We start from the raw sequence: 230686 nt of genomic DNA, 5'->3' as shown, positions 1-230686 counted from the left end.
GCTCGGCGTGACGCCGCCAGGCGCCTCGTCCGTAGAACTGGCCCTGCTCAATCAGACCCCGCTCGACTACAGCCTCACCGTGCAACTCGATGGCTGGGTCACCCAGATTGAAGAGATGCTTCGGCGCGCCCCGGACGACACCGAGCGTCAAGCCAGGGAACTGGAACCCCTGCGCGTGCAAGCGATCGAGGAACTCGGCGTACCGACCCACGCCGTGCGCGAACTGGCCTACGCGCAGCTTCTGGAGCAGAACCAGAGCGGCGCACTGGCCGCGCAACTGCCGGTCTGGCTCGGCCAGGTTTCGCCAGCCGACAGGGCCGAACTCAAGACCCTGCTGGAGCGCTACATCCAGGCGTTCCAGCGCGCCGACGAGGCCTTGAACCTGAAGCTGCCGCTGATCAGCAGCTTTTGCAAAAAACGCCTGCACGCACGACTGTCCCGGGACTTCTCGCTCAAACACCCGTTCAGCGTTCAGCTCGACGTGCCCGAATCCGTCACCCGCCAACAGCATTTCGTCGCAGCCGCCGGCGCACCGGGCACTCCGACCAAGACCGTGCTGGTCCCCAGCGCCACTCGGGTCAAAATGGCCCTGGAAGAGCTGGCGCTGAGCAACATCGATACACCGATCTCCGAGCGGTTGTCGTTCATGAAGGTCGAGGTCAACACCGAGGACGCCACGGAAGGCCAGGCACTCACGGCCGGGCTTAGCGTCAACTACCTGCGCACGCTGGTGCCGGAGCTGGACCTGGCCCAAGCGTATGAAAACCTGATCGTCGAGACCTACCAAGGTTCGGATCGCGAAGCGTACTTCAGCCGTGATCATCGCCTCGAATGCCTGCTCGAACCTCATCGCCAGATGCTCACGCTCCAGGGGCGCCTGGCGTTCCTGCAAAAGCACATCAATGCCAGCGAACTGAATACCTTCAACATCGCCATAAATGCCACCACCGCCCAGGCCTGGCGGGCCGATGGCAACGATATCGAGTTACTCCCCGCCTACCTCAGTGTCGGCGGGCCAGATACCCAGGACGGCTCAAGCACCTTGTCCGGCATCACCTTCATCCGTCAGAAAAACTCCGGGTTCACCCTGCTCTATCTGCCTGAAATCCCCGACGGTCACTCCCTACGCAGCTACACCCATCTTGAAGCCGCCCGACTGGCACTGTTCCACCTATGCCTGAACAGCTCGATGGTCAATTACCTGGCCGGCCGCGCCTTGCTGGGCAACGTGGCCAACCACGTCAGCCGGATCAATCAAGCGGTGCTCCGGCATTTCGACGCACTGATCGGCGTCGGCAGCCCCTGGCCCGTCACCACGTCGCTGGCCGGCCATTTGCTCAACGCCCACATGGGCCGCGTCAAGGAAGCCCACCGCGCCAGTTCGCGCTCCAACAGCGACCTGTACCTGGAACGCTACGCCATGAAGGGCGTGCAGGCCTTCAGCTATATCAAGATGGCGCTCGGCGTGGTCCCCGTGGTGGGTACGGTGATCGGCCTTTACGATGGCTGGGTCAGCGCCAATGACGCGGTGGATGCGTTCAGACGCGGTGATCATGTCCAGGGCCTGCACGACATCACCCAAGTCCTGCAATCATTGATCGACGCCGGCGTGGATGTGGCCGGCGGGGTGCTGATCACGCCCAATGCGGCACGCGTGCGGACCCGGGGGCGCCAGTTGCGCAACGCCTTCAAGGGCGGCCGCTACCTGCAACCGCCCATGAGCCGCAAGGCGCGCCGCATCGCCGAGCGTTTCAGCGGGTATGAGTACGACAAGGAGATCGCCCTGGGCCACCTGTCCCCCGCGATCCACGGCGTGTATCGCAACGTCTATCGGCATGCAGACGGCCATTTTATTGTGCGTCAGGACAACGTTTACCAGGTCGAACTGCAGAACGGGCATTGGCGCTTAGCCGGCAACTCGCTGAAAAAATACAAACAGCCGATTGCCCTGGATGAAGCAGGCGAGTGGGACACCCACTTCGGGGTCTACGGCACCGCGCAACCAAGTGGTTTGGCCGGCGGCGGCGGCGCGCTCGGGCACCTGGCAGACACCCTCGACCCGCTCTGGCCGATGGCAATTCGACAACGGTTGCCGATCTGGTGGACCGATCATGTCGTGCGCCGCCAACTGGCGCTCGACGATGCGATCAATACGCTGAGCAACGGGCTCGACGCTCAACTGGCCGCGACCAACAACCTGCAACACCTGTCCAACCAAAGCGATTTCGCCACCCGCAAGACATTGCAACCGACCCTCGATCAGGCCTACACCAAGGACATCGAGCTGGCGATTCAGCAGGCCAACGCGATCCAGGACGTGATCGCCTTTACCCCCAGCAGAGAGCATCTGGTCCTCAAAGGCATGCAAAGCCGCGCCGCCTTGATCGTCACCAGCAGAACCGTGGAACGCTTGAAAGTCGCTGCGGCTGCTCTGCAGGCGTTGACCGAGCAATTCGCTGGCATCCAGGTGCCGCCGGCACGACCCGCCGCCATTCTGCAGTTTCTGCAAACCCGCAAAGGTCTCAGCCAGAAAATCGTGCAGGCACTCGACCGGATCGACCGCATCTTCCGGGTCATGAACGAATGGAGCAGCCAGATCAACCTTGTAGCGCTGGAGGCCGATTTGCGCCTCCAGGGCAGAAGCACACGCAGGACCGCGCAACAGATCGACGCGGACCTGCACAACACGCGCACGATGGTGGGCGAGGCTCGCGATGACACGGCGCGCTGGAACGAGCTCTACGATGAAGGGTTTCGCACGCACCTGCGCACCGTCCACAGCATCGATACGTTCAACCGCTACGATCACGTCACCGATCCTTCCTGGCTGTACTTGCAAAGTGAGGTCAATCGCGTCTATCTCGACGCCCACCTGGCCCTGAACACGCATTTCGCACTGACCAAAACCCCCACCACCGTCAGCCAGCGCACGCGAATCCTCAACGAATGTATCGATGCCTATACGCGCTTCAGCCTCAGCGCTAAAACCTTGAGCGCAGGCTACCCGCAACATTTTGACCTGGAAAACCTGGACGCGTTGCTGAACAACCTCGAACGCATGATTCAACTGGCCCGCAACCGTATCGGCACAACACCTCGCCTGCGGCGCCCGCGGCCCGACGAACCACAAGGAACAGTGTTTGAAAGCGACGACAACCGGCTGCTGATCGGCATAAAAAGCACCGACCCACGCACCAACACAACGCGCTATACCATCGACAACCTCAGCGGCCACACCGAGACCTGGGAGCAACGGCCAAACGGTCGGGCCCAGCGCCAACCGGCCCCGCCCGCGGAGTTCCCACCTGAGGCAAACGTGAAGTCGGTGATGGTGAGCGAAGCCCAGAACCGCCTGCGTGCCGTGCCGGCGTACCAGGCCAAAGTTGAAGCCTATGCCCGGCAGGGCATGTTGCCGGTGGACCTTGAACACATGCTGGTCAGCGAAGCCGCCGAACTCACCCTGCGCTCAAACCGCATCGCGCGCCTTGACCCCGAAGAACCGAGCCTCTCGCAATTGCGCAAGACCTCTACCGAACTGACCGCCGCCGGCCGCGCCCTGCGCACCCGACAATCATTGGCCAGCCGCAAACCCACCGACGGCATGCTCGATGACCTGGTCAGGCATCACGTGGTCGAGGTGCGTCGAACCGCGTCGATGACCGAACTGGCGAGGCGTGCGAACGGGCATCGCGACTTCATGCAGGAATATGAAGTCTGGGACCTGACTGCCACCCCAGCGCGCGCCCTGTGGTATGCGCACTTTCATTACAACCGCCGCACGGCAACCTTCGACGAGTTCGAAAAGGCCCATCTGAAACTGCCGGAGCACCGCTATTTGACCCATGCCGACGACCCGTCGCTGCCGTTTTCCGACATTGGCAGGCAGTCTGCCGCGTTGCCGCATATCCGGTCGCTAGGGGTTGCCCAATAACCACAAAACGTGAGCTGCGGCTGTTCATCAGAGCGGTTCAGTCACAGTTTCAAAAACAGTTTTTCATCCAGCGGCGAGCCTATCCGTGCCCTGACGATCTGTTCCACAACGCGGTTGTTTCCCGCCTCGGCCACCAGGTCTTTCTGGGTCTTGGTGCGCTGCGACGGGATCTTCAGATGCGCCGCCGTGTAGAGGTTGCGCGGCGAACCTTTGGCCGGGTAGTGGAAATGGGCATACCACAAGACGTCGACTTTGCCTTTTTCACGCACGGCATATTCGGTGAAGACATCGCCGCTTTTGGTCGCGGTGTCTCGCTGAACCAGGTTGATATCGACGAACCCGTGCTTCCACAGGTAATCGATATTTTCCGGCTTGGGGGGCAGGCGTTTGTAGCCATCGGCGCAATGTTGCCGAGCCTTGTTGAGCAGTTCGTCCGCCGCTGTGCGCCACTGGTTGACCAACTGTGCGGTTTCAGGCCTGCCACTCTGGCTGGTTTCGGCTTGCAGGGCGGTCGCTTGAAGCCGCTCGGCCTGGGCTTGCAACATGTCGTTCCAGTCCAGCGGGTTGACGCCCTCGCGGCGTTGCGGGTCGTTGAGTTTGCGCTTCTGGAACTCGATCGTTCGTTCAATGCCGGCGCTTTCTTCGAGCAGTTTTCTGGCGTCGGATTTAAGCGTTGAAAGCGACTTGGGCGACTGCGCGGGCCGTGCAGGTTGCGCGGGAACGATCTTGACCCACTCGCCGTCGCTGGGGTGTTCGCTGTAACTGGCGACCGGCTGGCCGGATTGCGGGTCCAGTACATCAATGATGGCGCTGGCGCCTGCTGCGTGAGGACGCGCGGTGCCGATCAAGGTTTCCTTGTCGCGGGTTTTGAACGTTCGCTGGCCCGCCGGCTTTTGTTGCTGATCGATACGCGCGACGGCGACCGGCACCAGCGCTTGTTCCTCGCGAATCACTTCAGCCAGGTCGGTTTGGGCATCGTTGATAACATCGCGCAGGCGTTCGGCAAACAGCTGCTGATACTCGGCGCGCTGAAGGCTGGGATTCGCGTCCTGTATCGCCAGGCTGTCGCTGAGCTCTCGCTGGTACGTGCCGATGATGGTTTCCAGCGTCGCTTTGCGTTCGCTCAAGCTGTAACCGCTGTACTGCCGCAGGTCCAGGTGAGCCCTGTAGACGGGAATCAGGTTGGTTGAGCTCAATCGCTGCAGGTAAAACGACTCCACCGGGTCAGTCGTTCGGGCATAGCGATCGAGGCTCAGCTCTTTGAGGTTGGACAGGGTGGTCAGCTTCATGCGCAGGGCAATAATCGCAGGCGGCTGTGTGTCTTGCAGCTTGAGGAAGTGCGCGGCCTTGGTTTTGCCGAACGACGAATCGTTCGTCCATTTTTCCAGCACGGCGGCAGAGGCCAAGGCGGCTTCCCGCACGTTTTCCAAGTCATGGTAGACCCTGCCGAAGTTGTCCATCAGCTCGATATAGGCGCTTTTGGAGCCTGTCCTCGCCTCGCTCACCACCTCCGCCATCGACCGTCCGCTGGGCACGTGTTGATTGCTGTCTTCGGCCAGCGCTCTATAGAACTGTTCGATTTGACGGTAGTTGTCGAGTACTGCGCCGTAGAGATTGGAGCGCGCCTGTTTTTCTTCGGAGAGATCGTCCACTGCGCCCAGTTTTTTCGGCGCCAGACTGTCAATGGCTGTCTGAACCGCCGCACTGTGCGCCTGAGTGCTTTGCTTGAGTTGCACGAACTGCTGGTCGATTGTCTGCCTGAGGTTTTTCGTGAGTTCCAACTGCGTCAAATAGGGCGTGAGGAAGCGCTGTTGATGCTCGCCGGTGGTGGACAGCCCCCACAGCGTGCGCAGTTTCTTGCGGGCATTGTGGTAATCGGTGATGGTCACGACAAGCTGGTTATGCGCATCGACCCTTGGCCCATCGAGCACCAACGCAGCCTCGACGGCCTGACTGAACTGCTCCCCTCGCGCCTGTTTCGCCTGCGTATTTTGTTTAACCCGCTCGGCGACGCCACTTTTGCGCGGCATGCCACCGCGCAACCTTGGGCTGCTGTCGAAACTCCAGCGCCCCTGTGCGTCACGCCTGATCGGCGGGCCGGTACGCGCCCGATTGTGCTCGTCGATGATGAACACCCCGTCCAAGTCGTTGGCCACCCGGAACCACTGATTGTCGATGTTGGCGTACAGTCGGCCCTGGCTCAGGTACAACCCCCTTTTTTGCCCCTCGGCAATCGCGGCACCGACATCGGCCGGCGCGGGCACCCGGAATGACCCGATCTGTGCGAGCTGCCCGGGGGTCAACCGGCGTGGGCTGGAGAACGCAAAATCGAGCACGCTCGCATTATCGCCGACGACACCGGCAGTTGGCTCCACGCTGCTTTGGCGGAGGGTCGCGCGATGAGCGCTCGGTGTCTGACCCGGCACGCGACGCGTCGGCCCATTGTTTTGCGGGATGGCTTTGAGCGCGTCGAGCGTCACCGGCGGCTGCGCGACGTCTGCGGGCGCAGAATGGGTCAACACCATGCCCATATTGAGCAGCAGGTCCACCACGGTAGCCGTGCTGTCGTCCTGAGCGGTGGGGTTGGACAGTTTGCGGATGTCGTCCTCGCTGCCGGCCAACTGCAACAACCACCCCGCCATCGCCCCAGGCCCGCGCAATACGGGTAACAGCGTGTTGAACAGCAACCCGCCCAGTTCCTTGAAAGAGGCCCAGCGGCTTTGCGCGTCCGATACCGATTGCCCCTCGGCCAGGCTCACCAGGCTGTGGGTATTGCTCTGGTACACGTGCTGCATCAGGCGCCCTTGCGCCAGGGCCTGGCGTAATGCGCGCGCGGCGTCATAGCCGTCCACGGCCAGCGCCGTCGGTGCCGGTTGGGCGGGCGGATCGAACGCGTTAAAGACGCTGTAGCGGGCAATATTCGGTGTCTTGAACCCGCCATTGCCGTACACCGCGCGCGTCCTGTCGTCGGGCAACCAGGCCAGCACGCTTTGCTGCAAAGGGCCGGGCTGTTGCACCGCCTCCAGCAGCGCTTGGCGGGTCGTAAACGCCTGCAACGCCGGGGACAACATCGGACGGTAGAGAATGTGCGGGCCGACAACCGAATCGGCCGGCTCGATGACAAACATGTTCTGGACGACATCGGGTGTCGCGCCGGGCTTGCGTAAAAACGCCAGGGGGCGAATGACGATGTCTTGCCCGTCGACCTGTTTTGCCCCGGCGCCAGGGCTCAGCACCGCCGCCACATACTGATAGCCTCGCGCGGTGATGCCCGATTCGCCCTTGAGCTTGAGTTCCAGCGCTTGCATGGTGAGCTGGAGCGGGACTTGTTGGGCAAACAAGGCGCTGCGTCGACGTGCTTCATCACTGTCGCCAAGCAGGTGGGAGTGCAGCAACGCGGGGTAGTTTTTGCCGATGTCCACCCGCGTGACGATGTCTTTCAAGCGCTGGGGCATTGCGGGGTCGGTGATCAGTTGACCGAAGTGACGCACTTCCATTTCGCCCTTGGGCAACCCGGCCAGATTGCGCAAGGCCATGTCGGTCAGGCTCATCGTGACGCGTTCGATATAGCCGCCGCCCAGCGTGCCGACCGGCACCTTGAAGGTGACTTCCAGGTGGTCCGCGAGAAACCCGGTGTTCTCCAACTGTGCTTGAAGCTGTTGCTGGGTATAGGTGCGAATATCGGGGATGTCCGAAAAAAAGTTTCGGCCCTGATTGCGTTGTACATCGCTGGCCAGTTCCAGGGCGTGTCGGTGATAGGCAAAGCGATCGGCCGGGTCGGCATTGCGCATCCACTGCGGCAGTTTTTTCTGCAGCCGCGCCAGTTCCTCGGAATCCGGGGCATAGGCGCCGACAAACCACGGGCTCGGATCGCTGACCAGGGAAAAGCGCTGCTCCAGAGCGTTGAGGCCGCCGGCTTCAGGCAGCACGATGGCGTCTATCGCCTGCAACTGGTTATTTAGAATGATGCCCGCTTGCGTATCGAAGATATTCGCGTCCGGCTCCTGACGCTTCCAGGTCAAATTGTCGAAGACGAAGTCGTTCTCCAGCGTCTCGCCCCATGCCTTGCCGAAGGCTTCCACCGAGTCGTAAGGGGTAATCAGGCCGTTGGCAGCGGCATGCAGGACCTGGGTGCTGCCGCCGATCTGGCGGGTGATCAGCAGATCGGGACTGAGCTGCGTGGACGAACCGCCACTGTAACGGACGGTGGCGTCGAGCACGAAAACCCGGGCCGCGTCGTCGCCTTTGGCACTCACACGTTGCGCACGCTCGGGCCAGGCAACCACCTGATCAAGCGTAGCGCGTTGCGCATCCGTGAGGCCGGGCTGTTTCAGCGACGCACTGCGCAGGCTGTCGCTGAGCATGCCGCTGAGCCACAACCAGCGATTGCCTGCGACAGGGCCGGTGGCGCCGGCGGCACTTTGTCCCCAATAGCGCGTCAAGGCCCGTGCAAAACCGTCTCTGAGGCTGGGCCGAAGGCTGCGAATCACCAGTTCGATGGCCGACATGTCGATATCGTCGCGCCGGTCGCCTGATGGGTGCGGAACCCTGAGGGTGGTGCCTGTGCCTTGTTTGACGAGTTTCTGCGGCCACGAATACTTGTCGGTGAAATCGATTTCGGCCCCGGCGGCCAGGTGGTTGAGGGCGACATCCAGCAGCGGGGTCAATCGGTATTGAACCGGGTTTTGCGCGATGGGCTCTGCCACCGAGGTCTGAGCTACGTCGAGTTCCAGCGTGGGATACAGGCTTTTGATCGCCTCGCCGAGCATTTCCCTGACGACCGAGCGCACGCCGGGCCGTGTCGCGAACTGGCTGCTGACGGCGTGGGCGGCGAGGTGGGTGGCGGTGGGAAGGGGTTGCACATCGGCAATGGCCCTGGGCTCGACGCCGGCACTGCCCCGCGAGGTTGTCGCAACTGCGTTTGGCGCAGGAGCCGGATTGGCCGGCGGTGCCGCAGGGTACAGATGAGGGATGAAGGGACTTGCAGCGTTGCTAGCGGTCATGGGGCACATCCTTGGCGTGGAAATACGGTGTCATCCCAACGACGTATGAAGTGCCCTTCGGGACGAGTCTCGCGCCAAAATACCCACTCCCCCCTACGGTGAAATAAGAAATGCGTAATTGACTATGTCCACCCACGCGTCATCCGCCAGGGCTCCGGGTCAGCGCCTTTTCGTAATGTATGGCTGGATATGAACGTCGTGCCCTTGGCCTGTCTGTCGACAGTCCGAGCAACATGAGACAAACTCACCCCATTCCAATTGTTCATCAATATTGCTCATGGAGGCCACGGTGCTGGAAATCCGCCACCTGAAAACCCTGCACGCCTTGCGCGAAGCCGACAGCCTGGTCGAAGCCGCCGAACGCCTGCACTTGACCCAGTCCGCCCTGTCCCACCAGTTCAAAGAGCTGGAGGAGCGATTGGGCATGCAGTTGTTCGTGCGCAAGACCAAACCCGTGCGTTTCACCAGCGCCGGCTTACGCCTGTTGCAACTGGCGGACGCCACCCTGCCCCTGCTGCGCGGCGCCGAGCGTGACATCGCGCGCCTGGCCGGCGGCACCGCCGGACGCCTGCACATGGCCATCGAATGCCACAGTTGCTTCCAATGGCTGATGCCGACCATCGACCAGTTCCGCGACGCCTGGCCCGAAGTCGAGCTGGACCTGGCGTCCGGTTTCGCCTTCGCCCCGCTGCCGGCCCTGGCCCGTGGCGACCTGGACCTGGTGGTCACCTCCGACCCGCTGGAGCTGCCGGGCATCACGTATGTGCCGCTGTTCACCTACGAAGCCATGCTGGCCGTGGCCAACCAGCACCCGCTGGCGAACAAGTCGTACATCGTGCCGCAAGACCTGCTCAGCGAAACCCTGATCACCTACCCGGTGGAACGCGACCGCCTGGACATTTTCACGCGGTTCCTCGAACCCGCCGATGTGGAACCGGCCCAGGTGCGCACCTCGGAGCTGACAGTGATGATGATGCAACTGGTCGCCAGCGGTCGTGGCGTGTGCGGCATGCCACATTGGGCCCTGCATGAATACAGCTCGCGCGGTTACGTCAAGGCCAAGCGCCTGGGTGAAAAAGGCCTGTTTGCGACGCTGTATGCGGGGATTCGTGCAGACATGCTGGACGCGCCCTACATGCGCGACTTTCTGCTCACGGCCAAGGACACGTCGTTTTCCACATTGGATGGGGTCAGCGCCGTGCGTTGAGGGGCGCACGGCTCAGTCCTTTGAGCGCGCCAATCAGGCGGTGGTGGTCAGCGATTGGCGATAAAACGGCAGGATCAGCTCACGCGTCAAGGGCGCCAAGTGCAGGCCGCCGTCACCGGCCGGGTCGATCCAGCGCACTTCTTCGATCTCGGCCGCCGGCGTCACCGGCACATCGATCTGCACCTGGAACAGTTCAGCTTGCACCGTGAAGCCCGGTTCGTTGGCGGCCGGGGCCGAGAAGCGGCCGAGGTAGACCGCCTGGCTCGGCTCAATACGCACGTTCAGTTCTTCGTGCAGCTCACGGGCCAGCGCCTCGACCGGTTGTTCACCGGCATCGATCTTGCCGCCCGGTTGCATGAACGCCTGGGTGCCGCGCTTGCGCACCAGCAAAGTCTGGCCGTCGCCGCCGATCAGGAGCGCGGCGGCGATGCGGATAGTGGTTGGCATGGACAAAATCACCTTGAATGCAAAGGCACAATAATCCCATGAAGCGCCTCAGCCTAAAAGCTGCGGCTCTTCCGGCTCCTTGATAAACACGCTGTACTTGGCGCCCTCCATCGCTTCAAACGCGATCAGCTTGTCCACCAGCGGCAGGTTGAGCACCTTGCCGGCATTGAGCAGCAACATGCCGTTATCGGCGTTGAGGTTGCGCGCCAGGACCATGCCTTCGGCCAGTTCACGGGTGCTTAGCACTTTGACGTTGGGGTCGCCCAGGGTCACGTCGCTGAGGAACGTGGCGCAGGCCAGGACGAAGTTTTCGACCATATCCGGATCATAGAGCCGCCCCGCGTACTTGCGGATGTACAGCAGTGCTTCACCGCTGTTCATCTGCCGCTCCAGGATCAGGCCTTTCTGCAGTTCGATGAAGTCCACCGCCAGTTTGAGCAACCGCGCGCCTTCGGGAATCGCATCGCCCTTGAGGTGATCGGGAAACCCGGTGCCGTCCCAGCGTTCCTGGTGATGGCGGATCAGCCGGGCGGCGTCCTTCATCGGTTCCAGGGTCATCAATAACGATTCGCTTTGCGTCGGGTAGACCCGATAGCGTTCGCGGTCGTTGCTGTGCAGCAGGTCCGACGGCGCGGCCATCATGCCGTCGCTCCAGCTCAACTTGCCAATGTTGTAGAGCGCCGCCGCCATGGCCAGGTCACGGGCGCTGGCTTCGTCCACCGCCTGGGCTTTGCAGTACACGCGGATCAGCTCGATCAACTGGCGGTTGGTCTGCTTATGCTTGGGCAGGCGCAGGTTGGCCAGCAGCGAAAACACTTCGGTGCCGGTCACATAGCTGCGCTTTAGCTCATCGTAGGCCAGGTCGAGCATGTCGGCGGTTTGCTGCAACTCACTGGTGCGGGCTGCGACGCGTTTTTCCAGGGTGGCGTTGAGGGCCTTCAACTGCTCGTTCTGATCGCGGGTCAACCGCTCAAGGCGCACGCGCTCGCGTTCGGAATGCTGGTGTTCCAGGGACTGGCGCAAGGTCAGGAGCATTTCCTCGTCGTTCCAGGGCTTGCTGATATAGCGGTGGATCTGACCTTCGTTGATCGCCTTGATCATCATGGTCATGTCGGCATAGCCGGTCAGCAGGATGCGCGTGGTGGCCGGGTACAGGCGGTGGGTCTCGGCCAGCAGCATCGCCCCGTCCATCGAAGGCATGCGCGCGTCGGTCATAAGCAGGTCGACGGGCTGGGCAGCCATGATTTCCAGAGCCTGGGCACCGCTGCCGGCCAGCAATACATCATAAGGCTGGCCCCGCAGCAGGCGGCGCAGGCTGTTGAGGATCGACTCTTCATCGTCGACCAGCAAAACAGTTGGCCTGTAAGGGGACGTCGTAGCAGTTTGTTCATCCATGGCGACACCTCCTGACAATGGCACACAGTTGCTTCATCGCGCCCCGGCGTAATCCATCGCTGTACTTGCACAAGCGATGAGCGCTAGATGCACGCTGGGGTAATTGGGGTTGATTTGACGCCAACTGGCGTACTTATTCAAGGGACCCGACTATGCTAGTAGCATGAAGCCATGACTCGTCCCGGTTTACCGAAGCATTCAAGGTAAGGAAGCCCGATGCGTAAGAATTTCCAGTTGCCCGCGCCCCGGTGTCAGTCATGAACCCGTGCTCGGGACGGGCCAACCGACGAATCCTGATCGTCGATGACACGGCCTCCATCCACGAGGATTTCCGCAAGATCCTGTGCGCCGATGCCAATGGCGGCCAGTCCCTGGACAGCATCGAAGAAACCCTGTTCGGCACCGCCCCCACCGTGCGCCAGACCTTTGAACTGGACTCCGCCTACCAGGGCCAGGAAGCGCTGGCCCTGGTCAACCAGGCCGTGGCTGACAAGGCGCCCTACGCCTTGGTGTTCATCGATATGCGCATGCCGCCGGGCTGGGACGGCCTGGAGACCATCGAACAGCTGTGGAACGTCGACCCAAACCTGCAGATCGCCCTGTGCACGGCCTACTCGGACTATTCCTTCGAAGCCATCGAAGCGCGCATCCAATACAGCGACCAGTTGCTGATCCTGAAAAAGCCGTTCGACAACCTGGAAATCCGCCAAATGGCCAGTGCGCTGACCTGGAAATGGCAGTTGGCCCAGGACGCGGCGCTCAAACTGATGGGGTTGGAGCGCACAATTGAAGAACGCGTGCAGGAACTGCTCAAGGTCTCGCACCTGCTGCAATACGACGCCCTGACCGAACTGCCCAACAGCGCCCTGCTGGGCGACCGGCTGACGCAGGCGATCGCCGTCTGCAGGCGCCATGACACTCAGTTGGCCGTGATATTTATCGGACTGGACCGCTTCAAGCGCATCAACAATGCCCTGGGCTACCCGGTCGGCGATGACATGCTCAAGCAGGTCAGCCAAAGCCTGGTGGCCACGGTGCGCGAGTCCGATTCGGTGTTTCGCTATGGCGCCGACCAGTTTGTGCTGATCCTCAACGACATCAAGCACCCTCAGCAAACCCAGTACATTGCCGAAAAACTGCTCGGTGCCATCAGCGCGACACGCTATGTGGCCGGGCATGACTTGAGCGTCACCGCGAGCCTGGGCATCAGTATTTACCCCAACGACAGTTTCAACGCGGTGGAGTTGATCAAGAACGCCGAAACCGCCATGCACACCATCAAAGCCCGTGGCCCCAACGACTTCAGTTTCTTCATCAACGAGATGAACCTGCGCGCCCAGGCCCAGCAGAGTCTGGAAACCGCGATCCGGCTGGGCTTGCAGCGCGATGAGTTTATTTTGCACTACCAACCGAAACTGGATTTGAACAGCGGCCAGATCGTCGGCGCCGAAGCGCTGATTCGCTGGCACCAGCCCGACCACGGCTGGATCTACCCGTCAGCCTTCATTCCCGTGGCCGAAGACAGCGGCCTGATCGTCCCCTTGAGCCAATGGGTGTTGCGCCAAGCCTGCGAGCAAGCGCAGGCCTGGAGCGCCGCCGGCCTGCCTGCGCTGTGTATCTCGGTGAATATTTCGGCGATTGATTTTCGCCAGCGCAATTTTGTCGCGAACCTGGCGGCTATTCTGGAGCGCACGGGCCTGGCGCCCGGTTTGCTTGAACTGGAAATCACCGAGAGCGTGCTGATGCAGAACGTCGAGGACACGCTCGTCACCCTGCGAGGCATCAAGGCCCTGGGCGTGCGGCTGTCGATCGACGATTTCGGCACCGGCTATTCCAGCCTCAGTTACTTGCGACGGTTTCCCATCGATGTGCTGAAGATCGATCAATCCTTCGTGCGCGGTTTGAGCGAAAACAGCCAGGACGCACAACTGATCAGTGCCATCATCAGCCTGGGCAAGAGTCTGGACTTGAACATCGTTGCCGAAGGCGTCGAGACGCTGGAGCAGTTGGCATTTCTCAAAGCCCACCGCTGTGAGGAGGGTCAGGGTTTCCTGTTCAGCAAAGCCGTGGCTGCCGATGACTTCGCTCAATTGATGCAGGCCGGGCACCCCAGCCTGATGCCTGACCAATAACTGTCTATCAAGGAACGAACGCTTGAGCCGTCTCCCCTCTCGCTCTCCTCGCCTGTCCCCTCGGGCACTCGGCTTTGCCGTCGTCCTGGGGTATGGCGGCGCCCTGCCCGTGTTGGCCGCGCCGCTGGATGAACCGCTCAAACCGCTGCCGCCGGTGCCGCTGCTGGATGCGGCAACGGTTGAGCTGGGGCGCCAGTTATTCAACGAGAAACGCCTGTCGGTCAATGGCAGCCTGTCCTGTGCCAGTTGCCATCGACTGGAGACGGGCGGGGCCGACGACAAGCCGTTTTCCCTGGGCGTTGATGGCCAACCGGCCAAGATCAACACGCCCACGGTGTTCAACGCCAGCCTGAACTTCAAGCAGTTCTGGGATGGCCGGGTCGACACCCTCGAGGCTCAGGTCGAACAGGTGGTCATCAGCCCGCGGGAAATGGGCAGCGACTGGAAGACCGTGGTCGACAACCTCGCGGCCATGCCGCATTACAAGGCCCAGTTCACCCAGGTGTACCCCGACGGCGTAACGGCGGCCAATGTGCAAAATGCCCTGGCGACTTATGAGCGCACATTGCTCACGCCCAACTCACGCTTCGACCAATACCTGCAAGGCAATACCGAGATCCTCACCCGCGAAGAAAAATACGGCTACCAACGTTTCAAGGAATATGGCTGCATCGCCTGCCATCAAGGCATGAATATCGGCGGCAACATGTTCCAGAAATTCGGCGTCATGGGGGATTATTTCAAGGACCGCCCTCCCGCCGAGACCGACCTGGGCCGCTACCTCGTTACCCACGACGACGAAGATCGTAACGTGTTCAAGGTGCCCAGCTTGCGTAACGTCGCCGTCACCGCGCCGTATTTTCACAATGCCTCAGCAAAAACCCTGGAAGAAGCCGTGGACGTGATGTTCACCTTCCAGTTGGGGCGCATTCCCTCAGCAGAAGACAAGGACCAGATCATCAAATTTCTCAAGACCCTGACCGGCCAATGGGCGGGCAAACCTCTATGAGCAGACGGTCATGAGACTCTCCCGCCACAACGTCGTCCAATTGCTGCTGGCCACCGCGACCGTGCTGCTGGCATCGGTACTGGTGTTCCTGTACATCAAGTCAACCTCCGACCAGACCAGCCGCTATACCGAGTCCCGTGACCTGATCCGCCAGATGCAGCAGCTCAATGCGCAGTGGGACAGTGAAGTGCTCAAGGCCAGAATCGCCCTGACCCACAACTACGATCCCCTGGTGACGCCACTGACGCAGATCACCCGACTCTGGGAGGAACTGCGCCACCACGAGTCATACCACGCGCCTAAAGACCTGCCCGGCTGGCAAGCCAGCCTGGACGCCGGCGAGGCGGCGATCCAGGACAAAGCGCGGCGGATCGACCAATTCAAATCCCATAACGCGGTGCTGCGCAACTCCCTGGCGTTCCTGCCGACCGCCGAAGACGATATCCAGGCTGCGTTCTCCCGGCTCGACGACGAGGGCCGGCTGCCCCTGCAAAACGTGGCCACCGACACCTATGACCTGTTGCTCAGCAGCATGGAATTCGCCCAGGTCGCCAGTGACGACCGCGCGGCCGAGATCCTGCTGGGCCTGAACCTGCTGGCCGTGAACAAAGAACGCTTGCCGGCTGACTTCCATCTGCCGGTGGACATTCTCAGCAACCACATTGCGCTGATCCTGCGCGAACAGCCGCTGGTCAACACCCTGCTGGAACAGATCGCCGCAGTTCCGGTGGCCGAGCGCCTGGACGAGCTGACCACCCACCTCAATCAGGATCAGCAGGCCTCCGACCTGATCGAGCAGAAGTATCACAACTACTTACTGGTGTTCTCCACCCTGCTGGTGGCGTTGCTGCTGTACCTGGCCATTCGGCTGCTGCGCAGTTTCGCCGAGATCAACCGGGTCAATCGCGCCCTGCACACCGCCAACGCGAGCCTGGAACAGCGCGTGGAAAAACGCACCCGCCAGCTCAAGGATGCGCAAAGCGAACTGCTCGACAGCGCACGCCAGGCCGGCATGGCGGAGATCGCGACCAACGTGTTGCACAACGTGGGCAACGTGCTCAACAGCGTGAACATCTCCGCCGAACTGGTCGCGCGCAAGCTGCGCACCAGCAAAGCATCGGGGCTGGGCAAGGCCATGCAGTTGATCAACGAACACCCTGATGACCTGGGCACTTACCTGCGCGAAGACGAAAAAGGCAAACTGCTGCCCGGCTACCTCAACCAATTGGTGGAAGCCATCGCCGTCGAGCAACAGGGCATGAGCGATGAGTTGGCGCAATTGAGCAAAAGCGTCGACCACATCAAGGACATCGTCTCCACCCAGCAATCCTACGCCGGGGTTTCCAGCGTGCTGGAGCCCTTGCAGGTCAGTGCCCTGATGGACGACGCGCTGCGCATGAATTCCGGCGCACTGAATCGCCATCATGTGACGGTGGTCAAGGAATATGCCCAGGTGCCTGAGATCATGGCCGACAAACACCGGCTGCTGCTGATCATGGTAAACCTGATCAGCAACGCCAAGTACGCCATGTCCAACCTGAGCGACAGGCCTCGGCAGATTACGTTGTCGATCACGACCGTGGAGGACAGCATCCTGCAAATCAGCGTCAAAGACGAAGGTGAAGGCATCCCCGCCGAAAACATGACGCGGATCTTCACCCACGGCTTCACCACGCGCAAGGAAGGCCATGGCTTCGGCCTGCACAGCTGTGCCCTGGCAGCCATTGAAATGAATGGAAGGCTGACCGCCCATAGCGACGGCCCGGGCAAGGGTGCGCTGTTCACTTTGCAAATCCCCCTCAACGATGCAGCAGGCCCCGCATGAACCAACCACCGAACCGGCGGATTCTGCTGATCGATGACACGCCCTCGATTCACGAAGATTTCCGCAAGATCCTCAAGCCGCCCCTGGAACAGAACCAGGCCCTGGACGCTATGGAAGCCACGCTGTTCGGCGCCAGCGACAAACCGCAAGGCCCGCTGTTCGAGCTGGACTCTGCCTACGGTGGCCAGGAAGGTTTACAACTGCTCGAGGCCGCCATGGCCGCGCAACGGCCCTACGCCCTGGCCTTTGTCGACATGCGCATGCCCCAGGGTTGGGACGGCGCGCAAACCATCGAAGAACTGTGGAAGGTCGACCCGAACCTGCAGGTGGTGGTGTGTACCGCGTACTCGGATTATTCCTGGGAAGAGCTGCTGTTTCGCCTGCACGCCCATGACCGGCTGCTGATCCTGAAAAAGCCGTTTGACAACATCGAAGTCCAGCAAATGGCCAACACCCTGACTGCCAAATGGGACATGGCCCGGCGCGCGTCCTTGCAAACCAGCCAGCTGGAACTGTTGGTGGAACAACGTACCCAAGCGCTGACCCACGCCAGCCAGGCCCTGCAACTGGAGATCGACGAGCGCAAGCAGTTGGAAAGCCAACTGGTGCAATCGGAAAAACTGGCGTCCCTGGGGCAACTGGCTGCGGGCGTGGCGCACGAGATCAACAACCCGGTGGGGTTCATTTCCTCCAACCTCGGCACCCTCGAGGGCTATTTCACGCAGTTGCAGCAGATGCTCGATGCCTACCGCCAGGCTGAAACCGCGATCGGCGATGATCAGTTCCAAGCCCTGCGCCATCGCCTGGACCTGGACTTTCTCAGGGAAGATATTCCGACGCTGATTCGCGAATCCAAGGAAGGCATCGGCCGTGTGGCGCAAATCGTCAAGGACTTGAAAGACTTTTCGCGGGTGGACACCGACCAGACCTGGCAGTGGGCCAACCTGCAACAAGGCATCGATTCGACCCTGAACATCGTCGCCAGCGAGCTCAAGTACAAAGCCGACGTGATCAAGCACTATGCGCCCTTGCCGGAAATCGAATGCCTGGCCTCGCAGCTCAACCAGGTGGTGATGAATTTGGTGATCAACGCAGCGCAAGCCATCGGGCCGGAGCGCGGCACCATTACCATCAGCAACGGCGTGGAAGGCGAGAGCATCTGGCTGGAAGTCGCGGACAACGGCTGCGGAATTGCCCCGGACGCCCTGCAGAATATCTTCGACCCGTTCTTCACCACCAAGCCAGTGGGCGAAGGCACGGGGTTGGGGCTGTCACTCTCCTACGGCATCGTCAAGAAACACCATGGTGAAATCTCCGTCAGCAGCGAGTTGGGCAAAGGCACCACGTTTCGGGTGGTGCTGCCCATTCGCCAAACAGCGGTGTAGGCCCGTTCGAAAAAGCATCACGCAACGGTCGGATCAACTCCCGAACTTTCCATCGAGTTCGAATAGGACCCGATACGACCTCATGCGCAATGCGCAACTCTCTCGACTTCTTTGTAAATCTGGGCGCCTTTGGCAATTTCCGCAGTGCGCAGATCATAGGCGGTCTGCAGGTTCAGCCAGAACTGTGCAGATGTTTCCAACGCGACTGCCAGGCGTAATGCAACGTCCGCACTGATGCTCCGACGCATCAACACAATGTCATTCACCGTAGGGGCGCAAGCGAGAGCGGCTGCGGTCAGGCCCAGCGGTTCCAGGTACTCTTCCTTGAGTATTTCCCCAGGGTGTACAGGCCGCATACCATTCTTAAACATGATTCACCTCAGTGGTAATCCACAATTTCAACATTTTCAGGGCCGTGAGGCCCCCAAATGAAACAGACCCGGAATTGACCATTGATTCGGATACTGTGTTGTCCCTCCCTGTCACCGTATAACGGTTCCAGCCGATTCCCGGGCGGTGAACGCAAGTCAGCGAGGTCAACCGCTGCATCCAGCATGCTCAGCTTTCGTTCCACCACGGAAACGACAGCGGACCAGCGTCGGATTCGACCGGTTTCAAACAGGTTTTGGGTTTCGGCGCATTTAAAGCTTCTTATCCTCGCTTAATGCTTAACGTTATTCATTAAGGACCAGCTCTACATGGGCTGTCGATGTATTCAACCGACAGTTGAATAGGCCCTGAGGGATGGCGACGAGCGGTCAGTGCCGCAGTCAAAAAAGCCGCTCCAGACACTGGAACGGCCTTAGAGGTAAGGCCTGAACGCCTCACGCCAACTGTCTATATCGGGCCAGTCCGCCGTGTCTATGCGACCCAAGCGAATGCACCTACAGGTTGTTCAGGGTTTCCTTACTGGCGCAGAATGCCGCACCGACCAGAAGAGTCCGACCCCAAGGTAACCGTATGAGCCTGTCCTTGCTAAGCCGTTACGCGGTGTTTGCCGTGTGCGTCATTTTCACCCTCGCCAGCCTGCCTTTCATCGAACATGAATGGTTATGGCCCATTACCCTGGTCACCGGCCTCCTCAGCCTGCTCGGCCTCTTCGACCTGCTGCAAAGCCCTCACGCGATACGTCGCAACTATCCGATCCTGGGCAATATCCGTTACCTGGTCGAAGGCATTCGCCCGGAAATCCGCCAGTACCTGCTCGAGTCCGACAGCGACGCCCTGCCCTTCTCCCGTGCACAACGCTCATTGGTCTACTCGCGCGCCAAGAACGAAACCGCCGACAAACCCTTCGGCACCTTGATCGACGTGTACCAGTCGGGCTTCGAATTCATCAGCCACTCCATGCGCCCCGCTCCGTTGACTGACCCGAACTCGTTTCGCGTGATGGTCGGCGGCCCGCAATGCAAGCGGCCGTACTCGGCCTCGGTCTTCAATATCTCGGCCATGAGCTTCGGCTCTCTGAGCGCCAATGCGATCCGCGCGCTCAACCAGGGCGCCAAGCTGGGCAACTTCGCCCATGACACCGGCGAAGGCAGCATCAGCCCCTATCACCGCGAAAACGGTGGCGACCTGACCTGGGAGCTGGGCAGCGGCTACTTCGGCTGCCGCACCCGCGATGGCCGTTTCGACCCGGAGCGCTTCGCCGAGCAGGCGCAGAACCCGCAAGTGCGCATGATCGAAATCAAAATGAGCCAGGGCGCCAAGCCTGGCCATGGCGGCATCCTGCCCAAGCACAAGGTCACCCAGGAAATCGCCGATACACGCGGCATTCTGATGGGCGAAGACTGCGTCTCGCCATCGCGCCACAGTGCGTTTTCCACCCCGATCGAGCTGATGCACTTCATCGCCCAATTGCGCGAGCTGTCCGGCGGCAAACCGGTTGGCTTCAAGTTCTGCCTGGGCCATCCGTGGGAATTCATGGGCATCGCCAAGGCCATGCTCGAAACCGGCATCCTCCCCGACTTTATCGTGGTCGACGGCAAGGAAGGCGGCACCGGCGCCGCGCCCGTGGAGTTCACCGACCACATCGGCGTGCCGCTGCGCGACGGCCTGCTGTTCGTCCACAACACCCTGGTGGGCTTGAACCTGCGTGACAAGATCAAACTCGGCGCCAGCGGCAAGATCGTCAGCGCCTTCGACATCGCCAGCGTCCTGGCCATCGGCGCCGACTGGGCCAACTCGGCGCGCGGCTTCATGTTCGCCATCGGCTGCATCCAGTCGCAAAGCTGCCACACCAACAAATGCCCGACCGGCGTCGCCACCCAGGACCCCCTGCGCCAACGCGCCCTGGTCGTGCCCGACAAGGCCCAGCGCGTGTTCAACTTCCACCGCAACACCCTCAAGGCCCTGGCCGAAATGCTCGCGGCAGCGGGCCTGGAGCACCCGTCGCAACTGTCGGCCAAGCATTTGGTGCGACGTATGTCAGCCACCGAAATCAAGCTGTTCTCGCAGCTGCATGTGTTCCTCAAGCCCGGGGAGTTGCTAACCGGGGAAGTGAACGGCGAGTTTTATTCGCGCATGTGGCAGATGGCGCGGGCGGATAGTTTTGAGCCGCATGAGGTGGTGGCTGCGTAGTCCAAACGGCGCCTGGAGCTCAGGCGCCCCTTAACGAACCCTCCCGTCGGCAGATATATCTTTCATCACGACAACTGCAGTCTTGTCCTGAAGATACACACTGTAAAAGCGGTTCTCGATCAGACGTTCTCCCTGCTGCTGTCGGCCCCACCAATCAAAGCTCTGAGTAGGTGGGAACGGTACTATTACTCCCGAACGGCTCAGTAACTCTGGCTGGAGCAGGACATGAACGTTAAGCACATACCTCAAAGCAGGCATTATCTTCATTGCGCCCTCAGCGCCACCATACCAATCGTTGCTGAAGTTATTGACCATCTGAACGTGCTCGATACCCGATAGTCGCTCGTTGGTTATCAACTCATAAGACAGGTAGTGAACGACACTGTTTTCCAGTTCCTTCTGTAACGTTAATACACGCCCATAGGCATAAGAAAAAGCCAGCATTGCCAGTAACGGCAGCAGCAATAGCAGTCCCCATTTCTCCCCGCCCAGCACCAGCACGTTTCGGGACAAATAAAACACCAGTACCAGAAATGTCGACATCCCCATCATCAACCTGGCATTGCTGTCAAAAAACCTGAAAACCAGTGCCAAGCCCGGAATCGCAAGAAAGGCCACTGCAAGGGCAATAAGGCAGATCAGGCTCAACATAAGCCTTTGGAAAAACGTGTTATCGCTTTTGAAAATGCGATAAAGGCTCAAGCAAAAGCCGCACGCCGCGAGCGCGAGCACCAGAGCTATTAACCAACGGTTTCCGTCGTGAACCAACAATGCAATGTGCTGCACGCACGTCAGCAGGTCATTGCTCAAAAGCCGTAACCAGTCGCCGTCAAGGACGCGCAAAGCCTTTCGTTCCGCAACCGTGAACTGATAGGCCGTCAGCACATAAATCAGAACCCCCAAGGTCAACTTCAAACATTGATCGAGCAATAACAGCAAACTGCGACGTAACGATAGGTTCCTGTCCACTTCCCGAATCAATTCAACACAACACAATCCGATGTATACGTTGATGACCATTTGATAAAAACCCAACCCCAACGCCATTAACAGCCCCGCCACGGCCTGTCGCAAAATCATTGAGCGATGACGAAACGTAATTGCATAAATAGCAGCCGCCACCCCAAAAGCCGTTGTCGGGCCATCATAGTGATAGGAAAGGTTTTGCAGGAAAAAAGGGCTGTACCACAGTGGTAATACCACCAGGCAAGTTGCGGCTGTAGATCGTTGGAATAAGTGCATAACCAACGTGTCAAGCGCACAAACAAACAACACCATCGCCAACACTAACGGCAATGGAAAAACATCCGGCATGCCGCTGCTAAAAGAAAGCCCTTGATAGAAAAGCTCGACCCACAGCCGACCACTCTCTTGCCAGGTCATACCACTCTCTTGCCAGGTTACACCACTCTCTTGCCAGGTCATCCCGCCAGATAGTGCTCGCAAGTTGTCATCAAGGTAGAGGTGGTCAGCGAGGATCAGTGGCCAGGCGAACAAAAAGACAGCTACGCCAAACAATATCAACCGGTGGCATCTTGAGAGCGGCCTCAGCCAGAAATCAGTCATCGTTTACCTCACTGCGTTCATTCAAACCCCACGCATGCCTGTCTTTTTTAGAACGATGTCCCGGATAACGTACCTCGGCCGATGCTTGGCCTCCATATAAATCCGCCCCACATACTCGCCCAATATCCCGATCCCGATCAGCTGCACCCCACCCAAAAACAAGATCGCCGTCATCAACGACGGATACCCCGGCACCGCATTACCAAACAGCACCTTGTCCACCACCAGATACCCGGCGTACACCAGCGCCAGCAGGGAAATACCGCCGCCGATATAGCTCCACAACCGCAGCGGCAAGGTGCTGAACGAGGTGATGCCATCCAGTGCCAGGTTCCACAGTTTCCAGGCATTGAACTTGCTCTGGCCGACAGCACGGGGGGCGCGGTCGTACTCGACGATGGCTACGTTAAAACCGGCCCAGGACAGCACGCCTTTCATGAACAATTGCTGCTCGGGCAAGGCCTTGATCACGTCCACCACCTTGCGGTCCATCAGCCGGAAGTCGCCGACGTTTTCTTCGATGTGGGTGTAGGAAATTCGATTGAGCAGGTGATAGAAAAGCGATGCACTGTGGCGTTTGAAGTAGCCGTCACTGGTGCGATCCCGGCGTTTGGCCAGCACCACGTCGGCGCCTTTTTGCCATTCGGCCAGCAGTTGCGCGATGACCTCGACCGGGTCTTGCAGGTCGACATCCATCGGGATTACCGCATCTCCCGTGGCATATTCAAGCCCGGCGAACAGCGCCGCTTCTTTACCAAAGTTACGCGAGAAGTTGATCAGCACCACGCGGCTATCGGTCAAGGCGAGCGCCTGGGCATACTCGGCGGTGCAGTCGGAACTACCGTCGTTGATAAACACAATCTCGACCGTATGCTCGTGCAACGAGGCCTCTTGCCGCACGCTGCGGTAAAACACGCCGACCGCCTGCTCCTCGTTATACACCGGCACCACCAGCGAGACCCTCATTGCCCACGCTCGCGAAACACCACGCACCGGGACAGCAAAAACCCGCACACCAGGCTGATCAGCGAAAACACCATCACGGTGATGATCCCCGGCGCCTGCCGACGGTCCGCCAGCCACCCCACGCCCAGGCTCACACTGCCCATGCACGCCATGAACAGCGTGTAACGCGGCAGCGAGGGGGGCGTGGAAAAGGTGTAGATCGCATTGACATAAAACGAAAAGGACGCCGCCACGCAAAACGCGAGGACATTACTCACGGCCTGGCTGAGGTCCAGCGCGGCCCGGAACACAAAAAACAGCTGCCAATGGATCACCGTATTAGCGATGCCAATCACCGTGTAACTGGAGAACCCCTTCCACAGTCTGGTCATAGCGTTGTCCCGTTGCGACTGGCTCCAGCAAGCCACGGCGCCCGAACGCCGTCTACTGTCAGAATTAACAGGTAGCGCCGCTGCGCCATTGAGACATTCAGTAATACCCAGCCTTTGCAATTGCTTATAAATACCGCCAACCTGCGCCCGCCCGACGTGCGGCGTAAGACAACCGCCGCGCTCGTCTGTCATTACTAAACCCTTCGTACAAGAGCCCGCTGCCATGCTGAACGGACGCGACCCACGCATCGATTTTTTTCGGGGCCTGGCGTTGATCTTCATTTTCTGGGATCACGTCCCCCACAATCCCCTCGGCCAGATCACCCTGCGCAACTTAGGTTTCAGCGATGCGGCGGAGGTGTTTGTGTTCCTCGCCGGTTACGCCGCCGTGCTGGCCTACGGCAAGATCCTGCAACGCGACGGCTACTGGGTTGCCGCGCTGAAAATCCTGCGGCGCGCCTGGGTGCTGTACGTGGTGCATATCTTTTTGCTGGCGATGCTGATGGGCATCGTGTTCTTCGCCAACAGCCATGTGGAAACCCGCGATCTGGTCGAAGAGATGGGCCTGACGCATTTCGTCACCCAGCCGCAGCAGGCGCTCACCGATGAATTGCTGCTGCGTTTCAAGCCCAACCTGATGGACCCGCTGCCGCTGTACATCGTGTTGCTCTGCGGTTTGCCGCTGGTGTTGCCGTTGCTGCTGCGCCAGACCTGGGCGGTGGTGGGCGTGTCGCTGGGTGTGTACCTGCTGGCGCCGTGGATGGGCTGGAACCTGCGGGCAATCGCCGATGGCGTGTGGTACTTCAACCCCGTCACCTGGCAGTTGCTGTTTGTGCTCGGCGGCGCGGCGGCGCTTCATTCCCGCCGGCCACGCCCGACGCAAACCCGTGGGCTGCTGCGCCAGCCGCTGTTTATCGCGGCGGCGGCCTACTCGCTGCTGGCGGCGATCATCACACTCTCCTGGCGCTGGCCCGAGGTGCATGACGCACTGATGCCCGCGTGGCTCAGCGACCTGCTGTACCCCATCAGCAAAACCGACCTGTCGCCGGTGCGCCTGGTGCACTTCCTCGCGTTGGCCTATGTCACCGCCAAGCTCTTGCCCCACGCCGGCTGGACCCGCCATTGGCTGGCGCAACAAAGTTGCCGCATGGGCCGCTATTCCCTGGAGGTGTTCTGCCTCGGCGTACTGCTGGCGCCGCTGGCGGACATGCTCAATGCCCTGGCCGGCGATGCGTTGGCCATGCAGTTGTTCAGCGCGTTGGCAGGCGTGGCGTTGATGGGCTTTCTGGCGACCTGGCTGGAATTCAACAAGCGCCTGGACAGTTCCTTGCAAGGACGTCGCTCAGTGCCCACGTCGTCATTAAATAGTTAGCCCCGGCAGTTTTCGCGTCGATGCTTCCATGCCCTTCCACTTATCGTGAAAGGTCATGGCACATGTCCACTTATCAACTGCTCAACGGTTTATCAGGGAACCTGCAGTCCCGCAGTTCCTGGTCACGCCAACAAGCCCTTGAGCAGATCCAGCACAACGTCATTCAAGCCATGAGCAGCTTGAACCCAGCGCAAACCGCCCGCTATGTCAGCTTGCAACGCGAGGCACTGAAAGCCCTGGCGGCTCTGGAAGCCGCCCAGCAAGCGCTGACCCGCGACTTCAAGACCCAAGGCCTTGCGCAACTGCGGGAAAAAATCGGCGGGCGCGATCCCGAGCAGTACACCCTTTTCACCCGGTTCAAGGAAAAACGCGAGCGGGGCTTTCCCTGGGACCCACCGGACCCGCTTGCCCCGATCGGCTACATGCCTATTCCCAAGGGCGCCAATCGTGCGCGACGAGCCGAGTACGACTTTCACTCCATTCACCACCTCAAGCACATGTCGCTGTGGGAGGCGGCGTGCCTCAACTACGGCTTCACCCACGCCATCCCCGGCGACTCGGGTTTCAGCCTGGTGGAAGCCAGCTATATCGTGGGGCCGGACAACGACCGCAGCCTGAGCGCAGTCACCTTCATCGAAGCCGCCCGCGCATTGGACCTGGGCGCACAGTTGCGCAACAAAGCCCGCACCGCGATGGCGCCGGGCGGACCGTTGCGCCCGTTATTCGACGCGGCGGCCAAGGCCAGCCTGAGCTTCGACGCGATCGAAGCCTACCGCAACCGCGCCACCACCGGCGTCACCCTGGACCTCTACACACGGCTGAACGCCGCCATCGACGGCACTGGCCCGCAGTTGCCGTTCGACACCCTGAACCTGAGCTCCGGCATCACCCCCCTGATCTCGGTGCCCTTCGTTGCCTGGGATACCGGCATCCCGGTGCCCTTGCTGCTGATCCGCGTGGCCAGCCTTGGCGTGTTGTCCTACTTCCCCTTTCGTCCCGGCGGGGCGTTGCAATACCACGACGATGCCCAGGCCGCGCAACGCACGTTTCGCACACAACTGCTGGACAGCCACGCCAAGAACGACTTGGGCTGGTTCTCCCGGCAATTGCCCTTGATCGGGCTGTCGCTGTTCAAATCACTCATCAACAAAGAGCACCCGCCCCAAGGCGCCAGTTGGCTGGGCAGGCAGGTGTACGAAGGTTTTCATCTGGCCTTTCCGCCAACAACCCTGAACAACATCCGCTTTCGCACCGACATCAAATCCGCTCGCGAAACCACCCTGGTGCAGGCCTGTGCCTATCGGCAGATCCAACGTTTCCAGGCAGACCTGGACACCCTGGCGCAAACCCGTTCGGAAAAAGACTGGCAAGCCCTCAAGGACGCGGCGGCGGCGATTGCCGGCGAGGTACTGCAACTGCTGCTCACCCCGCTGCCCGGCGGCGTCACCGGCATGAACCGGGTCATGCAACTGACGGTCATGGGCAGCCTGACCTACAGCGCCGCCCAGGGCGTGAATGAGCTGGTCAAGGGCGAGGCCAGCGGGTTTGCCTCGGCCCTGGCCGACGTCACAGACCTGGCGGTCAGCGGCAAATTGATCTCAACCGCCGGAAGAGCCCATCGCCAGCGCATGCACGCGTACCTGGAAAAACTCGGCAACCCGCACAGGATCACGCGCGCCGATGGCAGCCATGGGCTCTGGAAAGCCGACGCCCAACCCTATGCCCACGCCAACCAACGCCTGGTCAACGGCGTCACGCCCAACGCCGTGGGCATTTACACCGACCAGGAGCAGCTCTACGCCAAACTGCGCCAGGGCGAGAAGGACGTGCTGGTCGAAGTCAAATTCGACGACGTGAACAAACGCTACGTACTCACGCACGGCAAGGACGGCTACACCCCGGCGATTACCTTCGACCCGGCGCTCCAGGCCTGGACCTTCGATTTGCACAACGCCCATCTCCTGTCCAACCACGCGCTGCTGCAACGCATGCTGCCCAGCGGTGCCTCGACGATCGCGCCGGCCGCCCTAGAACACATGCTGCTCAGCACTGCCACCACGCGTGACACGCTGAACCGCGTGTGGCGCGCCCAGCCTGCACCGTTGAACCTGATCGAAGGGACCAGACGCCTGCAGGTCGACCAAGTCATCCAGCAAATCATCGAGCGGTTCCCCCAGCCTGGCCAACTGCCGGCGCATACCGACAGCACGGTCTTCTGCCTGCTGACCCAACTGAGCGGCTGGCCGACCGACACCCTGCTGCATATCCACAATCCAGACGGCACGCGGATCGAGACCTACGGTAAAACCGAGCAACCCCCACCGCGGCCCCATGCCATCAACCTCAAGCGCCGCGAGGACGGCAGCTACCTAAACCTCAACGACCCAGGCAGCGGCCCCGAAGGTGACGAGCACCTGCTTGAACTGATCATTCGCCAACAACCGCGCGACTCGACCTTGGGTAAAGAGCACCAGCCCAACGCCTCCGAGGACGCGCGCATCAGCAGCGTGCGCCAACAGGTGAGCGCATTGGCAAGCATCGAGCGACACGCGCTGTTTTCAGCCTTGTTCGATTACTGGGGCTATGAAAAAGGCGAACTCGCCGCCGCACCGGCGGCCCGGCGGTTTCTGCCGGTCAAGGTGTCACCCGCGTTGATCAGCGTCACGCCTTTGCTGAAAAAACTGCGCGACCTGAACCCGCCCCTGACCGCCGCCAACCTGGAACGGTTGCTTGCCGAACACCCGCTGACGCAGCGTCAGCAAGAAGCGTTCCTGACAGGAGGCACGCTGCCGGTGGCGTTTGTTGAAATGCTCGATCACCACCGCACCGCGCTGCGCATCGACGCGGTGATCGACAGCCTGTACAACCCCCGCGACTTCAACGCCGACACCGATCTCTGGGCCAGGGAGTTTGCCGGCGCGCTGATACGCGACACCCTTAAGCGGCCCTTCGTGGTCACGGATGTCGCCCGCGGCGAAACCTTCGTGCCCAGTGGTCCGGACGACCTCACCGTGAACCTGCGTTTGCACCCCGGTGGCCGCTACCAGGCCTACGACATCCGCAACGACGGCGAAATCCCCGTGTCGCCGGCTCATGACAGCTTCTATCTGGCCATCGCCTCGGTGCTCCACCCCCACGAACATCAACAGTTGGGCATGCGCAGCGCGACCGACGCCAAGGGCCTGCGCAAAACCCTGGGCGATAACATGAGCGCCCGGCGCAGCCCCGAAGGTTTCGTCAGCCTGGTCAATGGCTCGCTGTCGCCCTACGAACACAACCTGATGCTGTCACCTCACCTCACCCCCAGGGCCGACGGTATCTACACGATTGAGGGCAACGAGTACCTGCCACTGTCCGGCAGCCTGTACCGGGTCGCCTACGATAAAAAGATGTTCAAGTGGCGGCTCAAACACCCGAAAAAGATCGGCGTCGACACCCCGCTCCTGGAACACAACGGCCAGGGTGCCTGGCGACTGGCCAGCGAGGACCCGATGACCTGGGACACACACCAACTGTTCCACCGCCTGGGCCATAAGGACTACGCATTTACCCGCGAACAGGCCCAGCAAATCCTCGCCCTGACCGATACCCCCGACCACGTGCTGCGCCAGGTACACCGCGCCGGCCATCCGGCACCGCCGTTGCTGGCCGACACCTGCAAACGCTTCAAGATCGAACAACAGATCCGACGCTTCATCGAAGCGCTGCGGGTAGACCCCAATACCCAGAATGCCGATCCAGACCTGCAATTGCTGGTGATCTCCGGGTTGCCGGAGTGGCCGAACAGCCACAGGCTGCAAATCATCGGCCCGCACAATGAAGTGCGCTATCAACACCCCGCCACCGAGGGACCGAATGTTGAAACGATCCGCGTGAGCGAACTGCACTACAAGGAGGCCCGGCTGCTGAACGAACTCACACGCAACGACGCACTGATCAGCGCCTTGCTGGGAGAGTTGCCCACCTCCACTGAAGAACGCTTGTTCAAACTGGTGAAAAAAGTCATCGAGTTTGCCGAGCACGAAACCGACAAACTGTTCGATTCACAGTACAAAAGGAGCGAACGCAGAAGCCCCAACGCCGTGCACGAACGCTTCAAAGCCAAACACGCCGACTTACCCAACAGCACGGTCGAAGGCATCCTGAGCCATGCAACACCCCGCGAACTCAAGCAACTGCACGAACACGGCCAAGTCAGTCTGCGCCTCACCGAAAAAGCCCGCTTCACCGCCAATGAAGTCCGCCTCAATCGTGCTTTCGAAGGTTTGTATCTGGACAGCATGATCAACCCGGACAGTGACAAGATCATCCTGCACCTGCTCGACGCCGTGCCCGGCTGGCCCACTGACATTCGGGTTGAGATACGCGACAGTCACTTCAACGGCCCCCACATCGAAGCCGCCGGCAACCAGGCCGGAACGCGCCGAAACGTGCTGGTCAAGCAACACCGCATCTACCACGCCTACACCCCTCAGGGGACGGCACTCGCCGCACCCGTCGGCGCTGGCAGCCGATTGCTGGCGGCCATCGTCCAGACCTTGAGCCCTACCGAACGCACCTCGCTGGGGATCACCGATGAGTTCGACCTCTCACCCCTGCAAGAGCAGATCGCCAACCTGGCGCTGTCCCGCCGGGTCGAAATCAAAAGCCTGCTTGACCTGCCTCACTTGCAACCCTGGCTACAACCCGCCATGGGGCTGGATCGCTCGTTCCTGGTGTATCCCGTTTGGAGCTGGCTGTGGCCGTTCGGGGGGAACCGCACGCCCGACCTGATGAACAGGGTCCAGACGCTCTATCCAAGGTTTGACAATGACAACGCCCGCGCCTTCATCCAACAGCTCAACCTGGACGCGCCCGCCGCGCTGCTCGAGCTTGACCGGCGCCAGGCCGAATTCCGCTTCATGGACATTGAACTGACCCGCTGGAGCGACACCCCACGCCCCATCGACGCCCCCCAGACCGACCCGCTAGGCATGCATCTGGGGCAACGCCGCCACATCGCTAACCAACTGCGCAGGGCGTGGCGACGGGATGAGTCGACGTTGCATTATGTGGCGGGCTTGTTTGACGTCCACTCACTGACGTTGCGACTGGACGACAACGACCTGCCCACAGACGCCTTTGGTACGGGGTTCACCGGGTTCGAGCACATCGAGCACTTGAGCATCGCCGGGAACACCTTCCCCGCCGCAGGCCACGCGTTCCTCGCCCTCTTCCCCAACGTGCGCGCCTTGCACATCGACTGCGAGCTGACCGAACTGCCCGCCGCCATCACCGACATGACGCAACTGACCGACCTGAACCTGCAATTCAACAGGCTTCGCTTAACCGAAGCGTCGGCCGGGCGACTCGCCAACATGGTCAATCTGCGCAGTCTTAATCTGAATGGCAACCCCCTGGGCATCACCCCGGACCTTACCCGGATGGTCCAACTCACAAGCGTGAGGCTAAGGGGCACCGATCTCCATGAATGGCCGATAGGCGCCGCAGAGCACGGCAATCTGAACACGCTGTATTTGCAAGAAAACCAGATCAGCAGCATTCCCGAACAAGTCTTTACTCACATCAGGGCGCGCCTGCGCAACCGCCGTATCTATCTGCATGACAACCCGCTGTCCGCGCAAGCCCTGGAGCGCCTGGAGCAATACCGCACCGAAAGCGGCATTGTCATGGCCCGAGCCGTGCCAGGCATCACTCACGCGCCCGCGACAGAACGTCACGTCACGCCCTGGCTGCGCGCCCTCGACAGCGCTCAACACGCGCCGGCGAAACAACTGTGGGACGCGCTATCAAGCCAGGAAGGCGCCCGCCCGGATGACGCCTTCAGAGTATTGGCAGACCTGACCAAATCGTTGGATTACCGGCAGGGCGGTGCAACACGTACAACACTGACGCGTCGGGTCTGGCGGTTGCTCAACGGCCTGGGTGACTCCACCGAGCTGCGCGAAAAAGTCTTCCTCAACACCAGTGCTGCCGGCACCTGCGGCGACGGGGCCATGCTGCTGTTCAGCAACATGGAGCTCCTGCACCGGGTGCATCAGACCCTCGCTCGGTACAACAAGCAGCGGATCGACCGCGAACTGCTCGGCCTGGCCAAACAGGTGTATTACCTGGAGCAGCTCGATCAGTTCGCCGACGATCACACCCGCCGCTTGACCGCACAAGGGCGTTCGCCGGCCCCCGCCGAAATCACGCTGTTCTATCGCGTGACGTTACGCGAGGAATTCAACCTGCCGGTCCAGGCGGACCAAATGTTGTATTCAGTGGAGGGGTACGGCGTGGTCGACAATGATGTCCAACAGGCTCGTCAAATGCTGCGTGGGCTGAAGGATTCCCCTGGGCTGGCGAACGCGTACCGAACCCGCGACTTCTGGCTCGACTACCTGGAACGACGCTTTCCCGCGCCCTTCTTAACGATCAAGGAAGTGACCCGCAACAAGGTCGGGCGCTTGCAAAAGGAGCTGCCGGACAAACACTCCGATGAACACCTCGACCGGCTGCAAGCACTGATCGACACGCAGACCGCCGAGCGCAACCGCCTCATCGGCCAGTTGACGGACGCGGCCCTGCACGCGTTGCACCACGATTGAGGGCATCAAGGCGGCCTGTGCGCGACAGGCCGCCTTGAACAAGCGTTACGCCGAGCGCGCGACGCCTTGGGCAACCTGGGTCGGTTGCAATTTGAACACGTAGAACAGCACGGTCAGCAGCACCAGAAACACCGGGCCTACATACAGCGCGATGCGGGTGTCCGGGAAGTACGCCATCAAGCCCACCACCAGCACCAGGAAGGCCAAGGCCAGGTAGGAACTGACTGGGTACAGCCACATGCGGTACTTGAGGCCCGCCTGTTCCGCCGGGCTCAGGCTCTTACGGAACTTGAGCTGCGCCAGCAGGATCATCACCCAGGTCCAGATCGCGCCGAAGGTGGCAATCGAGGTGACCCACACGAAGACTTTCTCCGGCACCAGGTAGTTGAGCAGCACGCCCAGCAGCAACGCCGCGATCGACAGCAGCAGCGCATTGCGCGGCACACCGTTGCGCGAGGTGGAGCCGAAGGTCGCCGGGGCCTGGCCGTTCTGCGCGAGGCTGTAGAGCATGCGCCCGGTGCTGAAGATGCCGCCGTTGCAGGAAGACAATGCGGCGGTAATCACCACGAAGTTGATGATACCGGCGGCGGTCTTGATGCCCAGGCGCTCGAAGGTCATCACGAACGGGCTGCCCTGGGTGCCGATTTCATTCCATGGGTAGATCGACAGAATCACGAACAAGGCGCCGACGTAGAACAGCAGGATGCGCCAGAACACCGAGCCGATGGCATTCGGGATGGTCTTCTGCGGGTTCTTCGCTTCACCGGCGGTAAGGCCGATCATTTCCACACCCAGGTAGGCGAACATCACCATTTGCAGGGACATCAACACGCCCTGCACACCATTGGGCATGAAGCCGCCGTGGGCCCACAGGTTGGAAATCCCCAGCGCTACGCCGTCATTGCCGAAGCCGAACGCGATGACGCCGACGCCGCCGATCACCATCGCGATGATGGTGACGATCTTGATCAGGGCGAACCAGAACTCGAACTCACCGAACGCCTTGACCGCGATCAGGTTGATCGTGCCCATGCTGAGCAAGGCCGCCAGGGCCCAGATCCAGCGCGGCACATCGGGGAACCAGACGCCCATGTACACGGCCACGGCGGTGATCTCCGCCACACAGGTCACCAGCCACAGGAACCAATAGTTCCAGCCGGTCAGGAAGCCCGCCAACGGGCCGAGGTAATCCTGGGCATAGCGGCTGAACGAGCCGGCGACGGGGTTGTGGACCGCCATTTCGCCCAGCGCGCGCATGATCACCAGGATCGCCAGGCCGCCGATGATGTAAGAGAGCATGATCGCCGGGCCGGCCATTTCAATGGCCTTGGCCGAGCCAAGGAACAGGCCGACACCGATACAGGCGCCGAGGGCCATCAGGCGAATATGCCGTTCGCCCAGTTCACGTTTCAGCGGGCCGCCCTGAGCGGTCTCGCCATGAGGCAGGTGGTTGCCAACTGGCATAGGGGTACAACCTCGTCTTGTTATTGGATTAATCCACCGAGTACTCGACGTCACGGCAGGTCCGCCACGACGCCTCTCACCGAGCTCGCCTCATGGGCCAACCCGTCTGGCCGGGGCCAGTTCAGCGGGGGTGCAGTATAAAAAGCTCAACCCAGGGTTTTTCACTCAATAAACAGCAAGATTCAGCGAGAAGTCGCGGTAAAAGCGCCTTTTGTGGAGAGGCATTACCTGGATAGCGTAGGGATTTTCTCGTTTTGACGCGCGCCGAGTATTGCACAGCTTTGGTGCAGCGTCATGCCCCTACCTAGGCCGCATATACCCACCCGAAGGCTCTGTCTCAACACTTTCAGCCCATCAGGCAGACAACGCGGAAGCCGGCCACGGTCGAACGGGAAGCATCGCCATACCAGCGCCCGGGAGGCCCCGTCACCATGGGCCGCTTCGATTGCCAGCACGGCAATCCCAGCGAAAGGATCTCCCCATGCCGACCACCCTCGATGTCCTGAAACACGGCCGGGCGCACCTGCATCCGTCGTTCGGACGCCTGGGCAACATCCGGCAACGTGGCGCGGGTCAAAAGCACCGGCATCGGCCAGGCCAACGACCGCAATTGGCTGGCGCTGCTGCGCAGCGGAGTGAAACGCCCACAGCCGTGAGCTGACACATTTCGTCACCAACGACTACGCTTCAACCAAGTCCGATCAATCTACGTCAATGGATCAATCGACTATGGGCGCTTTATGGCAAACCGATTCGAAGCAGGCTGCGCTGCCAACCGACAGCCCGGATCAACCGCCATTGCCACACCGCGCCCGCACGCGAACAGCGTGGTGGCGCCTGGTGTGGCTGGTGCTGTTGCTCGCGCTACTAGCCCTGGGCTGGGCCGCCAGCGTGGAAATGCGCACCTCGCGCCTGCAAGCACGCTACCTAAGCCCGTTGGCCGCATCGCTCAGTTATCGCCTGGAACCCGGCGCCAGCGATGCCATCGTGTATCCCGGCGACGGCCCGTTCGACCGGCGCCTGGGCTACAGCGCCCTCGGTGAATTCCTACCGCGCCTGCTCAAGCGCAATTACCTGATCCAGGCCCAGACGCGCTTCTCCCCGGCCTTGCTGGGCTATGCCGAGCACGGGCTGTTCGTGCCCTACGCGGAAAAAGTCCAGGCCGGCCTGAGCATCACCGATTGCCGCGCCGCGCCGCTGTACACCTTCACCTACCCGCAACAGCTCTATACGAGCTTTGCCGCGATCCCGCCGCTGGTGGTGCAGAGCCTGCTGTTCATTGAAGACCGCGACCTGCTCGACCCCAAGCAACCGCTGGCCAACCCGGCGGTCGACTGGCCGCGCTTTGCCAAGGCGGCCTGGTCGCAAGTGGCCAAACTCCTGCATCTACCAGGGCAGACCGCCGGCGGCAGCACCCTGGCCACGCAGCTCGAAAAATATCGCCATTCGCCCGACGGCTTGACCGTGTCCGGCGGCGAAAAAATTCGCCAGATGCTCTCCGCCAGCGTCCGGGCCTACCAGGCCGGGCCCGACACCCTGGGCAGTCGGCAGAATATCGTGCGCGATTATCTCAACAGCGTGCCGCTGTCTGCGGTGCCTGGCCACGGCGAAGTGCATGGCCTGGCCGAGGGGCTGCGGGTGTGGTACGGCGCCGACTTCAATCAGGTCAACCAGGCCTTGAGCGACAGCGCGCAAGACCCGCCTAGCCTGGCCAGACGCGGCCTGGCCCTGCGCCAGGTGTTGTCGCTGATGATTGCCCAGCGCCGCCCCTCGCACTACCTGACCAAAGGCCGCGAAGAGCTGGCGCAATTGACCGACAGCCATATCCGCCTGCTCGCGCAGAACCAGGTGATCCCCGCCACCTTGTCCGCCGCCGCCCTCGCCAGCCCTGTGACCTACCGCGACTGGCAGCAGCAACCGACCCTGCAGCCGGTGGAAACCAACAAGGCCATCAACGTTGCGCGCAGCCGTCTCGCCAACCTGCTCAACCGCTCGCTGTATGACCTCGACCGCCTCGATCTGTCGGCCACCAGCACCTTGCACTACGCGCTGCAAACCCAGGCCACCGACTACCTCAAGCACTTGGCCGACCCGACGTTCGCCGCGCAAATGGGCCTGCTCGGCCCGCGCCTGCTAACCCCGCAAAGCACGCCGCAGGTGCGCTACAGCTTCACCCTCTACGAACTGACACCCGACGGCGCACGCGTGCGGGTGCAGACCGACAACACCGACCAGCCGTTCGACATCAACGAAGGCAGCAAGCTGGAACTGGGCTCCACCGCCAAGCTGCGGGTGCTGACCACCTACCTGCAAATCATCACCGAGCTGCATGAGCGCTACCAGGCGCGCACGCCCGCCGAGCTGAAAAACGTCGAACTGCCCGAACAGGACGTGCTCTCGCGTTGGGCGCTGAATTACCTGACCCAGCACAGCGACCGCGACCTGTCGAAGATGCTCGACGCCGCCCTCGACCGCACCTATTCGGCCAACCCCGGCGAGGCGTTTTTCACCGGTGGCGGCCTGCACCGTTTCCATAACTTTCGCAACGAAGACAACGGCCGCGACCCGACCTTGCGCGATGCCCTGCGCGAGTCGATCAACCTGCCGTTCATTCGCTTGATGCGTGATCTGGTGCGCTACACCACCTATTCGGGCGAAGACAACAGCGCACGGCTGCTCAAGGACGACAACGACCCGCGCCGCCAGGAATACCTGGCCAAATTCGCCGACCACGAAGGCACCGCATTCCTGCTCAAGTTCTGGAAAAAATACCGCCACAAAGACACCCAGGCCCGGCTCGACACCTTCATGGACAGCCTGCACCCCACCGCGATCCGCCTGGCCGCCGTCCACCGCTACCTGCTGCCCCAGGCCAGCCAGGAGAGTTTCAACGGCTTCGTGCGCTCGCACCTGAAGCACCTCAAAACCACCGATAAGCTCACCGACGAGCGCCTCGAACGGCTCTACCAGAGCTACGGCCCCGGCGCTTACAACCTGCCGGACCAGGGCTATATCGCCAAGGTGCATCCGCTGGACCTGTGGTTACTGGGCTACCTGCTCAACCACCCCGAAGCGACCTTCGACGAGATCGTCAAAGCCAGTGAGTTCGAGCGCCAGGAGGTCTATAGCTGGTTGTTCAAGAGCCGCCACCAGAGTGCGCGTGACAGCCGGATTCGCACCATGCTGGAGATCGAAGCGTTCCTCGATATCCACCAGCGCTGGCAGGCCGTGGGCTATCCGTTCGACCACCTGGTGCCGTCGCTGGCCACCGCCATCGGCAGCTCCGGCGACCGCCCCGCCGCCCTCGCGGAACTGATGGGGATCATCCTCAACGACGGCGTGCGCCTGCCCGTGCTGCGTATCGACAGCCTGCAATTCGCCAGCGGCACGCCCTACGAAACCCACGTCGCCAACGACCCGAATCGCGGCAAACGCGTGCTGCCCAGCGAAGTCGCCACGGCGTTGCGCGGCGCGCTGTCGCAAGTGGTCGACGCCGGCACCGCCAAGCGCGTGGCCGGCAGCTTCAAACTGGCCGACGGCACACCGCTGGCGATGGGCGGCAAAACCGGCACCGGCGATAACCGCATCGAAGCCATGGGGGCCGGCGGGCGCATGCTCAGTTCGAAATCGATCAACCGCACGGCGACCTTCGTGTTCTACATCGGCGCGCATCACTTCGGCACCCTCACCGCGTTTGTGCCGGGGGCGTCGGCGCAGCACTTCACCTTCACGTCAGCCTTGCCGGTGCAGGTGCTCAAGGGCATGGCGCCGATGCTCAACCCACTCCTGCAACCGGGCGACCCGGCGCTGTGCCTGGCGGGCAAACACTGACGCGCGGCTGCACTACCTATCTGCCACCACCGCGCAACAGCGCTGAACACACTGATGGATCACCCTTTTATCAGGACCTGATCCATGCCCGCTCTACCGCCACTCGACAGCGCCTTCAACGGCGCCCACTACGCGCACATCCGCGACGCCCTACCGCGCTGGCTCACCCAGGCCACGCCTGAACGCCTCGGCGCATTGACAGCCACCCGCCTCAACGTCGTGAGCACGCCAGCCCCGCTCAAGGCCGCGATTGCCGAGCACTGGCACCGGCAAAACCTGCTGGACGAACGGCTCGCCGGCTTGAACGATGTGTACGCCTTCGCCGAACCCTTGCTGAAAAACGCCCTGCGCGACTACGGCGCCGTGGAGGTACGCAACACTTACCTGCGCCTCTACGTCGACGCCAGCCAGGCCTGGTGGACGCTCAACGTGACCGGCGCCCAGACCAGCAAGACCGTCTCGTTGCTCGACGCGGCGCTGGGCAACTTCGCCGCCGACGACCGCTTTCTCGATTTCGCCTTCCTCGGGCCGAGCGACGTGCGAGGCCAGCGCGATGTCGTGTCGATCAGCCACCGCACCAGCGGCGCCCGGCTCACGGCGCAGCGCTTCAAAGCCATTTGCCGCCAGCTCGACATCGGCGCGCAGTATCAACTCAGGCTCAGCCAGGCGCTTGGCTTCAACCACCCGCCGCTGGCCCGCACGGTTCACGACGAAGTGGTCGCACGCCACAAGGCCGCGCTGAAAAGCGCCGCGCACCTGGCCCTGCTCCAGGGTGACCTCAAGCCCGACGCCCACGGCATGCTGCTTGAGCGGGTGAACGAGCAGCCGACGGCGCTCCAGGCCTATACCCTCAGCGTGATGAATGTCGCCCTGGTGGGCATCGCGCTGTTTATCGCCGCGCCAAGCCCCCGAGTGATCGCTTACGTCGCCGAAGACCCCGAGCACCCGCTCAAGGAGTACCCGTCGCCGCAGGCGTTCATGGCCGAACTGACCCGTCAGTTGCGCGACCGGGCGCGCTATCAGGTGTTCTTCAGCCAGTTCGTGCCCCATGCCGAGCGCGGCGCTTTTTTTGCCGGGCTCAATGCGCGCCTCAGCCACATCCAGTGGCATCAGAAGGCCCGCACCGACAGCGGGCCGAGCTGGAAAGACACGCCGATCAGCGATCCCAACCTGCACTTCAGCGTGCAACGCTGGCAGGACGACTATCGCCAGCGCCCGCCGACACCTCACGCGGACACCCTGTGGAGTTACCTGTTTCGCGTGCAACTGAACAAAATCGTCAACGATGCGCGAACCCTCGCCGTGTCCACCGCCGACGTCGAGCGCCACGCCCGCTGGGCCTGGTGGGACAACCTGGAGCAGATGCTCGGCGACATCCTCAATGCCGCGTTGCTGGTGCTGACCCCGTTCGTGCCGGTGCTCGGCGAACTGATGCTGGTCTACAGCGCGTACCAGATCATGGACGAGGTGTTCGAAGGCCTCGTCGATTGGACCGAGGGCCGGCGCACCGAAGCCTGGGAACACGTGACGGGGGTGGCCGACAGCGTGATGCAGTTTGCCCTGTTTGCGGCGGGCGGCAGTCTTGGTCAATTGGCGCGGCTCAAACGCTCGCCCTTTATCGAAGGCCTGGTCCCGGTAGAGCGGGCCGACGGCACACGGCGGTTGTGGAACCCGGACATCCGCGCGTTCGCCCAGAAAAACCCGATCCCCGACGGCTCGGTGCCCTCGCCCTCGGGCCTGCATCAGCATGCTGGCAAAACCCTGCTGGCCCTCGGCGGCCAGCACCTGGAGGTGCAATACGACCCGCTCAGCGAAGCGCACCGCGTGGTCCACCCCGAACGCCCGGACGCCTACCGGCCACGCCTGCAATTGAACGGCGACGGCGCCGTGACCCATGAGGGCGAACGCCCGCGCACGTGGGAGCGCGCGCAATTGCTGCGCCGTCTTGGGCATCGGGTGCAACCGTTCAGCGACACGCAACTGGAGCAGCTAAGGGTTGCCAGCGCCACCGAAGACGGCGCGTTACGCCGCATGTACGAGCACAACGAACCCCTGCCGCCGCTGCTCGATGCCAGCCTCAAACGGCTCGAAGCGGACGAGTCCATCAGGGTCGCCAGTGAAAAAATCCGCGCAGGGCAAGCCTTGAGCGCCGACCCGAGCTCGGACTGGTTCGAGCAAATGGTCACCGAACTCGACGGCTGGCCCCAGGACAAAGCCCTGCAGGTGTTCCTCAAGCCCGACCTGAGCGGCACGTCGCACCGCTATGGCGCCGCGCACGCCAGCCCAGCCGACACCTTGCACATCAGCCTCGGCGAGGTGCTGTCCGGTCATTTGCCGGAACGGGTGCTGGGGTTTCTGGATGAAGCGGCGATCACCGCCCTGCTGGGCGTCGAGGTGCCCGAATCGCAGCGCGTACAAGCGTTGCGCGAGCAACTGGCCCGCTACGTACTGAGCCAGAGCCGCGATACCGCGCCGGCGGTCTACCGCGCCCGTGAAGCGAGCGACGACCCCGGCATCATCGGCCTGCGCCAGGACCACCCCGACCTCGACCTGAGCCTGGCCCGCCGCCTGCTGGAGACCGCCCGCCCGAGCGAACGCCAGGCCTTGGCCGACCAGCATCGCTGGCCGCTGCGCCTGCGCAACCTGGCCCATGAGCTGCACGTGGCCGCCGATTCGGTGCGCGCCTACGAAGGCTTCTATCCACCGGCGTCGCCCAGCCCGGCGACGGAAAGCCTGGTGCTCAAGACCCTGCTGTTTCATACCGATGCGCTCACCGATCTGCACATTCAAATCCGCCAAACCTCCATCACCGGCACCCTACGCAGCCAGGCCGGGCCGGACACCGCCAGCACGCGTCGAGTACTGGTGCGCAACAGCCTGGGTTACGCGGTCTACGACGCTGCAGGCCGGCAGTTGCACAGCCCGAGCAGTCTGTACGAGGCTGTGTTGCGGGTGCTGCCCGACGCGTCACGTAGCACGCTAGGTTACAACCCCGGCGACGGCGACGGCTTCCAAAACTGGTTGATGACCACCCTGGAACCCTTGGCCGAGCGCCGCAAGCTGCTGGCAGCGCCGGCAACCCACCGCGTCATGGAGCGACACACCCAGCAATTGCTCGGCGGCCCGCTGCTCAGTCGCTGCCGCGCAGCCCCAGCCGATACCCACGCGACGTTTGCGCGCGAGGTGCTGCAGCGCTTGTTTCCGAGCCTGAGCGAGCAACGCTTGAACCGTTTTATCGACGAAATCCCCCCCGACCAACTGAGCACCACCCTGAACGAGCTGACCCTGCAAAAACACACCCTGCGCACCCAATTGCAGGCCTGGAAACAATCGCCCACCCATCACCCCAAAGGCAGCGCGCAGGAACGCCAACAACTGGCCGCCCGCCGACGCCTGGCCCACCTGCTTGAACAGTGCTGGGGCGAGCGCTACGCCGAATACACCGACGATTGGGGCAGAACTCAGCCCGGCGCGCGGATCGATCTGGACGGCATGCCGTTACCCGAGTCGCTGCCTGCGCTGACCGTCAACTTTGAGCACGTGACGTTCCTGAACCTGAGCCAGAGCAGCGTCGGGCAAACCCATTGCGGCTTGCTCAAACACTTCCCGGCGCTGCGCTCCCTGGACCTGAGCCACAACAACCTGACGAGCTTGCCGGTCGAACTGGCGGCGATGCGGGTTCTGCGCAACCTGAACCTGTCGAACAACCGCATGGTGCTGTTCCCTGAAGACGTGACGCGCCTGCGCAATCTACGGCGCCTGCAAACCGTGATTCTGGACCACAACCCCCTCGCGGCCCCGCCGGACATCACGCGCATGCCCAACCTGCGCCGCCTCGACCTGAACCATACGCAAATCAGCCAATGGCCCCGCGGCCTGTTTGCCCACCCCAGGAACGACATGTTCGACCTCGACCTGAGCGGCAACCCGATCACCGCCCTGCCCGCGCTCACGCCGCAGCCCACCGCCGCACGCACCGTGGCGCGTACCCGCCTGGACCGCAACGCGCTGGACGACGATCAGCGCACCCTGTACGAGCGCTACCGCAGCGAGGCCGGGCTGGACCCGTATCGCACCTACGAACCCCAAGGCAGCAGCGACCCCTGGCTGGCTGGCGTCGACGCCAACACCCGGCGTATCCGCGAGCAATTGTGGGACGCGGTCGAAGACGAACACGGCTCCCAGGGCTTTTTCGAAGTGATCAAACTGCTTGAGCCTCCCGAGTTTTTTGAGAACCCCCAGGACCAGCAGCGCTATGCCCTCAACCAAGCGCAGCTGACGCAACGGGTGTGGCGCTTGATCAACGCCACCCACGCCGACAGCGCACTGCGCGAGCGGTTGTTCAAGCTGTCGAGCTTCCCCGGTTTGTGTGGCGATGGCGGCGCGCAGATTTTCAATGAGATGGGCATTGAGGTGATGGCCAGCGAAGCACGGCGCTTTTCGGTGACACTGCCTGAACTCGAAGGCCGACTGGTGACCCTGGCCAAAGGCGCGGCGCGCCTCAAACACCTGAACCAGGTGGCCCAGGCAGAAGTCGCCCGCCGCCTGCGGCCCAAAGCGGCCGGTGGCGAAGGCCTGCACCTGCGCTCAGAACGGGTGGATGGCGAAGCGGGCGAGGTGGACGAAGTGGATATCCACCTGGCCTACCAGACCGCGCTGGCCAACCTGCTGGACTTGCCCTGGCTGTCGGACCACATGCTGTACCGCGACACCGCCAATGTCAGCCCGCCCCAGATCCAACAGGCTTACACCACCGTTCAGGCACTGGGCCAGGGCGACGGCCTGGTCAACCAGATCTTACTGGAGCCGTACTGGGAGACCTTCCTGCAGCAAACCTACGACACCCTCTCTCAACAGAATGCCAGCGCGTACACCGAGAAGTTCTACCGCCTGGACGACCTGCAAACCCTGCAGGCGCAATGGCGCGAGGAACAGGAACCGCAGCAGAAAGACCGGCTCAAAAACAAGCTCAAGGCACTCGCGGACGAACTGGAAACCACCGAAAGCGTCGTACTGACCGACACACCGATCAGTGAAGCGCTGAACAACCGCCTGCTCAACGACCTGGGGTACAAGGAGAAGGAATGGATGCGCGGCCTGACCCGCGAGGCCCTGAAAAAGGCCCGCCAACGCCATAACCGCGAGCCCTTGCCCGAACAATGAGGCAATGGCCGGCGCGAGGGTGCTCGCGCCGGCCGCCGTTACACCTCCGAATCCCAGATCACCGTGACGCTCCCTTCATAGGCGGCGGCCTCACCGGGCTGCAACATCGTCGCGACGTCATCACGCGCCACTTCGAAATGCAGGGTGCCAGGTTTGCGGTTCACGAACATGGTCGAGAGCAGCAACTGCGTGCCCGTGCCATCCAGCCGCAGCGGGCGACGCTGGATCGGCTGGCCCTCGGGGTCGACGATGCCGTAGGGCATGGTCACGCCGACCTGCAACGGCACCGAGCGCCCCGAGGCGGCCTCACGTATCCGGCAGGTGTTGTCCCCCGCCTCGACGTACTGGCACTGCAGGCCCATCTTGAAGCGCGAGGTGGAATAGAAGTTGAAGGTCTGATCCCTGAACAGCCGCGTCGGTTTACGCCCCTGGCTCACCCAGCCCTGCCAGCCACCCTGGGGCAGCAGCTCGACACGATCACCGCCGGGTGGGATCTCGACCTTGAGGACGTGGTCGACCGAGAGAATGAAATTCAGGGTGATCTGGTCATCGTCGGGCAACAGCACGTCGCCCATGTCGAAGTCTTTGTAAGGCCCCACGCTGAACGTGATCTGCCCGCGATACGTACCGGCCCTCATGCCCAATGGGTTGGGCGTGATCAACTCGTAGGTGAACCCCAAACCCTCCATCCAAAACGTCCCCATAGGCACGGCAGTGGCCGCTCTTTGCGCACATCCCCTGCTGCCTTCCGGCAACCCCCAGGTAAATGCATAGAACGAGGGGCTGCCGACCCCAGTACCGATGTATTGGCACGGTGCCGGGGGGTAAACCCATGATGATTCCCAACCCACGCCGGGACCGGGGTTCGGCTCGATCCACTTAAGCATCATGCCGATGCCACTGATACGGAATTGAAGGGTTTCCGCCTCTCCGGTGCTTTCGTGCAAGACCGTTATATTGCGGCGCTCGGTCGGCGCATGAAACAGGATATGGTTGCGGTCGTCCCCGCCCGGCGTAATCGCCGAGTTCATCCGAAAATCAATCGGAAAGCCGATGCTGTAGCGCGTCTCGTTGCAATACTGCGGCGCCCAGGTGCAATAGCTGTTACCCGGTGGCGTGTGGTTTTTGAACACGTTACGCGAAGGCTGGCTGGGGTCCGGCCGGAACGAGGCCAGGATATCCACGGTGGCCGCCGTTGCGTCAGCGGGCAGCCCCAGGAGCAGGCCGACCAGCCAAAGCCCCAACAGCGTGTGTTTGATTTGCATGGGTTCACTCGTCCTCGAACGATTCAAATACGCTGCGCCGCTCATGGGCGCAACGCATCAAAGATGATCTGCACATTGCCGAAGTACTGGCCGGGGAGGTAACCGTCGTCAGGCTTCTGCGCGGCGATTTCCAGCAGCACGCGTTTGCCGACGCGGGCCTCGTCTTCCGGCACCACGCGCACGGCGGCAAGCCCCAGCACCTGCTGGTTGAAGGTGACTTTCAAGGCAATGTTGTCGCTGCCGTTGAACAACACCGGCTCATAGGCGAGGTAGGCATCCACCGCGCCCAGCACGTTTTTCACGTCGAAATACTCACGCAGCGCGGTCAGGGTTTCAGTCACCGGGTTCCAGTTCAGGGTTTGCTCGCGCTCCAAAAAACCGGGGTTGAGCGGCAACACATAAAAGTCACTGGTGGGCACCTTGACCGACACCTGGAACACCGCCTCTTCGCGGGCCGCCAGGGCGCTGAAGCTGAGCAGGCTCAATAGGCCCAGCACCGTCAGTACCCTGCACGCTGGCCAACGGCTCATCCTTTCACCTCTAGATTCTTCTGGTTGTCGCCTTCCTGCAGCTTGAAGGTGTATTGGCGCCCGGCCTCCTTAGTGAAGGTAAAGGCGCGCCCCGGCAGCACGTGGTTTTTGGTGGTCGGCTGGCAGTCGGTCGGCTTACCGGCCACGCAGTTCTTGAACTCGTCGACCACGATCACGCTGTTGCCGTTGTTGCGCAGCGCATAGTGGCCGGCACCGTCGTCGATGCGCGTGTCGTAGCGGGTGTCCTTGGGCCGCACGAAAAACACCGTGCCGTAGCCGGCCAATACGCTGACGCCGGCCTGCAAGGTTTTTTGATATTCCTCACGCTCCTCGTCGGACACGGCGAAGGCGTCCTCTTTTTCCGGCACCACCGGGATGTAGCGCACCCGGAAGTAACGCTCGCTGGCCCGCTCGCCCATGTACAACAAGCGCGTGCCCTGCATGCCATTGGCCGGCACGATCAGCCGTGCGGGGCTGGCCATCAGGCCATCCCGTGCGGTGGCGTCAGCCTGGGTGTGCAGCGGCACTTCCTGGGGCACGCCGCTGGCGTCGTAGACGATTTCGAGGATCTCGACCTTGACGAAGGCGGTACTGGTGCCGCCGTTGAAGATGCGTTTCAGGTAACTGCTTTTGCTGCCGTCCAGGTAGTCGTAGACCACGCCGACGTTAATATTCGGGCCCGCCTGGACCCCAAAGGACACCATCCACACGCCCAGGATTGCGGCTAATACTTTCATTGTTTTACACCCTCATTAACGATTGGCCCGACGCCAACGCACTAGACTTGCGAATCCCAAATAGCCGTGACCGCGCCCGCGCAGGTGCCCCTGCCCTATACGTCGTGATGTGCATGACGTCAGTCCTGTAAGAATCAGCCCGACTTCTGCTGGGTGAGTGCGGCATCCGCCAAGGTGTCCGGCGTGCAGCGCAGGTCACCGATCATCAGCACATCGTTTTCAGTGCGGGCCTGGCTCGGGTCGAGGCGGAACTGGCAGAGCAACTGGTTGCCCTGGCGCACTTGCAGGGTCGGAGAGCCGGCGTTCATTTCCATCGAGAAGAACCCGTCCACCTCGCTGACCCCACGACTGGCGTGGTTGATCACGTGATGGCCCTTGAGCGGCCGGCCTTGTGGGTCGACCAGGCGACCGAGCACGGTGACGGTTTTCATCACGCTGATCTTGCGGTAGTCCACCCCGCCCTTGTTGATGTGGTAGGCGCTGCGCGGCGGCTGGATGTTCGCCGACGGCGGGTGGTTGCCTTCGAAGTCGAACGCCACCGAGCCGGTTCTGTACGCGGTGAGCGGTACAAAGTTGCGCCCCGGCCGCAGCGCGGTGCTGCCACCGCTGAGGTCGTCGGCGCGCAAGGTGATGTCGTCCAGGTCGGTTTCCACATCGACGATCATGCCGGCGCCGTTGCCGTGGTACTGGCTGGTCAGCGCCATCTTCTGGCCGCCGACGGCGAAGGTGCTGTGCAGGTTCAGGCCACCGGTGAGGTTGCCGTTGTAGGAGGAACGCTGGGCGAAAACATCGCCGCCGACGGTGTCACCGTGGAAGCTAGTCATGCCGGACAGGCCGACGCCGTAGGTGTCGGTCAGCACGGTGGCCGAGACGTTCTGTAAGACGTGATCGGGCATGCTTTTGCGGTACGTCAACGAGCCATTGTTGTCGCGCTTGCCGTCGCGGGAAGTGCGCGAGCCGATGCTGCCCGACCACTGTTCGCCCGGCCCGCCGAGGGCCAGGTTGAGGGTCAGGTCGACGCCACGGTTGCGCTGGTCGCCGGTGCTGCGGCTGGCGGGGCGGTCAAACAGCGACAGGCGCCAGTTGGCATCGCTGCCAAACAACACATCGTGTTTGCTCCAGCCCAGGTCCAGGCCAACCCCCTCGACATTGCCTTGGCTGTGGGACAGGCGGGCATTGAGCGAATGTTGGTTGAGCAGACGATGATTGATCGACAGCGACGAGGTGCTGGTCTGGCCGACAAAGGTTTGTCGGGAGCGCAGCCGTGTACCGTCGGGCAGGGTGTCGTAGGTGTTGCGCGTGTCCAGCCAACTGCGGTTGTGGCTGGCAATCACGCTGCCGGCGCCATAACTGTAGAGGCCTTGCACGTCCATGCCGGTGCCGTGGTCCTGGGTCTGGTAGACGTTGGCGTAGACGCTCGCCTGGGTCGCCAGCGTCCAGTCGATGGAGCTGCCGTATTGCATGCGGTCCTGCACCTGGCGAGCGGACAGGCCGAGGATCACGCGCGGGTGCAGCAGGTAATTGACCGAGGCGCCGGCGGTCATGTCGCCTTTGTCGCGCTGATCCCAGTTGTTGAGCAGGGTGCTTTCGCGGCCGGCGAACAGGTTGTAGCGCCAGCGCTCGTCGTGGTTGCGCCAGTTATTGGGCTTGTACACCAGCTCCTGGGTGGTGGCCGTGACCTGGCCGTCTTCGACCAGGCGCACTTCCACTTCATAAATGCCACCGGGCAGCGCGCGCGTGTCGATGCTTTGCAAACCGGCCGCCACTGGCTGGGTGTTGATCAGCAGGCCGTTGCGATAAATCTCTACCGAGCCTTGGCGGTTGGAGGTGACGTAGATCGGGTACACGCTGGGCTTGGGGTTGCTGATCGCGAGGCTGTCGGAACTGCCGAGCATCACACCCACGGCCACATCCGGCGCCGCCCCAAAGGAGCGCGGCTGGCGATTAAGCCCTTCGGAAGTGGGCGTGAAATAGCCCAGGCGCAGGAACTGGCCTTCGAATTCGCGCTGGGCATACAGCGAATACAACGCGTGATACAGCTGCGTGTCCGGCCCGCCGAGGCGTGCCAGTTGCAGGTTGAGCGCGTGGCTCCAGTTCCCCAGGCTGCTGCTGGCTTCAACCCCGAAACGTCCGCCGAGTGCCTGGTCTTGCCCGCCGTTGAGGTTCAACTGGTTGCTGACAATCAAGCCCGTGCTGCCGTCTTTGGGTTGGTGGTAATAACGCTGATGATCGGTGTCGTGCTCGGCGTTCTGCGTGAGGATCGAGACCAGCGAGTTTTCCAGGTTGTAATGCACCGCCAACATCTTCTCCGGGCAGTGTTGCGTGCAACTGCCTAGCGCGACGCCTTGTTGCAAGTAACTGCTCCAGGTATCGCGCTCAGCGGGTTTGATCGGGCTGTCGCTGGTATCGGTAAAGTCCAGCAGCGTGAGGCGATCATCGCGCGAAAGCACCACCATTGCCTCGCCCATGAACACTTCGTCGCGTTCTATGCGCACGGCCAGCGGCACATCAAAAAAATGCTCTTCGAATTCGCTCGGCAAACCTTTCGCCTGAGCCAGCAAACTGCGCGGCGTGTAACTGTTGTCAGCCGCGGCCAAGGCAGCCGAACAGGCAAGCAGGGCCAGCGCCGCCGCGATGGGTTTCATCGGGAACATGAACTTAATACTCTAGGGCGAACAGCAAACCATCGGAGCACCGACCCCAGGCGAACACCGCCTGCGGTCGGTGGGTGTGATCAATAAGGCAAACCCTTATCGATTGCCGGGCGCTTAAAACGTGGTGCGCGGCACGTTGTCGAAGATCACGGTGGCCGTGGTGGTGTATTGACCGTTCTGAGTGTCCGCTGGCTTGGCGGCCTTGATGGTCATCAGCTTTTGCAGACCCGGGTTGGACTCTGCGTCGGCAGCCACTTCCAAAGGGGCGCCGGTCAGGACGACGTCGCCCAGGCTGATGGTCAGCGCGATAGCGTCTGTACCGTTGGTGAGCGATGCCGGGCCGTCCTGCAGGTAAGCGTCGATCGAGCCACCGGTGTTTTTCAGGGTGAACATGGAAGACAGCGTGCTCAACTCACCGGTCACGGTGTTGTAGGACATGATTTCGTCACGACCGAAGTTGGGGTCCAGGGGTTGAGCGTGGAACTGCTTGGTAGGGATATCGGCCTTGATGTTGATCGTGGTGCTTGCATCGTTGGCGGCCATCGCAACCGAAGAGCCCAGTACGGCAACAGCCAGAGGGAGCAGAACAGTAAACTTCTTGATCATGCTTGAATACCTGTAGTCATTTAAAGGAAGGCGGTTAACTCAAAAGCAAGCCAGGACTCACTTCCAACTAACACACTGGCATTGAGGTTCAGTGTTTTGGTGAACGTTCAACGCCAGGGCATATTCGATCAAATCAACTTTAAGATATGCAGGCACGCTCCGAGAAACATGCAAGCCACTAGGCCATTACGCAGGAGGAAGAAATACAATAAATACGACTTTTAAAAAAATGACTGTAAGAATTGAATGACGCACAGATATATCGACAAAAGCAGTATAGATATAAAAACCAACTTAGCCGATAAGACCGCGACTGTAGTATTGAAACTACGTGCGAGCATTATTCTATACGTTCAACCTGTGCGGCACGGGTTGACCACGGTGAATGAGCTCAAACGCCTCCCCCCTTCAGCCAACCCGCTCAAACCGCCGCCGCTTCAGGAACAACCCCACCCCCAGCGCAACGGCAAAGATCGACAGCAACCCCAGATCAAACCCCAACAAGCGGATTTGGCTTGCAGCAACGCAGCCGACCGCGCCACCCACCACTAGTAGCACCCCTAGCCACTTGCGAAGTAGATACGCCTTGAGAAACCGGTCGAGCAGAAAGAACAGCACCAGGACAACGACCAGTTGGATAATTTCAGACATGTGCGTCTCCAGTCAGGTCTTGATGATCAGTGTCGAGCTGGAGCGTTGCGGGCCGATGCCGCCGCTGACCTGCGCCTCGATGCTGACCAGTACGTCGCCGGCATGATAGGTGGGCAAGATTTCATTGGCGTACATGCGCACACCGGCGCCTACAGGAACACCGACATATGGGGAGGCCACTGCAGAGGTGGCACCAGCGAAGGCACTGGCGGCAAGGTTAGCGATCTTGGTGCGTTGGGCATTGAGGACATCGCCCTGCTGCCGGGTCAGCGGCTTGGAGATGCCGATCATCATCACGCACGGCAGGCTCTTGGCCAACATCTTGTCGTACACCTCGACGACCTTGTTGTTGACGTCATAGTGGGCGCGTCCTGCCTCGCCAAAATGCAGCTCGCGCAGGCGCCCGCGTTCGCTGTCGGTGAGGGTGATCTGCGATACGTTGAAAACGATCCCGTGATTGCCCATGTATTGAAAAGTCCCTTCGAACTTCATTGCACGCATCCTTTCGAGCCAAAGGCGGGGATTCTCCAGAAGGAATGCATCGAACTCAAATCATTTCGCCCTTGCCGGCAACGTGTGTTGCCTGGACGCTTACGCTTTCTTGCCAAAGCAGCAAAACAGGTGTCAGACCACAGTCACAATACTGTTGGTCTGCGCCCTATTTTCGCTCGCTCTCACGTCTGCTTCGGCAACGTCCAATTCGGCCATACAAAGTCACACGTATACCCATCAGGCACATGCTCCAAATAATCCGGATGCTCCGGCTTACTGAACACGCTTAAGCTTGATCACCTGTTCAAGCGCCGAGAGCAGTCGTTCGAACGCGCTAAACCGCTCGTCCTTCAGTTCGGCCCAGCGCTCGATGAAGAAGCGGCCTTGATCGTCAATCTGCACCGGTGTGGTGAGAATCTCGCCAGTGCGCGAGTGATGCACCAGGTTCACTTCGTGGGGTGAACGCTGCTCGACCATGAACTGCCCGGGGTGTGTCAGCCGTGAACGATCGACCGGAACATAGGCGCGAAGGGGTCGTGCGCCTGGGGCGACGACACTCAAGGTGAAGTCGCTGCGGATCGCCGTGAGCCGGTTGGGGTACAAAGACGATCCATAGGCAACGGTCCATTGCAGTCCTGAACGCAACTCGGTGGCTGTACCCACTGGGACATCGAAGGTCCGCAGGCTGATGGCTCCTTGAGTTTGAGCGACGCCCGCAATGCCCTCGACAGGGTGCACATGAGCACTCCCCATATGCGCCACCCACTTATGCGCGCCTTGGGCCGCCTGGTCCTTACGGATGACCTCGCTGGCAAAAAAATTGAACATCGAAAGGCGCGACGTATTGGCGGCGGCCATGCCCTTGGTGTGGTAGCTGGATACGCAATCCAATGCGCGTATGCGCATCCCGTGTTTGCCCGCCACGTCCACCACGCTGGTGTAAGTGTGCGGCCCGCGGTACTCGGGCATGTGCCCACGGTCCAGGGTCCACAGGCGGTCTTTGAGCGATGTGGACACTACCCCCGTGCGATGGAATGTATCCAGGTCTGCCTGGTGCAGGTCGGTGAACAGGTGCTCCATGTAGAGGGTTTTGACCCCGTGTGCCTTGAGCGTGCTCATCTGATCGATCAGCAACGCCTTGCTCGATTGCTCGGCGTGGCTCTCACAGATAATCAGCCCTGGGGCGTGTTTGTAGCTTTGCTGGATAAAGTCAGCTTGGGTCGTGTGCGCCGGCAAGTCCGGCAAGGTCGGCCGGGCGGGGAGTTCAGCGGTTTTGAAAAACTCATCGGCGCGCTTATCCAGGCGTTCGCGGGTTTTCCTGAAGGCGCTTTCGGCGGCGGCTATTTTGTGGTCGAGCGATCCGTAACGGGTGTCGAACGGGTGGGCGCCTTTGCCCATTTCATGCAGCTCGTGGGTGAACCGCGCGTCTATGTCGAAGTCGCTGTAGGCGCTTGCGTCGCGGGTTGCGGTGATGAACGCCGGGGGCGCGGTGTACGGGGTTTGCAGGGTCAGCTTGAAATCGGCTTTGGCCAGCGGGTCGTCGGCGATCGCGCCGGCGGTGTCGTTCCAGACACCCACCGGCTGGCCGGCGGCGACGTCTTCGACCCGCACACTCAGGGTCTTTTGCAGGTCGGCCAGGCCCGGGGTTTGTGTGTGGGTGTTGGTGCGGCGGCTGTCAGCCAGGGCGACCCAGCCGTCTGTGGGGTTTTCGGCGATGTCGGCGTCGATGAGTTTATGGGAGTAGAAGTTTCGCTGGGCATTGGGCCGGGGACTGACCAGCGCGCCGTTTCTCAGGTAGAAGGCTCTGTCCAACTCGTAGCCGGTAGACGCATCCAGCGCACAGACGGCGATTTTTTCGCGACGCGCCGCAAGCATCAAGGCGCGATAGGCGTGCGGCGAGTCTTTGGCGATCCCCAGGGCTTTCTCGACTTTTTTCAGATAGGCGCTGATGTGCCTGTAGCTGCCCCCGGCGTTGAACTTGTTGAGTTTGACTCTGAACAGGTCCGCCGGCAGGTATTCGATGTACAGGCGCCGCACGCCAAGCGCGTAGAGGGCGTGCATGTTGTCGATCAGCAACTGTTTGCCAGCGAGCGAGCTCGGCACGGCGCCCACGACCAGGCCTTGGTTTTCCTTGAAGGCGCTTTCAAGGATGTGCCGATGGGTCGCGTTTGTTTCAAAGGCCAGTACATCGGCCCTGGGGACGATGGGTTGCAGCTGTGTGAAGAACGTGTCGGCATCGCTGCGCAACTGCCGGTATGCCTTCAAGTACGGGGCTTCTAGCGGGCCCATTTCATAGATCAGCAGGGCATTGCGGGTTCCATCACCGAAAAACTCATCCACGCTGGAGAGGGTTCCAAACTCCAGTGTCAGCACGGTTTCATAGTCCTTGATCCGCTCCGTCGGCACTTCATAGCGCTGCAACGCGTGGGGTGTCGGCGCGGGTGGTGTCGGCGCCCCGCCGGTGAGGCCCGAGCGCACCCAGTGCCCCTCGGCATTCTGGTTGACCAGGCGTGCGGTGGAGAGCAGTTTTCCGTTCACTGGGTCCTGGTGAAACAGCAGATAGCGGCCTAGCGCATCGGGGGTTTTCGCAGCCCACAACGACCGACCTTCGAACATCACCGCCTGCATGCCGGCGGGTGCGGGGCTCGGTGGCTCCAGTTGTTTGATCAGCGCCATGGACTGGTGCTGCACCGCCGGGCGCATGAGGTGGCGCATGGGCCGCGCCAACGGGCCGATGGACTTCAGTGCCGGGCGCAGATCGCTGAACACGGCGCCGAGGCTGTTGCTCAGGTAGCCGATAAAGTGTTGCAGCGCGGCATGCGTGTCGCCCTGGTTATAGGCGTGCAGGGCAAGCATGCCGTCCTTGAGCGCCAGCAACAGGCCCAGGCTCAGGCTCAACACCGGAAACGGCGCGGTCGCAATCGCGATCAGCGGTTCGAGGCAACTCCAGATCAGGCCCATGATCATGTCGCTGCGATTGACCGTGGTGGCAGCCACGTCGTCGATCTTGCGTTGCAGCTTCATGTCGTGCAGCAGGTGGCGCAGGTCGAGCACGGGCGCAACGCGTTCGGTCGAGTCGTAGCGCGCCGGGCTCAGGTCGGTGCTGTTGAGGTCTGCGGGCAGGCCAGCCTTGGCGGTTTGCAGAAAACCTCGCACCCGAACCTGGGACTGCACACCGACGCGCGCGCTGAAGTAATCGAGCATGCCGTCGACTTTTTTCAGCAGGTAGTTGAACACCCGGGCTTCACGGAAGAAAACACCATCCGGCGCCTGCGGCGTGTAGAGCAGCACCGGGTTCACGCTGTGGCTGAACAGCAGGGTGTCGATCACCCAGTCGCCGTCGATCATCAGGCGATGCACGCAGTAGGTGTTGCGCGTTTCGGCCGACGTGTCATCCAGGCTGTGGATGGCGCGCTCAAGCCAATCAAGATCGGCCTGGGCGATATGGCCTTTGAGCCGCGACTCCAGCGCAGCGCTGTGCAGTTGTAGCTGGCTGATGGTCAGCGTTGCATCGCGGCGCAGCGGGTAGCCTTGGCTGCCGGGGTTTTGCAGCTTGGCTTTGACTTCATCGGCGTAGCGCTGGCCGATCCACACGCCGCGTACCGAGAGCGCGACGTTGCTCGGCGTGAGCTTGCTCAGATTGACCCCGGCCGGGCCCATGAAGGTGGCGACGGTTTCGAACTTGGCGTCGAGGAAGCCCACGGCGCCTTCAAAACCCTCGCGATACAGCCGGGTATAGGTGACGGACGCGGGGCGCGTTAAGGCGGGGAAGTCTTTGGGGTAATGCACCCACACGGTATCGGGGTCGACGTCGTTTTGCCGCTGGCGGCCGAGCAGAGCGTTGAGCTGTGTTTTGGCCTGGGCATGCACGAAGCGTTCGAAGGTGACAAAGCGCGCGTCGGATAACGGGTGCTGCGCATAGGTGTGCGCGGCGCCTTCGGCATTTTCCGCCAGTTGGGTCAGTTGGCGACGTTGCGCCTCGGTGGCCGCGCGGTACCAGGTCGGGGTGCCCCAGTGGTAATCGTCGGTCTGAATATCCAGCAAGCGGGCACGCAAGGCTTTGAGGCAATCGGCGTGGCTGCTCGCCTCGCTGAAGGTGACGTGGCGATATTCCTGTTGCGCCGGGATGAAGCCCAGGCTGGCCATGAAAGTTTGCAGGCCCGCACGGGATGTGAGGGCGACTTGCTCCAGCAGATAAGCGCGCATGGCGGCGTCTGCGCACCAGGCGAGGATATGCGCCTGGCAGAGGATTTCCGTGTCGAACCCATGAAACTGCTGGGCCTGGGGCGCTTCGGGGGTACACAGCAGCAAGCGTTGGAGGCGACCCTGTGCGTCGGTCTCGCGCAGCAGCCAGAGGTCCTTGAGCACGCAGCCATTGAGCGCAACGGTGCTCGCGCCGAGTGGCGCACTGGCGCCCTGACGCAGACGGGTAAACCGTTGATAGTCTGCCTCGGTGATGTGGTTTTGCAGCTTGGCCGTGTAGGCCAGGGCATGGATGCGGCGGTCGAGCATCTGTTCGAGGGCGGCGTGGATCTCGGATTTGGCGTAGTACTCGCGCCGCACGGTCTCAAACTCCACGCGTGGTTTGAGGGTGTTGAGCAGGCCGACCAGGTAGACGGGGGTCAGCTCCTGATAGTCCTCGGCCAGCGGCGCGTCGGCATAGGTGAAGGTGGTATTGAGCAAAAACGCCGACCCCGCCAGTTCGTCACCGCTGTGCAGGCCCCGTAGCGCCAGCTCGGTCAGGCTGTGTGTTTGCTCGTAGGTCCCGACCCTGGCCACACTGCGGCGCGTGCGCACTTGCAAGCGGTCGGGGTCCAAGTCGGTGATTTCCAGGTCGCTGGCCAGTTGTTCGAGCACCTGGTAACGCGCCAGGGTCGGCGGCGAGGCGGCATGGCCGAACAGGTTCAGCAGGGTTTGCCGAGCCTCGTCGTACTCGCTGAGGTGGCGTGCCAGGGCTTCGCGTTGGGGGCTGGGCGCGTTGCGATACCAGGCCGGGGCGCTGTATTCAAGGCAGCGGTCCAGCAGGCGTTGGGCGCGCAATTCCAGGCGCAGGCCGAGATCGGGCAAGGCCGCGCGGATGGCGTCGTCCAGGTCCGTGAGCAATTGTTGGGCGCTGTGGCCGGGGTTGTTTTCCAGGCTCAAGGCCCAGTCGATATCCCGCGCGCGCTTGGCCAGCCTGGCGTCGTAGGTGTGTTCGCAAAGCGGTTCGCCATCGATGGGCGCCAGCGCCAGGGGCCAGATGCCCATGGCTGAAAGTGCCTGGTATTGCCGCGGCAGCAGGCTCATGAACTCCTTGCGCCAAGTGCCGACCGCCATCGCGTCGCGCAGCCGGGTGTTCATAGCGGCCAGCGAGCTGAACGACTCAAAGCCACGGGCCGGGGTAAACAACACGACGTAGCCGACAGCGTCAGCCGGGGTCAGTTGGGTGACCACGGGCGTGTTCTTTTCGGTCAGCACAAAGGCCCCGGCGAATTCGATCGTCTGCGCTTGATAGCTGAAGGTCAACGCATAGATACCCGGTCGAAAGGTCGGCCCCAAACCCAGGTTCTGCACCAGTCGCGCCTCCTCACGCTGCAGCAGATAGCCCTGAACGTTGAGCTTGGCTTCCAGTTCCAACGCGGCCAGGCCAGCGTCATTGGCCATGAAGGTGCGCAGGCTTTTGCTGCCCAGCACACTGACTTCATCGAGTTTCTGCAGCTGCGGCGTGAGGTCGCGTTGGAGCGTCGCCAGCAGTTGTTTGCCCTCTTCACTCTGCAGGTCGGCCTGTGCCACACCGGCATACAGCGCACGACTGCTATCGAAATGAGCGTGCGTGTGCGCCTTGAGCGTCTGGTTGAGTTTTTCAAGCTGCTGCAACTCGACGGGGAGCGGCCGTTTGGACAGTAACGGTGTATCGGCTTCAAGTAACTGGTGACCGATCTGATGCAGATAGCCCCGTATTTCCAGAGATGTCGGCGAATACGGGGAAGAAATCAATGTGCTCATCGCACTGGCTCCATGCGCATGGGAAGAGCCATCAGCATGGTGGGCGCCTGACGCAGGCCGGTGGTAGTTAAGTAGGCCCGGGCTGCGACCGTTGGTCGACTGATCTTGAACAGCCTTAAGATATATCTTAAGTTATATCTTAACCAAAACGGAGAGACCCAAAATGAGCGAGCATCATCCCCACGGCGAGGGCCGCGACGGCTTCGAAAAACGCCCCGGCCGCGAACGCGGCGGTCGCGGCCCACGTGTATTTGCCCCCGGCGACCTGAAGTTGCTGTTGCTGGCGCTGATCGCCGAACAGCCGTGCCACGGCTACGACCTGATCCGCCAGATCGAAGGCCTGTTCGACGGTGCCTACAGCCCCAGCCCCGGCGTGATCTACCCCACCCTGACCTTTCTTGAAGAAAGCGAATTGATCAGCGGCGACGCCGAAGGTGGAAAAAAGCGCTACACCGTCACCGACGCCGGTCGTCTTTCTTTAGGTGAGCAGGCGATTGCACTGGAAGGCGTGCGCACGCGCATCGACGTCAGCAAACGCTCGCTGCGCGGCCATGATCGCCCGCCGGAAATCCACGAGGGGGTGCATAACCTGCGCCATGCCCTGCAACTGCACCACGGGCGCTGGAGCGCCGAAGAAATCGCGCGCGTCGCCGCGTTGCTCAACAGCACCGCCCACGCCATCGTCGACGGCCCGGCCGTTCAACCTATCCAGGGGAAAACCCAATGAATACGCCCGTCATCCATCGCGTCACCCACGAGATCAAACGCCGTCGCCTCGACGTGCTGCGGGTGGTCGATCTCACCCCGCGCATGCGCCGCATCACCCTCGGCGGGCCTGAGCTGGCGGGGTTTGTCAGCCTGGGCAGTGACGATCACATCAAGCTGATGTTCGCGCAGAACGCCGCCGAGCAGGCCGCCCTGCAAAGCCCGACGTTCAACATCAAGGGCGATGGCCCGCAGCCGGCGATGCGCGACTACACGCCACGGCGTTTCGACCTGAGCCTTGGCGAGTTGGATATCGACTTCGTGCTGCACGGCGATGGCCCCGCCTCCACCTGGGCCGAGCAGGCTCAAGTCGGCCAGCACCTGTACATCGGCGGCCCACGGGGCTCGATGATCGTGCCGGATATCTTCGACAGTTACCTGCTGATCGGCGACGAAACCGCCCTGCCCGCCATCGCCCGCCGCCTCGAAGAACTGCCGGCCGGGCGCAGGGTGCTGGCGGTGATTGAAATCGCCGATGCCGCCGAGCAACAGGCGCTGCAAAGCGCGGCCGAGGTTGACGTGATCTGGGTGCTACGCGGCCAGGCTGACCTGCTCGACACCGTGCGCACACTGACGTTGCCGAGCGGTGCGCTGTACACCTTCGTGGCGATGGAAACCAAGCTGTCGCGCCAAGTGCGCCGAGTGCTGCTGGACACGCACAAGGTCGATGAAGCGTTCCTCAAGGCCGTCGGTTACTGGCGCGCCGAGGGCAGTGAGGAAGCGTGAGCCTGGCGCGAGTGTCACGGCACCCCCATCACGAGTACCCCGCTGCCGCTGGTGGCGCCAGCAGCAGGTAGCGACCCCGCTCGCCGAACGAGAGAAAACGTCACATCGTCGCCCCCCACGCTGTTGGTAATGCGGGTCAGGAATGAACCGTTGACCGGAACCGCAGCCCCGGCACGGATGAGGGCCGTGCCTACGTCCGGGTTGGTCATCGTGAGCAGGCGTGTATCAAACGACGACGGATTGCCTTTGTAAGAGATCGTGATCGGTGTGGTAATCCCGCCGTCCGGACAGGAGTAGGTGAGCCGGCGGTCGCTGCGGATGGACGTTGTCAGCGGATCGGCGCCGATTGCACGTTGGTGGACGTTGCCGAAGTTGATCTCGATCGGGTTGTTATTGTTGATCGTGCAGGTTGACGGGGTGATGGTGAAGTTGTTGGCGGCGGTGTAGGTAACTGAGATCCGCGCCGTACTTGCGTTGTAGTTGTTCGTGGCGGCGAGACGCAGGATCCCGAGCGTATCGCCTATTCGAATATCGATCGGATTAGACGGGTTGTTGCGCACCAGAATATAGGGCGTGACATCGATCGGGTAACCTCTCTCGTCGTCAGGCAGCGTGGCGACCCGTATTCCATTCGGGATAGGAATATTTCGGTACGCTCCATTCATTCGTAAACCAGCGCCTTCTTGGCTGAATTTGATACCCGGCACCCAGGGGGTCCCCGCCGCGCTACCCGTTGACCAGTAGTCCTGCCGGGAAGACGGGCTCTGCGCCCCTCTGGAAAACCCACATTCAAGCCGCGCGCCTTCCAACATGATCCGTGTACGATCTGCGGCCAAGGTAACGGTAACGGGAACCTGTAGGGGTAGGTCCCCGAATATCGGTTCCCACGGTCCGCCATTCACACGGCATGTCGCTGCGCTCACGGTCGTACTGAAACCAATCAGGACGAACAGCGCCATCGCACCATATAGTTGTTTCATGTTGATCTCTCTTGCTGCTCTACCCAAGCATTGCCCAGCGAACATTCAGCCCGCGCTTTAAAGCAGCCCTAGGGAGCGTTGAGGTTTGTCTGAGGCGGTTACGGATAGTCCAGCGTGAACGTCGAGGTCACCGTGAACAGACCGTGCCCGATGGTTTGATCCCTGATCGCATCCGGCTCACCCTGCACATAGGCCTTGAGTTCAATGACATTGCTGCCGTTACTCAACACCTGTTCATCGCTGACGGTATTCAGCGGCAATGGCTTATTGCTCGGCGTCTCCAAGCCGACCGCGATACCTGAGGCACCGCTTCCACCATCGAGCGCGAGCAATCCGGGGAGTGCCATGTTTTCCCTACCGCCGAACGTGACGGTGACCGTGTTGCCAATCGTGGTGTCGCAGTCCTCCAGGTGCAGTTTGAAACCCTTCCCCTGTGAGCGCGTGTTGATGTAGAGGTGCTTGCTGGTAACGTCCCAGAGTTCCAGCGTGATTGCCTCGTCGCCAGGGCGGATCGTGCAGGCCTCTTCAACCAGGTTGCCCTTGAAACTCAGGTTGTCCGCCGCATGCCCCTCAGGCATCAGGCCGAAGATGAACAGCACTGCCAGCCCGGCACATGGCCAACCTTTATGAAGCATTTCATGTTGCATGGGCTCAACTCCTACTCGTATTCGGCCAATAGCGTGGCCACCGCCGTAAACCTTGCCGGGGTCAGCACTGCACCCAGCGGTTTGACCGGAACCACTTCCAATGTCGGCGGTGACGACAGGCTTATGTCCAGTGGCGTATTGAGTGGAAACGGCACGTTATTCTGAAAAATCCGAATGCCCAGGTCAGGCACATTGGTCTGCACCGCTGAGCCATCAAAAGTCGTGGGGGTGCCGTTGACGCTCAGTTTCAGTTCCCATGGGAGCGTGGCGGGGCTACAGCTGATGGTGTAACCGAGCCCCTTGCGGTATTTCACACCGTCGACGCGCTTTACGCCGACATCCCCAAAATCGACTTCAATCGTGTTGCCGCCATCAATCGTGCAAGGGGGAGGCTCATTCAGTGTTCCGCTAAAGGTCACGTTGGCCGAAGCACCACTGCAAAGGCCGATGGACCAGCAGACGAGCAACGCTCGCGGCTGCCAAAATGTCATTGATCGTTCCTCTTCATTGGTAATCGACCACAAGGGTGGCGGTCGCATCAAATGCGCCTCCCGTCAGCTTGCTACCTGCCCGTTTGACCGGCACCGCCTGCACCACCGGAAAGTTCGGATAAGTAAAATTCACTGCCGTATTCAGCGGCCAATCAGCCCCATTCACGAACAGCTTTACCCCAAGATCCGGTTTGCGGGTCACGAGTACGCCATTATCAAACGCAGCCCCCGAGCCCTTGAGTTCCAGGGTCAACGCGTTGCTGAACGGGGAATCACACGTGACGGTGTAAGGCACGTCTCGACGATAATTGACCCCGTCAACCCGTGACGTCAGCAGGTCATTGCCAAAAGGCACATCGAGCGTGCTGCCGCTGTTAATCACACACGGCGGCGGCGCAATGATGACTGCGCGAATGGTCAGGCTGGTTTCAGCGTGCACGCCTTGGCCGACAGCCCACAGCAGGCCGCCACCGATAAGAATGGCCCGCAGACCGGTTGAGGTTGCCATCGTTCTGCCCCTACTCATAATTGAGCCTGAAATCCACCACGGCCCGAAATGCGCCACTGGTCAACGCCGCAGAGGTGCGTGTGGGTTGAACATTCCAGGTCTGGATATTGCCGCCCAGGGGCAAAAACAAAGGTTCGCCCCTTGAACCCAACTGCACATCCCGCCCCAGTGCATCGGTCAAATGCAGGCCCATCCCGGTGACGCCTTGCACTTTGACCAGCCGCGGATCATCGGCATCGGCAGGCGCGGAAAACGCTACCGACAGTACGGGTTGAAAGGCACTCCATGTCAGGTTCCCGGTACGTTCACTGCGGATGCTGCCTGCCGTGCGGTGGCAATCGGTAAACCGCAGCTGAAATGCCACGGGTTTTGCCTGATCGCCGGGACGTTGCAACTGGCTGGTCGACACGGCGCCCAGCTCAATCGTTTGATGGAGTGATGCCATCTCCAGGCTGCAGGGGGTTTCATGCATGGTTCCGGAAATGTTCAGCAGCCCATTCATGCCCTCGACATCCTCGGCATGCGCGCCCCCCGCAAAGGCCAGTAACAGGCCGCCCAAGACCTTCACATGGTGCGACTTCATGATGTTCTCCAGCAGCAGGCGCTACTCATTAGCCGTTGATACTTGCAAGTTGACGTTGCAAGTGTTGCCACCGCAGGTGAAGGCCAGTAGCGGACGTCCGCCGTAATCATTCACGTAGGCCAAATACGGCGTGGTGCCGAGTGCCGTGGCCGTTGGCCCCAAGGTCAGCGTACCTTTGGGCGGGACCATCAGGGGTTCGAAACCGGGCACGGTTTTACCGTCCTTGGTGCTGCGCGCATCCACCAGGGTCACGTAGTAAGGCGTAGGGTTATTCACCCGATACCGCTCGCCTTCGCGAGTCAGGGTTAGCTTTTCCTGCCAAGGGTTGGATAGATCCTGCTGGCTTGGCGCAATGGCTTGCGGTCGGTAGAACAATTTAATCCGGGTCTGCAGCGCAATTTGCAGGGTGTTGGCCTTATCGCTGCGCGGCGGAATTTCCCTCAAGTTGAAGTAGTAGACCGTCTCTCGATCCTGCGGTAACGATTTGGCCGCCGGCAACGCCTGGACTTTCACCTGGCTTTGCTTCCCTGGCTCCAAGCGTTGAACCGGCGGTAGCACGATCAAGGGCGAGGTGATTTTTTTGCCCTCTTCATCCTCGATCCAGCCCTGGGCCAAATACGGTAACTGGGTATTGTTATTGGTGATGTTCACGCTGGTGGCATCTTTGCCGCCATCAAAAATCACTCGGGTACGATCCAGGCCAACCGCCGCGTTGGCACTCTGACTCAAGCCCAGGGCCAGCAGCGTGAAGGCCTGGAGTGTGAGGCGTGTATTGAGCATCATGAGGATGTGTTCTCCGTATCGATAGGCTTGCCGGTCAGCGTCGCTGGCTCGGACAAGGATTGATCAGTGGCTACCCTCCGGCAGCCCAGTTGCAGGGCATCGGTCAAGCCATTCGCGGGCAAAACGCCTGGGAGCGTGAGGATGCATCGCTCGGCCCCTCCCCAACTGACGATCATCTCTTCGCCGGCCTGAATACCACTCAGGTAGACATTGCCGCCGTCATTCACAATCCCGGTGTCCTGCTGTTTGACGTTCTTCACCGTCGCGCCGAAGGGCGGCGAACTGCCATCCGGCAGGCGAAGAACCGCCATGGCTTTTTCGCCGGAAATCACGTCCAGGAACCGATAACCGATCGCCCCCTCGGTGAGCGTCAGTTGCGTGACGGATTGAGTGGCTTCGACATTGCTCGGCAAACTCTCCAGATCGACACTGGCCGCCGTGCGCTGATAGCTGCCGATATCGGAAATGACCGCTTTGCCGAAGGCGTTGCTGCGGGTCGGTGCGCCATAACCCCGCACAGGCACATCGGGGACACCGGCGGTATCGACCATCAGGCGGGTTCCGCCCGTACTGTTGGTACGATGGAGTGCTGCACCGTAAGGCGTGAGCGTGCCGCCGCCGCGAGCGGACACACTGAGGCTGGTGTAGCTGCCTTCGCGTTTACTGGCGGCGAGATCAATGTCTACCTGGTCACCCACATGACTCAGATAACCACTGGCAGCGTTATCGCTGGCACTGAGCTGGTAGCTATTACGCTCATCGAGGCGATCACTGTAGCGCGTCGAAAGACTGTTATTGCCTGCCGCTCGATTGGCGTCCAGCGACAATGTACCGCTGCGCCCCAACGGCAGGCTGACCGTCAGCGCCATGCCGTTATCCTTATAGTTATATTCCTGAGTGCGGTACATATTCAGCGATAAGCTCATGTTCTTGACGCTTCCAACATTAAAGTAGCGTGACACCGACACATTCCAACGCTGAGTGGCCGAGCGTTCCCAATAAGTCTGCTTGTTGTAACTTAGGTAAACGGTCGCACCCAGATCCCGAAATTGCTTATTCACCGTGGCCGTATAAAGTGCCTTGCTGCCACCAATGGGCCTCCAACTTGTGTGGAACTCACTGTCCTTGTCGAGCCCGGCGAGTTCGCCGTTCCTTCCGTAATGTCGAGCATCGAGGTATTCACTCATGCTCAAATAGTTCTTCTCGGAAAAGCGATAACCGGCAAAGGTGACTTGGCTGTCGTACTGTTCAAACTTCTTGGAATATTGAAGACGGTATGATTTCCCCGAGAGCGTCTCATTCCACACACTGGCGCGCGACTGAGTAGCATCCAGCGACACGGCGCCGAACGCCAACAGGTCACGACCTGCCCCAACAGACATCGCTCGGTAGTTGTTATCCGTTATACCGCCGCCATACAGCGACCAGCCGTTACTGATGCCCCACGAGAACTCGCCACTACCAAAAAAGTTGCCATCACCGCCGTACTGAAGATTGGACGGTCGCCCAGTCGCCAGTTTGTAACGAACTTGTCCCGGCCGCGTCAGGTAGGGAACGCCTGCCGTATCGATCTGAAACGTGTGGACCGAACCATCCTGCTCTTCCACCCGCACATCGAGCCTGCCGCTCACGGCGTCATGAAGGTCCTGAATACGAAAAGGCCCTGCCGCGACCAGCGTTTCATACAGCACACGCCCCTGCTGGCTGATGATGACCCTTGCATTGGTTTTGGCGACCCCGACAATTTCAGGTGCGTAACCACGCAAGTTGGGTGGCAGTTGGCTTTCATCCGAATTGAGTGCGGCGCCGGTAAAGCGGAAGCTGTCAAACAGGTCCGAATACAGGTAGTCCTCACCCAGTACCAGGCGCGCTTTCAGCGCAGGAATTGCGCGATAGGCATAGTAGCGACTCCATTCCAGCTTCGGATGCCTGGACGCCTCTTCACGATCTCTGTCGACACGCCCCTGCCAGTCTGCCCGCAAGCGCCACGCCCCGGCATTGGCCCCGACGGTTCCGTTACCACTGAAGTTATTGCGGACACTGTCATTCTTTTGGTGGCTGGAGAGCGCCGTCACGTTGTAGTCAATCAGCAACCCCGACACGCCCTCGTCCCAGCGGGAGGGCGGGTCCCAGTTGATGGCACTGTATTCAAGATAGGCTTGGGGGAGGTTGATATTCAGCGTGGAGGTGGCCAAATCTCCACTGACTTCCATACCCGGTAAACCTTGTATATCCAGGCACTCCCCGCCTTTCCACCAGGTGAGCTTGGCAGCGCCGGACGCCTTCAGGCCCAACTGTTCCACAAGACCGTGCGATATACAGGCCTGACTACCTTTGGGATCATTATCCGGGGGATAGAACGCCACCGATTGCTCAGAAATGGGCTGGCTATTTATCTGTACAACCATCGAGTAGGTGCCCGGCAGAATAAACCCGCTGCGTGCAAACTGAGACAAGTCAATATTGGTGCGGTCAACGAGATCAAGAACATCCGTATTAAACTCGATATCCCCTGCACTCAATGCAGTTCCCACCACTGCCATCAACCCGCCAAACAGGCTTGGGCGGAGCGTATTTTTGATCTTCGACGCATTCAACATGAAAGCAACCCATCACTGTTCAAAAGTATTCCAACTTGAACCGCACTGCGGCAAGGTGAGCGCCAGGTACCAGCGGCAGTCCGTTGCCAACCAGGCGAAGCGTGTAGTGAAGTGTCATGTCACCTTCAGCCAACGGAAGCAGCGCCATCGGCTCACCCGGAACACTCTCTTGACCGGCCGCATCCCAAATATGAAGAGCGACCCCCTCTGAATTGCCGAAGGCAGCAAAGGAGCGACCTTCTCTATCGCGAGGACCGTCAAACGTCACTTGCAGATGCTGCCAATCAGGCAGACTTACGCCTGGGCGCAACGGGTCAGGGCGACTCAATGAGCAATTGACCAGACGCAACTGGAAGGGGTGTGGTTCTCCCCTCGTATTGCGCAAGAGTCGACCTATTGGTTCGGGAGCCATCTCGATGGATTGATCGGCACTGGCCAATTCCAGCCCGCAAGCGGAGTCAATGACCTCTCCTCCCAACGTGACGACCCCATCGCCTTGCGCCGGCGTTTGCGCGAAAACGCAAGGGTTGATGAACATCGCCAATGACGAGGTGATAGCAACGCGTATGAATGTTTTCACCGATTTCTCCCACCAGCGTCCCCGCCACCCTAAGTGGCGGGGGAAGAACTTACTGATAAGCCAAGGTGAAATTGGTTACCGCGCTGAAACTACCCGGGACGATCGGGTCCGTAGCGGCGCCTTGTACATAGGCACCGAACTCCAGGGTGTTATCACCGACGACAATGGCCTGCGGGGTCGTAGGGACACCCAACTCAACGAGTTTGCTGCCATGCGTCATCATGATGCCGACGCCACCCGCGCCGCCGACAGTGCCGATCGCGCCAGGCACAGCGCTTGAGGGCGCCGCGGTGAAGGTGGTCGTCACGGTTTTATCTGTGAGGCCCGTCAAATCGCAGCCTTCAAGTTCGATAAGTACACGCCGGGCTTCAGACTTGCCTCCGCTTTGCAACTGATGCTTTGCAATCGCCCCCAAGTTAACGGTCTGATCGACGGAGTCAGGCTTAATAGAGCAAGCACCCGAGTGGACCGACCCGATAAACGTAACCGTTCCATCCGCCGCATTTACAACGGACGCCGAACCCATCAACAGCCCGACAGCCAACAGTGCAGTTTTCATTTTGCTTTTCATTTGCCAATACTCACACATTAATAAACCTCATTAAGAAAGCCTGCCGCAGCAGTGCAGCAGGACTTATTAAGCAAGCAACGAACAGGGTGTAGTTCCTGATTCCATCTCGGCAAAAGTTTGGATCACGCGGTTGCGCGCAAAACGGCTTTTCCAACTATTTGTATTGCAAATCAGGATCACGTTCGAAGCCGGGCAAGTTTCCCCTGCCGCCATGAAGAAGTAAGCCGTCCGCTTCGCAAATTTGCGTAGCTTTGTTACACCCAGACACATAGGAAAATTATGGCAATTTGCCAAAACTTTAAAAACAGCCGTAAGAAACAGACTACATGCAAGTTAATGAGAATCTATTAACTACGAACGGGTATGTAAGAACTGGATTACAGACACAAAAAAATAACAGCATCTACTGGGTCAGACCCACTAACTAATTAAGTAATGAGCGCGGAGAGGAAGCCGTCTGTCCCTCGGCGAGTTAGATATCGATTTCGTGCTTACTTTTGCGCTTTTCAAAAGTGAGCCGCCGTAAGGGCGGAACCCATAGCGGCCGTTACCTGAATAATGGATATGTACTCATTCCAACCCGAGCAAAGGGTCGGCTCACAGGCCGCCACGGGAGCAAGCTCCCTCGCCACAGGTCCGTCGAACGACCAATAAAATTGTGTAGATACGCATGGTCATCGCGGGCAAGCCCGCGCTTTTTTACGGTGCCCGCTTGAGCAATTTGTCCAAACCCACAACCGCCAGCGCAATCAGCACAAACCCGGTCAAAATCCCCCCGGCATTCATAAACACCTGTGGATAACCGAGGGTGCCGACGTCGATGAACGGGTACTGGTACTGCCCGAGCATATCCCCGCGCAGCAGCACATAGGCGAAGTACACCAGCGGGTACAGCACCCACAGGCCAATATGTTTGAACCGCAAGGCGCCCTTGGGCACGCAGCGCCACCAGTAGACGACAAACAGCAGCGGCATCACGTCGTGCAGCAATTCGTCGGCGATGAACTGGAACCCCTCGGGCTGCCACAAATGCCGCAGCAACAGGTTATAGGCCAGGCTCACCAGCACAATGCTGACGGCAATCGCGCTGCTGACCCTGGGCGCCAGGAAAAACCGCTTCGCCGCTGAATCACGATGAACCACGGCGTAGCTCAGCACCACCACCACCAGGGTGTTGGTCAGCACCGTGAAGAAGCTGAAGAAGTTGATCAGCCCGCCCAACAGACTGGCGCCCGTCGACCAGCGCGAATAGAAAATCAGGTATTGCTGAACCGCCAACCCCACCCAACCGGCCAGGGCGGCCGCCGCTACACAGCGCTTCATGGGTTCAGTCCAGCGGGCGTTTGGTGCGCATCAGTTTCACGTACAGCCCTTCGACTTTCTCCCGCGCCCACGGGGTTTTGCGCAGGAACGTCAGGCTCGACTTGATGCTCGGGTCGCTCTTGAAGCAGCGAACATCGATGCGCTCGGCCAGACCGCTCCATTCGTAGTGTTCCACCAGGGTAGTGAGGACGTGTTGCAGAGTCACGCCGTGAAGCGGGTCGTTGCTTGTCGCGGTCATGCCAGGCCTATCGCAAAAAGAGGAAATACAGCCGCGCACCTTAGCCGACGGGGCGAACAGGTGGAAGCACCGCATTGAATATAGCCCCTGGGGAAAAGTTGCTCTTTTCAGGGCAAAAAGAGATGTTATATTATAACGACAACAAGCAAAAACAACCCGTTCGATCACGTCTGCCGCCTTCTCTTTTTTGTCGTTTTGCCAAGGAATGTCCGATGTCCCTCTCCTCTGCCTGGCGCTTGTCCCCCCTCGCCGCCGCCCTGCTGATCTGCTCCGAAGCCCACGCGCTGGAACTGCCACCCCAAGTCATCACCGCCAACCCGTTGGGCAGCGAGCAACTGGCTTCACCGACCACCGTGCTGGAAGGCGACGACCTGACCCTGCAACAAAAAGGCAGCCTCGGCGAAACCCTGAACAAGCAGCCGGGCGTGTCGTCGTCCTACTTCGGCCCGGGCGCCAGCCGACCGATCATTCGCGGCCAGGATGGCGACCGCATTCGCGTCCTGCGCAACGGCGTGGGCGCGCTGGATGCCTCGTCGCTGTCCTACGACCACGCCGTGCCGCTGGACCCGGTCAACGTCGACCGCATCGAAATCGTGCGTGGCCCGGCAGCCCTGTTGTACGGCGGCAGCGCCATCGGCGGCGTGGTCAACACCTTCGACAACCGCATCCCCACTGAAGCCATCGAAGGCATCCACGGCGCTGCTGAATTACGCTACGGCGGCGCCGACACCACGCGCAGCAGCGCCGGCAAGCTCGAAGCCGGCAACGGCACCTTCGCCCTGCACCTGGACGCCAATGCGCGGCAATTCAATGACCTGAAAATCCCGGGCCAGGCCCGCAGCCGCCACGCCCCGGAGGCCGAAGACGGCCCCGGCAAAAACGGCCGCCTGGGCAACAGCGACGGGCGCCAGGACGGCGGAGCGCTGGGCGGTTCCTACACCTGGGACGACGGTTATGCCGGGCTGTCCTACAGCACCTACGACAGCAACTACGGCTCACCCGCCGAGCAGGCGGTGCGCATCCGCATGAAGCAGGACCACTACGCGTTTGCCTCCGAGATCCGCAACCTGCAAGGCCCGTTCACCTCGGTGAAACTCGACGCTGGCTACACCGACTACGAACACCGCGAAATCGAAGGCGGCGAAACCGGCACGATCTTCAAAAACAAGGGCTACGAAGCACGGGTTGAAGCGCGCCACCAGCCGCTCGGCCCGTTCGACGGCGTGATCGGCGCACAAGTGACCCGCAACGAGTTCTCGGCCCTCGGCGCAGAAGCCTTCGTGCCCCAGACCGACACCAACGCCGGCGCGCTGTTTATCCTCGAAGAAATGCAGGCCACCGAGCGCCTGAAACTCAGCCTCGGCGGGCGCCTGGAGCACACCAGCGTCGACCCGGACGGCAAAGGCAACGCACGTTTCGCCAATGCCAACAAAACCAACGACTTCACCGCCGGCAGCCTATCGTCCGGCGCGGTCTACACCCTCACGCCAATCTGGTCCCTGGCCGCAACCCTGGGCTACACCGAACGCGCGCCGACCTTCTACGAGCTGTACGCCAACGGCGCCCACGTCGCCACCGGCACCTACGAATTGGGCGACGCCAACCTGAAAAAAGAAAAAGCCGTGTCCAGCGACCTGGCCCTGCGCTTTGACAACGGCACGCACAAAGGCAGCTTCGGCGTGTTCTACAGCCGCTTCTCCAACTACATCGGCCTACTGGGCACAGGTCGCACATTGAACGACGAAGGTGAAGAAGACGCAGCCGGCATCCCTGAATACAAATACTCGGGAGTACGCGCCCGTTTCGCCGGCTTTGAAGCCCAGGATCACTGGAAACTCGGCGAAAGCGCCTACGGCAAATTCGCGCTGGAACTGTCGGGCGACTACACCCGCGCCACCAACCTCGACACCGGCGAAGCCCTGCCACGCATTGCGCCCCTGCGCCTGAACAGCGGCTTGCTGTGGGAACTGGACCGCTGGCAAGCACGCATCGACATCGAACACGCCGCTGGACAAGGCCGCGTGCCGACCAACGAAAGCGGCACCGACGGCTACACCACGTTAGGCGCCAGCGCCGGCTATCGCTTCAACGTCGGCGGCAGCCAGTGGCTGGCCTTCGTCAACGGCGAAAACCTGACCAACCAGACCGTGCGTTACGCCAGCTCGATCCTGCGCGACATCGCCCCGGCAGAAGGCAGAAGCGTGCAATTTGGCCTACGCACCACCTTCTAACCACCCAAAAAAACGCCGCTATGGAGATCCAAATGTGGGAGGGGGCTTGCCCCCGATAGCAGTGTGTCAGCCAATACATGCATGACTGATCCACCGCTATCGGGGGCAAGTCGAATCGTCGCACCGCCCCTCCCACATTTTTGACCGGATTCGGCTTCCAGGATCAGGTCGGCTATAAGGCCGCCTCGCTTTGCCTTTGGCTTTGGCTTTTGATCTTAGGCGCCCCGTTAAACCACGCTGGCCGAACGCAGGCTTGAATCCGTGGGTAACCCGGCAGGACGCCGGGTTAGCCGTCCTGGGCCAAGGATGGCCCATGACGGCGGCCCACGGATTCAAGCCTGCGTTCGGCCACACCGAGCCTAAGCGAGGTGCCGAGTGGTGGGGCAAGAGCGTTTGGGTTACTTTTGCGCTTTTCAAAAGTGACCCGCCGTAAGGGCGGAACCATAAGCCGCCGTTACCAAAGAAACGGATATACACCCCACTCCCCGGGCTGACTACAAGGCCGCCACACCAGCAAACTCCCCCCGTTTAACAGCGACAATCCGTCACTGTTACCAAATCCGAAATAATGCATCTTACGATTTTCGCTTTCTCTCAACGCCCCAGCGCATTATCCTTGGCGGCAATAACCTGAAACGATTCACCCTCGGTCGACCCCATCTTGCAGATTAACCCTCGCCATAAAGACAGCGCTGTCTCACACCCTTGCGCGCCTGGGGATAAATCGCCCGCCTGTGGATAACCCCCGCTATCCCCAGAAAAACCAATTAACGCTGAACCAAGCCCGTGCCAAATCGTCATCTACAGTGAAGCAACACGGGGATACATAATTCCAACGTCACGGAGAAACACACTATGAGCACTGATGGTGCCTCAAGCCCAAGCCGCCTGCTGCCCAGGCTGCTAGGCGTCTTGCTGCTGATCATGGGCCTCGCCCTGCTGGCCGGTGGTATCAAACTGAGCCTACTCGGCGGGTCGCTGTACTACCTGCTAGCCGGTATCGGCATCACCCTGACCGGCCTTCTGCTGCTGGCCACCCGCCGCGCCGCGCTGGGCCTGTACGCACTGGTGCTGTTCGCCAGCACCGTGTGGGCACTGTGGGAAGTCGGCCTGGACTGGTGGCAGTTGGTGCCGCGCCTGGCGCTGCTGTTCGCCCTGGGCATCATCATGCTGCTCCCATGGTTTCGCCGCCCGTTGCTGCGTGGCCAACCAGCACCGCTGGGCACCGGCGCGCTAAGCGTGGCCGTGGTCCTGGCCGGCGCTGCTGCCGTGGCCAGCCAATTCACCCACCCTGGTGAAATCAAAGGCCAACTGGACCGCGACGCGGTGCCAGGCATGGCCAGCGCTGCGCCAACCCAAGCCGATGGCGACTGGAACGCCTACGGCCGTTCGGCCTACGGCGATCGCTACTCGCCCCTGGCACAGATCACCCCGGAAAACGCCCACAAGCTGGTGCCAGCCTGGACCTTCCGTACCGGCGACATTCCTGGCGCAGGCGACCCCGGTGAAACCACCGCGGAAAACACCCCGCTGAAAGTCAACGGCATGCTCTACGTGTGTACGCCGCACAGCCAGGTGATTGCCCTCGACCCGGATACCGGCAAGGAAATCTGGCGTTTCGATCCGAAGATCACCACCCAAGGCGCCGAGAGCTTCAAAGGTTGGGCGCACATGACCTGCCGTGGCGTGTCGTATCACGATGACGCCGTCTATGCCTCCGAGCAGAGCCCAACCGGCAGCGCCAGCCCGGCTGCCGCACCGAACGCCTGCCCGAAACGCATCTTCGTACCGACCGCCGACACCCGTCTGATCGCCCTGAACGCCGACACCGGCAAGATGTGTGAAGACTTCGGCGACAAAGGCCAGGTCGACCTGCGTGCCAATATCGGCAGCTTCGCCCCAGGCGGTTACTACTCCACCTCGCCACCGGCCGTGACCAAAAACCTGGTAGTGATCGGCGGTCACGTCACCGATAACGTCTCCACCGACGAGCCCAGCGGCGTGATCCGTGCGTTCGACGTACACACCGGCAAGCTGGTGTGGAACTGGGACAGCGGCAACCCGGACGACACCACCCCGTTGGCCGAGGGCAAGATCTACACCCGCAACTCGCCGAACATGTGGTCCATGTTCGCCGTGGATGAAAAACTCGGCATGCTTTACCTGCCGATGGGCAACCAGATGCCCGACCAATACGGCGGCGACCGTACCGAAGACTCGGAAAAATACAGCGCCGGCCTGACCGCCCTGGACATCGACAGCGGCCACGTGAAGTGGACCTTCCAGTTCACCCACCATGACCTGTGGGACATGGACGTGGGCGGCCAGCCGTCGCTGATCGACATCAAGACCGACGCCGGCGTGAAGCAAGCGGTGATGGCGTCGACCAAACAAGGCAGCATCTACGTGCTGGACCGCGCCACGGGCCAGCCAGTGGTGCCGATCCACGAAGTGGCCGTACCGCAAGGCGCCGTCGCGGGCGATCACACCTCGCCGACGCAACCGAAGTCTGACCTGAACTTCATGCCACCGCCGCTCAAAGAGCGTGACATGTGGGGCGTGACCCCGTTCGACCAGATGCTGTGCCGCATCGATTTCAAATCCATGCGCTACGACGGTGCTTTCACTCCACCATCGCTGCAAGGTTCGATCGTCTACCCGGGTAACTTCGGCGTGTTCGACTGGGGCGGCATTTCCGTCGACCCCGTGCGCCAGATCGCCTTCGTGAACCCGAGCTACATGGCGTTCAAATCGAAACTGATCCCGGCCGCCGACATCGCCAAGCAGGGCCCACGCGTCAGCGAAACCGAAGGCGTGCAGCCAAACAAAGGCGCGCCCTACGGCGTGATCCTCGAAGCGATGCTGTCGCCGATGGGCCTGCCGTGCCAGGCGCCAGCGTGGGGTTATGTGGCGGCGGTCGACCTGACCACCCACAAAACCATCTGGATGCACAAGAACGGCACCGTGCGCGACAGCTCGCCGGTTCCGGTCCCGCTGACCATGGGCGTGCCTAGCCTGGGCGGCACCTTCACCACCGCCGGTGGCGTGTCCTTCCTGAGCGGCACCCTCGACCAGTACCTGCGTGCCTATGACGTGAAAAACGGCAAGCAACTGTGGGAAGGTCGCCTGCCAGCCGGTGCGCAAACCACACCGATGACCTACACCGGCAAGGACGGCAAGCAGTACGTGCTGGTCATGGCCGGCGGTCACGGTTCCCTGGGCACCAAGCAGGGTGACTATGTGATGGCGTTCAAACTGCCGGATTAAGCGTTACCGGCAGCACAACAAAGGCGGCTTCCCTCGCGGGTAGCCGCCTTTTTTACTGCGTTTTTTTCACAGCAGAACGTGTTCTGCGCCGCATCCACCGCTCGAACGCCATCGCGGTCAACGGCCGGCTGATCAAGTAACCCTGGGCGGTGTCGCAATTCCACTGTTTGAGCAGCGCCAGGCTGGGCTCGAACTCAACCCCCTCGGCCACCACCTTGAGCCCCAGGTTGTGGCTCATTTCGATGGTGGAGCGCACGATCACGCCGTCGCCGCTGGTGCTGTCGAGGTTGCGCACAAAGGACTGGTCGATCTTCAGTTCCTGCACCGGCAGGCGCTGCAATTGCGCCAGCGACGAATAGCCGGTGCCGAAGTCATCCACCGACAGGCTGATGCCGCAGCCGCGCAGTTGTTCCAGCACGCGGAGCGCCTGTTGCGGGTTGTGCATGATCGCGCTTTCGGTGATCTCAAAAATCAATTGCTGGGCCAGTACGCCGTATTGCAGCAGCAAGGCAGTGACGCGAATCGCCAGGTCGTCATCGGCCAAGTCGTCCACCGAAATATTCACCGACAGTTGGATATGCAGACCACTGCGCGCCCACTCGGCGATCTGGCGGATGGCTTCTTCGATCACCCACAACGTCAGGCTCCCTATGCTGCCGGTGCGTTCGGCCAGGGGGATGAATTCGACGGGCGACACCAGCCCCAGGCTCGGGTGCTGCCAGCGCAGCAAGGCTTCGGCCTGGCACACATGGCCGTGCTTGAGGTCGAGCTTGGGCTGATAGCACAGGAACAACTCACCTTCGAGGGCGGCGCGGCGCAGGTCGCGGATCAGGGTGATCTGGCGCTGGTGCGCCAGGTCCCGGTCCTGGCGGTAGATCTGCAGATAGCCAGGCAAGGCCGCCGCATCATGGCGGGCAACGGCAGCGCGGCTGATCAGCTCCTCGACCTGCTGGCCGTCGGTGGGGTACGCGGCGATGCCGATGCTCACTTCATGGCGCAGTTCGTCGTTGCCGATGCGCTGGGGTTCGGTGATCAGCGCATAGAGACGGTCGGCACGGGCCACGGCGCGGTCGATCTGGGTGTTTTCCAGCAGCACCAGAAACTCGCTGCCGGTGATGCGCGCCGCCGTGTCGCTGGCCAGCAGGCTCATGGACAAACAGCGGCTGGCTTCGCGGAGCATTTGCTCGACGCCTTGCGGGCCGAAGCCTTCATTGATCAACCGGTAGTTTTCAATCCCCAGGTACAGCAACACCACCGGGCGCTGCGCACTGATCGCACTGCCCAGGCGCTCCATGGCCAGGGCCCGATTGGGCAGACCGGTGAGCGGGTCATGCAGGGCGTTATGGGCCAGTTGCCGTTCGCGCACGGCAATCCCGCTTTGCATGGCGTTGAAGGCGCGGGCCAGCAGGCCGAATTCATCGTTGCCGCGCACCCGCACCGGCGTGCGGTAGTCACCGGCGCCGATGCGTTCGGCGGCCTCCACCAACGCATTGAGCGGGCGCGACACCCGCCGCGCCAGAAACAACGCGCCGGCCAGCGACATCAGCAGCACCGCCAAGGCAATCCCGAGAAATTGCCGGCCCAGCGGCGCAAAGGCTTCCAGGGCATGGTCCAGCGGGCTTTGCAGCAGCACCCGCACTTCATCGCCATCGCCGGTGTTGGCCAGTGACAGCACATGGCTGAGCACGCGTTCGCCGTAGAACAGATCGATCTGCGCCTCGGGGTTGGGGTGTGGGTCGCGCAGCAGGCTGAGCAGGGTGGCCTGGTAGCCATCGGGCTGAGTGCTGAGCAGTGCGCCGGGGCGTGTGCCTTGCACACTGAGGAACGACACGTCGAGGTTGCTCATGGAGCGCAGTTCATTGGCGAACAGCGTGTCCATGGGAAAGCCCATGACGACGCGGGCGACGGGCAGCGGGTCGAGCACTTCGTCTTGCACCAGCAAATAGGGGCGCCCGTCCATCGCCACGATCAGCATTTGCAGGCCACTGCGGCGTGCCTGGCGCAGTGCTGCGTCGTAAGGAAACGGTTGACCGCTGGAGAGCATAGGCAAGGTACTGACCATCACCTTGCCATCGAGCCCAAGAACAAACACTTCGCTGGCACGAATGCCGGTCCCGTGTTGCCGCAGAGCGGCCAGGATCGGCGCGGCCTTGCCTGCGAGCACAGCGTGTTTGAACGGGCCGTCAGCGGTGAGCCAGTCGAGCCCGTATTGCAAGCGGCGCCCGCGCAAGTCCAGCAGGCGCTCGAACACTTGGGTGCCGGTTTTCAACTGGACCCGCGCCTGGTTCTCCACGGCGCGGCTGGTGGTAGCCTTGACCGCGAAGTAGGTGCCGGCAACCACCAGCAACAACAACAGGGCCAGCACCCCGGCAATACGGGTCTGAAACGTGTGACGCCACGGCATGGCCGCGCCCCGCGCAAGCGTGCGCCTCTCGATGCCATTGCGTCCCTTTGTCATGTGCCTTCCTTGCGACGACCGGCTCTGCGTCAAAAAAACATCTATTTTTAGAAGATGTTGGGTTTGAGCAGATTAGCTGGGAGTTCAGGCAAGCGCACACAATAAAACCGGGATATTTCGCGTCATATTATTGGCGACAGGCGGTTGGCCGGCATCACCCTCGCGCGCGCATGAAATCCCCCCAGCGCCGCACCAGGTAGTTGTGTTCATCCATCACCGAATTCCACACCGCGATATGCCCCATGCGCTGTTCATAGGACCCGCCGTCGCGCACTTCGCCGATATCGATCAGCGGCAGGCCATCGCTGCCCGGTAATTCTTCCCGCGCGGGTTTACCGGCGTACCAGTAGTCCCATTCGGCGCTGGTCAAGTGATCGCGGCTGCGTGCCGGGTTGCCGATGTAGTAACCCTGGCGGGCCATCACTGCCCCCGGCCAGCCGGACAGCCACCAATTGAGGTACGCATAGGCCGCGTCGAGCACCGGGCCCTGGGCATGGCGCGACAATGACAGGCCACCGAACCAGGCGCGATAACCTTCGCGCGGCACTGCCAGGCGGTACTTCCCCCCCGCACGGTGCAGGCGCATCAGGGTCGGCGACCACAGGCTCTGGATATCGATGCTCGGGCTGAGCATCAATTGCGCGGCTTCTTCATCGTCGGACCAGAAGGCCGCGAAGTGCCCTTCTTTCTGCTTGCGCACCAGGATATCGGCGAGCACATCGATCTCTTCGATGCTCATATTGCCGATGTCCTTGAACGTCGCCAGCCCAGCGCCCTGCACCGCCAGCGCGGCATCCAGGGCGCCGATGGCGGCGTCACTTTGCAGGGCGGTGCGCGCACGCAACTGCGGGTCGAGCAACCAGCCCCAGCTTTCATTGCTGCGGCTGAAGGCCTCGGGCAAGCGCTCGGGGCGGTAGGCGAAGCTGTCGGCGTTGTGGGTCAGCGGCAACATGCTGATGCGTTCGGTGACGGTGCTGCCGAGGCTGCCATCGTGCTGCACAAACAGCCGTTCACTGGGCACGCTGCCACTGCCCAGGCAGTCGCTGGGCGACAGGCGACCACGTTTGGGCAGGTCGTTGATCTCGTGCCACAAGGCGATGCGCCGCGTGTCGATGGGCTGGATCGCGCGGGCGGGCCACACGAAGTCGACGTTGTGGAACCACTGGTCGTACAGGTCGTAGCTGTCGGGCTGCATCACCGCGATGCGCTGGGCCTGTTCGACGTCATGCACCTGGTACACCAGGCGAATGCCCAGTTCCTGCTCGGCCCGCACGCGCAAGCATTCGAGCAAGGTCACCGAAGTGCCAAGGACTCTTAAGGTGATCATGCCGCGAACCGCCGTGAAAACGCTTCAAACGAGCGGCGCAACTGCGTGGGATCGAGGCCGCGCAGGATAAACACCAGGCGCGATTGCCGGTCGGTGCCCGGCCACGCCGGCAGGTGGACTGGCGCATGCAGGCAGTGCTGCACGCCATGAATGACGATGGGGGCCGAGCTTGCGTTCACGTTGAGCAGTCCTTTGACGCGAAGGATTCGTTCGCCATGGCATCTTAACAGCATCGATAACCACACTCCGAAACCGACCCAATCGAGCGGCTGGTCGAAGGTCAGGCAGCAGACTTGCGCGGCGCCATGGCTGGCCGTGGTGGTCCGGTGCAGTTGCCAGCGGCTGACTTCGACCGCCGGTTCGGCGCTGCGCAAGCCTTCGCCAAGCAACAGTTGATCGCCGCTGTGGATGTCGTGGGTATCCAGGATCGGCGTGCCCGGGTTCAGCGCCTGTAGGTGCAAACGCAGCGGCTCGCAGCCGTCCACCCGGTCGGTCTTGCTCAGCAGCAAGCGATCCGCCGCCGCCACCTGGGCCAGCCATTCCGGGTGCAGGCGTTCCTGCAGGGCGGCGTGGCTGGCGTCGACCAGGGTGATGACCAGGCCGATATGAAAACGCCCGCGCAGTTGCACGTCGTTGTTGAGGGTCGCAAGGATCGGCGCCGGGTCGGCCAGGCCGGTGGTTTCCAGGATCACCCGCTTGAAGGCCGGGATTTCACCGCGCTCGCGGCGTTGCAAGAGGCCGAGCAGTGCGTCTTTGAGTTCACCGCGAATCGAGCAGCAGACGCAGCCGCTGGGCAGCAGCACGGTGTCCGGCGCCACTTCTTCCACCAGCAGATGGTCGATGCCGATGTCGCCGAATTCATTGATCAGCAGCGCCGTATCGCCAAGGCTTTCGCCTTGCAGCAGGCGCGTGAGCAAGCTGGTTTTGCCAGCGCCGAGAAAGCCGGTGATCACATTCAGAGCGATGCTCATCGTTCCACCTCATACCCACCGCCGTCGGCCGGAACGCGTTGACTGTGGCGAGAGCGCTTGCTCTCGCTGGGCTGCGAAGCGGGCCCAAAACCAAGCGACCGAGGTGTGCCAGATCCTCTTCGGACACCGCGCTGGGAGCGCTTTGCACTCCAGCGGGAGCAAGCTCCCTCGCCACAATGGGGCGTGCCTACGGAAAGCATGGTGTGTTTTCCAAGTGGTTCAGCAGTTGCGGATCAAGCGGGTCCAGTGGCCGCCCGAGCAGGGTTTCGGCCGCTTGCCAGAGTTGATCCAGGCCGCTGGCCAACGCCTGTTTGCCGGTGGCGCCCAGCAGCAGGTACGAGGCGCCCTGGAAGTCTTCGACCTTGAGCCGGAACACCGCCAACACCTGGTTGATCGCGGCGATCCGGCGCAGGCGTTCGCGGCGCCTGGGCAACTCATCGCCCAGCGGGTCGCTCCAGTGCAGGTCTTCGCCGAGCAGCCCGCAGAGTCCGCACATCGCTACACCCCGCTCATGGCATGACATCGCCGGAGTTCGGGCCCAGGGTCTGGCCGACGAACAGGTTACCGCCCGGCTCGCTGGCCAGCAGCACGGCGGTGGGCGCCACTTCGTCGGCCAGGCCGAAGCGCCCCAGGGGCAGCTCGGCGGCCTTGGCACGCTTCCAGCTGTCGCTGATGCCGCCCACCAGCGGCGTCTCGATGGGACCCGGCGCGATGGCGTTGACCAGCACGTTGTCCTTGGCGACTTCCAGCGCCAGGGATTTGGTGAAGCCGATCACACCGGCCTTGGCCGCTGCGTAATGGGTCAGCTCGGCGCCGCCCTTGATCCCCAGTTGCGAGGCGACGTTGATGATCCGCCCCCAGCCCTGCGCCAGCATGTGCGGCAAGGCACGCTGGCTGGCGACGAAGACGCTGGTGAGGTCGACGCGCAGCATGTCGTTCCACATTTCGATGGAGAGGTCGACGCAGCGCGCCTGGGTGAGCATGCCGGCGTTGTTGACCAGAATATCGATGCCGCCGAAATGCTCGACGCAACGATCGACACTGGCCCGGGCGCCTTCAACGGTGCCGACATCGGCCAGGCACTCGAACACTTGCGCGCCAAGGTTGCGGCAGGTGATGGCGGTTTCGGCGAGGCTAACGGCATTACGGTCGGCCAGCAGCAGGCGTGCGCCTTCAGCCGCGTAGGCACGGGCGATGGCGGCACCGATGCCGCTGCCGGCGCCGGTAATGACGGCGCGGCGATGGGTCAGTTGGGTCATACAAAAACTCCTGAAAAAACACAGTGCCAATGTGGGAGGGGGCTTGCCCCCGATAGCGGTGGTTCAGATAAAACAATGGTGGCTGACACACCGCTATCGGGGGCAAGCCCCCTCCCACACTTTTTCGACCGCGTGGGTCAGTCGGGCCAGCGCACGGTCAGGCCACCGTCGATGACGATGCTTTGGCCCGTGAGGTAGCTCGATGCATCACTGGTCAAAAACTGCACCAGCGACGCCACTTCATCCGCCCTCCCCACCCGGCCCAACGGAATCGCCCGTGCGGCCTTGGCCAAACCTTCCGGCCCGAGGGAGTTCTGCGCGTCCAGCGATTGCGGCGTCTCGATCAACCCCGGGATCACCGCATTGCAGCGAATCCCCAACGGCGCCAATTCCACCGCCAGTGAGCGGCACAATCCCGGCACACCGGCCTTGGCCGCCGCGTAATGGCTGTGCTCCTGCCAGCCATATACGCCGCCGGCAATCGACGAAATCGCCACCAGCGCGCCGCCCGCGGGCATATGCCGAGTCGCCGCGCGGAAGGTGCGCATTACCCCCGTCAGGTCGACGTTGAGCATTTCGTCCCACCGTTGATCGGTCATTTCCAGCAGCGGCGCACGGCGCAGCAGACCGGCGTTGGCCACCGCATAATCGAGGCGGCCAAAATGCTGCACGGCCTGGGCAGCCAAGGCGTCCACCGAGGCGGTATCGCCCACGTCCAGCGGCAGCATCAGGCATTCGCCAGCCGCCTGTTCCACCAGGGACACGGTGGTGCGCGGGTCATGAGGATCGGCCGGGTAATACCCGCCCACCACCGCCACGCCGTGGCGCGCATAGGCCACCGCGAGGGCTTGGCCGATGCCGCTGGCGGCACCGGTAATCAAGGCAACTTTACGCTTCATCAAACCCTCCTTACTGCACGGTTTCCGGACGCACATGGCGTGCGGCAAACATCAGCACACCGGACAAAAAGCACGGCAAGGCGCCGAACCACAGCGCGGCGGTCTGCCAGTCGCTGCCGGCGGACAACACTTGCGTCGCGCCGAAACCTGCGACCACCGCGCCAATCGGGCCCATGGCATGAATGATCGCGCCGCCGGTGGCACGGATGCTGGTGGGGAAACTTTCGCTGATAAAGAACAACGCCGCCGAGTACGGCCCGATCAGGAAGAACAGACCCAGGCTGTACAACCCGACCACCATCGCCATGTTGCTCGGGCCGAACAGCATCCCGGCGAACGACAGCCCGCCGAGCATCCAGCCCAGGCCGATGACGTTGCGGCGGCCGATCTTGTCGCCCATCCAGCCGTGACTGAGGTAGCCGCAGTAACCCACCAGGTTCGACAGCACGAGGATGATCAGCGAGTTCTCGAACGAGATGTGGTGAACGCTGACGATCACCGACGTGCCGAGCACGCTGAACACCTGGATCGCTGCCCAGTTGAGCAACAGCGCGGCGCCGATCACCAGGGTGGCGCGGCGGGCCGGGCCACGGAAGGCGGCTTTGAGGCCGGCTTTGCTGTGCTCGTCGTAGTCCACGCCGTAGGTCGCGGCGACGTTTTGCGCTTCGCTCACCGCGCCGCTTTTACGCAGCGCGCTGATGCGCTGATGGATCTGGAACTGCGGGCTCTCCTTGAGCTTGCGCGCCATAATCGCGATGACCACGGCCGGGATCGCGGCAAAAATGAAGCAGCCCTGCCAGCCGATGATCGGCAGCAACAGCGCGGTCAATCCCGCCGCGATCAGCGCACCGACCGGCCAGCCGCCCTGCACCAGGCTGTAGATAAACCCCCGGCGCTTGGTCAGTCGGGGATCTTGCGAGGCGCCATACAGCTCGCTCAAATACGTGGCGTTGACGGTTTCCTCGGCATAACCCAGGCCGCCCAACGAACGGATCAGGATCAGCGGCGACTTGCCCCACGCACCACCGATCGCGGTCAGCGCCGAGCACACCGCGGAACCGGCCACGGTGAAGATAATGCCTTTGCGCCGCCCCAACTTATCGACGACGGGGCCAATGGCAAATGCCACCACCGCCGTACCCACCGCCACCCAGGTCGCGATTTCAGCTTGTTCCACCTCGCCCCAGCCGAAGTGCCGGCCGATCTCCGGCAGCAACGTGCCGAACAGGATGAAGTCGTACACCGCAAACACCCAGGCGAAAAACGCGATCCAGGTGGCGAAGCGCACTTCCTGGGACGTCAGTTGCCGGGGTTTCCAGCCAGTCAGGTCAAGCTTGTTGTAGATGGACATGGATCGCGCCTCGAGGGTGGGATGGGGTCAGGTACGCGGTTGGCGGCGGATAAAGTCATCGGCGATTTCGTCGAAGGTGACGAAGCGCACGCCGGCATGGCTCTGGATGTGTTCGATCAAGCGTTCGAGCATCAGCAGCACTTGCGGGCGGCCGGATACGTCGGGGTGGATGGTCATGGTGAACACCGCGTGTTCGTGTTCGCGGTAGACCCAGTCGAACTGATCGCGCCACATTTCTTCGAGGTGACGCGGGTTGACGAAGCCGTGGCTGTTGGGGGCTTTCTTGATGAACATCATCGGCGGCAGGTCGTCGAGGTACCAGTTGGCCGGTATCTCCACCAGGTCGGTTTCTTCGCCGCGCACCAGCGGTTTCATCCAGGTGTCGGGGTGCTGGCTGTAGTCGATTTTGGTCCAGCTGTCGCCCTTGCGCACGTAGTAGGGGTGGAAGTCGTTGTGCATCAGGCTGTGGTCGTACTTGATGCCTTTTTTCAACAGCAGTTCGTTGGTGACCTTGCTGAATTCCCACCACGGTGCGACGTAGCCGGTCGGACGTTTACCGGTCACGTGGGTGATCAGTTCGATGGACTTGTCGAGCACGATTTCTTCCTGCTCGGCGGTCATCGCAATCGGGTTTTCGTGGCTGTAGCCGTGTACGCCGATTTCGTGACCGGCGTCGGCCACCGCCTTCATCTGCGCGGGAAAGGTTTCCATCGAGTGGCCGGGGATAAACCAAGTGGTGCGCAGGCCGTAGCGCTCGAACAGTTTGAGCAGGCGCGGCGCGCCGATTTCACCGGCGAACAGGCCGCGGGAGATATCGTCTGGCGAGTCTTCGCCGCCGTAGGAACCGAGCCAGCCGGCGACGGCGTCAACGTCGACGCCGAATGCACAGAGGATGTCTTTAGCCATGGGGTGTCTCCTTAGAGAGTCAGTTGGGATTCGACGGACAGCGCAGCCCGCAACAGGCGTGCGTCTTCCCCCGTTGGGGCGATGTGGATGACGGCCGGGGGTGCCGACCGACTCGCGTGGTCGAGGGCGTGCACCGGGTCGCTGCGACCGCTGGCGAAAGCCTCGGCCATTGAAGTGGCGTCTGACATCAGGCTGATCCTCACAAAACGTACATATTAATAAAATGTACATTTTATAAAGGCAGCTTTCGTGCCAGTCTGTGTCGACGGCTTTTTCTGTGATTGCGCTTTATCGACCAGAGCGGCGGGATAGATGCTTTTGTAGGAAGCAAAAAAACCTGGCGCGGACCCTGCAGCGGGCCTTCAAGCTAATAATGTATCTTTTATTAATAAGTACATTTTGGTGCAGAAAAGTAACAGCCCTACCTTCAAGGCCCCAAAAAAGTGCCGCCGACGTGGCGCGGAGTGACAGGTACATCTATGAGAGAATCCCTGGCTGCGTCCTACATACACCCGACCTCTTTACCCCAGAGAACACGATGAAAGCAGTGTCCGCCTCGGCCTCTCGTTACGCGATGATTCACCAGCTTTTGCGTGACGCGATCGTCAACGGCACCGCCCGCCACGGGCTGGTCCTGCTCGAAGCGCCGCTGGCCGAATTGTTTGGCACCAGCCGCGTGCCGGTACGCAAGGCGCTGGACCTGCTGCATGCCGAAGGGTTGATCTGCCGTTTCAACGGGCGGGGTTACCTGATCAACCCCGAGGGCGTGGCCATGGAACCGCTGCGCCTGCCCCTGAGCCCGGCGCACCTGGGCCTGAACGACGAGGACGAACTGGTGGATACACGGCCGTTGGGCGAGCGGATCGTCGAGGAGATCGGCGCGGCGCTGTCCACCTGCATCGCTTTCGGCCATTACCGCCTGGATGAGCAAGCCGCCGCCGACCACTACGGCGTCAGCCGCGCGGTGGTGCGTGAAGCACTGATGCGCCTGCGCGACCGTGGCCTGGTCGAAAAAGAGCCCTACTCCCAATGGCTGGCAGGGCCGCTGACGGCGCGGGAAGTCACCGAAGACTACGAACTGCGCGCCTGCCTGGAGCCCGAAGCGCTGCGCCAGAGCGCGCCGAACCTTGACCGCGCGCTGCTCGAAGCCATGTTGCAACGCGTGCTCGACGCCCAGGACAGCCCACAGTGCAGTCTGGAAGCCATCGAGCAGATCGAAGAGGATTTGCACCAACGCTGCCTGGCCGGCCTGCAAAACCGCAAGATCGCCGCGCTGATCCGCCAGGGCCAGAGCCCGATGATCATCAGCCGGATTTTCTATCGCTTGCTGGGGATCGGTGCCGACCCGGCGATGCTCGCCGAACACCGCTTGATCCTGGAGTTGTTGCTGCACGGCGCGTTCGATGCGGCGGCGTTGAACCTGCGCGAGCACCTGCAACGGGCGCGGCAGCGGATGTTGCAGCGCTTGAAGGTGTTGTCGGTACTGCCGGAACAACCCCTGCCCGCCTACCTCCACAAAATCAGCTGACTGCATGCGGCTAACCCTGTGGGAGGGGGCTTGCTCCCGATAACCGTGTATCAGTCAACGTATGGGGTGACTGTCACGCCGCAATCGGGAGCAAGCCCCCTCCCACCTTGACCGGGGCTCTGCAGTAATTTCATGCAATATGTTGCTATCTAGCCCCCGCCATTGAAACCACCGCTGGCCCGCCCCATCTAACTTGCATACTTCCCTATGCAGGTGCCCCATGAGCGACCAGCAAGATATCCCTGATTTCGACGCCAACGAATACGCCGACCCTGAAAACGCCGAGGGTCACTCGTCCAATACCGGCCTGGCCCTGCCTGGGCAAAACCTGCCGGACAAGGTCTACATCATCCCGATTCACAATCGCCCGTTCTTCCCGGCGCAAGTGTTGCCGGTGATCGTCAATGAAGAACCGTGGGCCGAAACCCTGGAGCTGGTGAGCAAATCCGACCATCACTCCCTGGCCCTGTTCTTCATGGACACGCCGCCAGATGATCCACGGCATTTCGACACCTCCGCGCTGCCGCTGTACGGCACCCTGGTGAAGGTCCACCACGCCAGCCGCGAAAACGGCAAACTGCAATTCGTCGCCCAGGGCCTGACCCGCGTGCGGATTCGCACCTGGCTCAAGCACCACCGCCCACCGTACCTGGTGGAAGTCGAATACCCGCACCAGCCGACCGAGCCGACCGACGAGGTCAAGGCCTACGGCATGGCGCTGATCAATGCGATCAAGGAACTGCTGCCGCTCAACCCGCTGTACAGCGAAGAGCTGAAGAACTACCTCAACCGCTTCAGCCCTAACGACCCGTCGCCGCTGACCGACTTCGCCGCCGCCCTCACGTCGGCGACCGGTACGGAGCTGCAGGAAGTGCTGGACTGCGTGCCCATGCTCAAGCGCATGGAAAAAGTGCTGCCGATGCTACGCAAGGAAGTCGAAGTCGCGCGTTTGCAAAAAGAACTCTCCGCCGAGGTGAACCGCAAGATCGGCGAGCACCAGCGCGAATTCTTCCTCAAGGAACAGCTCAAGGTCATCCAGCAGGAACTGGGCTTGACCAAGGACGACCGCAGCGCCGACGTCGAGCAGTTCGAACAGCGCCTGGAAGGCAAAGTGCTGCCGGCGCAGGCGCAGAAACGCATCGATGAAGAACTGAACAAACTGTCGATCCTCGAAACCGGCTCGCCGGAATACGCAGTGACGCGCAACTACCTGGACTGGGCGACTTCAGTGCCGTGGGGCGTGTACGGCAAGGACAAGCTCGACCTGAAACATGCGCGCAAGGTCCTGGACAAACACCACGCCGGCCTGGACGACATCAAGAGTCGCATCCTCGAATTCCTCGCGGTGGGCGCTTATAAAGGCGAAGTCGCCGGCTCCATCGTGCTGCTGGTCGGGCCGCCGGGTGTGGGCAAGACCAGCGTGGGTAAATCGATTGCCGAATCCCTCGGGCGGCCGTTCTATCGCTTCAGCGTCGGCGGCATGCGCGACGAGGCCGAGATCAAGGGCCATCGCCGCACCTACATCGGCGCCATGCCCGGCAAGCTGGTGCAGGCGCTCAAAGATGTGGAAGTGATGAACCCGGTGATCATGCTCGACGAGATCGACAAGATGGGTCAGAGCTTCCAGGGCGACCCGGCTTCGGCGCTGCTGGAAACCCTCGACCCGGAACAGAACGTCGAATTCCTCGACCACTACCTGGACCTGCGCCTGGACCTGTCGAAAGTGCTGTTCGTGTGCACCGCCAACACCCTGGACTCGATCCCCGGCCCCTTGCTGGACCGCATGGAAGTGATTCGCCTGTCGGGCTATATCACCGAAGAAAAAGTCGCCATCGCCAAACGCCACCTGTGGCCAAAGCAGTTGGAAAAAGCCGGCGTGTCGAAAAACAGCCTGACCATCAGCGACGGCGCCCTGCGCGCCTTGATCGACGGCTATGCCCGCGAAGCCGGGGTGCGCCAGTTGGAGAAACAACTGGGCAAGCTGGTGCGCAAGGCGGTGGTCAAGCTGCTGGATGAGCCGGACGCGGTGATCAAGATCGGCACCAAGGACCTGGAAAGCTCCCTCGGTATACCGGTGTTCCGCAACGAACAAGTGCTGTCCGGCACCGGCGTTATCACCGGGTTGGCCTGGACCAGCATGGGCGGCGCGACCTTGCCGATCGAGGCGACCCGCATCCACACGCTCAACCGCGGCTTCAAGCTCACCGGGCAACTGGGTGATGTGATGAAAGAATCCGCTGAAATCGCCTACAGCTACGTCAGCGCCAATCTGAAGTCGTTTGGCGGTGATCCGAAGTTCTTCGATGAAGCCTTCGTCCACCTGCACGTACCCGAAGGCGCCACGCCGAAAGACGGCCCGAGCGCTGGCGTGACCATGGCCAGTGCGCTGTTGTCGCTGGCGCGCAACCAGCCACCGAAGAAAGGCGTGGCCATGACCGGCGAGCTGACGCTGACCGGGCATGTACTGCCAATTGGCGGGGTGCGTGAGAAGGTGATCGCGGCGCGGCGCCAGAAGATTCACGAGCTGATCTTGCCCGAGCCCAATCGCGGCAGTTTTGAAGAGCTGCCGGAGTATCTGAAGGAAGGGATGACCGTGCACTTCGCCAAGCGTTTTGCGGATGTGGCGAAGGTGCTCTTCTGATTTTACCTCTCCCCTGTGGCGAGGGAGCTTGCTCCCGCTGGGCTGCGCAGCGGCCCTGAAAGCCAGTCACCGAGTTTTGCCTGAATAAACTCGGTGACCTCCTTGGGGCTGCTTCGCAGCCCAGCGGGAGCAAGCTCCCTCGCCACAGAAGCAGTCCGCCACCGCCCGCTTGCCACACCCTGCCTCATCTTCGGTTATGCTCGCCCTTCGTCGCACATCAACGGAGCCCCCATGACCGCTGCCCGCCTGCTTCTCCCCTTGAGCCTTGCCCTGCTGGCCGCGTGCGCCAGTGCCCCACAGCAAAACGTCAGCGTGGAAAAACAGAGCACCTGCCCGCTCCAACTCAAAACCGGACAAAACCTGATCCTGACCCTGCCAAGCAACCCCACCACTGGCTACCGCTGGGCCATCCAGGATTCCGCCGGCGGCGTGCTGCGCGCACTGAGCCCCGAGGTCTACAGCAGCACAGAATCCGGCGTGATCGGCGGCGGTGGCCAATCCACCTGGCGCTTCCAGGCCTTCGCGTCCGGCCAGGGCCGTTTGCGCCTGACCTCCCAGCAGCCCTGGGAACCGGAAGCCGAACCGACCGAGACGTTCGACTGCGCCATCACGGTGAACTGATATGCCATGGCTGATTCTTGCGTTGATGGGCGCCGGCACCTTTATCTACGGCCTGACCGTCCATGCGGCGTTACTGTGCCTGCTGGTCAAACCGTTGCCGGTCCTGGCGCTGCTGGGCTGGCTGCATGATGCGCCGCCGAGCGACTATCGACGCTGGATCAGCCTGGGGCTGATTTTTTCCCTGGTCGGCGATGTGCTGCTGGCATGGCCGGGCGACTTGTTTATCTTTGGCCTGGGCGCGTTTCTGTGCGCGCACCTGGCGTACCTCAAAGCCTATTTCAGCGACTGCCGACGCTTGGCGTGGCTGCCGTTGGTGCTGGCGCTGGGCGTCGGGGCGATGCTGCTGAGCATCCTGATTTCCCATGGGCTGGGCGAGTTGCTGATTCCAGTGGTGGTTTACGCGCTGGTGATCAGCGCGATGCTCTGGCGGGCGCTGGCGCGACTGGGCAGCGCGGTGCCCAAGCGCTCGGCGTTACTGGCAGCGGCGGGTGCCATATCGTTTGTGGTTTCCGACACGCTGATCGGCATCAACCGGTTTGTGCTGAGCTTCGATGCCGCGCCGTACCTGCTGATCAGCACTTACTGGCTCGGCCAGTGGGGTATCACCGCCTCGGCGTTCCATCAGACAACCCGCGCATCTGCGGAGCAACTTGGCTAAAATGCCGGCCTTTCCCCCTCGTCGCTGGAACAACCGTGAGCAAAGAACCCGATCGCCTATTCGCCCAGCCCCTGCCCCAGGTGCCGGACTTCGCCTTTAACGAGGACGTGGTGCGGGTGTTCCCGGACATGATCAAGCGCTCAGTGCCCGGTTACCCGACCATCGTCGAAAACCTCGGCGTGCTCGCCGCGCAGTTTGCCCAGCCCAACAGTGCACTGTACGACCTGGGTTCGTCCCTCGGCGCGGTTACCCAGGCGTTGCGCCGCCACGTGCGCACCGACGGGTGCCACGTCATCGCGGTGGATAACTCGGCGGCGATGGTCGAGCGCTGCCGCGAGTACCTCAATGGCCAGGACTCGATGTTCCAGGAGTTGCTGCCGGTTCAGGTGATCGAGGGCGATATCCTCGCGCTGCAGTTCCAGCCGGCCTCGGTGGTGGCGCTGAACTTCACCCTGCAATTCATCGCTCCCGATCAGCGCCTGGCGTTGCTCGGGCGCATCCGCCAAGCGCTGTTGCCGGGCGGTGCGTTGATCCTCTCGGAGAAGCTGCGTTTCAATGATGCGCAAGAACACGCGCTGCTCACCGATCTGCATGTCGCGTTCAAACGCGCCAACGGCTACAGCGAGCTGGAAATCGCCCAGAAGCGCAGCGCCATCGAAAACGTCATGAAGCCCGACAGCCTCGAAGAACACCGCGAACGCCTGCTGGCGGCCGGGTTCTCGACCGTCGTGCCGTGGTTCCAGTGTCTTAACTTTGCCTCGTTGATTGCCTTGCCATGATTGATCTGTCCCCCCTCGCCCGCCACTTGGTCGGCACTCCCCTGGCCGTATGGGCCCAGGGCCTGCAAGCGCAACTCGATAGCAAGATGGAAAAGGGGCATGGCGACCTGGAGCGCTGGCAGAGTGCGCTGGATGCACTGCCGAAAATCCAGCCCAGCGAAGTCGATTTGCTCAATGGCCTGACCCTCGACACCGTTTGCGACGACGCCACCCGCGCGCAAATGCATACCGCGCTGATGGGCCTGAGCCCGTGGCGCAAAGGCCCGTTCCACCTGTTCGGCGTGCATGTGGATACCGAATGGCGTTCGGACTGGAAGTGGTCGCGGGTCGCGCCGCACCTGGACCTGAACGGTAAACGCATTCTCGATGTCGGCTGCGGCAACGGCTATTACATGTGGCGCATGCTCGGCGCCGGTGCCGACAGCGTGATCGGCGTGGACCCGAACTGGTTGTTCTTCTGCCAGTTCCAGGCGGTACAGCGCTACCTGTCGGCACCGAACGCCTGGCACCTGCCGTTTCCGTTCGAGGACTTGCCGGCGAACCTGGAAGGCTTCGACACTGTGTTTTCCATGGGCGTGTTCTACCACCGTCGCTCACCGATCGAGCATTTGCTGGCGCTGAAAGACTGCCTGGTCAAAGGCGGTGAACTGGTGCTGGAAACGCTGGTGGTCGAAGGCGATCAGCAACAGGTGCTGGTACCGGAAGACCGTTACGCGCAGATGCGCAACGTGTGGTTCCTGCCGTCGGTGCCGGCATTGATGCTCTGGCTGCGCCGGGCCGGCTTCAGCGACGTGAGGTGCGTGGATGTGAGTGTGACCACGGTGGAGGAACAGCGGGGGACGGAGTGGATGAAGTTTCAGTCCCTCAGCGACTTCCTCGATCCAGAGGATCACAGCAAGACGATTGAAGGGCTGCCGGCGCCGATGCGGGCGGTGATCATCGCCAAAAAGTAACCCCCAATCTCCCTGAAAAAATGAAACTCAATGTGGGAGGGGGCTTGCTCCCGATGGCGGTGGGTCAGCAATAGATAAGCTGACTGACACACTGCTATCGGGGGCAAGTCGAATCGTCGCACCGCCCCTCCCACATTTGTCCTCAGTGTTCTTTAGAGTGGGGGCTTGGTTCTACGAGCCTTGAAGAACTCACTCAACACCGTCCCGCATTCCTCGGCCAGCACCCCGCCTTCATACAACACCCGATGGTTGAGAAACCCCTGGGTAAAAAACTGCCCCTGGCTTTGCACAATCCCCGCCTTCGGCTCCAGCGCGCCGTACACCACCCGCGCGATGCGCGAATGCACGATCAGGCCCGCGCACATGCTGCACGGTTCCAGCGTCACATACAGCGTGCTGCCGGGCAGGCGATAGTTGCTCAGCGCCTGGGCGGCGGCGCGGATGGCGACCATTTCGGCATGGGCGCTGGGGTCGTTGCCGCTGATCGGGCAATTGAAGCCACGGCCGATGATGACACCGTCCTGCACCAGCACCGCGCCCACCGGCACTTCGCCCAACGCCGCGCCCTGTGCCGCCAGTGTCAGGGCTTCGCGCATGAAGTCCTGGTCGCGGCTGCGGTCGATAATCGCCGTGGGGCGAAACTGGCGCATCACGCCACCTCGATAGCGGCCATCAGGCCGGTTTCCATGTGGTCGATCACGTGGCAGTGGAACATCCACACCCCCGGGTTATCCGCCACCAGCGCCACGCGGGCGCGTTCGTTCTTGCCCAGCAGGTAGGTGTCGGTGAAGTACGGAATCACCGCGTGGCGGTTCGAGGCGATCACTTTGAAGCTCATGCCGTGCAGGTGGATCGGGTGTTGGTACTGGGTCATGTTTTTCAGTTCAAAAATGTAGCTTTTGCCCTTCTCCAGCTTGGCAATCGGGCGGTCGGCGCAGGTCTTGTCGGTGATGTCCCAGGCCTGGCCGTTGATCTGCCACAGGCTGGGCGGCTTGCCGTTGTCGACGTTGACCGACACCGAGCCGACCCATTCGAAATTGAAGTTGAGTTTCTCGGCGTTGGCCAGGTCCGGCTCGCTGATCGGGTTGGCGGGCAGCGCAGGCGGCCATTCAGTCGGCGCGTCGGCGTTGGCCACCGACCGGAACGTGCCCAGGCGCACCGGGCCGTTGCGGATCGACAGTTCTTCGCCCGCCGGCGGCGCCTTGATCGCCAGGCAGATACGCATGCCCGGGCCGAGCCAGTATTCCTTGCCGAGGGGGCGCGGCTCGATGGGGTTGCCGTCCAGCGCATAGATCTGCGCGTCGACGTCGGGAATATTGAGGCGATAGGTCAGCGTGTTGTCGAGGTTGAGCAAGCGCACGCGGGTGATCTGCCCAGCGGGTAAATCGATCACCGCCTGGGACACGCCATTGATCGTCGACAAGCGCCCGGCTGTGCCGCCACGCGCCGCTTCACGGGGCACGCTGAACGCGACAAAGGCGCCCTCTTCGTCGACGTGCCAGCTTTTCAGGCTGAGGGTGCGTTCGTGCTTGAAACCGGTGGGCTCGCGCTCTTCGACGATCAGCGGGCCGACCAGGCCACGGCCGAGTTCTTCGCTGCTGTTCACGTGAGGGTGATACCAATAGCTGCCGGCGTCGGGCACGCGGAACTTGTAGTCGAAGTATTCGCCGGGCAATACCGGCAATTGCGAGACATAGGGCACGCCGTCCATTTCCAGCGGCAGGCGGATGCCATGCCAGTGGATGGTGGTGGCGACCGGCAGGTGATTGATGAAACGCACCCGCAGCCATTCGCCCTGGCGCACTCGCAGCTCGGTGCCGGGCGCCGACGGGCCGAACGCCCAGGCTTGGGTTGTGTGCCCCGGCACCAGCTCCACATCGAGGGGCGCGGCGATCAGTTCGTAGTCGTGTCCCGCCTCGGCCTCGGCGACCTTGCCCAGCCAATAGCGGTAGCCGCCACCGGCACCGACGCCCACTACGGCCAGGCCGGTAAGACCACCCAGGATTTGTCGACGGGAAAAGGATCGGGACACAACAACCTCACGTATCTGCCGCAGGCGCAGGGCCTGCAAAGGGCAGATACGATACACCTGCGACGGCTAAACAGTAAGGCTTCGCATTGCCGCATACCGAAAACACCGAGGACAATGTGGGAGGGGGCTTGCTCCCGATGGCGGTGGGTCAGTCAGCTTATGTGTAGCTGATCCACCGCCATCGGGAGCAAGCCCCCTCCCACATTTTGAGCTTCAGTGTTTTCTAGAGGGTGTTTGCTCAGGCTTTGGCAGCGGCCAGGATCAGGGCCTTCATCTCGGCGACCGCGCCTTTGAAACCAACGAACAGCGCATGCGCCACCAGCGCATGGCCGATGTTCAGTTCGTTGATGCCCTTGATCGCGGCCACGGCTTCGACGTTGTGGTAGTGCAGGCCGTGGCCGGCGTTGACGATCAGGCCGTGGTTGAGACCGCAGTTCACGCCTTCAATGATGCGTTGCAGCTCATCGGCGACTTCGGTCGGCGTGGTCGCATCGGCATAACGCCCGGTGTGCAGCTCGATGGCCGGCGCGCCAACGCGGTGCGAGGCTTCGATCTGGCGTTCATCGGCGTCGATAAACAGCGAGACTTCGCAGCCGATCCGCGACAGGCGCTCCACTGCGGCCTTGATCCGCGCCTCCTGGCCGGCCACGTCGAGGCCGCCTTCGGTGGTCAGTTCCTGACGGGTCTCCGGCACCAGGCAGATATGCGCCGGGCGGATGCGCTCGGCGAACGCCATCATTTCTTCGGTGACGCCCATTTCGAAGTTCATACGGGTTTGCAGCACATCCTTGAGCAACAGCACGTCGCGCTCCTGGATGTGCCGGCGGTCTTCGCGCAGGTGTACGGTGATGCCGTCGGCGCCCGCTTCTTCGGCGTCCAGCGCGGCTTTGACCGGGTCCGGGTAACGGGTGCCCCGGGCCTGGCGCAGCGTGGCGACGTGGTCGATGTTGACGCCGAGAAGAATGCGATTGCTGGTGGTCACGGAAGCGCTCCTGAAAAGGGAAAGAAACGCTGCACAGCATACACGGGGTTGTCAGGGCTTTCGAAACAACTCGCGACTGACCAGCGGCCGCCCGCCCAGATGCACGGCCAGGGCCTGGCGCATCAGGCGCTTGGCGGCGGACAAAGCGCCAGGAGCGCTCCAGTCGGCTTCGCTCATGGCCAGCAGTTCGGTGCCCTGAAACAGGCCGGGTTGCAGCAGGTACACACGCTCCAGGCCGGCGTCGACTTGCAGGCGATACATGCCGTCGGCGGCAATGGGCTCGCCGTGCAGGTCGTTGCTCAGTTCAAAGCCGTAGCCCAGGTCGTCGAGCAGGCGCCATTCGAACGCGCGCAGCAGCGGTTCCAGCGGGCGGCCTTCGGCCAGGGCCAGCAGCGTGGCGGCGTAGTGATCGAAGACCGCCGGGTGCGGGTCTTCGGCGGGCAGCAGGCGGATCAGCAATTCATTGAGATAGAGGCCACTGAACAGCGCTTCGCCATTGAGCCAGGCGGAGTTGCCGACGCTTTCCAGGCGGCCGACGTTTTTCAGCTCGCCCTTGCCACGAAACTCCACGTCCAGCGCCACGAACGGCCGCGCCAAGGTACCTGTCTTGCCCCGCGCACTGCGCAACACCGCGCGCAGGCGCCCCTGGGGCGTGAGGAAGTCCACCAACGCGCTGGTCTCGCGGTAGGCGCGGCTGTGCAGCACATAGGCGGGTTGGCTGGGAGGCGGGGTTGAGGACATGGGTTCTCGTTGCTGGAATGCACTAGTGAAAACAACACAAACCTAATGTGGGAGGGGGCTTGCCCCCGATGGCGGTGGCTCAGTCAAAATATTTAGTGACTGACACTCTGCTATCGGGGGCAAGCCCCCTCCCACATTTTTTGCCCTGCGGTGTCCTTACAGGTCGCCGTAACCCAGGGAGCGCAATGCGCGCTCATCATCGGACCAGCCACCCTTCACCTTCACCCACAGGTTCAGCATGATCTTGGAATCGAACAGCAATTCCATGTCCTTGCGCGCTTCAGTGCCGATGCGCTTGATGCGTTCGCCCTTGTCGCCAATGATGATTTTTTTCTGGCCGTCACGTTCGACGAGAATCAGCGCATGGATATGCAGGGTCTTGCCCTGTTGCTTGAACTCTTCGATTTCGACGGTGATCTGGTACGGCAGCTCGGCGCCCATCTGGCGCATGATTTTCTCACGCACCAGTTCGGCGGCGAGGAAACGGCTGCTGCGGTCGGTGATCTGGTCTTCCGGGAAGAAGTGCTCGTTCTCCGGCAGGTAGCCGGCGATCACGCGCTCCAGGGCTTCGAGGTTGTGCCCGTGCTGGGCCGAGATCGGCATGATCTGGGCATTCGGCAGTTGTTCCTGCAGCCAGCTCAGGTGCGGCATCAGCTCGGCTTTGTCTTCGATGCGGTCGGTCTTGTTCAGCGCGACGATCAACGGGCCGGTGACGTACTGCACGCGCTCGAGAACCATCTGGTCTTCGTCGGTCCACTTGGTGCGGTCGACCACGAAGATCACCACGTCGACGTCTTTCAACGCGGCCGAGGCGGTCTTGTTCATGTAGCGGTTCAGGGCTTTCTCGCCGCCTTTGTGCATGCCCGGGGTGTCGACGTAGACCGCTTGCACGGTGCCTTCGGTCTTGATGCCCAGCATGTTGTGACGGGTAGTCTGCGGCTTGCGCGAGGTGATCGCGAGCTTCTGGCCGAGGATGTGGTTCAGCAGCGTGGACTTGCCCACGTTGGGACGGCCGACGATGGCAACATAGCCACAGCGTGTTGCGGTTGAATCAGTCATGGCCATTCTCCACGCCCAGGGCAATCAGTGCTGCAGCGGCCGCTACCTGTTCGGCAATACGACGGCTCACACCCTGACCTCGGCTTTTTTCATTCAATAAGGTGATTTCACATTCCACGAAAAATACGCGGCAATGCGGCTCACCCTGGATATCCACCACTTCGTAGCGTGGCAGTTCGCACCCGCGGGACTGCAGGAATTCCTGCAGGCGGGTCTTGGGATCTTTGTTGGTGTCGACCAGGGTCAGGCTTTCGATCTCGGACGTCAGCCAAGCGGTGACGCGCGTCTTGGCCGCTTCCATGCCTGCATCCAGATAGATGGCGCCGATCAGCGCTTCAAGCGCGTCGGCCAGGATTGACTCGCGACGGAAACCGCCGCTCTTCAACTCACCGGAGCCCAGGCGCAGGTACTCGCCCAGGCCAAAGCCACGGGCCAGAACGGCCAGGGTCTCGCCCTTCACCAACCGCGCACGCAAGCGCGACAGCTGGCCTTCACGGGCTTGAGGGAAGCGTTCGAACAGGGCTTCACCGGCGACGAAATTGAGGATGGCATCACCGAGGAATTCCAGGCGTTCGTTGTTACGCCCTGCAAAACTGCGGTGTGTGAGGGCAAGGACCATCAGTTCCTGGTCTTTGAAGGTGTAGCCGAGCAGGTGCTCGAGACGACTTAGAGAAACGCTCACGGTTTACCCATATCTGTTTGGTGGCACCGGCGGCCATCGACGATTGACGCAGTGTTCAAATTCAAATCCTGGTTGGCGCTGCATGAGGCTGGAGATTGTCCAAGCCCCAAAAAAGCATTCGGCGCTGTGATCACAGCGCCGTCTGTATTACTTGATCAGCCCGACCCGCGAGAAGTTCGGCAGGTGGCTGAGTTTGGGTTCCGGCCAGCTCATCCAGACCGCGAAGGCCTTGCCGACGATATTCTGGTCGGGAACCATGCCCAGCAGATCCTTGGGAATGGTGGGATCATCCCAATAGCGGCTGTCGTTGGAGTTGTCGCGGTTGTCGCCCATCATGAAATAGTGCCCGGCCGGCACTTTCCATTCGCCATCAGGCATTGCGCGGTAGCGACTCATTTCCTTGCGGATTTGGTGCTCCACCGCACCGAGTTTTTCCTGATACAGCTCGGCGCTGCCCAGGGTGTTCGGTTCGGCACCCAGTAGCTGCTCGGCCACCGACTCACCGTTGATGAACAGGCGCTTGTCGCTGGTGTAGCGAATCACGTCACCCGGCAGGCCGACCACACGCTTGATGTAGTTGACGTTCGGATCGCTCGGGTAGCGGAACACCATCACATCGCCGCGCTGCGGGTCGCCGATCTCGATGACTTTTTTGTCGATCACCGGCAAGCGAATCCCGTAGGAAAACTTGTTCACCAGGATGAAGTCGCCCACGTCCAGGGTCGGCTTCATCGACCCCGACGGAATCTGGAACGGCTCCACCAGGAACGAACGCAGCACCAGCACGATGAACAGCACCGGGAAGAACGATTTGCCGTATTCAACCAGCAAAGGTTCTTTGTTCAGCTTCTCGATCACCACGACGTCGGGCTGGCTGACGCTGCCCTGATAGGACGCGATAGCCGCCCGCCGACGCGGGGCGAAGAACACCAGATCGAGCAACGCCAGGAGTCCGCAAACGGCAACGGCGATGACCAGCAACAGCGGGAAATTTAGCGACATAGGACCTAACTATCCAACCTGAGCACCGCAAGGAAGGCTTCTTGTGGAATTTCCACGTTGCCCACTTGCTTCATGCGTTTTTTACCGGCCTTTTGCTTCTCAAGCAGCTTGCGCTTACGGCTGACGTCGCCACCGTAGCATTTGGCCAGTACGTTCTTTCTGAGTGCCTTGACGGAAGTCCGCGCAATGATCTGCCCACCAATGGCGGCCTGGATCGCGACGTCGAACATCTGGCGCGGAATCAGTTCTTTCATCTTCTCGGTCAACTGTCGACCTTTGTAGTGCGCGTTGTCCTTGTGCACGATCAGTGCCAGGGCATCGACCTTGTCGCCGTTGATCAGCACATCCAGCTTCACCAGATTAGCCGACTGGTAACGATCGAAGTGGTAATCCAGCGAAGCATAGCCGCGACTGGTCGATTTGAGACGGTCGAAGAAGTCCAGGACCACTTCGTTCATCGGCAAATCGTAGGTCACTTGCACCTGGGTCCCGAGGAACAGCATGTCGTGCTGTATGCCACGTTTCTCGATACACAGGGTAATGACGTTGCCCAGGTGCTCCTGCGGCACAAGAATATTGGCGCGCACGATCGGTTCGCGCATGTCTTCGATGGAAGACAGGTCTGGGAGCTTGGAGGGGTTGTCGACGTAAATCGTTTCACCGGTTTTGAGCAACAACTCAAAAATAACGGTTGGCGCGGTGGTGATCAGGTCCAGGTCGTATTCGCGCTCAAGGCGCTCCTGGATGATCTCCATGTGCAGCATGCCGAGGAACCCGCAACGGAAACCAAAGCCCAGGGCGTCGGAGCTTTCCGGGGTGTACTGCAACGACGAGTCGTTGAGGGTCAGCTTTTGCAGGGCTTCGCGAAAGTCTTCGAAGTCGTCGGAGCTGACCGGGAACAGGCCGGCGTACACCTGCGGCTGGATGCGTTTGAAGCCCGGCAGCACGTCGACGTCAGGGGTGGAACTCAAGGTCAGGGTGTCACCCACCGGCGCACCGTGAATGTCCTTGATGCCGGCGATGATGAAGCCGACTTCACCGGCTTTCAGATCAACGGTGGCGGTGTGTTTGGGGTTGAACACACCGACGCTGTCCACCAGGTGGATCTTGCCGGTGGATTTGACCAGGATCTTGTCGCCTTTCTTCACACGGCCATGGCGCACGCGTACCAGGGAGACAACCCCCAGGTAGTTGTCGAACCAGGAGTCGATGATCAACGCTTGCAGCGGATCTTCGTAGTTGCCGGTTGGGGCGGGAATGGTTTTCACCAGGCGTTCGAGCACTTCGTCGACGCCCTGGCCGGTCTTGGCGCTGCACTCGACGGCGTCGGTGGCGTCAATGCCGATGATTTTTTCGATTTCTTCCTTCACGCGGTCCGGATCGGCCTGCGGCAGGTCGATCTTGTTCAGCACCGGCATGACTTCCAGGCCTTGCTCGATGGCGGTGTAGCAGTTGGCCACGGACTGGGCTTCAACACCCTGCCCCGCGTCCACCACCAGCAGCGCGCCTTCACAGGCCGCCAGGGAACGACTGACCTCATAGGTGAAGTCGACGTGGCCGGGGGTGTCAATGAAGTTCAGCTGGTACTTGATACCGTCTTTGGCGGTGTAGTACAGGGTAACGCTGTGGGCCTTGATGGTGATCCCGCGCTCGCGCTCGAGGTCCATGGAGTCCAGCACCTGGGCTTCCATTTCACGCTCGGCAAGGCCGCCGCACATCTGAATGAATCGATCGGCCAGCGTCGACTTGCCATGGTCAATGTGGGCGATGATGGAGAAATTGCGGATATGACTCAAATCACTCACGGATCAACACTCAAAAAGGCTGCAGGCAGACTGCCCGCTGAAAAATAGCCGGGAATTGTACCTGATGCTCGGGCCAGGCGTCATCTTTGCTGACCAGAACAAAAATGCCCCGATCTCTCGAACGGGGCATTTTTTGTTCATAAGCGCACGATCACCCGGCGCGGCGCAGCAGCCAGAACCCGGCCAGGGCGCATATAGCGGTCGGCACCAGCACCGCAAACAACGGTGAGAAACCGAACACGAGGCTCGACGGGCCCAGCAAATCCTGGGCAATACGGAAGGCAAAGCCCACCAGCACGCCAGTAAAGACCCGCTGACCGAGGGTTACGGAGCGCAACGGGCCGAAGATAAACGAGATCGCCATCAGCACCAGCGCGGCGGTGACGACCGGTTGCAGCACCTTGACCCAGAACGCCAGCCAGTAACGGCCGTTATTCAGGCCCTGATCCTTGAGGTAGTGGATATAACTCCACAAACCGGAGATCGGCAGGGCTTCCGGGACCATGACCACAGTGTTGAGCAGTTCCGGCTTCAGGGCGATGTCCCATTGTTCGGTGGGCACATTGATCACTTCGGTGCTGGCCTTGATGCCCTGGCCCACATTGCGGAAGTAAGTGGTGGTGACATCACTCAGCGTCCATTTCTCAGCACTGTACTGCGCGCGCTTGGCGAAACTGGAGGTCAGCATGTGCCGCTCTTTGTCGAACGTGTAACGCGTCACACCAATCAGCAGCCCGTCGGGCTGCACGGCGTTGATGTGGATGAATTCATCACCCTGACGGTGCCACAGGCCGTGCCTGGCGCTTTGCGCATCGCCCGAACCCTGGGCCAGGGCACGATTGGCCTGGGCAGTGGCTTCGGACGGTGGCGCCACGTACTCGCCTATCAGCACGCTGCACGCCATCAGCAACAGCATCGGTTTCATGACTGCCCAGACGATACGGCCGATGGAAACCCCCGCCGCACGCATGATCGTCAGCTCGCTGTTGCTGGCCAGGCCGCCCAGGCCGATCAGGCAGCCGATCAACCCGGCCATCGGCATCATCTCGTAGAGACGACGCGGAGCGGTCAGCGCCACGAAGCTCAATACATCCATCACGGTATAGGTGTCGGTGACGTTGCCCACTTCATCAATGAAGGCGAACAACGACGCCAGCCCGAGGATGATGCCCAGTACCGCCAGGATGGCGATCAGTACGCTGCTACCAATGTAGCGATCGAGCTTAGTCACGCGCCAACTCCTTCAGGCCACGACGGCTCTTCATTTTCAAACGTATAGGTTCCCAATAGAGCAGCCCCAGGCCGATCACCAGGAAGATGCCATGCACCCACCAAAGGCCGATGACTGGCGACAACTTGCCTTTTTCCAGGGCGCCACGGGCGGAAATCAGGATGGTCAGGTAGGCCATGTACAGCAAGATCGCCGGCAACAGTTTGAGGAAACGGCCCTGTCGCGGGTTTACACGAGACAGCGGCACGGCCATCAGGGTCACGATAAACACCAGAAGCGGCAGGGAAATACGCCATTGCAGCTCGGCGATGGAGCGCAGTTCGGGGCTGCCGAAAAGCGACGACGTCGGGAGCGCATCGCGGTCGGTGACTTCTTCGCTGATCTCAGGACGAGCCAGCATTACGCCATAAGTGTCGTATTTGATTGCCCGATAATCCGCCAGGCCCGGGCTGCCATCATAACGATAGCCATTTTCCAGGATCAGGTAACGGCTGCCGTCGGGGCGAACTTCCTGGCGGCCGCTGTCGGCCACCAGAATCGAAATACCACGATCTTTCTGGTTCTGCCCAAAGTTTTTCTGGGAAATGAACACACCGCCGAGGTTGGCGCGGTCATCGGTCATGGTTTCGGTGTAGGTGACCCGCGTGCCGTCGTTGAGTGCCTGAAAGCGCCCGGGCTCCAGGGTGTCGAACTCGGTCATCGCGTCCTGTTTGTTCAACAGCAACTGGAACTGCATGGCGCCTTGAGGCGCCAGGCTCATGCTCAACCAGGCCACCATCAGGGCAACACCGGCGGCCGGCACCATGGTCATGGCCAGCAGACGCTGCTGACTCATGCCGGTGGCCGAAAGCACGGTCATTTCACTTTCAAGGTACAACCGGCCGTAGGCCAGAAGAATGCCGAGAAACAGGCCGAGCGGCAGGATCAGCTGCAGGAAACCTGGCAGGCGAAAGCCCATGATCAAGAACAACGAGCCCGGATCCAGGGCGCCAGAAGCCGCCTGGGCAAGAAACTTGACGAAACGACCACTCATGATGATGACCAGCAACACTGCGCTCACGGCACTCAGGGTCAACAGGACTTCGCGGGACAGATAACGGAAGACGATCAAACCAGACACTCCAGGGTTGTCAGGCTAAGGCGGCCAAACAAGCAAGCATAACGAGTCGACCCGTTTAAACAGGCCGGCTAAAAAGATGGCGCATTATCCTGTGATTGACCGCGCCTGTCACGGGGCTTACTCATGCGCGTACACAAAGCGTGCGGCAAGGGTTGTCAGGCTCCGCCAGCGAGGTTCAAACTGCGGGCTTTGTCGCTGGCGGTTTACACGGCCGCCAGGCTTTAAAGCCGGAGCACACAGACTCCAGGCTCACAGACCTTTATAAGGGACCCGAACATGGAATTGGTTGTAAAAAGCGTTAGCCCCGAAACGTTGAAAACCGCCACCCTCGTGGTCGCTGTCGGCGAAGGCCGCAAGCTCGGCGTTGCCGCCAAACAACTCGACGAACTGAGCGGCGGCGCCATCAGCGCGATCCTCAAGCGCGGCGACCTGGCCGGCAAAGTCGGCCAGAGCCTGCTGCTGCAAAGCCTGCCCAACCTCAAGGCCGAGCGTGTGTTGCTGGTAGGCGTGGGCAAGGACGCCGAACTCGGCGACCGCCCGTTCCGCAAGATCGTCAGCGGCATTCTCACGACACTCAAGGCCCTGGGCGGCAGCGATGCAGCGCTGGCACTCGATGAAATCGTCGTCAAAGGCCGCGACAGCTATGGCAAGACCCGCCTGCTGGCCGAAAGCCTGCTCGACGGCGGCTACGTCTTCGACGAGTTCAAGAGCCAGAAAGCCGAACCGCGCGCCCTGAACAAAGTCACCCTGCTGACCATCAAGGCCGCCCAGGCTGAAGTCGAACGCGCCGTGACCCACGCCCAGGCCATCGCCGCCGGCATGTCGTTCACCCGTGACCTCGGCAACATGCCGCCGAACATCTGCCACCCGACCTACCTGGGCGAGCAGGCCAAGGCGCTGGGCAAGGAATTCAAGAGCCTGAAAGTCGAAGTCCTGGATGAGAAGAAGATCAAGGAACTGGGCATGGGCTCGTTCTACGCGGTCGGCCAGGGCAGCGACCAGCCGCCACGCCTGATCGTGATGCAATACAACGGCGGCAAGAAGGCCGAGAAGCCTTACGCCCTGGTCGGCAAAGGCATCACCTTCGACACCGGCGGTATCAGCCTCAAGCCGGGTGCCGGCATGGATGAAATGAAGTACGACATGGGCGGCGCCGCCAGCGTGTTCGGCACCCTGCGTGCGGTGCTGGAGCTCAAGCTGCCGATCAACCTGGTGTGCATCCTGGCCTGTGCCGAGAACATGCCGAGCGGCGGCGCGGCCCGTCCGGGCGATATCGTCACCACCCTGAGTGGCCAGACCGTCGAGATCCTCAACACCGACGCCGAAGGCCGCTTGGTGCTGTGCGATGCCCTGACCTACGCCGAACGCTTCAAGCCACAGGCAGTGATCGACATCGCCACCCTGACCGGTGCCTGCATCGTCGCCCTCGGCTCCCACACCTCGGGCCTGCTGGGCAACAACGACGAACTGATCGAGCAACTGCTCAGCGCCGGCAAGGCCGCCGATGACCGCGCCTGGCAACTGCCGCTGTTCGACGAGTATCAGGAACAGCTGGACAGCCCGTTCGCCGACATCGCCAACATCGGCGGCCCGAAAGCCGGCACCATCACTGCGGCCTGCTTCCTGTCGCGCTTCGCCAAGAACTTCAACTGGGCACACCTGGACATCGCCGGCACCGCCTGGACCAGCGGCGGCAAGGACAAGGGCGCCACCGGCCGTCCGGTGCCACTGCTGACCCAGTACCTGCTGGATCGCGCCAAGGCCTGAAAACCGTGACTCCGGGGCGGCGCTACAGCCGCCTCGGGCTCCAGGAACCGCAATGACCCAAGTCGACTTCTATATATTGCCCAGCGCCGACCCGCTCGCGCGCCTGGACTTTGCCTGCAAACTCACCGAAAAAGCCTGGCGCATGGGCCACCGCATCTACCTGCATTGCAGCGATGCCGCCCAGCGCGACGAACTCGACGCCCGCCTGTGGCGCTTCAAGGGCGAAAGTTTCGTGCCCCACGGCCCAGCAGAAGCTGAACCCGAAGGCCAGGTTGTCCTGGGTGTAGGCGACAGCTGCGGCGATCACCATGACCTGCTGGTCAACCTCGACCTGAAAGTCCCGGCCTTTGCCAAGGCGTTCGCCCGCGTGGCGGAAGTAGTGGTGGAAGATCCGGCTATTCGTCAGGCCGCGCGGGAGAGTTTCCGTTTCTATCGAGAACAGGGCTATCCTTTGCAGGATCACCGGCTACAACGACTTTGAGTGCATGATGGACACCCCGAATACGATAAAAAAAGACGACCACCTGTTGGACGACCTGGAGTCGATCCGTCAGTTGCTGGGTGACGGCAACCTCCAACCGCCGCTGCTGACGGAGACCGTCAATGGCGACGTGCAGATTCCCCTGCTGTTCGACATGGTCGGCGCCAAGCCGGTTGAGCCGCTCGAACCGCAACCTGCCCCAGCCACCCCGGTTGTCGAAGCGGCGCCCGCTGCAGCGCCTGCCGAAAAGACCCCGGATGCCTTGCTGCTGCACCTGGACAACGAACTGCGCGCCGCCGCGCAATTGATCATGCAGGACGTGATCGACGACTTCGCCCCGCATATCGAAACCGAGATCAAGCGCCGGATGGATGCGCGGATGGAGCGGTTGCTCAGTCAATACCAGTCTTAAACCAGACACATACCCCCTGTGGGAGGGGGCTTGCTCCCGATTGCGGTGTGTCAGTGACATATAAGTGCCTGACACACTGCTATCGGGAGCAAGCCCCCTCCCACATTTGATCGCGAGCAAGTCGAGTCGTCGCACCGCCCCTCCCACAGTTGATCGCATGCACCTTAAGGCCGTCTTCAACTCGCCCTCTCCCCTCTCCCCCGTTATACTTGTCGGCTTTCCTGAATTAATGCCAACTAGGGTCCCGCCGCGCATGGATAAGACCTACCAGCCGCACGCTATTGAAACTTCCTGGTACCAGACCTGGGAGTCCGAGAACTATTTCGCTCCGCAAGGCGCGGGCGATTCCTACACCATCATGATTCCGCCACCGAACGTCACTGGCAGCCTGCACATGGGCCATGGCTTCAACAATGCGATCATGGATGCGTTGATCCGTTTCCGTCGCATGCAGGGCCGCAACACCCTGTGGCAACCGGGCACCGACCACGCCGGTATCGCCACGCAGATGCTGGTGGAACGCCAACTCGAAGCCACCGGCCAGAGCCGTCACGACCTGGGCCGCGAAAAATTCCTGGAAAAAGTCTGGGAATGGAAGGATCAGTCCGGCGGCAACATCAGCCGTCAGATCCGTCGCCTGGGCTCGTCCGTCGATTGGAGCCGCGAGCGCTTCACCATGGACGACGGTCTGTCGGAAGCCGTGAAAGAAGCCTTCGTGCGCCTGCATGAAGACGGCCTGATCTACCGCGGCAAGCGCCTGGTCAACTGGGACACCAAGTTGCACACGGCAATTTCCGACCTCGAAGTGGAAAACCACGACGAGAAAGGCTTCCTGTGGAACCTCAAGTACCCGCTGGCCGATGGCGCCAAGACCGCTGAAGGCAACGACTACCTGATCGTCGCCACTACCCGTCCGGAAACCATGCTCGGCGATGCCGCCGTGGCCGTTAACCCGAACGATGAGCGCTACCAGGCCCTGATCGGCAAGTTCGTCGAGCTGCCGCTGGTTGGCCGGCGTATCCCGATCATCGCCGACGACTATTGCGACCCTGAATTCGGCACCGGCTGCGTGAAGATCACCCCGGCCCACGACTTCAACGACTACGAAGTCGGCAAGCGCCACAACCTGCCGCTGATGAACATCTTCGACAAGAACGCTGCCGTGCTGCCGGCCTGCCAGGTGTTCAACCTCGACGGCACGCTGAACGACAGCATCGACGGCAAGATCCCGGCCGAATACGCCGGCCTCGACCGTTTCGAAGCGCGCAAGCAGATCGTTGCCGCCTTCGACGCCGCCGGCCTGCTGGTCAGCGTCGACGACCATAACCTGAAAGTGCCGAAGGGCGACCGCTCCGGCACTATCATCGAGCCTTGGCTGACCGACCAGTGGTACGTGTCCACCAAGCCGCTGGCCGAGCCGGCGATTGCTGCCGTGGAAGATGGCCGTATCCAGTTCGTGCCCAAGCAATACGAAAACATGTACTTCTCGTGGATGCGCGACATCCAGGACTGGTGCATCAGCCGTCAGCTGTGGTGGGGCCACCGCATTCCGGCCTGGTACGACGAGTCGGGCAAGGTCTATGTCGGCCGCGACGAAGCCGAAGTGCGCGCCAAGCACAACCTCGGCCCGGACGTAGCCTTGCAACAGGACAACGACGTACTGGACACCTGGTTCAGCTCGGGCCTGTGGACCTTCTCGACCCTGGGCTGGCCGCAGCAGACCGAATTCCTGAAGAAATTCCACTCCACCGACGTGCTGGTCACCGGTTTCGACATCATTTTCTTCTGGGTCGCCCGGATGATCATGATGACCATGCACCTGATGAAGAACGAGGACGGTACCCCGCAGGTGCCGTTCAAGACCGTGTACGTCCATGGCCTGGTGCGTGATGGCCAGGGCCAGAAGATGTCCAAGTCCAAGGGCAACGTCCTTGACCCGCTGGACATCATCGACGGCATCGACCTGGAATCCCTGGTGCAGAAACGCACCTCGGGCCTGATGCAGCCGAAACTCGCGAAAAAGATCGAGAAGCAGACCCGCGACGAGTTCGCCGACGGCATCGCCAGCTACGGCACCGACGCCCTGCGCTTCACCTTCTGCTCGCTGGCGTCCACCGGTCGCGACATCAAGTTCGACATGGGCCGCGTCGAAGGCTATCGCAACTTCTGCAACAAGATCTGGAACGCGGCGCGCTACGTGCTGGATAAAGGCGAAGACTGCGGGCAGAACGGCGAAGCCGTCGAGCTGACCCTGGCCGACCGCTGGATCATCTCGCAGTTGCAGCGCACCGAAGCCGAAGTGACCCGCCAACTCGATCAGTTCCGTTTCGACCTGGCCGCGCAGGTCTTGTACGAGTTCATCTGGAACCAGTATTGCGACTGGTACCTGGAACTGTCCAAGCCAGTGCTGTGGGACGAAAACGCGCCGGTCGAACGCCAGCGCGGCACCCGTCGCACCCTGGTGCGCGTACTCGAAGTGGCGCTGCGCCTGGCGCACCCGTTCATGCCGTTCATCACCGAAGAAATCTGGCAGCGCCTCGCGCCGCTGGCCGGTGTCCAAGGTAAGACCATCATGCTGCAACCTTGGCCGGTGGCCAACGAAGCCCGCATCGATGAGGCTGCCGAAAGCGATATCGAATGGCTCAAGAGCCTGATGCTCGGCACGCGCAACATCCGCGCCGAGATGAACATCGGCCCGGGCAAGCCACTGGCGGTATTCGTGAAGAACGCCAGCGCCGAGGACCAGCGTCGCCTCACCGAGAACGATGCGCTGCTCAAGAAGCTGGCCAAGCTGGAGTCGATCACCGTGTTGGCGGCTGGCGCCGAAGCGCCACTGTCGGCGACCGCACTGGTCGGCGACATGGAAGTGCTGGTGCCGATGGCCGGCCTGATCGACAAGGGCGCGGAACTGGCCCGTCTCGACAAGGAAATCCTGCGCCTGCAAGGCGAAGTGCAGCGGGTCGGCGGCAAGCTGTCCAACGCGGCATTCGTCGACAAGGCACCGGCTGAAGTGATCGAGAAAGAACGCGCCAAACTGGCCGAGGCTGAACAGGCCCTGGGCAAGCTGGCGGAGCAACATGCGCGGATTTCCAGCCTGTAAGGGCTAGCCGTGTGAAAAAAGAGACCTGCGGGTCTCTTTTTTTTCCTTTGCAAACCCGATCAATGTGGGAGGGGGCTTGCTCCCGATAGCGGTGGCTCAGCCAAACAGTTGGTGACTGATACTTTACTATCGGGAGCAAGCCCCCTCCCACATTTGAACGGGGTCGCCTCAAGAATGTGTGACAATACCCGTCACTTTTGAAACAACCCCAGAATCGATGCAGCCATGACTTCCCCCAGCACACCGAAACCTTCGCGCAAGAAGCCTAAAACCGCCACCACGGCCAAACCCGTCGTGCCGCGCAAAGAGGCCACCCTGCACCCGCGCAACCGCCACCAGGGTCGTTACGACTTCCCGGCGCTGATCAAGACCACGCCGGAACTGGCGGAGTTCGTGATCATTAACCCTTACGGCAAGGAAAGCATCGACTTCGCCAGCCCGGACGCGGTACGGGTGTTCAACCGGGCGCTGTTGAAGTCCTTCTATGGCGTGCAGCATTGGGACATCCCGGCGGATTACCTGTGCCCGCCGGTGCCGGGGCGTGCCGACTATGTACACTTCCTCGCCGACCTGCTGGCCAGCGTCAATGACGGCGAAATCCCCCGTGGCGCGCCGGTCAAGGTGCTGGACATCGGCATGGGCGCCAACTGCGTCTACCCGCTGATCGGCTACAGCGAATACCGCTGGCACTTCCTCGGTTCGGAAGTCGACCCCACCGCCGTCGCTGCCGCCAAGGCCATCGTGCAGTCCAACGGCCTGAACAAGGCGATCCAACTGCGTCAGCAGAGCAATCCCAAGCATATTCTGCTGGGCCTGCTGGAACCCGGCGAGCGCTTTGACCTGACCATGTGCAACCCGCCGTTCCACGCGTCCATGGACGAAGCCACCAAGGGCAGCGAACGCAAATGGCGCGCCTTGGGCAAGGCCGATCCGAAACGCAAGTTGCCAGTGCTGAACTTCGGCGGCCAGTCGGCCGAGCTGTGGTGTGAAGGCGGTGAAGCGCGCTTCGTAACGCAATTGATCGCCGAGAGCGCGCACTTTGCCCACAAGGTGCTGTGGTTCAGCACCCTGGTGTCGAAAGCCTCGAACCTGCCCGCGATCCAGACGGCGCTGAAAAAGGCCGGTGTACTGGCGAGCCAGGTGGTGGAAATGTCCCAAGGGCAGAAGCAGAGCCGGTTTGTCGCCTGGACCTTCCAGACCCCATCCGAGCAGCAGGTGTGGCGTCAGCGCTGGGCACGCAAAGACTGAGCCCAAATCCCGGGCAACAAAAAACCGTGCCCGGATCGCTCCGGCGCACGGTTTTTTTTGCTGCGTCTTACTTGTTAACAGCGTCGGTCAGGCCTTTGGCCACAACCAGCTTGATAACTTTCTTGGCAGCGATTTCGATGGCAGCGCCAGTCGAAGGGTTACGGCCAGTACGGGCAGGACGCTCGGTCACTTTCAGTTTGCCAACGCCTGGCAGAGTGATTTCGCCGCCGTTTTCCAGCTGATCAGCAACAATTTGGCTCAGTTGATCCAGCAGAGCGCGCACGGTGGTTTTCGGTGCGTCTACTGCTTCAGCCAGGTCGGCGATCAGTTGGTCTTTAGTAATAGCCATTGTGGTGTTCCTTCCCTATCAAATTCATATGGATTGCAGAGTGCGGTGTCAGCCGTCGAGCCCGACCGTCAAGGCCTGGCATCCCCGGCTATAACCACGGAGATCGGGGTTATAGATGCTTGAATCGGGGATTGGTTCGACCTGACAAGTGCTGAATGCACGCTTAACGCCGAGTCTTGGGCGTAAGACCGGGCAAAACTAGCACAGAGACGGGGAAATATCCGCCTCTACCTACCCATTTGGTCAGCTTTATCGCTCTAAACCGTGAAAAAAAGGCATATGGCCCGTCGGAGGGCTTCCAAAACACCTTCCAAGCACGTCTTGGCCAATGGGTGCGGTACACTGGGCGACTTTTCGGGGAGGCCAACCGCTCCCCTATCAACCAGCCGAGAAGCCTATGCCGATCCGTCATTGCATCGTCCACCTGATCGACAAAAAACCCGACGGCACACCCGCAGTTCTCCACGCCCGCGACTCCGAGCTTGCCGAGTCGGCCGCGATCGAGAACATGCTTGCCGACCTCAACGAGAGCTACAACGCCAAACAAGGCAAGGCCTGGGGTTTCTTCCATGCCGAGTCGGGCGCGCACCCGTTCAGCGGCTGGTTGAAGGAATATTTCGAGGGTGGCCAGGATTTCACCACGTTCAGCCGCACCGCCGTCGAACACCTGCAGAAGCTGATGGAAGAGTCCAACCTGTCCACCGGTGGCCACGTGCTGTTTGCCCACTACCAGCAAGGCATGACCGACTACCTGGCCATCGCCCTGCTGCACCACAGCGAAGGCGTGGCGGTCACCGACGAACTGGACGTGACCCCATCGCGCCACCTCGACCTGGGCCAGTTGCACCTGGCGGCGCGGATCAACGTGTCAGAGTGGCAGAACAACAAGCAGTCCAAGCAGTACATCTCGTTTATCAAAGGCAAGAACGGCAAGAAAGTCTCGGAATACTTCCGCGACTTTATCGGCTGCCAGGAAGGCGTCGACGGCCCAGGCGAAACACGCACCCTGCTCAAGGCGTTCAGCGACTTCGTTGAAAGCGAGGACCTGCCCGACGAAACTGCCCGCGAAAAAACCAAGACCCTGGTGGACTATGCCAGCAGCCAGGCCAAGCTCGGCGAGCCGATGGGCCTGGAAGAATTGTCGGGTTTGATCGATGAAGATCGGCCTAAGGCGTTCTACGACCATATCCGCAACAAAGACTACGGCCTGTCGCCGGAGATCCCGGCCGACAAACGCACCCTCAACCAGTTCCGCCGCTTCACCGGACGCGCCGAGGGGCTGTCGATCAGTTTTGAAGCGCACCTTCTGGGCGACAAGATCGAGTACGACGAAGCCGCCGGCACCCTGATCATCAAGGGCCTGCCGACCCAACTGACCGACCAGCTCAAGCGCCGTAACTGATGCTCGGCGGGGTCTTTAAAAAAGTCCTGCTGGTGTTGCTGGTGGTGGTGGTGATCCAGAACTGGGGCAAGGTCGAACGGCTGTTCAACCCGTCCCAGGGGGTCTCCGAGCAGACGCGGGCCTCGGCGCGCGTGGTGCTCTATTCGACCGAGTGGTGTGGCTACTGCAAACAGATCCGCCGCTTCCTCGACCAGAAAGGTATTCCGTACCAGGCGTTCGATATCGACAAAAACGCCGCAGCGCGCAAGGCCTATGAGGCATTGGGCGGTGGTGGGATTCCGTTTGTGGACGTGAATGGCACGTTGATTCGCGAGTACAGCCCTGACGCGATCATGGCGGCGCTGAAGTAATCAGCGCACCACGATCATCCGTCCCAACACCGTGTGCTGCTCGAACCCCAGCACCGCCTGCAACGCATTCAGCACCGCGTGCGGATCGTTACTCGGGAAGCTGCCACTGACACGCCGGGCGCCCAGCTCGTCGTTGAGCAGTAGGATGCGGCCAGGGTAGTAACGGCGCAAATCCTCGATCACGTCGGCCAGCGGCGCCTTGTAGTAGTTGAGCCAGCCGTCGCGCCAGGCCAGGCGTGTTTCGCTGTCGACCGCGTGCCAGGGCTCGACGACACCATCGGCGTAGGCCACTTGCTGACCCGCCGTAAGAATTTGCTGCTGCGCCTGCTTGGCCGGTGTGACGCCGACCCGCCCCGACAACACCGTCACCTGCGCGCCCGCCGGTTGGAGGCGCACTTCGAACTGCGTGCCCAGCACCCGCGTTTCACCGCTGCCCGCTTCCACCACAAATGCCGCGCCGGTGTGAGTCACGCTGAAAAAGCCCGCACCGCGACGCAATTGGACATGCCGCTCACCCTGGCTGAAATCCACGGCGATGGCGCTGTCGGCATCCAGGGTGACGTGGGATTGATCGGCCAGGGTCACGGTTTTCACCTCGCCCGGCGCCGTGACGTAATCCGCGCCAAAGTCCTCGACCCAACGCGACGGTTGCCAGCCGGCGCCCATCGACAGCATCACCAGCAGGCACGCGGCCATTGCCAGCACGCCGGCCCCGCGCACGACCCGCGAGCGTTTCGAGGTGTGCATCGCATTCAGGTAACCCTGCAAGGCCAACGCGTCTTCATCCGCCAGTTTGCGCGCCGGTACTTCGCTCAACTCCCAGAGCAATTGGGCCTGGGAATAGGCCTGGACATGTGCCGGGTCGGCCTGCAGCCAACGGCTGAAGGTGGCCTGGTCGCCGCTGCTGGGCTGGTCGTGCAACAGGCTCAGCCAAGCCAATGCGGCCTGTTGCTGGTCGGGCGTCGGGGTGACGTTCACGGTGCTTTCCCTAGCGTGCGTGGAGGCGATGGCTCACGAAGGCTGGCTTTGCAGGCTTCGAGGGCACGCATCATATGTTTTTCCACGGCACTTTGGGACAGCCCCATGGCCTTGGCGATTTGCGCGTACTTGCGGCCGTGGATGCGGTTGAGCAGGAAGATCTGGCGGGTGCGCTCGGGCAATCTGCGCAAGGCGGCCTCGACGTGACGCAGGTCGTTGCCGGCCTCCAGCGCAGCCTGGGGCTCGGAGCCCTGATTGTCCTGCTGCTCGGGCAACCAGCCTTCGTTGCTGCGCACCCGCGCGCTTTCGCTGCGCAGGTGGTCGATGGCGATATTGCCGGCGCAGCGTAGCAGGTACGTGCTGAGTTCTTCGACCTGCACCAGCGGCCGGCGCCAGAAACGCAGGAACAAGTCCTGCACCAGGTCGGCCGCCGTGGCGCGACAGCCCACGCGCCGGCTGACCAGCGCTTCCATCTGCGAACGCTGGGACAAAAACACCTGCAGGAAATGCGCACGCCCACCCGCCGCGTCAGCGGGCTGGCTGTCCTGGGGTTCCGGTGGCGGACTGATCATCATGCGCAGCTCACAGGGTGGCGAAGGCCGCGACGGGGCTGGCCAGCAGGCCAACGCCCGCCAGGCTCAAGGCCAACCTTGGCCGATACGGCAACAGCAGCACCAGCAGCAGCGCGCTGAACATCAACACCGCGCACCACTCCACCAGGCCCTGGGCCCAGCCCGTGGCGGCCACCGCCGGCCAGATCGATAGCGTCAGCAGCCACCCACCAGCCACGCGCAACCCCAAGCGGCGACGCGGCGACGGCTTGCTACGCAGCAGTTCGCCATGGTGACGGTCGGTAGACAGGCACAGTGCGGTAAACCCGACGTAGCACATCAGCCATGCAAGCAACATTCAGTGCGCCTCCGATTTGAGATTGAGCGGGCGCGCCCTTTCGGCCTTGGGCTCGGGCGCCGAGCGACGGTGCATCTTCCAGGCGGCCCAGGCGAGAAACACACCGCTGCCCAGGCACGTCAGGTCGAAGCCGGCCATGGCCCAGTCGCCCGTCGCCAGCGACACGCCCAGGTGGTGCGAGGTGGTCAGCGCGTTGAGCAGAGGGATCGCGCTAAACAACAGTGCGCCAACGCTCAGTTGCTCGACCCAGGCCTCGCGCCCTCGACGCAGCACGGCGTGCAACAGGCTCAGGCCCCAGACGATAAAGAAGACCTGCACTTCCCAGTCGGAACGCTCGGCAACGCTCACCGGCAGCAAACGGTTGGCCCAGAAGAACGCCGCAATGGCGAGCAACAGCCCGGACATACTGGCGATATTCAGCACTTCCACCAGGCGCAGCTCAAACGGCATGCCCCCGGTTTTGGCGTGCTTGAGCTGGCGCTTGCCGAGCCAGATCACCAGCCCGGTGCCGATCATCGCCGTGCCCGCCAGCCCGCAGATAAAGTACAGCCAGCGCAACACCGGACCGGCGAAATGACCCATGTGCAGGCCATAAAAACTGCCGCCGACCGCCGCCGGCAGCGATTGCTCGGCGCTGACCCGCAGCAGCTCGCCGGTGCTGCCGTTGAACGACACAGTGCTGCCGAAATCATGCGCCACGCGGTCGGCACCGGCGCGGAACACATTGACCGAGGCGTTCACATCACTTGGGTTATTCACCGCCAGCCGCCCGACATGCCCACCCGCCCACTGCGCCCGCGCCTGTTCGTACATCGGCAGCAACGGCAACAAGGTGCCGGGCTGGCCGAGCGCCGGCGCGTTGTCGGTGGCGGGGAACACGTCGTTGAAGAAGGCCCGACTGTCGTTGCCGTAAGAGGCCACGATGGGGGCCGGCATGACCATGCTCATGAAGATCACCAGGCTGCTGTAGGTGATCATCAAATGAAACGGCAGCACCAGTACGCCCACTGCGTTATGCCCGTCGAGCCAGGAGCGCTGCCCCTTGCGAGGGCGGAAGGTGAAGAAGTCCTTGAAGATTTTTTTGTGAGTGATGATGCCTGAGATCAACGCGACCAACATCACCATCGCGGCAAGGGTGGATAACCAGCGCCCCCAGGGATGCGGCATTTGCAACTGGAAGTGGAAGCGGTAGAAGAACTCGCCACCTTTGCTTTCACGGGCCTGCACGGCTTGGCCGCTGACCGGGTCGAGGACTTTCTGGATGAAGTCGCCACGTTTGCTCGGGTCGACCTTGTCTTGCCACATGACCGACAGGCCAGGGTCGCGGCTGTCCGGCAAGGTGATAAACCAGCGTGCGGCGTTGGGCGCATGCTGTTGCAAGTAGGCTTGGGCCACCGCGAGGCTGCGCCCATCGTCCAACGGGTGGACCTGCACTTCGGGCTGGGTCCAATGGCTGATTTCATCTTTGAAATACGACAAGGTGCCCGTCAGAAAAATCGCAAACAGCAGCCAGCCAAAGATCAGTCCGACCCAGGTGTGCAACCAGGCCATCGCCTGGCGAAATCCTTCTTTCATGTGCGTGCCATCCATACACCCACACCCGCCAGGGTCGCGAACAACGCGCTCGGCAGCATCACGCCACACCACGCACGCCAAGCCGTGCGGCAGGCAAAGCACCACAGCACCGCCAACAGGTAGAACACAAACGAACTCATCATCCCGGTGATCACCGCGTCGGCGCGGGACGTGGGCAGCCACAGCGCCAGGCAGATGGCGGCCAGGGACGCCATCAGATAGCCGCCGAGCACAGCGGCCAATGCGCGTGACGTGACCGCGAGGCGGTAAGCGGCGGGAAGCGAGGTTTTGCTTTTCATGCAGGAAGCGCCAGGTTCATCAGAGCGCAATATTAATGATAAATATTCTCATAAGCAAAAGAGAACGGATGAATCACCTGCCTGAAGGCAAAACCTAACTGCCCGCCAGGCAACTCGGGGTGCCTGCGACCAAGGCGTCGATGGCGCAGCGCGTCTTGGCCGGCATGTGCGCCGCCGTGGGCCAGATCACATGGATCGGCGCGGGCTGCTCGCGGTAGCTCGGCAGTACCGCTTCCAGTTGCCCGCGCAGCACATAGTGCGCAATCAGCCAACTCGGCAACCAGGCCAGGCCCACGCCGGCGATGGCGGCATCGGCCACGGCCTGGAGGTCGTCCATCATCAGCGGCGACGCGACCTGCACACGGTGCGGGCGGCCTTGGGCGTCGTTGAGCTGCCACTCCAGGCGCGGCGCAGTGCAGCGGTAGGCAATGCCGCGGTGTCCGGCCAAATCCTCAAGGCGCTCGATTCGCCCGACGCGCTGCAAATACGCCGGGGCTGCCGCCAGGCCGATGGCCTGTTCGCCCAGGCGCCGCGCGCTTAGGCGGTCGGTGTCGGGTAGCGCGCCGATGCGCACCGCCAGATCGAAGCCTTCCTGGGCCACGTCGATCAGTCGGTCAGAAAACGAAATATCAATCTCCAACTGCGCAAAACGATCCAGCAGGCCCCACAGCGCCGGTGCCGCGTAGTGATGCCCGAAGGCCAGTGGCAAGCTCGCCCTCAAGCGCCCGCGTGGCTGCTGCCGACCGCTTTCCAGCACGGATTCGGCCGCTTCCAGCTCGGCCAGCGCGCGCAGGCAATGCTCGTAATAGGCCTGCCCGTCCTCGGTCAACCGCTGGCGGCGGGTGGAGCGCTGCAACAGGCACGTGCCCAAGCGTGCCTCGAGTCGCGCCAAGCCTTTGCCCACGGCCGAACGGGTAAGGTTCAGCCGCTCGGCGGCTTCGGTCAGGTTGCCGCTCTCGACGATCTGCAGAAAGAGTTCAACGCCATCAAAACGTGGGGTGGCCATGCTGTAATTGTCGCCCTTAATTCCCTGATTGAAGGAAAACTTGTCACGAATAAAGAATCTGCTTCCCGCGAGAATGGCACGCTCCCCCTCTTGAAAGGAAGTCCCCATGCCTCCCGCCGTCGCTGTATCGGCTGTCAGCGCATCAAGCACCGCCAGAAACGCGCTCGCCCTCACTGCCGTGTGCCTCGTGGCGCTGATGTTCGGCCTGGAAATCTCCAGCGTGCCGGTGATCCTGCCCACGCTGGAACAGCAACTGGGCACCGGTTTCCAGGATGCCCAATGGATCATGAACGCCTACACCCTGGCCTGCACCAGCGTGCTGATGGCTGCCGGTACGTTGGCCGACCGCTTTGGCCGGCGACGCATGCTGGTGCTGTGCCTGTGGCTGTTCGGCCTGGCCTCGCTGGCCTGTGGGCTGGCCGAAGACGCGTCCCTGCTGATCGGGGCGCGTTTCGTCCAGGGCGTGGGTGCCGGGGCGATGATGATCTGCCAGTTCGCGATTTTGTCGCACCAGTTCCGTGAGCCGGCGGCGCGGGCGCGGGCATTCGCGGTGTGGGGTGTGATTGCGGGCCTGGGCCTGGGCTTCGGGCCGATGGTGGGGGCGTTGATCCTGGCAGTTGCGGACTGGCGCTGGGTGTTTCTCGTGCATGTGCCGCTCACGCTGCTGACATTGGTGCTGCTGCATGTCAGCGTGCAGGAGTCGCGCGATCCGGCCGGCAATCGCCTCGATATCGCCGGCATGATCACCTTGACGCTGTCGGTGTTTGCGCTGGTTTACTTCATCACCCAAGGCACCGAGAACGGCTTTGGCGCACCGGCCATGCTCGGCTGGGCAGGCTTGTCGCTGGCCGCGCTGCTGCTGTTCATCTTCATTGAGCGGCGCAGCGCCCATCCGATGTTCGACTTCTCGGTGTTTCGCCTCCAACGTTTCAACGGCGCGTTGATGGGTTCGATCGGCATGAACTTCAGCTTCTGGCCGTTCATGATCTACCTGCCGTTGTACTTCCAGGCGGGCCTGGGCTACGACACCCTGACCACCGGCGGCGCCCTGCTCGCCTATACCCTGCCCACCTTGCTGGTGCCGCCGCTGGCCGAACGCCTGGCCCTGCGCTACGGCGCCGAACGGATCATCCCGTTGGGTCTGGGGGTGATGGGCACGGGTTTTATGGCCATGGCCGCCGCCAATGGCGCCGCGCATCCAAGCATCGGGCTGGTGCTGTTCAGTTGCGCGATGGCCGGCGTGGGCTTGGCGCTGACCAACTCCCCGACCACCAACACCACCACCGGTTCGGTGTCGGCGGAGCGTGCGGGCATGGCCTCGGGAATCGACCTCAGTGCGCGACTGATCACCCTGGCGGTCAATATCGCGCTGATGGGCCTGGTGCTCTTGCTGGGGATCAGCCATCAACTGGCCGAAGTGTTGCCGGCCACCACCGCACTGGATTGGCCCGCCATCAGTCAGAACATTGCAGCGGGCAAGCTGGAGGGGCTGACATCAATGGGCCTGGCGCGTCCGGATGGCCAGGCGGCGCTACGCCATGGCGCCGGTTGGGCGATGCTGTTTGCGGGCGCGGGGGCTGGCGGGCTGGCGCTGTTAAGCAGGTATTTCTTCCAACGCGACAGGTAAACAAAAACGGGCCTGCATCAGCAGGCCCGTTCTCAGTTGGGAATGAAAAAACTGTCAGCTATTAATTGCAGCGTTTTCGTTTTCCAGGAATTCCTCTTCAAGCGCGTCATCATTCACTTTGTTGGCCGGCACATTTTTCGCAGCAGCGCGTGGCTTGCCTTGCAGTTTGCCGAACAGATGTTCCAACGCATGGTCCAGCTTGATCGCTGCACCGTCGATCGCCTGTTCCAGGGTATCGGCTTTATGCAGCACCGAAAGCGGTTGATGGCCCTTTGGCCGTGCTTCCAGGCGGCAGCTTAAATCGTGGGGACCGGGCTTGTCGCCGTTCTCATCCCGCAGGTAGACCTCAACGCGGGTCAGGTCTTCGTCATAACGTTCGAGCGTGCTTTCAATGGTGTTACGTACCCACTCCTCCAGTCGGATGCTGCTTTCAATATGGTTATCGCTATTGACTTGGATTTGCATAGTTCTTCCCTTATTTCAGCTAGCTCGCGAGAGGTCACAAACTGCAACACCGGGGTGGTGAAACCATGACCTCTTGATGACACAATTGAGCAGTCAGAGAAACAATTCAACCCCTTTGCAAAGATAAATCCTACATTACAAATTAACCCTGACTACAAGCAAAAACGCTGGTAGGGTGGGGAGTTAGTTACATCTTCTGATGCCCCCCATCTTCGTCATTACCGCTGTGCCCACGGGTGCAACCCGCGAAAAATCCCTGCTTCCCCCGCCAGCCCATCGTGCACCGCTTTCTCGTGACTGCCCTGAAACAAAGCACGACGCCACCCCGTGTGGGAGTGGGCTTGCCCGCGATTGCGCTCGCCCAGCCACGAATTCATCAACTGATCCACCGCAATCGCGGGCAAGCCACCTCCCACAGGTGCATTCCAGCGTCAGACAGGTCGCTGTACGGCACGCCCCTTGCTGTACAGCTCATGAGGCAAACGGACGTTGTGAACCCTCAGCGACGGAGTGGCCGGTGGTCAGGCAACGCGAACTAATCCAGACCCCGGTCGTCAATGACTGCATGTTCTTATCAGGCGGTAACGCACCATGGACAATCCTTTTCAGATCATCACCGACACCTTCACCCCACAGTACCGAGTCAACCTGAGCATCCAGCGGCTGGATGGCAGCATCATGCTGACCCTCTCGAATGAGCAGGGCGTGGTGGCCAAGCGCATGATCAGCGCCGAACAACGCAACGACCCGCAACGGCTCAAGCGCCTGGTGCAAAGCATCCAGTTCGGGATTGCCATCGAACAGGGCCACAGCGCCATGGAAATCCTGACGGTGATGACGGACGGGGACAGTCACAAACTGTTGCAGCGACCGCCCACCCGTCCCCAACCCTTCAGCGTCAGGCTTTAAAGCTCACCTTTCTCTGTTTCAAGGCTCTCGCCCTTGCGGTGCGGGCCTTGCACCTTCACCGACGGAAACGCCGACGACGCATAGCGCACCACCAGAATCGAGAACGCCAACAACAGAATCCCGCCGCACAGGTAGATGATGCCGATGTCCGGCGGGTTGTGGTGGGACACGTTGGAGATCAGCAGACGCGTCAGCGCGGTGATCGCCACGTAGATCAGGAAGCGCACCGGCATGTGGTTGGTCTTGAAGTAAATCCCGACCATGGCACCCAATTCCAGGTAGATGAATAACAGCAAGATGTCATCGATCTTGATGTGCCCGTTCTCCAGCATCCCCAGAAACTCCATCACCGCCGCCCAGGCAGTCACCGCACCGATAGCGAACAACGCCAGGTAATGGAACGTCTCGACAAACAGATTGCCCAGAGACTCGGCCAGCCCGTGGACATTCTGACGCAGCTTTTCGGCCCAATTGATTTTCACGATGATGCTTCCTTAGGTCGGCTCGACCGGATAATGCGGGTTGGACGTGACGGTTGTTCTGCATGCAGAAAAAAGGCCAGCGGCAGGGATAAGATGATGGCGGGGTGACATGAGGCACTCCAAACCTGTATTTCCGGGCTACATTAAAAAACTACTACCCAAACCGCACGGTTTGGCTTACCCTTTTAGCTGTATATAAATACAGTATTCGCAAAAGACAACTATCGTGAAGGCATGTGAGGTGGTGAATGGCCGTCGAAGTGGTATACCGCAGCAGCCGAGATCTGGAGCGTTTGTTCATGGATAAAGCCGAAGCTGACCGTCATGACAAGATGCTTGAACTCGCTGAGTTGCTCGCAGAAGTGTTGCAAAAAGCCGTGCCGTCGTTGAGCGAGCAGCAGGTTGAAGAGGCCGGGATCTACATGGCGAAAAACCGCGATGTCTTTGCCAAGGCATTCAAGAGCCAACCGGACGCGCTGTCCGAGTTGCTGAACCCGCCGGCGGAATAAAGCCCGAATTGAACAGGCCCTGAATCGTTGATTCAGGGCCTTTTTAAAACGGATTTTCATCGGTTCGAAAATACTAAATAAATCTGTCCCGTTTGGCTCTGTGTGATTCATTGACCTTTTTAGGATCTGTTGAGAGTTTCTCAATGCTTGAAATTATGTCTTTCATCGCTAATTGACCTTATCGATGTGGGAACACACCTGTTGATGCGAAGGTGTGAAGACGTTTCCATCACACGAGCGTGATGAGGTGAAACTCCAAAAAAGAGTGATCGAAATCAAGGGCGAGTAATTTCTCTTTGTACGCTTCGCCAATGATGATGTTGAACGCCCCCCCCCAGCCTTCCAAACGAAAGACCTCAGCAGTTTCAGGGATTTCTTCTGCGATCAGTACTGGCTCAAAAAAGAAACGACCTCTTGGATTCTGCCATTCTTTGACCACATGTTCTTCGGGCCAGGCTTCGTACTTGGATAACGCCCAATCGACGCAGTCAACATGATGGTAGGCATGCAAGAGTCGGTAACGTACTTTTTGGCTTTCGTGAGTGATAGGCAGATATTGCACGTTCTCTGCGGCGAGGTTATCCAGCCCCTCAAGAGATTCATCGAATACAAAAAAGTCCGCTCCGATGGTATTGACCGGAGCGGTTTTTCCGGCGGCAAGAATGTCATAGTGCAGAGGCCTCATCGTGCAAGGCTTTCGGCTATTGGACAGTTCAACATCATCTACTTCCTCTCCCTTGTAAATAAGCTCTCCGAGGTTTACATAACCTTCCCACTTTTTACTGGCGACATTCGGATTGAGTTTGAAGTAATTCATAAGTCGACTTTCCTCAAAATCTTGTTAAGGGTTGAGGTGGGGTCCAATGCTTCCTTTCTAAGCTCTGCGAGCTCCGCTTTAAACTGATCCTGCCCTTTTCTGCTGGCGCTTTTCAACCGTTTATGAATTTCTGCATGCATGTTCTTAGGGTGTGGGCCTTTGTGCCCAGGCACGTCTACTTTGTTGAGTGGGTCATTGAGGACGTCTTTGCGAGACTTGCCGTTTTTGAATTTACCCAACCCATTTTTCTCAAACAGCACGCGGTATTTAGGGGTCCATTTCGCATGTTTATTGGTGGCGATGTGGTGCGTCGGCGCGCAGGCTGAGAGCCCCCACGGGTCAAACCACCCTGTTGGATTCACCGCGTACTGATAAAGGTTGAATCCTCCGACCAGGCTAATGGGATCTGGGGTCGTGAAGCGACCTATATCGGGATCATAAAACCTAAACGTATTAAAATGCAGCCCAGTCTCCCGATCCAGATACTGCCCCTGAAACCGCAAATTCTGCTCTTCAATGAAGTAAGGTTCCCGCACCTCCTCCCGCGTATTGCCCCACACCCGATAAGTCGCTCGCCAGACGTCATGGCCGTCGGCGTCGGTGAGTTGCTCCGGCAAGCCGTTCAGGTCGTTGTGGTAATACCGCACGCGTTGGTATTCACCGTTACCGTCGACCCTGGCAAGAGGCTCGTAACTGTCGCCATCGTAGAGATAGAGGCTGGTCTGACTGTGTTTATGCTCCTGCAACAACCGTAGGCCATCCCAGGTGAACCGGGTTTCGCCCAGCGGACAGCCATCGCTGCCGTGTTCAGTTTTTTCAATGCGCCGACCCAGCGGGTCGTAGGCCATCCTGACCACGCTGCCGTTGTCATTGCGTACTTCAACTAACCGGCTTTCGGCGTCGTAGGCAAAACGCTGCAAACCACGCACAGCGCTACGCTTTTCAACCATTCGCCCCAAAGCGTCGTAGGTATAGCGCTTGTCTTGATACGTCAGCAGCCGGTTATGCCGTACCAGGCCGCCTTGTTGTGGCCCGTCGAGCAGGTTGGCTGCCGCATCGTAGGCATAGGTTTCGATCCGGCCTATTTGTTGGCTGACGAGGATACGTCCGCTACTGTCGTAGGCCAGGTGCTCTTGGCGGTCGGTACGGCGGCGTCCGATCAGGTTGTCGCTGGGGTCGTAGCTGTAGTGGGTTTCGACCAATGTCGGCAACTGCCACGGTTGGTCGATGCTGCGACGCTGGCGTGAGCGGACCCGGCCACTGCGGTCATAGTCGGTATTTGTTCTGAGTTGACCCTGAGTGCGTTGCAGTTCGCGGTGCAGGCGGTCGCGTTCGAAGTCGCTGATGACGTGGCCGTCGAGATTCAGCTGATGCAGATGGCCGCTGCCGTAGTACAGGCGATTGAGCCAGCGTCCGTCAGGCAAGTGGGTTTGAGTCAGGTTGCCCAATTCGTCGTAATGGCGTTGCAGACACCCCGCCGAGCTGTGTTCTTCGAGCAGTTGCCCCAGCGCGTCATAGCTAAAGCCAAGTGCTTGCTCGCGACCGTCGAGAGCGGTGAAGGTGACCGCGACCAGTTGGTCGTTCAGGTCGTGCTTATAAACGGTGGTGCCGTCGGCGGTGACTTTGCTGACCAGGCGCCCGAGCGGGTCGCGTTGGAGCTGGTGTGTCAGCGCGTCTACCGCCTCGCCTTCGCTTCCCGGCAGGTAACCTACGGCGACGACGTTATCCAGCGGGTCATAGGCATAGCAGCGCCGACTGTGGTCGAGGTCTTGTTGCTGCACCAGGCGATCGGCTGCGTCCCACTCAAAGCGATAGCTTTCGCCGTTTTCATTGGTCAGTTTCAGCAGTCGCCCGTAGGCATCGTGGTCGAAGGTGACGCAGCGGTTATGCGCGTCCCAGCGTTGTTTAACCTGGCCGCGCCGGTCGTAGGCATAGCGGGAAATGTTGCCGGCGGGGTCGACATAGCCCGTCAGATAACCACTGGCGTTGCGCTGGAAATGCTCAAGGCGCCCGTCCGAAAATCGGCATTCCAGCAACAACCCTTGCCGGCTGTACTGATAGCGCACCGACTCACCTTCAGCATTGGTGTGCACCACCACATTGCCGAATGCATCGTACTGGTAGCCGGTGGCGTAGCCCGAGCAATCCACTTCCTCGATCAGTTGGCTCCACTCGTCCCAGTGCAGCTTCCGGATTTTGTCGGTGGCATCGATGATCTGCACCGGCTGGCCGAAATCGTCGTAGACATAACGGGTGCGGTTGCCCAGCGGATCGATCTCTTCGATGCAGTTGCCATGCCGGTCGTAGCGGTAATGCCAACGGTTGCCCGCCGGGTCGGTTTCCACTTCGGGCAATGCCCAATGCGCCAGCCACTGGGTGTTGCTGATCCTGGCCAGTGGATCGGTCACTGTGCTCAGGTTGCCGGATTCGTCGTAACTGAAGCGCCACTCGCCGTTTTGCGGATCAATCGCGCCGAGCAATTGGCGATCTTCGCTCCATTCGAACTGCCACGTATGGCCCAGGTTATCGACGTAGCGGGTGATCTGGTAATGCGGGTTCCAATAGCGTGTGCTGACCCGTTTCAGGCCATCAGTGACGCGCGTGATACCGGCATCCAGGTCGTAGTCGAAGGTGAATGCATCGCCGGCATCGGTCCAATGCCGGCTGACGCGCCATTCTTCACCCTGCGGGCCAGGCACTGCGCGCCATTGGTAGAAGCAACGCAAGCCACTCGGCAGTTGGTGTTCGACCATGCGCCGCGCGCTGTCGTAAGCAAAACGTCGTTGGCTCGTGCCTTGTGCGTCGAGGACTTCAGCCAGGTCGCCGTGGGTGTCGTAGCGATAGCTGACCAACACGTCGCTGCGCCCAGCAAAATGTTGCCGATGCAGGTAACGGCGCTCGATATGGCTCACGCGCCGCGGATGCTCGACGGTGTAGCTCACGTCGACGTGCATCAGCGCATGGCTGTCGCGCAGGCGGCACAGGCGACCCTGGGCGTCGTAATCCAGAAAGATGCGCCCTTCGTTACGATCACCCAGCAGATGCAGGCGCATCCGCGAAGGGTTCAGAGGGTCGGGCTCGAAGAGCCGATACAGGCCGTCGATACTTTCGATCAGGATGGCGCCGTCGGCGCTGCGCCTGACCGCAAGGCCTTCGCCGGGGCTGAAGGCGCCGCCTGACAACGGGAGGTAGCCGATGTCTATGCGGCGCCCCTGTTCGTCGATGTAGGTGAGGTATTCATCTTTATCGATCTCGACGGCGACCTCATAGGCAACGCTCCAGCCGGCGCCGAAAAGGCCGTCGTGGCGTTGATCGAGGCTGCTGTAGAAGCGCTGCCAGTCGATGGGGAGCAGGCCTGGCAGGACGAAGTCCAGTTCTTCTTCGGCGCCGAGGATTTTGGCCCCGGTCGGGCTATGCACCGGGTTGGGCGAACCGTTGACCGCGCTGTTGAGTGCCGAGGTGAGCTTGCTGGTTCCATACGCCACGGCCCCGCCCGCCAACGCGCCGCCGACCAGGCATGGCAAGTTGCTCCAAAAGCCTTTCACATTGCCGCGTAGCGCAAGCAGCGCGGCAATCGCCAAGCCGACGCCCGGTGTCTTTCCACTGCGAATTTCGCGCACCACGACGGGGTCGCCACCGATACGCACATCGGCAGAAATCAGCCCCTCGACGCTGCCGATCTTGGCGTCGCACGTGCTGCGGTCACCGCTGCGTGCGGCCGGTTGCCCGTTGATGAAGACCGAACTGGAACCCTCGGCAATGAATTGCTCGGGCATCGGCGGGTGCTTGGTGCAGGCGACGGTGTCCAGCGCACACGGCACGGTACCGGCAGCGGGTGTGGCGACCGTCGGGCGCCACAGTTGTGAGAAAAATCCATGTGCCATGTCCAGAAAACTGGGGGCCGGTGGTTCACTGGCCGCGACCGGCACAGCCATCATCTTTCCGGCAGCCCGGGCGGCCGGTTTGCCATTGATGAAAACGTCGTCTGAGCCGCTGCTGATAAAGGCCTCGATCACCGGCGGAAAAACCCAGTTGGCGGCGGTTTCGCACCAACTGGAGATCTTCACGTCAGCCCCCGAGAGCCCGGCGGTGATCCCCACCACCGCGCCGACCGCCAGCCCCAAGGCGACGCAGCCAACGCCGCCAGTGGCGATGGTCACGCCGGTCGCTGCAGCGATCAACGCGCCTGCGGCCAGGCAGCCCACGGACGTGATGGCGGCATAGGCCGCGACTTCCAGCACACCGCCGAGAACATCGGCCATCATTGAGGTGTGCAGCAGCGCGTCGCCTTCGCGGGCGGCCCAAAACGCGTCAGTCATGCCTGCAATCCCTGCCTGAAAAGGCCGGAATCAAATCACGCAACTAACGCGCTGCTCAGGTGAGACTTTCCGAGAGAGGCGTAAGAATTTTCCCAAAGCAGGCGGAGCGGAGGGGCTTCCGCTCCCGATTTACCAGTGCCCATCGTTTTTAATGCGTGGCCTATCGGTAAAGCAGACGCTCAGCCAGTTCATCGGCCACCCGTGCAGGTGAACGCTTTTCGGCCTGGGCGTGGGCGAAGATTTCGGTCAGGCGCGTGCCGATGTTCGACAGGTGCGCGGTGATGGTCGGCAGTTCGGCGCCGCTGTGTTTGAGGGCGCCGTAGATCAGGCCGCCGGAGTTGATCACGTAGTCCGGGGCGTAGAGGATGCCACGCCCTTCCAGTTGGTCGGCCACTTGCAGGTTGGTCAGTTGCGCACTCGCGGAACCGGCCACGGCGGCGCAGCGCAGTTGGCCGACGCTGTTGCGATTGAACACCGCGCCGAGGCCGCAGGGCGCGAGGATGTCGCAGGGGGTGCTGAGCAAGGCCTCGTTGGCGATCGGGTGCGCGCCAAGTTGTTCCATGGCCAGTTGCACCTTGCCATGGTCGATGTCGCTGACCAGCAGTTCGGCGCCGGCGGCGTGCAGTTGTTCGGCGAGGGCGTAACCGACGTTGCCCAGGCCCTGGATCGCCACGCGCAGGCCTTCGAGGTTGTCGCTGCCCAGGCGCGCCATGGCGGTGGTGCGGATGCCGGCGAATACGCCCATGGCGGCATGGGGGGCGGGGTCGCCGGCAGCGGTGGTGCTGGTGACGAAGCGGGTGTGCTGGGCAATGCAATCCATGTCGGCCACCGAGGTGCCGCTGTCGATGGCGGTGATATAGCGGCCGTCAAGTTGCTCGACACACCGCCCAAAGGCTTCAAACAGGGCCGCGCGACTTTCCACATGGGCCGGGCGCAGGATCACGGCGCACCCGCCGCCCACCGGCAAACCGGCCAGGGCGGCCTTGTAGCTCATGCCTTGGGCCAGGCGCGCAGCATCGGCCACCGCGCTTTCGTCATCGGGATACGCGAGGTAACGACAACCGCCCAAAGCGGGCCCAAGGCGGCTGTTGTGGATGGCTATGACCGCCTTCAACCCGGTCATCGGGTCGATGCTCAGGTGCAGCGATTCAAGGCGGGTGCTGTGCATGAGAGCAAACATCGTCAAGCTCCCGAATCACTTCTGGTGTCGCCAAGTATAGGCGGGCGGCAGAAAACTGCCGAAGTGCGCTGGAATAAGCCGCCCGGTTTTGTGGGCCATGCGACATAAGCAAGTAGGATTTCTATCAAGCTACTAGACGAAAATTCACAGCAAGGCTAAAACGGGAGCATCCGCCGGAGAATGCAATGAACCCCCGCCACGCCTTTTTCGCCTGCCTGGAACGTTCACCCCCTGCGCTGTTTGAAGCCGCGCTGTGGATTGCCGCCGAGCATGATGCGGCGGTGCACCCGCTGCTGATCTTGCAGGACCTCAACGCGCTCGAACAGCAAGTCAGCCTGGGCATGCCCCTGTTGCCGGCGGATGAACTCGGCCAACCGCTGTTGCGGCGCCTGAATGACCTGGGGTTCGCCCAGGATGACTTCACCCCGCTGCGCCCCGCCGCAGCCCTGCTGGACAAGGTGTTGCAGCGCAAGCGCGGACAACCCCTGGCCATGGGCCTGATCGCGATGGAATTGGCGCGACGCCTGAATATCCCCATGGTCGGCGTCAACTTCCCCGGCCACTTCCTGCTGCGGGTGCCCGGCGCCGATCACCTGCTCGACCCCTGTGGCGGTCGCCGCCTGTACCCCAACGATTGCCGCGACCTGTTGCAACGCCAATACGGCCCCAACCTCAAGTTGCAGGCCGACCACCTGCACACCGCCACCCCACGCTCTATCCTGCAACGGCTGTCACGCAACCTGCGCCAGTTGTACCTTTCCAATGACGACCCGCTGGCGGCCCTGATCGACGCCGAGCGCGTGCTGGATCTGGGCCATGCCAGCGCCGCCGATTACCTGGCGCGGGCCAGCCTGTATCAACGCCTGGATTGCCCAAGCGCCGAGCGTTTCGACCTGGAGCACGCGCTGCTGCTCAGCGACGACCCGATCCAGCGCCTGCGCCTGGCCGAACGGCTGGGGCACCTGCCGCCCAATTCAGTGGTGCACTAAGCCCCCTTAGGCGTGTCGGGCTGGTTCGCGGGGTGCGCCTGGATAAACGCCGGCTGCTGCGCCGCCAACGCCGCCACCCGCCCGATGCGCGGATACGCCGCCAACGACACCTGGAAGCGCTCGGCCGCATACAACTGCGGGATCAGAAACGCATCCGCGAGCCCCGGCCGCTCACCAAAACAAAACCCGCGATCGCCAATCAACTGCTCGACCGCGCCCAAGCCCTGGCTGATCCAATGACCAATCCAGGCCAGCACTTGCGTTTCATCATGGCCCCACTGCCGCAGCAGGTTCTGGGTGCTGGAATTGTGCAGCGGGTGAATGTCGCAAGCGATGATCGACGCCACCGCGCGCTCGTGAGCGCGGGTCGCCAGGTCGGGGGACAGCAGCGGCGGCTGTGGATAACGTTCCTCCAGGTATTCGATGATCGCCGACGACTGGATCAACCGTTCGCCATCATCGGTGCGTAAAGTCGGGACGCGACCTTGCGGGTTGATCGCCAGGTAGTCCGGCTGGCGATTGGCACCGCCCGCCGGCACCAGCAGGTTGACCGGCACGGCAGTGAAATCCAGGCCCTTGAGCGCCAGCGCAATCCGCACCCGGTACGACGAAGTGGACCGATAGTAAGTGTAGAGTTCCATCGCCCGCCCCTCTCAGCGCGCCGCGACCACGGTGCCGCGGCATTCGCCGAAGCCGATGGCGGCAAAACCGTCGCGACTGCAACGGGCGCGCAGGATGATTTCATCACCGTCTTCGAGGAATTTACGCACCTCGCCCGACGCCAGTTCAATCGGCTTCTTGCCGCCTTCGGTGATCTCCAGCAGGCTGCCGAACTGCCCCGACAGCGGCCCGGACAAGGTGCCCGAACCGAACAGATCACCGGCCTGCAACTGGCAACCGTTGACGCTGTGGTGCGCAACCATTTGCGCCACGGTCCAGTACATGTGCCGGGTGTTGCTCAGGGTCAGGCGCTGGGCCGGCAGGTTCTGTTCACGCATCGACACCGTGGTCAACAGCACTTCCAGTTCGATATCGAAACCGCCCGCTGCCTGATCGCGTTGATCCAGCAGGTACGGCAGCGGTTGCGGGTCGCCCTCGGGGCGCGCCGGTTGGGCCTGGCGGAACGGCGCGAGTGCTTCGGCCGTCACCACCCACGGCGAGATGCTGGTGATGAAACTCTTCGACAGGAACGGCCCCAGCGGTTGGTATTCCCAGGCCTGGATATCGCGCGCCGACCAATCGTTGAGCAGGCAGAAACCGGCGATGTGCTCGGCCGCATCGCCAATCGCAATCGAGTCGCCCATGGCGTTGCCCTGGCCGATCCAGATGCCCAGCTCCAGCTCATAGTCCAGGCGTGCGCAGGGGCCGAATGTCGGCTCGGTCTGGCCGGCCGGCAGGGTCTGGCCTTTGGGGCGGCGCACCTCGGTGCCGGACGGGCGGATGGTCGACGCACGGCCGTGATACCCGATCGGCACGTACTTGTAGTTGGGCAGCAGCGGGTTATCGGGGCGGAACAGTTTGCCGACGTTCTGCGCGTGTTCGATGCCGACGTAGAAGTCGGTGTAGTCATTGATCTTGGCGGGCAGGTGCATCTGGCAATCGGCGGCGCGGTGCAGCACGTCGGCCTCACGCGCCTGCAGCGGGCTGCCCTCCCCCAGCAGTTCCAGCAGACGCTCGCGCAGGGCCACGCGCGGGCCCCGGCCCAATTCGAAGAAGGCATTCAACTGCCCGCCGGCGCTGGCGTCGACGGCACGCAGCGCTTCACCGTCAAACGCATCGCGGGCGGCGAGCAGGTCGAGGATGCAGTCGCCGATCGCCACGCCACTGCGCGGCGCCGAGCCGTTGATACTGAACACTCCCAGCGGCAGGTTTTGCAGGGGGAAATCGCCGTGACCGTTGGCGGAAGATACCCAGCTGCGGGCAAGCGTTGGTTGAGTCATGGGTTATCTCCGGTTCGGGTTGAAGGTGACGGGCAGCGCGGCCCAGCACGCGTCATAAGCAGATTGTAGTTGCGGGCAGTCCAGGGCGAAGCGGGTCGGGCGCAGCACTTGGCTGGTCTCGAACATGAACGCCATGGTGTCATCGATCTTGTGCGGGGCCAGCTCGACATTGATCGCCTTGGTGCAGGTCTCGCCATCCGGCCCGTGGGCGCTCATGCAACTGTGCAGCGACGCGCCGCCGGGCAGGAAGCCTTCGGCCTTGGCGTCGTAGGCGCCGTGGATCAGGCCCATGTATTCGTTCATCAGGTTACGGTGGAACCACGGTGGCCGGAAGGTGTTCTCGGCCACCATCCAGCGCGGCGGGAAGATCACGAAATCGAGGTTGGCCAGGCCGTGTACGCTGGTCGGCGAGGTCAATACGGTGAAGATCGACGGGTCGGGGTGATCGAAGCTCACGGTGCCAATCGTATTGAACCGGCGCAGGTCGTATTTGTACGGCACGTTGTTGCCATGCCAGGCGACGACGTTGAGGGGCGAATGGTCGAGCTCGCAGGCCCACAGTTCGCCGAGAAATTTCTGCACCAGCGTCGTCGGCTGCTTGCGGTCTTCGTAGTGGGCAACCGGGGTGAGAAAGTCACGCGGATTGGCCAGGCCGTTGCTGCCGATCGGGCCGAGGTCCGGCAGGCGCAACGCGGCGCCGTGGTTTTCCGCGACATACCCGCGCGCCTGCGCATCCAGCAGTTCGACGCGAAATTTCAGGCCGCGCGGCAGCACGACGATCTCCAGCGGCTCGACTTCCAGCACGCCGAGTTCGCTGGCGATGCGCAAACGGCCCTGTTCAGGGACGATCAACAACTCGCCATCGGCGTTGAAGAACACGCGCTCCATCGAACGGTTGGCGCAGTAATGGTAAATGCTGATGCCCGACGGTTGGTCCGCCCCGGCATTGGCCGCCATGGCGACCAGGCCATCGACAAAGTCGGTCGGCTCGCTCGGCAACGCCAACGGGTTCCAGCGCAGCCGATTCGGCGTCACCGCGCCCAGCGGCCCACCCGCCAGTTGCCGCTCCAGTTTGACGAACGCCGGATGATTGGCCGACGGCTGGATGCGGTACAGCCAGGTGCGACGCGCTTCGCTGCGCACCATGGTGAAGGCCGTGCCGGAGAACAGCTCGGTGTACAGGCCGTAAGGGGCTTTTTGCGGGGAATTCTGGCCGACCGGCAGCGCGCCGGGCAGGGCTTCGCTGGCGAATTCATTACCGAAGCCCGACAGGTATTCGAGGTTCATGGATCATCCTCTGACGGAAGTTGTTTTTATCGTAATCCAGTTACGCATAACGTAATTTGATCACTGTCGACCGTCAAGCTATAAAGACGCCCACTCATCTCTCGGATTCCCGTTGCCCCATGGAAAAGCCCCGCGACACAGGTAAACAGAAAGTCCGCTCGGCCGAAGTGGGCACCGACATCCTCAAGGCCCTGGCCGAACTGTCGCCCTCCACGTCGCTGTCGCGCCTGGCCGAGCATGTGCAGATGCCGGCGAGCAAGGTTCACCGCTATCTCCAGGCCCTTATCGCCTCGGGCTTCGCCGAGCAAAACAGCACCACCAACCATTACGGCCTGGGCCGCGAAGCATTGCGCGTGGGCCTCGCCGCGCTGAGCAGCATGGACGTGCTCAAAGTCGGCGCCCTGCCCCTGGCCGAGCTGCGTGATGAGTTGAATGAAACCTGCTTCCTGGCGGTGTGGGGCAACCAGGGCGCGACCGTGGTGCAGATCGAACCGGCGGTGCGCGCGGTAACGGTGGTGACGCAACTGGGCTCGGTGTTGCCGCTGCTCAGTTCATCCACCGGGCTGGTGTTCAGCGCCTTTTTGCCGGCGCGAGAAACCGTCGAATTGCGCGAGCGCGAGATCCAGGCGGGCATCGCCCACGCCCTGGCGGACGACCAGGCCTACGCCAGCGCCTGCGAACAGATCCGCGCACGTGGCTTGCACTTTGTACATGGCCTGCTGATGCCCGGTGTGGATGCGTTGTCGGCGCCGGTGTTCAACGCGGTCGGCCAGGTCGCGGCGGTGATGACCGTGGTTGGCCCCACCTCGCTGTTCCATGCCGATGAAGATGGCCCGGCGGCGCAGCGCTTGCTGGCGGCGACCCGGGCGGTGAGCTGGCGGATGGGCTACCAGGCCTGAATCAGTCGTGCCATTGCGTCAGGGCGACGGCCAGACGGTTCTCCAGGGCGCGGATCGGTGCCGCGTCGCTCAGGTAGTTGTTGCTGATCATCGAAAACACCAGGCGCCGCCCGTGGGCATCAGTGATGTAACCGCTCAATGACGACACGCCGCCCATGGAGCCGGTCTTGGCGTGCAAGTTGTTTTGCGCCGGCGTGCCGCGCAGGCGATAACGCAGGCTACCGCCGCTGATGCGCTCGGGGTTGCCGGCAATCGGCAAGGCGTTGTACCACGCCTCGAACCACGGCTGTTTGGATGTCGCCAACAGCAGGTCGGTGAGCGTCTGCGCCGACACCAGATTGCGCCGCGACAAGCCCGAACCGTCCACCTGATTCAGGCTCGCCGGGTCCACTCCCTGGCGCCGCATGAAGGCCGCCACCGCCGCCACACCCGCCTGCGCGGTTCCGGCGTTCGCGGTCTTGCGGCCCATGGCCTTGAGCAAGGCTTCGGACATGTTGTTGTTCGAGAGTTTGAGCAGCGGCGTGATCAGTTCCTGCAACGGTGCCGATTGATGCTCCGCCAGCAGCCTCGCCGTCGCAGGGCTTGCACCCCCGATCACGCGCCGGCCCAGCACCTGGATGCCCTGCTGCGCCAATGCCTGTTCAAACAGATTGGCCACCAGTCGCGTCGGCTCCCACACACTCACCCATTGCCGGCTGTGCTTGCCCGGCGCCAGCGCGCCCGTGAGTTGCAGCAGATTGGTGCCGTGCTGGCGCGTAATCCCATAGCTGTTGCCGGAGCCGCTCACCGCACGGTTGCTCAGTTGCACGTAATCGGTGGCCGGGCTGATCGCCACACTGACCGGCTGGCCGGGGCTCATGGGCGCCGTGGCCGTGACGATCAATGTGCCCGCATCAAAATCGGAATTGGGCGACACGGTCAGCGCCGAAATCTGCGCGCCGTAGTAGGTGCTTTCATCGTCCTGAGCCCAATCCACGCCGAGGCGCTGCGCATCGAACCAGCTGTCGTCGAACACCAGGTCGCCCTGCACCTGACGCACACCCTGGCTGGCCAGTTGCGCGGCGAGTGCCTGGTAATCGGCGAACTGCGTGGTCGGGTCGCCCAGGCCGCGCAGGTACAGGTTGCCGCTCAGGCGCTCGCCTTGCTGCGTGCCGTCGCTCAGCAGTTGGGTGGAAAACCGATACTGCGGGCCCAGCACATCCATCGCCGCCGCGGTGGTCAGCAGCTTGAGGTTGGAGGCCGGCACCAACCGCGTGCGCGGGTTGTGTTGATAGAGCGTGTTGCCGCTGCGGGCGTCGCGCACCATGACCGAAACCGTGGCGCCATTCAGGGCCGGGTCGGCCAACAGGTGGTCCAGGGTTGAAGAGTTGGAGGTCGACGAAACGCTGGCGCAGCCACCCAGTAAAAAGCTCAAGCCGACCAGCATCGCGCCGGTGTGTAACTTTCGTCCAAACTGCATCAATACCGTTTTCCACAAAGCCGTCAGGGGCGGCAACGCTAACAGTTCCAGGGGTTTGTGGCGAGGGAACGGGTTCCCGGACGACTCGACAAGCGCCCTCGCCACCGGTTCAGAACTCCAACGTACTGGACACCGACACCTGCCGCGCATCCCCCATCGACACAAATACCCGGCTGGCGGCCGAGGTGTAGTAGGTGCGATCGAACAGGTTCTTCACGTTGAGCTGGAACTTGACCTTTTGCCCTTCGATTTTGGTGTTGTAGCTGGCAAACAGATCAGCCACGGTATACCCCGGCAGATTGAAGCTGTTATTGGCATCGCCTTCGCGCTGGCCGACGTAACGCGCACCGGCACCGACGCGCAGGTCATCGCCGCCGAGCAGGCTGCCGACGTCGTACACCGCCGACAACGAACCGGTGTGCTTGGCCACGTTCTGCAGGCGCTTGCCTTGCAGCGCCGGGTCTTTGGTGACTTCAGCATCGGTGTAGGCATAGCTGCCGATCAGGCTCCAGCGGTCGCTGAGCTGGCCGCTGGCGTCCAGTTCCAGGCCACGGGAGCGCACTTCGCCCGCCATGCTGTAGACCGTGTCCACACCCGAACCGACGGACACCAGCACATTGCGCTTGGTGATATCGAACAATGCCGCACTGGCGGTGATACGCCCCGGCATATCGAGCTTGGTTCCCAGCTCCCAGGCCTTGGATTCTTCCGGCTGCAGGTTGCCCTGGAGCACGCTGCCATCGTTCAGCGCGGCAATGGTCGAGTTGGGTTTGAACGACTCGGTGTAGCTGCCGTAAAACGACAGTTCGTCCGTGTAGCGGTACACCAGGCCAGCACGCGGCACCCATTTCTGGCCATTGCCGTCGGTATTGGCCTTGAACGGCACGCCTTTGCCGGCGTATTGGTCGTACATCTGATAGCGCGCGCCGGCCACTAGGATCCACTGGTCGGTCAGGTGGATGGCGTCCTGCAAGAACAGCGAATCACTGCGCAGCAAGTCGGTCTGCGCGCTGTCCTTGGCGCTCACCGTGGTGCCTTGCACATCGTTGCCATACACCGGGTTGACGTAGCTGAAGGCACTGCGCTGCGACTGACGGATCAGTTCGGCGCGATAGATCTTGCGGTACTCATCGTCGAGGCCGAACACCAGATCATGCTGCATGCCGCCGAGCTTGACCTTGCCTTCCAAACTGGCCGTGGCGAAGCGGTCGGTGGTCAATGCGCCACGCGTACCGTCCATGCTGCGGGTCAAGGTGCCGTCGGTATTGACCGAGGCGATGCGGACCTGGCTGGCGTCATAGGTCTCGCGGTTCCAGCTGTAGCCGACGTGCGCCGTCCAGTCGTCGTTCAGCTCGTGATCGGCCTCGAAGCGATACAGGTCGGAGCGGCCTTCCATATTGTTGAACGGCTCATCCAGGCGCCGGGTGGCGGGGATGTCCAACGGGTGATTGGTCTTGGGGTCGATGGCGGTGCCACGGTCGAACGGCGAGAGAAACTCGCGGTGCTCATAAGCGAACACCACCTTGGTGGTATCGCCATACCAGGCCAGGGACGGCGCGATCATGCTCTCGCGGTGCGTGCCGAAGTTGCGCCAGTAATCTTCGTCCTCGTGGTCGACGATCAAGCGGTACGCCAAGCCGCTGTCACCGATGGGCCCCGTGGTGTCGAGGTTGCCACCGCTGCCGTTCTTGCCGTTGCCGAAGGTGGAGCCACGGACGGTCAAGGAGGTGGACTGCACCAACTGCGGCTTTTTGCTGACGATATTAACCACGCCTCCCGGGTCCTGGATGCCATACAGCAGCGACGACGGACCCTTGAGCACTTCAACCCGTTCAGCCGTAGAGTTCAGCGCCCGGCCCTGCACAATCGGCATGCCGTCGCGCATGATCGAGCCGTTACGGTTGTCGCCAAAGCCGCGCAGCATCACCGCATCCTGGGTGCTGCCGAGGGTGTTGGCCTGGGTGATGCCGCTGACATTGGCCAGGGCGTCATCCAGGTTGCGCGGTTGTTGATCGCGCAACACTTGGGCGGGCACTACGTTGACGGTTTGCGGGGTCTCCAGCAGCAAGCCACGCGAACGCATCACCGAGCTGGTGGGCGGCGGCTGGTAGCTGGTGCTGTCGGCGGGCTCGGCGACCGCGCTGATGGTGGTGGCGCCCAGGTTCAGCGCGCCGTCGCTAGGCACGGGCTCCAGGGCCAGGGTGCGGGCGTCGATCTGGCGGAAGGTAAAACCGGAGCCGCCCAACAGGCGTTGCAGGGCCTGGGTCGCGCTCATCTGACCGCTGACGGCCGGGGCGTTGAGACCGTAAGGGGCTTCGTCGGTATAGATCACGCTGAGCCCGGTGACCCGGCTGAAATCGCTGAGCGCCTGGGGCAGCGGCTTGGCCGCCAGGGCAAAGTTGAACTGGGCGCTTTGTTGTTCCTGCGCCTGCGCCACACTCAGAGGCAGCAGCGCCAGCCCCGATACCGTCAAGACCGAGGCTCCCAGCCACTGTTTAACCCAACCGCCCGCCGTCGATTTCATGCTGTGAGAATCCGTGTAGATAAACGCTGTTAATGCGAATTAGTCGCAGTTTCAAACACTACACGGATGGGCGCTGGGTTTACCTCACCTCAGGTTGAAAATAATTTGGATTTATTGCGCCTGAATGCAAAAACCCAAGCGCGGGAAGTGAACATGCACGGTGCCGCCGCGTTCGTCGGTACGGCGCAGGATCAGTTCTTCGCGGCCGGCAAATAGCAACTCACCGGCCACCGGGTCGGTGCCGTAGTCGGTGGCCGCAATGTTCACCGGCTGGCCGGCCGTGAAGCCATTCAAATCCTCGAACACTTCATCGGGCAACGCCGCCGGGGTGGCATGACGCGCCACGTCCAGGGCTTGCTCGGTGCTCATCTCGGCGGCGGTGCCATGACCAAAGCTCAGTACCCGGTCGAGCCAGGTGGCGACGGCGGGATACGCGTCGACCAACGGCGCGGTCACCGGCGAGCCTTTGAGGAACCATAGCGGATGGGCCAGGGCAAAGTCGGCAATCGACGGCTCACCGAACAGAAAGTCGCCCTCTTGGTGCTGCAATTGCTGGTCGATACGGCTGATGATCGCCGGCCATTGATGCTTGGCTTGCTCCACATGCAGGCGGGCAGCGGTGCCGCCGCTGAACAGCTTGGCGCGGTCGGCCACCAGCACTTTGAGCATTTCGGGCGGGACTTTGGCGAACTTGGCCGCCAGGGATTCAGGCTGGAACACCAACGCCACGGCATGGGCGAACACCACCGAATCGGCCCAGGCGGCGAAACCCTGGGTGACCAGTTCCAGGCCTTGGGGAAACAGCGCCGGCCCGGCTTTTTCCTGCTCCAGGCGGTGGGCGATCAGTGCCGTGTCACAGTAGATATCGGCGCCGACCTGCAGCACCGGGGTCTTGCGGTAGCCGCCGGTGAGGGCCACCAGGTCCGGCTTGGGCATCACCGGCGAGATCAGCACCGAGCGCCAGGACAAGCCCTTGAAGCCCAGGAGCAGGCGGGCTTTTTCAGCGAAAGGCGACTGCGGGTAGTGGTGCAGGATCAATTCAGACATACCAGGCTCCGCTCAATGAAATGAGCGGTCAGCTTAGCCTGCAAAACTGCGCAGGGGTGAGATAGGCGCCCATCAATCAGATCAATGCGCCACTCGCCGCCAGGCACTCCTTGGCGCTCTTCTTCAATTTTTTGATCAGGCGCTCCTGGCGCAGCGCCTCGCCTTTGCTGGCGCACTGCTCGGTGTACACCAGCGCGACGGCCGGGCTGGAGAGGAAAAACCGCGCGCCCTTGCCGCTTTGATGGGAGGCAAACCGGCGCACCGGGTCATTGCTGATGCCGCAATACAGCGAACCGTTGGCGGCACGCACTAGGTAAACGAACCAGGGTTTGGCTTCAGAAAGATCAGTCACGGGTCGATTCGGCAAACCAGAGGAGCGCCAATCTTATCAACGACTCGCCTGAAATGCCCTCAGGCCTTTGAGCGCCTGGGCGCGCACGGCGTTTTTCAGCGCGGGCGACCAGCCCAGCAGCAACCCCTTGATGCCCAGGGCCTGGCGCGACCAGCGCCACAGGTCGAAGTGGTCGTGGTGTTCGCAGATCTTGCCGTCGCGAAACACGAAGCGCGCGCCGATGTCGTTGACCACCGTGTTGCCGGTCGCGCTGAACAGGTACGTCGCCACCCAATGCGCGCTGCCGGTGCTGTCATCACTGCGCACGTGGTCGAAGCTCAGGGAAAAATCCTTGGCCCGCGTGGTGAGCATGCGCCACATATCCCCGGCATCACGCCCGCGCAGTTCGCCGAACGCCGGGTCGCTGAACACCACGTCGTCGGTGTAGCAGGCGGCCATGGCTTGCGCATCAAGGCGCTGGAACGCGTGGTAGAACTCGCTGATCAGGGCGTTATGGGCATCACTCATGGGCAGGCTCCGCTGGCGTCGAAAAGATAGCGCACGATAAGCCGCCCGCAGCGCCAAGGCTACCAACATTCGCCGGGTAAATAAGCCGCTGACCGCTGCGGGCTCAGGGCACCATGCCACTGCTGCGGGCGTAGGCGAACAGATCCACATCGGTGGAGATGCACAGCCGGGTCATCGCGGTGCTTTTCTGCTTGCTGATGGTCGAGATGCTGCGGTTGACCCGCGCCGCGATCTGGCTGACGGTCATGCCGCTGGCGAGCATGCGCACCACTTCGCGCTCCTTGCCGGACAACTGCGGCACGGCTTGCTGGTCGCCCGTCCCGGCCTCGGCCAGTTGCGCACGCAAACATTCGCTGACGAAGGTGCGCCCTTCAATGACGGCGGCAATCGCCAAGGGCAGTTCGCGGGCCGACGCGCTTTTGGCCAGGATCGCCCGGGCGCCCTGGGCAAACGATTCGCGCAATGTGGCGACGTTGGCAAACATGGTCACCAGAATCACCGGCAAGTCCGGATGCCGGCGCCGCATCAGGCCCAGCAAGCCATAGCCGTCGGCTTGCTGGTTACCCGGCATGGCGAAGTCCGTCACCAGGATATCGCACGGTGTGCTGTCCATCAGCGCCAGCAACTGATCCGGGCCGTCGGCCTCGGCGACGACTTTGCACCGGCCGTTGGCCTCTATCACCACTTTCTGCCCGATACGCACGATGGGATGATCGTCAGCAATAATTACGCGAAGCATGAGCACCACCATGATGGCAACTTGAATCCGCGCAAAGTACTCCCGGATCGGATCAGCAACAACCGCCCCGCAAAGCCGTAATGGCAGATAGCCCAGCAATCTATGGGAGCAGGATTTTGCCCCACAGAAAAAAAAGAAATTGCTCACTCTGACGACCTACAGAAGTCATCGCCTATAGCTGTCATCCATTTCCTAGCAGCGACAAATACTTCAAATACCCGATCAAGTCGCGGCGCAATGCAAGCAAGTGCTCAAGGTGTACGGCCACCCCATCGCGATTGATCGCCTCGATCAACTGGTGACCGCGCACCTCCAGCGGTGTGGCGCCGAAGAACGCCACGCTGCCGATCAATCGATGCAAGTGCTCGACCGTTGTCTGCGCTTGCAGGCAGTCGGTGGCCTGGGCCAGTGCATGCAGATCGAGCTCGGCTTCATGCACCAGGCTCGCCAGGATGCCAGGCAGCGCCTCGGTGCAACCGAACATTTGCCCCAAGCGGGCTCGACTCGGCCAGCGCCCCTCGACCGCCATGACCGGCTGCGCAGCCTCGCTGATGCGCGGGCCGGGCAGCCAGTCGCCGAGCACTTGGCGCAGTTGTTGAAAGGTCACGGGTTTGGCCAGCCAGGCATCCATGCCGGCGGCCTGGCACTGCTCGATTTCGCGCGGTCCCAGCGTGCCGGTGAAGGCGATGACCGGCACGCGCTCCGTACCCGCGCGCTGTTCCCGGCAACGCAGTTCACGGGTCATGGCATAGCCGTCCATCACCGGCATCCGGCAGTCGCTGAAAATCAGGTCGACGCGGGTGACATCCAGAATCGCCAGCGCGGCCTGGCCCTGCACACACACTGCAAAGGCCAGCCCCAATCGCTCCAACATCGCGCCCATCAGCAGGCAGTATGCGGGGTGATCGTCCACCAACAGCACCGTGAGTTCGCGCCAATGCCGCGTCAATGGGGGCTGCGCGCCCAGGTCATCCCCTGCTCGGTCGCCTGGGATAGGGCCTGATGACATGACTACCTCAACTTCAAGAAGCGCGCGGCGCCGGGATCGACAACCTCGACGGCCGACAGAACCTGCGCCGACAGATGGGCGAGGGTTCAAGCGCTGATGCTCACATCCGTTCGAATGGGCCGTGAAGCTGTATCGGCGGGGAAGCTATTCGAAATAGGGTGGCCAAGCGATACAACAACTACGAAATCCATATATTTCCTACAGACACCAAAACGAGTTCCGACAAGTCGATTGTGCGTGTGCGACATCCGCTCAATGTCGTATTTGTTGTATTTGCCAGACGCCCTCCCCCCGATAAATTGCCCGGCATCCCAAGAGCGGGACGCGACCGGCCATTCCAGTCGGTCGCAACGCAACTGCCAAAGGGCCCCCAGCCTCTTGGCAGTCAGCTTTGCACCGGAAGCGTTATCACATGAAAAAGTCCCTAGCCGCCCTCACTGCCGCCATCGCCCTTGTCGGCAGCGGCATGACGTTCGCCGCCAGTACCGTGGACCTGACGGTCACCGGCTTGATTACCCCAAGCGCCTGCACGCCGACACTGTCCGGTAGTGGCAAGGTGGATCACGGCAAGATCGCGGCAAAAGACCTCAACCCCACCGCCCCGACCATCCTGCCCACCGCCCGGTTGCAATTGAGCGTGGACTGCGAGGCCCAGACCCTGTTTGCGTTGCGCAGCACCGACAACCGTCCCGGCTCGTCAATGGACGGCCAAGGCGGCAGCGGCTACGGCTTGGGCCTGATCAACAACCTGCAGAAAATCGGCATTTTCTGGATCTCCCTCAGAGACCCGGTGGCCGATAACGTCGCCGTCGAGCCGATCGAATCGTTGGATGGCGTGAGCTGGAGTGCCATCGACGATGTGATGTGGATGAGTGAAAAGCTGGCGGCGTTTGGCGACGGCTCGACAGGCCAGAACCGTAAGCCGATCCCGATCAAGAACGTGGTCACCGAGATGCTGATCGACACCACGATCGCCGCCGCCAACAACCTGGACCTGAGCAACGAAGTACTGATCGACGGCTCCGCCACGATCGAAGTCAAGTACCTGTAACTCATCGTCCACGCAGGGCATTGCCCACAGAGGTTGTTCATACCATGGATAAATATTTCCCCGCCCTGCTGGCGAGCCTGCTGCTGGCGAACGTGTCCAGCGCGTTGGCGGCCAGCCAGATCGACCTGAGCGTGACCGGCGTCATCACCCCCAAAGCCTGCACGCCGGGCTTGTCGGATGGCGGCACCGTCGACCACGGCAAGCTGACCTCGCGCGACCTCAACCAAGACAGACACACGCTGCTGCCCCGCAACACCCTGCGCCTGAACGTGCAGTGCGAAGGCTCGACGTTCTTTGCCTTGACCACCATCGACAACCGCCACGGCACAGCGGTGATTCCCAACCACCACGGCCTGGGCACGACCCCCAACGACGAGAACCTGGGCAGCGTTTCGCTGACGTTGAACAACCCCGTGGCAGACACCCAGGCCGTGCGCACCATCGTGTCCCTGGATGGCGGCACCACCTGGGCGCCCGGTACGCAGTTGGGCCACCTCAACCTGCTCGCGGTGGCCGCAGCAGACAACACCACTCAGCCAATGGCGGTGACGGTCTTCGACGCGGACATCGTGCTCTACACCCGAATTGCCCGCGCCGATGGCCTGACCCTCACCGACGAAGTCAACGTCGACGGGCACGCGACCCTTGAGATGAAGTACCTGTAACACCGTAAGCCCCTGTCCCTCCCTGGACACCCTGTATTCCTATCCATCCCTGGAGCTTCACCCGTCATGAAAAAACTACTGCACACCAGCATTGCCGGTGTACTGATCGGCTGCGCCTTCCCGGCATTTGCCGCCTCCACCGTCGACCTGGCTGTCACTGGCCTGATCGTGCCGTCGGCGTGTACGCCAAGCCTGTCGGCCAACACCGTCGACGTGGGCCGGGTTTCGGTCAAGGACCTTAACCAGGACAGCCGAACCCAACTGACCCCGACCACCCTGCAATTGGGCATCGACTGCGAGTCAGCGACGCTGTTTGCCATGCAGACCACCGACAACCGTGCCGACTCCGGCGCCCACGCTGAATATGGTATCGGCAAGACGATCCCCGGTGAGCGTATCGGCGGTTACTACATGACCCTCGACAAAGGGGTCGCCGATGGGGCTACCGTCACGCCTATCTTCTCGATCGACGGCACCACCTGGGGCACCATGCGTCCGGATGATGCCTGGACAACAACCTTTATGGTTTCGATCCGCGACCCCGGCGCAGCGCGAGTCCCTGTCCCTGCCAAAAACACGCAGATGGCGCTCTCGGTACTCCCGTTCATCCTCCCGGCAAAGAACGTGACCATCACCGAAGACACCCCGATAGACGGCTCGGCCACGATCGAAGTCAAGTACCTGTAACGCCGTGACCTCACTCAATCCGCCAAGAGCATTCCCGTCATGAAGACCCCGATAAAAACCCTGATCGCCGGCTGCCTGATCGGCAGTTTTTCACCGGCATTTGCCGCCTCCACCGTCGACCTGACCGTCAAGGGTCTGATCGTGCCGTCGGCGTGTACGCCAACCCTCTCGGCCAACACCGTCGACGTGGGCCGGGTTTCGGTCAAGGACCTTAACCAGGACAGCCGAACCCTACTGACCCCGACCACCTTGACGCTGAGCGTTAACTGCTTGTCCCCAACGCTGTTCGCCATGAAAGCCACCGATAACCGCGCCGATTCCTCAATCACCGTCAGCGAATTTGGCGTCGGCAAGACCGCTACCGGTGAGCATATCGGCGGCTATATTTTGTTGCTCGACAACGCCATAGCCGATACGGCTACCGTCCTGCCTATCGCTTCCGTCGATAACGGCACCACCTGGTCCCGTCAATGGAATGACGACGCATGGGCCACCTCGGTCCTGCTTTCGATCAAGGCAGCCAGCGGGGCGTTGATACCTATCCCGGCCCAAAACACGCAGATGGCGCTCTCGGTCAACCCGTTCATCAACCCGGCAAAGAACATGACCATCACCGAAGACACTGCGATCGACGGCTCGGCCACGATCGAAGTCAAGTACCTGTAACCCACCGCCTTGCCCGATGCCCGTACCACCCGTTCAACACCAGGTAGCTCCCCCCATGAACCTGCTTACTCGTTTGCCGACATTCGCCTTTATGTTCACGGCGGCGCCCTTGGCCTTCGCCCTCTCCATTGTGGAGTTGGAGGTCAACGGCCGAATCACCCCCAGCGCGTGCAACGTATCGCTGTCGGACAACGGCCTGGTCGAGCACGGCAAGATCCTGGCGACGACGCTCAACGCCAGCGAGTTCACGGTGTTGCCGAACCAGCTAATGGGCTTGAGCATCAGTTGCGAAGGCCTGGTGTTGTTCGCCTTGGTGGGCATCGATAACAAGCGCGAGTCATCGCTGGCGCCGGATTATTTTTATGGGCTGGGCGTGAACCCCCACGCACCCGGCGAACGCCTGGGCTCGGTCAGCCTCTCGCTGCGTGGGCCGGTAGGCGACTCGCAGGCGATGCAAACCCTGACCTCATCCGACAACGGCGGCACATGGTCACCGGAGCCTTACGTGTATCCGGGCCTGTTCATGGGCTTTGCGCGCGTCGGCGACACGCTGCCCGCGCCGATCCGGCAATTGGTGGCCTCCCTGCGGGTCGACACCTCGATCAGCCCGGCCAACACCCTGACGCTCCAAGAAGAGGTGCCCCTCGATGGCTCGATCACGCTGGACCTGCGTTACCTCTAACACCGCACCGCCGACGCCCCGGTCACGCACCGTGCGCTCGGCGGCCCATTTGAAGAGCCCTGCTATGAACCTGATTTTTTCCGTTTGGCGCGCAATGCCGCGCCTCTGCTGCGTGGCATTGGCCGTACTCGGCGCCAGCGTCGCGCGTGCCGACGGCATGGTCCCGGATACCTCGGTGGTGATCGTCAACGAGGCCGATGGCGAGGCCACGGTCTCGGTCACCAACACCGACAACAAAATGGCCCTGCTGCACGTGACCCTCGAAAACATCCCCGAGGACACGGACACGCTGTTGTTCGTGACCCCGCCGCTGACACGGGTCGAGGCGTCCAAGAGCCAATTGGTGCGGTTCATCCTGCAAACGCAGGCGCCGCTGAAAACCCAACGCCTCAAACGCGTGATTTTCGAAGGCATGCCCGCCCAGCGCGACCCGGCCAAGGCCGGGCATGCCCAAGTCGGCGTGACAGTCCGCCAGAACCTGCCGGTGATCATTCACCCCAAGGGGCTGGCGCCCAATCGCACGCCGTGGCTGGGCCTGGAATGGACCTTGAAGGCCGATCAACTCAGCGTCCACAACCCCTCCCCGTATGTGGTGCGCCTGGCCCAGGAGCTGCAACTGCTACCCGGCAACGCTTCGGCGATGCTGCCACGCACATACCTACTGCCGGGTGAAACGCTGACCGTCACCGCCAACGGGGCCAGGGCCGGGGCCACCACCGTGCGCCTGCAACCCGCCACGGTGTACGGCTTTGCAGTCGCGCCCCACGACGCGCCCATAACCCTGTGATGCGACGGCGCCCAGGGATGCAACGGCGCCTCTATAACGAAGTGGCCGCCTACTGAAGGCCATCGGGAAGGTCTGGCGCGATAAGGAATCGAGTCGGGCACTTCCATTATCTGAGTGCATTTGTGTGAACACAGTCATCCATTTCCGTGACGGCAAAGCCGTGCCTGGCGTTTCACCGCGCCTGGCATTGCTGGTGCTGACGCTCAGTCAGGGGCTGCTGACGAACCTGGCATGGGCACAAACGCCGTCGTCGACAGGTTCGTTTGACCCACAGACCCTGCTCCAGCGCGGCATCGACCCTGAACTCGCCAGCCTGCTGATGCAGGCCCCGCGTTTTACCCAAGGCCGCCATGCGCTCAACCTGACGGTCAACGGCCAGCGGCGCGGGCGCGTCGATGTCAGCGTGGATCAGCACGGCGCCACCTGCTTCGACCCGCCGCTGCTGGACGCCGCGCAGTTGCTAACGCCGTCATCGGGCCCGGCGCAGGAAAGCCGTTGCTACGCCTTTCTCCAGCAATACCCGCAAACCGTGATCGAGCATGACCCGGCCAACCTGAGCCTGAACCTGGTGGTGCCCACCCAGGCCCTGCGCCCGGTCACCCAGGACATTTCCGGCTATCAGACCGGCGGGTTTGCCGCGCTGCTCAACTACGACGTGACCGGCCTGTACAACCACTACGGCAACGACTCCAGCCGCTTCGGCTCGGCCAATACCGAGGTCGGTTTCAACGCCGGCGACTGGATCGTGCGCAGCCGCCAGGTGCAGACCTGGCAAGACAGCAGCTCAAGCACCACCCACCTGGACGCCTACGCCCAGCGCACCTTCGCCAGCCATCAAGCGGTGTTGCAGGCCGGGCAGATCAACCTCTACAACCCGGTGCTCGCCGGTGCGCAAATCACCGGCGTGCAAGTGCTCACCGAACAGGCCCTGCAAGACCAGAACCAGAGCGCGACCATCAACGGCATCGCCAACGGCCCGGCCCAGGTGGAAGTGCGCCAGAACGGTACGTTGATTCACTCCACGGTGGTGCCCGCCGGCCCGTTCAGCTTGAGCAATGTGCCGCGCCTGAATGGGCGCTCCGACGTCGAAGTCACGGTTAAGGAAACCACCGGCGAAGAACGGCGCTTCACCGTGCCCGCCGCCATGCTCGGCCTGGGCCTGCCCGCGCCCGGTTACTCGGTGGCGGCCGGGCAGGTGCGCAATATCGGCGACGGCCCGGGCGCCGAACCCTGGGTGGTGAGTGCTGGCTGGAGCGCCGCGCCGCATCCGCAGGTGAGCTTCGGCAGTGGGGTGTTGGCGGCCGAGGATTATCGCTCGGCGGGCCTGAGCCTGGGGCTGTTGCCTTGGCAGGACAGCCAGGTGCAAGTCGCCGTGGTCACCTCCGAAGCCTCGCGGCGTACCCAGGAGCGCGGTGTGCAGACCGACCTGTCGTGGTCGCAGAAACTGAGCGAACGCTGGGCCTTCACGGCGGCCAATTCCTGGCGCACCCAGGGCTATCGCGACCTCACCGAGTCGACCTATACCGCCGACACTCGCGAGCAGCAACGCGCGCGCTACCGCGACCAGCAGAGCGCAACCACCTCGTGGTCGCATCCGTGGCTGGGCGCCTTCAGCGCGGGGTTTTCGCGTTCGTCCTCGTTCCAGGGCGACAGCAGCAGCCGCGCCCTGGCCTCCTGGGGCACGCAAGTCGCCGGCATGTCGGTGTCCGCCACCGCCGAATGGCATGTGGGCGGGCGCCGCTATAACGACGACAGCCTGTACATGACGGTCAGCCTGCCCCTGGGCGAAAGCCGCCGTGGCCGCGCGTGGGTGCGCAATTCCGGTGGCGAGCACCGCACCGGGCTTGGGCTCAACGAACAGCTCAACGACCATTTGGCGTATCGGGTCGGCGTCGAACATGACACCCGCGACCGCGAGGTCGAGTCGTCCCTCGGCGTTTCGGCCCTGCCGTTCTACAGCCAGTTGGACTTCAACTACACCCGCTCCGACGCCGAACGCTCCAGCTACCAGGGCGGCGCACGCGGCGGCGTGGTGCTGCACGGCGACGGGTTGACGTTCTCGCCCTACCCGGTGCGCGACACCTTTGCCGTGCTGTCGGTGGGCGACATGGCCGGGATCAAGGTCAACACCCCCAGCGGCCCGGTGTGGACCGACTGGCAGGGCCAGGCCGTCGCGCCCCAGCTCAGCGCGTATGGGCGCAGCCCGCTGGAAGTGCAAACCCGCTCGCTGCCGCGCAATGCCGATATCCACAACGGGCTCGCGGTGGTGTCGGCAGGACGTGGCGCGGTAGACCGTATCGAGTTCGGCGTGTCCCTCACCCGGCGTGCCCTGCTGACCCTGGACACCCCGGTGCCACGCGGCTCGACCGTCACCACCGAGGACGGCGAGTTCATCACCCTGGTCCAGGAAGGCAACCAGGTGTTCTTGCCTGACGTCCTCGACACCCGCCCCCTGTGGATCAAAACCGCCGGCCAGCCGCGCTGCCACTTGCGCTTTGAACTGCCGGCCAAGGCCGACCCCCACGTGTATTTCGAAACCGCACCGGCCCGTTGCCAGAGACCTTGAGGAATTCCCCATGAAACTTCAACACTGCCTGGCAGCCCTGCTGCTGTTCACCGGCACCGCCCTGGCCCAGGACGACTGCCGCCTGGACCTGAGCGAATCGCGCCTGGATTTTGGCCTGATGAACCGCGCTATCGCGTCAACGCCGACCGCCGAGCGACTGCTCGGCGAACGGCGCCTGTCCTTGACCCTCAACTGCCCGGAAACCGGCGACATGAGCCTGTTCTACCGCGCCCTGGCCGCCGGCACCGAGCGTTTGCGCTTCACCGACGGCGGCAGCTACCGCGTGCAGGTACATGACGCCGTGCTCGATGGCCGCGCGGTGCAACTGGGCTTGCTCGCCGGCCCGGGCCAGGCGCCCGCCCAGGTGGGGGCGAGCCTGACTTGGCGCGCCGACCACGGCATCGTCGCGCTGTACGACGGCCAGCCCGCCGCCGGGCGCAGTTTTTCTGCGCAACTGCAGGTCAGTGCCTGGGCCCGGGAAGAGGCGTTTCGGGTGCGCGATGCCGAGACCTGGGAAGCCTCGGCGCTGGTCGATGCCCCCGCCTCCGGACGCTCACGCGAGCTGCATCTGCAAGCGCGCTTCGCGCCGGCCGCCTGCACGCCCACCCTGGCCAACAACGGCACGGTGGACTTCGGCACGTTGTCGGTCAGCGACCTGAACCGCGACAAGGACACCGCCCTGCCCGCCCGCGCGCTCGGCCTCACGGTCACCTGTGACGGCCCGACCCGATTTGCCCTGGTCATGCACGACAACCGCGCCGGCTCTGCCACCGGCGGCATCGATGAAACGGCCTATGGTCTGAGCCTGGATGCACGCGGGCAGAAAATCGGCCGCTATTACTTGCTGGTCGACCCGGCCCGGGCGAGTGCCGACAACCTGCCCCAGTTGTATCGCACCGACTCGACCACGGGCGGCGCCGCCTGGAGCAGCGCCAGTGCCTCCCCACTTCCCATCGGCGCACGCAGCCTCCTAGGGTTTACCGCCAACACCGGCAGCACCGAAGGCCCGAATGCCCTGCAAAACCTCAGCGCGTTACTGAGCCTGAAAGCCTTTATCGCGCCGCTCGACAGCCTGGACCTGAGCAGTGAAATAGCGCTCGACGGTTCGGCGACCCTGGAAATCACCTACTTATAAACACTATTGGAGACCCCCATGTTCCATCGATACCTGATCCTCGCTGCCGCTGACCGAAGAAATACCCATCGACGGGTCCATGACCCTGACCGTGAAATACCTCTAGGAGTTGAACCATGAAAAAATCGCTGATCTTTCTGGTCGCCTGTACAGGGCTGGTCAACCTACCCCCGGCGCATGCCGCCTCCACCGTCGACCTGAACGTCAACGGCGTGATCATCCCGGCGTCCTGCACCCCGAGCCTGTCGGCCAACGGGCTAGTGGACTTCGGCAAGATCGCCCAGCAAGACCTCAACCTCGCGACGGGCACGCGGCTGCCCCTCAAGTCCCTGGGCCTGACGGTGATCTGCAACGGTCCGGTGCGTTATGCGTTGCGCATGCGCGACAACCGCGACGGCTCGGCCCACGTCAACAGCGAGATTTATTACGGATTGGGCTTCGACAACAGCGCGAACAAGATCGGCGTGTACTCGCTGGCGTTCGATCCAAAGCAGACCGTGGTGGATGCCGTGTCCGAGGTCTACGGCACCGAATCCACCACTGGCGGCCTGGCCTGGCGCACGGCCAACCGCAACCCGATCGACATCGGCGCCAAAAGCCTGCTGGGCTTCACTGACACCGCCGGCAGCACCGCCGGCCCCTCGGCGATCCAGAACCTGAGCAGCACGCTGACCCTGGAGACGGTGATCAACGCCAAACAGAACCTGGACCTGAGCACCGATATCGTCATGGACGGTTCGGCGACCCTGGAGGTGGTGTATCTCTAGACTCTCTCGCTGCTGACGTCGACGTACTTCGCCCGCCCCGCACCGAGGCCGGCGACGATGGCGCCCAGGCCGATCACCGCGAAGACCCAGCCCGTGGCGGCCCAGCCGCCGGTCCAATCGTGAATCAGGCCCACCGCGAGCGGCCCCAAGGACGCCAGGGTGTAACCGAAGCCCTGAGCCATGCTCGACAGGTTGGCGGCAACGTGGGCATCCCGCGAGCGCAGCACGATCAACGTCAGCGCCAGGCTGAACGTGCCGCCCTGCCCCAGGCCCAGCAGAATCGCCCAGCCCCACAGCCCGTCGAGCGGCGCATACAGGCAGCCCATCAGCCCGCCGAGGGTCAGCAGCATCACCACCACGATGGCCAGGCGCTGGTCCTTACCGCGTGTGGCCAGCCACGGCGCGGTGAGGGCGCTGAGCAGTTGAACGATGATCGAACCGGACAGCGCCAGCCCGGCGTCGGTGGCACTCAGGCCGCGGTCGATGAGGATCGACGGCACCCAGCCAAACACGATGTAGGCCAGGGACGATTGCAGGCCCATGTACAAGGTCACTTGCCAGGCCAGCGGATCACGCAGCAAGCCCTTCACTCGGTAGGCGACGCGATGCGCGCCGTGCTTGTGCCCGACTTGCGGCAACCAGCACAGCGCGGCCAGCAACGCCGGCAGCATCCAGAAGCCCAGCCCGATGTTCCAGTTGTTGCCGAAGTAGTCACTCAAGGGCACCGAGGCCCCCGCCGCCAACGCCGCGCCCAGGCACAGCGCCATGGTGTAAACGCCGGTCATGGTGCCCGCCTGCTTGGCGAAGTCGCGCTTGACGATACCGGGCAACAACACGCCAATGATGCCGATGCTGGCACCGGCGATCAGGCTGCCGGCAAACAGCCCGACTTCACCGAACGCACTGCGCAGCAGAATACCGGCGGCCAACGTCAGCAGAATCCCCAGCACCACCCGCTCGGCGCCGAAACGCCGGGCGAGGATCGGCGCCAGCGGTGCGAACAGGCCCAGGCACAGCACCGGCAACGTGGTCAGCAAACCGGCCCTGGCCGCCGACAACCCCAGGCTGCTGGAGACCTCACTGAGCAGCGGCGACAGGCTCGACAGCGCCGGGCGCAGGTTCAGCGCCACCAGCACCAGGCCCAGCAGCAACAGCCACGGCCGGCTCACCAGCGGGTGGCTGTGCTGGACCCCGTCGTCGTCGGCCTCCGCGTCGATCAGCAGTTGTTCCAACTCGGGCGTGCGTTTGGCTTCAGGGTTCATTGATCAACTGCCGGCAGAGGGATTTGGCGCGCTCCGGGTCTTGCTGCGCGACGGCATCAAGCAGCGCGGTGTGCAGGTCGAACACTGCCTGGCGGCGCGGCGAAATGTTCAGGGTCTGGCGCAATTGCGCGCCGATGATGCTGGAAAAGTACTGGTACAACTCGCTCAACGCCGGGTTGTGCGCCGCGTCCACCAACTGTTGGTGGAATACCAGATCAGCGCTGATGTAGGCCTCCAACTCCCCGTGATACAGCGCGGCGCTGGTGTCGAGCGCCGCGCGCAGCCGGTGCAGGTCTTGCTCGGTGCGCCGCACGGCGGCCAGGCCGATGGCCTCCACTTCCAGGATCTGCCGCGTCTCCTGCGCCTGTTCCAGGCTGCAATGCGACAACGCGCGCATGGCGCCCAGCGGGTCCGTCATCGACCGCAGGTAACTGCCGTCGCCCTGGCGGATCTCGATCAATCCGCAGAATGCGAGCACGCGCATGGCCTCGCGCACGGTATTGCGGCTGATGCCCAGTTCCGTCGCCAGCTCAGGCTCGGTGGGCAGGCGCTCGCCGATGGCCCACACGCCTCGGGTGATGCGCTGGCGCAGCTGCTCCAGGGCCTGGTCGACCAGGGAGCGTTTGATCAGGGGGGTGATGTCTGTCATGGGCTTTGGGCTTTCGTCCAATCATAGGATGAATTCCCCTACACCATATTAGGACCAGCCTACAAAGGCAACGCACTAGGGTTCTTAGGCAGGAAAAAGGAGCAGTATTTTCGATTGTTAAAATTACCCTTAAAGGGTAATTTCAGCCTTAGGTGTCTTATGGAAAAGTACACACCTCATTACGATTTGGCGGTGATCAAGGCGGATGTCATCCGGTTGGGTAGCAGAGCATTCACCGCAAGCGCGCGGGAGGGGGCTCGACAACTTGAGTTGAACATCGGCCAGATGCGACTCGCGGTCTGCGCCCTTGAGAATCGAATGTTGTACAAGTCAATGACGACCTATTCAGACCACCGTGTGTGGCAGGACGTCTATCTGATCAAGATTTACAGTACGGAGATTTACATCAAAGTGACTTACCGCCCAGGCGGTGGTCCTCCCGTAATCTCCTTCAAGGAGAAAACCTTATGAAAACCCAACAATGCATGAGCTGCGGAACCCATGACGCAATGCAGCATTTCGAAGGTCGCAACTTCACGATCAACACACGCGGCATGATCCGGGATATCCCCGATATTGCAGGCTGGGAATGCCAGGTCTGTCACGAGGTCGAATTCGATTCGGACACCGATAGCGCAGAGCGTTATTCCGATGCCAGCGATAAGTTGTTAATAGACGCCAGGACAATCATCGCCGCCGAAATGAAACGAATTCGCCGCAAATTGCATCTGACGCAGAAAGACGCGGTGAGGCTATTGACCGGCCGCGGCCATAACGCGTTTTCCCGCTACGAAAGGGCTGAGATCTTTCCGCCCGCGCCACTGCTCACATTGATGCGTCTACTGGATAAACATCCGCATCTACTGGCCGAAATAGAGGCACTCAATGCCGGCGAAGACCTGAACCATCTGCTGATCGCAAAAGATGCGCAGCTTGCAACTCAAGCGTCCGCGTAAAAACAGCAGGCAAAAATAAACCCGGCCGGGTGCCGGGTTTATCGCTTCAAGCATCAACCATCGATCAATGCAGAATCTGGCTCAAGAACAACTTGGTCCGGTCATTCTGCGGGTTGTCGAAGAAGTCATTCGGCGCTGCCTGTTCGACGATCTCGCCCTTGTCCATGAAGATCACGCGGTTGGCCACGGTGCGGGCGAAGCCCATTTCGTGGGTCACGCACAACATGGTCATGCCGTCTTCGGCCAGGCCGATCATGGTGTCGAGCACTTCCTTGACCATTTCCGGGTCGAGGGCCGAGGTCGGTTCGTCGAATAGCATGATTTTCGGCTTCATGCACAGCGCCCGAGCGATGGCTACGCGCTGTTGCTGGCCGCCCGAGAGTTGCCCCGGAAACTTGTGGGCCTGCTCCGGAATGCGCACGCGTTCCAGGTAGTGCATGGCGATTTCTTCGGCCTTGCGCTTGGGCATCTTGCGCACCCACATCGGCGCCAGCGTGCAGTTCTGCAGAATGGTCAGGTGCGGGAACAGGTTGAAGTGCTGGAACACCATGCCGACTTCGCGGCGGATCGCTTCGATCTGCTTGAGGTCGTTGGTCAGCTCCACGCCATCGACCACGATGCGGCCTTGCTGGTGTTCTTCCAGGCGGTTGAGGCAGCGGATGGTGGTGGACTTGCCCGAACCCGACGGGCCGCACAGCACGATACGCTCGCCCTGCTTGACGTTGAGGTTGATGTCTTTCAACACGTGGAACTGGCCGTACCACTTATTCACGCCCTGCATCTGGATAATGCCTTCAGGGCTCACAGGCTGTTTGATCGCTTCGCTCATAACAACAACTCCTAACGCTTGTGGCCTGTGTCGAGCTTGTGTTCCAAATGAATGGAATAGCGCGACATACCAAAACAGAAAATCCAGAACACCAAGGCGGCGAACACGTAGCCTTCAGTGGCCATGCCCAACCATTTCGGGTCGGCGGCGGCTTGCTTGACGCTGTTGAGCAGGTCGAACAAACCGATGATGATCACCAGGCTCGTGTCCTTGAACAGCGCAATAAAGGTGTTGACGATGCCAGGGATCACTAGCTTCAGGGCTTGCGGCAGAATCACCAGGCCCATGCTGCGCCAGTAACCCAGGCCCATCGCCGCAGCCGCTTCGTACTGACCTTTGGGAATCGCCTGCAAGCCACCACGCACCACTTCCGCCACGTAGGCCGACTGGAACAGGATCACGCCAATCAATGCCCGCAGCAGCTTGTCGATGCCCATGCCTTCGGGCAGGAACAACGGCAGCATCACCGAGGACATGAACAGCACCGTGATCAACGGCACGCCGCGCCAGAACTCGATGAAGGTCACGCAGACCACACGAATTGCCGGCATGTTCGAACGTCGCCCCAAGGCCAGCACAATCCCCAGCGGCAAGGCGCCGGCGATGCCGACGGTGGCGATGACCAGGGTCAGCATCAGGCCGCCCCATTGGCTGGTGGCCACGTTGGTCAGGCCGAAGATGCCACCGTGCAGCAGGAAGAAGGCAATGATCGGGTACAGCACCAGAAAGCTCAGGCCGTAGATCGCCTTGCGTGAAAAACGCGAGATGAACAACGGCGCCACGCCAACGATCGCCAGCCACACGGTCAGGTCCACACGCCAGCGCAGGTCGCCAGGGTAGTAGCCGTACATGAACTGCCCGAAGCGCTGTTGGATAAACACCCAGCAGGCGCCCTCTTTGGTGCAGTCCGCGCGAGTGGTCCCGACCCAGTTGGCGTCGAGGATGGCCCAGTGCAGGATGGGCGGCACGACCAGGTAGATCAGGTAAAACGCCAACAAGGTCAGCAGGGTGTTGAGCCAGCTGGAAAACAGGTTGGCGCGCATCCATGCCATCGGCCCGAAGACTTTGCTCGGCGGTGGCATATCAGGTTTGAACGTATGCGAACTCATGCTCGTTTCCTCACCGCTCGATCAGCGCAATGCGCTTGTTGTACCAGTTCATCAGCAAGGAAATGCTGATGCTGATCGCCAGGTACACGCTCATGGTGATGGCAATGACTTCGATGGCCTGGCCGGTCTGATTGAGCACCGTGCCGGCAAACAGCGAAACCATTTCCGGGTAACCGATACCAGCGGCCAACGACGAGTTTTTCGCCAGGTTCAGGTATTGGCTGGTCAGCGGCGGAATGATCACCCGCAGGGCTTGCGGGATGATGACCTTGCGCAGCGTCGGCCCGGGGCGCAGGCCCAGGGAGCGCGCGGCTTCGGTCTGGCCGTGGCTGACGGACTTGATGCCTGAGCGCACGATCTCGGCGATAAACGCGGCGGTGTACACGGTCAGTGCCAGGGTCAGCGCCAGCAGTTCAGGGATCAGCACCCAGCCGCCGACGAAGTTGAAGCCTTGCAGCTTGGGCATTTCCCAGTGCAACGGCGCGCCGAAGATCAACGCGCACAACGCCGGGATCAATACCAGCAACGCCAGGCCCACCCAGAACTTGTGGAACGGTACACCGGTGGCTTCAAAGCGCTTGTTGGCCCAGCGGGTCATCAGCACGATCGCCACGATGGCCACGACCACGCTGGCCACGAACGGCCAGAACCCGTCGGCGGCCAGTGCTGCCGGCATGTTCAGGCCACGGCTGCTGACGAAGAACGTATCGCCGAAGTTATGGCTGTTGCGCGGCCCCGGCATGGTCAGGAATACCGCGAAGTACCAGAACAGGATTTGCAGCAGCGGCGGGATGTTGCGGAACACTTCCACATACACCGTCGCCAGCTTGTTGATCATCCAGTTGGGCGACAAGCGGGCCACGCCGATGATGAAGCCGAGCAGAGTCGCCAGGACCACGCCGATCACAGTCACCAGCAAGGTATTGAGCAGACCGATTACAAACACCCGGGCATAGCTGTCCGATTCGGTGTAGTCGATCAAGTGCTGCGCGATGCCGAAGCCGGCACTGCGCTCAAGAAAGTCGAAACCCGAGGTAATGCCCCGGTGTTGAAGGTTGGTCTGGGTATTGTTGAAGAGGTACCAGCCCAGCGAGACCACCGCCACAATCGTGATGATCTGGAAGAGCCACGCACGCACTTTGGGATCGCTGAAGCTGAGCTTCTGCTTTGGTGCGCCGATTTTATTTTGCATGAAGTGCCCCGGAAAGAATGGAACAGAACATCACCCGGCGGTTGGCCCACCGGGTGATAGAACCATCAGCGATCAGCGCACAGGGGGTGCGTATTGAATGCCACCGTTGTTCCACAGCGCGTTCAGGCCACGGTCAATTTCCAGCGGCGTGCTTTTACCGAGGTTTTTCTCGAACACTTCGCCGTAGTTACCGACTTGCTTGACGATCTGCACGACCCAGTCTTTCTTCACTTTCAGGTCTTTGCCGTATTCGCCGTCAGCACCCAGCAGACGTGCGACGTCCGGGTTCTTGGTGGACTTGGCTTCCGCCTCGACGTTCTTCGACGTGATACCGGCTTCTTCAGCGTTGAGCATGGCGTAGCCTACCCAGCGCACGATGGCCAGCCACTCGTCGTCGCCATTACGCACGACCGGACCCAGCGGCTCCTTGGAAATGGTTTCCGGCAGAACCACGTAGTCTTTCGGCGAGGCCAACTTGCTGCGCTGGGCGAACAGTTGGGACTTGTCGGAGGTCAACACGTCGCAACGCCCGGATTCCAGCGACTTGGCGCTTTCGTCGGAGGTGTCGAAGGTGATCGGGGTGTATTTGAGGTTGTTGCCACGGAAGTAGTCGGAAACGTTCAGTTCAGTGGTGGTACCGGCCTGGATGCAGATGGTTGCACCGTCCAGTTCCTTGGCACTTTTAACGCCCAGCTTGTTGTTTACCAGAAAGCCGATGCCGTCGTAGTAAGTGATGAAGCCAGGGAATTTCAGGCCCATGCCGGCATCGCGGGAGCTGGTCATGGTGGTGTTACGCGACAGGATGTCGACTTCACCGGACTGCAGCGCGGTGAAACGCTCCTTGGCGTTCAACTGGCTGAATTTGACTTTGGTCGCGTCGCCGAAAACGGCAGCGGCTACCGCGCGGCAATAATCAGCGTCGATCCCGAGGATCTTGCCGCTGGCATCCGGTACCGAGAAACCCGGCAAGCCGTCACTCACGCCACATTGCACAAAGCCTTTCTTCTGCACGGCGTCCAGGGTGGCGCCGGCGTGGGCGAAACCACTGACACCCAGTACAGCGGCCGCGGAAACGATGGCCAGGGTGGATTTCAATACCTTCATTCAAACCTCCAGTTGCTCTTGTTGTGTCGGAGCTAGAACCTCAGCGCACCCTTATGAGGCGATATCGACCCGTGTTGGCTTTTATTAGGGTCAAGCGGCATGAGGCGATCGCAGTAATTCCAGTTGCTATCCCATAAACGGCAGGCACTGATAGTGTTACCGTCCGAGGAAAGTTCTGACATCGACCTACACATAGCAAAGCGCGTACCAGAGTGGCTGCTGAGTCGTTTCAGCCCAAGGTCAATGAAAAAAGATTCAACCTTGCGACATTCTCGTAACAGATCAAACTATTGCGCACCGTTCCATCGCACTTAATCGGAGCGCACGCACATTTATGGAGCAGACATGACCGAAGCCTTGATTCTTCAGCCCCGCAACACCGCAGACGCCTGTGTCATCTGGCTGCATGGCCTGGGGGCCGATCGCTACGACTTCAAATCGGTGGCCGAAGCGCTGCAGGAAAACTTGCTGACCACCCGCTTCGTCTTGCCTCAGGCGCCCACCCGTCCGGTGACCATCAACGGCGGCTACGAGATGCCCAGTTGGTACGACATCAAGGCCATGAGCCCGGCCCGCTCCATCAGCCTGGAACAGCTGAAAGACTCGGCCAAAATGGTCACGGAATTGATCAAGCAACAAAAAAGCAGCGGAATAGACGCCTCGCGGATTTTCCTGGCGGGTTTTTCCCAGGGCGGCGCCGTGGTGTTCCACACCGCGTTCCATAAATGGCAAGGCGCCTTGGGTGGCGTGATTGCCCTCTCCACTTACGCGCCCACTTTCGACGACGAACTGGAGTTGTCCGCCAGTCAGCAGCGCATTCCGGTCCTGTGCCTGCATGGCCAGTACGACGATGTGGTACAGAACGCCATGGGGCGCAGCGCTTATGAGCACTTGAAGACCCGTGGTGTCACCGTGACATGGCAGGAATACCCAATGGGTCACGAAGTGTTACCTGAAGAGATCAGCGATATCGGTACGTGGTTGACCGAACGTCTGCGCTGAACGCCCCGGTTTATTTAGCCACATGACAGACGCACTACGCCGCGCCCGATTCTTGCATTACACTGGCCGGCGTATATTCCTTAACCAATTAATGAGATCACCGTGCTCAAAGCACTTAAGAAGATGTTCGGCAAAAGCGAGGCTGAGCCGCTCGCGCCAGTTCCCAGTGCTCCTGTCCCGACAACCGGCAGCCGCCACGAAGGTAAACAGCCTGGCCAGACCGCCGCTGTGGCCGCGCCGAAACCGCTCGAGGTGACACCCGCCGAACCGCCGAAACCGACCGAAGCCGCTGCGGCACCTGCGCCAAAAGCCGCACGGCGTGAACGCGCGCCCAAACCGCCCGTCACACCGTGGAAGCTCGAAGATTTCGTCGTTGAACCCCAGGAAGGCAAAACCCGCTTCCACGATTTCAAGCTCGCACCGGAACTGATGCACGCCATCCAGGACCTGGGCTTCCCCTACTGCACACCGATCCAGGCGCAGGTGCTCGGCTTCACCCTGGCCGGCAAAGACGCCATCGGCCGCGCCCAGACCGGCACCGGCAAGACCGCCGCGTTCCTGATCTCGATCATCACCCAGCTACTGCAAACGCCGCCGCCGAAAGAGCGCTACATGGGCGAGCCACGCGCGCTGATCATCGCCCCGACCCGCGAACTGGTGGTGCAGATCGCCAAGGACGCCGCCGACCTGACCAAGTACACCGGCCTCAACGTCATGACGTTCGTCGGTGGCATGGACTTCGACAAGCAGCTCAAGCACCTCGAAGCCCGCCATTGCGACATCCTGGTCGCCACCCCGGGCCGCCTGCTCGATTTCAACCAGCGCGGCGACGTGCATCTGGACATGGTCGAAGTGATGGTGCTGGACGAAGCCGACCGCATGCTCGACATGGGCTTTATCCCGCAAGTACGCCAGATCATTCGCCAGACCCCGCCGAAAAACGAACGCCAGACCCTGCTGTTCTCCGCGACCTTCACCGAAGACGTGATGAACCTCGCCAAGCAGTGGACCACCGACCCGTCCATCGTCGAGATCGAGGCGCTGAACGTCGCCAGCGAAAACGTCGAGCAACACATCTTTGCCGTGGCCGGCGCCGACAAGTACAAGCTGCTCTACAACCTGATCAACGACAACGGTTGGGAGCGCGTGATGGTGTTCGCCAACCGCAAGGACGAAGTGCGCCGTATCGAAGAACGCCTGGTGCGCGATGGCGTCAACGCCGCGCAACTGTCGGGCGACGTACCGCAGCACAAGCGCATCAAGACCCTCGAAGGCTTTCGCGAAGGCAAGATCCGCGTGCTGGTGGCCACCGACGTGGCCGGGCGCGGGATTCACATCGACGGCATCAGCCACGTGATCAACTTCACCCTGCCGGAAATGCCGGACGACTACGTACACCGCATTGGCCGTACCGGCCGTGCCGGGGCTGCGGGGGTGTCGATCAGTTTTGCCGGGGAAGATGACTCGTATCAGTTGCCGTCGATCGAGACGCTGCTGGGCCGTAAGATCAGTTGCGAGACGCCGTCGACGCACTTGCTCCGTGCTGTAGAACGCAAACGGCCTTAGGCTGAAATGCGGTCAACAATGTGGGAGGGGCGGTGCGACGATTCGACTTGCCCCCGATAGCAGTGGGTCAGTCAACAGAGATGTTGAATGTGCCACAGCTATCGGGGGCAAGCCCCCTCCCACATTTGCATCTATGTTCGGCTGACTATTTCCAGCGATCCGCTGCTGCGTGATCGCTGTCGCGCCCTTCGACCCAGTGCGCGCCCTCAGGGGTATTTTCCTTCTTCCAGAACGGCGCGCGGGTCTTCAGGTAGTCCATCACAAATGCGCAGGCATCAAACGCAGCCTGGCGATGCGCGCTGGCCGCCGCGACGAAGACAATCGGCTCGCCCGGTTCCAGCGCGCCGATGCGGTGCAGCACTTCCAGCTTAAGCAGCGGCCAGCGCTGTTCGGCTTCCACGGCGATCTTGGCCAGGGCTTTTTCGGTCATGCCGGGGTAATGTTCAAGGAACATCCCCGCCACATCGTGGCCGTCATTGAAGTCGCGGACATAGCCGACAAAACTCACCACCGCGCCGACGCCGACATTGGCGGCGTGCATCGCGTTGACTTCGGCACCGGGGTCAAAGGGCTCGGGCTGCACACGAATGGCCACGCTCAGCCCCCGGTCACGGGTGGGAAAAACGCAACTTCATCACCGGCCTGCAGCGGTTCGTCGAGGCTGCACAGTTCCTGATTACGCGCACACATCAAGCTGGTTTCGTTGAGCACCTCAAAGCCCGGGTCGCCGGCCAATGCCTGGCGCACAGCGTCGACGGTCGCGAAGTCGCCTTCCACCTCCAGCGAATCCAGGCCCACCGCTTCGCTGTAGCGGGCAAAAAACAATACGTTGATGCTCATGCTTGATCCGCCTTGAAATGCCCACTTTTACCGCCGAGCTTTTCCAGCAGGCGAATGCTTTCGATGGTCATGCCACGGTCCACGGCCTTGCACATGTCGTAGATCGTCAATGCGGCGACACTGGCGGCCGTCAGCGCTTCCATCTCCACACCGGTCTGGCCGGAGAGTTTGCAGCGCGCGACGATATGCACCGCGTCCACACCCTCGGCGCTGAGTTCGACCTTGACGCCAGTGAGCATCAGCGGGTGACACAGGGGGATCAGGTCGCTGGTTTTTTTCGCCGCCTGGATTCCGGCAATGCGGGCCACGGCAAACACGTCGCCCTTGGGATGGGCGCCGTCGACAATCATTTTCAGGGTCTCGGGCAGCATGCGCACGCGCGCTTCGGCCACCGCCTCACGGAACGTCACGGACTTGTCGGTGACGTCGACCATATGGGCGCGACCTTGGGAATCGAGATGAGTCAGCACAGGGATACTCCTGATCAGGAGCGTCGATTGTAAACCCAATGTAAAAGAAATGTGGGAGGGAGCAAGCCCCCTCCCACACCGACCGCGTTTACAAGTGAGATTCGGCGTATTCGGCCAAAATCGAACGTGGCACCCCTTGCAGCGCGATATGCACGCCGTTCGGGAAGTCTTTGAAGCGTTCCGTCAGGTACGTCAGCCCGGAGCTGGTCGCGGACAGGTAAGGGGTGTCGATCTGCGCCAGGTTGCCCAGGCACACCACTTTGGAACCGGCGCCAGCACGGGTGATGATGGTTTTCATCTGGTGCGGCGTGAGGTTCTGGCATTCATCGATCAAAATCAGGCTCTGCTGGAAGCTGCGACCTCGGATGTAGTTGAGGGATTTGAACTGCAACGGCACTTTGCTGAGGATGTAGTCGACGCTGCCATGGGTGTTTTCGTCATCCATGTGCAAGGCTTCGAGGTTGTCGGTGATCGCCCCCAGCCACGGCTCCATTTTTTCCGCTTCGGTGCCGGGCAGGAAACCGATTTCCTGGTCCAGACCCTGCACGCTGCGGGTGGCGATGATGCGGCGATAGCGCTTGGTCACCATGGTCTGCTCGATGGCGGCAGCCAGGGCAAGAATGGTTTTGCCCGAGCCGGCGGCGCCGGTCAGGTTGACCAGGTGGATGTCCGGGTCGAGCAGCGCATACAGCGCCAGGCTCTGGTAGATATCACGCGGTTTCAGGCCCCAGGCTTCCTGGTGCAACAGGGGTTCCTGATGCAGGTCGAGGATCAGCAGCTTGTCGACCTGGATCTCTTTGATCCAGCCCACAAAACCCTGTTCGTCGATGATGAACTCGTTGACGTGTACCGCCGGCAGGTTGTCGATCAGTTGCACCTGGTGCCAGGTGCGACCGTGGTCCTGACGGGTTTCGACCTTGCTGACGCGATCCCAGAACGAGCCGGTCATGGTGTGATAACCACGGGACAGCATCGACACGTCGTCGACCAGTTGGTCAGTACTGTAGTCCTCGGCAGCGATCCCACACGCTCGTGCCTTGAGGCGCATATTGATGTCTTTGGTCACCAGCACGACGCGCAGGTCCTTGTCACGTGCGTGCAGGTCGATCAATTGGTTGATGATTTTGTTGTCGTTGAGGTTTTCCGGCAGCAGGCTGTTGGGCTCGCTACGCTTGCTCATCAGAATCGACAGCAAGCCCTTGGGCCCGCTCTTGCCGCGCTGGATCGGCACGCCGACTTCGACGTCCTCGGGTGATGCTTCGCCCAGGGTTTTGTCGATCAGGCGGATCGCCTGGCGACATTCTGCTGCCACGCTGTGATGCCCACTTTTGAGTTTGTCGAGTTCCTCCAGCACGATCATCGGGATGGCGACGTGGTGTTCTTCGAAGTTAAGCAGCGCGTTCGGATCGTGGATCAGTACGTTGGTATCAAGCACATAAAGGATTGGCTGGTCGGAAGAAGGGTTACGTCCATGATCATCCATACTCGGTCACCTTTGTGGGAGCCAGTCGACGCAATACCACAACAGTGCTGCGCCTCGATTCGACCACCGAATGCACCTGAGGGACGTCAAGTGCATTGCCCACATGAGGAGTCTTGGAAGACGCCACCTGTGTTGCAGGTTTCGGCGATCTGACTTCGTAATACCGCAAAACCCATGACAGGAAAAAGCACTTTGACGTTTTTTTGAAGTTTATTTTTCAGGATGACGAATAGCACTAGCCGAGTGCCAGCCACGCCGTTAAAGTCGGAAGTCCGCCTGCATCGAAACATCCTACAAAATCACCGCAGAAATGCCGCATCCCCAACGGCAATAGGCACTTCAGCCTTTTCAGCGAAACGCCTCCCGGCAGTCCTGCCAACCCAGCCCGCTTTGCGCCGTTGCCTGCAATAAAATCGGCAATGCCACCCGCGCCTTATCCTGGGTGTCGTGAAACACAATCACCCCTTTGCGCCACAACAACATCAAGGTCAGCACCCGCTGCGCCGACTCATCGGCCTTGAGCTTGCCCGGTTCGTCCTGGGAGTCGATATCCCACAACGCCACCTGCAAACCCTGGGACTGGAAGAAACCCTGGCTGTCCGCACGACGCTGACCGTAGGGTGGACGGAACAGCGGCACGTAGTTCTCCGGCATCAGGTTCTGCGCCAGTGAGGCACTGCGGGTGATGGAGCTTTGCCAGTCGACCCAATGGCTGTGGGAACGGTACTGCCAGCCCTGGGTGCCCACGCACTGGCCTTGGTACAGCGCCTGCACATCGGCTGCGGAACTGCGCTCCACGCGGTTTTGCAGGCTGCTGCCAAGGGCGAAGAACGTGGCGTTCATCTTCTGCTTGCGCAGGTAGTCCGTGAGCCAGTCGGTATTGCCGCTGACCGGAGCTGGGCCGCCGTCGAAGGTCAGCAGGAACAACCGGTCGTTGAATTCATCGCCATTGCGCTCATGGTCGCCGAAACGCGCGACTTCGCTGCTGATCTGCGGGAACAGCGCGGCTTTGCGTAGCAGCTCGTCCAGGTAACGCTCGTGGAAATTGTGGCTCGGGCCGGCCCAACCTATATAGAAGGAGTTTTCGCTGATCTCAAACTTGCCGGCCTGCTCGCGCAGGTCGTCCATGTTTTCCACCAGGTAGCAGAACGACGCGTCTTCCTCGCAACTCTCCTGGGCGAAGGTGTAGCCCTCCAGCAGGCGCTGCCAGAGCTGGCGACGCAGATCGTCGATGGCCGCCAGGTTGATGATCTTCAGGCCCAGGCGCTGTTTGAGCGCCGCTTCATCCAGGGCTTCGCTGGCGATCAGGCTGTGGGCGAACATCAGGATTTCGGCGCGCGAGGCCACGTCGAACAGCGCAGGGCTGCTGAGTTTTTCCGGCCAGACGCCACGATCCAGGCTGGCCACATCCACGGGCGCCGCGTGGGCATTGAGGCATAACAGGCACGCCGACAAAAAAAACGCTATTCGCACACAGGGTCTCCCTCTCCAGAGTCACCGGCCATCATAGCGGATCGCGCCTATCGCCATCATAGGTGGAGTCAAAACGCCCAACACCCTAGAATCCTCGCACGATTACAGGAGCCAACTTCATGCTGATGGTGATTTCCCCCGCCAAGACCCTCGACTTCGAGTCCAGGCCTGCGACCCAGCGCTTTACCCAGCCGCAGTACCTGGACCACTCCCAGGCACTGATCGAGCAACTGCGCCACCTGAGCCCGGCGCAAATCAGCGAATTGATGCATGTATCCGACAAGATCGGCGGCCTCAACGCCGCGCGTTTCGGCAGCTGGAGCCCGGCGTTCACGCCGGCCAATGCCAAGCAGGCGTTGCTGGCATTCAAGGGCGACGTGTACACGGGCCTGAACGCCGAAACCTTTAGCGACGCCGACTTCAGCTACGCCCAGGACCACCTGCGCATGCTCTCGGGCCTGTACGGCCTGCTGCGCCCCCTGGACCTGATGATGCCGTATCGCCTGGAGATGGGCACCAAACTGGCCAACGCCCGTGGCAAGGACCTGTACGCCTTCTGGGGCACCCGGATCAGCGAGTGGCTCAACCAAGCCCTGGCCGAACAAGGCGATGACGTACTGCTCAACCTGGCGTCCAACGAATACTTCTCAGCGGTCAAGCGCACGGCCCTGAACGCAAGGATCGTCAACACCGAGTTCAAGGACCTGAAGAACGGCCAGTACAAGATCATCAGCTTCTACGCGAAAAAGGCCCGGGGCATGATGAGCCGCTTCGTGATCGAAGAGCGCATCAACGATCCGGCCCAGCTCAAGCAGTTCGATGTGCAGGGTTATCGCTTCAATGCGGAGCAGTCCAAGCCCGACAAACTGGTGTTCCTGCGCGATCACGCACCGGAATAAGGCCCTGCTCCGCCCTCATAGACGCTAAAGATCATATGTGGGAGGGGGCTTGCCCCCGATGGGGGTGGGTCAGTCGACACATGTATGACTGACACACCGCCATCGGGGGCAAGTCGAATCGTCGCACCGCCCCTCCCACATTTTTGTCTGCATTCCACCCCGCAAATCGTCAATTGTTTGGCGTCAAAAAATACATTGACACATCCATAACTTTTATTTCACTCGACATTCATCATTTTTTTTCGTAGTGGCACCACTTTTTTAAAATACTAGTGGCACAAAACTATTCCCGCGTACCAACTCCCCGCAACTACTGGCCCAAATAGCAAGTGCTATCAATATAGTACCAGTGCCATCTTTACCCATATTTCAAGAAATTTCCGGAAACAGGATGAGCGGCCAGGAACTTCGTCCTAAAGCACCGCTCATACCACCGGTAACGTAATTCTCTGTTTCTGTAAGAGATGACTTACATAGCGACCAACGGAAGTAGCGAAGTTGTCACATTTAACTTTGACTCAGGGCTGATATTACCAACCGATTAGTTAAGAGCGGCGACAAGGATGAATTGCCACACACTATAAGGCCAAGGCTGTGTTTACCCCAATGGGTCAGTGATGAAACACAAGGCATTGATAGTTAAAGGCTTATTGCCTCTATCAAGACCCTGCGGCACTGGCGCCTGGCCCTTCTCCCAGGAAGGCCGGCTGCATTTGAGGGCAAGCCCCAATAAAAAGGCCACGTTGCGCACAACTTGAGTGCAATAGTTAGTCACTCGTTATTCAACATGCCTGCATGCGATAAGTCGGCGTCTATTCGCCTAACTTTCGCGGCATCAGTGACGCTTGCAAACATGAACTCCGGCCATCTATTGGCAGATTTAATACCGTCTTCAATGACAAAGAGGTAAATGCGATGCGCATCAGCATATTTGGTTTGGGTTACGTAGGCGCAGTCTGTGCCGGTTGCCTGTCTGCCCGTGGCCATGAAGTGGTCGGCGTAGACATCTCCAAGGAAAAGATCGACCTGATCAACGCCGGTAAATCGCCGATCGTTGAGCCGGGTCTGGGCGAACTGCTGAGCCAGGGCATCGAGACCGGTCGACTGCGCGGCACGACCAACTTCGCAGACGCCATCCGCGATACCGACCTGTCGATGATTTGCGTCGGCACGCCGAGCAAGAAAAACGGCGACCTGGAACTCAACTACATCGAATCGGTATGCCGCGAGATCGGTTTTGTCCTGCGTGACAAGACCACCCGCCACACCATCGTCGTGCGTAGCACCGTGTTGCCGGGCACCGTGGCCAACGTGGTGATCCCGATCCTCGAAGACTGCTCCGGCAAGAAAGCCGGCGTCGACTTCGGCGTCGCGGTCAACCCGGAATTCCTGCGCGAATCCACGGCCATCGCCGACTACGACCTGCCACCGATGACCGTCATCGGCGAATTCGACAAAGCCTCCGGTGATGTCCTGCAATCGCTGTACGAAGAACTCGACGCGCCGATCATCCGCAAGGACATCGCCGTTGCCGAAATGATCAAGTACACCTGCAACGTGTGGCACGCCACCAAGGTGACCTTCGCCAACGAGATCGGCAACATCGCCAAGGCCGTCGGCGTCGATGGTCGCGAAGTGATGGAAGTGGTCTGCCAGGACAAAACCCTCAACCTGTCCCAGTACTACATGCGCCCAGGCTTCGCATTCGGCGGCTCGTGCCTGCCCAAAGATGTGCGCGCGCTGACTTACCGCGCCGGCTCCCTGGACGTGGAAGCGCCGCTGCTCAACTCGCTGATGCGCAGCAACGAATCCCAGGTGCAGAACGCCTTCGACATCGTGGCCGGCCACGACAAACGCAAAGTCGCGCTGCTGGGCTTGAGCTTCAAGGCCGGCACCGACGACCTGCGCGAAAGCCCACTGGTGGAACTGGCGGAAATGCTGATCGGCAAGGGCTACGACCTGAGCATCTACGACAGCAACGTCGAGTACGCCCGTGTCCACGGCGCGAACAAGGAGTACATCGAAGGGAAAATCCCCCACGTGTCGTCCCTGCTCAACTCGGACTTCGATGATGTGATCAACAACTCCGACGTAATCATCCTCGGCAACCGTGATGAGAAGTTCCGTGCCCTGGCGCAGAACGCGCCACACGGCAAGCAAGTGGTCGACCTGGTGGGCTTCATGTCCAAGGCCACCTGCGTGACGGGCCGCACCGAAGGTATTTGCTGGTAACAGCAACGGCAAGTTTCGAGCTGCAAGCGTCCTGATCCCCAGCGCTTGCAGCTTGAAGCCTTCTTCACCTTCGGATGACGCTTATGTCCAAGTTAAAACACGTACTGCTCCAATCCGCCGGCTGGCTGTTCTTCTTGAGCCTGCTGATGGGACTCGCCCTGCTATTGCCGGCGAGTACGTTCGACTCCGAGTCGAAGAATTTTATTTTCCTGATTGGTGCCGTCGGTATCTGGCGCTACTCGATGGGTGCGACGCATTTCTTTCGCGGCATGCTGTTCCTGTACGTGGTCTACCCACACCTGCGGCGCAAAGTGCGCAAGCTGGGCAAGTCAGCGGACCCGTCCCATGTGTTCCTGATGGTCACCAGTTTTCGGATCGATGCGCTGACCACCGCGCAGGTCTACAGCTCGGTGATTCGCGAAGCGATCGAATGCGGATTCCCCACCACCGTGGTCTGCTCGCTGGTGGAAATGTCCGATGAGCTGTTGGTGAAGAGCCTGTGGGAACGCATGAACCCGCCGGACCATGTGAAGCTCGACTTCGTGCGCATCGCCGGCACCGGCAAGCGCGACGGCCTGGCCTTCGGTTTCCGCGCCATCTCCCGCCACTTGCCGGATGACCGCGCCGTGGTTGCAGTGATCGATGGCGACACCGTGCTCGCCGAAGGCGTCGTGCGCAAGACCGTGCCGTGGTTCCAGTTGTTCGGCAATGTCGGCGGCCTGACCACCAACGAGTTCTGCGAAGTGCGCGGCGGCTACATCATGAGCGAGTGGCACAAACTGCGCTTCGCCCAACGCCACATCAACATGTGCTCGATGGCCCTGTCCAAGCGCGTGCTGACCATGACCGGGCGCATGTCGGTGTTCCGTGCCAGCGTCGTCACCGACCCGGGCTTTATCGCCGACGTGGAAAGCGACTCGCTGCAACACTGGCGCCTGGGCCGCTTCAAGTTTTTGACCGGCGACGACAAGTCCAGCTGGTTCAGCCTGATGCGTCTGGGTTACGACACCTTCTACGTGCCGGACGCCGCGATCAACACCGTGGAACACCCGCCCGAAAAGAGCTTTATCAAGGCCAGCCGCAAGCTGATGTTCCGCTGGTACGGCAACAACCTGCGCCAGAACTCCCGCGCCCTGGGCCTGGGTGTACGTCGCCTGGGCCTGTTCACCAGCGTGGTGCTGTTCGACCAGCGCGTGTCGATGTGGACCTCCCTGCTCGGCCTGACCGTGGCAATCATCGCCACCTTCAAGTACGGCGGCGCGTTCATCCTCGCGTACCTGCTGTGGATCGGCATCACCCGCCTGATCCTGACCGTGCTGCTGTCGTGCTCCGGCCACAGGATCGGCCCGGCGTACCCGGTGATTCTCTATTACAACCAGATCATGGGCGCGCTGGTGAAGATCTACGTGTTCTTCCGCCTTGATCAACAGTCCTGGACCCGCCAGGACACCAAACTGACCCGCGATTTGGCCAGCTTTCAACGTTGGTTCAACACCTGGTCGTCTCGGACCATGACCTTCTCCGCCGGCAGCATTTTCGTCGCCGTGTTGCTGATGATGGTCTGACCCTGCCAAGCCTGAATTAACTCTAGGAAATTGCCCTGATGAACAGCCAAGTAAACGCCAACGTTGTCCACGAATCCGAAGCCCAGCGCCAGCACGCCCGAGTCAAAATCCCGGCCAAGCTGCGCTTCTTCAACACTGACCGCACGCAGACCGAAGCGCGGGTCATCGACCTGTCCGCCGGCGGCCTGGCGTTCACCGCCACGCAGCCGTTGACCGTCGGCGAAGTCCACAAGGGTCGCCTGCAGTTCGTCATCGATAACCTCGGCCTGGCAATGGATGTGGAGCTGCAGATTCGCTCCTACGACCGCCAGAGCGGGCGCACCGGTTGCCAGTTCCAGAACCTCGATGCGCAGGATATCTCGACCCTGCGCCACCTGATCACCTCGCACCTGTCGGGCGATATCGTGACCATGGGTGACGTACTCGCCACCCTGCAACGCGACAACTTCACCAAGGCGCGCAAGGTCAAGGACGGCGGCAGCAACATGAGCCCCTTCGGCCGCTTGCGCGCCGTGACGTTCAGCCTGGCGATCTTCCTGGTGGGCCTGGCGGCATTCGGTTTCGTCTTCAAATCGCTGTATGGCATGTACTTTGTCAGCCACGCCCAGGCCGGCCTGGTCAGCGTGCCCGGCATGAACGTGACCATGCCCCGCGACGGCACCGTGCAAAGCCTGCTCAAAGGTGATGCGGTGGCGGCCAAAGGCGCACCACTCGCCACCTTCAGCACCAGCATGCTCGACGTGCTCAAGGGCCACCTGGACGAAGACCAACTGCAACCGGCCAAGGTCGAAGAACTGTTCGGCAAGCAAATGACCGGCACCCTGACCTCCCCTTGCGACTGCGTCGTGGCCCAGCAAATGGTGGCCGACGGTCAGTACGCGAGCAAAGGCGACGTGATCTTCCAACTGGTGCCACGCGGTAGCCTGGCCAACGTGGAAGCACGCTTCTCCTATCGCCAGTTCGCTGACGTTCGCCCAGGTACGCCGGTGAACTTCCAGGTCGCCGACGAAGAACAGACCCGCACCGGCACCATCGTCAGCAGCACCAGCCTGAACAGCGCCGACCTGTCCTCCGACATCCGCGTGCAGATCAAGCCGGATGCTCCGCTGGACAGCGCCTACGCCGGCCGGCCGGTGGAAGTGACCAGCGACCGTGGCCCCTCGCTGAACTGGCTGATCGATAAAGCCATGGCTGCGGGTCTTTAATCATGAGCGCCCTTCGAACCCTACCGGTGCCCCTGGCGCTGGCCATCGCCCTCGCCGGTTGCGCCGGCCTGCCCGACCAACGCCTGGCCAATGAAGCGCTCAAGCGTGGCGATACCGTCACCGCGCAGCAGAATTACCAGCAACTGGCAGACCTGGGTTACAGCGAGGCCCAGGTGGGCCTGGCCGACATCCAGGTAGGCACCCGCGATCCGGCGCAAATCCAACAGGCCGAGGCCACTTACCGTGCTGCGGCGGATATTTCGCCGCGCGCCCAGGCCCGCCTGGGTCGTCTGCTGGTGGCCAAGCCCGGCGCCACCGAAGCCGAACACCACGAAGCCGAAGGTCTGCTGAAAAAAGCCTTCGCCAATGGCGAAGGCAACACCCTGATCCCGCTGGCGATGCTGTACCTGCAATACCCACACAGCTTCCCCAACGTGAACGCCCAGCAGCAGATCAACCAATGGCAGGCGGCGGGTTACCCGGAAGCCGGTCTGGCCCAAGTGCTGCTCTATCGCACCCAGGACACTTACGACCAGCACTTGGATGACGTTGAGCGCATCTGCAAGGCCGCGCTGAACACCACCGATATCTGCTACGTCGAGCTGGCCACGGTCTACCAGAAAAAAGCCCAGCCGGAAAAACAAGCCGAACTGCTCAAGCAGATGGAAGCCGGCTACAGCCGTGGCACCGTCACCGCGCAGCGTGTCGACAGCGTGGCCCGCGTATTGGGCGACGCTACGCTGGGCACCACCGACGAGAAAACCGCCCAGGCCCTGTTGGAAAAAATCGCCCCCGGCTACCCCGCGTCCTGGGTCAGCCTGGCGCAATTGCTCTACGACTTCCCCGAACTGGGTGACGTCGACCAGATGATGAAGTACCTGGAAAACGGCCGCGCCGCCGACCAGCCGCGCGCCGAGCTGTTGCTGGGCAAGCTCTACTACGATGGCAAGTGGGTACCGGCAGACGCCAAGGCCGCCGAAGCACACTTCCAAAAAGCCGTGGGCCGGGAAGTGGCCGCCGATTACTACCTCGGCCAGATCTACCGCCGTGGCTACCTGGGCAAGGTCTACTCGCAAAAGGCCCTGGACCACCTGCTGACCGCTGCGCGCAACGGCCAGAACAGCGCCGACTTCGCCATCGCCCAATTGTTTTCCCAAGGCAAGGGCACCAAGCCCGACCCATTGAACGCCTATGTCTTCAGCCAATTGGCTAAAGCCCAGGACACGCCAGAGGCCAATGACCTGGCCACGCAGCTCGAAACCCCGCTGACGCCGGAACAACGCGCCGAAGGCCAACGCCTGGTGCAACAGGAACTGGCCGCGCGCGGCACCCTGGCCCAGAGCACGCTGCAACTGCACGCCCTGCAAGAAGAAGACGGCGAGGAATCCCTATGAAGCTCAATCCATTCGTGCAGGCCGGTATCGGCCTGACCTTCGCCCTGCTGTGGTCGTGCCCGACTCTGGCCGCGCTGACTGAAACCAAGAATTTCGGCATGGACGTTAAAATCACCGGCCAGTCCGAAGACGACCGCGACCTGGGCACCAAAGCGGGTGGCGACGTCAATGGCATCGGCCTCGACCTGCGCCCGTGGATCTACGGCGAAAGCGGCAACTGGAGCGCCTACGCCATGGGCCAGGCGGTGGCTTCCAGCGACATCATCGAGACCGACACCCTGCAACAGTCGTCGAGTGACGCAACCGATCAATCGAGCAACAACGACCGCAAGACCAAGAAGAACTACCTGGCCATGCGCGAGTTCTGGGTCGGCTACAGCGGCTTCACGCCCTACCCCGGCGAGATCCTCAAGCTCGGTCGCCAACGTCTGCACAATGACGACGGCCAATGGCGCGACACCAATATCGAAGCGCTGAACTGGACCTTCGACACGACCCTGCTCAAGGCCAATGTCGGTGCCGCCGAACGTTTCAGCGAATACCGCACCGACCTCAAGGAACTGTCGCCCAAGGACAAGGACCGCCAGCACTTCTACGCTGACGCCGCCTACCAGTGGACGCCGGGGCAGTGGATCGGCCTGCGCGGTCACCACACCCATGACGACGGCAAGCTCGACTACGCCGAACCGGGCGTGGCCACTGACCCGTTGGACAAACGCGAGAACGGCGACCTGACGTGGCTCGGCATCGAAGCCAACAGCGACGCCTACAACTGGCGCAACACCAACACCGTCAACTACTGGGCCAGCGTCACCGGCATGCGGGGCGACCGCGACACGGTCAACGCGTTGAACGCCGACGGCACCCGCCCCACCGCCGCCAAGCGCAGCGACGACGTGAGCGGTTGGGCCACCGACCTGGGTGTGCGCCTGCGCCTCGACCCGCAGTGGCAAGTCGGTGCGGCCTATTCGCGCGCCAGCGCCGAATACGAGCAGAACGGCCTGCAGAGCAACCGCTCGAACTGGACCGGCACGCAGTCCCGCGTCCACCGTTTCGGCGAAGCGTTTCGCGGCGAGATGAACAACATGCAGTCCATGAGCCTGTTCGCTTCCTGGCAACTGCGCGAGGACTATGACGCCAGCCTGGTGTACCACAAGTTCTGGCGCGTCGACGGCAACAAGGCGGTGGGCAGCAACGGCATCGATGCCGTGCAGAACAACACCGATGACGTGACCGGCGCGATCCTGTCCAGCACTTCCCTGCCCCTTGAAGACGGCAAGAAAGACCTGGGCCAGGAGATGGACCTGGTCGTCACCAAGTACTTCAAGAAAGGCCTGCTGCCGGCCGCGCTCAGCCAGTCGATCGACGAACCGTCGGCCCTGGTGCGCTTTCGTGCCGGCGTGTTCAAACCGGGCGACGCCTATGGCAGCCAGGTCGACTCGTACATGCATCGCGCCTTTGTCGACGTGATCTGGAAGTTCTGATGGGAGCCCGCGCAATGATTGCTCACCCCTTCACAGGCAGATGCTTGCTGGTGACCGCGATGCTGATGGCCAGCGCCACAGCCTTCGCCGATACCGCGCAGCCGGTCAAGGCGCCGACCATCGCCAAAGAACTGCAACAGGCCAAGACCTACACCATTTCCAGCCCGCCGACCGCGCCGCTGGAAATGCCCAAGCCGGCCCTGCCGGACCTGTCGGGCTACACCGCTGCGGCGATGGAAAAAAAGATCGTGCGCAAGAAGCCCGGCAAAATCAGCATCCGCCGCATGATGCAGGAAGATGCGCTCAAGGACTTCATCGGCGGCGATAACAAGATGGCCGAGTGGGTGGTGCGCCAGCACGGCATTCCCCAGGCGATCTTTATCGACGACGGCTACATGAACCTCAAGGACCTGCTGGGCAAAGTGCCCAAGCAGTACCTCAGCGAAACCTCGCCGGGCGTGTTCCTCGCCAAGTTGCCGATCGTGGTCGGGCGCAAAGGCATCCTGGACATCGACAAGCAGACCAAAGAACTGCGCCTGTCCCAGGAAGCCGGTTCGTTCCTGATCAACGACGGCCAACTGTTTGTGCGCGATACCAAGATCACCGGCTGGAAAGAAAAGGCCAACGGCCCGGCGACCTTCCAGTCGCCCAATGAATTCCGTCCGTTCCTGCTGGCCTGGGGCGGCACCGAGACCTACATCGCCAACACCAAGATGGCCAGTTTCGGTTACGCCAACAGTAAGTCGTATGGGGTGAGTATTTCCCAGTACACGCCGAACATGGCCAAGGTGCTCAAGCGCTCTGAGCCGACAGGCTGGATCATCGATTCCGAGTTCTCGGACATGTGGTACGGCTTCTACTGCTACGAGACCGAAGGCTTCGTGATCAAGGGCAATACCTACAAAGACAACATTGTCTACGGGATTGACCCCCACGACCGTTCCCACGGCCTGATCATCGCGGACAACAGCGTCTACGGGACCAAGAAGAAGCACGGCATCATCATTTCCCGGGAAGTGAACGACAGCTTCATCTTTAACAACCGCAGCTACGACAACAAACTCTCGGGCCTGGTGATCGACCGTAACAGCGTGAACAACCTGATCGCCGACAACGAGATCTACCGCAACCACACCGACGGCATCACGCTCTACGAGAGCGGCGACAACCTGTTGTGGGGCAACAAAGTGATCGCCAACCGTCGCCACGGCATCCGTATACGTAACAGCGTCAACATCAAGCTGTACGAAAACACCTCGATGGCCAACGGCCTGACCGGGGTCTACGGCCACATCAAGGATCTGACCGACACCGACCGCGACATCGCCCTCGACCCGTTCGACGCCAAGGTCTCGCTGATCGTGGTCGGCGGTGAACTGGCCGGTAACGGCAGCGGGCCGCTGTCGATCGATTCGCCGTTGAGCATCGAGTTGTACCGCGTGTCGATGCTGGCGCCGACCAAATCCAGCGGCATCAGCTTCAACGGCATTCTTGGCGAGCGCCAGGAAGAAATTCTCGACCTGCTGGTACGCCAGCAGAAAGCCGTGCTGATCGACCCTGTCGAACGCCAGACCGAAATGCAGGACTGAGGATGACCCTTATGCACCCACACATGATCAAACTGCTGAGCCTCTCGGGTCTGACCCTCGGCCTGCTTGCGGCCAGCCAGGGCGTGCGCGCCGACGAAATCAAGGCGCCGACCTTCAGCGCCGAACCGTGCTGCAGCCTCTGCCCGGCGGCGCATGACGCGAAGAACTACACCACGCGCTATCAGCAGAACTTCACCACCCTGGTGCAAGCCCAGGGCGACTGGCTGTTCCGTACCCAGGAAGACCTGCGCACCGAATTCGACACCAGCCCCGCCGGCTACAAACGCATGCAACAACTGCACGATGCGTTCAAGGCCAAGGGCGTGGAACTGGTGGTGGTCTACCAACCGACCCGTGGCCTGGTGAACCGCAATAAGCTCAACCCCGAGGAAAAAGCCACGTTCGATTTCGACAAGGCCCTGGGCAACTACAAAACCATGCTCGGCCGTTTCGCCAAGATGGGCTACGTGGTGCCGGACCTGTCGCCGTTGACCAACGAGCAGCTCCCGGATGAATTGCCGGCCCACGACTTCTACTTCCGCGGCGACCAGCACTGGACCCCTTACGGCGCCCAGCGCACCGCAAAAATCGTCGGCGCCAAAGTACGTGCGATGCCCGAGTTCGCCGAGATTCCCAAGCGTGAATTCGAGACCAAGCGCTCCGGGCGCATGGGCAAGACCGGCACCCTGCACAACATGGCCGGGCAACTCTGCGGCACCAGCTACGCGATCCAGTACATGGACCAGTTCACCACCGAGCCCAAGGGCGAAGCGGGCGACGGCGACCTGTTCGGCGATTCGGGCAACCCGCAGATCACCCTGGTCGGCACCAGCCACAGCGGCAAGAACTACAACTTCGCAGGCTTCCTTGAACAGGAAATCGGTGCCGACATCCTCAACGTCGCCTTCCCCGGCGGTGGCCTGGAAGGCTCGATGATCCAGTACCTGGGCAGCGACGAATTCCAGAAGAGTCCGCCGAAGATCTTGATCTGGGAGTTCTCGCCGCTGTACCGCCTCGACCAGGAAACCATCTATCGCCAGATGATGTCGTTGCTGGACAACGGCTGCGAAGGCAAGACCGCGCAGATGAGTGCCAGCGCCACCTTGAAACCCGGCAAGAACGAATTAATGGTCAACAGCTCGAACAAAGACCTGCGCAACGTCAACCATCAGGTCGATATCCGCTTCGCCGATCCGTCGGTGAAAACCTTGCAAGCCACCCTCTGGTACATGAATGGGCGCCACGAGGACATCAAGATCGAGAAACCCGAAACATCCGATACAGACGGGCGTTTCGCCTTTGAACTGCGCACCGACGAAGACTGGGCCTCGCAGAACTTGCTGGCCGTGGAAGTGCAGGGCCCCGAAGCGGGTGCTGCCGCGCAAAAAGTCGAAGCGAAAATTTGCACACGCAACGTATTCCCCGCAGGTGGTCAACAGACTGCCTCTACCGGGCAATGAGGTTACCTATGCAGAAGTTATTGATCCCTACCTTACTGGGCCTGGCGATGTTCGCTGGCTCCGTGAATGCCGCCGCGCCGCTGCGCCCGCCCCAGGGCTACTTTGCACCGATCGAGGCGTTCAAGACCGGCGACTTCAAGGACGGCTGCGACGCGATGCCGACGCCCTACACCGGCTCGCTGCAGTTTCGCAGCAAGTACGAAGGTTCGGACAAGGCGCGCTCCACGCTGAACGTGCAGTCGGAAAAAGCCTTCCGCGACAGCACCGCCGACATCACCACGCTGGAAAAAGACACCAGCAAGCGCGTGATGCAGTTCATGCGCGACGGTCGCCCGGAACAGTTGGAATGCACCTTGAACTGGCTGACCAGCTGGGCCAAGGCGGATGCGTTGATGTCCAAGGACTTCAACCATACCGGCAAATCCATGCGCAAATGGGCGCTGGGCAGCATGGCCTCGGCCTATGTGCGCCTGAAGTTCTCCGACTCGCACCCGCTGGCCAACCACCAGCAGGAATCGCAGCTGATCGAAGCCTGGTTCAACCGGCTGGCCGATCAGGTGGTGAGCGACTGGGACAACCTGCCGCTGGAAAAAACCAACAACCACTCCTACTGGGCCGCCTGGTCGGTGATGGCGACGTCCATCGCGACCAACCGTCGCGACCTGTTTGATTGGTCGGTGAAGGAATACAAGGTCGGCGTCAACCAGATCGACGACCAAGGCTTCCTGCCGAACGAATTGAAGCGTCAGCAGCGCGCCCTGTCGTACCACAACTACGCCCTGCCACCGCTGTCGATGATCGCCAGTTTTGCCCTGGTCAACGGGGTGGACCTGCGCCAGGAAAACAACGGCGCGCTCAAACGCCTGGGCGACAAGGTGCTGGCCGGGGTCAAAGACCCGCAGATCTTCGAGCAGAAGAACGGCAAAGAGCAGGACATGAAGGACCTCAAGGAAGACATGAAATTCGCCTGGCTTGAGCCGTTCTGCAGCCTCTACACCTGCGCGCCGGATGTGCTCGAGCGCAAACATGGAATGCAGCCGTTCAAGACCTTTCGCCTGGGGGGTGACCTGACCAAGGTCTACGACCCGACACATGAGAAAGGCAACAAAAGCCACTGACGAAACGCGGTTTAAAAAGAAATGTGGGAGGGGGCTTGCTCCCGATGGCGGTGTACCAGTCGCCATCTGTGTTGAATGACACACCGCTATCGGGAGCAAGCCCCCTCCCACATTTCTGACCGCATTTCGACAGTGAGAACGCAATACAACCTCCCCCCGGATTCGTGGGGGGGTTTGGGGGGGCTCCGGCCCTTGACTGTTGGTTAAACGTGGAGAGATCGGGATGGTTTTCTCGTCCAATGTGTTCCTGTTTCTGTTCTTGCCGATCTTTCTCGGCTTGTACTACTTGAGCGGGCAACGCTATCGCAACCTGCTGCTGCTGCTGGCCAGCTACGTGTTCTACGCCTGGTGGCGAGTGGACTTCCTGGCGCTGTTCGCCGCCGTCACGCTGTGGAACTACTGGATCGGCCTCAAGGTCGGTGCCGCCGGCGTGCGTACCAAGCCGGCCCAACGCTGGCTGCTGCTGGGCGTGGTGCTCGACCTGTGCATCCTCGGCTACTTCAAGTACGCCAACTTCGGCGTCGACAGCATCAACGTGATGATGAAGTCAGCGGGCCTGGAGCCGTTTATCCTCACCCACGTGCTGTTGCCGATCGGGATCTCGTTCTACATCTTCGAGTCCATCAGCTACATCATCGACGTGTATCGCGGCGACACCCCGGCCACGCGCAACCTCATCGACTTTGCGGCGTTCGTGGCGATCTTCCCGCACTTGATCGCCGGCCCCGTGCTGCGTTTTCGCGACCTGGCCGACCAGTTCAACAACCGCACCCACACCCTCGACAAGTTCTCCGAGGGCTGTACGCGGTTCATGCAGGGTTTCATCAAGAAGGTCTTCATCGCCGACACCCTGGCGGTGGTGGCCGACCATTGTTTCGCCCTGCAAAACCCCACCACCGGCGATGCCTGGCTCGGTGCGCTGGCCTACACCGCGCAGTTGTACTTCGACTTCTCCGGCTACAGCGACATGGCCATCGGCCTGGGCTTGATGATGGGTTTCCGCTTCATGGAAAACTTCAAGCAGCCGTACATCAGCCAATCGATCACCGAGTTCTGGCGGCGCTGGCACATCAGCCTGTCGACCTGGCTGCGTGACTACCTCTACATCACCCTGGGCGGCAACCGTAAAGGCACGCTGACCACCTACCGCAACCTGTTCCTGACCATGCTGCTTGGTGGCCTGTGGCACGGTGCGAACATCACTTACATCGTGTGGGGCGCCTGGCACGGCATGTGGCTGGCCATCGAGAAAGCCATCGGCCTCAACACCTCGCCGCGCAGCTTCAACCCGGTGCGCTGGGTCTTCACCTTCCTGTTGGTGGTGATGGGCTGGGTGATCTTCCGTTCCGAAAACCTGCACGTCGCCGGCCGCATGTACGGCGCGATGTTCAGCTTTGGCGAGTGGTCGCTGTCGGAACTCAACCGGGCCAACCTCACCGGCCTGCAAGTGGCAACCCTGGTGGTGGCCTACGCAACCCTGGCGTTCTTTGGCCTGCGCGACTTTTACCGCAACCGCCCTGCCGAGAAAACCAAGCCGGCCGACCCGAGCCTGATCAAGGCAGTGCCTGGCGACGACCCTGGCAGCATCCACCAGCCAGATTTCACCGTCGGTAAAGACGCCGCCGTACAACCGGCCTACTGGACCGCTGACTGGCCACGCTACGCCATGCGCGCAGCGGTGCTGCTGCTGTTCGTGGCGTCGATTCTCAAACTGTCGGCGCAGAGTTTCTCGCCGTTCCTTTACTTCCAATTCTGAGGGAGCCGACCATGACCCGTTCATTTCGCGTCCTCTATATCGCGCTGTTTCTCTTGGTGCTGCTGGCCCTGGGCGCCTGGTCGATGCGCAGTTTCTTCGGCTTCAACACCAATGCCGACGCCACCGTGCTCAATGGTCGCTGGACCAAGGCCGTCGAGACGCACTACGACGACCAGTTCCCGATCAAGCGCATCGGCACCAACCTCTGGGCTGCGCTGGACTACAAGCTGTTCAATGAAGGCCGCCCTGGCGTAGTGCTGGGTCGCGATCACTGGTTGTACAGCGACGAGGAGTTCAACCCGGCCGTCAACGAAGACCAGAACCTGGAGGGCAACTACGCCCTGGTCGAAGGCGTGCGCCAGAAGCTCAAGGCCCAAGGCATTCAACTGGTGATGGCGATCATTCCGGCCAAGGTACGCCTGTATCCGGAGCACCTCGGTGAGGTGAAACCGGCGAGCATCCACGCCAACCTGTACCAGGACTTCCACGCCCGTGTCGCCGCCGACAAGATCCTCGCCCCCGACCTACTTGGCCCGTTGCAACAGGCCAAGCTCGGCGGCCAGCAAGTGTTCCTGCGCACCGACACCCACTGGACCCCGGACGGTGCCGAAATCGCCGCCAAGCAACTGGCCAAGGCGATTGCCGCCAAGACCCCACTGAGCGGCGAGCCGCAGCGCTTTGTCACCGAGGCCGAGACAACCGCCCCGCACAGTGGCGACCTGCGTCTGTTCCTGCCGCTGGACCCGCTGTTCGAAAACCTGATGCCGCCCAAGGAGCCGCTGGAAAAACGCGTCACGCGCCTGGCCGAAACCAAAGGCGACGACGCGCTGTTCAGCGACAGCGAAACCCCGGTGGCACTGGTCGGCACCAGCTACAGCGCCAACCCCAACTGGAACTTCGTCGGCGCGCTCAAGCAAGCCCTGGGCAGCGATGTCATCAACTACTCCGAAGACGGCCACGGCCCGATCCTGCCGATGCTCAGCTACCTCAAAAGCGAAGACTTCAAGAACAGCCCGCCGCAGGTGCTGATCTGGGAGTTTCCTGAACGTTATCTGCCCGTGAACAACGAAATCGGCGATGCCGACCCGCAGTGGGTTGCGCAACTTAAACAAGCCGGTACGCGCCAACAGAACATGGCACTGAACACCCCAGCTAAACACCCAAAATCCGAGACGCCCGACCGGGCGCAAAACTGAAAGAGAGGTAACTCACATGACTTTCACTACGACTCCGCGTCGTCTCGCCAAGACTCTGGCCCTGGCTGCCGGCATGAGCCTGGTATCGATGTCCGCCTTCGCCGGCGACGCGGCCTTGTACGGCCCTGTCGCACCGAAAGGCTCCAGCTTCGTGCGTGTCTACAACGCCGCCAACCAGGAAGTCAGCGCCACCGTCGGCAGCACCAACCTGAGCGAAGTGGCCCCACTGGCCAGCAGCGACTTCAGCTTTATGCCCGGCGGCGACTACAGCGCCAAGGTCGGCAGCCAGTCCGTGTCAGTGAAACTTGCCGCCGACCACTACTACACCCTGGTCAACAACAGCAGCGGTCAGCCCCAACTGATCGAAGAGCCGCCGTTCAAGAACAAACAGAAATCCCTGGTGCGCGTGCAGAACCTCAGCGACAGGGCCCTGACCCTGAAAACCGCCGACGGCAAGACCGACGTGGTCAAGGCCGTGGCCGCCAAGAGCCGTGGCGAACGTGAAATCAACCCAGTGAAAGTCAGCCTGGCGCTGTACGACGGCGACAAGAAAGTCGGCGACGTGAAGCCGGTAGCCCTGGAGCGCGGTGAAGCAGCGGTGCTGTACGTCACCGGCTCCGGCAGCAGCCTGTCGCCAGTGTGGGTCAAGCGCCCCGTGTCGACCCGCTAAACATTTCTCGGACTGACAGCAACCCACTGTAGGAGCGAGCTTGCTCGCGAAAATCGCCAATGATGACGCGGGCATTCTGGATGTACGCGGTGTCTGGGAGTTCTTCGCGAGCAAGCTCACGCCTACAGAGGACAGAGGCGTCAGTCCGGCCCGAGACAAAAACAAGAGTGAAACGACAAACCTTCGTAGCTCTGACCCAAATCGATTCAAGGAGAAACAGCATGATCCCAGTAATCCTTTCCGGTGGTAGCGGCTCACGTCTTTGGCCGCTTTCCCGTAAACAGTTTCCTAAACAGTTCCTGGCCCTGACCGGCGAGCACACGCTGTTCCAGCAAACCCTGGAGCGCCTGGTATTCGATGGAATGGAATCCCCCATCGTGGTCTGCAACAAAGACCATCGCTTCATCGTCAACGAGCAACTGAGCGTGCGCAAGCTGGAAACCCAGCGCATCCTGATGGAGCCCTTCGGCCGCAACACCGCGCCGGCCGTGGCGCTGACCGCGATGATGCTGGTCAATGAAGGCCGCGACGAGCTGATGCTGGTGCTGCCCGCCGACCACGTGATCGACGACCAGAAAGCCCTGCAACGCGCCCTGGCCCTGGCCACCGTGGCCGCCGAGCGCGGCGAGATGGTGCTGTTCGGCGTACCGGCGACCCGTCCGGAAACCGGTTATGGCTACATCAAATCCACCAACGACTCGCTGTTGCCCGAAGGCGTGAGCCGCGTGCAACAGTTCGTGGAAAAACCCGATGAAAAACGCGCCGTCGAGTTCGTCAAAAGCGGCGGTTATTTCTGGAACAGCGGCATGTTCCTGTTCCGCGCCAGCCGCTTCCTCGAAGAGCTGAAAAAGCACGATCCGGACATCTACGACACCTGCGTGCTGACCCTCGAACGCAGCGCGCAAGACGCCGACACCGTGACGTTCGACGAAGCCACCTTCGCCTGCTGCCCGGACAATTCCATCGACTACGCCGTGATGGAAAAAACCCAACGCGCCTGCGTGGTGCCGCTGAGCGCGGGCTGGAGCGACGTGGGCTGCTGGGCATCGCTGTGGGCGGTCAACGATAAAGACGTCAACGGCAACGTCACCAAGGGCGACGTGGTGATCCAGGACAGCAAGAACTGCATGATCCACGGCAACGGCAAGCTGGTATCGGTGATCGGCCTGGAAAACATCGTGGTGGTGGAAACCAAGGACGCGATGATGATTGCCCACAAGGACAAGGTCCAGGGCGTCAAGCAGATGGTCAACACCCTCAACGAACAGGGCCGCAGCGAAACCCAGAACCACTGCGAAGTCTACCGTCCGTGGGGCTCCTACGACTCGGTCGACATGGGCGGGCGTTTCCAGGTCAAGCACATCTCGGTCAAGCCGGGCGCGTGCCTGTCGCTGCAAATGCACCACCACCGCGCCGAACACTGGATCGTGGTCAGCGGCACCGCTGAAGTCACCTGTGACGAGAACGTGTTCCTGCTCTGCGAGAACCAGTCCACCTACATCCCGATCGCCTCGGTACACCGCCTGCGCAACCCGGGCAAGATCCCGTTGGAGATCATTGAAGTGCAATCGGGCAGCTATTTGGGTGAGGACGATATCGAGCGGTTTGAAGATATCTATGGTCGCTCGACCCCGATTGAGCGCGGTGTGTCGGTGAAAACGATCGCGCAGTAAAACAGTCGTATAAGAAGCCCTCGCCCAGGTCATTGCGTCCCCTATCCGCAGTGGCTTGGGTGGGGGCTTTTTGTTTTTGGGGTTGTGGTGGTGCTGAGGGCCTCATCGGGGGCAAGCCCCCTCCCACATTTGGACCGAGTACATCATTTGGAATGCGGTCGAATGTGGGAGGGGGCTTGCCCCCGATGGCGTCAGCCCAGCCACCTCACATCTCAAGGTAGCCAATCCCACCTACGCTTAAGTTAGGATGCTCGTTCCCTATTCGAGGTGGTCTCCATGTTTTTCGGCGTTCTACTGATCATCACCTGGCTGGTCCTGTTGCTGCGCTACCCGGCCAAGGCACTGCCGGTGTCGCTGGCCGCTGCAGTCGGCCTGGGCCTGGTCGCGGTGTGGGTGGTGTGGCTGGACAATCGCGAAGCGTCGCAACTGGCGCGCCTGGAGCTGCGCATCATCTACGCCCCACAGGACTGCCCCGCCGATCGCCCACTGAAACTGAGCCTGAACAACGGCAACGACGTACCGCTGACCGAACTGCGCTGGCGCGTCGCCGCCTATGCGCCGGGCGACACGATCAACCTGGCCGACAACGTCTACGCCGCCCCGCGCTATCGCGGCCCCGGCGAGTTGCAGGCCGGCGCCACCTGGGACGATTGCCTGCCCACCCCGCCGCTACGCCCTGGCTACCGCCCGCAAACCCTAGAGTTTCGCGCCGAGCATGTGCAAGGCAGCTTCTCGGACTGACAAAGGACTGATCCATGCCCAACGTACTCATCACCGGTTGTTCCAGTGGTATTGGTCGCGCCTTGGCCGAGGCCTTCAAATCCGCCGGCTTCGACGTGTGGGCCAGCGCCCGCCAACCGGAAGACGTCGCCCACTTGTCCGCCGCCGGCTTCAACGCCGTGCAACTGGACGTCAACGACAGCGCCGCCTTGCAGCACCTGGCCGAGCAGTGGGGCGAGCTGGATGTGCTGATCAACAACGCCGGCTACGGCGCCATGGGCCCGTTGCTCGACGGCGGCACCGAAGCGATGCAGCGCCAGTTCGCGACCAACGTATTTTCCATCGTCGGCGTGACCCAGGCGCTGTTCCCCGCGCTGCGTCGCGGTAAAGGCCTGGTGGTAAATATCGGCAGCGTTTCCGGGGTGCTGGTGACGCCGTTCGCCGGTGCCTACTGCGCCTCCAAGGCAGCCGTGCATGCCTTGAGCGATGCCCTGCGCATGGAGCTGGCGCCGTTTGGCGTGCGGGTGATGGAAGTGCAACCGGGGGCGATCGATACGCGTTTTGCAAAAAACGCCGGGGCCCAGGCTGAGTTGTTGATCAATGAGAAGTCGCCGTGGTGGCCGTTGCGCGACGGTATCCGCGCGCGCTCCCAGGCCTCCCAGGACAACCCGACACCGGCCAGCCAATTTGCCAACCACGTCCTGAAAGCCGTGCAACAACCAACACCGCCGCGGTTATTACGCGCGGGCAACGGCAGTCGAGCGCTGCCGTTGATGGCGGCGTTACTGCCCAAAGGATTATTGGAAAAAGTGTTGAAGCGACGCTTTGGTTTGAATGGGAGTTTATAAATGATCGACTACAGCGACTTTTTCGAAGAAGTGATCCAGACCCACGTCGAGATCGAACAATGGTTTGCCGGGGTTGCGCCCGAGGGCACCTTGCACAATTTGCTGGCGCGCTTCTCACCCGAGTTCAGCATGGTCGCCCCCGCCACCGGCACCCGGGTCAATGCGGCTGGGGTCAATGCCCTGTTCACTCGCCTGGGCGGCATGCGCCCGGGGTTGAAAATCACCTTGAGTGAAATGACCGGGATTGACCGCCATGCGCGGGGTGCCACGGTGACGTACCGCGAACACCAGGTCGATGACAGCGGCACCCGGACCGATCGCCGCGCCACCGTGGTGTTCGAGAAGCAGGCCAGCGGCGCGCTGCTATGGCGCCATCTGCATGAGACATTTATCAAGGCTTAACGCGGTCAATTGTGGGAGGGGCAAGTCGAATCGTCGCACCGCCCCTCCCACCTTTCAGTTCGGCGTTTGGTTGACGATCACCGTGCAGGTGATGCCGGCCGCCAACAACACGCCTTCCGGCACTTCATCGATATGAATCCGTACCGGCACCCGTTGCGCCAGGCGCACCCAGTTGAAGGTCGGGTTCACGTCGGCGATCAGCTCGCGGCTCTCGGGGTTGTCGCGGTCGTAGATGCCACGCGAGATGCTTTCTACATGCCCTTTCAACGTCTCGCCGCTCATCAACTGCATATCGGCTTTATCACCGACTTTGACGTGGGGCAGTTTGGTTTCTTCAAAGAAGCCATAGACCCAGAACGAGTTCATATCGACCACGGCCATCTTGGCTTCGCCGATGCGCGCGTAGTCACCGCGATGCACGTTGAGGTTGGTGACGTAGCCGTCGACGGCCGCCACGACTTGAGTGCGTTTCAAATTCAGTTCGGCGGCTTCCAGTTGTGCCTGGGCGTGCTGGTAGTCGGCCATGGCCGAGTCGGCGATGTTGCTGGCATCGTCGCGGTTTTCCTTGGAGATCACCAGCGCGTCGAGGTCGGCGCGGCGGTGGGCGTTGTCCTTGCGCATCTCCCAGGTGGCTTTACGTGATGCGACAAGGGCTTGCGCCTGTTTGACGGCGAGGCGGTAGTGCTCGGGGTCGATCTGCATCAGCAGGTCGCCCTTTTTCACCAACTGGTTGTCGCGCACCGGCACATCGACCACTTCGCCGGTGACGTCGGCGGCGACGTTGATGATGTCGGCACGCACGCGGCCGTCGCGGGTCCAGGGCGTTTCCATGTAATGCACCCACAGCGTGCGGCCAATCCAGATCGCCAGAGCCAGTACCAGCAAGGTCGCGAGCAGGCTGAAAAACTTTTTCATCGGGGCATTCTCAACGGTAGACGGTCAGCGCCAGGGCGCCGAACAGGCAAACGAACAGGCTCAGGCGCAGCAACGCCGGGTGCCAGAAAAAACGGTACAGGTCGAACCCGGCCAGGAAGCGGTCCAGCGCCCAGGCCAACCCCGCCGCGATCAAAAACATCAGGGTCATGGTCGGCATGTAAATGCCGTGGAACGCGATTTCACGAGGCATGCCCAGCTCCTTTCAACATAAGCGCGCCTTGGGGCTTGTAGGCCGCCAGCGGCGATTGCGGGTCCAGCAGCGAAGTACGGATAAAGTGCAGGTAGCTTTTCACCCGGCGCAGGGCCGAGGTATCGAAGTGCGGCGCGAAGGGTTCGTCGGTGGCCTGCACGCGGCTGATCGCGTGGTCGACGGCAATCAGCCCGCGCTCCAGGTTGCTGGCGCTGGGTTGCAGGAACAGGCGCACCAGGGAGCGGCCCATCACGCGGATCGCCTGGCGCCAGGGCTGGGATTCGGCATAGGCCGGGTGGACCGGCAGGATCGCCTGCTCCTTGCGCAGTTCGATGATCGCGTGGCCGACTTCCAGCACCACGAACATCCAGCGCAGCAGGTTGCGTTGCACTTGCGGCTGGCCGACGGCAAGGCCGTAGGCCTGGTGCAGCAGGTCGCGGGTGCGGCTTTCGAAACTCGACGCCAAGCCCTTGAGCTTGCCGCTGATCGCGTACACCACTTGCTCGCGCAGGTCCTGTTCCAGGCGGCGCCACAACCAGCGGCTGTTGGGCGGCAGGATGATCGCACCCGCCGCCGCGCACACCAGCATGCCGATGATCATGGCGATGTAGTCGTTGATGAAGGTGTAGGGGTTGTAGACCGTGAGGTTGTCCGGCACCGAACCGGTGCTGAAAAAGATCAGCAGGCCCACGCCGACCCCGGCGTATTGCGGGCGTGAGGCGAGGAAGGCACCAAGGATGATCACCGGCGCGAGCATCACGCACAGCAGCGGGAAGCCGTCGATCCAGGGAAACACGAAAAACATTTCGACGAAGCCCACCAACGCCCCGATCAAGGTGCCGCAGGCCATCTGGAACGCCATGCGTTTGGGGTTCGGCGTGGCGGCGGACAGGCCGACGGTGGCGGCGGCGATCATGGTCATGGTCGCGCCGCTGGGCCAGGCGGTCGCCACCCAGTAACTGCCGAGCACGATCAGGATGAACGACGCCCGCACCCCCGAGGCCACGCAGGCCAGCCAGTTGGTTTTGGGGATGAAGGTTTCGTCCCACTGTTCCCGCGCATGGCTGTGATCGGCCAGGGAGGCGTGGGTCTGCGCGTAGTTGTGCAGGTCATCGACGAAGCGGTAGAGCAATTCGTAGGCGGTATGAAAATCCAGCTGCTCGGCTTCGCTCGGGTTGCCTTCCTGGAAGATCGCTCGCAGGCTGCGGACCTTGGCGGGCAAGCCGTCCTTGTAGACGCTCAACTGGGTGACCAACCGCGCCGCGTCGGGGCTGGTGAGGGCGCGGCCGGAGAACCCGTCGAGCACTTCGGCCAAGTCCTGCAAACCCGGTTTGATTTCAGCGACGACGTGGTCTGCGGCATCGGCACGCAGGCGTTCGAGCAACTGGTGCAAGGCGTTGAAGCGCGTGGTGATGCTCATGAACTCGCTGTTGAGGCGGCTGAGCCGGCCGTTGCGCCGACGCATGTGCGGGTCTTCGAACACGGTGAGGCTGCGCAGGCCTTCCAGGCCGACGGCTTCGGCGATAAAGCGCACGTTGGTGCTTTCGAAGTTCTCGCGCTGGCTGCGCCCACGCAAGCCGTCGGTGACGAACAGCGCGAACACGCCAAACCGCTGGTACAGCGCGTTGCGCATGGCCGCACTGGAGGTCTGCGGCAGGATCGCTGCGCTGACCAACGTGGAGACGAGAATCCCCAGGGAAATTTCCAGCACGCGCCACACAGCCGCCATAAACGCTCCGTCCGGGTGGGCCAGGGACGGCAGGCCGACCATCGCGGCGGTGTAACCGGCGAGCACAAACCCATACGCGCGAAAGTTGCGGTTGCGCGTGGCGCCGGCGGTGCAGAGACCTACCCAGATCGCCAGCGAGCCGAGGAACAGCTCGGTGTTCTGCGCAAACAAGGCGATCAGAAACACCATCGCCGCCGACCCGGCCAAAGTACCGAGGAAGCGATAAAAGCTCTTGACGAACACCTGGCCGCTCTGCGGTTGCATCACGATAAACACGGTGATCATCGCGGTGCGCGGTTGCGGCAGTTCCAGGCGCATGGCCAGCCACAGCGTGACGAACGCGGCGATCAGCACCTTGAAGATGTACACCCAGGTCACGCCATCACTGCGTGCCCAGTCGAAAAAGCCACGGCGCCACTCAAGGGAATACAGCCAGCGCAGCGGTGCAGGCAAGGGAGTCATTAAATCCTACTCAGTGATCAAACACGGCGAGCGCCGCCGGGGTTTTGCTCGGGACAGTCTTGGTAGCTTGCGGAACATCGTTGCCAGCGCCAAGCCCGCCGCCCAGGGCGGTCACCAGGTCGGCATGGGCCGTCAGACGCGCGGCCTGCACCTGTTGCTCGACCTGCTGCTGGCGGAACAGCAGGGTCTGGGCGTTCAGCACATTGAGGTAGTCCGTGAGGCCGCGCTGGTAGGCGATCATCGCGATGTCGTAGGTTTTCTGCGCCGAGGCCACCGATTCCGCGGCGAAGCCCTGTTGCTTGTTCATGGATTCGCGACGGATCAACTGGTCGCTGATGCCCTTGAGTGCGTTGACCAGGGTCTGGTTGTAATGCGCCACGGCGACGTCATAGCCGGCGCTGGCTTCACCCAGTTCCGAACGCAGGCGGCCGCCGTCGAAGATCGGCAGGGTGATGGCCGGGCCGACGCTGTAGTTGAGTTTCTTGCCGGTCAGAAAGCTCAGCATGCCGCCGCCGGTGGCCACGTAGCCGAGGCTGCCGACCAGATCGACGTTGGGGTAGAAGCCGGCGTGCGCGACATCGATGCCACGCGCCTGCGCTGCCACCTGCCAGCGGCTGGCGACCACGTCCGGGCGCTGGCCGAGCAATTGCGCGGGCAAGCTGGACGGCAATTTAAGCGGCGCGCCGAGAGATAAGGTCGGACGTTGCAGGTGCGCGCCCTCGCCCGGGCCTTTGCCCGCCAATGCCGCCAACTGGTTACGGCTCAGGGCGATCTCTTCGTCCAGGGCATCGAGCTGGCGATGGGTCTCGGGCAACGGGGTTTCGGCCTGGCTTACATCGAAATGCGTACCGATGCCCGCGTTCAGGCGTTTATTCGCCAAATCGAGAATCTGCTGTTGCTGGGCCAGCGTGGCCGCGACGATATCGCGGTTGGCGTAGTGCAGCGACAGCTGGATGTAGGCGCGCACCACGTTGTTCTGCAGTTCGAGCTGGGCCTGGCGTGCTTCGGCCGCGCTCATGTGCGCCAGGTCAACGGCACGCTCGGTGGCGTTGCTTTCACGGCCCCACAGGTCGAGGGCGTAGCTGAAACCCAGGGAGGTATTGTTGTCCCAGGTGTTGGCACCGCTCAATGCACCCGGGCCGTAGAACTGATCGTTCGGCCAGTTGTGGCGTTTGAGGGTGGTGTCGCTGTTGATCTGCAACGACTCGGCCGACTCGGCAATCCCGGCCATGGCCCGCGCTTCACGCACACGTGCGGCGGCCATGGCCAGGCTCGGGCTGTCATGGGTGGCGAGTTCGACCCAACGGTTGAGTTGGGGGTCACCGTAGGCCTGCCACCATTGTGCTGTGGGCCAGTGGGCGTCCCGGGCGGCGCTCTGAATCGCCTCGTCGGTGGCCAGGGTATTGGCGTTGAGGGCCTGGTCTTGGGGGGCGATTCCTCCGGTTCCGATGCAGCCGCTGATTGCTAACGATAAGGCCCAAACACTGAGAGTCTTCAGCTCTCTGCTGATGCGACGCGGCACTGCTGCGAATTCCTGAGGTGGGTGATGCGGGGTAGGTGGCACAATTCTAGGACGCAAGGGGAATGGCGATAAGCTGGTATTCCTGTGAATCTTTATTACCGTTCAGGCGATAATCCCTTCGTAGGGATCACTGGTCTACGTAACTTTCTGTCACAATTTGTCATCTCCCTTGAGAACACCCCATGGACACTTTGCAAAACATGCGCGCTTTCAGTTGTGTGGCCGAGGCCGGCAGCTTCACCGCCGCCGCCGCACAACTGGACACTACCACCGCCAACATCTCGCGCGCGGTCTCCAACCTTGAGGCCCATCTGCAAACCCGCTTGCTCAACCGCACCACCCGTCGCATTGCGCTCACGGAAGCCGGTAAACGCTATTTATTGCGCTGCGAGCAAATCCTGGCCTATGTCGAGGAAGCCGAGGCCGAAGCCAGTGACGCCCACGCGCGCCCCTCCGGCCAATTGAAAGTGCACACCATGACCGGTATCGGCCAGCATTTCGTCATCGACGCCATTGCGCGCTACCGCCGCACTCACCCGGACGTGACCTTCGACCTGACCCTGGCCAACCGCGTGCCGGACTTGCTCGATGAGGGCTACGACGTGTCCATCGTGCTGGCCAGCGAACTGCCGGACTCGGGCTTCGTGTCCCAGCGCCTAGGCATCACCTACAGCATCGCCTGCGCGTCGCCGGACTACGTCAAGGCCAAAGGCTGCGCGCAACGGCCCAACGATTTGCTCAACCACGCCTGCCTGCGCCTGGTCAGCCCGGTCGTCCTGCTGGACAAATGGAGCTTCAACGGCCCCGACGGCCAGGAAAGTGTCGCGATCAACACATCACCGTTCCTGGTGAACTCGGCCGATGCGATGAAAACCGCCATCACCAGTGGCATGGGCGTCGGCCTGTTGCCGGTGTACGCCGCCATCGAAGGCCTGCGCAACGGCACGCTGGTACGGGTGATGCCCAACTACCGCTCCCAGGAACTGAACCTGTACGCCATTTACCCGTCGCGTCAGTACCTGGATGCGAAGATCAAGACCTGGGTGGAATACCTGCGCGGCTCGCTGCCGGAAATTCTCGCGGCGCATCAGGCTGAGTTGGTCGCGTATGAGTTGAGCGGCAGCCTGGGCGGCGTGCGGTTGGCGAACTGAAACTGACCGCTCCGACGCAGAGAACGATCATTACGGAGCTCACCTACACCAGACCAGGAAGCGTCTGACTTTTCGCTTCATCCCACCCTCCCTACCGTGGCCCTTCCTGAGGATTACAAAGGGATATATCTGGGATGGAGCGCTTTCACATCACGGTAGGGGACAGAACCACAGCTAGCGGTATCGTGCGCAGCGGTAGCGATCTCAGCAGCATTATCGACCAGGCTCAAGCGTGCGAAGGCGATCAGGTCTATTGCCCTGCCTGCAAAACAGTCGGCGTTATCGTCTGCGAAGGGCCACGGCTGGTAGATACAATAAACGGTGTCAACACGGCCTTGGACGGCGATATCTGTCGCTGCAAGTGCGACCCGCCGCCTCGGCTGATTGCCCATCAGACCATCAGCTCACAGATTATTGACGTGGCACCGCCCGCCGCGCAGCCTCGAAGCCGTGCAGCAGCACCAGAACCCACTAAAAGTGCGTCGCCTTCTGCTGCCAAATCCCCGCAGACGCCGCTCTCAACAAGCGCCAACAAAACGCCTGCGCCAACCTGCGAAAACCTTTGGCGTCAGTACCAGGACAGAGCCGAAGCTATCGTGGCACCCAACGGTGTACTGATCGCAGATCCCAAGGCGCGTAACCGCGCCATCAACTCAGCCTACGCCCAACTGTGGCGTGCGGACCCACGCTTTCAGTGGGCGGGCCTCGCGGCGTTCGCCTCCAAGCAGGTGGGCTGTGGATTGCTGCATGCGGCGCAATCAATTGAAGGCATTCAGGCTGAACATGAGGCACAAGAGCAACTGAAGAGAGATGCAAGAAAAGGTTTCTGGGGGCTGTTCAGCACTGAAGAGCGTGAACGGCGCGCCAAGCTGGGCGAGTACGAACAGCGCCAACGCGACTATGAACAGGCCCGGCGCAACAACCCGGTGCCCGGTATCGACTGGCGACAAGAGCAGGAACCGTTTTCTGCGGTACAGCAGCTTTACCAGCATGTATACGAAATGATGGCGATGGGCAATACCACGCTGTTTTTAGATGTGTATGCGCTGCATTTGTTTTTTAGGGAGCGGGGGTTGGAGCATTTTAAAACCTGCTTGCGTCTACGCAAAAATATTTATGGCGCTAATCAACCACCCGTGCTTTGGCCAGTTGGGTATGAAAAGCTCGAATTTGGCACGAACTATTCGGAAATTCTGCAAACCTTCGAAGCCATTGAGCGTGGCCATATTGCTAAAGCTGTTGAGAATATGGCCCTGCACGAACAGCGTAATATCCTCCAACCAACCCTCTACAGCGACACAAAACTGGTCAATCTGCTGCGAGCCAACCATTTATCCTACGTCACAGACATACCCTCCGGCGTCGCGCAGGCAATTGAACTGACGCTGACCAGCCAGTGCAGCCCAACCCTTGACGGGCGTAGCATCAGCTTCAGCAACTCCCCTTTCGCCGACCTGTCCGATATTCAACAACGCATGATCTTCGTGCTCAAAGCTGCAGCCCGGTTCAACGAACTACTGCAAAGCGCCGAACGCATTCGTATCGAACAGTCTATCGACGACATCGCCTTTGGCAGGAACCTGCAATGAGCCGACTGGCGACGTTAGGCTGGCGACGTGGCGTGCTCGGGCTGGTCATTACCTTATTACTGGCATGGACGGCGGCCCGCCTAAACGCAGACGATCCCGAAATCAGGCTGCTACTGGACGAACCTTGGGAAGAGATGCGTCGACGCTCCAGCGCGGATATCGACCCGGCGATTGCGGGGCACTACTGGGGGAGACAAACAAGGACTGATGCCCGCCTTCGTTTTATGGATCCTCAATACGGATTCGTGACGCCATTGGCTAGATTTTTCAGCATAAGTTTCGGCGAAGAACGCGTCACAGGTGTACGAATGTCCCCGCAAATCGAACCCTTACTGCTCGATGACACGCTCAAGGTCGTATTGGACTTACAGGAGCAGTGGCGCAAGGGTGGCTGGATACCCATTCATGAAAAGAGCGATCCGCCTTTCGCCGATACTCTGCAGTGGCGTGATCAGCTACGAGACGTGATGGGCGGTGGAACATCTTACTGGCAAGCAGCTGATCAATATCAGGTCATGCTGGTAGTCAATCGATTCAAGGATGATCGACACCCCACAGAAGAGCGCTATCTTATCAAGTTGGCCTTGGCAAACCCTTGGGTGCAACCATGAGCTTGAGCACAAACCGGCGACGTGGCGTGCTCGGGCTGGTCATCATCTTATTACTGGCGTGGTCAGCGATCAGCCTCTACGCCGACGAACCTGAAATCGCAGTGATGCTTGGCGAGCCATGGGAGGACATGCGCCAGCGGTCCAGTGCAGAAATCGATCCCGCCATCCCCGGAACATTTTGGGGGAGGCAAACGCGTACCGATGCACGCCTTCGCTTCATCGATCCTCAATATGGTTTTGTGACGCCAATGGCACGTTTTTTCACGGTGGCATTCAATCGCGAGCGGGTAGAGAACATTACGATGTCCCCTCAAGTAGAACCTTTGCTGCTGGATGACACACTCAAGGTTGTAATGGACCTACAGGGGCAATGGCGCAAAGGCGGATGGATTCCCATCCGGGTCAATTACAACCCGGAGCTGGCCGATACGCCTGAGTGGCGTGCCAAACTGAGAGATTCTGACGGTGGCGGGACGTTCTATTGGCAAGCAGGTGATCAGTATCAGCTGATGGTGGGCGTTCGTCGCTTCCATGACTACCGAAACCCCGACGAAGAGCGCTACCTAATCACTTTCCAACTGGCCACCCCGTGGGTGCAACCATGAGCTTGAGCACAAACCGGCGACGTGGAGTGCTCGGGCTGGTCATCATCTTATTACTGGCGTGGTCAGCGATCAGCCTCTACGCCGACGAACCTGAAATCGCAGTGATGCTTGGCGAGCCATGGGAGGACATGCGCCAGCGGTCCAGTGCAGAAATCGATCCCGCCATCCCCGGAACATTTTGGGGGAGGCAAACGCGTACCGATGCACGCCTTCGCTTCATCGATCCTCAATATGGTTTCGTGACGCCAATGGCACGTTTTTTCACGGTGGCATTCAATCGCGAGCGGGTCGAGAACATTACGATGTCCCCTCAAGTAGAACCGTTGCTTCTGGATGACACACTCAAGGTTGTAATGGACCTACAGGGGCAATGGCGCAAGGGTGGCTGGGTGCTCATTCATGAAGCGAGCAACCCGGAGCTGGCCGATACGCCTGAGTGGCGTGCCAAACTGAGAGATTCTGACGGTGGCGGGACGTTCTATTGGCAAGCAGGTGATCAGTATCAGCTGATGGTGGGCGTTCGTCGCTTCCATGACTACCGAAACCCCGACGAAGAGCGCTACCTAATCACTTTCCAACTGGCCACCCCGTGGGTGCAACCTTGAGCAACAACTGCGATGTGGCGTGCTCGGGCGGGCCATTACCTTACTACTGGCATGGTCGGTGATCCGTTTATTGATCGTTCCCACGCTCAGCGGGGGAGTGCGGCCCGGACGTTCTGCGTCTCGCTCGTGAAGCCGGGACGCAGAGCGTCACCGTATGCGTTCCCACGCACAGGAACGATCCTACGTGGTGTCTTTGCGTTTTTCGCGAGCAAACTCGCTCCTGCAGTGGTGTTGCGTTAACGGGATAAATGTTAGCTTGCTTGGCATTCTCCCGTAGTCGATGAGCCCGCCTGCAATGAAAAAGACTGTCCTCGCCTTCAGCCGCGTCACCCCGGAAATGATCGAACGCCTGCAACAGGATTTCGAGGTGATCGCGCCCAACCCCAAGTTGGGCGACATCAACGCACAGTTCAACGAAGCCCTGCCCCACGCCCACGGCCTGATCGGCGTGGGTCGCAAGCTGGGCCGCGCGCAGCTCGAAGGCGCGAGCCAACTGGAAGTGGTGTCCAGCGTGTCGGTGGGCTACGACAACTATGACGTGGCGTACCTCAACGAACGCGGGATCATGCTCACCAACACCCCCGACGTCCTCACCGAAAGCACCGCCGACCTGGCCTTCGCCCTGCTGATGAGCAGCGCACGCCGGGTCGCCGAGCTGGACGCATGGACCAAGGCCGGCCAGTGGAAAGCCAGCGTCGGCGCGTCGTTGTTCGGCGGCGACGTACACGGCAAGACACTGGGCATCGTCGGCATGGGCAATATCGGCGCTGCGGTGGCCCGTCGCGGGCGCCTGGGCTTCAATATGCCGATTCTGTACAGCGGTAACAGCCGCAAGACCGCACTGGAACAGGAACTGGGCGCGCAGATGCGCAGCCTGGATCAGTTACTGGCTGAAGCGGATTTCGTCTGCCTGGTGGTGCCGTTGAGCGAAAAGACCCGGCACCTGATCAGCCATCGCGAGCTGGCGCTGATGAAATCCAGCGCGATCCTGATCAATATTTCCCGCGGCCCGGTAGTCGACGAACCGGCGCTGATCGAAGCCCTGCAAACCCAGCGTATTCGCGGGGCGGGGCTGGACGTGTATGAAAAGGAACCGCTGGCCGAATCGCCGCTGTTCCAACTGAGCAATGCGGTGACCTTACCGCACATCGGCTCGGCGACCCATGAAACCCGCGCAGCCATGGCCAACCGTGCCCTGGACAACCTGCGCAGCGCCCTGCTCGGCCAACGCCCGCAGGACCTGGTCAACCCGCAGGTGTGGAAGGGCTGAGATAAGCCGACTTCATCGGCACATGCCCCTAAAGCCTGGGCCGATGAAGTCGATAACCTTCCATAGATGGCCCCCCCTGATCCACAGAAGGTTTTTATGTCCACTTCTAAAGCCCGCGCAGACTCACTCTCGCTTCTGCTCTTTACCTTGCGCAGCGGCAAGTTGATGGCCATTAACCTGCTGAAAGTCAGCGAAATTATCCCCTGCCCGCCGCTGACCAAGCTGCCGGAGTCCCATCCCCACGTCAAAGGCATTGCCATGCTGCGCGGCACCTCGCTGTCGGTGATCGACCTGAGTCGCGCCCTCGGCGAAATGCCGTTGGTGGACCCGGACGGCGGTTGCCTGATCGTCACCGACGTCAGCCGCTCCAAACAGGGCCTGCATGTGCAGGCGGTGAGCAAGATCGTGCATTGCCTGACCACCGATATCCGCCCGCCGCCCTTCGGCTCCGGCGGTAACCGCTCGTTCATCACCGGGGTCACCCAGGTAGAAGGCGGCCTGGTGCAGGTGCTGGATATCGAAAAAGTCATCCACGCCATCGCCCCGGTGCCGATTGAAATGGCGCCGACCGACTTGACCATGGAAGAGGCCGAAGTGCTGGGCAATGCGCGCATCCTGGTAGTGGATGACAGCCAGGTCGCCTTGCAACAGTCGGTACACACCCTGCGCAACCTGGGCTTGACCTGCCACACCGCGCGTAGCGCCAAGGAAGCCATCGACGTATTGCTGGAGTTGCAGGGCACTGCCGGGCAAATCAACGTGGTGGTGTCGGACATCGAAATGTCCGAAATGGACGGTTACGCCCTCACCCGCACCCTGCGCGAAACCCCCGATTTCCAGGACCTCTACGTGCTGTTGCACACCTCTCTGGACAGCGCGATGAACAGCGAAAAAGCGCGCGTGGCCGGGGCCGACGCCGTGCTGACCAAATTCTCCTCACCCGAGCTGACCAAATGCCTGGTGGTGGCCGCCCAGACCGTGGCGCAAAAGGGCCTGTAACCGGTGACCGAGTTTTTCCAACTGCTACGCCGCGACCTCACCCGTGACCTGCCCGCGCCGCAGTGGCCGGCCGGGACACAACTGGATCACTACCGCGACGAGTGGGCCCCGGCGATTCATGCAGTGTTGTGCATGACCCAGGCACAAGGCGGCGGCCGCGTCGCCAACCTGCAAACCTGGCGGCAACAGTTCGTGACCGATGCCGAGTTCGACCCCTCGCTGTGCCTGGTGGCGAGCAATGCCGAAGGTATTCTCGGCGTGGCCCAGTGCTGGACCAGCGCCTTCATCAAGAACCTCGCTGTCCATCCCTGCGCCCAGGGCCAGGGGCTGGGCCGCGCCTTGTTGCTGCATGCCTTCCAGGTGTTCAAACAGCGCGGCGAGCCCTATGTGGACCTCAAGGTCCTCGAAAGCAACCAACGTGCTCGGCAGCTCTACGAAAGTGCCGGCATGACGTTTGTGCTGCGCGATGCGGTCACCGAGGACTGACGGGCACTGGCGCACAACTTGCTTTCAGTGCCCTTGAACGCTGAAAAGAGGCGAAAACCCGTCACCGTTCGAGCGTGCCCTCTGACCTAGCCTGGTGACAGATCTGCCATGAACACTCATTTTTCCTGCGTCGGTTGTGGCAAATGCTGCACCGACCACCATGTGCCCCTGACCCTCGAAGAAGCCCGCCAATGGGCGGCTGACGGCGGCAGCGTGATCGTTCTGGTGGAAGGTTTTCTCGGCAACGGCCTCGGCCTGCCGCTGCAACAACGCGAGCATGCCGAACGCCGTTCGGTGCTGGTACCCAGCGGTAAGACCCAGGCATTCGTGGCCATCACCTTTGCCGCCTACAACCCCGGACGCTGCCGGAATCTTGACGAAGACAACCTGTGCCGCATCTATGACCGCCGGCCGTTGGTCTGCCGCATCTATCCGATGGAGATCAACCCGCACATCCCGTTCAACCCTGCCGCCAAGGAATGCCCGCCGGAGTCGTGGGAACAGGGCCCGGTGTTGATTGCCGGTGGCGAACTGATGGATGAAGAACTGGCTGAATTGATCCGCCGCTCACGCCAGGCCGACCGCGACGATGTAAAGACCAAAGAAGCGGTGTGCACCCTGCTGGGGATTCGCACCACAGCGCTCAAGGGCGATGGTTTTACTGCGTACCTGCCGCAGATGGATGCCTTTGCCCAGGCGATCGAGCTGGCGGCGAGCCAGCCTTGCGTGGCGAATGAGTGGGTGTTTCATGTGTCCGGGATGGACATCGCCGAGCAGTTGCTGGATGCGGGGGCACAGCTTGCCACCGAGGTGCCGGCCAACTATGCGTTTATTCCGCTGCGCACAGCCTAGTCTTTTGGCGCAACGGGGACTGTATCCAGGCGGTAGGGCTGAATGATCCGCTGGTATTCGCCGTTCTGCACCAGCTGTTCAAGGGCGCGGTTGAGTGCATTGCGCAGGGCGGTATCGGGTTTGCGCACCGCGATTGCCACGCCGCTGCCCAATAGCTCGGCCGAAATCGCGGGGCCGAGGAAGTCGAAGTCCTGGCCATCGACGGTATCGAGCAGTGCCTCGCGAATTTCCACGGTACCTTGCAGGGTCGCATCGATATCCCCCGCCACCAGGCTGCGAATCAGTTCGTCATTGAGCCAGAAGCTCTTGACAATAACGCCCTTGGGCGCCCACTGCGCATGGGCGAAGGCTTCGCGATTACTACCCAGCAACACCCCGACACGCTTGCCCTTGAGCGAGCGCACGGTCGGCATCAGGCCTGATGTTCTGTGGGCGACCAAGCGCGTGGTGAACGGATAGAGTTCATCGGTGAAGTTCACCCAGCGCCGACGTATCGACGTGGGCGCCATGCCCATGATTGCGTCGAATTGCCGGGCTTCGAGGGCGGGGAAATTTTCCACCAGCACCTGATCGACCCAGGTACAGCGCACATTCAACTGCACGCATAGCGCGTTACCCAGGTCGATGTTCAGGCCGACCAGTTGCCCTTGCGGGTTGCGGCTCTGGAACGGGGAGAATTGCGCAGCAACGGCAAAGCGAATTTCACGCCGTGGCGGATCACTGGCGGCAACGCTATCAACCGACAGCAATAACGCGAGCACTGCACACATGTGTATCAGAGCCACAGGAAACGTCCTTTTCCGGAAAGTCCAGCCTCAGCCATCCCACCCCGGCGGAAAAAGCCGGGGCGCAGCGCAGGCTGTGCAAGCTTTCAAGAAACAGTCGTGGCTCTACAATCAGAAATATCAGCGGACGTTGTAGGACGTAGTCGACACAGCGTGCGACGTATTACTCTCAGCGTTTACCCATCGAACGACGGGTGCCCGGCGGCGCCATGCCTGGGGACTTGGTGTGCCCGTTCTTCGCGCCATTCTTGTACCAAGGCTGGGCGGCATTCTTGGCCCCGGCCAGTTCACCCGGTTTGAACGGAAACTTAAACGCCGGGACCTCGGTTTTTTCAACGCCTTCGGCGCTGGCCGGATCGACGAGGTCGGCCGCTTCAACAGGGGGTTGTGTCGGGGAAGTCATGGAAGCTCCGGAGCATGCAAAAAATGATGCGGGGCCAGCTTGCGGCCCACACTGGCGCGCAGTATACCTGCGCCCTTCGGATCTTTAACCACTGCCTGTACGAATGGTCGGCGTTTACTGACAGCGCTGTCAGTTAGCAGTCACCTTGCTGACCGGGTTGACGGGCTATAAAGACACCTCACTCTTCCGTTCCTTTGCCCTGGCGCCTCACCCCCATGCAAATTAAACGAAAAACTGCCCTGATCGTGGGTGTCCTGCTGGTGCTGGCGATTGCAGCCTGGGCGCTGACGCGACCGGCCAAAACCAGGCTGGCGGCGCCGACGGCGATCCCGGTACGGGTGGTGAGCGTGGCGCAACAGGACATCCCGCGTTTCGTCAGCGGCATTGGCACGGTGCTGTCGTTGCACAGCGTGGTGATCCGCCCGCAGGTCGACGGCATCCTCACCCAATTGCTGGTCAAGGAAGGCCAGCGGGTCAAGGCAGGGGATCTGTTGGCGACCATCGATGACCGCTCGATCCGCGCCAGCCTCGACCAGGCCAAGGCCCTGCTGGGAGAAAACCAGGCGCAACTGCAAGTGGCGCTGATCAACCTCCAGCGCTACAAGGCATTGAGTGTCGACGACGGCGTGTCCAAGCAGACCTATGACCAGCAGCAAGCCCTGGTCAACCAGCTCAAGGCCACCACCCAGGGCAATCAGGCCGCGATTGATGCGGAAAAGGTGCAGCTTTCCTACACTCAGATTCGCTCACCGGTCAGCGGCCGCGTGGGGATTCGCACCGTGGATGAAGGCAACTTCCTGCGCACTAGCGATACCCAGGGCCTGTTCTCGGTCACGCAGATCGACCCGATTGCCGTCGAGTTTTCCCTGCCGCAACAGATGTTGCCCACCTTGCAAGGCCTGATCGCGGCCCCCGTCCCAGCCAGCGTCGACGCCTACCTGGGCGCTGACACCGACGGCCAGACCGGCGACCTGCTCGGCGAAGGCCACTTGAGCCTGATCGACAACCAGATCAGTTCCACCACCGGCACCCTGCGCGCCAAGGCCGAGTTCAATAACGCCACGCAGCGCCTGTGGCCGGGGCAACTGGTGACCATCAAGATCCAGACCGGCCTCGACAAGAACGCCCTGGTGGTGCCGCCGACCGTGGTGCAACGCGGGCTGGATGCGCACTTTGTGTACCGGGTCAACGGCGACAAGGTGGAGGTGGTACCGGTGCAGGTCACCTACCAGAACAGCGATGTGACGCTCATCAAGGGCGTACAGGCCGGTGATGTGCTGGTCAGCGACGGCCAATCGCGGCTCAAGGCCGGCGCTCAGGTCGAGGTGCTCAAAGAGCCACCGCAAGTGATCCAGACCGTCGACGCCAAGGTGCAACCATGAACGACAGCCGCTCGCCGTCAGCCTGGTGCGTCGACCACCCGGTCGCGACGCTGCTGCTGACTTTTGCCCTGGTGTTGCTCGGGCTGATTGCCTTCCCGCAACTGGCCATCGCCCCGCTGCCGGAAGCGGAATTTCCGACGATCCAGGTCACCGCGCAACTGCCCGGCGCCAGCCCGGACACCATGGCTTCGTCGGTGGCCACGCCCCTGGAGGTGCAATTCAGCGCCATCCCCGGCATGACCCAGATGACCTCCAGCAGCGCCTTGGGCTCCAGCCTCTTGACCCTGCAATTCACCCTGAACAAGAGCATCGACACCGCCGCCCAGGAAGTCCAGGCGGCGATCAACACCGCCTCCGGCAAGCTGCCCAGCGATATGCCGAACCTGCCGACCTGGAAAAAGGTCAACCCGGCGGACAGCCCGGTGCTGATCCTCAGCGTCAGTTCCGCCAGCATGCCCAGCACCGAGCTGAGCGATTACGTGGAAACCCTGCTGGCACGGCAAATCAGCCAGATCGACGGCGTCGGCCAGATCAACATCACCGGCCAGCAACGCCCGGCGATTCGCGTGCAGGCTTCGCCCGACAAACTCGCGGCCATCGGCCTGACCCTGGCCGACATCCGCTTGGCGATCCAGCAGTCAAGCCTGAACCTGGCCAAAGGTGCGATCTACGGGGAGAACAGCGTGTCGACCCTGTCGACCAACGACCAGTTGTTTCAGCCTGAGGACTACGCCCAACTGATCGTGTCCTACAAGAATGGCGCGCCAGTTCAACTGCGCGACATCGCCAAAGTCATCAACGGTTCGGAAAACGCCTACGTACAGGCGTGGTCCGGCGATACGCCGGGGGTCAACCTGGTGATCTCGCGCCAGCCCGGCGCGAACATCGTCGAAACCGTCGACCGCATTCAAGCGCAACTGCCGCGCCTGCAGGCCATGTTGCCGGCGTCAGTGCAGGTCAGTGTGTTGAGCGACCGCACCAAGACCATCCGCGCCTCCCTGCATGAAGTGGAAGTGACCCTGCTGATCGCCGTGTTGCTGGTGGTGGCGGTGATGGCGTTATTCCTGCGCCAGTTGTCGGCGACGTTGATTGTGTCGAGTGTGCTCGGCGTGTCGCTGATCGCCAGTTTCGCCTTGATGTACCTGATGGGCTTCAGCCTGAACAACCTGACCCTGGTGGCGATCGTCATCTCCGTGGGCTTTGTGGTGGACGATGCGATCGTGGTGGTGGAGAACATTCACCGCCATCTCGAAGCCGGACTGGGCAAGCGCGAAGCGGCGATCAAGGGCGCCAGCGAGATTGGCTTTACCGTGGTGTCCATCAGCTTCTCGCTGGTAGCGGCGTTCATTCCGCTGCTGTTCATGGGCGGCGTGGTCGGGCGCTTGTTCAAGGAGTTCGCGCTGACGGCGACCTCGACCATCCTGATTTCGGTGGTGGTCTCGCTGACGCTGGCGCCGACCCTGGCGGCACTGTTCATGCGCGCCCCGACCCATCCCGCCAACGCCAAGCCTAGTTTCAGCGAACGCCTGTTGGCCGCTTATGCACGCAACCTGCGCCGCGCCCTGGCCCATCAACGCAGCATGGCGGCGATCTTCGTGGTCACGCTGGCGCTGGCGGTGCTCGGCTACGTGTTCATCCCCAAGGGTTTCTTCCCGGTGCAGGACACCGGCTTCGTGCTCGGCACCAGCGAAGCGGCGGCCGATGTGTCGTACCCGGACATGGTCGCCAAGCACAAGGCCCTGGCCGAGATCATCAAGGATGACCCGGCGGTGGCAGACTTTTCCCACTCGGTGGGCGTCACTGGCAGCAACCAGACCATCGCCAACGGCCGCTTCTGGATCGCCTTGAAAGACCGCGGCGATCGCGATGTGTCCGCCAGCCAGTTCATCGACCGCATCCGCCCAAAACTGGCGAAGGTGCCGGGCATCGTGCTGTACCTGCGTGCCGGCCAGGACATCAACCTCAGTTCCGGCCCCAGCCGCGCCCAGTACCAGTACGTGCTCAAGAGCAACGACGGCCCGACACTGAATACCTGGACCCAGCGCCTCACCGAAAAACTGCGCGCCAACCCGGCGTTTCGCGACCTGTCCAACGACCTGCAACTGGGCGGCAGCATTACCCACATCAGTATCGACCGTCAGGCCGCCGCGCGCTTCGGCCTGACCGCCACCGATGTCGACCAGGCGTTGTATGACGCGTTCGGCCAGCGCCAGATCAACGAGTTCCAGACCGAGATCAACCAGTACCAAGTGGTGCTGGAACTCGACAGCCAGCAACGCGGTAAAGCCGAAAGCCTCAATTATTTCTACCTGCGCTCGCCGCTGACCAGTGAGATGGTGCCGTTGTCGGCCTTGGCCAAGGTCGACCCGCCCAGCGTGGGCCCGTTGTCCATCAGCCATGACGGCATGTTCCCGGCCGCCAACCTGTCGTTCAACCTGGCGCCCGGCGTGGCGCTGGGGGATGCGGTGATCATGCTCAACCAGGCCAAAAACGAAATCGGCATGCCGGCCAGCATCCTCGGCAACTTCCAGGGCGCGGCCCAGGCGTTCCAGAGTTCGCTGGCCAGCCAGCCGTGGCTGATCCTGGCGGCGCTGGTGGCGGTCTACATCATTCTCGGCGTGCTGTACGAAAGTTTCGTCCACCCGCTGACGATCATTTCCACCTTGCCCTCGGCCGGCCTGGGCGCGTTGATCATGTTGTGGCTGCTGGGCCAGGACTTCTCGATCATGGCCCTGATCGGCCTGGTGTTGCTGATCGGCATCGTCAAGAAGAACGGCATCCTGATGATCGACTTCGCCCTCGAAGCGCAGCGGGTCCGAGGCCTGCCGCCGCAGGAAGCGATCTACGAAGCCTGTGTCACGCGGTTCCGGCCGATCATCATGACCACCCTCGCCGCCCTGCTCGGCGCCGTGCCGCTGATGCTCGGCGCAGGCCCCGGCGCGGAACTGCGCCAACCGCTGGGGATCGCGGTGGTCGGCGGCTTGCTGGTGAGCCAGGCGCTGACGTTGTTCACCACGCCGGTCATATACTTGTACCTTGAGAAGTTTTTCCACAGGCCCACACCAACGCCCGCGTTGGCGACCACACATTAAGGCGGGGTCATGCGCGTCCTGATCGTTGAAGATGAAGAAAAAACCGCAGACTACCTGCATCGCGGCCTGACGGAACAAGGCTACACCGTCGACGTGGCGCGTGAAGGCGTCGAGGGTTTGCACCTGGCGCTGGAAAACGATTACGCGGTGATCGTGCTCGACGTGATGCTGCCCGGTCTCGACGGCTTCGGCGTGCTGCGCGCCTTGCGTGCGCGCAAGCAAACGCCGGTGATCATGCTCACCGCCCGCGAACGCGTGGAAGACCGCATTCGCGGCCTGCGTGAAGGCGCCGACGATTACCTGGGCAAGCCGTTTTCCTTCCTGGAACTGGTGGCGCGCCTGCAAGCCCTGACCCGCCGCAGTGGCGGGCACGAACCGGTGCAGGTGACCGTCGCCGACCTGTGGATCGACCTGATCAGCCGCAAGGCCAGCCGCAACGGCGTGCGCCTGGACCTGACCGCCAAGGAGTTCTCGCTGCTCAGCGTATTGGCGCGGCGCCAGGGTGAGATTCTGTCCAAGACCGCCATCGCGGAGATGGTCTGGGACATTAATTTCGACAGCGACGCCAACGTGGTCGAAGTCGCGATCAAACGCCTGCGCGCCAAGCTCGACGGGCCGTTCGAACACAAGCTGCTGCACACCATCCGCGGCATGGGCTATGTGCTGGAGAGCCGCAGTGTCAGCTAATTCCATCGCCCTGCGCTTGAGCGGCATGTTCACCCTGGTGGCGCTGCTGATCTTCCTGTTGATCGGCGGCGCGCTCTATCAGCAAGTGGACCAAGGCTTGGGCCTGTTACCGGAGGCCGAACTGGATGCGCGCTACAGCGTGCTGGAGTCGTCGGTGACGCGTTTCGGCACGCCGGAGCATTGGACCAAGATCAAGGCCAAACTCAAGTTGCTGGCTGAGGAAGACAAGCGCATCCGTTTCTGGGTGGTGAGCAGCGACCCGAACTACGAATACGGCAGCCCGGACGCGCAGATCCGCACGTTCGCCGCCGGCCCGACCGGCAAACGCGACTTACGCCTGGCCGGCCATAACGACCCGTTCAAAGTGCTGGTGAGCCAGTTCCCCGCCCAGGACCAGCGTCCGCCATTGCGCTTCATGATCGCCATCGACACCGAAAACTTCCGCGCCACCCAGCACCACTTGCTGGTGGCGCTGATCAGCCTGGCGTTCATCGGCGTGGTCCTGGCGGCGCTGCTGGGGTTCTGGGTCTCGCGCATCGGCCTCAAGCCGCTGGGCAAACTCTCGGATGAGGCGCAGAAACTCGCGCCGCCGAAACTCTCCGGGCGCCTGCAACTGTCGCCACTGCCGCCGGAGTTGAGTCAGTTCGTCAACTCGTTCAACGCCACCCTGGACCGGGTCGAACAGGCCTACTCGCGCCTGGAGTCATTCAACGCCGACGTCGCTCATGAACTGCGCTCACCCCTGACCAACCTGATCGGCCAGACTCAGGTCGCGCTGACACGCGGGCGCTCGGCCGAGCATTATTTCGAGGTGCTGCAGTCCAACCTGGAAGAATTGGAGCGCCTGCGTTCGATCATCAACGACATGCTGTTCCTCGCCAGCGCCGACCAGGGCAGCAAGGCCACCAAGCTGATCGAAAGCTCCCTGGCCGACGAAGTGGCGACCACCCTCGACTACCTGGATTTCATCCTCGAAGACGCCCAGGTCCGGGTGCAAGTACACGGCGACGCCCAGGTACAGATCGAAAGAGCCCACCTGCGCCGCGCGCTGATCAACCTGCTGAGCAACGCCGTGCAGCACACCGCGCCAGGGCAGGTCATCGCGGTGAACATCGACGTGCAGGAGCATCAGGTGGCGATCGCCGTGACCAACCCCGGCGCCGCGATTGCCAGCGAGCACCTGCCTCGACTGTTCGAGCGCTTCTATCGGGTGGATGCATCACGCAGCAACAGCGGCGCCAACCACGGGCTGGGGCTGGCCATCGTCAAGGCGATTGCGCTGATGCATGGCGGCGATGTGTTCGTGCGCAGTGACGCGGGCGGCAACACCTTCGGTATTACCCTGCCCGTCTAAATCTTGAGAACACTTCAGACCCATGTGGGAGGGGGCTTGCTCCCGATAGCGGCAGATCAGTCAGTACTTCAGTGACTGATACACCGCTATCGGGAGCAAGCCCCCTCCCACACTGCACCGCGCCGCTTGCGCCAAATCTCTGACTGTTGCGATTTGGGCAACAGTCATTATCTTGTTACACTCTGTATCGCAGCGCTCGCCTGCGTTAATTTGACGCATCGATGAGCGCGACGGCAAAGACAGCTGACCCGCTTACCCGAATTTCCCTCGACTTTTTTCCAGGGCTCTACACTGGGAAACAGTCTTAAAGCCGCTGACTTCAGCGGCTTTTTTTTTGCCGTAAAAAAGGCCAGGCACACCCCCACGACATTGGCCGTTTTCGTTTGACCAAAGGAGCTCCACCGGTGAAGAACTCGCTGACGTTCACCCCGTTATTCCTCGCGATTGCAGCAACGATCGCCCCCCTCGCCCACGCGGCAGACACCTCCACCACCGACGGTTTCGTCGAAGGCGCAAGCCTCAAACTCAACGCCCGCAACTACTACATGAACCGCGACCGTCGCGACATCCACACCGATGACAGCAAAGAATGGGGCCAGGGCTTTCTCGGCATCTTCGAATCCGGCTACACCCAGGGCACTGTCGGCTTCGGCCTGGATGCCCACGCCATGCTCGGCCTCAAGCTCGACGGCGGTGGCGGCACCGACGGTTCCAGCATCCTGCCGTATGGCAACAGTGACGGCAGCGGCAAGGCGCCGGGGTCGTTTTCCACCGCTGGCGGCACGCTGAAGATGCGCGCGTTCGACACGGAACTGAAAGCCGGTGACCTGTTCCTCAACAACCCGGTGATCGCCGGCGGCATGACCCGTATGCTGCCCCAGACCTTTCGCGGCGTGAGCCTGACCAACCACAGCGTTGACGGCTGGATGATCGAAGGCGGCCAAGCCAGTTTCACCAAACTCTATAACCAGAGCGGCCACGGGCGCATCGGCACCAGCTACGGCGTACTGCCGGAGCACGCCGACAGCCAGCACCTGGACTGGGCCGGTGTGTCGTTCAGCGGCATCCCGGGCCTGACCAGCAACCTGTACGCCTCCGAACTCAAGGATGTGTGGCACCAGTACTACTACGACCTCGACTACACCTACGCACTGAACGATCTGGTCAGCCTCAACCCTGGCCTGCACTACTACCACACCCAGGACAGCGGCCAGTCGCTGCTGGGTAACATCGACAACAACACCTACAGCCTGCATTTCACCGTAGGCGTGGGCAACCACAGCGTCACGGCCGCGTACCAGCGGGTCAACGGCAACACACCGTTCGACTACATCACCCAGGGCGACAGCGTGTACCTGGACAACTCCCAGCAATACTCGGACTTCAACGGCCCCAACGAGCGTTCGTGGAAGCTCAAGTACGCTTATGACTTTGTCGGCCTCGGCCTGCCCGGCCTGACCACTGCCGTGTCCTATAGCAGCGGCAAGACCGACCTGAGCAAAGTCGACCCCAATAGCCGGGGCTACAGCGCCTGGTACAGCGCCGACGGCCAGGACGCCAAGCACTGGGAACGGGACATCGATATGAAATACGTGGTGCAGGGCGGCAAGGCCAAGGATCTGTCGCTGCGCCTGCAATGGGCGACCAACCGCGGCAGCAACGGCTACTCGGCGGTGGATCGGGATGTGGATGAATACCGGGTGATCGTCGACTATCCGATCAACGTGTTCTAAAGCGCAGATCTTTCTTTTTAACCCATCAATCAATTTTCATCGGGTAGAACTAAACTGCCAGCATCTTTATCGTCGAAGTCTGCCCGATGAGTCAACGCCCCGTCCGTACACCACCTGAACGCCCAGAGCTGTTGCTGATGCTGGGCAGTGGCCTCACCGTCGCGCTGATCGTGATCATGGTCTCGGTGCTGTTGATCCGCGAACACGCCAGTGCTCTGGAGGCGGCCAAACGCTCAACCACCAACATCGCGCAACTGATCAACGCCGATGTGCTGCGTAACGTCGAACTCTATGACCTCGCACTGCAAGGGCTGATCGCGGCCACCCAGCGCAAGGATTTGTCCCGGGTATCAGCGGACATCCGACACCTGGTGCAATTTGAGCGGTCAGCGGCCGCGCCGTTCAAAGGCGAAGTGCTGTTGCTGGACGCCAAGGGCGCCGTCATCGCTGACTCTTCGACGCTCAAGCCAACCCCGCGCAATTTCGCTGACCGCGACTACTTCATCGCACATAAGAACGCCGGCCAGACCGACCTGTTCATCAGCCGGCCGTTCAGGGTTGAGTGCAATTGCGAGCAGGTCTGGCGCATCGCATTCAGCCGCCGCGTCACCGGCGCCAACGGCGAGTTTGCCGGGGTCGCCGTGGCCACCATGCGCCTGGCGTACTTCGATCAGTTGTTCAAAGGCCTGACCATCGGCCATAGCAGCTCGGTCAACCTGTTGAACAACCGCGGCATTCTCCTGGCCCAGCAACCGCTGCTGGAGCGCGACATGATCGACAAGGACCTGAGTGATCGCCCCAACTTCAAGCGCATGCTGCGCGATGGGAGCGGCAGCTTTCGGGCCATCTCAGCCATCACCGACAAGGAGCGCCTGTACACCTTCACCAATGTCGGTGAGCTGCCCCTGATTGTGGTGGTGGCGCTGTCCAGCGACGATGTGTTCGCGCCGTGGAAACGCGCGGCGATGCTGACAAGCGGCGCCACGGGCATCCTGTGTCTGGGCCTTCTATGGCTGACCTGGATGCTGCGCCGGGAACTGCGACGCCGTTATCGCGCAGAGAAGGTGCTGTCAGAACTGGCAGCCACCGACGCGCTCACCGGCCTGGCCAACCGGCGCAAACTGGACCACCGCCTGCGCCTGGAATGGGACCGCGCTCAGCGCTCTGCCGAACCGCTGACGCTGTTGATGATCGACGTCGACCACTTCAAGGCATTTAACGACCGCCACGGCCATCACGGCGGCGATGAGGCGTTGCGCAACGTCGCCCAGGTGATCGGCAGCAACATCCGTCGCCCAGCCGACCTGGCCGCACGTTATGGCGGTGAAGAGTTCGCCGTGGTGTTGCCGGCTACCGATGACCGAGGCGCATGGCTGATTGCCGAGCATATCCGCAGTGGCGTCGAGCACTTGCCACGGGTGGCGGGAGATGAACGGCCGATCACCGTGAGCATCGGCCTGAGTACCTGGGAAAAGCGCAGTGGCATGTCCCTGGAGGATTTGATGCTCAGTGCGGACCAGGCGCTGTATGAGGCCAAGCACACGGGGCGCAATCGCATCGTGGATGCACAGTAACGATGACTGAAGCGAGCAGGCCATTGTGGCGAGCGAGCCATAGCAATAAAAAAGGCCACCCGAAGGCAGCCCTTAAAACTAAAGAAAGAGAGTTGTTACTTACACCGCCGCAACGGGACGCATGTAAGAGATCGGTGCGGTGCTGGCATCTTCGAAGGTCACGACTTCCCAAGCATCTGTCTGCTCAATCAACTTGCGCAGCAGCTGGTTGTTAAGGGCGTGGCCCGACTTGAAGCCTTTGAACTCACCTATCAGGCTATTGCCCAGCAGGTAGAGGTCACCGATTGCATCGAGGATCTTGTGCTTCACGAATTCGTCTTCATAACGAAGGCCGTCCTCGTTCAGTACACCATCCGCGTCGACCACAATGGCATTTTCAACGCTGCCGCCGAGTGCGAGGTTGTGCTTGCGCAGGTACTCGATGTCACTCATGAAACCAAAGGTACGGGCGCGGCTGACTTCTTTTACGAACGAAGTGCTGGAAAAATCCACGCTTGCACTTTGGGTGCGGTCACGAAATACCGGGTGATCGAAATCGATCTCAAAGCTCACTTTAAAGCCTTCGAACGGGACGAAGGTGGCGCGCTTGTCGCCGTCTTCTACTGTCACTTCCCGCAGAATGCGAATGAACTTCTTGGCTGCGTCCTGTTCTTCCAGGCCGGCAGATTGAATCAAGAATACGAAGGGACCAGCGCTGCCATCCATGATGGGGACTTCGGACGCGGAGAGCTCGACGTAGGCGTTATCGATGCCCAGGCCGGCCATGGCCGAGAGCAAGTGCTCCACCGTGTCCACTTTGACGTCACCGTTGACCAATGTGGTCGACATCGTGGTTTCGCCGACGTTTTCCGCGCGAGCAGGAATCTGCACCACAGGGTCCAGGTCGGCACGAACAAACACGATGCCGGTGTCGACAGGTGCAGGTTTGAGGGTCAGGTATACCTTCTCCCCGGAGTGCAGACCTACACCTGTGGCACGAATAATATTCTTCAGGGTGCGTTGTTTAATCATGGCTTGGACCGCTTCAGCGCAAATTGCGAACTGGTATCAACAAAGGCTGGCGATAATAGCAGACCAGACCTTTGCTGAACACCAATCACCTTCATAGCCCTGATACATTCCATTAATCGGCCTGACGACGCAGGAATGCCGGGATGTCCAGGTAGTCCAAGTCATCTTGCGGATTCGGGCTACGGGACGCCGCAGCACCGGCCTGAGCCTGATTGCGCATCACGGTCGGACGGTCCAGATCACGGTAGTTCACCGACGGCAGTTCCTGGCGCGAAGGCGCTGGAGCGGCAGCCGCTTGGCTGGCGTGACTGCTGTGACTGGTGTGAACGGTATTGTCGATGACCTTTACAGGCTTCTCGATTTTTGCGCCCAGGCCGGTCGCAACCACGGTTACATGCAGTTCGTCGCGCATGTCCGGATCGATAACCGTACCGACTTTGACCATCGCGTGCTCGGAAGCAAAGGCTTCGATGATGCTACCCACGTCGGAGTACTCACCCAGGGACAGGTCAGGACCGGCGGTGATGTTCACCAGGATGCCGCGTGCGCCTTGCAGGTTCACGTCTTCCAGCAACGGGTTGCGGATGGCCGCTTCAGTGGCTTCACGCGCACGGTTCGGACCGCTGGCGCAGCCAGTGCCCATCATCGCCATGCCCATTTCGCTCATCACGGTACGCACGTCGGCGAAGTCGACGTTGATCATGCCCGGACGCTTGATGATGTCGGAGATACCGCGAACGGCACCGGCCAGTACATCGTCAGCCTTGGCAAACGCGGACAGCAGGCTCGCGTCCTTGCCCAGGATAGTCAGCAGCTTCTCGTTGGGGATGGTGATCAACGAGTCGACGCTTTCAGACAGCAGACGGATACCTTCGTCGGCGATCTGCATACGCTTGCGACCTTCGAACGGGAACGGACGGGTCACGACAGCGACCGTCAGAATCCCCATTTCCTTGGCCACTTCGGCAATGATCGGCGCTGCACCGGTACCGGTACCGCCGCCCATGCCAGTGGTGATGAACACCATGTTGGTGCCTTGCAGCACTTCAGCGATACGCTCACGGTCTTCCAGGGCGGCTTGACGGCCGACTTCTGGGTTGGCGCCGGCGCCGAGGCCCTTGGTCACGGCGGTGCCCAATTGCAGGATGGTCCGCGCGCCGATGCTCTTCAGCGCCTGGGCATCGGTGTTGGCGCAGATGAATTCAACGCCTTCGATGTTGCTCTTGACCATATGGTTGACAGCGTTGCCGCCGCCACCGCCGACACCGATCACTTTGATGACCGGGCTTGCGGGGATGTTGTCTACGAGTTCGAACATGTTCCCTCTCCTTTCGTTTTCTCTAGTTTTTTCGCCTACTGCATGCTTCTACAACAGTGGTGCGGTGCTGCGGTAAATCGTTAGAAATTGCCTTTGACCCAAGCCTGCAACCGTTCGAACAACGGTGCTTTCGCTTCGTCGTCGCCGCGGTAGCTGTCGCGGATGCTCGGGCCCGACAGGGAAATGCCGTCGGTCTGCTTTTGCAGCCCGTACAACAGCAAGCCCACACCGGTGGAATAAATCGGGTTGCGCACCACGTCGCCCAGGCCTTTGACGCCATGGGGCACGCCCAGGCGGACCGGCATGTGGAAGATCTCTTCGGCCAGTTCGACCGCGCCTTCCATCTTCGAGGTGCCACCGGTCAGCACGATGCCGGCCGGGATCAAATCTTCGTAGCCACTGCGGCGCAGTTCCGCCTGGATCAGGGTGAACAGCTCGTCGTAGCGCGGCTCGACCACTTCGGCCAAAGCCTGGCGCGACAGCTCGCGCGGTGGACGGTCGCCCACGCTTGGCACCTTGATGGTTTCACCGGCACCGGCCAGTTTGGCCAGGGCGCAGGCGTAACGGATCTTGATCTCTTCGGCGTACTGAGTCGGTGTGCGCAACGCCATGGCAATGTCGTTGGTGACCTGGTCGCCGGCAATCGGGATCACGGCGGTGTGACGGATCGCACCCTCGGTGAAGATCGCGATGTCGGTGGTGCCGCCGCCGATGTCGACCAGGCACACGCCCAGTTCTTTTTCGTCATCGGTCAGTACCGAGTAGGCCGAAGCCAGTTGCTCGAGAATGATGTCGTCGATTTCCAGGCCGCAGCGGCGCACGCACTTTTCAATGTTCTGTGCGGCATTGACCGCGCAGGTCACCACGTGGACCTTGGCTTCCAGGCGCACGCCCGACATGCCGAGGGGCTCGCGCACGCCTTCCTGGTTGTCAATCACGTAGTCCTGCGGCAGGGTGTGCAGCACGCGCTGGTCAGCCGGGATCGCCACGGCCTGGGCCGCGTCGAGTACGCGCTCAAGGTCGGCCGCACTGACTTCACGGTCGCGGATCGCCACGATGCCATGGGAGTTCAGGCTGCGGATGTGATTGCCCGCCACGCCGACGAACGCCGAGTGAATCCGGCAACCGGCCATCAGCTGCGCTTCTTCAATGGCGCGCTGGATCGATTGCACGGTGGACTCGATGTTCACCACCACGCCCTTCTTCAGGCCCCGGGACGGATGCGTGCCAATACCGACGATTTCGATCGTGCCGTCTTCCCCGACCTCGCCCACCAGCGCCACCACTTTGGAGGTGCCGATATCGAGACCGACGATCATTTTGCCGCTTTGCACGTTTGCCATGGGTCCTGCCTCTTCTTAATTCTTCGCGACAGCGGGTTGCGCTGCCGTGGGCGCAGCCGGTTCACGCCAGCCGACGGCAAGGCCGTTGGCGTAACGCAGGTCGACGCTCGCAATGTTCGTAATCTGTTCTTTCAAGGTCTTTTCATAGATGGCAATAAAGCGGCGCATCTTTTCCACCAAGCGGTCGCGTCCCAGCAACAACTCGATGCCCGGGCCGGAACTGCCTGCCCCGGTCGTCAAAAACCAGCTGCCCCGTTCACGCAATTCCAGGCGTGCAATGGAGAAGCCCAGCGGCCGCAGCATCTGGCTCAAGGCCTGGTACTGCTGCATCACTTGCTGCTGCGCCCGCTGCGGCCCGAACAGCTGCGGCAGGTGCTCGTAGTTGGCCAGCTCACGCGGGGTGAACGCCTGGCCCTGGTTGTTCAACAGCGCTTCATCACCCCAACGGGCCACGGGCAGTTGTTCTTCCAGGCGGATCGTCACCTGGTCCGGCCATACACGGCGGACTTCGGCGTGGGCGATCCACGGCATCTGCTCCAACTCCCGGCGCATACCGGCCAGGTCGATGGTGAAGAAACTCGCCGCCAGGAACGGACCGATGCGCTGCTGTACCGCTTGCTGGCTGATGTAGCTCAAGTCGCCCTGTACGCTGATCTTGGTGATCGGCCGGTCGGCGTAAGGCAACAGACGCTGCGCGCCTTCATAAGTACCGAAGCCCAACACCACCAGCAACACCGGCCAGAACAGCGCCTTGAGGAAACCAAAGTTGGCTTTCGGCAGGCGCGCCGACATCGGCTCTTTAGCCACCATCCGGCTGGCACCCCGTGGCACCGGCTTGCGGCCGGGTGCGTGTGGGGGCTGATGACGAAGCGATGCGCCTTTCATGTCTTAGCCTCGCTGCCTTTCTTCACCGGCAACGCTGGCCGCCAGGATTGCCAGCACCAACTGCTGGAAATCCAGACCGGCTGCGCGCGCGGCCATCGGGACCAGGCTGTGATCGGTCATGCCCGGTGCGGTGTTGACTTCCAGGAACCAGAAATTCCCTTGGTCGTCCTGCATCACGTCTGCCCGCGCCCAACCGGCGATACCCAGCGCCTCACAGGCTTTCGCCGTGAGGTCCATCAGTTCCTGTTCTTTGCTTGCGTCAAGGCCACAGGGAATCCGGTACTGGGTATCGGAAGCCAGGTACTTGGCGTCGTAGTCGTAGAAAGTGTGGGGCGTGCCCAAGGCGATGGGCGGCAATACCTGGCCACGCAGGGTGGCGATGGTGTACTCGGGACCTTGGATCCACTGTTCCACCAACACTTGCGAATCGTAGGTACTTGCCGCTTTCCATGCGTCGATCAATTCGGCGGCCGAGTTCACTTTAGCCATGCCGATACTGGAGCCTTCATGGGCTGGTTTGACGATCAAAGGCAGGCCCAGTTCCTTGGCTGCAGAAATACAATCGTCTTCGCTGCACAACACGCTGTGACGCGGGGTTGGAATCCCCAGGCTGTGCCAGACCTGCTTGGTGCGCAACTTGTCCATGGCCAGCGCCGACGCGAGGATGCCGCTGCCGGTGTAAGGAATCCCAGCACACTCCAACAGGCCTTGCATGCTGCCGTCTTCACCGCCACGGCCGTGCAGGATGATGAAGGCGCGGTCGATCTTCTCGGCCTGCAGGCGGGCGAGGAAGTCGTCGCCCACGTCGATACCGAACGCATTCACGCCCGCACTCTGCAGCGCTTCGAGCACGGCATTGCCGGACTTGAGTGACACTTCGCGTTCAGCGCTCTTGCCGCCGAACAGCACGGCCACGCGGCCGAAGTCGGCGGGGGCGATGGTGGAGAACAGGGAGCCGTAGTGGGTGGTCATTTCGACTTCCCCTTTTCTGCGGCAAACGCTTCTTTGACGAACAAGGGGCTCGCCAGCAATTTAGGCGCAAGGCCACCGATGTCACCAGCACCCTGGCACAGCAGGATGTCGCCGGCACGCAGCAGCGGCTTGACGATCGGCGCCAGGTCCACACCGCGTTCGATGTAGATCGGGTCCAACTGGCCACGCTGACGGATGCTGTTGCACAGCTTGCGGCTGTCCGCCCCGGGGATCGGTTCTTCACCAGCCGGGTAGACTTCCATCAGCAGCAGTACGTTGGCATCGGCCAGTACATTGACGAAATCGTCATACAGGTCGCGGGTGCGGCTGTAGCGGTGCGGCTGGTAGACCATCACCAGGCGACGATCCGGCCAGCCACCGCGCACTGCTTTAATCACGGCGGCGACTTCAGTCGGGTGGTGACCGTAGTCGTCCACCAACATCACGTCACCACCTTCCACCGGCAGATGCCCATAGACCTGGAAGCGCCGGCCAACGCCGGCAAAACCCGACAGGCCCTCGACAATGGCTTCATCGCTGACGCCTTCGTCGGAGGCAATGCAGATGGTCGCCAGGGAATTGAGTACGTTGTGGTTGCCCGGCATGTTCACCGACACGTCCAGCGGTTCGCGGTCCGGGCGCAGCACAGTGAAGAACGTCTGCATGCCTTGCTGGCGCACATTGATCGCACGCACGTCGGCGTCTTCGCTGAAGCCGTAGGTCAAGGTAGGACGCTTGACCAGCGGCAGGATTTCACGCACCACCGGGTCATCCAGGCACACCACCGCCAAACCGTAGAACGGCAGGTTATGCAGGAACTCGACGAAGGTTTTCTTCAACTTGTTGAAGTCACCGTCGTAGGTCGCCATGTGGTCGGCGTCGATGTTGGTGACCACGGCCACCAGCGGTTGCAGGTGCAGGAAGCTGGCATCGCTTTCGTCAGCTTCGGCGATCAGGTAGCGGCTGGTGCCCAACTGGGCATTGGTGCCGGCTGCATTCAGGCGGCCACCGATCACGAAAGTCGGGTCCAGGCCACCGGCGGCGAACACCGAGGCGATCAGGCTGGTGGTGGTGGTCTTGCCGTGGGTGCCGGCGACGGCAATACCATGGCGATAGCGCATCAGCTCGGCCAGCATTTCGGCGCGGGGCACCACGGGAATGCGGCGCTCAAGGGCGGTGGCCACTTCTGGGTTAGAGGTGTTCACGGCGCTGGACACCACCAGCACGTCGGCCTCGGTGGCGTTCTCGGCGTGGTGGCCGATAAAGATTTTCGCACCGAAGGACTTCAGCCGCTCGGTGACCGGCGACTCTTTCAAGTCAGAGCCGGACACCTGGTAGCCCAGGTTCAGCAACACTTCGGCAATACCACACATGCCCACGCCGCCGATCCCGACGAAGTGGATACGACGGATACGGCGCATTTCCGGTTGCGGCATGGCTTTCTGATTCTCAACCATGGGCCACCTCCAGGCAGATATCGACCACGGTGCGGGTTGCGTCAGGTTTGGCCAGGCGGCGTGCGGTGCTCGCCATGCTGTTGAGTCGTTCCGGTTGCATCAAAACCTCGGTCAGGCGTGCGGCCAAATCGGCGGCGCCAGTCGTTCTTTGCGGCAGCAGGAAGGCAGCGCCCTCCCCGGCCAAATATTCGGCGTTGCGGGTCTGGTGATCGTCGATCGCGTGGGGCAAAGGCACCAGCAAGGACGGCAGACCGGCGGCGGCCAGTTCACTGACGGTCAACGCACCAGCGCGACAGACCACCAGGTCGGCCCAGCCATAGGCTTGGGCCATGTCTTTGATGAAGGGCTGCACATCAGCCTCTACACCAGCCTCGCGATAACGCGTGGCGGTCACTTCATCGTGGTTCTTGCCGGCCTGGTGGAAGACCTCAGGGCGCAAGTCCACAGGCAGTTGCGCCAGCGCTTGCGGCAGCAATTTATTCAGCGGCTCGGCGCCCAGGCTTCCGCCCAGGATCAGCACGTGCGCCTTGCGCCCGGCCAAGGCTTCACGGGCGATGTCCATAAACAATTCGGTGCGCACCGGGTTACCCGTGGTGCGGCGCTTGTCCGATGCGCCGAAGGTATTCGGAAACGCTTCGCAGACCCGCGCCGCCAGCGGCACCAGCAAGCGGTTGGCGGTGCCGGCGACAGCGTTCTGCTCATGCACGATCACCGGCACGCCAGCGAGTTTGGCCGCAACGCCGCCGGGGCCGGTCACATAACCGCCAAAACCGAGTACACACACCGGTTTCAATTCACGGATGAGGTTGCGCGCCTGCCACACCGCCTTGAGCAACACGAACGGCGCCTTGAGCAGGGACAGCTTGCCCTTGCCGCGCAGGCCGGTGACGTTGATCAAATGCAGCGGCAAGCCGGCGTTCGGCACCAATTCGTTTTCGATGCCGCGCGGCGTCCCCAACCAATGCACGGTGTAGCCACGGTTCTGGAACTCACGCGCGCAGGCCAGGGCCGGGAACACGTGGCCCCCGGTGCCGCCTGCCATGATCAGCACGTTAGCGCCCATGAGTCGGCTCCTCGGCGAAGTCGCTTTCGCTGAACTCCATCTCTTCGCTGCCCAAGTGGGTTCGACTCTCCCACTCGATGCGCAGCAGCAAGCCGAGACAGGCGCAGCAGATCACCAACGAACTGCCGCCGTAACTGAGGAACGGCAAGGTCAGGCCCTTGGTCGGCAGCAAGCCGACGTTCACGCCGATATTGATCAGGAACTGGCCGATCCACAGGAACGACAAGCCATACGCCACATACGCGGCGAAATACTGTTTGGCCTTCTCGGCCCACAAGCCGATGTACATGCCGCGCACACACACGAACACGAACAGCGCGACGGTACACAGCGAGCCGACCACGCCCAGCTCTTCGGCGAGCACCGAGAACACGAAGTCAGTGTGCGCTTCCGGCAGGTAGAATTGTTTCTGCACGCTGTTGCCCAGGCCCACGCCCAGCCACTCGCCGCGACCGAAGGCGATCAGCGCCTGGGTCAACTGGTAGCCGGAGCCGAACTGGTCGGACCACGGGTCGGTAAAGGTGATCAGACGGGCCATCCGGTAAGGTTGCGCCTGCACCAGCACGGTCACGGCGGCCACCGCCAGCACCACCATCAAGGTGAAGCGGAACAGCCCGACGCCGCCGAGGAACAGCATCGCTGCGGCGGCGCCCATCATCACGACGGTGGCCCCGAAGTCGGGTTCCATCAGCAGCAGGCCCGCCATGGGCAGCAGCACGATGAACGGCTTGAAGAAGCCCATCCAGCTCTCGCGCACTTCCTTCTGACGACGTACCAGGTAACCGGCGAGGTAGATCACCACGAACACCTTGGCGATTTCCGACGGCTGCACGTTAAACGCACCGAAGCCGATCCAGCGCATCGAACCGTTCACCTCGCGGCCGATGCCGGGCAGGATCACCATGATCAGCAAGCCAAATGCCCCGATCAGCATCAGCCAACCCAGGCGCTGCCAGGTCGCGATGGGGATCATCATGGTGACGATGCACGCGCCGAGGCCGATCACCAGGTACACCAGGTGACGGATCATCATGTACAAGGTGTTGCCCGACTGCACGGCAGCCACTTCGGAAGACGCCGACGTAATCATCACCAGCCCCAGGCCCAGCAGCGCGAGGCAACCGGCGAGCATCGGGAAGTCGAGGTCGATGCCGCGCCCGGTAATGATCGGCGACGGATACGGCTTGATGATGTTACGGAAGTTGAGATTCATGCCAAGGCCTCCACGGCGCGGGCGAACAGCTGGCCGCGCTCTTCGTAGTTCTTGAACATGTCGAAACTGGCGCACGCCGGCGACAACAACACCGCATCACCCGGCTGGGCCAAGGCTTTGCACTGGGCAATCGCGTCGTCGAGGGAGCTGGCGCGCACTTGCGGCACCGCATCACCGAGGGCGGCGGCGATCAAGTCGGCATCGCGCCCCATCAGCACCACGGCGCGGCAATGGGCGGCCACCGGCCCCTTGAGGTCCTTGAAATCGGCGCCTTTGCCGTCGCCACCGGCGATCAGCAGCAGCTTGCCGTCGATATCGGCACCCAGGCCTTCGATGGCGGCCAATGCGGCACCGACGTTGGTGGCCTTGGAATCGTTGTAATAGCTGACGCCATTCAGGTCGCGTACCCATTGGCAGCGATGCTCAAGGCCGCCGAAGGTGCGCAGGCTCGCGAGCATGGCGTCGAACGGCAAACCAACGGCATGCCCGAGGGCCAGAGCCGCCAGGGCATTGGATTGGTTGTGCGCACCACGGATTTTCAGCTCGCGTACAGGCATCAGGTTCTGGAATTCGAAGGCCAGGTATTTCTCGCCGTTCTCTTCACGAATGCCGAAAGCCTTGAAGTCGGGTTTGCCCAGGCCAAAGGTCCAGCACGGCAGGCCCTCGCCCATCAACGGACGGCTCAAGGCGTCCTGGCGGTTGACCACCACTTGTTTGGCACCGCGGAAAATCCGGTGCTTGGCCAGGTGATAGGCCGGCAGGCCGCTGTAGCGGTCCATGTGGTCTTCGCTGACATTCAGCACGGTGGCCACTTCAGCGCCCAGGTCGTGGGTGGTTTCCAACTGGAAACTCGACAGCTCCATCACGTACAGCTCGACGTCGTCGCTGAGCAGGTCCAGCGCCGGGGTACCGAGGTTGCCGCCCACGGCCACGCGCTTGCCAGCCGCTGCCGCCATCTCACCAACCAGGGTGGTCACGGTGCTTTTTGCATTGGAACCGCTGATCGCCACGATCGGCGCCTTAGCGTTGCGCGCGAACAGGTCGATATCGCCGGACAGTTTTACGCCACGCGCCGCTGCGGCTTGCAGGGCCGGTGTCGCCAGGGCCAGGCCGGGGCTTACGTAAAGCTCGTCGGCACGGCACAGAAACTCGACATCCAACTCGCCACAACGCACTTCCACGTGCGGGTAGTCACGGCGCAGCGTGACCAGCTCCGGTGGATTTTCCCGCGTATCGGCGACAGCAAACGACGTGCCCCGGTTCGCCAGGAAGCGAACCAGGGACATGCCGCTCTTGCCGAGGCCGACAACGATGCGGAAGTGGTCTGAAGCGATCAGGGACACTCGTTTCTACCTCAGTTTCAGGGTGGCAAGGCCGACCAGTACGAGAATCACGGTGATGATCCAGAATCGGACGATCACACGCGGTTCAGGCCAGCCCTTGAGTTCAAAGTGGTGGTGGATCGGCGCCATGCGGAACACGCGGCGCCCGGTCAATTTGAAGGACGCCACCTGGATGACCACCGACAGGGTTTCCATCACGAACACACCGCCCATGATGAACAGCACGATTTCCTGGCGGACGATCACCGCGATGGTGCCCAGGGCCGCGCCCAGCGCCAGTGCGCCGACATCGCCCATGAACACTTGTGCGGGATAGGTGTTGAACCACAGGAAGCCGAGGCCTGCACCGATCAGCGCGCCGCAGAACACGATCAGTTCACCGGCGCCCGGCACATACGGGATCAACAGGTATTCAGCGAATTTCACGTTACCCGACAGGTAGCAGAAGATGCCGAGCGCACCGCCCACCATCACCGTCGGCATGATCGCCAGACCGTCGAGGCCGTCGGTCAGGTTCACCGCGTTGCTGGAGCCGACGATGACGAAGTAGGTCAGCACAACGAAGCCGATGCCCAGCGGAATGCTCGCATCCTTGAGCATCGGGATAATCAAGGTAGTCTCGACCGCGCTTGGAGCAGTCGTGTAGAGGAAGATCGCCGCAGCCAGGCCGAAGACCGATTGCCAGAAATACTTCCAGCGGCTTGGCAGGCCCTTGGAGTTTTTCTCGATCACTTTGCGATAGTCATCGACCCAGCCGATGGCGCCGAACAACAAGGTCACCGCCAGCACTACCCAGACGTAGCGGTTGTGCAGGTCGGCCCAGAGCAAGGTGCTGATACCGATGGACGACAGAATCAGCGCGCCGCCCATGGTCGGGGTGCCGGATTTGGACAGGTGCGACTGCGGGCCGTCATTGCGAACCGATTGACCAATTTGCAGGTTCTGCAGGGTGCGGATCATCCACGGCCCCAGGAACAGCGACAGCGACAGCGCGGTCAGCACACCCAGAATCCCGCGCAGGGTCAGGTACTGAAAGACCGCGAAGCCTTTGTGGAACTGTTGCAGATACTCAGCCAGCAGCAGCAGCATTAATGTTTCTCCGTACTTGAGCCACACAAGGCCACGACGACGTTTTCCATCACCGCGCTGCGCGATCCCTTGATCAAAATGGTTGTGTGTTTATTTTGTTCGCCCGCACGCAGCGCCTGGATCAGCTCAGCCTGGGTCGCAAAATGCCGCGCTCCGGGGCCGAAGGCATCGACGGCATGGGCCATGTTCGGGCCGACAGCGTAGAACGCGTCGACTTTGCCGCTAGCGTAAGCGCCGACTTCACGATGGGACTGTTCGGCCCAGTCGCCCAGTTCGGCGATATCGCCCAGCACCAGCACCTTGCGCCCATCAAAGCCCTTGAGCAGGTCAATGGCGGCGCAGACCGAGGACTGGTTGGCGTTGTAAGTGTCGTCAATCACACGCATGCCGTTGCTGGCCAATTGCGCGACGGTACGGCCCTTGACCGGTTGCACCGCGCCCAGGCCGGTGGCAATACCGAACAGCGACACGCCCAGGGCGTAAGCCGCAGCCGCTGCCGCCAAGGCGTTGGCGACGTTATGGTTGCCCAGCAGATTCAACTGCACGGGCTCTTCGCCTTGCGGCGTATGCAAGGTAAAGGACGGGCAACCACGGGCGTCGAGCGTGATGTTCGACGCGTGGAAATCGGCCGCTGCATTCAGCACGGCGAACGTCAGCACCTTGCGACCGGCGGCGCGTACACGCCAGGTCTCGAAGGCCTTGTCGTCAAGATTCAAAACAGCAGTGCCCAAGGCATCGAGGCCTTCGAGGATTTCGCCCTTGGCTTCGACGATTTTTTCCGGGCCACCGAACTCACCGACGTGGGCAGTTCCGGCGTTGTTGATAATTGCCACGTGAGGCTTGGTCAGCGCCACGGTATAGGCAATTTCGCCGACACGCGAAGCACCCAACTCGATCACGGCCGCCGTGTGTTCCGGGGCCAGTTCGAGCAGGGTCAGCGGTGCGCCGAAATCGTTGTTCAGGTTGCCACGGGTGGCCAGCACCGGCCCGCGCGTGCGCAGGACACCGGCGAGCAGTTCCTTGACCGTGGTCTTGCCGCTGGAGCCGGTGATGGCTGCCACGGGCTTATCGAAGGCAGCACGGTTCAGCGCGCCAAGTTGACCCAGGGCCAGGCGTGTATCGGCCACCAGCAATTGCGGCAAGGTCGAATCTGCCACTTCGTGCTGCACCAGGGCACCAACCGCGCCTTTGGCGGCAACGTCATTCAGGTAGTCATGGCCGTCGAAACGCGGACCGGCCAGAGCGACAAACAGTTGGCCTGGCTTGATCGCGCGGCTATCGATACTGACGCCATTGAAACTGCAATCACCCGACAGAATGCGCGCCGAGAGGGCCTGGGTCAGCTCGCTGAATTTAATCGCTTTAAGCATGGGCGACCTCCCAGGCGGTCAAGGCATGATCGGCCTCGACCAGGTCGGAGAAGGCATGGCGTTCGCCGTTGATTTCCTGGTAATCCTCGTGACCTTTACCGGCCAGGACCACGACATCGTCGGCACTGGCACTGGCAATCAATTGGGCAATGGCCGCGCCGCGACCGGCAACGAAGCTGGCCTTGGACGCGTCTTTAAAGCCGACGCGGATGTCGTCGAAAATCTGGCTTGGCTCTTCGCTGCGCGGGTTGTCGTCGGTGACGAGCACGCCATCGGCCAGGCGCTCGACAATCTCGGCCATCAACGGACGCTTGCCGCGATCGCGATCACCGCCACAGCCAAACAGGCACAGCAACTTGCCTTTAGCATGCGGGCGCAGGGCCAAGAGGACTTTTTCCAGTGCGTCCGGGGTGTGGGCATAATCGACCACCACCAGCGGCTGCGAACCGCCACCCAAACGCTGCATGCGTCCAGCCGGGCCTTCCAGCTTCGGCAGCACCTGCAGGATTTCATCGAGGGCGTAGTCCAGGCCGAGCAAGGCACCGATGGCGGCAAGCACGTTGCTCAGGTTGAAGCGGCCGAGCAGGGTGCTGCGCAAATGGTGCTCGCCCTGCGGCGTCACCAACGTGGCGCGCACGCCCTCGTCACTGAAGTGGGCTTCGCGGCAATACAGGTAGGCGCGGGAATCTTCCAGGCTGTAGCTGATCAGGCGCGCTTCGCTGTCTTGGGCAGCCAGCTCGCGGCCGAACGCGTCATCCAGGTTCACCACGCGGCACTTCAGGTCATTCCAGGCAAACAGCTTGGCCTTCTCGGCACCGTAGGCCTCCATCGTGCCGTGGTAGTCCAGGTGATCGCGGGACAGGTTGGTCATCACCGCCACATCGAAGGCCAGTGCGGCAACGCGGCCCTGGTGCAAACCGTGGGACGACACTTCCATGGCAACCGCCTTGGCACCGGCCTTTTTCAGGTCGGCCAGGGTCGCTTGCACGGCGATCGGGTTCGGCGTGGTGTGCAGGCCGCTTTGCAGCGAGCCATAGAAACCGGTGCCCAGGGTGCCGACAATGCCACAGTGCTGACCCAGCAGGTCAAGGGCCTGGGCGACCAGTTGGGTCACGCTGGTCTTGCCGTTGGTGCCGGTCACGCCAATCAGGTTCAGGTGGCGGCTCGGGTCGCCGTAGAAACGCCCGGCGATATCCGACAGTTGCGCGGCCAGGCCTTTGACGGGAATCAACGGCACGTCGGTGATTGGCAGCACGGTGGCGCCGTCCACTTCATAAGCCACGGCTGCGGCGCCGCGTTGCAGGGCATCGGCGATATGCGCACGACCATCGTATTTGCCGCCAGGCACCGCCAGGAACAGGTCCCCGGCGCGTACATTACGACTGTCCAGGCTCAGCTCGCGGATCAGCAGATCGCGACCGGCATGGGCAAAAATCTTGTTCAGGCTAAGAGACATCAGCCGCGCCCTCCATTGGCTTTTACTGCGGCGGCCGGCGGTCCGGCGTTCGCTTGTTGGGTCGGCGGCAAGTTGTCCGGCGTGACGTTCATCAGGCGCAGGGTGCCGGACATCACTTTGCTGAACACCGGCGCCGACACCAGGCCACCGAAGTAGCCCGCTTTACTAGGTTCATCAATCACGACGACGATCGCGTAGCGCGGGTCGCTCATCGGACCGAAGCCGGCGAACAGCGAGCGGTAGGAGTTCTCGGCATAGCCTTTGGTGCCGACCGAGGTTTTACGCGCTGTACCCGACTTGCCAGCCACGTGATACGCCGGCACCTGGGCACGGAATACGCCGCGCGGTGCTTCGATCACTTGTTGCAGCATGCCTTGCATGGTCTTGGCGACGTTTTCCGGAATCACCTGGGTCGCTTTCGGCGCTTCGTCGACGTGGATCAGGCTCAAAGGAACCATTCGACCGTTATTGGCCAATACAGAGAAAGCGTGAGCCAGTTGGATCGCTGTCACCGACAGGCCATAGCCATAGGAGAGCGTGGCGGTCTCGGCCTTTTTCCAGTCGCGGTAGTTAGGCAGGTTGCCCACGCGCTCACCCGGAAAATCCAGGCCGGTGGGTTGGCCCAGGCCGATCTTTTGCGCCAGGTGGTAGATGGTTTCGCCGCCGATATCGAAGGCAACCTTACTCATGCCCACGTTACTGGAGTTGATCAGGATACCTGTCAGATCCAGCACCGGACCTTCGGTACGGGACACGTCACGAATGGTGTATTTGCCCAACTGCAAGGTGCCTGGGTAGACCTCGACCTTGTCGCTGGGCTTCCAGCGCCCGGTTTCCAGGGCGGCACTCATGGAGATGGCTTTCATGGTCGAACCCGGTTCGAACACGTCGATCATCGCGCGGTTGCGCATCATCGCCGGTTGCAGGTTGCGACGGTTGTTCGGGTTATAGGTCGGCTGGTTGACCATGGCGAGAATCTCGCCGGTCTTCACGTCCATGATCACCAGGCTGCCAGCCTTGGCGCCGTTCTCGATGATCGCGTTACGCAGCTCGCGGTTGGCCAGGTATTGCAGGCGCAGGTCAATCGACAACGCCAAGGGCTTTCCGGCCTTGGCGTTTTTGGTGACTTGGACGTCTTTGATCAGTCTGCCGCGTCGATCCTTGATGACCTGTCGCTTGCCAGGCACGCCGGCCAGCCATTCATCGTAGGCCAGCTCCACACCTTCGCGACCATGGTCATCGATGTCGGTAAAGCCAACCATGTGCGCGGTGGTTTCACCGGCCGGATAGAAGCGGCGGAACTCCTCGATGCCGTAGACACCGGGGACTTTTAGGTCGAGCACTTGCTGGCCTTGTTCGGGGGTGAGGCCGCGAACCAGGTAGATGAATTCTTTATTGGCCTGAGCTTCCAGGCGCTCGGCCAAGGCTTTCGGGTCCTGACCCAACGCGGCAGCCAGTTGTGGCCACTTGTCCTTGGCCACCTGCAATTCCTTGGCGTTGGCCCACAGCGTGGTCACCGGTGTGCTGACGGCCAGGGGCTCACCGTTACGGTCGGTGATCAGGCCGCGGTGTGCAGGAATCGGAATATGCCGCAGGCTACGGGCATTGCCCTCGCCGATCAGGAAGTCGCGGTCGACTACCTGCAGATCAATGATCCGCCAGGCGATTGCGCCGACCATCAAGGCCAGCAAGCCGAGCATCAGACGGAAGCGCCACGGGTAAAGTGCGCCTTCGAGTTTCATCATGGCGCCACCATTCGCACTTCGGCCGCGCTCGGGATGTGCATCTTCAGCTGTTCGGTGGCGAGTATTTCGATGCGGCTGTGGGCAGTCCAGGTGCTTTGCTCGAGGATCAACCGGCCCCACTCTGCCTGCGCTTTATCGCGCACGCTCAATTCCCCGTACAGGGTATTGAGCAGTTGGCGGTTGTAATGGGCGCTGTAGGACACCGCAATCGCAGACACCAACACGCCGATATACAGCAGCAACATAAAGAAGCTACCGCCCGGGAGGGGCTTGGCGAAAAGCCTGCTCACCGCAACTTCTCTGCGACGCGCATGACGGCGCTACGGGAACGTGGGTTGGCCTTGAGTTCAGCTTCGGAAGCGAACTGCGGTTTGCCATGGACTTTGATTTTCGGCACGAAGGCTTCGAAACGCACCGGCAGGTTGCGCGGCAGGTTGTCGGATTCGCCCTTGACCAGGCGACGCATGAACAGCTTGACGATGCGGTCTTCCAGGGAGTGGAAGCTGATCACCACCAGGCGACCACCCACTTCCAAGGCTTCCAGCGCGGCATCGAGGCCCGCCTCCAGATCGCCCAATTCGTTGTTGACGTGAATGCGCAGGCCCTGGAACGCACGGGTGGCGGGGTTCTTACCCTTTTCCCAGGCAGGGTTGGCGACTTTCAGCACTTCGGCCAGGTCGGCGGTGCGCTCGAACGGCTGGATTTCCCGGCGCTCGACCACAGCACGCGCCATGCGGCCGGCAAAGCGCTCTTCACCGTATTCCTTGAACACACGGGCGATTTCTTCCACCGGTGCGGTGGCGATGAACTGGGCTGCACTGACACCACGGGTGGGGTCCATGCGCATATCGAGCGGACCGTCGTTCATGAAACTGAAACCGCGCTCCGGGTCATCGAGCTGTGGCGAAGACACGCCCAGGTCGAGCAAAACCCCGGCCACCTTGCCTGCCATGCCGCGCTCGGCGACTTCGGCACCCAGCTCGGCAAAGCTGCGTTGTACAACGACAAAGCGGCCGTCTTCGGCCGCTAGCGCTTGCCCGGTGGCAATCGCTTGGGGGTCTTTGTCGAACCCGAGGAGTTTACCGTCGGACCCGAGCTGGCTAAGTATCAACCGACTGTGCCCGCCCCTGCCGAAGGTGCCATCCAAATAGCAGCCATCCGCGCGTACGGCGAGAGCCTCAACGGCTTCGTCAAGCAGTACGGTGATGTGGTTAAAGCCGCTATCAATAGTCACAGGATCAAATCACGCAGTTCATCAGGCATGGCGCCCGGTTGTTGAATAGCAGCCAGGTCAGCTGCAGAAACAGCATCCCAGGCATCTTCGTCCCACAATTGGAACTTGTTCAGTTGGCCCACCAGCATTGCGCGCTTGTCGAGTTTGGCGTACTCGCGCAGACGCGGTGGCACCAGGAAACGACCGCTGCCATCGAGCTCGAGGTCGACGGCATTACCAATCAGCAAACGCTGCAGACGGCGGTTTTCTTCACGCAATGAAGGCAGGGCGCGCAGCTTGGTTTCAATCAACTCCCACTCATCGAGGGGGTAAACACACAAACAAGGGTCAACGGCATCGATAGTGATGATCAACTGTCCGGAACTTCGCGAAATGAGCTCGTCACGATACCGGCTCGGCATGGCGAGACGGCCTTTTGCATCGAGACTAATAGCGTTGGCTCCGCGAAACACAGATGCGTTTCTCCCAATTTTAGCGTTTTACGTTCAAAAAACCCACTTTGTGCCACTTTCCGCCACTTGCGCACACTATAGGAATGCGCCCACCACACCGTCAAGGCGCGGATTCAAGGAAAAGCCTTACAGAACGGAGATTTAGGAGCGTAAAAGGAGGAGAAACCAGAGTTCGGCGGTATTTTTGGCTCAATAAGCACTAATAGCTCAAAGAGCTATGGCTCAAAGTTAAAGTAATTTATTAAGAGTAAGATTTTTTTGGTATTACGAAGATGCATCTGCCAATCATTTGGCAGGGAAGGATTCTTGCGTTACTACCGGGTTTCTGTCCGAGATTCGGACAGAAGGAAAAAAGGTGGAGAGTCGATCTATAAGCCGGGTTCTGTCTTGAACAGTCATTCGTCTACGATGGCCATCACTGGACATCTTTAGCAACCTACCCGGTCCCAGCGCGGGCCACGCCTTGGGACCCTATTTGGTCTTGCTCCAAGTGGGGTTTACCTAGCCACGAACTGTTGCCAGACGTGCGGTGCGCTCTTACCGCACCTTTTCACCCTTACCGGCACCGAAGTGCTTAGGCGGTTATTTTCTGTGGCACTTTCCGTAGGCTCACGCCTCCCAGGCATTACCTGGCACTTCGCCCTATGGAGCCCGGACTTTCCTCCCCCCCCTAATTTTCATAGAAGGCAGCGACTGTCCAATCGACTCTCCGCCGCGAAGGTTAACGGCACGACGGGCTTAGGACAAGTATTAAAAGTGCAGCAATGCCATCACGTCCAGACGGAATACCGGCCTAACCCCGGAACTATTCGGCTTTCTGTTTATCCAGTGCGGCCTGATACAACACATTCTTGCGCACGCCGGTAATTTCCGCCGCCAGCGCTGCCGCTCGCTTAAGGGGCATCTCCTTGAGCAGCAGATCCAGGACACGCATGGCTTCGCCACCGACGGCGTCTTCATGTTCCGGCGCCGTCCAACCCGCCACCAGCACCACGCACTCGCCACGCTGTTGATTGCTGTCACCCTCGACAAACGCGCGCAGCGCTTCCAGCGGCAACCCCTTGAGTGTCTCGAAGGTCTTGGTCAGCTCACGGGCCAGCAGCGCCAGGCGTTCGCCACCGAACACCAGCTCCATGTCCTGCAGGCATTCGAGGATACGATGCGGGGCTTCATAGAAGATCAGCGTGCGCGGCTCTTCTTTAAGCGCCTGAAGACGTCCGCGACGCCCCACCGCCTTGGCAGGCAGGAAACCCTCGAAGATAAAACGATCCGATGGCAACCCCGCGGCGGATAACGCCGCAATCAACGCGCATGCGCCCGGAACAGGCACTACATTGATACCGGCGGCACGCGCCTGGCGCACCAGGTGGTAACCGGGGTCGGAAATCAGCGGGGTGCCAGCATCGGAGATCAGCGCCACATCGTCACCGGCCAGCAGGCGGGTGATAAAACGGCTGCCTTCTTCGCGCTCGTTATGCTCGTGGCAGGCGGCTAATGGCGTGCTGATTCCAAAATGCTGCATCAAACGCTGTGAGTGCCGAGTGTCTTCCGCCGCGATCAATTTAACGTCGCGCAACACTTTAAGCGCCCGGGCACTGATGTCGTCCAGGTTGCCAATGGGCGTCGCCACGACAAAAAGCGAGCCTGCAGCGGAATTCAAAGGACCTGGAGCAGTCAAAACGCACACCTCGATGGTTGGCAAAAACCACATTGTAGCGCGTAGGCGCCCTGGAAATATGCCATCGAGATGGATGCCGTTTCAGCCGTCGGTCGGGCGCACCCACCCAAACGCAACATTTGCACCATCTAAATTGACGGTTTCACGCCAGTAACATCGCGCCTGGGCCAGTGCTTGGGTACAATTCCACGCTAATTTGATCGGTATCAGGAACATTTACATGATCCCTTGTCTGCGGCTGCTCTCCGCCCTCTGCCTCGCTGCCTTGCTGGGCGCCTGTGCCAGCTCGCCCTCGTCCAGCCTTGGCGACCTGCCACGGACCCCGGACGCCAGTATCGAACAACTGCTCGAACAGGCGACCACCGCCAACACGCCCGAAAAAGCTGCGCTGCTGCGCCTGAGTGCGGCGGACATGGCCTACCACCAGAACAACGCAGGCCGCTCGTCGCAGATTCTTGCGCAGGTGCCACTGGATGCTCTCAAGCCCGCCGCGCAGATATTCGCCAGCACCCTGGCCGCCGAACTGGCCATGGCGCGCAACCAGCCCAAGGCCGCGCTGACGGCGTTGAACCACCCCAGCCTGCAAAACCTGAAGGAGCTGCCGGCCGAACAGCAGGTTCGCACCGGCACCGTACATGCGCGTGCTTATGAAGCCGACGGCCAGACCCTGGCCGCCGCTCGTGAGCGTGTGGCCATGGCGCCACTGCTGACAGGCGACGCCGCGAAGAGCAACCATGAAGCCATCTGGGCGTTGATTGCCGCGCTGCCGGCCGAACAACTGCAAGCCAGCGGCAACCCGACGCTCGACGGCTGGATCACCTTGGCCCAGGCGGTCAAGGGCGCCGGCACGCTGGAGCAACAGCAAGCCGCCATTGACACGTGGCGCGCGCAAAACCCAGGCCACCCGGCGGCCGTGCAACTGCCGACGCCGCTGACCAAACTCAAGGAGCTGGCGAGCCAGCCGCTGAACAAGATCGCCCTGCTGCTGCCGCAGGAAGGCCCACTGGCCGCCGTTGCCAAAGCGCTACGCGAAGGCTTCATGGCCGCGCACTACCAGGCTGAACAAGCCGGGCAGAAGCCGCCGGTCATCGAGTTTTATGACAGCTCGCGCCTGACGTCCCTCGACGATTTCTACGCCAAGGCCAAGGCCGCCGGCGTGCAACTGGTCGTCGGCCCGCTGGAAAAACCGCTGGTCAAACAGCTCAGCGCGCGCCCGCAATTGCCGATTACCACCCTGGCATTGAACTACAGCGAGACCGATCAAAACCCGGCGCAACTGTTCCAGTTCGGCCTGGCGGCTGAAGACGAAGCTCGCGAAGTCTCGCGCCGCGCCCGTGCCGACGGCCTGCACCGCGCCGCCGCGATGGTGCCCCGTGGCGAATGGGGTGAGCGTGTCTACAAGGCCTTCCGTCAGGATTGGGAAGCCAACGGCGGCACCGTTGTCGGCGTCGAGTACGTCGACCAACCGGTCGCCCTCGCCCAGCAAATTGCCGATCTGTTCCAACTGCGTAAAAGCGAAGGCCGTGCCAAGAGCCTGCAAAGCGCCGTCGGCACCGACGTCGCCGCACAGCCTTCGCGTCGCCAGGACATCGAGTTCATCTTCATGGCCGTCCCCCCGCAACTGGCCCAGCAGATCAAGCCGACCCTGAACTTCCAGTACGCCGGTGACGTGCCGGTGTATGCGACATCCCACGTGTTCAGCGCCAGCGGCGACAAAAACCAGTACCTGGACATGACCAACGTCATGTTCTGCGAGACCCCTTGGCTGCTCAACACCACCGACCCGCTGCGCAACCAGGTTGCCGCACAATGGCCACAAGCCAATGGCAGCCTTGGCCGCCTGTACGCGATGGGCGTCGATGCATACCGCCTGGCGCCACGCGTGGGCCAACTCAAGGCATTGCCAGACACACGCATTGACGGCCTCTCCGGCAGCCTGGGCATCAGCGCCAACCAGCGCGTTGACCGCCAGATGCCCTGGGCGAAGTTCGTCGGAGGCGAAGTCCAGCGTCTGCCCGATACCCCACGCTGATGCCCGAGAGGTCCAGCGCACAAAGCGGCAAGGATGCCGAACTCCAAGCACTTGAGTACCTTCGACAACAGGGTCTGCGTCTTCTGGCGCAGAACTGGTTGTGTAACCGCGGCGAGCTTGATCTGGTCATGCTTGACGGCGATACAGTAGTATTCGTCGAAGTCCGCTACAGAAAACACGCACAATGGGGTGGCGCGCTCGCCAGTATCGATGGGCGCAAGCGTCAGAAGCTGATACTCGCCGCGCAGTTTTTCCTGCTCAAGGAGCATCGCTGGGCTGATTCCCCCTGCCGTTTCGATGTGGTTGCCATTGAAAGCACACCGTCTGGCAAAGCTGATTTGAACTGGCTCAAAGATGCCTTCGACAGCTGATTCGCCGGACATCTTCACCACACACTTTTGCTCTTTGCTTTGCGGGCTGCACATTCCTGTGCCAAATAGCCGCGCTACTTAAGGTCACACAGATGGACATGCAATCCCGAATTCGCCAGCTTTTCCAGGCCAGCATCGACACCAAGCAACAGGCGATGGACGTACTTGCACCGCACATCGAGCAAGCCAGTCAGGTCATGGTCAACGCCTTGCTCAACGAGGGCAAAATGCTTTCGTGCGGCAACGGCGGCTCGGCCGGCGATGCCCAGCATTTCTCGTCCGAGTTGCTCAACCGCTTCGAGCGCGAGCGTCCTAGCCTGCCGGCCATTGCCTTGACCACCGACTCGTCGACGATCACCTCGATCGCCAACGACTACAGCTACAACGAAATCTTCTCCAAGCAGATCCGCGCCCTGGGCCAACCGGGCGACGTGCTGCTGGCGATTTCCACCAGCGGCAACTCGGCGAATATTATTCAGGCGATCCAGGCCGCACATGATCGCGAAATGGTTGTCGTAGCATTGACCGGTCGCGACGGCGGCGGCATGGCCTCATTGCTGCTGCCCGAGGACGTGGAGATTCGCGTCCCGGCCAATGTCACCGCACGTATTCAGGAAGTCCACCTGCTGACGATCCACTGCCTGTGCGATCTGATCGACAGCCAACTGTTCGGGAGTGAAGAATGACCGTTAAACGCCTCAGCCTATTGGCGATCGCGCTGTGCCTCGGCATCAGCGGCTGCAGCACGGCAATCACCGCGACACGTGACACCCCTATCCAGGACGACAAGGGCACCCGCACCTTCGGCAGCAAGATTGACGACTCGCTGATCGAAACCAAGGTCGAGGTCAACGTCGCCAAGGCCGCTACGGACCTGGGCAATGGCGCGTCGCGCATCGTCGTGACCAGCTTCAACGGCGTGGTGCTGCTCGCCGGCCAAACGCCGCGTGCCGACCTCAAGGCCCAGGCCGAACAAGCCGCCTCGGCCGTGCAGCGAGTCAAGAAGGTCCACAACGAATTGCAGGTGATGGACCCGATCACCCTGCTGGCCATCAGCAACGACGCGCTGCTGACCACCAAGATCAAGGCGCAGATGCTGACCGATAACGCAATTCCCGGTTCGCGCATCAAAGTCGTCACCGACAACGGCATCGTTTACCTGATGGGCCTGCTGACCCAGGCGGAAGCGACCCGTGCGGCGAACCTGGTACAGGGTGTATCCGGCGTGCAGCGGATCGTGAAGGTGTTCGAGTACATCGATTGATGTAACCGACAGCCATAAAAAAGGGCGCCCTGCATTCACTGCAGGGCGCCCTTTTTATTAGCGGGTGATTACTGGTATTGCGAGTACGGGTTGCCCTGGAACTGGTTGTTCTGCTGTGGCGCCTGTTGCTGGGCAGCAGGCTGGCCGTACTGCTGGCCTGGGATTGGGCCCAGGTTCACTTCTACACGCCGGTTCTGAGCGCGACCGTTGACGTCGGCATTGCTGGCAATCGGATTATCCGGACCGGCACCGCGAGCGCTCAGGTTGGCGGCGCTGACGCCTTGGGATGTCAGGTAATTCGCCACACTCTGCGCACGGCGTTGGGACAGGTCCATGTTCAGTTGGCGGCTGCCAGTGCTATCGGTGTAACCCACGATCTGGATGGTGTTCTGGCTGAACTGCTTGAGCGAGTTGGCCAGGTTGTTCAGCGGCATGTAGAAACTGCTGGAGATCGCGTCCGAGTTGGTGGCAAAGGTGATGTTACCCGGCATGATCAGTTTGATCTGATCGCCCTGGCGCTGAACCTCAACACCGGTATTGGCCATGCTTTCGCGCAGTTTCTTTTCCTGCTGGTCGGCGTAGTAGCCATAACCCGCTGCGCCTGCCCCCGCGACGACCGCACCGATCAGCGCGCCCTTGCCACGGTTGTTATGGTCGATGGCCGCACCGGCCAACGCACCGGCCAGGGCACCGAGGCCGCCGTACTTGGCGGTCTTGCTCATGCCACCGGATTCATTACTCGCCTGTCCCTGACTGCTACCGTCATACGGATTAGGTGAAGCACAGCCAGATAACAAGGCTACGGCAGTAGCGACAACTAGCAGACGACGCGGAGTGAACATGGAGGAGCTCCTACTTTTGCACTCTGTGGTGCAGAGGACATGGACAATGGATCTTTGCCGAGGTTTGAACGCGACAAACGGTAAAAATTCCGTGGACACATCCCGACCTGTAACAAAAGATTCAGGACTACCGTCGCGGCACAAACCGTAGCAGACGCACGCTGAACACATGCTGAGTTTTTTGCTACAGGGCTTGACCGCTTGCGCTGCAGTCATGCGCGCACAAAGGGGTTCTCACGCATCTCATCACCCAGTCGCGTATCCGGCCCGTGACCGGTCACCACCGTCGCAGCCTCATCCAACGTATACAACCGCTGCTTGATCGACCGCACGATCGCCGCCTGGTCCCCGCCCCACAAATCCGTGCGGCCCACGCCCCGGCGAAACAGCGTATCCCCGGCAATCAGCAGTTTGGCGTCGGCAAACCAGAAACTCATCGACCCCGGCGTGTGCCCCGGCGTATGCAATGCTACGCCGCAACCGCAGGCCAGCTCTTCATCGTCGGCCAGCCAACGGTCCGGGGACGGCACCGGCGTATATGGCACGCCAAACATCTGACACTGCATCTCCAGGTTGTCCCAGAGAAACTGGTCGGCCTTGTGCAGGTGCAGGGTTGCACCGGTCTTCTCCTTCAACTGGCCGGAAGCCAGGAAGTGATCCAGGTGGGCGTGGGTGTGAATGATGCTCACCACCTTGAGACCCAGCGCATCGAGCCGCGCCAGGATCAGTTCGTGATTGCCGCCGGGGTCGACTACGATGGCTTTTTTACTGATGGGGTCGCCGATGATGGTGCAGTTGCACTGCAACGGGCCGACGGGGAAGGTTTCGCGGATGAGGGTCGGCTTTGCGGTGTCCATGAACGGGCCTCGGGTGCAAATGAAGGGTAGTTTCGGACGAATCTCGCCAGAATAATTGCACTATTAAACCAGACTGGGGTGGCTTCGCAGCCCACCGCGAGCAAGCTCGCTCGTCACGGCGTTCACTCTTTAACCAATCAACCGCAGCTCCTGCGCCCGCGCCACCGCCTGGGTGCGCCGCTCCACCCCCAGTTTGCTGTTGATATGGCTGGCGTGGGTCTTGACCGTGTGCAGGGAAATGAAGAGTCGCTTACTGATTTCCTGGTTCGAACAGCCTTGGGCGATCAGTTGCAGTACCGCCAGCTCGCGGACGCTCAGGGTTTGATGGTTGGGCGCCGGCTCGCTGACCGCGACGGCCGGCAGCAACCCCAACAGGCACTGGCTCAATACCCCATGGGGATCTTGGCCGAGTTGATCGCGCATCCAGTCGGGATACCCTTCAAGCAATCGCTGGAAGGGTTGCAGCGCCCCCCCGGCGCCGGCTTCAAGTGCGCGGGCCAACACCTCTCGCGCTTTGGCCTCCAGGCCGTTCTCCAGCAGCAACTGCGCCTGCTGGGTCAGCGCCATCAGGGCAATCATCTGGCGCCCGCTGCTGTGGGCGTGTTGCGCCAGGTCTTCGAGCCGCTGGAGTGCCGCCGCCGGTTGATGGCGGATGGCATCCAGCGCGGCCTGCTGCAGCTCGATATGCTGTGGCAGATGCGGATGAAACTCCGGGGCGGCCGCCGCGTGTTCACCGTTGTAGGTTTGCCCCAGGCGGGTCAGCCAGGCATCGGCCAGGTCGGTACGCCCCTGGGCTAACCAGAGCTCGCATTTGATCAGGGTGATCATTGCCAGGTAGTAAATCGGCGGCACGTCCCAGATGTGCATCAGGCGCTCGGCCTCAGCCAATTCGGCGAAGGCTTTGGCGAAATCGCCGCGACGCCCTTCGACGTTGGCAATCACGCAATGGCCGATCAGCACACTGATATCCCGGCAAGCACGGGCTTCGGCCAGGCCGGCGCGCAGGCGGTCCAGGCCGGCTTCCGGCTGATAACGCGCCAGCAGCAGGTAGCCTTCGTAAAGCGATAATCGGGCGCGCACGGCGTATAGCCGCTGGGGCGACAGGTCGTGCAAGCGCTGCAGGCCCTGGCGTACTTCATCCAGCGAGCGCAGGATTTCACCGCGCGCCTGCAAGACCCGGGCGCGGTCGTAATGGGCCAGGGCCTCGAACAGTGGGTTGCCGACACGCTGCGCCAACTCGAGGGATTCGCGGTTCAAGCCACGGGCGCGCCATAGATCGGCGTCGACGATCGCCAGGTTGGAGAGAGTCGACAGGCACATCAGGCGCTGGCCGTAACGGCGCTGCGGCAGGCTTTCCAAGGCTTCGCTGCAATAGCGCTGGGTTAACTCGCGGTCACCTCGACCCCGGGCGATGATCCCGCTCAGCGCCAGCCACTGCGCCAGCATCGACTTCTGCGCGGTGGCCGATGGCGCCGGCAGGAAACGGCTGAGGTAGCCGGACAGTTCTTCCGCCGCATCCAACTGGCACGCCAGGCCCAAGGCCCAGCTATACAGCACGATCAACCGGGGTGTGCTGATCAGCAGGCTGTCGGGCAAGTCCATTTTCCAACGCAAGAGCATGCCGACGTTCTGCTCGGCCAGCAGTTGTTCCTCGGACAGGTTCTGCACCAAGCTCGCCGCCACATCCAGATGGCCGGCGCGCAACGCCTGCTCGACCGCTTCATCGATCAGCCCTTGGGCGTTGAACCAGCGACAGGCGCGCAGGTGCAGGCTGGCGGGCGGCAGCGCGGCGCTGTTCGCGCGCCGGGTGCGCAGCAGGTCGGAAAACAAATGGTGATAACGGAACCAGTGCCCCTGCTCATCCAGCGGTACCAGAAATACCTGGTGAGCCTGCAAGTAACGCAGGATTTCCGCGCTGTCATGAGCGTCGCGTATGGCGTCGCACAGTTCGCTGCAAAAGCGTTCCTGCGAGGCGGTTTCGTAGAGGAACGCCTGGACTTCCGCCGGCAGGCAATCAATCACTTCCTCCAGCAAATAGTCGCGTATCAACCCTTCACCGCCGTGCAGGCTTTGCGGCAAGGCGCCTTCATTCCCGGCTTCGGAGGCCGCCAACAGCCAGAAACGCAAGCCTGCGACCCAGCCTTCACTGCGCCGGATCAAGTTATCCAGCGCCTCGCCGCGCAGCGAACTGCTGTGGCGATCCAACACCGCCAAGGATTCGGCGTGGGTCAGGCGCAGGTCTTGCTCATGCAACTCCAGCAGGTGCCGAGACAAGCGCAAGCGCGCCAGGTGCCAGTCTGGGCGCTGGCGACTGGTAACCAGCACCAGCAGGCCATCAGGTAAATGATTGAGGAAAAATTGCAGGCAGCGATCAAGCACCGGGCCCTGGGCCAAATGGTAGTCATCCAGCACCAGCAACAAAGGCGCACGCGTGGACAAATGCAGCGCCAGCTCATCGAGCAAGCCATCGAGCCATTCTTCAAAGGCAAACGGCTGGTGACGCTGACGCATTTTCAGCAGGCCCAAGGATTGGGCACCCAACTGCGGGAAATATTGCTGCAAGCCGTCAAGCAGACGCTCGAGGAAACGGCCGGGGTCGTTATCCCGTGGGCTCAGGCCCAACCAAAGACTTTGCCAATGGGCCGGCAGGCTCTGACAGAACTCGACAGCCAGCGAACTCTTGCCGAACCCCGCGGGTGCGCAGACCAGTAGCAATCGCCCTTCCAGGCCGGCGCTCAGCCGTTCGCACAGGCGCGGTCGCAGCACGTAGCCGTCAGGCAACGGAGGCCTGTAGAAGCGACCTTCCAGGGTCGGGATTACCGCGCTGGCAGACCCCTGGATTCGGGACAAATCAGTCATCGCCGGGCTCTTGTAGAAGGCTGTTGTCGGCATTGCAGATGTCCGCAGACTAGCGGTAAAAGCGGCGGCTTTGTAGATCTTTGCAACATTTGCCTGAAAAAGAACTGCTACAAAAAATGTGGGAGGGGGCTTGCTCCCGATTGCGCTGGGTCAGCCAATAAATTTATTGGCAGTCAGACCGCTATCGGGGGCAAGCCCCCTCCCACATTTGGCTACGCGTACAGCTTAGCGAACACCGTCCTGGCGCAGGGCCGCTGGGGTGAAGTCGCTGG

General features: G+C 61.5%; 189 protein-coding genes and 1 other RNA gene (2 of these 190 only partly in view). 81 read left to right on the top strand and 109 right to left on the bottom strand.

Annotated features, from left to right (window positions below; translation table 11 throughout):
• Positions 1–3931 carry the 3' portion of a DUF6543 domain-containing protein gene (locus P3S72_RS06550; protein ID WP_276196691.1) on the top strand. It extends 1721 nt beyond the left edge of the window, so the window shows 3931 of its 5652 coding nt (coding positions 1722–5652); its start codon lies off the left edge, out of view; its stop codon occupies positions 3929–3931.
• Positions 3932–3972: 41 nt separating this feature from the next.
• Here the strand turns inward: P3S72_RS06550 and P3S72_RS06545 are convergent, their stop codons facing one another.
• Positions 3973–8934 (bottom strand): DUF6543 domain-containing protein, encoded by a 4962-nt coding sequence (locus P3S72_RS06545; protein WP_276196690.1) that lies wholly within the window; start codon positions 8932–8934, stop codon positions 3973–3975.
• A gap of 289 nt (positions 8935–9223) precedes the next feature.
• Between P3S72_RS06545 and metR the strand changes: the two genes are divergently transcribed.
• A complete protein-coding gene (gene metR, locus P3S72_RS06540; RefSeq protein ID WP_276196689.1) occupies positions 9224–10141 on the top strand; it encodes a transcriptional regulator MetR in 918 nt (305 codons plus the stop codon).
• 33 nt (positions 10142–10174) lie between these two features.
• Here the strand turns inward: metR and P3S72_RS06535 are convergent, their stop codons facing one another.
• The gene (locus P3S72_RS06535; RefSeq protein WP_276196688.1) at positions 10175–10588 is read right to left on the bottom strand and encodes an NUDIX domain-containing protein; all 414 of its coding nucleotides are present in this window, start codon (positions 10586–10588) and stop codon (positions 10175–10177) included.
• Between the two features lie 48 nt (positions 10589–10636).
• Complete coding sequence (locus P3S72_RS06530) at positions 10637–11983, bottom strand: HD domain-containing phosphohydrolase (protein ID WP_276196687.1); 1347 nt, start codon at positions 11981–11983, stop codon at positions 10637–10639.
• Positions 11984–12240: 257 nt separating this feature from the next.
• On the opposite strand from P3S72_RS06530, the gene P3S72_RS06525 reads away from it, so the two are divergent.
• From P3S72_RS06525 to P3S72_RS06510, 4 genes are read left to right on the top strand one after another with little or no spacing between them, the layout of a single operon-like run.
• Entirely contained in the window at positions 12241–14115 is a 1875-nt protein-coding gene (locus tag P3S72_RS06525; protein WP_276196686.1) for a GGDEF and EAL domain-containing protein, read from the top strand.
• 22 nt (positions 14116–14137) lie between these two features.
• Positions 14138–15124, top strand: coding sequence for a cytochrome c peroxidase (locus P3S72_RS06520; protein WP_247403210.1), 987 nt, complete (start codon positions 14138–14140; stop codon positions 15122–15124).
• Positions 15125–15134: 10 nt separating this feature from the next.
• A complete protein-coding gene (locus P3S72_RS06515) occupies positions 15135–16949 on the top strand; it encodes a DAHL domain-containing protein (RefSeq protein ID WP_247403209.1) in 1815 nt (604 codons plus the stop codon).
• Positions 16946–18334, top strand: a complete 1389-nt coding sequence (locus P3S72_RS06510; RefSeq protein WP_276196685.1) for an ATP-binding protein — start codon at positions 16946–16948, stop codon at positions 18332–18334. The genes P3S72_RS06515 and P3S72_RS06510 overlap by 4 nt, the downstream gene beginning before the upstream one ends.
• Positions 18335–18414: 80 nt before the next feature.
• Here the strand turns inward: P3S72_RS06510 and P3S72_RS06505 are convergent, their stop codons facing one another.
• Entirely contained in the window at positions 18415–18705 is a 291-nt protein-coding gene (locus tag P3S72_RS06505; RefSeq protein WP_276196684.1) for a HigA family addiction module antitoxin, read from the bottom strand.
• A gap of 8 nt (positions 18706–18713) precedes the next feature.
• Entirely contained in the window at positions 18714–18989 is a 276-nt protein-coding gene (locus P3S72_RS06500) for a type II toxin-antitoxin system RelE/ParE family toxin (RefSeq protein ID WP_276197903.1), read from the bottom strand.
• A 305-nt stretch (positions 18990–19294) separates the two neighbouring features.
• Here P3S72_RS06500 and P3S72_RS06495 point away from each other — a divergent pair, with 305 nt between their 5' ends.
• Positions 19295–20914 carry an FMN-binding glutamate synthase family protein gene (locus P3S72_RS06495; RefSeq protein WP_276196683.1) on the top strand — a complete coding sequence of 540 codons (1620 nt, stop codon included), beginning with the start codon at positions 19295–19297 and terminating at the stop codon, positions 20912–20914.
• Between the two features lie 30 nt (positions 20915–20944).
• Here P3S72_RS06495 and P3S72_RS06490 read toward each other — a convergent pair whose 3' ends face one another.
• From P3S72_RS06490 to P3S72_RS06480, 3 genes are read right to left on the bottom strand one after another with little or no spacing between them, the layout of a single operon-like run.
• Entirely contained in the window at positions 20945–22480 is a 1536-nt protein-coding gene (locus P3S72_RS06490; RefSeq protein ID WP_276196682.1) for a glucosyltransferase domain-containing protein, read from the bottom strand.
• 21 nt (positions 22481–22501) lie between these two features.
• Complete coding sequence (locus P3S72_RS06485; RefSeq protein WP_276196681.1) at positions 22502–23446, bottom strand: glycosyltransferase family 2 protein; 945 nt, start codon at positions 23444–23446, stop codon at positions 22502–22504.
• Positions 23443–23817 (bottom strand): GtrA family protein, encoded by a 375-nt coding sequence (locus P3S72_RS06480; protein WP_276196680.1) that lies wholly within the window; start codon positions 23815–23817, stop codon positions 23443–23445. The genes P3S72_RS06485 and P3S72_RS06480 overlap by 4 nt, the downstream gene beginning before the upstream one ends.
• Before the next feature lie 223 nt (positions 23818–24040).
• Between P3S72_RS06480 and P3S72_RS06475 the strand changes: the two genes are divergently transcribed.
• Complete coding sequence (locus P3S72_RS06475; protein ID WP_276196679.1) at positions 24041–25189, top strand: OpgC domain-containing protein; 1149 nt, start codon at positions 24041–24043, stop codon at positions 25187–25189.
• 62 nt (positions 25190–25251) lie between these two features.
• Positions 25252–31779: an NEL-type E3 ubiquitin ligase domain-containing protein gene (locus P3S72_RS06470; protein WP_276196678.1), complete on the top strand. Its 6528-nt coding sequence runs from the start codon at positions 25252–25254 to the stop codon at positions 31777–31779.
• 45 nt (positions 31780–31824) lie between these two features.
• Here the strand turns inward: P3S72_RS06470 and P3S72_RS06465 are convergent, their stop codons facing one another.
• Complete coding sequence (locus tag P3S72_RS06465) at positions 31825–33243, bottom strand: amino acid permease (RefSeq protein ID WP_276196677.1); 1419 nt, start codon at positions 33241–33243, stop codon at positions 31825–31827.
• A gap of 346 nt (positions 33244–33589) precedes the next feature.
• Positions 33590–33907, bottom strand: coding sequence for a hypothetical protein (locus P3S72_RS06460; RefSeq protein ID WP_276196676.1), 318 nt, complete (start codon positions 33905–33907; stop codon positions 33590–33592).
• A 65-nt stretch (positions 33908–33972) separates the two neighbouring features.
• On the opposite strand from P3S72_RS06460, the gene P3S72_RS06455 reads away from it, so the two are divergent.
• On the top strand, positions 33973–37074 hold the full coding sequence (locus P3S72_RS06455) for a transglycosylase domain-containing protein (protein ID WP_276196675.1): 3102 nt from the start codon (positions 33973–33975) through the stop codon (positions 37072–37074).
• 84 nt (positions 37075–37158) lie between these two features.
• Complete coding sequence (locus P3S72_RS06450; protein ID WP_276196674.1) at positions 37159–42237, top strand: NEL-type E3 ubiquitin ligase domain-containing protein; 5079 nt, start codon at positions 37159–37161, stop codon at positions 42235–42237.
• Positions 42238–42275: 38 nt separating this feature from the next.
• Here the strand turns inward: P3S72_RS06450 and P3S72_RS06445 are convergent, their stop codons facing one another.
• The 8 genes from P3S72_RS06445 to P3S72_RS06410 form a co-directional block, all read right to left on the bottom strand.
• A complete protein-coding gene (locus P3S72_RS06445) occupies positions 42276–43502 on the bottom strand; it encodes a hypothetical protein (protein ID WP_276196673.1) in 1227 nt (408 codons plus the stop codon).
• A gap of 41 nt (positions 43503–43543) precedes the next feature.
• A complete protein-coding gene (locus P3S72_RS06440) occupies positions 43544–44032 on the bottom strand; it encodes a CS1 type fimbrial major subunit (protein ID WP_247397620.1) in 489 nt (162 codons plus the stop codon).
• The gene (locus tag P3S72_RS06435) at positions 44029–44769 is read right to left on the bottom strand and encodes a molecular chaperone (protein WP_276196672.1); all 741 of its coding nucleotides are present in this window, start codon (positions 44767–44769) and stop codon (positions 44029–44031) included. The genes P3S72_RS06440 and P3S72_RS06435 overlap by 4 nt, the downstream gene beginning before the upstream one ends.
• Before the next feature lie 134 nt (positions 44770–44903).
• Positions 44904–47423, bottom strand: coding sequence for a CS1-pili formation C-terminal domain-containing protein (locus P3S72_RS06430; RefSeq protein ID WP_276196671.1), 2520 nt, complete (start codon positions 47421–47423; stop codon positions 44904–44906).
• Positions 47424–47537: 114 nt separating this feature from the next.
• On the bottom strand, positions 47538–48029 hold the full coding sequence (locus P3S72_RS06425; protein ID WP_276196670.1) for a CS1 type fimbrial major subunit: 492 nt from the start codon (positions 48027–48029) through the stop codon (positions 47538–47540).
• 408 nt (positions 48030–48437) lie between these two features.
• Positions 48438–48680, bottom strand: coding sequence for a hypothetical protein (locus P3S72_RS06420; protein WP_276196669.1), 243 nt, complete (start codon positions 48678–48680; stop codon positions 48438–48440).
• A 12-nt stretch (positions 48681–48692) separates the two neighbouring features.
• Positions 48693–49172, bottom strand: coding sequence for a hypothetical protein (locus P3S72_RS06415; RefSeq protein ID WP_276196668.1), 480 nt, complete (start codon positions 49170–49172; stop codon positions 48693–48695).
• A gap of 273 nt (positions 49173–49445) precedes the next feature.
• Positions 49446–55157 (bottom strand): membrane-targeted effector domain-containing toxin, encoded by a 5712-nt coding sequence (locus tag P3S72_RS06410; protein WP_276196667.1) that lies wholly within the window; start codon positions 55155–55157, stop codon positions 49446–49448.
• 163 nt (positions 55158–55320) lie between these two features.
• Between P3S72_RS06410 and P3S72_RS06405 the strand changes: the two genes are divergently transcribed.
• Together P3S72_RS06405 and P3S72_RS06400 are read left to right on the top strand one after the other, a co-directional pair.
• Positions 55321–55884 (top strand): PadR family transcriptional regulator, encoded by a 564-nt coding sequence (locus P3S72_RS06405; protein ID WP_276196666.1) that lies wholly within the window; start codon positions 55321–55323, stop codon positions 55882–55884.
• Positions 55881–56648, top strand: a complete 768-nt coding sequence (locus P3S72_RS06400; protein WP_276196665.1) for a siderophore-interacting protein — start codon at positions 55881–55883, stop codon at positions 56646–56648. Before P3S72_RS06405 ends, P3S72_RS06400 begins: the two co-directional genes overlap by 4 nt.
• A 14-nt stretch (positions 56649–56662) precedes the next feature.
• On the opposite strand, the gene P3S72_RS06395 is transcribed toward P3S72_RS06400, so the two are convergent.
• The 11 genes from P3S72_RS06395 to P3S72_RS06345 form a co-directional block, all read right to left on the bottom strand.
• Complete coding sequence (locus P3S72_RS06395; protein WP_276196664.1) at positions 56663–57628, bottom strand: fimbrial protein; 966 nt, start codon at positions 57626–57628, stop codon at positions 56663–56665.
• Between the two features lie 98 nt (positions 57629–57726).
• The gene (locus P3S72_RS06390; protein WP_276196663.1) at positions 57727–58275 is read right to left on the bottom strand and encodes a fimbrial protein; all 549 of its coding nucleotides are present in this window, start codon (positions 58273–58275) and stop codon (positions 57727–57729) included.
• Positions 58276–58286: 11 nt separating this feature from the next.
• Positions 58287–58766 carry a fimbrial protein gene (locus tag P3S72_RS06385; RefSeq protein ID WP_276196662.1) on the bottom strand — a complete coding sequence of 160 codons (480 nt, stop codon included), beginning with the start codon at positions 58764–58766 and terminating at the stop codon, positions 58287–58289.
• A gap of 13 nt (positions 58767–58779) precedes the next feature.
• Positions 58780–59274, bottom strand: a complete 495-nt coding sequence (locus P3S72_RS06380) for a fimbrial protein (RefSeq protein ID WP_276196661.1) — start codon at positions 59272–59274, stop codon at positions 58780–58782.
• A 10-nt stretch (positions 59275–59284) separates the two neighbouring features.
• Positions 59285–59857 (bottom strand): fimbrial protein, encoded by a 573-nt coding sequence (locus P3S72_RS06375; protein WP_276196660.1) that lies wholly within the window; start codon positions 59855–59857, stop codon positions 59285–59287.
• 21 nt (positions 59858–59878) lie between these two features.
• The gene (locus P3S72_RS06370; protein WP_276196659.1) at positions 59879–60640 is read right to left on the bottom strand and encodes a fimbria/pilus periplasmic chaperone; all 762 of its coding nucleotides are present in this window, start codon (positions 60638–60640) and stop codon (positions 59879–59881) included.
• The gene (locus tag P3S72_RS06365; RefSeq protein ID WP_276196658.1) at positions 60637–63240 is read right to left on the bottom strand and encodes an outer membrane usher protein; all 2604 of its coding nucleotides are present in this window, start codon (positions 63238–63240) and stop codon (positions 60637–60639) included. The genes P3S72_RS06370 and P3S72_RS06365 overlap by 4 nt, the downstream gene beginning before the upstream one ends.
• Positions 63241–63259: 19 nt before the next feature.
• A complete protein-coding gene (locus P3S72_RS06360) occupies positions 63260–63820 on the bottom strand; it encodes a fimbrial protein (protein WP_276196657.1) in 561 nt (186 codons plus the stop codon).
• Positions 63821–63869: 49 nt separating this feature from the next.
• Entirely contained in the window at positions 63870–64379 is a 510-nt protein-coding gene (locus P3S72_RS06355) for a fimbrial protein (RefSeq protein ID WP_276196656.1), read from the bottom strand.
• 711 nt (positions 64380–65090) lie between these two features.
• Positions 65091–65714, bottom strand: a complete 624-nt coding sequence (locus P3S72_RS06350; protein ID WP_276196655.1) for a Pr6Pr family membrane protein — start codon at positions 65712–65714, stop codon at positions 65091–65093.
• Positions 65715–65718: 4 nt separating this feature from the next.
• Positions 65719–65952 (bottom strand): VF530 family protein, encoded by a 234-nt coding sequence (locus P3S72_RS06345; RefSeq protein ID WP_010212838.1) that lies wholly within the window; start codon positions 65950–65952, stop codon positions 65719–65721.
• Between the two features lie 212 nt (positions 65953–66164).
• Between P3S72_RS06345 and P3S72_RS06340 the strand changes: the two genes are divergently transcribed.
• Together P3S72_RS06340 and P3S72_RS06335 are read left to right on the top strand one after the other, a co-directional pair.
• Entirely contained in the window at positions 66165–68183 is a 2019-nt protein-coding gene (locus P3S72_RS06340; protein ID WP_276196654.1) for a TonB-dependent receptor, read from the top strand.
• Positions 68184–69038: 855 nt separating this feature from the next.
• On the top strand, positions 69039–71450 hold the full coding sequence (locus P3S72_RS06335; protein ID WP_276196653.1) for a glucose/quinate/shikimate family membrane-bound PQQ-dependent dehydrogenase: 2412 nt from the start codon (positions 69039–69041) through the stop codon (positions 71448–71450).
• A gap of 52 nt (positions 71451–71502) precedes the next feature.
• Here the strand turns inward: P3S72_RS06335 and P3S72_RS06330 are convergent, their stop codons facing one another.
• From P3S72_RS06330 to P3S72_RS06290, 9 genes are all read right to left on the bottom strand, one after another.
• Positions 71503–73854, bottom strand: a complete 2352-nt coding sequence (locus P3S72_RS06330; RefSeq protein WP_276197902.1) for a bifunctional diguanylate cyclase/phosphodiesterase — start codon at positions 73852–73854, stop codon at positions 71503–71505.
• Between the two features lie 208 nt (positions 73855–74062).
• A complete protein-coding gene (locus P3S72_RS06325) occupies positions 74063–75235 on the bottom strand; it encodes a PotD/PotF family extracellular solute-binding protein (RefSeq protein ID WP_276196652.1) in 1173 nt (390 codons plus the stop codon).
• On the bottom strand, positions 75232–76206 hold the full coding sequence (locus tag P3S72_RS06320; protein WP_276196651.1) for a GTP-binding protein: 975 nt from the start codon (positions 76204–76206) through the stop codon (positions 75232–75234). The genes P3S72_RS06325 and P3S72_RS06320 overlap by 4 nt, the downstream gene beginning before the upstream one ends.
• 187 nt (positions 76207–76393) lie before the next feature.
• Entirely contained in the window at positions 76394–76702 is a 309-nt protein-coding gene (locus P3S72_RS06315) for a hypothetical protein (protein WP_247408807.1), read from the bottom strand.
• A 13-nt stretch (positions 76703–76715) separates the two neighbouring features.
• Entirely contained in the window at positions 76716–77465 is a 750-nt protein-coding gene (locus P3S72_RS06310) for an SDR family NAD(P)-dependent oxidoreductase (protein ID WP_276196650.1), read from the bottom strand.
• A 137-nt stretch (positions 77466–77602) separates the two neighbouring features.
• Entirely contained in the window at positions 77603–78364 is a 762-nt protein-coding gene (locus P3S72_RS06305) for an SDR family NAD(P)-dependent oxidoreductase (RefSeq protein WP_276196649.1), read from the bottom strand.
• A gap of 10 nt (positions 78365–78374) precedes the next feature.
• The gene (locus P3S72_RS06300; protein WP_276196648.1) at positions 78375–79715 is read right to left on the bottom strand and encodes an MFS transporter; all 1341 of its coding nucleotides are present in this window, start codon (positions 79713–79715) and stop codon (positions 78375–78377) included.
• 27 nt (positions 79716–79742) lie between these two features.
• Positions 79743–80621, bottom strand: a complete 879-nt coding sequence (locus tag P3S72_RS06295) for a polysaccharide deacetylase (protein ID WP_276196647.1) — start codon at positions 80619–80621, stop codon at positions 79743–79745.
• A gap of 11 nt (positions 80622–80632) precedes the next feature.
• Positions 80633–80809, bottom strand: coding sequence for a hypothetical protein (locus P3S72_RS06290; protein WP_247402149.1), 177 nt, complete (start codon positions 80807–80809; stop codon positions 80633–80635).
• A 350-nt stretch (positions 80810–81159) separates the two neighbouring features.
• Here P3S72_RS06290 and P3S72_RS06285 point away from each other — a divergent pair, with 350 nt between their 5' ends.
• From P3S72_RS06285 to cmoB, 6 genes are all read left to right on the top strand, one after another.
• Positions 81160–82149: a GntR family transcriptional regulator gene (locus P3S72_RS06285; RefSeq protein ID WP_247402153.1), complete on the top strand. Its 990-nt coding sequence runs from the start codon at positions 81160–81162 to the stop codon at positions 82147–82149.
• 220 nt (positions 82150–82369) lie between these two features.
• Positions 82370–84790, top strand: a complete 2421-nt coding sequence (gene lon, locus P3S72_RS06280) for an endopeptidase La (protein ID WP_276196646.1) — start codon at positions 82370–82372, stop codon at positions 84788–84790.
• A gap of 231 nt (positions 84791–85021) precedes the next feature.
• Positions 85022–85411: a protease inhibitor I42 family protein gene (locus P3S72_RS06275; protein ID WP_253393531.1), complete on the top strand. Its 390-nt coding sequence runs from the start codon at positions 85022–85024 to the stop codon at positions 85409–85411.
• A 1-nt stretch (position 85412) separates the two neighbouring features.
• Positions 85413–86069 carry a lysoplasmalogenase gene (locus P3S72_RS06270; RefSeq protein WP_276196645.1) on the top strand — a complete coding sequence of 219 codons (657 nt, stop codon included), beginning with the start codon at positions 85413–85415 and terminating at the stop codon, positions 86067–86069.
• A 35-nt stretch (positions 86070–86104) separates the two neighbouring features.
• A complete protein-coding gene (gene cmoA, locus P3S72_RS06265; RefSeq protein WP_247402160.1) occupies positions 86105–86848 on the top strand; it encodes a carboxy-S-adenosyl-L-methionine synthase CmoA in 744 nt (247 codons plus the stop codon).
• Positions 86845–87801 (top strand): tRNA 5-methoxyuridine(34)/uridine 5-oxyacetic acid(34) synthase CmoB, encoded by a 957-nt coding sequence (cmoB, locus tag P3S72_RS06260; RefSeq protein WP_276196644.1) that lies wholly within the window; start codon positions 86845–86847, stop codon positions 87799–87801. The genes cmoA and cmoB overlap by 4 nt, the downstream gene beginning before the upstream one ends.
• A 152-nt stretch (positions 87802–87953) precedes the next feature.
• Here the strand turns inward: cmoB and tadA are convergent, their stop codons facing one another.
• The 10 genes from tadA to lptF form a co-directional block, all read right to left on the bottom strand.
• The gene (tadA, locus tag P3S72_RS06255) at positions 87954–88451 is read right to left on the bottom strand and encodes a tRNA adenosine(34) deaminase TadA (protein WP_276196643.1); all 498 of its coding nucleotides are present in this window, start codon (positions 88449–88451) and stop codon (positions 87954–87956) included.
• Positions 88451–89833: a multicopper oxidase family protein gene (locus tag P3S72_RS06250; protein ID WP_276196642.1), complete on the bottom strand. Its 1383-nt coding sequence runs from the start codon at positions 89831–89833 to the stop codon at positions 88451–88453. Before P3S72_RS06250 ends, tadA begins: the two co-directional genes overlap by 1 nt.
• 238 nt (positions 89834–90071) lie before the next feature.
• Positions 90072–90815, bottom strand: a complete 744-nt coding sequence (gene pdxJ, locus P3S72_RS06245) for a pyridoxine 5'-phosphate synthase (protein WP_276196641.1) — start codon at positions 90813–90815, stop codon at positions 90072–90074.
• A gap of 51 nt (positions 90816–90866) precedes the next feature.
• Positions 90867–91556, bottom strand: a complete 690-nt coding sequence (recO, locus tag P3S72_RS06240; protein ID WP_253393525.1) for a DNA repair protein RecO — start codon at positions 91554–91556, stop codon at positions 90867–90869.
• 156 nt (positions 91557–91712) lie between these two features.
• Positions 91713–92615: a GTPase Era gene (gene era, locus P3S72_RS06235; protein WP_247403227.1), complete on the bottom strand. Its 903-nt coding sequence runs from the start codon at positions 92613–92615 to the stop codon at positions 91713–91715.
• The gene (rnc, locus tag P3S72_RS06230; protein ID WP_276196640.1) at positions 92608–93297 is read right to left on the bottom strand and encodes a ribonuclease III; all 690 of its coding nucleotides are present in this window, start codon (positions 93295–93297) and stop codon (positions 92608–92610) included. The genes era and rnc overlap by 8 nt, the downstream gene beginning before the upstream one ends.
• A 147-nt stretch (positions 93298–93444) precedes the next feature.
• Positions 93445–94299, bottom strand: coding sequence for a signal peptidase I (lepB, locus tag P3S72_RS06225; protein WP_276196639.1), 855 nt, complete (start codon positions 94297–94299; stop codon positions 93445–93447).
• Positions 94300–94304: 5 nt separating this feature from the next.
• The gene (lepA, locus tag P3S72_RS06220) at positions 94305–96104 is read right to left on the bottom strand and encodes a translation elongation factor 4 (RefSeq protein WP_247403232.1); all 1800 of its coding nucleotides are present in this window, start codon (positions 96102–96104) and stop codon (positions 94305–94307) included.
• A 151-nt stretch (positions 96105–96255) separates the two neighbouring features.
• Positions 96256–97335 carry an LPS export ABC transporter permease LptG gene (gene lptG, locus P3S72_RS06215; protein WP_276196638.1) on the bottom strand — a complete coding sequence of 360 codons (1080 nt, stop codon included), beginning with the start codon at positions 97333–97335 and terminating at the stop codon, positions 96256–96258.
• Positions 97328–98446, bottom strand: coding sequence for an LPS export ABC transporter permease LptF (gene lptF, locus P3S72_RS06210; RefSeq protein WP_276196637.1), 1119 nt, complete (start codon positions 98444–98446; stop codon positions 97328–97330). The genes lptG and lptF overlap by 8 nt, the downstream gene beginning before the upstream one ends.
• A 285-nt stretch (positions 98447–98731) precedes the next feature.
• Between lptF and P3S72_RS06205 the strand changes: the two genes are divergently transcribed.
• From P3S72_RS06205 to rlmF, 5 genes are all read left to right on the top strand, one after another.
• Positions 98732–100222, top strand: coding sequence for a leucyl aminopeptidase (locus P3S72_RS06205; protein ID WP_276196636.1), 1491 nt, complete (start codon positions 98732–98734; stop codon positions 100220–100222).
• 52 nt (positions 100223–100274) lie between these two features.
• Positions 100275–100703 (top strand): DNA polymerase III subunit chi, encoded by a 429-nt coding sequence (locus P3S72_RS06200; RefSeq protein ID WP_247403241.1) that lies wholly within the window; start codon positions 100275–100277, stop codon positions 100701–100703.
• A 7-nt stretch (positions 100704–100710) separates the two neighbouring features.
• The gene (locus P3S72_RS06195; protein ID WP_276197901.1) at positions 100711–101115 is read left to right on the top strand and encodes a DNA polymerase III subunit chi; all 405 of its coding nucleotides are present in this window, start codon (positions 100711–100713) and stop codon (positions 101113–101115) included.
• A gap of 253 nt (positions 101116–101368) precedes the next feature.
• Positions 101369–104215 carry a valine--tRNA ligase gene (locus tag P3S72_RS06190; protein ID WP_276196635.1) on the top strand — a complete coding sequence of 949 codons (2847 nt, stop codon included), beginning with the start codon at positions 101369–101371 and terminating at the stop codon, positions 104213–104215.
• Positions 104216–104440: 225 nt separating this feature from the next.
• Positions 104441–105463 carry a 23S rRNA (adenine(1618)-N(6))-methyltransferase RlmF gene (gene rlmF / locus P3S72_RS06185; RefSeq protein WP_276196634.1) on the top strand — a complete coding sequence of 341 codons (1023 nt, stop codon included), beginning with the start codon at positions 104441–104443 and terminating at the stop codon, positions 105461–105463.
• A gap of 67 nt (positions 105464–105530) precedes the next feature.
• Here rlmF and P3S72_RS06180 read toward each other — a convergent pair whose 3' ends face one another.
• Entirely contained in the window at positions 105531–105812 is a 282-nt protein-coding gene (locus P3S72_RS06180; protein WP_003212743.1) for an HU family DNA-binding protein, read from the bottom strand.
• A 397-nt stretch (positions 105813–106209) separates the two neighbouring features.
• Between P3S72_RS06180 and yejK the strand changes: the two genes are divergently transcribed.
• A complete protein-coding gene (gene yejK / locus P3S72_RS06175) occupies positions 106210–107214 on the top strand; it encodes a nucleoid-associated protein YejK (RefSeq protein WP_247405233.1) in 1005 nt (334 codons plus the stop codon).
• On the top strand, positions 107214–107564 hold the full coding sequence (locus P3S72_RS06170; RefSeq protein ID WP_276196633.1) for a glutaredoxin family protein: 351 nt from the start codon (positions 107214–107216) through the stop codon (positions 107562–107564). Before yejK ends, P3S72_RS06170 begins: the two co-directional genes overlap by 1 nt.
• Here P3S72_RS06170 and P3S72_RS06165 read toward each other — a convergent pair whose 3' ends face one another.
• The 6 genes from P3S72_RS06165 to P3S72_RS06140 form a co-directional block, all read right to left on the bottom strand.
• Complete coding sequence (locus P3S72_RS06165) at positions 107565–108542, bottom strand: FecR family protein (RefSeq protein WP_276196632.1); 978 nt, start codon at positions 108540–108542, stop codon at positions 107565–107567.
• A complete protein-coding gene (locus P3S72_RS06160) occupies positions 108539–109117 on the bottom strand; it encodes an RNA polymerase sigma factor (RefSeq protein WP_276196631.1) in 579 nt (192 codons plus the stop codon). The genes P3S72_RS06165 and P3S72_RS06160 overlap by 4 nt, the downstream gene beginning before the upstream one ends.
• Before the next feature lie 7 nt (positions 109118–109124).
• Positions 109125–109451: a DUF3325 domain-containing protein gene (locus P3S72_RS06155; RefSeq protein WP_276196630.1), complete on the bottom strand. Its 327-nt coding sequence runs from the start codon at positions 109449–109451 to the stop codon at positions 109125–109127.
• Positions 109452–111026 carry a PepSY domain-containing protein gene (locus P3S72_RS06150; protein ID WP_276196629.1) on the bottom strand — a complete coding sequence of 525 codons (1575 nt, stop codon included), beginning with the start codon at positions 111024–111026 and terminating at the stop codon, positions 109452–109454. It lies immediately after the preceding gene.
• On the bottom strand, positions 111023–111325 hold the full coding sequence (locus tag P3S72_RS06145) for a DUF3649 domain-containing protein (protein ID WP_247408408.1): 303 nt from the start codon (positions 111323–111325) through the stop codon (positions 111023–111025). Before P3S72_RS06145 ends, P3S72_RS06150 begins: the two co-directional genes overlap by 4 nt.
• Positions 111326–111419: 94 nt before the next feature.
• Positions 111420–112331, bottom strand: coding sequence for a LysR family transcriptional regulator (locus tag P3S72_RS06140; RefSeq protein ID WP_253393513.1), 912 nt, complete (start codon positions 112329–112331; stop codon positions 111420–111422).
• 106 nt (positions 112332–112437) lie between these two features.
• Between P3S72_RS06140 and P3S72_RS06135 the strand changes: the two genes are divergently transcribed.
• Positions 112438–113958, top strand: coding sequence for an MFS transporter (locus tag P3S72_RS06135; protein WP_276196628.1), 1521 nt, complete (start codon positions 112438–112440; stop codon positions 113956–113958).
• Between the two features lie 54 nt (positions 113959–114012).
• Here the strand turns inward: P3S72_RS06135 and P3S72_RS06130 are convergent, their stop codons facing one another.
• A complete protein-coding gene (locus tag P3S72_RS06130) occupies positions 114013–114423 on the bottom strand; it encodes an HPF/RaiA family ribosome-associated protein (protein ID WP_247405840.1) in 411 nt (136 codons plus the stop codon).
• A 591-nt stretch (positions 114424–115014) separates the two neighbouring features.
• On the opposite strand from P3S72_RS06130, the gene P3S72_RS06125 reads away from it, so the two are divergent.
• Entirely contained in the window at positions 115015–115332 is a 318-nt protein-coding gene (locus P3S72_RS06125) for a DUF3509 domain-containing protein (RefSeq protein ID WP_276196627.1), read from the top strand.
• Here P3S72_RS06125 and P3S72_RS06120 read toward each other — a convergent pair.
• Entirely contained in the window at positions 115329–115814 is a 486-nt protein-coding gene (locus P3S72_RS06120; protein ID WP_247405845.1) for a phosphate-starvation-inducible PsiE family protein, read from the bottom strand. The two genes, P3S72_RS06125 and P3S72_RS06120, sit on opposite strands and share 4 nt — an antisense overlap.
• Positions 115815–116062: 248 nt before the next feature.
• On the opposite strand from P3S72_RS06120, the gene P3S72_RS06115 reads away from it, so the two are divergent.
• Complete coding sequence (locus P3S72_RS06115) at positions 116063–116323, top strand: YebG family protein (RefSeq protein ID WP_010564043.1); 261 nt, start codon at positions 116063–116065, stop codon at positions 116321–116323.
• Positions 116324–116552: 229 nt separating this feature from the next.
• On the opposite strand, the gene P3S72_RS06110 is transcribed toward P3S72_RS06115, so the two are convergent.
• The 3 genes from P3S72_RS06110 to P3S72_RS06100 all read right to left on the bottom strand — a co-directional run bounded on the left by P3S72_RS06110 (position 116553) and on the right by P3S72_RS06100 (position 122639).
• Positions 116553–117140 carry a hypothetical protein gene (locus P3S72_RS06110; RefSeq protein ID WP_276196626.1) on the bottom strand — a complete coding sequence of 196 codons (588 nt, stop codon included), beginning with the start codon at positions 117138–117140 and terminating at the stop codon, positions 116553–116555.
• Positions 117137–121459: an RHS repeat-associated core domain-containing protein gene (locus P3S72_RS06105; protein WP_276196625.1), complete on the bottom strand. Its 4323-nt coding sequence runs from the start codon at positions 121457–121459 to the stop codon at positions 117137–117139. The genes P3S72_RS06110 and P3S72_RS06105 overlap by 4 nt, the downstream gene beginning before the upstream one ends.
• 160 nt (positions 121460–121619) lie before the next feature.
• Positions 121620–122639: a Glu/Leu/Phe/Val dehydrogenase dimerization domain-containing protein gene (locus P3S72_RS06100; RefSeq protein ID WP_276196624.1), complete on the bottom strand. Its 1020-nt coding sequence runs from the start codon at positions 122637–122639 to the stop codon at positions 121620–121622.
• Positions 122640–122824: 185 nt separating this feature from the next.
• On the opposite strand from P3S72_RS06100, the gene P3S72_RS06095 reads away from it, so the two are divergent.
• A complete protein-coding gene (locus P3S72_RS06095) occupies positions 122825–123628 on the top strand; it encodes a tetratricopeptide repeat protein (RefSeq protein WP_276196623.1) in 804 nt (267 codons plus the stop codon).
• On the opposite strand, the gene maiA is transcribed toward P3S72_RS06095, so the two are convergent.
• Genes maiA through hmgA form a run of 3 tightly spaced genes read right to left on the bottom strand, consistent with a single transcriptional unit; the run spans position 123625 to position 126855 of the window.
• Complete coding sequence (gene maiA, locus P3S72_RS06090) at positions 123625–124269, bottom strand: maleylacetoacetate isomerase (protein WP_276196622.1); 645 nt, start codon at positions 124267–124269, stop codon at positions 123625–123627. The two genes, P3S72_RS06095 and maiA, sit on opposite strands and share 4 nt — an antisense overlap.
• Positions 124270–124281: 12 nt before the next feature.
• Entirely contained in the window at positions 124282–125568 is a 1287-nt protein-coding gene (gene fahA, locus P3S72_RS06085) for a fumarylacetoacetase (RefSeq protein WP_276196621.1), read from the bottom strand.
• A 3-nt stretch (positions 125569–125571) separates the two neighbouring features.
• Positions 125572–126855, bottom strand: a complete 1284-nt coding sequence (gene hmgA, locus P3S72_RS06080; RefSeq protein WP_276196620.1) for a homogentisate 1,2-dioxygenase — start codon at positions 126853–126855, stop codon at positions 125572–125574.
• A 119-nt stretch (positions 126856–126974) separates the two neighbouring features.
• Between hmgA and P3S72_RS06075 the strand changes: the two genes are divergently transcribed.
• Positions 126975–127754, top strand: a complete 780-nt coding sequence (locus P3S72_RS06075; RefSeq protein ID WP_276196619.1) for an IclR family transcriptional regulator — start codon at positions 126975–126977, stop codon at positions 127752–127754.
• A 1-nt stretch (position 127755) separates the two neighbouring features.
• On the opposite strand, the gene dacB is transcribed toward P3S72_RS06075, so the two are convergent.
• The 7 genes from dacB to P3S72_RS06040 form a co-directional block, all read right to left on the bottom strand.
• Positions 127756–129213, bottom strand: a complete 1458-nt coding sequence (dacB, locus tag P3S72_RS06070; protein WP_276196618.1) for a D-alanyl-D-alanine carboxypeptidase/D-alanyl-D-alanine-endopeptidase — start codon at positions 129211–129213, stop codon at positions 127756–127758.
• A gap of 109 nt (positions 129214–129322) precedes the next feature.
• Positions 129323–131737, bottom strand: a complete 2415-nt coding sequence (locus P3S72_RS06065) for a TonB-dependent receptor (protein WP_276196617.1) — start codon at positions 131735–131737, stop codon at positions 129323–129325.
• 111 nt (positions 131738–131848) lie between these two features.
• Complete coding sequence (locus tag P3S72_RS06060) at positions 131849–132784, bottom strand: glutathione S-transferase family protein (protein ID WP_247407775.1); 936 nt, start codon at positions 132782–132784, stop codon at positions 131849–131851.
• Positions 132785–132860: 76 nt separating this feature from the next.
• Complete coding sequence (locus P3S72_RS06055) at positions 132861–133136, bottom strand: GIY-YIG nuclease family protein (RefSeq protein ID WP_247407777.1); 276 nt, start codon at positions 133134–133136, stop codon at positions 132861–132863.
• Positions 133137–133172: 36 nt separating this feature from the next.
• Positions 133173–133643 carry a nuclear transport factor 2 family protein gene (locus P3S72_RS06050; RefSeq protein ID WP_247407779.1) on the bottom strand — a complete coding sequence of 157 codons (471 nt, stop codon included), beginning with the start codon at positions 133641–133643 and terminating at the stop codon, positions 133173–133175.
• A 103-nt stretch (positions 133644–133746) separates the two neighbouring features.
• Complete coding sequence (locus P3S72_RS06045) at positions 133747–134382, bottom strand: response regulator transcription factor (protein WP_247407781.1); 636 nt, start codon at positions 134380–134382, stop codon at positions 133747–133749.
• 181 nt (positions 134383–134563) lie between these two features.
• Positions 134564–135391 carry a response regulator gene (locus tag P3S72_RS06040; RefSeq protein WP_276196616.1) on the bottom strand — a complete coding sequence of 276 codons (828 nt, stop codon included), beginning with the start codon at positions 135389–135391 and terminating at the stop codon, positions 134564–134566.
• A gap of 412 nt (positions 135392–135803) precedes the next feature.
• On the opposite strand from P3S72_RS06040, the gene P3S72_RS06035 reads away from it, so the two are divergent.
• From P3S72_RS06035 to P3S72_RS05995, 9 genes are all read left to right on the top strand, one after another.
• The gene (locus P3S72_RS06035) at positions 135804–136442 is read left to right on the top strand and encodes a DUF1120 domain-containing protein (protein ID WP_276196615.1); all 639 of its coding nucleotides are present in this window, start codon (positions 135804–135806) and stop codon (positions 136440–136442) included.
• Positions 136443–136486: 44 nt separating this feature from the next.
• A complete protein-coding gene (locus tag P3S72_RS06030) occupies positions 136487–137107 on the top strand; it encodes a DUF1120 domain-containing protein (protein ID WP_276196614.1) in 621 nt (206 codons plus the stop codon).
• A 66-nt stretch (positions 137108–137173) separates the two neighbouring features.
• A complete protein-coding gene (locus tag P3S72_RS06025; protein WP_276196613.1) occupies positions 137174–137794 on the top strand; it encodes a DUF1120 domain-containing protein in 621 nt (206 codons plus the stop codon).
• A gap of 39 nt (positions 137795–137833) precedes the next feature.
• On the top strand, positions 137834–138460 hold the full coding sequence (locus P3S72_RS06020; protein ID WP_276196612.1) for a DUF1120 domain-containing protein: 627 nt from the start codon (positions 137834–137836) through the stop codon (positions 138458–138460).
• A gap of 55 nt (positions 138461–138515) precedes the next feature.
• Positions 138516–139142: a DUF1120 domain-containing protein gene (locus P3S72_RS06015; protein WP_276196611.1), complete on the top strand. Its 627-nt coding sequence runs from the start codon at positions 138516–138518 to the stop codon at positions 139140–139142.
• 64 nt (positions 139143–139206) lie between these two features.
• Positions 139207–139929, top strand: coding sequence for a fimbria/pilus chaperone family protein (locus P3S72_RS06010; RefSeq protein WP_247406162.1), 723 nt, complete (start codon positions 139207–139209; stop codon positions 139927–139929).
• Between the two features lie 124 nt (positions 139930–140053).
• Positions 140054–142495 carry a fimbria/pilus outer membrane usher protein gene (locus P3S72_RS06005; protein ID WP_276196610.1) on the top strand — a complete coding sequence of 814 codons (2442 nt, stop codon included), beginning with the start codon at positions 140054–140056 and terminating at the stop codon, positions 142493–142495.
• A gap of 10 nt (positions 142496–142505) precedes the next feature.
• Entirely contained in the window at positions 142506–143630 is a 1125-nt protein-coding gene (locus P3S72_RS06000; protein WP_276196609.1) for a DUF1120 domain-containing protein, read from the top strand.
• A 116-nt stretch (positions 143631–143746) separates the two neighbouring features.
• On the top strand, positions 143747–144397 hold the full coding sequence (locus tag P3S72_RS05995; RefSeq protein ID WP_276196608.1) for a DUF1120 domain-containing protein: 651 nt from the start codon (positions 143747–143749) through the stop codon (positions 144395–144397).
• On the opposite strand, the gene P3S72_RS05990 is transcribed toward P3S72_RS05995, so the two are convergent.
• A complete protein-coding gene (locus tag P3S72_RS05990) occupies positions 144394–145659 on the bottom strand; it encodes a CynX/NimT family MFS transporter (protein ID WP_276196607.1) in 1266 nt (421 codons plus the stop codon). The genes P3S72_RS05995 and P3S72_RS05990 overlap by 4 nt on opposite strands.
• Entirely contained in the window at positions 145649–146308 is a 660-nt protein-coding gene (locus P3S72_RS05985; RefSeq protein WP_276196606.1) for a FadR/GntR family transcriptional regulator, read from the bottom strand. The genes P3S72_RS05990 and P3S72_RS05985 overlap by 11 nt, the downstream gene beginning before the upstream one ends.
• A 159-nt stretch (positions 146309–146467) precedes the next feature.
• Between P3S72_RS05985 and P3S72_RS05980 the strand changes: the two genes are divergently transcribed.
• Positions 146468–146779, top strand: coding sequence for a type II toxin-antitoxin system MqsR family toxin (locus tag P3S72_RS05980; RefSeq protein WP_247399114.1), 312 nt, complete (start codon positions 146468–146470; stop codon positions 146777–146779).
• Entirely contained in the window at positions 146776–147264 is a 489-nt protein-coding gene (locus P3S72_RS05975; RefSeq protein ID WP_276196605.1) for a type II toxin-antitoxin system MqsA family antitoxin, read from the top strand. Before P3S72_RS05980 ends, P3S72_RS05975 begins: the two co-directional genes overlap by 4 nt.
• A gap of 64 nt (positions 147265–147328) precedes the next feature.
• Here P3S72_RS05975 and P3S72_RS05970 read toward each other — a convergent pair whose 3' ends face one another.
• The 4 genes from P3S72_RS05970 to P3S72_RS05955 all read right to left on the bottom strand — a co-directional run bounded on the left by P3S72_RS05970 (position 147329) and on the right by P3S72_RS05955 (position 151498).
• Positions 147329–148093: an amino acid ABC transporter ATP-binding protein gene (locus tag P3S72_RS05970; RefSeq protein WP_003171943.1), complete on the bottom strand. Its 765-nt coding sequence runs from the start codon at positions 148091–148093 to the stop codon at positions 147329–147331.
• Between the two features lie 11 nt (positions 148094–148104).
• Positions 148105–149202 (bottom strand): amino acid ABC transporter permease, encoded by a 1098-nt coding sequence (locus tag P3S72_RS05965; RefSeq protein ID WP_247399108.1) that lies wholly within the window; start codon positions 149200–149202, stop codon positions 148105–148107.
• A 10-nt stretch (positions 149203–149212) separates the two neighbouring features.
• Positions 149213–150394: an amino acid ABC transporter permease gene (locus P3S72_RS05960; protein WP_247399106.1), complete on the bottom strand. Its 1182-nt coding sequence runs from the start codon at positions 150392–150394 to the stop codon at positions 149213–149215.
• Between the two features lie 72 nt (positions 150395–150466).
• Positions 150467–151498 (bottom strand): amino acid ABC transporter substrate-binding protein, encoded by a 1032-nt coding sequence (locus P3S72_RS05955; RefSeq protein ID WP_247399103.1) that lies wholly within the window; start codon positions 151496–151498, stop codon positions 150467–150469.
• A gap of 345 nt (positions 151499–151843) precedes the next feature.
• On the opposite strand from P3S72_RS05955, the gene P3S72_RS05950 reads away from it, so the two are divergent.
• Positions 151844–152500 (top strand): alpha/beta hydrolase, encoded by a 657-nt coding sequence (locus P3S72_RS05950; RefSeq protein WP_247399100.1) that lies wholly within the window; start codon positions 151844–151846, stop codon positions 152498–152500.
• Positions 152501–152596: 96 nt separating this feature from the next.
• Complete coding sequence (gene rhlB / locus P3S72_RS05945; protein ID WP_247399120.1) at positions 152597–154066, top strand: ATP-dependent RNA helicase RhlB; 1470 nt, start codon at positions 152597–152599, stop codon at positions 154064–154066.
• A 145-nt stretch (positions 154067–154211) separates the two neighbouring features.
• Here the strand turns inward: rhlB and moaE are convergent, their stop codons facing one another.
• The 5 genes from moaE to P3S72_RS05920 all read right to left on the bottom strand — a co-directional run bounded on the left by moaE (position 154212) and on the right by P3S72_RS05920 (position 158332).
• The gene (gene moaE, locus P3S72_RS05940) at positions 154212–154661 is read right to left on the bottom strand and encodes a molybdopterin synthase catalytic subunit MoaE (RefSeq protein ID WP_276196604.1); all 450 of its coding nucleotides are present in this window, start codon (positions 154659–154661) and stop codon (positions 154212–154214) included.
• A gap of 2 nt (positions 154662–154663) precedes the next feature.
• A complete protein-coding gene (gene moaD / locus P3S72_RS05935) occupies positions 154664–154906 on the bottom strand; it encodes a molybdopterin converting factor subunit 1 (protein ID WP_247399093.1) in 243 nt (80 codons plus the stop codon).
• Positions 154903–155376 carry a cyclic pyranopterin monophosphate synthase MoaC gene (moaC, locus tag P3S72_RS05930; protein WP_253393480.1) on the bottom strand — a complete coding sequence of 158 codons (474 nt, stop codon included), beginning with the start codon at positions 155374–155376 and terminating at the stop codon, positions 154903–154905. Before moaC ends, moaD begins: the two co-directional genes overlap by 4 nt.
• An 88-nt stretch (positions 155377–155464) precedes the next feature.
• A complete protein-coding gene (locus tag P3S72_RS05925; RefSeq protein ID WP_247399072.1) occupies positions 155465–156859 on the bottom strand; it encodes a PhoH family protein in 1395 nt (464 codons plus the stop codon).
• Positions 156860–157207: 348 nt separating this feature from the next.
• Complete coding sequence (locus tag P3S72_RS05920; RefSeq protein ID WP_276196603.1) at positions 157208–158332, bottom strand: polysaccharide deacetylase family protein; 1125 nt, start codon at positions 158330–158332, stop codon at positions 157208–157210.
• Between the two features lie 119 nt (positions 158333–158451).
• Between P3S72_RS05920 and yaaA the strand changes: the two genes are divergently transcribed.
• From yaaA to P3S72_RS05840, 16 genes are all read left to right on the top strand, one after another.
• Positions 158452–159231 carry a peroxide stress protein YaaA gene (yaaA, locus tag P3S72_RS05915; RefSeq protein WP_276196602.1) on the top strand — a complete coding sequence of 260 codons (780 nt, stop codon included), beginning with the start codon at positions 158452–158454 and terminating at the stop codon, positions 159229–159231.
• 915 nt (positions 159232–160146) lie between these two features.
• Complete coding sequence (locus tag P3S72_RS05910) at positions 160147–161463, top strand: nucleotide sugar dehydrogenase (protein ID WP_247399050.1); 1317 nt, start codon at positions 160147–160149, stop codon at positions 161461–161463.
• 83 nt (positions 161464–161546) lie between these two features.
• On the top strand, positions 161547–163028 hold the full coding sequence (alg8, locus tag P3S72_RS05905; RefSeq protein ID WP_276196601.1) for a mannuronan synthase: 1482 nt from the start codon (positions 161547–161549) through the stop codon (positions 163026–163028).
• A gap of 38 nt (positions 163029–163066) precedes the next feature.
• Positions 163067–164233, top strand: a complete 1167-nt coding sequence (locus tag P3S72_RS05900) for an alginate biosynthesis protein Alg44 (protein WP_276196600.1) — start codon at positions 163067–163069, stop codon at positions 164231–164233.
• Between the two features lie 2 nt (positions 164234–164235).
• A complete protein-coding gene (algK, locus tag P3S72_RS05895; protein WP_276196599.1) occupies positions 164236–165627 on the top strand; it encodes an alginate biosynthesis TPR repeat lipoprotein AlgK in 1392 nt (463 codons plus the stop codon).
• Positions 165624–167111 (top strand): alginate export family protein, encoded by a 1488-nt coding sequence (locus tag P3S72_RS05890; protein WP_276196598.1) that lies wholly within the window; start codon positions 165624–165626, stop codon positions 167109–167111. Before algK ends, P3S72_RS05890 begins: the two co-directional genes overlap by 4 nt.
• A complete protein-coding gene (gene algG, locus P3S72_RS05885; RefSeq protein WP_276196597.1) occupies positions 167111–168700 on the top strand; it encodes a mannuronan 5-epimerase AlgG in 1590 nt (529 codons plus the stop codon). The genes P3S72_RS05890 and algG overlap by 1 nt, the downstream gene beginning before the upstream one ends.
• Positions 168701–168711: 11 nt before the next feature.
• Positions 168712–170160, top strand: coding sequence for an alginate O-acetyltransferase (locus P3S72_RS05880; protein WP_276196596.1), 1449 nt, complete (start codon positions 168712–168714; stop codon positions 170158–170160).
• A gap of 8 nt (positions 170161–170168) precedes the next feature.
• Positions 170169–171278: a mannuronate-specific alginate lyase gene (locus tag P3S72_RS05875; protein ID WP_276196595.1), complete on the top strand. Its 1110-nt coding sequence runs from the start codon at positions 170169–170171 to the stop codon at positions 171276–171278.
• Between the two features lie 223 nt (positions 171279–171501).
• Positions 171502–173034 carry an MBOAT family protein gene (locus tag P3S72_RS05870; RefSeq protein ID WP_276196594.1) on the top strand — a complete coding sequence of 511 codons (1533 nt, stop codon included), beginning with the start codon at positions 171502–171504 and terminating at the stop codon, positions 173032–173034.
• 11 nt (positions 173035–173045) lie between these two features.
• Positions 173046–174230 (top strand): alginate O-acetyltransferase, encoded by a 1185-nt coding sequence (locus P3S72_RS05865; protein WP_276196593.1) that lies wholly within the window; start codon positions 173046–173048, stop codon positions 174228–174230.
• 16 nt (positions 174231–174246) lie between these two features.
• Positions 174247–174900 (top strand): alginate O-acetyltransferase AlgF, encoded by a 654-nt coding sequence (locus P3S72_RS05860; RefSeq protein WP_247403357.1) that lies wholly within the window; start codon positions 174247–174249, stop codon positions 174898–174900.
• 221 nt (positions 174901–175121) lie between these two features.
• The gene (locus P3S72_RS05855) at positions 175122–176573 is read left to right on the top strand and encodes a mannose-1-phosphate guanylyltransferase/mannose-6-phosphate isomerase (RefSeq protein WP_276196592.1); all 1452 of its coding nucleotides are present in this window, start codon (positions 175122–175124) and stop codon (positions 176571–176573) included.
• A 276-nt stretch (positions 176574–176849) separates the two neighbouring features.
• Positions 176850–177314 (top strand): multidrug transporter, encoded by a 465-nt coding sequence (locus P3S72_RS05850; protein ID WP_276196591.1) that lies wholly within the window; start codon positions 176850–176852, stop codon positions 177312–177314.
• Between the two features lie 14 nt (positions 177315–177328).
• The gene (locus P3S72_RS05845; RefSeq protein ID WP_276196590.1) at positions 177329–178141 is read left to right on the top strand and encodes an SDR family oxidoreductase; all 813 of its coding nucleotides are present in this window, start codon (positions 177329–177331) and stop codon (positions 178139–178141) included.
• Positions 178142–178543 carry a DUF4440 domain-containing protein gene (locus P3S72_RS05840; protein WP_276196589.1) on the top strand — a complete coding sequence of 134 codons (402 nt, stop codon included), beginning with the start codon at positions 178142–178144 and terminating at the stop codon, positions 178541–178543. It begins immediately after the preceding gene.
• Between the two features lie 54 nt (positions 178544–178597).
• Here the strand turns inward: P3S72_RS05840 and P3S72_RS05835 are convergent, their stop codons facing one another.
• Genes P3S72_RS05835 through P3S72_RS05820 form a run of 4 tightly spaced genes read right to left on the bottom strand, consistent with a single transcriptional unit; the run spans position 178598 to position 183382 of the window.
• Positions 178598–179458: an HlyD family secretion protein gene (locus tag P3S72_RS05835; protein ID WP_276196588.1), complete on the bottom strand. Its 861-nt coding sequence runs from the start codon at positions 179456–179458 to the stop codon at positions 178598–178600.
• 10 nt (positions 179459–179468) lie between these two features.
• On the bottom strand, positions 179469–179669 hold the full coding sequence (locus P3S72_RS05830; RefSeq protein ID WP_071486049.1) for a DUF1656 domain-containing protein: 201 nt from the start codon (positions 179667–179669) through the stop codon (positions 179469–179471).
• Positions 179659–181860 carry an FUSC family protein gene (locus tag P3S72_RS05825; RefSeq protein WP_276196587.1) on the bottom strand — a complete coding sequence of 734 codons (2202 nt, stop codon included), beginning with the start codon at positions 181858–181860 and terminating at the stop codon, positions 179659–179661. The genes P3S72_RS05830 and P3S72_RS05825 overlap by 11 nt, the downstream gene beginning before the upstream one ends.
• A 10-nt stretch (positions 181861–181870) precedes the next feature.
• Entirely contained in the window at positions 181871–183382 is a 1512-nt protein-coding gene (locus P3S72_RS05820; RefSeq protein WP_276196586.1) for an efflux transporter outer membrane subunit, read from the bottom strand.
• A gap of 182 nt (positions 183383–183564) precedes the next feature.
• Between P3S72_RS05820 and P3S72_RS05815 the strand changes: the two genes are divergently transcribed.
• From P3S72_RS05815 to P3S72_RS05775, 9 genes are all read left to right on the top strand, one after another.
• Positions 183565–184533: a LysR family transcriptional regulator gene (locus P3S72_RS05815; protein ID WP_276196585.1), complete on the top strand. Its 969-nt coding sequence runs from the start codon at positions 183565–183567 to the stop codon at positions 184531–184533.
• A gap of 134 nt (positions 184534–184667) precedes the next feature.
• Entirely contained in the window at positions 184668–186122 is a 1455-nt protein-coding gene (locus tag P3S72_RS05810; RefSeq protein WP_276196584.1) for a PAAR domain-containing protein, read from the top strand.
• On the top strand, positions 186119–186733 hold the full coding sequence (locus P3S72_RS05805) for a hypothetical protein (RefSeq protein ID WP_276196583.1): 615 nt from the start codon (positions 186119–186121) through the stop codon (positions 186731–186733). Before P3S72_RS05810 ends, P3S72_RS05805 begins: the two co-directional genes overlap by 4 nt.
• Positions 186730–187338 carry a hypothetical protein gene (locus tag P3S72_RS05800; protein ID WP_247400096.1) on the top strand — a complete coding sequence of 203 codons (609 nt, stop codon included), beginning with the start codon at positions 186730–186732 and terminating at the stop codon, positions 187336–187338. Before P3S72_RS05805 ends, P3S72_RS05800 begins: the two co-directional genes overlap by 4 nt.
• A complete protein-coding gene (locus P3S72_RS05795; protein ID WP_247400094.1) occupies positions 187335–187943 on the top strand; it encodes a hypothetical protein in 609 nt (202 codons plus the stop codon). The genes P3S72_RS05800 and P3S72_RS05795 overlap by 4 nt, the downstream gene beginning before the upstream one ends.
• Positions 187944–188238: 295 nt before the next feature.
• Entirely contained in the window at positions 188239–189213 is a 975-nt protein-coding gene (locus P3S72_RS05790; RefSeq protein WP_276196582.1) for a D-glycerate dehydrogenase, read from the top strand.
• Between the two features lie 96 nt (positions 189214–189309).
• The gene (locus P3S72_RS05785; protein WP_276196581.1) at positions 189310–190212 is read left to right on the top strand and encodes a chemotaxis protein; all 903 of its coding nucleotides are present in this window, start codon (positions 189310–189312) and stop codon (positions 190210–190212) included.
• 3 nt (positions 190213–190215) lie between these two features.
• Entirely contained in the window at positions 190216–190698 is a 483-nt protein-coding gene (locus P3S72_RS05780; protein ID WP_276196580.1) for an N-acetyltransferase, read from the top strand.
• Between the two features lie 108 nt (positions 190699–190806).
• Positions 190807–191550 carry a YkgJ family cysteine cluster protein gene (locus tag P3S72_RS05775; RefSeq protein WP_276196579.1) on the top strand — a complete coding sequence of 248 codons (744 nt, stop codon included), beginning with the start codon at positions 190807–190809 and terminating at the stop codon, positions 191548–191550.
• Here the strand turns inward: P3S72_RS05775 and P3S72_RS05770 are convergent.
• Both P3S72_RS05770 and P3S72_RS05765 read right to left on the bottom strand, forming a co-directional pair.
• Positions 191547–192335, bottom strand: coding sequence for a transporter substrate-binding domain-containing protein (locus tag P3S72_RS05770; protein ID WP_276196578.1), 789 nt, complete (start codon positions 192333–192335; stop codon positions 191547–191549). The two genes, P3S72_RS05775 and P3S72_RS05770, sit on opposite strands and share 4 nt — an antisense overlap.
• Positions 192336–192504: 169 nt before the next feature.
• Positions 192505–192738, bottom strand: coding sequence for a hypothetical protein (locus tag P3S72_RS05765; protein ID WP_247400083.1), 234 nt, complete (start codon positions 192736–192738; stop codon positions 192505–192507).
• 215 nt (positions 192739–192953) lie between these two features.
• On the opposite strand from P3S72_RS05765, the gene P3S72_RS05760 reads away from it, so the two are divergent.
• The 6 genes from P3S72_RS05760 (at position 192954) to P3S72_RS05735 (ending at position 202560) form a co-directional block, all read left to right on the top strand.
• On the top strand, positions 192954–194120 hold the full coding sequence (locus tag P3S72_RS05760; protein WP_276196577.1) for an efflux RND transporter periplasmic adaptor subunit: 1167 nt from the start codon (positions 192954–192956) through the stop codon (positions 194118–194120).
• Positions 194117–197212 (top strand): multidrug efflux RND transporter permease subunit, encoded by a 3096-nt coding sequence (locus tag P3S72_RS05755; RefSeq protein WP_276196576.1) that lies wholly within the window; start codon positions 194117–194119, stop codon positions 197210–197212. The genes P3S72_RS05760 and P3S72_RS05755 overlap by 4 nt, the downstream gene beginning before the upstream one ends.
• Before the next feature lie 9 nt (positions 197213–197221).
• Positions 197222–197899: a heavy metal response regulator transcription factor gene (locus tag P3S72_RS05750; RefSeq protein WP_247401400.1), complete on the top strand. Its 678-nt coding sequence runs from the start codon at positions 197222–197224 to the stop codon at positions 197897–197899.
• Positions 197889–199253 carry a heavy metal sensor histidine kinase gene (locus P3S72_RS05745; protein ID WP_276196575.1) on the top strand — a complete coding sequence of 455 codons (1365 nt, stop codon included), beginning with the start codon at positions 197889–197891 and terminating at the stop codon, positions 199251–199253. The genes P3S72_RS05750 and P3S72_RS05745 overlap by 11 nt, the downstream gene beginning before the upstream one ends.
• A 404-nt stretch (positions 199254–199657) precedes the next feature.
• The gene (locus P3S72_RS05740) at positions 199658–200986 is read left to right on the top strand and encodes an OprD family porin (RefSeq protein WP_276196574.1); all 1329 of its coding nucleotides are present in this window, start codon (positions 199658–199660) and stop codon (positions 200984–200986) included.
• A gap of 86 nt (positions 200987–201072) precedes the next feature.
• Positions 201073–202560 carry a sensor domain-containing diguanylate cyclase gene (locus P3S72_RS05735; protein ID WP_276196573.1) on the top strand — a complete coding sequence of 496 codons (1488 nt, stop codon included), beginning with the start codon at positions 201073–201075 and terminating at the stop codon, positions 202558–202560.
• Positions 202561–202659: 99 nt separating this feature from the next.
• Here P3S72_RS05735 and lpxC read toward each other — a convergent pair whose 3' ends face one another.
• From lpxC to rsmI, 18 genes are all read right to left on the bottom strand, one after another.
• The gene (gene lpxC / locus P3S72_RS05730) at positions 202660–203571 is read right to left on the bottom strand and encodes a UDP-3-O-acyl-N-acetylglucosamine deacetylase (RefSeq protein ID WP_003171886.1); all 912 of its coding nucleotides are present in this window, start codon (positions 203569–203571) and stop codon (positions 202660–202662) included.
• Positions 203572–203683: 112 nt separating this feature from the next.
• The gene (gene ftsZ, locus P3S72_RS05725; protein WP_247401408.1) at positions 203684–204889 is read right to left on the bottom strand and encodes a cell division protein FtsZ; all 1206 of its coding nucleotides are present in this window, start codon (positions 204887–204889) and stop codon (positions 203684–203686) included.
• An 80-nt stretch (positions 204890–204969) separates the two neighbouring features.
• Positions 204970–206232: a cell division protein FtsA gene (gene ftsA, locus P3S72_RS05720; protein WP_017845923.1), complete on the bottom strand. Its 1263-nt coding sequence runs from the start codon at positions 206230–206232 to the stop codon at positions 204970–204972.
• A 15-nt stretch (positions 206233–206247) separates the two neighbouring features.
• The gene (locus P3S72_RS05715) at positions 206248–207117 is read right to left on the bottom strand and encodes a cell division protein FtsQ/DivIB (protein WP_276196572.1); all 870 of its coding nucleotides are present in this window, start codon (positions 207115–207117) and stop codon (positions 206248–206250) included.
• Positions 207118–207120: 3 nt separating this feature from the next.
• Positions 207121–208089 carry a D-alanine--D-alanine ligase gene (locus P3S72_RS05710; protein WP_276196571.1) on the bottom strand — a complete coding sequence of 323 codons (969 nt, stop codon included), beginning with the start codon at positions 208087–208089 and terminating at the stop codon, positions 207121–207123.
• Complete coding sequence (gene murC / locus P3S72_RS05705) at positions 208086–209546, bottom strand: UDP-N-acetylmuramate--L-alanine ligase (RefSeq protein ID WP_276196570.1); 1461 nt, start codon at positions 209544–209546, stop codon at positions 208086–208088. Before murC ends, P3S72_RS05710 begins: the two co-directional genes overlap by 4 nt.
• Positions 209539–210609: an undecaprenyldiphospho-muramoylpentapeptide beta-N-acetylglucosaminyltransferase gene (gene murG / locus P3S72_RS05700; RefSeq protein ID WP_276196569.1), complete on the bottom strand. Its 1071-nt coding sequence runs from the start codon at positions 210607–210609 to the stop codon at positions 209539–209541. The genes murC and murG overlap by 8 nt, the downstream gene beginning before the upstream one ends.
• Positions 210599–211822 carry a putative lipid II flippase FtsW gene (gene ftsW / locus P3S72_RS05695; protein WP_057004267.1) on the bottom strand — a complete coding sequence of 408 codons (1224 nt, stop codon included), beginning with the start codon at positions 211820–211822 and terminating at the stop codon, positions 210599–210601. Before ftsW ends, murG begins: the two co-directional genes overlap by 11 nt.
• Positions 211819–213165, bottom strand: coding sequence for a UDP-N-acetylmuramoyl-L-alanine--D-glutamate ligase (gene murD / locus P3S72_RS05690; RefSeq protein WP_276196568.1), 1347 nt, complete (start codon positions 213163–213165; stop codon positions 211819–211821). Before murD ends, ftsW begins: the two co-directional genes overlap by 4 nt.
• A gap of 6 nt (positions 213166–213171) precedes the next feature.
• Positions 213172–214254 (bottom strand): phospho-N-acetylmuramoyl-pentapeptide-transferase, encoded by a 1083-nt coding sequence (mraY, locus tag P3S72_RS05685; RefSeq protein ID WP_247403613.1) that lies wholly within the window; start codon positions 214252–214254, stop codon positions 213172–213174.
• On the bottom strand, positions 214254–215624 hold the full coding sequence (murF, locus tag P3S72_RS05680) for a UDP-N-acetylmuramoyl-tripeptide--D-alanyl-D-alanine ligase (protein ID WP_276196567.1): 1371 nt from the start codon (positions 215622–215624) through the stop codon (positions 214254–214256). The genes mraY and murF overlap by 1 nt, the downstream gene beginning before the upstream one ends.
• The gene (locus tag P3S72_RS05675; protein ID WP_276196566.1) at positions 215617–217080 is read right to left on the bottom strand and encodes a UDP-N-acetylmuramoyl-L-alanyl-D-glutamate--2,6-diaminopimelate ligase; all 1464 of its coding nucleotides are present in this window, start codon (positions 217078–217080) and stop codon (positions 215617–215619) included. Before P3S72_RS05675 ends, murF begins: the two co-directional genes overlap by 8 nt.
• Positions 217080–218822, bottom strand: coding sequence for a penicillin-binding protein 2 (locus P3S72_RS05670; protein ID WP_276197900.1), 1743 nt, complete (start codon positions 218820–218822; stop codon positions 217080–217082). Before P3S72_RS05670 ends, P3S72_RS05675 begins: the two co-directional genes overlap by 1 nt.
• The gene (gene ftsL, locus P3S72_RS05665) at positions 218822–219115 is read right to left on the bottom strand and encodes a cell division protein FtsL (protein WP_276196565.1); all 294 of its coding nucleotides are present in this window, start codon (positions 219113–219115) and stop codon (positions 218822–218824) included. Before ftsL ends, P3S72_RS05670 begins: the two co-directional genes overlap by 1 nt.
• On the bottom strand, positions 219112–220053 hold the full coding sequence (gene rsmH, locus P3S72_RS05660; protein ID WP_247403615.1) for a 16S rRNA (cytosine(1402)-N(4))-methyltransferase RsmH: 942 nt from the start codon (positions 220051–220053) through the stop codon (positions 219112–219114). The genes ftsL and rsmH overlap by 4 nt, the downstream gene beginning before the upstream one ends.
• Before the next feature lie 2 nt (positions 220054–220055).
• Positions 220056–220511, bottom strand: coding sequence for a division/cell wall cluster transcriptional repressor MraZ (mraZ, locus tag P3S72_RS05655; protein ID WP_003171868.1), 456 nt, complete (start codon positions 220509–220511; stop codon positions 220056–220058).
• A gap of 355 nt (positions 220512–220866) precedes the next feature.
• An RNA gene (gene rnpB / locus P3S72_RS05650) (RNase P RNA component class A) lies at positions 220867–221220 on the bottom strand.
• Positions 221221–221316: 96 nt separating this feature from the next.
• The gene (rsmI, locus tag P3S72_RS05645; protein ID WP_276196564.1) at positions 221317–222222 is read right to left on the bottom strand and encodes a 16S rRNA (cytidine(1402)-2'-O)-methyltransferase; all 906 of its coding nucleotides are present in this window, start codon (positions 222220–222222) and stop codon (positions 221317–221319) included.
• Between the two features lie 187 nt (positions 222223–222409).
• On the opposite strand from rsmI, the gene P3S72_RS05640 reads away from it, so the two are divergent.
• The 4 genes from P3S72_RS05640 (at position 222410) to P3S72_RS05625 (ending at position 225856) form a co-directional block, all read left to right on the top strand.
• Positions 222410–224221, top strand: coding sequence for a penicillin-binding protein activator (locus tag P3S72_RS05640; RefSeq protein ID WP_276196563.1), 1812 nt, complete (start codon positions 222410–222412; stop codon positions 224219–224221).
• Positions 224221–224592, top strand: a complete 372-nt coding sequence (locus tag P3S72_RS05635; RefSeq protein ID WP_247406349.1) for a YraN family protein — start codon at positions 224221–224223, stop codon at positions 224590–224592. The genes P3S72_RS05640 and P3S72_RS05635 overlap by 1 nt, the downstream gene beginning before the upstream one ends.
• Positions 224593–224684: 92 nt before the next feature.
• Positions 224685–225278 (top strand): phosphoheptose isomerase, encoded by a 594-nt coding sequence (locus P3S72_RS05630; protein WP_247406346.1) that lies wholly within the window; start codon positions 224685–224687, stop codon positions 225276–225278.
• A complete protein-coding gene (locus P3S72_RS05625) occupies positions 225275–225856 on the top strand; it encodes a BON domain-containing protein (RefSeq protein WP_247406343.1) in 582 nt (193 codons plus the stop codon). Before P3S72_RS05630 ends, P3S72_RS05625 begins: the two co-directional genes overlap by 4 nt.
• Before the next feature lie 68 nt (positions 225857–225924).
• Here the strand turns inward: P3S72_RS05625 and P3S72_RS05620 are convergent, their stop codons facing one another.
• The 4 genes from P3S72_RS05620 to P3S72_RS05605 all read right to left on the bottom strand — a co-directional run.
• Positions 225925–226698: an OmpA family protein gene (locus P3S72_RS05620; RefSeq protein WP_276196562.1), complete on the bottom strand. Its 774-nt coding sequence runs from the start codon at positions 226696–226698 to the stop codon at positions 225925–225927.
• A gap of 212 nt (positions 226699–226910) precedes the next feature.
• On the bottom strand, positions 226911–227555 hold the full coding sequence (locus tag P3S72_RS05615; protein WP_276196561.1) for an MBL fold metallo-hydrolase: 645 nt from the start codon (positions 227553–227555) through the stop codon (positions 226911–226913).
• 129 nt (positions 227556–227684) lie between these two features.
• A complete protein-coding gene (locus tag P3S72_RS05610; RefSeq protein ID WP_276196560.1) occupies positions 227685–230414 on the bottom strand; it encodes a LuxR C-terminal-related transcriptional regulator in 2730 nt (909 codons plus the stop codon).
• A gap of 225 nt (positions 230415–230639) precedes the next feature.
• On the bottom strand, positions 230640–230686 hold the end of the coding sequence (locus P3S72_RS05605) for a DUF1329 domain-containing protein (RefSeq protein ID WP_276196559.1). 1318 nt of this gene lie beyond the right edge of the window; the window shows 47 of its 1365 coding nt (coding positions 1319–1365); its start codon lies beyond the right edge, outside the window; the stop codon is at positions 230640–230642.

Source organism: Pseudomonas sp. D3 (genome assembly GCF_029320995.1).
Classification (GTDB): Bacteria; Pseudomonadota; Gammaproteobacteria; order Pseudomonadales; family Pseudomonadaceae; genus Aquipseudomonas; species Aquipseudomonas paraveronii.
Note: the sequence above shows the minus strand (reverse complement) of the source record. Positions and strands in the feature narration are given on the sequence as shown.

Bases quoted from the DNA above. Each gene is read 5' to 3' on its own strand.
- P3S72_RS06545 (WP_276196690.1), bottom strand. From the start codon at position 8,934: ATGACCGCTAGCAACGCTGCAAGTCCCTTCATCCCTCATCTGTACCCT.
- P3S72_RS06535 (WP_276196688.1), bottom strand. From the start codon at position 10,588: ATGCCAACCACTATCCGCATCGCCGCCGCGCTCCTGATCGGCGGCGAC.
- P3S72_RS06530 (WP_276196687.1), bottom strand. From the start codon at position 11,983: ATGGATGAACAAACTGCTACGACGTCCCCTTACAGGCCAACTGTTTTG.
- P3S72_RS06525 (WP_276196686.1), top strand. From the start codon at position 12,241: ATGAACCCGTGCTCGGGACGGGCCAACCGACGAATCCTGATCGTCGAT.
- P3S72_RS06515 (WP_247403209.1), top strand. From the start codon at position 15,135: ATGAGACTCTCCCGCCACAACGTCGTCCAATTGCTGCTGGCCACCGCG.
- P3S72_RS06510 (WP_276196685.1), top strand. From the start codon at position 16,946: ATGAACCAACCACCGAACCGGCGGATTCTGCTGATCGATGACACGCCC.
- P3S72_RS06505 (WP_276196684.1), bottom strand. From the start codon at position 18,705: ATGTTTAAGAATGGTATGCGGCCTGTACACCCTGGGGAAATACTCAAG.
- P3S72_RS06495 (WP_276196683.1), top strand. From the start codon at position 19,295: ATGAGCCTGTCCTTGCTAAGCCGTTACGCGGTGTTTGCCGTGTGCGTC.
- P3S72_RS06490 (WP_276196682.1), bottom strand. From the start codon at position 22,480: ATGACTGATTTCTGGCTGAGGCCGCTCTCAAGATGCCACCGGTTGATA.
- P3S72_RS06485 (WP_276196681.1), bottom strand. From the start codon at position 23,446: ATGAGGGTCTCGCTGGTGGTGCCGGTGTATAACGAGGAGCAGGCGGTC.
- P3S72_RS06480 (WP_276196680.1), bottom strand. From the start codon at position 23,817: ATGACCAGACTGTGGAAGGGGTTCTCCAGTTACACGGTGATTGGCATC.
- P3S72_RS06475 (WP_276196679.1), top strand. From the start codon at position 24,041: ATGCTGAACGGACGCGACCCACGCATCGATTTTTTTCGGGGCCTGGCG.
- P3S72_RS06470 (WP_276196678.1), top strand. From the start codon at position 25,252: ATGTCCACTTATCAACTGCTCAACGGTTTATCAGGGAACCTGCAGTCC.
- P3S72_RS06465 (WP_276196677.1), bottom strand. From the start codon at position 33,243: ATGCCAGTTGGCAACCACCTGCCTCATGGCGAGACCGCTCAGGGCGGC.
- P3S72_RS06455 (WP_276196675.1), top strand. From the start codon at position 33,973: ATGGGCGCTTTATGGCAAACCGATTCGAAGCAGGCTGCGCTGCCAACC.
- P3S72_RS06450 (WP_276196674.1), top strand. From the start codon at position 37,159: ATGCCCGCTCTACCGCCACTCGACAGCGCCTTCAACGGCGCCCACTAC.
- P3S72_RS06445 (WP_276196673.1), bottom strand. From the start codon at position 43,502: ATGCAAATCAAACACACGCTGTTGGGGCTTTGGCTGGTCGGCCTGCTC.
- P3S72_RS06440 (WP_247397620.1), bottom strand. From the start codon at position 44,032: ATGAGCCGTTGGCCAGCGTGCAGGGTACTGACGGTGCTGGGCCTATTG.
- P3S72_RS06435 (WP_276196672.1), bottom strand. From the start codon at position 44,769: ATGAAAGTATTAGCCGCAATCCTGGGCGTGTGGATGGTGTCCTTTGGG.
- P3S72_RS06430 (WP_276196671.1), bottom strand. From the start codon at position 47,423: ATGTTCCCGATGAAACCCATCGCGGCGGCGCTGGCCCTGCTTGCCTGT.
- P3S72_RS06425 (WP_276196670.1), bottom strand. From the start codon at position 48,029: ATGATCAAGAAGTTTACTGTTCTGCTCCCTCTGGCTGTTGCCGTACTG.
- P3S72_RS06420 (WP_276196669.1), bottom strand. From the start codon at position 48,680: ATGTCTGAAATTATCCAACTGGTCGTTGTCCTGGTGCTGTTCTTTCTG.
- P3S72_RS06415 (WP_276196668.1), bottom strand. From the start codon at position 49,172: ATGAAGTTCGAAGGGACTTTTCAATACATGGGCAATCACGGGATCGTT.
- P3S72_RS06410 (WP_276196667.1), bottom strand. From the start codon at position 55,157: ATGAGCACATTGATTTCTTCCCCGTATTCGCCGACATCTCTGGAAATA.
- P3S72_RS06405 (WP_276196666.1), top strand. From the start codon at position 55,321: ATGAGCGAGCATCATCCCCACGGCGAGGGCCGCGACGGCTTCGAAAAA.
- P3S72_RS06400 (WP_276196665.1), top strand. From the start codon at position 55,881: ATGAATACGCCCGTCATCCATCGCGTCACCCACGAGATCAAACGCCGT.
- P3S72_RS06395 (WP_276196664.1), bottom strand. From the start codon at position 57,628: ATGAAACAACTATATGGTGCGATGGCGCTGTTCGTCCTGATTGGTTTC.
- P3S72_RS06390 (WP_276196663.1), bottom strand. From the start codon at position 58,275: ATGCAACATGAAATGCTTCATAAAGGTTGGCCATGTGCCGGGCTGGCA.
- P3S72_RS06385 (WP_276196662.1), bottom strand. From the start codon at position 58,766: ATGACATTTTGGCAGCCGCGAGCGTTGCTCGTCTGCTGGTCCATCGGC.
- P3S72_RS06380 (WP_276196661.1), bottom strand. From the start codon at position 59,274: ATGGCAACCTCAACCGGTCTGCGGGCCATTCTTATCGGTGGCGGCCTG.
- P3S72_RS06375 (WP_276196660.1), bottom strand. From the start codon at position 59,857: ATGAAGTCGCACCATGTGAAGGTCTTGGGCGGCCTGTTACTGGCCTTT.
- P3S72_RS06370 (WP_276196659.1), bottom strand. From the start codon at position 60,640: ATGATGCTCAATACACGCCTCACACTCCAGGCCTTCACGCTGCTGGCC.
- P3S72_RS06365 (WP_276196658.1), bottom strand. From the start codon at position 63,240: ATGTTGAATGCGTCGAAGATCAAAAATACGCTCCGCCCAAGCCTGTTT.
- P3S72_RS06355 (WP_276196656.1), bottom strand. From the start codon at position 64,379: ATGAAAACTGCACTGTTGGCTGTCGGGCTGTTGATGGGTTCGGCGTCC.
- P3S72_RS06350 (WP_276196655.1), bottom strand. From the start codon at position 65,714: ATGAAGCGCTGTGTAGCGGCGGCCGCCCTGGCCGGTTGGGTGGGGTTG.
- P3S72_RS06345 (WP_010212838.1), bottom strand. From the start codon at position 65,952: ATGACCGCGACAAGCAACGACCCGCTTCACGGCGTGACTCTGCAACAC.
- P3S72_RS06340 (WP_276196654.1), top strand. From the start codon at position 66,165: ATGTCCCTCTCCTCTGCCTGGCGCTTGTCCCCCCTCGCCGCCGCCCTG.
- P3S72_RS06335 (WP_276196653.1), top strand. From the start codon at position 69,039: ATGAGCACTGATGGTGCCTCAAGCCCAAGCCGCCTGCTGCCCAGGCTG.
- P3S72_RS06330 (WP_276197902.1), bottom strand. From the start codon at position 73,854: ATGCCGTGGCGTCACACGTTTCAGACCCGTATTGCCGGGGTGCTGGCC.
- P3S72_RS06325 (WP_276196652.1), bottom strand. From the start codon at position 75,235: ATGATCACCTTAAGAGTCCTTGGCACTTCGGTGACCTTGCTCGAATGC.
- P3S72_RS06320 (WP_276196651.1), bottom strand. From the start codon at position 76,206: ATGAGCATCGCTCTGAATGTGATCACCGGCTTTCTCGGCGCTGGCAAA.
- P3S72_RS06315 (WP_247408807.1), bottom strand. From the start codon at position 76,702: ATGTGCGGACTCTGCGGGCTGCTCGGCGAAGACCTGCACTGGAGCGAC.
- P3S72_RS06310 (WP_276196650.1), bottom strand. From the start codon at position 77,465: ATGACCCAACTGACCCATCGCCGCGCCGTCATTACCGGCGCCGGCAGC.
- P3S72_RS06305 (WP_276196649.1), bottom strand. From the start codon at position 78,364: ATGAAGCGTAAAGTTGCCTTGATTACCGGTGCCGCCAGCGGCATCGGC.
- P3S72_RS06300 (WP_276196648.1), bottom strand. From the start codon at position 79,715: ATGTCCATCTACAACAAGCTTGACCTGACTGGCTGGAAACCCCGGCAA.
- P3S72_RS06295 (WP_276196647.1), bottom strand. From the start codon at position 80,621: ATGGCTAAAGACATCCTCTGTGCATTCGGCGTCGACGTTGACGCCGTC.
- P3S72_RS06290 (WP_247402149.1), bottom strand. From the start codon at position 80,809: ATGTCAGACGCCACTTCAATGGCCGAGGCTTTCGCCAGCGGTCGCAGC.
- P3S72_RS06285 (WP_247402153.1), top strand. From the start codon at position 81,160: ATGAAAGCAGTGTCCGCCTCGGCCTCTCGTTACGCGATGATTCACCAG.
- lon (WP_276196646.1), top strand. From the start codon at position 82,370: ATGAGCGACCAGCAAGATATCCCTGATTTCGACGCCAACGAATACGCC.
- P3S72_RS06275 (WP_253393531.1), top strand. From the start codon at position 85,022: ATGACCGCTGCCCGCCTGCTTCTCCCCTTGAGCCTTGCCCTGCTGGCC.
- P3S72_RS06270 (WP_276196645.1), top strand. From the start codon at position 85,413: ATGCCATGGCTGATTCTTGCGTTGATGGGCGCCGGCACCTTTATCTAC.
- cmoB (WP_276196644.1), top strand. From the start codon at position 86,845: ATGATTGATCTGTCCCCCCTCGCCCGCCACTTGGTCGGCACTCCCCTG.
- tadA (WP_276196643.1), bottom strand. From the start codon at position 88,451: ATGCGCCAGTTTCGCCCCACGGCGATTATCGACCGCAGCCGCGACCAG.
- recO (WP_253393525.1), bottom strand. From the start codon at position 91,556: ATGTCCTCAACCCCGCCTCCCAGCCAACCCGCCTATGTGCTGCACAGC.
- era (WP_247403227.1), bottom strand. From the start codon at position 92,615: ATGACTGATTCAACCGCAACACGCTGTGGCTATGTTGCCATCGTCGGC.
- lepB (WP_276196639.1), bottom strand. From the start codon at position 94,299: ATGTCGCTAAATTTCCCGCTGTTGCTGGTCATCGCCGTTGCCGTTTGC.
- P3S72_RS06205 (WP_276196636.1), top strand. From the start codon at position 98,732: ATGGAATTGGTTGTAAAAAGCGTTAGCCCCGAAACGTTGAAAACCGCC.
- P3S72_RS06200 (WP_247403241.1), top strand. From the start codon at position 100,275: ATGACCCAAGTCGACTTCTATATATTGCCCAGCGCCGACCCGCTCGCG.
- P3S72_RS06195 (WP_276197901.1), top strand. From the start codon at position 100,711: ATGGACACCCCGAATACGATAAAAAAAGACGACCACCTGTTGGACGAC.
- P3S72_RS06190 (WP_276196635.1), top strand. From the start codon at position 101,369: ATGGATAAGACCTACCAGCCGCACGCTATTGAAACTTCCTGGTACCAG.
- rlmF (WP_276196634.1), top strand. From the start codon at position 104,441: ATGACTTCCCCCAGCACACCGAAACCTTCGCGCAAGAAGCCTAAAACC.
- P3S72_RS06180 (WP_003212743.1), bottom strand. From the start codon at position 105,812: ATGGCTATTACTAAAGACCAACTGATCGCCGACCTGGCTGAAGCAGTA.
- yejK (WP_247405233.1), top strand. From the start codon at position 106,210: ATGCCGATCCGTCATTGCATCGTCCACCTGATCGACAAAAAACCCGAC.
- P3S72_RS06170 (WP_276196633.1), top strand. From the start codon at position 107,214: ATGCTCGGCGGGGTCTTTAAAAAAGTCCTGCTGGTGTTGCTGGTGGTG.
- P3S72_RS06160 (WP_276196631.1), bottom strand. From the start codon at position 109,117: ATGATGATCAGTCCGCCACCGGAACCCCAGGACAGCCAGCCCGCTGAC.
- P3S72_RS06155 (WP_276196630.1), bottom strand. From the start codon at position 109,451: ATGTTGCTTGCATGGCTGATGTGCTACGTCGGGTTTACCGCACTGTGC.
- P3S72_RS06150 (WP_276196629.1), bottom strand. From the start codon at position 111,026: ATGAAAGAAGGATTTCGCCAGGCGATGGCCTGGTTGCACACCTGGGTC.
- P3S72_RS06145 (WP_247408408.1), bottom strand. From the start codon at position 111,325: ATGAAAAGCAAAACCTCGCTTCCCGCCGCTTACCGCCTCGCGGTCACG.
- P3S72_RS06140 (WP_253393513.1), bottom strand. From the start codon at position 112,331: ATGGCCACCCCACGTTTTGATGGCGTTGAACTCTTTCTGCAGATCGTC.
- P3S72_RS06135 (WP_276196628.1), top strand. From the start codon at position 112,438: ATGCCTCCCGCCGTCGCTGTATCGGCTGTCAGCGCATCAAGCACCGCC.
- P3S72_RS06130 (WP_247405840.1), bottom strand. From the start codon at position 114,423: ATGCAAATCCAAGTCAATAGCGATAACCATATTGAAAGCAGCATCCGA.
- P3S72_RS06125 (WP_276196627.1), top strand. From the start codon at position 115,015: ATGGACAATCCTTTTCAGATCATCACCGACACCTTCACCCCACAGTAC.
- P3S72_RS06115 (WP_010564043.1), top strand. From the start codon at position 116,063: ATGGCCGTCGAAGTGGTATACCGCAGCAGCCGAGATCTGGAGCGTTTG.
- P3S72_RS06110 (WP_276196626.1), bottom strand. From the start codon at position 117,140: ATGAATTACTTCAAACTCAATCCGAATGTCGCCAGTAAAAAGTGGGAA.
- P3S72_RS06105 (WP_276196625.1), bottom strand. From the start codon at position 121,459: ATGACTGACGCGTTTTGGGCCGCCCGCGAAGGCGACGCGCTGCTGCAC.
- P3S72_RS06100 (WP_276196624.1), bottom strand. From the start codon at position 122,639: ATGTTTGCTCTCATGCACAGCACCCGCCTTGAATCGCTGCACCTGAGC.
- P3S72_RS06095 (WP_276196623.1), top strand. From the start codon at position 122,825: ATGAACCCCCGCCACGCCTTTTTCGCCTGCCTGGAACGTTCACCCCCT.
- maiA (WP_276196622.1), bottom strand. From the start codon at position 124,269: ATGGAACTCTACACTTACTATCGGTCCACTTCGTCGTACCGGGTGCGG.
- fahA (WP_276196621.1), bottom strand. From the start codon at position 125,568: ATGACTCAACCAACGCTTGCCCGCAGCTGGGTATCTTCCGCCAACGGT.
- hmgA (WP_276196620.1), bottom strand. From the start codon at position 126,855: ATGAACCTCGAATACCTGTCGGGCTTCGGTAATGAATTCGCCAGCGAA.
- P3S72_RS06075 (WP_276196619.1), top strand. From the start codon at position 126,975: ATGGAAAAGCCCCGCGACACAGGTAAACAGAAAGTCCGCTCGGCCGAA.
- dacB (WP_276196618.1), bottom strand. From the start codon at position 129,213: ATGCAGTTTGGACGAAAGTTACACACCGGCGCGATGCTGGTCGGCTTG.
- P3S72_RS06065 (WP_276196617.1), bottom strand. From the start codon at position 131,737: ATGAAATCGACGGCGGGCGGTTGGGTTAAACAGTGGCTGGGAGCCTCG.
- P3S72_RS06060 (WP_247407775.1), bottom strand. From the start codon at position 132,784: ATGTCTGAATTGATCCTGCACCACTACCCGCAGTCGCCTTTCGCTGAA.
- P3S72_RS06050 (WP_247407779.1), bottom strand. From the start codon at position 133,643: ATGAGTGATGCCCATAACGCCCTGATCAGCGAGTTCTACCACGCGTTC.
- P3S72_RS06045 (WP_247407781.1), bottom strand. From the start codon at position 134,382: ATGCTTCGCGTAATTATTGCTGACGATCATCCCATCGTGCGTATCGGG.
- P3S72_RS06040 (WP_276196616.1), bottom strand. From the start codon at position 135,391: ATGTCATCAGGCCCTATCCCAGGCGACCGAGCAGGGGATGACCTGGGC.
- P3S72_RS06035 (WP_276196615.1), top strand. From the start codon at position 135,804: ATGAAAAAGTCCCTAGCCGCCCTCACTGCCGCCATCGCCCTTGTCGGC.
- P3S72_RS06030 (WP_276196614.1), top strand. From the start codon at position 136,487: ATGGATAAATATTTCCCCGCCCTGCTGGCGAGCCTGCTGCTGGCGAAC.
- P3S72_RS06025 (WP_276196613.1), top strand. From the start codon at position 137,174: ATGAAAAAACTACTGCACACCAGCATTGCCGGTGTACTGATCGGCTGC.
- P3S72_RS06020 (WP_276196612.1), top strand. From the start codon at position 137,834: ATGAAGACCCCGATAAAAACCCTGATCGCCGGCTGCCTGATCGGCAGT.
- P3S72_RS06015 (WP_276196611.1), top strand. From the start codon at position 138,516: ATGAACCTGCTTACTCGTTTGCCGACATTCGCCTTTATGTTCACGGCG.
- P3S72_RS06010 (WP_247406162.1), top strand. From the start codon at position 139,207: ATGAACCTGATTTTTTCCGTTTGGCGCGCAATGCCGCGCCTCTGCTGC.
- P3S72_RS06000 (WP_276196609.1), top strand. From the start codon at position 142,506: ATGAAACTTCAACACTGCCTGGCAGCCCTGCTGCTGTTCACCGGCACC.
- P3S72_RS05995 (WP_276196608.1), top strand. From the start codon at position 143,747: ATGAAAAAATCGCTGATCTTTCTGGTCGCCTGTACAGGGCTGGTCAAC.
- P3S72_RS05990 (WP_276196607.1), bottom strand. From the start codon at position 145,659: ATGAACCCTGAAGCCAAACGCACGCCCGAGTTGGAACAACTGCTGATC.
- P3S72_RS05985 (WP_276196606.1), bottom strand. From the start codon at position 146,308: ATGACAGACATCACCCCCCTGATCAAACGCTCCCTGGTCGACCAGGCC.
- P3S72_RS05980 (WP_247399114.1), top strand. From the start codon at position 146,468: ATGGAAAAGTACACACCTCATTACGATTTGGCGGTGATCAAGGCGGAT.
- P3S72_RS05975 (WP_276196605.1), top strand. From the start codon at position 146,776: ATGAAAACCCAACAATGCATGAGCTGCGGAACCCATGACGCAATGCAG.
- P3S72_RS05970 (WP_003171943.1), bottom strand. From the start codon at position 148,093: ATGAGCGAAGCGATCAAACAGCCTGTGAGCCCTGAAGGCATTATCCAG.
- P3S72_RS05965 (WP_247399108.1), bottom strand. From the start codon at position 149,202: ATGAGTTCGCATACGTTCAAACCTGATATGCCACCGCCGAGCAAAGTC.
- P3S72_RS05960 (WP_247399106.1), bottom strand. From the start codon at position 150,394: ATGCAAAATAAAATCGGCGCACCAAAGCAGAAGCTCAGCTTCAGCGAT.
- P3S72_RS05955 (WP_247399103.1), bottom strand. From the start codon at position 151,498: ATGAAGGTATTGAAATCCACCCTGGCCATCGTTTCCGCGGCCGCTGTA.
- P3S72_RS05950 (WP_247399100.1), top strand. From the start codon at position 151,844: ATGACCGAAGCCTTGATTCTTCAGCCCCGCAACACCGCAGACGCCTGT.
- moaD (WP_247399093.1), bottom strand. From the start codon at position 154,906: ATGAGCATCAACGTATTGTTTTTTGCCCGCTACAGCGAAGCGGTGGGC.
- P3S72_RS05925 (WP_247399072.1), bottom strand. From the start codon at position 156,859: ATGGATGATCATGGACGTAACCCTTCTTCCGACCAGCCAATCCTTTAT.
- yaaA (WP_276196602.1), top strand. From the start codon at position 158,452: ATGCTGATGGTGATTTCCCCCGCCAAGACCCTCGACTTCGAGTCCAGG.
- P3S72_RS05910 (WP_247399050.1), top strand. From the start codon at position 160,147: ATGCGCATCAGCATATTTGGTTTGGGTTACGTAGGCGCAGTCTGTGCC.
- alg8 (WP_276196601.1), top strand. From the start codon at position 161,547: ATGTCCAAGTTAAAACACGTACTGCTCCAATCCGCCGGCTGGCTGTTC.
- P3S72_RS05900 (WP_276196600.1), top strand. From the start codon at position 163,067: ATGAACAGCCAAGTAAACGCCAACGTTGTCCACGAATCCGAAGCCCAG.
- algK (WP_276196599.1), top strand. From the start codon at position 164,236: ATGAGCGCCCTTCGAACCCTACCGGTGCCCCTGGCGCTGGCCATCGCC.
- P3S72_RS05890 (WP_276196598.1), top strand. From the start codon at position 165,624: ATGAAGCTCAATCCATTCGTGCAGGCCGGTATCGGCCTGACCTTCGCC.
- algG (WP_276196597.1), top strand. From the start codon at position 167,111: ATGGGAGCCCGCGCAATGATTGCTCACCCCTTCACAGGCAGATGCTTG.
- P3S72_RS05880 (WP_276196596.1), top strand. From the start codon at position 168,712: ATGCACCCACACATGATCAAACTGCTGAGCCTCTCGGGTCTGACCCTC.
- P3S72_RS05875 (WP_276196595.1), top strand. From the start codon at position 170,169: ATGCAGAAGTTATTGATCCCTACCTTACTGGGCCTGGCGATGTTCGCT.
- P3S72_RS05870 (WP_276196594.1), top strand. From the start codon at position 171,502: ATGGTTTTCTCGTCCAATGTGTTCCTGTTTCTGTTCTTGCCGATCTTT.
- P3S72_RS05865 (WP_276196593.1), top strand. From the start codon at position 173,046: ATGACCCGTTCATTTCGCGTCCTCTATATCGCGCTGTTTCTCTTGGTG.
- P3S72_RS05860 (WP_247403357.1), top strand. From the start codon at position 174,247: ATGACTTTCACTACGACTCCGCGTCGTCTCGCCAAGACTCTGGCCCTG.
- P3S72_RS05855 (WP_276196592.1), top strand. From the start codon at position 175,122: ATGATCCCAGTAATCCTTTCCGGTGGTAGCGGCTCACGTCTTTGGCCG.
- P3S72_RS05850 (WP_276196591.1), top strand. From the start codon at position 176,850: ATGTTTTTCGGCGTTCTACTGATCATCACCTGGCTGGTCCTGTTGCTG.
- P3S72_RS05845 (WP_276196590.1), top strand. From the start codon at position 177,329: ATGCCCAACGTACTCATCACCGGTTGTTCCAGTGGTATTGGTCGCGCC.
- P3S72_RS05840 (WP_276196589.1), top strand. From the start codon at position 178,142: ATGATCGACTACAGCGACTTTTTCGAAGAAGTGATCCAGACCCACGTC.
- P3S72_RS05835 (WP_276196588.1), bottom strand. From the start codon at position 179,458: ATGAAAAAGTTTTTCAGCCTGCTCGCGACCTTGCTGGTACTGGCTCTG.
- P3S72_RS05830 (WP_071486049.1), bottom strand. From the start codon at position 179,669: ATGCCTCGTGAAATCGCGTTCCACGGCATTTACATGCCGACCATGACC.
- P3S72_RS05825 (WP_276196587.1), bottom strand. From the start codon at position 181,860: ATGACTCCCTTGCCTGCACCGCTGCGCTGGCTGTATTCCCTTGAGTGG.
- P3S72_RS05815 (WP_276196585.1), top strand. From the start codon at position 183,565: ATGGACACTTTGCAAAACATGCGCGCTTTCAGTTGTGTGGCCGAGGCC.
- P3S72_RS05810 (WP_276196584.1), top strand. From the start codon at position 184,668: ATGGAGCGCTTTCACATCACGGTAGGGGACAGAACCACAGCTAGCGGT.
- P3S72_RS05805 (WP_276196583.1), top strand. From the start codon at position 186,119: ATGAGCCGACTGGCGACGTTAGGCTGGCGACGTGGCGTGCTCGGGCTG.
- P3S72_RS05800 (WP_247400096.1), top strand. From the start codon at position 186,730: ATGAGCTTGAGCACAAACCGGCGACGTGGCGTGCTCGGGCTGGTCATC.
- P3S72_RS05795 (WP_247400094.1), top strand. From the start codon at position 187,335: ATGAGCTTGAGCACAAACCGGCGACGTGGAGTGCTCGGGCTGGTCATC.
- P3S72_RS05790 (WP_276196582.1), top strand. From the start codon at position 188,239: ATGAAAAAGACTGTCCTCGCCTTCAGCCGCGTCACCCCGGAAATGATC.
- P3S72_RS05785 (WP_276196581.1), top strand. From the start codon at position 189,310: ATGTCCACTTCTAAAGCCCGCGCAGACTCACTCTCGCTTCTGCTCTTT.
- P3S72_RS05775 (WP_276196579.1), top strand. From the start codon at position 190,807: ATGAACACTCATTTTTCCTGCGTCGGTTGTGGCAAATGCTGCACCGAC.
- P3S72_RS05765 (WP_247400083.1), bottom strand. From the start codon at position 192,738: ATGACTTCCCCGACACAACCCCCTGTTGAAGCGGCCGACCTCGTCGAT.
- P3S72_RS05760 (WP_276196577.1), top strand. From the start codon at position 192,954: ATGCAAATTAAACGAAAAACTGCCCTGATCGTGGGTGTCCTGCTGGTG.
- P3S72_RS05755 (WP_276196576.1), top strand. From the start codon at position 194,117: ATGAACGACAGCCGCTCGCCGTCAGCCTGGTGCGTCGACCACCCGGTC.
- P3S72_RS05750 (WP_247401400.1), top strand. From the start codon at position 197,222: ATGCGCGTCCTGATCGTTGAAGATGAAGAAAAAACCGCAGACTACCTG.
- P3S72_RS05735 (WP_276196573.1), top strand. From the start codon at position 201,073: ATGAGTCAACGCCCCGTCCGTACACCACCTGAACGCCCAGAGCTGTTG.
- lpxC (WP_003171886.1), bottom strand. From the start codon at position 203,571: ATGATTAAACAACGCACCCTGAAGAATATTATTCGTGCCACAGGTGTA.
- ftsZ (WP_247401408.1), bottom strand. From the start codon at position 204,889: ATGTTCGAACTCGTAGACAACATCCCCGCAAGCCCGGTCATCAAAGTG.
- ftsA (WP_017845923.1), bottom strand. From the start codon at position 206,232: ATGGCAAACGTGCAAAGCGGCAAAATGATCGTCGGTCTCGATATCGGC.
- P3S72_RS05715 (WP_276196572.1), bottom strand. From the start codon at position 207,117: ATGAAAGGCGCATCGCTTCGTCATCAGCCCCCACACGCACCCGGCCGC.
- P3S72_RS05710 (WP_276196571.1), bottom strand. From the start codon at position 208,089: ATGACCACCCACTACGGCTCCCTGTTCTCCACCATCGCCCCCGCCGAC.
- murC (WP_276196570.1), bottom strand. From the start codon at position 209,546: ATGGTTGAGAATCAGAAAGCCATGCCGCAACCGGAAATGCGCCGTATC.
- murG (WP_276196569.1), bottom strand. From the start codon at position 210,609: ATGGGCGCTAACGTGCTGATCATGGCAGGCGGCACCGGGGGCCACGTG.
- ftsW (WP_057004267.1), bottom strand. From the start codon at position 211,822: ATGAATCTCAACTTCCGTAACATCATCAAGCCGTATCCGTCGCCGATC.
- mraY (WP_247403613.1), bottom strand. From the start codon at position 214,254: ATGCTGCTGCTGCTGGCTGAGTATCTGCAACAGTTCCACAAAGGCTTC.
- murF (WP_276196567.1), bottom strand. From the start codon at position 215,624: ATGCTTAAAGCGATTAAATTCAGCGAGCTGACCCAGGCCCTCTCGGCG.
- P3S72_RS05675 (WP_276196566.1), bottom strand. From the start codon at position 217,080: ATGTCTCTTAGCCTGAACAAGATTTTTGCCCATGCCGGTCGCGATCTG.
- P3S72_RS05670 (WP_276197900.1), bottom strand. From the start codon at position 218,822: ATGAAACTCGAAGGCGCACTTTACCCGTGGCGCTTCCGTCTGATGCTC.
- rsmI (WP_276196564.1), bottom strand. From the start codon at position 222,222: ATGTGGTTTTTGCCAACCATCGAGGTGTGCGTTTTGACTGCTCCAGGT.
- P3S72_RS05640 (WP_276196563.1), top strand. From the start codon at position 222,410: ATGATCCCTTGTCTGCGGCTGCTCTCCGCCCTCTGCCTCGCTGCCTTG.
- P3S72_RS05635 (WP_247406349.1), top strand. From the start codon at position 224,221: ATGCCCGAGAGGTCCAGCGCACAAAGCGGCAAGGATGCCGAACTCCAA.
- P3S72_RS05630 (WP_247406346.1), top strand. From the start codon at position 224,685: ATGGACATGCAATCCCGAATTCGCCAGCTTTTCCAGGCCAGCATCGAC.
- P3S72_RS05625 (WP_247406343.1), top strand. From the start codon at position 225,275: ATGACCGTTAAACGCCTCAGCCTATTGGCGATCGCGCTGTGCCTCGGC.
- P3S72_RS05620 (WP_276196562.1), bottom strand. From the start codon at position 226,698: ATGTTCACTCCGCGTCGTCTGCTAGTTGTCGCTACTGCCGTAGCCTTG.
- P3S72_RS05615 (WP_276196561.1), bottom strand. From the start codon at position 227,555: ATGGACACCGCAAAGCCGACCCTCATCCGCGAAACCTTCCCCGTCGGC.
- P3S72_RS05610 (WP_276196560.1), bottom strand. From the start codon at position 230,414: ATGACTGATTTGTCCCGAATCCAGGGGTCTGCCAGCGCGGTAATCCCG.